The organism is Amycolatopsis mongoliensis (genome assembly GCF_030285665.1).
Lineage (GTDB): Bacteria > Actinomycetota > Actinomycetes > Mycobacteriales > Pseudonocardiaceae > Amycolatopsis > Amycolatopsis mongoliensis.
In genome coordinates, this window is record NZ_CP127295.1 from 6,534,797 (window position 1) to 6,760,317 (window position 225,521).

General features: G+C 72.0%; 202 protein-coding genes and 4 pseudogenes (2 of these 206 running past the window's edge). 100 read left to right on the top strand and 106 right to left on the bottom strand.

Annotated elements, in window-relative coordinates; all coding sequences use genetic code 11:
* Positions 1-296, bottom strand: partial view of a serine hydrolase domain-containing protein gene (locus tag QRX60_RS31405; RefSeq protein ID WP_285995044.1) — the beginning only. The gene continues 712 nt to the left of window position 1, outside the view; only the first 296 of its 1,008 coding nucleotides appear in the window; its start codon is at positions 294-296; its stop codon lies off the left edge, out of view.
* A complete protein-coding gene (locus tag QRX60_RS31410) occupies positions 286-1,080 on the bottom strand; it encodes an IclR family transcriptional regulator (RefSeq protein WP_285995045.1) in 795 nt (264 codons plus the stop codon). Before QRX60_RS31410 ends, QRX60_RS31405 begins: the two co-directional genes overlap by 11 nt.
* A 73-nt stretch (positions 1,081-1,153) precedes the next feature.
* Here QRX60_RS31410 and QRX60_RS31415 point away from each other — a divergent pair, with 73 nt between their 5' ends.
* From QRX60_RS31415 to QRX60_RS31435, 5 genes are read left to right on the top strand one after another with little or no spacing between them, the layout of a single operon-like run.
* Positions 1,154-2,695, top strand: a complete 1,542-nt coding sequence (locus QRX60_RS31415) for an ABC transporter substrate-binding protein (protein ID WP_285995046.1) — start codon at positions 1,154-1,156, stop codon at positions 2,693-2,695.
* On the top strand, positions 2,692-3,663 hold the full coding sequence (locus QRX60_RS31420; protein WP_285995047.1) for an ABC transporter permease: 972 nt from the start codon (positions 2,692-2,694) through the stop codon (positions 3,661-3,663). Before QRX60_RS31415 ends, QRX60_RS31420 begins: the two co-directional genes overlap by 4 nt.
* Positions 3,664-3,668: 5 nt before the next feature.
* A complete protein-coding gene (locus QRX60_RS31425; RefSeq protein WP_286003736.1) occupies positions 3,669-4,547 on the top strand; it encodes an ABC transporter permease in 879 nt (292 codons plus the stop codon).
* Positions 4,544-5,338, top strand: a complete 795-nt coding sequence (locus QRX60_RS31430; protein WP_285995048.1) for an ATP-binding cassette domain-containing protein — start codon at positions 4,544-4,546, stop codon at positions 5,336-5,338. The genes QRX60_RS31425 and QRX60_RS31430 overlap by 4 nt, the downstream gene beginning before the upstream one ends.
* Complete coding sequence (locus QRX60_RS31435; RefSeq protein ID WP_285995049.1) at positions 5,335-6,135, top strand: ATP-binding cassette domain-containing protein; 801 nt, start codon at positions 5,335-5,337, stop codon at positions 6,133-6,135. Before QRX60_RS31430 ends, QRX60_RS31435 begins: the two co-directional genes overlap by 4 nt.
* A 5-nt stretch (positions 6,136-6,140) precedes the next feature.
* Here QRX60_RS31435 and QRX60_RS31440 read toward each other — a convergent pair whose 3' ends face one another.
* Positions 6,141-7,073, bottom strand: a complete 933-nt coding sequence (locus QRX60_RS31440; RefSeq protein WP_285995050.1) for an ROK family protein — start codon at positions 7,071-7,073, stop codon at positions 6,141-6,143.
* Between the two features lie 41 nt (positions 7,074-7,114).
* Between QRX60_RS31440 and QRX60_RS31445 the strand changes: the two genes are divergently transcribed.
* Positions 7,115-7,861 (top strand): creatininase family protein, encoded by a 747-nt coding sequence (locus QRX60_RS31445; RefSeq protein WP_285995051.1) that lies wholly within the window; start codon positions 7,115-7,117, stop codon positions 7,859-7,861.
* Positions 7,858-8,985, top strand: coding sequence for a mandelate racemase/muconate lactonizing enzyme family protein (locus QRX60_RS31450; RefSeq protein ID WP_285995052.1), 1,128 nt, complete (start codon positions 7,858-7,860; stop codon positions 8,983-8,985). Before QRX60_RS31445 ends, QRX60_RS31450 begins: the two co-directional genes overlap by 4 nt.
* 24 nt (positions 8,986-9,009) lie before the next feature.
* Here the strand turns inward: QRX60_RS31450 and QRX60_RS31455 are convergent, their stop codons facing one another.
* Positions 9,010-10,215, bottom strand: coding sequence for a glycosyltransferase (locus tag QRX60_RS31455; protein ID WP_285995053.1), 1,206 nt, complete (start codon positions 10,213-10,215; stop codon positions 9,010-9,012).
* A gap of 157 nt (positions 10,216-10,372) precedes the next feature.
* Here QRX60_RS31455 and QRX60_RS31460 point away from each other — a divergent pair, with 157 nt between their 5' ends.
* Positions 10,373-11,074, top strand: a complete 702-nt coding sequence (locus QRX60_RS31460; protein ID WP_285995054.1) for a glycosyltransferase family protein — start codon at positions 10,373-10,375, stop codon at positions 11,072-11,074.
* A gap of 49 nt (positions 11,075-11,123) precedes the next feature.
* A complete protein-coding gene (locus QRX60_RS31465) occupies positions 11,124-12,617 on the top strand; it encodes a serine hydrolase domain-containing protein (protein WP_285995055.1) in 1,494 nt (497 codons plus the stop codon).
* 108 nt (positions 12,618-12,725) lie between these two features.
* On the opposite strand, the gene QRX60_RS31470 is transcribed toward QRX60_RS31465, so the two are convergent.
* From QRX60_RS31470 to QRX60_RS31490, 5 genes are read right to left on the bottom strand one after another with little or no spacing between them, the layout of a single operon-like run.
* Entirely contained in the window at positions 12,726-13,943 is a 1,218-nt protein-coding gene (locus QRX60_RS31470) for a cytochrome P450 family protein (protein WP_285995056.1), read from the bottom strand.
* Positions 13,944-13,959: 16 nt separating this feature from the next.
* Entirely contained in the window at positions 13,960-14,832 is an 873-nt protein-coding gene (locus QRX60_RS31475; protein ID WP_285995057.1) for a TauD/TfdA dioxygenase family protein, read from the bottom strand.
* A gap of 23 nt (positions 14,833-14,855) precedes the next feature.
* On the bottom strand, positions 14,856-23,393 hold the full coding sequence (locus QRX60_RS31480) for a non-ribosomal peptide synthetase (RefSeq protein WP_285995058.1): 8,538 nt from the start codon (positions 23,391-23,393) through the stop codon (positions 14,856-14,858).
* Positions 23,390-26,272 (bottom strand): non-ribosomal peptide synthetase, encoded by a 2,883-nt coding sequence (locus QRX60_RS31485; protein ID WP_285995059.1) that lies wholly within the window; start codon positions 26,270-26,272, stop codon positions 23,390-23,392. Before QRX60_RS31485 ends, QRX60_RS31480 begins: the two co-directional genes overlap by 4 nt.
* The gene (locus QRX60_RS31490) at positions 26,164-27,165 is read right to left on the bottom strand and encodes a condensation domain-containing protein (RefSeq protein ID WP_285995060.1); all 1,002 of its coding nucleotides are present in this window, start codon (positions 27,163-27,165) and stop codon (positions 26,164-26,166) included. The genes QRX60_RS31485 and QRX60_RS31490 overlap by 109 nt, the downstream gene beginning before the upstream one ends.
* Before the next feature lie 312 nt (positions 27,166-27,477).
* On the opposite strand from QRX60_RS31490, the gene QRX60_RS31495 reads away from it, so the two are divergent.
* The 8 genes from QRX60_RS31495 to QRX60_RS31530 all read left to right on the top strand — a co-directional run bounded on the left by QRX60_RS31495 (position 27,478) and on the right by QRX60_RS31530 (position 35,490).
* A complete protein-coding gene (locus QRX60_RS31495; RefSeq protein WP_285995061.1) occupies positions 27,478-28,797 on the top strand; it encodes an MSMEG_0569 family flavin-dependent oxidoreductase in 1,320 nt (439 codons plus the stop codon).
* Positions 28,797-29,633, top strand: coding sequence for an amidohydrolase family protein (locus QRX60_RS31500; RefSeq protein WP_285995062.1), 837 nt, complete (start codon positions 28,797-28,799; stop codon positions 29,631-29,633). The genes QRX60_RS31495 and QRX60_RS31500 overlap by 1 nt, the downstream gene beginning before the upstream one ends.
* 4 nt (positions 29,634-29,637) lie before the next feature.
* Positions 29,638-30,150 carry an MSMEG_0572/Sll0783 family nitrogen starvation response protein gene (locus QRX60_RS31505; protein WP_003073383.1) on the top strand — a complete coding sequence of 171 codons (513 nt, stop codon included), beginning with the start codon at positions 29,638-29,640 and terminating at the stop codon, positions 30,148-30,150.
* Positions 30,151-30,313: 163 nt separating this feature from the next.
* Complete coding sequence (locus QRX60_RS31510; protein ID WP_285995063.1) at positions 30,314-31,384, top strand: MSMEG_0568 family radical SAM protein; 1,071 nt, start codon at positions 30,314-30,316, stop codon at positions 31,382-31,384.
* A gap of 1 nt (position 31,385) precedes the next feature.
* Positions 31,386-32,756 carry an MSMEG_0567/sll0787 family protein gene (locus QRX60_RS31515; RefSeq protein WP_285995064.1) on the top strand — a complete coding sequence of 457 codons (1,371 nt, stop codon included), beginning with the start codon at positions 31,386-31,388 and terminating at the stop codon, positions 32,754-32,756.
* Entirely contained in the window at positions 32,753-33,583 is an 831-nt protein-coding gene (locus QRX60_RS31520; protein WP_285995065.1) for a carbon-nitrogen hydrolase family protein, read from the top strand. Before QRX60_RS31515 ends, QRX60_RS31520 begins: the two co-directional genes overlap by 4 nt.
* Positions 33,584-34,414: a carbon-nitrogen hydrolase family protein gene (locus tag QRX60_RS31525; RefSeq protein WP_285995066.1), complete on the top strand. Its 831-nt coding sequence runs from the start codon at positions 33,584-33,586 to the stop codon at positions 34,412-34,414. It abuts the gene before it with no gap.
* The gene (locus tag QRX60_RS31530; RefSeq protein WP_285995067.1) at positions 34,414-35,490 is read left to right on the top strand and encodes an MSMEG_0565 family glycosyltransferase; all 1,077 of its coding nucleotides are present in this window, start codon (positions 34,414-34,416) and stop codon (positions 35,488-35,490) included. The genes QRX60_RS31525 and QRX60_RS31530 overlap by 1 nt, the downstream gene beginning before the upstream one ends.
* Here the strand turns inward: QRX60_RS31530 and QRX60_RS31535 are convergent.
* Entirely contained in the window at positions 35,436-35,636 is a 201-nt protein-coding gene (locus QRX60_RS31535; RefSeq protein WP_285995068.1) for an alpha-L-rhamnosidase-related protein, read from the bottom strand. The genes QRX60_RS31530 and QRX60_RS31535 overlap by 55 nt on opposite strands.
* Positions 35,637-36,050: 414 nt before the next feature.
* Between QRX60_RS31535 and QRX60_RS31540 the strand changes: the two genes are divergently transcribed.
* The 4 genes from QRX60_RS31540 to QRX60_RS31555 all read left to right on the top strand — a co-directional run bounded on the left by QRX60_RS31540 (position 36,051) and on the right by QRX60_RS31555 (position 52,748).
* Positions 36,051-37,124 (top strand): ice-binding family protein, encoded by a 1,074-nt coding sequence (locus QRX60_RS31540; protein WP_285995069.1) that lies wholly within the window; start codon positions 36,051-36,053, stop codon positions 37,122-37,124.
* 284 nt (positions 37,125-37,408) lie between these two features.
* Positions 37,409-39,079 carry an acyl-CoA dehydrogenase family protein gene (locus tag QRX60_RS31545; RefSeq protein WP_285995070.1) on the top strand — a complete coding sequence of 557 codons (1,671 nt, stop codon included), beginning with the start codon at positions 37,409-37,411 and terminating at the stop codon, positions 39,077-39,079.
* Positions 39,079-47,262 carry a type I polyketide synthase gene (locus QRX60_RS31550; protein ID WP_285995071.1) on the top strand — a complete coding sequence of 2,728 codons (8,184 nt, stop codon included), beginning with the start codon at positions 39,079-39,081 and terminating at the stop codon, positions 47,260-47,262. The genes QRX60_RS31545 and QRX60_RS31550 overlap by 1 nt, the downstream gene beginning before the upstream one ends.
* Complete coding sequence (locus QRX60_RS31555; RefSeq protein WP_285995072.1) at positions 47,259-52,748, top strand: ATP-binding protein; 5,490 nt, start codon at positions 47,259-47,261, stop codon at positions 52,746-52,748. The genes QRX60_RS31550 and QRX60_RS31555 overlap by 4 nt, the downstream gene beginning before the upstream one ends.
* Here QRX60_RS31555 and QRX60_RS31560 read toward each other — a convergent pair.
* Positions 52,669-53,472: a 4'-phosphopantetheinyl transferase family protein gene (locus QRX60_RS31560; RefSeq protein WP_285995073.1), complete on the bottom strand. Its 804-nt coding sequence runs from the start codon at positions 53,470-53,472 to the stop codon at positions 52,669-52,671. The two genes, QRX60_RS31555 and QRX60_RS31560, sit on opposite strands and share 80 nt — an antisense overlap.
* Before the next feature lie 108 nt (positions 53,473-53,580).
* On the opposite strand from QRX60_RS31560, the gene QRX60_RS31565 reads away from it, so the two are divergent.
* Positions 53,581-55,077, top strand: coding sequence for a glycosyltransferase (locus tag QRX60_RS31565; protein WP_285995074.1), 1,497 nt, complete (start codon positions 53,581-53,583; stop codon positions 55,075-55,077).
* Between the two features lie 9 nt (positions 55,078-55,086).
* Here the strand turns inward: QRX60_RS31565 and QRX60_RS31570 are convergent, their stop codons facing one another.
* A complete protein-coding gene (locus QRX60_RS31570; protein WP_285995075.1) occupies positions 55,087-55,305 on the bottom strand; it encodes a hypothetical protein in 219 nt (72 codons plus the stop codon).
* Positions 55,306-55,504: 199 nt separating this feature from the next.
* On the opposite strand from QRX60_RS31570, the gene QRX60_RS31575 reads away from it, so the two are divergent.
* Positions 55,505-56,113, top strand: coding sequence for a hypothetical protein (locus QRX60_RS31575; RefSeq protein WP_285995076.1), 609 nt, complete (start codon positions 55,505-55,507; stop codon positions 56,111-56,113).
* Positions 56,114-56,183: 70 nt separating this feature from the next.
* Entirely contained in the window at positions 56,184-56,549 is a 366-nt protein-coding gene (locus QRX60_RS31580) for an HPF/RaiA family ribosome-associated protein (protein WP_285995077.1), read from the top strand.
* 42 nt (positions 56,550-56,591) lie between these two features.
* On the opposite strand, the gene QRX60_RS31585 is transcribed toward QRX60_RS31580, so the two are convergent.
* Positions 56,592-57,833, bottom strand: a complete 1,242-nt coding sequence (locus QRX60_RS31585) for a PHB depolymerase family esterase (protein ID WP_285995078.1) — start codon at positions 57,831-57,833, stop codon at positions 56,592-56,594.
* A 350-nt stretch (positions 57,834-58,183) separates the two neighbouring features.
* Between QRX60_RS31585 and QRX60_RS31590 the strand changes: the two genes are divergently transcribed.
* A complete protein-coding gene (locus QRX60_RS31590) occupies positions 58,184-59,005 on the top strand; it encodes a CPBP family intramembrane glutamic endopeptidase (protein ID WP_285995079.1) in 822 nt (273 codons plus the stop codon).
* Here QRX60_RS31590 and QRX60_RS31595 read toward each other — a convergent pair.
* The 3 genes from QRX60_RS31595 to QRX60_RS31605 form a co-directional block, all read right to left on the bottom strand.
* Positions 58,989-59,663 carry a response regulator gene (locus QRX60_RS31595; protein ID WP_285995080.1) on the bottom strand — a complete coding sequence of 225 codons (675 nt, stop codon included), beginning with the start codon at positions 59,661-59,663 and terminating at the stop codon, positions 58,989-58,991. The genes QRX60_RS31590 and QRX60_RS31595 overlap by 17 nt on opposite strands.
* Positions 59,660-60,820 (bottom strand): sensor histidine kinase, encoded by a 1,161-nt coding sequence (locus tag QRX60_RS31600; protein ID WP_285995081.1) that lies wholly within the window; start codon positions 60,818-60,820, stop codon positions 59,660-59,662. Before QRX60_RS31600 ends, QRX60_RS31595 begins: the two co-directional genes overlap by 4 nt.
* Positions 60,821-60,934: 114 nt before the next feature.
* Positions 60,935-62,464, bottom strand: a complete 1,530-nt coding sequence (locus QRX60_RS31605) for an alpha/beta hydrolase (protein ID WP_285995082.1) — start codon at positions 62,462-62,464, stop codon at positions 60,935-60,937.
* 358 nt (positions 62,465-62,822) lie between these two features.
* Here QRX60_RS31605 and QRX60_RS31610 point away from each other — a divergent pair, with 358 nt between their 5' ends.
* The 3 genes from QRX60_RS31610 (at position 62,823) to QRX60_RS31620 (ending at position 65,914) form a co-directional block, all read left to right on the top strand.
* Entirely contained in the window at positions 62,823-64,412 is a 1,590-nt protein-coding gene (locus QRX60_RS31610; RefSeq protein WP_285995083.1) for a phospholipid carrier-dependent glycosyltransferase, read from the top strand.
* Between the two features lie 126 nt (positions 64,413-64,538).
* Positions 64,539-65,159 (top strand): TetR/AcrR family transcriptional regulator, encoded by a 621-nt coding sequence (locus QRX60_RS31615; RefSeq protein ID WP_285995084.1) that lies wholly within the window; start codon positions 64,539-64,541, stop codon positions 65,157-65,159.
* Positions 65,160-65,185: 26 nt separating this feature from the next.
* Complete coding sequence (locus QRX60_RS31620; protein ID WP_285995085.1) at positions 65,186-65,914, top strand: SDR family NAD(P)-dependent oxidoreductase; 729 nt, start codon at positions 65,186-65,188, stop codon at positions 65,912-65,914.
* Between the two features lie 23 nt (positions 65,915-65,937).
* On the opposite strand, the gene QRX60_RS31625 is transcribed toward QRX60_RS31620, so the two are convergent.
* Positions 65,938-67,155 (bottom strand): IS110 family RNA-guided transposase, encoded by a 1,218-nt coding sequence (locus QRX60_RS31625; RefSeq protein WP_286003676.1) that lies wholly within the window; start codon positions 67,153-67,155, stop codon positions 65,938-65,940.
* A gap of 256 nt (positions 67,156-67,411) precedes the next feature.
* Here QRX60_RS31625 and QRX60_RS31630 point away from each other — a divergent pair, with 256 nt between their 5' ends.
* Entirely contained in the window at positions 67,412-68,299 is an 888-nt protein-coding gene (locus QRX60_RS31630; protein ID WP_285995086.1) for an ABC transporter substrate-binding protein, read from the top strand.
* Between the two features lie 12 nt (positions 68,300-68,311).
* Here QRX60_RS31630 and QRX60_RS31635 read toward each other — a convergent pair whose 3' ends face one another.
* The 3 genes from QRX60_RS31635 to QRX60_RS31645 all read right to left on the bottom strand — a co-directional run bounded on the left by QRX60_RS31635 (position 68,312) and on the right by QRX60_RS31645 (position 71,629).
* The gene (locus QRX60_RS31635) at positions 68,312-69,646 is read right to left on the bottom strand and encodes an NtaA/DmoA family FMN-dependent monooxygenase (RefSeq protein WP_285995087.1); all 1,335 of its coding nucleotides are present in this window, start codon (positions 69,644-69,646) and stop codon (positions 68,312-68,314) included.
* An 11-nt stretch (positions 69,647-69,657) separates the two neighbouring features.
* Positions 69,658-70,863, bottom strand: a complete 1,206-nt coding sequence (locus QRX60_RS31640; RefSeq protein WP_285995088.1) for an LLM class flavin-dependent oxidoreductase — start codon at positions 70,861-70,863, stop codon at positions 69,658-69,660.
* 214 nt (positions 70,864-71,077) lie between these two features.
* Positions 71,078-71,629 (bottom strand): TetR/AcrR family transcriptional regulator, encoded by a 552-nt coding sequence (locus QRX60_RS31645; RefSeq protein WP_285995089.1) that lies wholly within the window; start codon positions 71,627-71,629, stop codon positions 71,078-71,080.
* Between the two features lie 103 nt (positions 71,630-71,732).
* Between QRX60_RS31645 and QRX60_RS31650 the strand changes: the two genes are divergently transcribed.
* The gene (locus QRX60_RS31650) at positions 71,733-72,608 is read left to right on the top strand and encodes an alcohol dehydrogenase catalytic domain-containing protein (protein WP_285995090.1); all 876 of its coding nucleotides are present in this window, start codon (positions 71,733-71,735) and stop codon (positions 72,606-72,608) included.
* Positions 72,609-72,631: 23 nt separating this feature from the next.
* Here QRX60_RS31650 and QRX60_RS31655 read toward each other — a convergent pair whose 3' ends face one another.
* Together QRX60_RS31655 and QRX60_RS31660 are read right to left on the bottom strand one after the other, a co-directional pair.
* Positions 72,632-73,069: a bleomycin resistance protein gene (locus QRX60_RS31655; protein WP_285995091.1), complete on the bottom strand. Its 438-nt coding sequence runs from the start codon at positions 73,067-73,069 to the stop codon at positions 72,632-72,634.
* A gap of 4 nt (positions 73,070-73,073) precedes the next feature.
* Entirely contained in the window at positions 73,074-73,232 is a 159-nt protein-coding gene (locus QRX60_RS31660) for a hypothetical protein (protein ID WP_285995092.1), read from the bottom strand.
* A gap of 198 nt (positions 73,233-73,430) precedes the next feature.
* Between QRX60_RS31660 and QRX60_RS31665 the strand changes: the two genes are divergently transcribed.
* From QRX60_RS31665 to QRX60_RS31710, 10 genes are all read left to right on the top strand, one after another.
* Complete coding sequence (locus tag QRX60_RS31665) at positions 73,431-74,270, top strand: SAM-dependent methyltransferase (RefSeq protein ID WP_285995093.1); 840 nt, start codon at positions 73,431-73,433, stop codon at positions 74,268-74,270.
* Between the two features lie 263 nt (positions 74,271-74,533).
* Positions 74,534-75,358, top strand: a complete 825-nt coding sequence (locus QRX60_RS31670; RefSeq protein ID WP_285995094.1) for an endo alpha-1,4 polygalactosaminidase — start codon at positions 74,534-74,536, stop codon at positions 75,356-75,358.
* Positions 75,358-76,623 carry an ABC transporter substrate-binding protein gene (locus QRX60_RS31675; RefSeq protein WP_285995095.1) on the top strand — a complete coding sequence of 422 codons (1,266 nt, stop codon included), beginning with the start codon at positions 75,358-75,360 and terminating at the stop codon, positions 76,621-76,623. Before QRX60_RS31670 ends, QRX60_RS31675 begins: the two co-directional genes overlap by 1 nt.
* A 9-nt stretch (positions 76,624-76,632) precedes the next feature.
* Positions 76,633-77,610, top strand: coding sequence for a carbohydrate ABC transporter permease (locus tag QRX60_RS31680; protein ID WP_285995096.1), 978 nt, complete (start codon positions 76,633-76,635; stop codon positions 77,608-77,610).
* Positions 77,607-78,485, top strand: coding sequence for a carbohydrate ABC transporter permease (locus QRX60_RS31685; protein ID WP_285995097.1), 879 nt, complete (start codon positions 77,607-77,609; stop codon positions 78,483-78,485). Before QRX60_RS31680 ends, QRX60_RS31685 begins: the two co-directional genes overlap by 4 nt.
* 2 nt (positions 78,486-78,487) lie before the next feature.
* Entirely contained in the window at positions 78,488-79,426 is a 939-nt protein-coding gene (locus QRX60_RS31690) for a carbohydrate kinase family protein (RefSeq protein ID WP_285995098.1), read from the top strand.
* Positions 79,423-80,730, top strand: coding sequence for an alpha-glucosidase/alpha-galactosidase (gene melA, locus QRX60_RS31695; protein ID WP_285995099.1), 1,308 nt, complete (start codon positions 79,423-79,425; stop codon positions 80,728-80,730). Before QRX60_RS31690 ends, melA begins: the two co-directional genes overlap by 4 nt.
* A 19-nt stretch (positions 80,731-80,749) precedes the next feature.
* The gene (locus QRX60_RS31700) at positions 80,750-81,628 is read left to right on the top strand and encodes an SIS domain-containing protein (RefSeq protein WP_285995100.1); all 879 of its coding nucleotides are present in this window, start codon (positions 80,750-80,752) and stop codon (positions 81,626-81,628) included.
* 288 nt (positions 81,629-81,916) lie between these two features.
* A complete protein-coding gene (locus QRX60_RS31705; protein WP_285995101.1) occupies positions 81,917-82,642 on the top strand; it encodes a serine/threonine-protein kinase in 726 nt (241 codons plus the stop codon).
* Positions 82,602-83,054: a hypothetical protein gene (locus tag QRX60_RS31710; protein ID WP_285995102.1), complete on the top strand. Its 453-nt coding sequence runs from the start codon at positions 82,602-82,604 to the stop codon at positions 83,052-83,054. The genes QRX60_RS31705 and QRX60_RS31710 overlap by 41 nt, the downstream gene beginning before the upstream one ends.
* Positions 83,055-83,058: 4 nt before the next feature.
* Here QRX60_RS31710 and QRX60_RS31715 read toward each other — a convergent pair whose 3' ends face one another.
* The gene (locus QRX60_RS31715) at positions 83,059-83,721 is read right to left on the bottom strand and encodes a TetR family transcriptional regulator (protein ID WP_285995103.1); all 663 of its coding nucleotides are present in this window, start codon (positions 83,719-83,721) and stop codon (positions 83,059-83,061) included.
* A gap of 93 nt (positions 83,722-83,814) precedes the next feature.
* Here QRX60_RS31715 and QRX60_RS31720 point away from each other — a divergent pair, with 93 nt between their 5' ends.
* Both QRX60_RS31720 and QRX60_RS31725 read left to right on the top strand, forming a co-directional pair.
* Positions 83,815-84,699: an SDR family NAD(P)-dependent oxidoreductase gene (locus tag QRX60_RS31720; protein ID WP_285995104.1), complete on the top strand. Its 885-nt coding sequence runs from the start codon at positions 83,815-83,817 to the stop codon at positions 84,697-84,699.
* A gap of 106 nt (positions 84,700-84,805) precedes the next feature.
* Positions 84,806-85,549: a hypothetical protein gene (locus tag QRX60_RS31725; protein WP_285995105.1), complete on the top strand. Its 744-nt coding sequence runs from the start codon at positions 84,806-84,808 to the stop codon at positions 85,547-85,549.
* 424 nt (positions 85,550-85,973) lie between these two features.
* Here the strand turns inward: QRX60_RS31725 and QRX60_RS31730 are convergent, their stop codons facing one another.
* Together QRX60_RS31730 and QRX60_RS31735 are read right to left on the bottom strand one after the other, a co-directional pair.
* Positions 85,974-87,011 (bottom strand): ketoacyl-ACP synthase III family protein, encoded by a 1,038-nt coding sequence (locus QRX60_RS31730; RefSeq protein WP_285995106.1) that lies wholly within the window; start codon positions 87,009-87,011, stop codon positions 85,974-85,976.
* Entirely contained in the window at positions 86,998-87,294 is a 297-nt protein-coding gene (locus tag QRX60_RS31735) for a hypothetical protein (RefSeq protein WP_285995107.1), read from the bottom strand. The genes QRX60_RS31730 and QRX60_RS31735 overlap by 14 nt, the downstream gene beginning before the upstream one ends.
* 410 nt (positions 87,295-87,704) lie before the next feature.
* Between QRX60_RS31735 and QRX60_RS31740 the strand changes: the two genes are divergently transcribed.
* Genes QRX60_RS31740 through QRX60_RS31750 form a run of 3 tightly spaced genes read left to right on the top strand, consistent with a single transcriptional unit; the run spans position 87,705 to position 90,768 of the window.
* Entirely contained in the window at positions 87,705-88,457 is a 753-nt protein-coding gene (locus tag QRX60_RS31740; RefSeq protein WP_285995108.1) for an SDR family oxidoreductase, read from the top strand.
* Entirely contained in the window at positions 88,454-89,224 is a 771-nt protein-coding gene (locus QRX60_RS31745; RefSeq protein WP_285995109.1) for an SDR family oxidoreductase, read from the top strand. The genes QRX60_RS31740 and QRX60_RS31745 overlap by 4 nt, the downstream gene beginning before the upstream one ends.
* On the top strand, positions 89,221-90,768 hold the full coding sequence (locus QRX60_RS31750; protein WP_285995110.1) for an acyl-CoA carboxylase subunit beta: 1,548 nt from the start codon (positions 89,221-89,223) through the stop codon (positions 90,766-90,768). The genes QRX60_RS31745 and QRX60_RS31750 overlap by 4 nt, the downstream gene beginning before the upstream one ends.
* Here the strand turns inward: QRX60_RS31750 and QRX60_RS31755 are convergent.
* Positions 90,765-91,280, bottom strand: coding sequence for a dihydrofolate reductase family protein (locus QRX60_RS31755; protein WP_285995111.1), 516 nt, complete (start codon positions 91,278-91,280; stop codon positions 90,765-90,767). The two genes, QRX60_RS31750 and QRX60_RS31755, sit on opposite strands and share 4 nt — an antisense overlap.
* Positions 91,281-91,469: 189 nt before the next feature.
* Between QRX60_RS31755 and QRX60_RS31760 the strand changes: the two genes are divergently transcribed.
* Complete coding sequence (locus QRX60_RS31760; RefSeq protein ID WP_285995112.1) at positions 91,470-94,130, top strand: lectin; 2,661 nt, start codon at positions 91,470-91,472, stop codon at positions 94,128-94,130.
* Between the two features lie 304 nt (positions 94,131-94,434).
* Here the strand turns inward: QRX60_RS31760 and QRX60_RS31765 are convergent, their stop codons facing one another.
* Positions 94,435-95,232: an enoyl-CoA hydratase-related protein gene (locus QRX60_RS31765; RefSeq protein WP_285995113.1), complete on the bottom strand. Its 798-nt coding sequence runs from the start codon at positions 95,230-95,232 to the stop codon at positions 94,435-94,437.
* Between the two features lie 146 nt (positions 95,233-95,378).
* Here QRX60_RS31765 and QRX60_RS31770 point away from each other — a divergent pair, with 146 nt between their 5' ends.
* Positions 95,379-98,447: a glycoside hydrolase family 2 TIM barrel-domain containing protein gene (locus QRX60_RS31770; protein ID WP_285995114.1), complete on the top strand. Its 3,069-nt coding sequence runs from the start codon at positions 95,379-95,381 to the stop codon at positions 98,445-98,447.
* A gap of 43 nt (positions 98,448-98,490) precedes the next feature.
* Here the strand turns inward: QRX60_RS31770 and QRX60_RS31775 are convergent, their stop codons facing one another.
* On the bottom strand, positions 98,491-99,303 hold the full coding sequence (locus QRX60_RS31775) for a hypothetical protein (RefSeq protein ID WP_285995115.1): 813 nt from the start codon (positions 99,301-99,303) through the stop codon (positions 98,491-98,493).
* A gap of 287 nt (positions 99,304-99,590) precedes the next feature.
* Between QRX60_RS31775 and QRX60_RS31780 the strand changes: the two genes are divergently transcribed.
* From QRX60_RS31780 to QRX60_RS31795, 4 genes are all read left to right on the top strand, one after another.
* Positions 99,591-101,243, top strand: a complete 1,653-nt coding sequence (locus tag QRX60_RS31780) for an AMP-binding protein (RefSeq protein ID WP_285995116.1) — start codon at positions 99,591-99,593, stop codon at positions 101,241-101,243.
* Positions 101,243-102,211, top strand: a complete 969-nt coding sequence (locus QRX60_RS31785) for a phosphotriesterase family protein (RefSeq protein WP_285995117.1) — start codon at positions 101,243-101,245, stop codon at positions 102,209-102,211. Before QRX60_RS31780 ends, QRX60_RS31785 begins: the two co-directional genes overlap by 1 nt.
* 44 nt (positions 102,212-102,255) lie before the next feature.
* Positions 102,256-102,879, top strand: a complete 624-nt coding sequence (locus QRX60_RS31790) for a TetR/AcrR family transcriptional regulator (RefSeq protein WP_285995118.1) — start codon at positions 102,256-102,258, stop codon at positions 102,877-102,879.
* Positions 102,880-102,955: 76 nt separating this feature from the next.
* Positions 102,956-103,201 (top strand): hypothetical protein, encoded by a 246-nt coding sequence (locus QRX60_RS31795; protein ID WP_285995119.1) that lies wholly within the window; start codon positions 102,956-102,958, stop codon positions 103,199-103,201.
* 130 nt (positions 103,202-103,331) lie between these two features.
* On the opposite strand, the gene QRX60_RS31800 is transcribed toward QRX60_RS31795, so the two are convergent.
* From QRX60_RS31800 to QRX60_RS31835, 8 genes and pseudogenes are all read right to left on the bottom strand, one after another.
* Complete coding sequence (locus QRX60_RS31800) at positions 103,332-104,219, bottom strand: alpha/beta fold hydrolase (protein WP_285995120.1); 888 nt, start codon at positions 104,217-104,219, stop codon at positions 103,332-103,334.
* A 222-nt stretch (positions 104,220-104,441) separates the two neighbouring features.
* The gene (locus QRX60_RS31805) at positions 104,442-105,548 is read right to left on the bottom strand and encodes an acyl-CoA dehydrogenase family protein (RefSeq protein WP_285995121.1); all 1,107 of its coding nucleotides are present in this window, start codon (positions 105,546-105,548) and stop codon (positions 104,442-104,444) included.
* Positions 105,545-106,729: an acyl-CoA dehydrogenase family protein gene (locus QRX60_RS31810; protein WP_285995122.1), complete on the bottom strand. Its 1,185-nt coding sequence runs from the start codon at positions 106,727-106,729 to the stop codon at positions 105,545-105,547. The genes QRX60_RS31805 and QRX60_RS31810 overlap by 4 nt, the downstream gene beginning before the upstream one ends.
* Positions 106,726-107,949, bottom strand: coding sequence for an acyl-CoA dehydrogenase family protein (locus QRX60_RS31815; RefSeq protein ID WP_285995123.1), 1,224 nt, complete (start codon positions 107,947-107,949; stop codon positions 106,726-106,728). Before QRX60_RS31815 ends, QRX60_RS31810 begins: the two co-directional genes overlap by 4 nt.
* Positions 107,949-108,965, bottom strand: a complete 1,017-nt coding sequence (locus QRX60_RS31820; RefSeq protein ID WP_285995124.1) for a phosphotransferase family protein — start codon at positions 108,963-108,965, stop codon at positions 107,949-107,951. The genes QRX60_RS31815 and QRX60_RS31820 overlap by 1 nt, the downstream gene beginning before the upstream one ends.
* 105 nt (positions 108,966-109,070) lie before the next feature.
* Positions 109,071-109,523, bottom strand: coding sequence for a MaoC family dehydratase (locus QRX60_RS31825; RefSeq protein ID WP_285995125.1), 453 nt, complete (start codon positions 109,521-109,523; stop codon positions 109,071-109,073).
* A gap of 5 nt (positions 109,524-109,528) precedes the next feature.
* Positions 109,529-110,290 carry a 3-oxoacyl-ACP reductase FabG gene (gene fabG, locus QRX60_RS31830; protein ID WP_285995126.1) on the bottom strand — a complete coding sequence of 254 codons (762 nt, stop codon included), beginning with the start codon at positions 110,288-110,290 and terminating at the stop codon, positions 109,529-109,531.
* Positions 110,291-110,577: 287 nt separating this feature from the next.
* A pseudogene (locus tag QRX60_RS31835) lies at positions 110,578-110,738 on the bottom strand (sigma factor-like helix-turn-helix DNA-binding protein); the annotation flags it as partial.
* A gap of 784 nt (positions 110,739-111,522) precedes the next feature.
* Between QRX60_RS31835 and QRX60_RS31840 the strand changes: the two are divergent.
* The 6 genes and pseudogenes from QRX60_RS31840 to QRX60_RS31865 form a co-directional block, all read left to right on the top strand.
* Positions 111,523-112,005: a hypothetical protein gene (locus tag QRX60_RS31840; RefSeq protein ID WP_285995127.1), complete on the top strand. Its 483-nt coding sequence runs from the start codon at positions 111,523-111,525 to the stop codon at positions 112,003-112,005.
* Positions 112,006-112,170: a hypothetical protein gene (locus QRX60_RS31845; protein WP_285995128.1), complete on the top strand. Its 165-nt coding sequence runs from the start codon at positions 112,006-112,008 to the stop codon at positions 112,168-112,170.
* A 92-nt stretch (positions 112,171-112,262) separates the two neighbouring features.
* Complete coding sequence (locus QRX60_RS31850) at positions 112,263-112,670, top strand: trypsin-like serine protease (RefSeq protein ID WP_286003737.1); 408 nt, start codon at positions 112,263-112,265, stop codon at positions 112,668-112,670.
* A gap of 435 nt (positions 112,671-113,105) precedes the next feature.
* A complete protein-coding gene (locus QRX60_RS31855) occupies positions 113,106-113,381 on the top strand; it encodes a hypothetical protein (protein WP_285995129.1) in 276 nt (91 codons plus the stop codon).
* Between the two features lie 183 nt (positions 113,382-113,564).
* On the top strand, positions 113,565-114,161 hold the full coding sequence (locus tag QRX60_RS31860) for an LppA family lipoprotein (protein WP_285995130.1): 597 nt from the start codon (positions 113,565-113,567) through the stop codon (positions 114,159-114,161).
* A 474-nt stretch (positions 114,162-114,635) separates the two neighbouring features.
* Positions 114,636-114,740, top strand: a pseudogene (locus QRX60_RS31865) (IS5/IS1182 family transposase); the annotation flags it as partial.
* Positions 114,741-114,846: 106 nt separating this feature from the next.
* Here QRX60_RS31865 and QRX60_RS31870 read toward each other — a convergent pair.
* On the bottom strand, positions 114,847-115,419 hold the full coding sequence (locus QRX60_RS31870) for a hypothetical protein (RefSeq protein WP_285995131.1): 573 nt from the start codon (positions 115,417-115,419) through the stop codon (positions 114,847-114,849).
* A 26-nt stretch (positions 115,420-115,445) separates the two neighbouring features.
* Between QRX60_RS31870 and QRX60_RS31875 the strand changes: the two genes are divergently transcribed.
* Entirely contained in the window at positions 115,446-115,652 is a 207-nt protein-coding gene (locus tag QRX60_RS31875; protein WP_285995132.1) for a hypothetical protein, read from the top strand.
* Positions 115,653-115,788: 136 nt separating this feature from the next.
* Here QRX60_RS31875 and QRX60_RS31880 read toward each other — a convergent pair whose 3' ends face one another.
* Together QRX60_RS31880 and QRX60_RS31885 are read right to left on the bottom strand one after the other, a co-directional pair.
* A complete protein-coding gene (locus tag QRX60_RS31880; protein ID WP_285995133.1) occupies positions 115,789-116,148 on the bottom strand; it encodes a hypothetical protein in 360 nt (119 codons plus the stop codon).
* Positions 116,149-116,459: 311 nt separating this feature from the next.
* Positions 116,460-117,770: an extracellular catalytic domain type 1 short-chain-length polyhydroxyalkanoate depolymerase gene (locus tag QRX60_RS31885; protein ID WP_285995134.1), complete on the bottom strand. Its 1,311-nt coding sequence runs from the start codon at positions 117,768-117,770 to the stop codon at positions 116,460-116,462.
* A 197-nt stretch (positions 117,771-117,967) separates the two neighbouring features.
* On the opposite strand from QRX60_RS31885, the gene QRX60_RS31890 reads away from it, so the two are divergent.
* The 4 genes from QRX60_RS31890 to QRX60_RS31905 all read left to right on the top strand — a co-directional run bounded on the left by QRX60_RS31890 (position 117,968) and on the right by QRX60_RS31905 (position 120,442).
* Positions 117,968-118,765 (top strand): PaaX family transcriptional regulator, encoded by a 798-nt coding sequence (locus QRX60_RS31890; RefSeq protein WP_285995135.1) that lies wholly within the window; start codon positions 117,968-117,970, stop codon positions 118,763-118,765.
* Positions 118,766-118,842: 77 nt separating this feature from the next.
* Positions 118,843-119,268, top strand: a complete 426-nt coding sequence (locus QRX60_RS31895) for a hypothetical protein (protein WP_285995136.1) — start codon at positions 118,843-118,845, stop codon at positions 119,266-119,268.
* A gap of 236 nt (positions 119,269-119,504) precedes the next feature.
* Positions 119,505-119,870: a transposase gene (locus QRX60_RS31900; RefSeq protein WP_286003738.1), complete on the top strand. Its 366-nt coding sequence runs from the start codon at positions 119,505-119,507 to the stop codon at positions 119,868-119,870.
* A 299-nt stretch (positions 119,871-120,169) separates the two neighbouring features.
* Positions 120,170-120,442: a hypothetical protein gene (locus tag QRX60_RS31905; RefSeq protein ID WP_285995137.1), complete on the top strand. Its 273-nt coding sequence runs from the start codon at positions 120,170-120,172 to the stop codon at positions 120,440-120,442.
* Positions 120,443-120,668: 226 nt separating this feature from the next.
* Here the strand turns inward: QRX60_RS31905 and QRX60_RS31910 are convergent, their stop codons facing one another.
* From QRX60_RS31910 to QRX60_RS31920, 3 genes are all read right to left on the bottom strand, one after another.
* Complete coding sequence (locus QRX60_RS31910) at positions 120,669-121,883, bottom strand: MFS transporter (RefSeq protein WP_285995138.1); 1,215 nt, start codon at positions 121,881-121,883, stop codon at positions 120,669-120,671.
* Positions 121,884-122,007: 124 nt separating this feature from the next.
* Positions 122,008-122,319, bottom strand: a complete 312-nt coding sequence (locus QRX60_RS31915) for a hypothetical protein (RefSeq protein WP_285995139.1) — start codon at positions 122,317-122,319, stop codon at positions 122,008-122,010.
* 538 nt (positions 122,320-122,857) lie between these two features.
* Complete coding sequence (locus QRX60_RS31920) at positions 122,858-124,282, bottom strand: hypothetical protein (protein ID WP_285995140.1); 1,425 nt, start codon at positions 124,280-124,282, stop codon at positions 122,858-122,860.
* A 184-nt stretch (positions 124,283-124,466) separates the two neighbouring features.
* Between QRX60_RS31920 and QRX60_RS31925 the strand changes: the two genes are divergently transcribed.
* The 3 genes from QRX60_RS31925 (at position 124,467) to QRX60_RS31935 (ending at position 127,824) form a co-directional block, all read left to right on the top strand.
* On the top strand, positions 124,467-124,991 hold the full coding sequence (locus tag QRX60_RS31925) for an RNA polymerase sigma factor (protein ID WP_285995141.1): 525 nt from the start codon (positions 124,467-124,469) through the stop codon (positions 124,989-124,991).
* A complete protein-coding gene (locus tag QRX60_RS31930) occupies positions 124,988-125,647 on the top strand; it encodes a Rieske (2Fe-2S) protein (RefSeq protein WP_285995142.1) in 660 nt (219 codons plus the stop codon). Before QRX60_RS31925 ends, QRX60_RS31930 begins: the two co-directional genes overlap by 4 nt.
* A 698-nt stretch (positions 125,648-126,345) precedes the next feature.
* Positions 126,346-127,824, top strand: a complete 1,479-nt coding sequence (locus tag QRX60_RS31935; RefSeq protein ID WP_285995143.1) for a M28 family peptidase — start codon at positions 126,346-126,348, stop codon at positions 127,822-127,824.
* Between the two features lie 457 nt (positions 127,825-128,281).
* Here the strand turns inward: QRX60_RS31935 and QRX60_RS31940 are convergent, their stop codons facing one another.
* Positions 128,282-128,740, bottom strand: coding sequence for a peptidase inhibitor family I36 protein (locus QRX60_RS31940; protein ID WP_285995144.1), 459 nt, complete (start codon positions 128,738-128,740; stop codon positions 128,282-128,284).
* 699 nt (positions 128,741-129,439) lie between these two features.
* Here QRX60_RS31940 and QRX60_RS31945 point away from each other — a divergent pair.
* Complete coding sequence (locus tag QRX60_RS31945; RefSeq protein ID WP_285995145.1) at positions 129,440-129,676, top strand: cupin domain-containing protein; 237 nt, start codon at positions 129,440-129,442, stop codon at positions 129,674-129,676.
* Positions 129,677-129,728: 52 nt separating this feature from the next.
* Positions 129,729-130,028: a hypothetical protein gene (locus QRX60_RS31950; RefSeq protein WP_285995146.1), complete on the top strand. Its 300-nt coding sequence runs from the start codon at positions 129,729-129,731 to the stop codon at positions 130,026-130,028.
* Between the two features lie 10 nt (positions 130,029-130,038).
* Here QRX60_RS31950 and QRX60_RS31955 read toward each other — a convergent pair whose 3' ends face one another.
* The gene (locus tag QRX60_RS31955; protein WP_285995147.1) at positions 130,039-131,781 is read right to left on the bottom strand and encodes a sensor histidine kinase; all 1,743 of its coding nucleotides are present in this window, start codon (positions 131,779-131,781) and stop codon (positions 130,039-130,041) included.
* The gene (locus QRX60_RS31960; RefSeq protein ID WP_285995148.1) at positions 131,771-132,457 is read right to left on the bottom strand and encodes a response regulator transcription factor; all 687 of its coding nucleotides are present in this window, start codon (positions 132,455-132,457) and stop codon (positions 131,771-131,773) included. The genes QRX60_RS31955 and QRX60_RS31960 overlap by 11 nt, the downstream gene beginning before the upstream one ends.
* Before the next feature lie 78 nt (positions 132,458-132,535).
* On the opposite strand from QRX60_RS31960, the gene QRX60_RS31965 reads away from it, so the two are divergent.
* The 4 genes from QRX60_RS31965 to QRX60_RS31980 are packed head-to-tail and all read left to right on the top strand — an operon-like array spanning position 132,536 to position 136,073.
* The gene (locus QRX60_RS31965; protein ID WP_285995149.1) at positions 132,536-133,117 is read left to right on the top strand and encodes a hypothetical protein; all 582 of its coding nucleotides are present in this window, start codon (positions 132,536-132,538) and stop codon (positions 133,115-133,117) included.
* Between the two features lie 19 nt (positions 133,118-133,136).
* The gene (locus QRX60_RS31970; RefSeq protein WP_285995150.1) at positions 133,137-134,225 is read left to right on the top strand and encodes an efflux RND transporter periplasmic adaptor subunit; all 1,089 of its coding nucleotides are present in this window, start codon (positions 133,137-133,139) and stop codon (positions 134,223-134,225) included.
* Complete coding sequence (locus QRX60_RS31975) at positions 134,222-134,914, top strand: ABC transporter ATP-binding protein (protein WP_285995151.1); 693 nt, start codon at positions 134,222-134,224, stop codon at positions 134,912-134,914. Before QRX60_RS31970 ends, QRX60_RS31975 begins: the two co-directional genes overlap by 4 nt.
* Positions 134,901-136,073 carry an ABC transporter permease gene (locus QRX60_RS31980; RefSeq protein WP_285995152.1) on the top strand — a complete coding sequence of 391 codons (1,173 nt, stop codon included), beginning with the start codon at positions 134,901-134,903 and terminating at the stop codon, positions 136,071-136,073. The genes QRX60_RS31975 and QRX60_RS31980 overlap by 14 nt, the downstream gene beginning before the upstream one ends.
* A 267-nt stretch (positions 136,074-136,340) precedes the next feature.
* Here the strand turns inward: QRX60_RS31980 and QRX60_RS31985 are convergent, their stop codons facing one another.
* Positions 136,341-136,865 (bottom strand): helix-turn-helix domain-containing protein, encoded by a 525-nt coding sequence (locus QRX60_RS31985; protein WP_285995153.1) that lies wholly within the window; start codon positions 136,863-136,865, stop codon positions 136,341-136,343.
* A gap of 61 nt (positions 136,866-136,926) precedes the next feature.
* On the opposite strand from QRX60_RS31985, the gene QRX60_RS31990 reads away from it, so the two are divergent.
* Entirely contained in the window at positions 136,927-137,847 is a 921-nt protein-coding gene (locus QRX60_RS31990) for an alpha/beta hydrolase family protein (RefSeq protein ID WP_285995154.1), read from the top strand.
* A 63-nt stretch (positions 137,848-137,910) separates the two neighbouring features.
* Here QRX60_RS31990 and QRX60_RS31995 read toward each other — a convergent pair whose 3' ends face one another.
* The 6 genes from QRX60_RS31995 to QRX60_RS32020 form a co-directional block, all read right to left on the bottom strand.
* Positions 137,911-138,429 carry a hypothetical protein gene (locus QRX60_RS31995; protein WP_285995155.1) on the bottom strand — a complete coding sequence of 173 codons (519 nt, stop codon included), beginning with the start codon at positions 138,427-138,429 and terminating at the stop codon, positions 137,911-137,913.
* A 112-nt stretch (positions 138,430-138,541) separates the two neighbouring features.
* On the bottom strand, positions 138,542-138,907 hold the full coding sequence (locus tag QRX60_RS32000) for a hypothetical protein (protein WP_285995156.1): 366 nt from the start codon (positions 138,905-138,907) through the stop codon (positions 138,542-138,544).
* Between the two features lie 369 nt (positions 138,908-139,276).
* Entirely contained in the window at positions 139,277-139,855 is a 579-nt protein-coding gene (locus tag QRX60_RS32005; RefSeq protein WP_285995157.1) for an ester cyclase, read from the bottom strand.
* Between the two features lie 215 nt (positions 139,856-140,070).
* Positions 140,071-140,193 carry a hypothetical protein gene (locus QRX60_RS32010; RefSeq protein WP_285995158.1) on the bottom strand — a complete coding sequence of 41 codons (123 nt, stop codon included), beginning with the start codon at positions 140,191-140,193 and terminating at the stop codon, positions 140,071-140,073.
* Positions 140,194-140,694: 501 nt separating this feature from the next.
* Entirely contained in the window at positions 140,695-142,275 is a 1,581-nt protein-coding gene (locus QRX60_RS32015; protein WP_285995159.1) for an alpha/beta hydrolase, read from the bottom strand.
* 1,528 nt (positions 142,276-143,803) lie between these two features.
* On the bottom strand, positions 143,804-143,941 hold the full coding sequence (locus QRX60_RS32020) for a hypothetical protein (RefSeq protein WP_285995160.1): 138 nt from the start codon (positions 143,939-143,941) through the stop codon (positions 143,804-143,806).
* Between the two features lie 670 nt (positions 143,942-144,611).
* Between QRX60_RS32020 and QRX60_RS32025 the strand changes: the two genes are divergently transcribed.
* Positions 144,612-145,031 carry an alpha/beta fold hydrolase gene (locus QRX60_RS32025; RefSeq protein ID WP_285995161.1) on the top strand — a complete coding sequence of 140 codons (420 nt, stop codon included), beginning with the start codon at positions 144,612-144,614 and terminating at the stop codon, positions 145,029-145,031.
* 256 nt (positions 145,032-145,287) lie between these two features.
* On the opposite strand, the gene QRX60_RS32030 is transcribed toward QRX60_RS32025, so the two are convergent.
* Positions 145,288-146,043: a class I SAM-dependent methyltransferase gene (locus QRX60_RS32030; RefSeq protein WP_285995162.1), complete on the bottom strand. Its 756-nt coding sequence runs from the start codon at positions 146,041-146,043 to the stop codon at positions 145,288-145,290.
* Between the two features lie 233 nt (positions 146,044-146,276).
* On the opposite strand from QRX60_RS32030, the gene QRX60_RS32035 reads away from it, so the two are divergent.
* Complete coding sequence (locus QRX60_RS32035) at positions 146,277-146,582, top strand: alpha/beta fold hydrolase (RefSeq protein ID WP_285995163.1); 306 nt, start codon at positions 146,277-146,279, stop codon at positions 146,580-146,582.
* Positions 146,583-147,076: 494 nt separating this feature from the next.
* On the opposite strand, the gene QRX60_RS32040 is transcribed toward QRX60_RS32035, so the two are convergent.
* Both QRX60_RS32040 and QRX60_RS32045 read right to left on the bottom strand, forming a co-directional pair.
* Positions 147,077-147,616: a DUF3558 family protein gene (locus QRX60_RS32040; protein ID WP_285995164.1), complete on the bottom strand. Its 540-nt coding sequence runs from the start codon at positions 147,614-147,616 to the stop codon at positions 147,077-147,079.
* Between the two features lie 16 nt (positions 147,617-147,632).
* Positions 147,633-148,445, bottom strand: coding sequence for a hypothetical protein (locus tag QRX60_RS32045; RefSeq protein WP_285995165.1), 813 nt, complete (start codon positions 148,443-148,445; stop codon positions 147,633-147,635).
* Between the two features lie 185 nt (positions 148,446-148,630).
* Here QRX60_RS32045 and QRX60_RS32050 point away from each other — a divergent pair, with 185 nt between their 5' ends.
* Positions 148,631-151,588: an AfsR/SARP family transcriptional regulator gene (locus QRX60_RS32050; RefSeq protein ID WP_285995166.1), complete on the top strand. Its 2,958-nt coding sequence runs from the start codon at positions 148,631-148,633 to the stop codon at positions 151,586-151,588.
* A 745-nt stretch (positions 151,589-152,333) separates the two neighbouring features.
* Here QRX60_RS32050 and QRX60_RS32055 read toward each other — a convergent pair.
* The 18 genes from QRX60_RS32055 to QRX60_RS32140 all read right to left on the bottom strand — a co-directional run bounded on the left by QRX60_RS32055 (position 152,334) and on the right by QRX60_RS32140 (position 171,873).
* Complete coding sequence (locus QRX60_RS32055) at positions 152,334-153,314, bottom strand: amidohydrolase family protein (protein WP_285995167.1); 981 nt, start codon at positions 153,312-153,314, stop codon at positions 152,334-152,336.
* A gap of 11 nt (positions 153,315-153,325) precedes the next feature.
* Positions 153,326-154,114, bottom strand: a complete 789-nt coding sequence (locus QRX60_RS32060) for a PaaX family transcriptional regulator (RefSeq protein WP_285995168.1) — start codon at positions 154,112-154,114, stop codon at positions 153,326-153,328.
* Positions 154,115-154,164: 50 nt separating this feature from the next.
* Positions 154,165-155,529, bottom strand: a complete 1,365-nt coding sequence (locus tag QRX60_RS32065) for an MmgE/PrpD family protein (RefSeq protein ID WP_285995169.1) — start codon at positions 155,527-155,529, stop codon at positions 154,165-154,167.
* On the bottom strand, positions 155,513-157,255 hold the full coding sequence (locus QRX60_RS32070; RefSeq protein ID WP_285995170.1) for a hydantoinase B/oxoprolinase family protein: 1,743 nt from the start codon (positions 157,253-157,255) through the stop codon (positions 155,513-155,515). Before QRX60_RS32070 ends, QRX60_RS32065 begins: the two co-directional genes overlap by 17 nt.
* Positions 157,252-159,315, bottom strand: coding sequence for a hydantoinase/oxoprolinase family protein (locus tag QRX60_RS32075; protein ID WP_285995171.1), 2,064 nt, complete (start codon positions 159,313-159,315; stop codon positions 157,252-157,254). Before QRX60_RS32075 ends, QRX60_RS32070 begins: the two co-directional genes overlap by 4 nt.
* A gap of 23 nt (positions 159,316-159,338) precedes the next feature.
* Positions 159,339-160,127 (bottom strand): ABC transporter permease, encoded by a 789-nt coding sequence (locus tag QRX60_RS32080; RefSeq protein ID WP_285995172.1) that lies wholly within the window; start codon positions 160,125-160,127, stop codon positions 159,339-159,341.
* 5 nt (positions 160,128-160,132) lie between these two features.
* Positions 160,133-160,960: an ABC transporter permease gene (locus tag QRX60_RS32085; RefSeq protein ID WP_285995173.1), complete on the bottom strand. Its 828-nt coding sequence runs from the start codon at positions 160,958-160,960 to the stop codon at positions 160,133-160,135.
* Positions 160,957-161,736, bottom strand: a complete 780-nt coding sequence (locus tag QRX60_RS32090; protein WP_285995174.1) for an ABC transporter ATP-binding protein — start codon at positions 161,734-161,736, stop codon at positions 160,957-160,959. Before QRX60_RS32090 ends, QRX60_RS32085 begins: the two co-directional genes overlap by 4 nt.
* A 14-nt stretch (positions 161,737-161,750) precedes the next feature.
* Positions 161,751-162,737, bottom strand: a complete 987-nt coding sequence (locus QRX60_RS32095) for an ABC transporter substrate-binding protein (RefSeq protein ID WP_285995175.1) — start codon at positions 162,735-162,737, stop codon at positions 161,751-161,753.
* A 272-nt stretch (positions 162,738-163,009) separates the two neighbouring features.
* Entirely contained in the window at positions 163,010-163,507 is a 498-nt protein-coding gene (locus QRX60_RS32100; RefSeq protein WP_285995176.1) for a LeuD/DmdB family oxidoreductase small subunit, read from the bottom strand.
* Positions 163,504-164,751, bottom strand: coding sequence for a 3-isopropylmalate dehydratase large subunit (locus tag QRX60_RS32105; protein ID WP_285995177.1), 1,248 nt, complete (start codon positions 164,749-164,751; stop codon positions 163,504-163,506). Before QRX60_RS32105 ends, QRX60_RS32100 begins: the two co-directional genes overlap by 4 nt.
* Positions 164,748-166,028: an aconitase/3-isopropylmalate dehydratase large subunit family protein gene (locus tag QRX60_RS32110; protein ID WP_285995178.1), complete on the bottom strand. Its 1,281-nt coding sequence runs from the start codon at positions 166,026-166,028 to the stop codon at positions 164,748-164,750. Before QRX60_RS32110 ends, QRX60_RS32105 begins: the two co-directional genes overlap by 4 nt.
* The gene (locus tag QRX60_RS32115) at positions 166,025-166,534 is read right to left on the bottom strand and encodes a LeuD/DmdB family oxidoreductase small subunit (RefSeq protein WP_285995179.1); all 510 of its coding nucleotides are present in this window, start codon (positions 166,532-166,534) and stop codon (positions 166,025-166,027) included. Before QRX60_RS32115 ends, QRX60_RS32110 begins: the two co-directional genes overlap by 4 nt.
* A 43-nt stretch (positions 166,535-166,577) precedes the next feature.
* Positions 166,578-167,657, bottom strand: a complete 1,080-nt coding sequence (locus QRX60_RS32120) for an ornithine cyclodeaminase family protein (protein WP_285995180.1) — start codon at positions 167,655-167,657, stop codon at positions 166,578-166,580.
* The gene (locus QRX60_RS32125) at positions 167,654-168,700 is read right to left on the bottom strand and encodes an aminopeptidase P family N-terminal domain-containing protein (RefSeq protein WP_285995181.1); all 1,047 of its coding nucleotides are present in this window, start codon (positions 168,698-168,700) and stop codon (positions 167,654-167,656) included. Before QRX60_RS32125 ends, QRX60_RS32120 begins: the two co-directional genes overlap by 4 nt.
* Positions 168,697-169,869 carry a M24 family metallopeptidase gene (locus QRX60_RS32130; protein ID WP_285995182.1) on the bottom strand — a complete coding sequence of 391 codons (1,173 nt, stop codon included), beginning with the start codon at positions 169,867-169,869 and terminating at the stop codon, positions 168,697-168,699. Before QRX60_RS32130 ends, QRX60_RS32125 begins: the two co-directional genes overlap by 4 nt.
* A gap of 54 nt (positions 169,870-169,923) precedes the next feature.
* Positions 169,924-171,312 carry an MFS transporter gene (locus tag QRX60_RS32135; RefSeq protein WP_285995183.1) on the bottom strand — a complete coding sequence of 463 codons (1,389 nt, stop codon included), beginning with the start codon at positions 171,310-171,312 and terminating at the stop codon, positions 169,924-169,926.
* A gap of 87 nt (positions 171,313-171,399) precedes the next feature.
* Complete coding sequence (locus QRX60_RS32140; RefSeq protein WP_285995184.1) at positions 171,400-171,873, bottom strand: MarR family winged helix-turn-helix transcriptional regulator; 474 nt, start codon at positions 171,871-171,873, stop codon at positions 171,400-171,402.
* 140 nt (positions 171,874-172,013) lie between these two features.
* Between QRX60_RS32140 and QRX60_RS32145 the strand changes: the two genes are divergently transcribed.
* The 3 genes from QRX60_RS32145 (at position 172,014) to QRX60_RS32155 (ending at position 173,090) form a co-directional block, all read left to right on the top strand.
* Positions 172,014-172,283 carry an SGNH/GDSL hydrolase family protein gene (locus tag QRX60_RS32145; RefSeq protein WP_285995185.1) on the top strand — a complete coding sequence of 90 codons (270 nt, stop codon included), beginning with the start codon at positions 172,014-172,016 and terminating at the stop codon, positions 172,281-172,283.
* A 5-nt stretch (positions 172,284-172,288) separates the two neighbouring features.
* On the top strand, positions 172,289-172,546 hold the full coding sequence (locus QRX60_RS32150) for a hypothetical protein (protein ID WP_285995186.1): 258 nt from the start codon (positions 172,289-172,291) through the stop codon (positions 172,544-172,546).
* 157 nt (positions 172,547-172,703) lie between these two features.
* Entirely contained in the window at positions 172,704-173,090 is a 387-nt protein-coding gene (locus QRX60_RS32155; RefSeq protein ID WP_285995187.1) for an STAS domain-containing protein, read from the top strand.
* Between the two features lie 400 nt (positions 173,091-173,490).
* Here the strand turns inward: QRX60_RS32155 and QRX60_RS32160 are convergent, their stop codons facing one another.
* The 4 genes from QRX60_RS32160 to QRX60_RS32175 form a co-directional block, all read right to left on the bottom strand.
* Entirely contained in the window at positions 173,491-174,363 is an 873-nt protein-coding gene (locus tag QRX60_RS32160) for a SigB/SigF/SigG family RNA polymerase sigma factor (RefSeq protein ID WP_285995188.1), read from the bottom strand.
* Positions 174,364-174,485: 122 nt separating this feature from the next.
* On the bottom strand, positions 174,486-174,947 hold the full coding sequence (locus QRX60_RS32165) for a DUF4383 domain-containing protein (RefSeq protein ID WP_285995189.1): 462 nt from the start codon (positions 174,945-174,947) through the stop codon (positions 174,486-174,488).
* A gap of 136 nt (positions 174,948-175,083) precedes the next feature.
* A complete protein-coding gene (locus tag QRX60_RS32170) occupies positions 175,084-176,115 on the bottom strand; it encodes a PGAP1-like alpha/beta domain-containing protein (RefSeq protein ID WP_285995190.1) in 1,032 nt (343 codons plus the stop codon).
* A gap of 116 nt (positions 176,116-176,231) precedes the next feature.
* Positions 176,232-176,693 (bottom strand): hypothetical protein, encoded by a 462-nt coding sequence (locus QRX60_RS32175; RefSeq protein WP_285995191.1) that lies wholly within the window; start codon positions 176,691-176,693, stop codon positions 176,232-176,234.
* Positions 176,694-176,888: 195 nt separating this feature from the next.
* Here QRX60_RS32175 and QRX60_RS32180 point away from each other — a divergent pair, with 195 nt between their 5' ends.
* Positions 176,889-178,394 (top strand): MFS transporter, encoded by a 1,506-nt coding sequence (locus tag QRX60_RS32180; protein ID WP_285995192.1) that lies wholly within the window; start codon positions 176,889-176,891, stop codon positions 178,392-178,394.
* A 67-nt stretch (positions 178,395-178,461) separates the two neighbouring features.
* Positions 178,462-178,785, top strand: a complete 324-nt coding sequence (locus QRX60_RS32185) for a hypothetical protein (protein WP_285995193.1) — start codon at positions 178,462-178,464, stop codon at positions 178,783-178,785.
* A gap of 159 nt (positions 178,786-178,944) precedes the next feature.
* Here QRX60_RS32185 and QRX60_RS32190 read toward each other — a convergent pair whose 3' ends face one another.
* A complete protein-coding gene (locus QRX60_RS32190; RefSeq protein WP_285995194.1) occupies positions 178,945-179,679 on the bottom strand; it encodes a helix-turn-helix domain-containing protein in 735 nt (244 codons plus the stop codon).
* A 120-nt stretch (positions 179,680-179,799) separates the two neighbouring features.
* Here QRX60_RS32190 and QRX60_RS32195 point away from each other — a divergent pair, with 120 nt between their 5' ends.
* Positions 179,800-180,708, top strand: a complete 909-nt coding sequence (locus tag QRX60_RS32195; RefSeq protein ID WP_285995195.1) for an alpha/beta hydrolase — start codon at positions 179,800-179,802, stop codon at positions 180,706-180,708.
* On the opposite strand, the gene QRX60_RS32200 is transcribed toward QRX60_RS32195, so the two are convergent.
* Positions 180,709-181,611, bottom strand: a complete 903-nt coding sequence (locus QRX60_RS32200) for a LysR family transcriptional regulator (protein WP_285995196.1) — start codon at positions 181,609-181,611, stop codon at positions 180,709-180,711.
* An 87-nt stretch (positions 181,612-181,698) separates the two neighbouring features.
* Between QRX60_RS32200 and QRX60_RS32205 the strand changes: the two are divergent.
* Positions 181,699-182,488: pseudogene (locus QRX60_RS32205) on the top strand (SDR family NAD(P)-dependent oxidoreductase).
* Here QRX60_RS32205 and QRX60_RS32210 read toward each other — a convergent pair.
* The gene (locus QRX60_RS32210) at positions 182,415-183,389 is read right to left on the bottom strand and encodes a LysR family transcriptional regulator (protein WP_285995197.1); all 975 of its coding nucleotides are present in this window, start codon (positions 183,387-183,389) and stop codon (positions 182,415-182,417) included. The pseudogene QRX60_RS32205 and the gene QRX60_RS32210 overlap by 74 nt on opposite strands.
* 117 nt (positions 183,390-183,506) lie before the next feature.
* Here QRX60_RS32210 and QRX60_RS32215 point away from each other — a divergent pair, with 117 nt between their 5' ends.
* The 3 genes from QRX60_RS32215 to QRX60_RS32225 are packed head-to-tail and all read left to right on the top strand — an operon-like array spanning position 183,507 to position 184,893.
* A complete protein-coding gene (locus tag QRX60_RS32215) occupies positions 183,507-184,214 on the top strand; it encodes an SDR family NAD(P)-dependent oxidoreductase (protein WP_285995198.1) in 708 nt (235 codons plus the stop codon).
* Between the two features lie 5 nt (positions 184,215-184,219).
* Positions 184,220-184,579, top strand: a complete 360-nt coding sequence (locus QRX60_RS32220) for a YybH family protein (RefSeq protein WP_285995199.1) — start codon at positions 184,220-184,222, stop codon at positions 184,577-184,579.
* Between the two features lie 14 nt (positions 184,580-184,593).
* Positions 184,594-184,893 carry a muconolactone Delta-isomerase family protein gene (locus tag QRX60_RS32225; protein ID WP_285995200.1) on the top strand — a complete coding sequence of 100 codons (300 nt, stop codon included), beginning with the start codon at positions 184,594-184,596 and terminating at the stop codon, positions 184,891-184,893.
* A 74-nt stretch (positions 184,894-184,967) separates the two neighbouring features.
* Here QRX60_RS32225 and QRX60_RS32230 read toward each other — a convergent pair whose 3' ends face one another.
* Together QRX60_RS32230 and QRX60_RS32235 are read right to left on the bottom strand one after the other, a co-directional pair.
* Complete coding sequence (locus QRX60_RS32230; RefSeq protein WP_285995201.1) at positions 184,968-186,482, bottom strand: FAD-dependent oxidoreductase; 1,515 nt, start codon at positions 186,480-186,482, stop codon at positions 184,968-184,970.
* Positions 186,479-187,186 (bottom strand): class I SAM-dependent methyltransferase, encoded by a 708-nt coding sequence (locus tag QRX60_RS32235; protein WP_285995202.1) that lies wholly within the window; start codon positions 187,184-187,186, stop codon positions 186,479-186,481. Before QRX60_RS32235 ends, QRX60_RS32230 begins: the two co-directional genes overlap by 4 nt.
* A 135-nt stretch (positions 187,187-187,321) precedes the next feature.
* Between QRX60_RS32235 and QRX60_RS32240 the strand changes: the two genes are divergently transcribed.
* Together QRX60_RS32240 and QRX60_RS32245 are read left to right on the top strand one after the other, a co-directional pair.
* Positions 187,322-188,151 (top strand): IS5 family transposase gene (locus tag QRX60_RS32240; RefSeq protein WP_408630145.1). Its coding sequence is split into 2 segments (ribosomal slippage): positions 187,322-187,676 and positions 187,676-188,151, totalling 831 coding nucleotides; the frame shifts between segments, so codons are not numbered across the junction.
* Between the two features lie 137 nt (positions 188,152-188,288).
* Positions 188,289-189,491, top strand: a complete 1,203-nt coding sequence (locus tag QRX60_RS32245) for an IS110 family RNA-guided transposase (protein WP_286003603.1) — start codon at positions 188,289-188,291, stop codon at positions 189,489-189,491.
* Here QRX60_RS32245 and QRX60_RS32250 read toward each other — a convergent pair.
* From QRX60_RS32250 to QRX60_RS32270, 5 genes are read right to left on the bottom strand one after another with little or no spacing between them, the layout of a single operon-like run.
* Complete coding sequence (locus QRX60_RS32250; RefSeq protein ID WP_408630149.1) at positions 189,465-189,821, bottom strand: lycopene cyclase domain-containing protein; 357 nt, start codon at positions 189,819-189,821, stop codon at positions 189,465-189,467. The genes QRX60_RS32245 and QRX60_RS32250 overlap by 27 nt on opposite strands.
* A complete protein-coding gene (locus QRX60_RS32255; protein ID WP_285995203.1) occupies positions 189,821-190,177 on the bottom strand; it encodes a lycopene cyclase domain-containing protein in 357 nt (118 codons plus the stop codon). Before QRX60_RS32255 ends, QRX60_RS32250 begins: the two co-directional genes overlap by 1 nt.
* A gap of 1 nt (position 190,178) precedes the next feature.
* The gene (locus QRX60_RS32260) at positions 190,179-191,123 is read right to left on the bottom strand and encodes a phytoene/squalene synthase family protein (protein ID WP_285995204.1); all 945 of its coding nucleotides are present in this window, start codon (positions 191,121-191,123) and stop codon (positions 190,179-190,181) included.
* Positions 191,120-192,592, bottom strand: a complete 1,473-nt coding sequence (crtI, locus tag QRX60_RS32265; RefSeq protein WP_285995205.1) for a phytoene desaturase family protein — start codon at positions 192,590-192,592, stop codon at positions 191,120-191,122. Before crtI ends, QRX60_RS32260 begins: the two co-directional genes overlap by 4 nt.
* The gene (locus QRX60_RS32270) at positions 192,589-193,671 is read right to left on the bottom strand and encodes a polyprenyl synthetase family protein (protein ID WP_285995206.1); all 1,083 of its coding nucleotides are present in this window, start codon (positions 193,669-193,671) and stop codon (positions 192,589-192,591) included. Before QRX60_RS32270 ends, crtI begins: the two co-directional genes overlap by 4 nt.
* A 178-nt stretch (positions 193,672-193,849) precedes the next feature.
* Here QRX60_RS32270 and QRX60_RS32275 point away from each other — a divergent pair, with 178 nt between their 5' ends.
* The gene (locus QRX60_RS32275) at positions 193,850-194,860 is read left to right on the top strand and encodes a DUF5914 domain-containing protein (protein WP_285995207.1); all 1,011 of its coding nucleotides are present in this window, start codon (positions 193,850-193,852) and stop codon (positions 194,858-194,860) included.
* 105 nt (positions 194,861-194,965) lie between these two features.
* Here QRX60_RS32275 and QRX60_RS32280 read toward each other — a convergent pair whose 3' ends face one another.
* Positions 194,966-195,328: a hypothetical protein gene (locus tag QRX60_RS32280; RefSeq protein ID WP_285995208.1), complete on the bottom strand. Its 363-nt coding sequence runs from the start codon at positions 195,326-195,328 to the stop codon at positions 194,966-194,968.
* Entirely contained in the window at positions 195,325-195,852 is a 528-nt protein-coding gene (locus QRX60_RS32285; RefSeq protein WP_285995209.1) for a MarR family winged helix-turn-helix transcriptional regulator, read from the bottom strand. Before QRX60_RS32285 ends, QRX60_RS32280 begins: the two co-directional genes overlap by 4 nt.
* A 165-nt stretch (positions 195,853-196,017) precedes the next feature.
* Between QRX60_RS32285 and QRX60_RS32290 the strand changes: the two genes are divergently transcribed.
* Positions 196,018-198,030: a phosphocholine-specific phospholipase C gene (locus QRX60_RS32290; protein WP_285995210.1), complete on the top strand. Its 2,013-nt coding sequence runs from the start codon at positions 196,018-196,020 to the stop codon at positions 198,028-198,030.
* Here QRX60_RS32290 and QRX60_RS32295 read toward each other — a convergent pair.
* Entirely contained in the window at positions 198,020-198,949 is a 930-nt protein-coding gene (locus tag QRX60_RS32295; protein ID WP_285995211.1) for an AraC family transcriptional regulator, read from the bottom strand. The genes QRX60_RS32290 and QRX60_RS32295 overlap by 11 nt on opposite strands.
* A gap of 80 nt (positions 198,950-199,029) precedes the next feature.
* Between QRX60_RS32295 and QRX60_RS32300 the strand changes: the two genes are divergently transcribed.
* Positions 199,030-199,806: an NmrA family NAD(P)-binding protein gene (locus QRX60_RS32300; RefSeq protein ID WP_285995212.1), complete on the top strand. Its 777-nt coding sequence runs from the start codon at positions 199,030-199,032 to the stop codon at positions 199,804-199,806.
* Positions 199,807-199,809: 3 nt separating this feature from the next.
* Here the strand turns inward: QRX60_RS32300 and QRX60_RS32305 are convergent, their stop codons facing one another.
* Complete coding sequence (locus QRX60_RS32305) at positions 199,810-201,327, bottom strand: DUF2235 domain-containing protein (protein WP_285995213.1); 1,518 nt, start codon at positions 201,325-201,327, stop codon at positions 199,810-199,812.
* Positions 201,324-202,106 (bottom strand): ArsR/SmtB family transcription factor, encoded by a 783-nt coding sequence (locus QRX60_RS32310; RefSeq protein ID WP_286003740.1) that lies wholly within the window; start codon positions 202,104-202,106, stop codon positions 201,324-201,326. The genes QRX60_RS32305 and QRX60_RS32310 overlap by 4 nt, the downstream gene beginning before the upstream one ends.
* Positions 202,107-202,210: 104 nt before the next feature.
* Here QRX60_RS32310 and QRX60_RS32315 point away from each other — a divergent pair, with 104 nt between their 5' ends.
* Together QRX60_RS32315 and QRX60_RS32320 are read left to right on the top strand one after the other, a co-directional pair.
* Positions 202,211-203,398, top strand: a complete 1,188-nt coding sequence (locus tag QRX60_RS32315; RefSeq protein WP_285995214.1) for an MFS transporter — start codon at positions 202,211-202,213, stop codon at positions 203,396-203,398.
* A 50-nt stretch (positions 203,399-203,448) separates the two neighbouring features.
* Complete coding sequence (locus QRX60_RS32320) at positions 203,449-204,414, top strand: threonine ammonia-lyase (RefSeq protein WP_285995215.1); 966 nt, start codon at positions 203,449-203,451, stop codon at positions 204,412-204,414.
* Here the strand turns inward: QRX60_RS32320 and QRX60_RS32325 are convergent.
* A complete protein-coding gene (locus QRX60_RS32325) occupies positions 204,411-204,905 on the bottom strand; it encodes a hypothetical protein (protein ID WP_285995216.1) in 495 nt (164 codons plus the stop codon). The two genes, QRX60_RS32320 and QRX60_RS32325, sit on opposite strands and share 4 nt — an antisense overlap.
* A 105-nt stretch (positions 204,906-205,010) precedes the next feature.
* Here QRX60_RS32325 and QRX60_RS32330 point away from each other — a divergent pair, with 105 nt between their 5' ends.
* From QRX60_RS32330 to QRX60_RS32355, 6 genes are read left to right on the top strand one after another with little or no spacing between them, the layout of a single operon-like run.
* Positions 205,011-205,655 carry a helix-turn-helix domain-containing protein gene (locus QRX60_RS32330; RefSeq protein WP_285995217.1) on the top strand — a complete coding sequence of 215 codons (645 nt, stop codon included), beginning with the start codon at positions 205,011-205,013 and terminating at the stop codon, positions 205,653-205,655.
* 37 nt (positions 205,656-205,692) lie between these two features.
* Positions 205,693-206,838 (top strand): NAD(P)/FAD-dependent oxidoreductase, encoded by a 1,146-nt coding sequence (locus tag QRX60_RS32335; RefSeq protein WP_285995218.1) that lies wholly within the window; start codon positions 205,693-205,695, stop codon positions 206,836-206,838.
* Complete coding sequence (locus QRX60_RS32340) at positions 206,835-207,089, top strand: (2Fe-2S)-binding protein (RefSeq protein WP_285995219.1); 255 nt, start codon at positions 206,835-206,837, stop codon at positions 207,087-207,089. Before QRX60_RS32335 ends, QRX60_RS32340 begins: the two co-directional genes overlap by 4 nt.
* Positions 207,086-208,609, top strand: a complete 1,524-nt coding sequence (locus QRX60_RS32345; RefSeq protein ID WP_285995220.1) for an FAD/NAD(P)-dependent oxidoreductase — start codon at positions 207,086-207,088, stop codon at positions 208,607-208,609. Before QRX60_RS32340 ends, QRX60_RS32345 begins: the two co-directional genes overlap by 4 nt.
* Complete coding sequence (locus QRX60_RS32350; protein ID WP_285995221.1) at positions 208,606-209,517, top strand: dihydrodipicolinate synthase family protein; 912 nt, start codon at positions 208,606-208,608, stop codon at positions 209,515-209,517. Before QRX60_RS32345 ends, QRX60_RS32350 begins: the two co-directional genes overlap by 4 nt.
* Positions 209,517-210,518, top strand: coding sequence for a proline racemase family protein (locus tag QRX60_RS32355; protein WP_285995222.1), 1,002 nt, complete (start codon positions 209,517-209,519; stop codon positions 210,516-210,518). The genes QRX60_RS32350 and QRX60_RS32355 overlap by 1 nt, the downstream gene beginning before the upstream one ends.
* On the opposite strand, the gene QRX60_RS32360 is transcribed toward QRX60_RS32355, so the two are convergent.
* The 5 genes and pseudogenes from QRX60_RS32360 to QRX60_RS32380 form a co-directional block, all read right to left on the bottom strand.
* Complete coding sequence (locus tag QRX60_RS32360) at positions 210,454-210,810, bottom strand: darcynin family protein (protein WP_285995223.1); 357 nt, start codon at positions 210,808-210,810, stop codon at positions 210,454-210,456. The genes QRX60_RS32355 and QRX60_RS32360 overlap by 65 nt on opposite strands.
* 238 nt (positions 210,811-211,048) lie before the next feature.
* Positions 211,049-211,768 (bottom strand): annotated as a pseudogene (locus QRX60_RS32365) (family 2B encapsulin nanocompartment shell protein); the annotation flags it as partial.
* A gap of 248 nt (positions 211,769-212,016) precedes the next feature.
* Positions 212,017-213,993 carry a DNA ligase D gene (gene ligD / locus QRX60_RS32370; RefSeq protein WP_285995224.1) on the bottom strand — a complete coding sequence of 659 codons (1,977 nt, stop codon included), beginning with the start codon at positions 213,991-213,993 and terminating at the stop codon, positions 212,017-212,019.
* Positions 213,994-214,066: 73 nt separating this feature from the next.
* Positions 214,067-215,644: an FUSC family protein gene (locus QRX60_RS32375; protein WP_285995225.1), complete on the bottom strand. Its 1,578-nt coding sequence runs from the start codon at positions 215,642-215,644 to the stop codon at positions 214,067-214,069.
* A 125-nt stretch (positions 215,645-215,769) separates the two neighbouring features.
* On the bottom strand, positions 215,770-216,327 hold the full coding sequence (locus QRX60_RS32380; RefSeq protein ID WP_285995226.1) for a TetR/AcrR family transcriptional regulator: 558 nt from the start codon (positions 216,325-216,327) through the stop codon (positions 215,770-215,772).
* Between the two features lie 122 nt (positions 216,328-216,449).
* On the opposite strand from QRX60_RS32380, the gene QRX60_RS32385 reads away from it, so the two are divergent.
* On the top strand, positions 216,450-217,154 hold the full coding sequence (locus QRX60_RS32385; protein WP_285995227.1) for an alpha/beta fold hydrolase: 705 nt from the start codon (positions 216,450-216,452) through the stop codon (positions 217,152-217,154).
* 55 nt (positions 217,155-217,209) lie between these two features.
* On the opposite strand, the gene QRX60_RS32390 is transcribed toward QRX60_RS32385, so the two are convergent.
* Genes QRX60_RS32390 through QRX60_RS32420 form a run of 7 tightly spaced genes read right to left on the bottom strand, consistent with a single transcriptional unit; the run spans position 217,210 to position 223,871 of the window.
* Positions 217,210-218,172 carry an NAD(P)H-dependent flavin oxidoreductase gene (locus QRX60_RS32390; protein WP_285995228.1) on the bottom strand — a complete coding sequence of 321 codons (963 nt, stop codon included), beginning with the start codon at positions 218,170-218,172 and terminating at the stop codon, positions 217,210-217,212.
* Complete coding sequence (locus QRX60_RS32395) at positions 218,169-219,749, bottom strand: AMP-binding protein (RefSeq protein ID WP_285995229.1); 1,581 nt, start codon at positions 219,747-219,749, stop codon at positions 218,169-218,171. Before QRX60_RS32395 ends, QRX60_RS32390 begins: the two co-directional genes overlap by 4 nt.
* Positions 219,746-220,498: an enoyl-CoA hydratase/isomerase family protein gene (locus QRX60_RS32400; RefSeq protein ID WP_285995230.1), complete on the bottom strand. Its 753-nt coding sequence runs from the start codon at positions 220,496-220,498 to the stop codon at positions 219,746-219,748. Before QRX60_RS32400 ends, QRX60_RS32395 begins: the two co-directional genes overlap by 4 nt.
* Positions 220,495-221,685, bottom strand: a complete 1,191-nt coding sequence (locus tag QRX60_RS32405; RefSeq protein WP_285995231.1) for a CaiB/BaiF CoA transferase family protein — start codon at positions 221,683-221,685, stop codon at positions 220,495-220,497. Before QRX60_RS32405 ends, QRX60_RS32400 begins: the two co-directional genes overlap by 4 nt.
* Positions 221,682-222,401, bottom strand: coding sequence for an enoyl-CoA hydratase/isomerase family protein (locus QRX60_RS32410; protein ID WP_285995232.1), 720 nt, complete (start codon positions 222,399-222,401; stop codon positions 221,682-221,684). Before QRX60_RS32410 ends, QRX60_RS32405 begins: the two co-directional genes overlap by 4 nt.
* Positions 222,398-223,327 (bottom strand): hydroxymethylglutaryl-CoA lyase, encoded by a 930-nt coding sequence (locus QRX60_RS32415; protein ID WP_285995233.1) that lies wholly within the window; start codon positions 223,325-223,327, stop codon positions 222,398-222,400. The genes QRX60_RS32410 and QRX60_RS32415 overlap by 4 nt, the downstream gene beginning before the upstream one ends.
* Positions 223,328-223,379: 52 nt before the next feature.
* Positions 223,380-223,871 (bottom strand): MarR family winged helix-turn-helix transcriptional regulator, encoded by a 492-nt coding sequence (locus tag QRX60_RS32420; RefSeq protein WP_285995234.1) that lies wholly within the window; start codon positions 223,869-223,871, stop codon positions 223,380-223,382.
* A gap of 100 nt (positions 223,872-223,971) precedes the next feature.
* On the opposite strand from QRX60_RS32420, the gene QRX60_RS32425 reads away from it, so the two are divergent.
* Positions 223,972-225,312 (top strand): MFS transporter, encoded by a 1,341-nt coding sequence (locus QRX60_RS32425; protein ID WP_285995235.1) that lies wholly within the window; start codon positions 223,972-223,974, stop codon positions 225,310-225,312.
* On the opposite strand, the gene QRX60_RS32430 is transcribed toward QRX60_RS32425, so the two are convergent.
* On the bottom strand, positions 225,309-225,521 hold the final stretch of the coding sequence (locus QRX60_RS32430; RefSeq protein ID WP_285995236.1) for an RNA polymerase sigma-70 factor. The gene runs 666 nt beyond the window's last position; only the last 213 of its 879 coding nucleotides appear in the window; its start codon lies beyond the right edge, outside the window; its stop codon occupies positions 225,309-225,311. The genes QRX60_RS32425 and QRX60_RS32430 overlap by 4 nt on opposite strands.

Below are 225,521 nucleotides of genomic sequence, written 5' to 3' on the forward strand. Positions count from 1 at the left end.
AGCTGCCGGACCGTGATCGACGCCTTGTCGGTGGCCGCGTAGGACGGCAGGTGGCGGGGGAGCGGGTCGTCGAGGGACAGCGCGCCGCGCTCGGCCAGGGCCGCCACCACGATGCCCACCACCGGTTTGGTCACCGACGCCAGGTCCCAGCGGCTGTGTTCCCCGGCGGGCGGGCCACCCCACCAGCGGGTGCCGAGCACGCCGCGGTCGAGGACGCCGTCCGCGGTACCGACCGACCACGCGGCGGCGGAGAACACCCGCTCCTCCCGGGCCCGGGCGAGGAGGTCACCGAGCATCGGGCACCGCCCGCAGCGCGGTTCCGGCCAGGACGGCGGAAAGCCGGTTGGCCGCCTCGGCGACGAGCGGGCCCAGGACGTCGAAACTCGACGGCTGCAGCGTGAACGTCAGCCCCGACACGCTCACCGCGCCCGCGACGGCGCCCTCGGCGTCCAGCACCGGGGCACCGAGGCAGCGCACGTGCGCTTCGAACTGCTCGTCGTCCACCACGTACCCGGCACTGTCCACAGTGGTCAGTTCCCGCCGGATCGCGGCCGGGTCGGTGAGGGTCTTGGCCGTGCGTGCGGCCAGCGGCGCGGCGAGCACCGCGGCGACGTCGGCCTCGGGCAGGCGCGACAGGATCGCGCGGCCCACCGCGGTGCAGTGCAGCGGCACCTCGCCGCCCGGGCGGGTGCTGAGCCGGTACGCCTGGTCCGGCTCGAGCTTCTCCACGTACACCGCGCGGTCCGCGTGGCGCACCGCGTAGTGGACCGTGTGCCCGCTGCGCCGCTGCAGGTCCGCCAGTACGGGCCGCAATGCCCGCGTGCTGGTCAGCGCTGCCGCCGAGAGCCCCAGCAGCCGCGGTCCCACGGTGTAGCGCCCGCTGCCCGCGCTCACCGCGTAGCCCGCCTCCGTGAACGTCTGCAGCATCCGGTGTGCGGTCGGTTTCGGCAGGTCACAGGCCTGCGCGAGGTCCGCGAGGCGGTGCGGTCCACCGGGGGTGGAGAGGGTGGCGAGCACCTCCAGGGCCTTTTCGACCGCGCCGCGGGAACTGCCCGGCGAAGTGTTGACAGCGTTGTTCACGCGGCCTAGCTTAGCGCAACAACGTTCCGTCTGATGGAACGGGATTTCACAGGACGGAAGAAAGGTGGTGACCGTGGCCCGTCCCCGCCTGTCGCGCCGCGACGCCCTCCGGCTCGGCGGTCTCGCGCTCCCGGCACTGGCCCTGCCGGGGCTGCTGTCCGCGTGCGGCAGCGCCTCGGGTGCCACCGGCGCCGTGCTGCGCGTCGCCCAGACGTCGGACCCCAAGACGCTCGACCCGCAGAAGCAGGGCGACCTGACCTCGATGAACGTGCTGACCAACCTGTTCGACACGCTCACCACCCGCGGCCCGGACAACCGGCTCGCACCGGGGCTCGCGCTGTCGTGGTCCTCGCCCGACCCGCTGACCTGGCGGTTCAAGCTCCGGCCCGGCGTGCGGTTCCACAACGGCGAGCCGTGCGACGCGAACGCCGTCGCGTTCAGCATCAACCGGCTGCTCGACCCCGCCACCAAGTCGCCGATCGTCGAGCTGCGCTACGTCAAGCGGGCCGTCGTGGTCGACGAGTCCACCGTGGACCTGCGCTGCAGCGCCCCCGACCCGATCATCCCGGCGAAGGTCTCGCTGTTCGGCGGCGTCGCCGTGCCGCCGGACTATCTCAAGCAGGTCGGCTCGGCCGGCTTCGCGAAGCACCCGGTCGGCACCGGCCCGTTCACCTTCGGGGAGTTCCAGCGCGACCACCAGCTGCGGCTGCGCGCGAACCCCGCGTACTGGGGCGGGAAACCGGCCTACGACGAGCTGGTGTTCCTCCCGATGCCCGACCCGTCCTCGGCGCTGGCGTCCCTGCAGAGCGACGAGGTCGACATCGTCGCCGGGCTCACCCCCGACGCCGCGCTCCAGCTCAAGGGCTACACCGGCGTCTCGATCCGGAACTACCCGGGCATCCGCACCTCCTACCTCTCGCTCGACACCACCGCCGGCCCGCTGCGCGACGTCCGCGTGCGCCGGGCGCTCAACCACGCCGTGGACGTGCCGCTGCTGATCAAGGCGGTGCTCGACGGCAAGGCCCGCGAGGTGCCGACGATGTTCCCCCGCGAGGCCTTCGGCTTCGACCCGGCGATCGCGCCCTTCACCCGCGACGTCGGCCTGGCGAAGCAGCTCCTCGCGGAAGCCGGGTTCCCCGACGGCTTCGACACCTCGCTCACCGCGCGGACCGACGACTCGAACCTCGCCGAGGCGATCTCCGGGCTCCTCGCCCGCGCCGGGGTCCGGGCCCGGGTGGACCTCGTCGACCCCGGCACCTACACCAGCCGTCTCACGTCGAGCAACCGCAGCGCGCTCGGCCCGATCTACCTCGCCGCCAGCACCGGCTGGACGCTCGACGCCGAAAGCCTCGTGCAGTCCAACGTCCGCCACGACCGGCGGCAGAGCCGGTGGACCAACCCCGAAGCCGACCGGCTGGTGGACGCCGAGGAGCAGTCGCTCGTGCCCGCCGACCGGCAGCGGGCCTTCACCGGGCTCCAGCAGCTTCTCAAGCAGGAGGCGCCGTTCGTGTTCCTCTACCAGATCGACAACGTCTTCGCCGTCAACACGCGTCCACAGTGGACACCGGGCGTGGTCGGCGTGCTGGGCATGGCGAAGGCGACGGTGACCCCGTGACCGCGCCCGTCGTCGCCGTGGGCCGCCCGGCCGCCCCGGGCAGCGGGGTGCTGCGCGTGGTCGTCACCAAGGTGCTGACCGCGATCGTCGTGCTGTTCTTCGTCGCCACCGCCGCGTTCCTCCTGGTCCGCCTCTCCGGCGACCCGGTGAAGCTCATCCTGCCGCCCGACGCCACCGCCCAGCAGGAGGCCACGCTGCGCGCGAGCCTCGGCCTGGACCGGCCGCTGCTCACCCAGTACCTCGACTACCTCGGCGGCCTGCCGCGCCTGCACCTGGGCACGTCGCTCGTCTACGACCAGCCGGTCGCGGAAGTCCTGTTCTCCCGCGTCCCCGCGACGCTGGAGCTGGCCGGCGCCGCGCTGCTCGTGGCCCTCGTGATCGCGGTCCCGGCGGGCACGTTCGCGGCGCTGCGCCGCGGCCGCGCGGGCGACACCGGCGTGATGACGGGAGTCCTCGTCGGACAGTCGACCCCCGCGTTCTGGGTCGGGATCCTGCTGATCCTCATCTTCGCCGTGCAGCTGCAGGTGCTGCCCGCGTCCGGCTACGGCGGCTTCGCCCACCTCGTCCTCCCGGCCGTCACGCTGGCGGTGTACTCGGTGGCGGTGATCGCGCGGCTGCTGCGCAGTTCGCTGGTCGACGTGCTCGGCTCCGACTACATCCGCACCGCGCGGGCGAAAGGGCTCGGCACCGCCGGGGTCGTGCTGGGCCACGGCCTGCGCAACGCCGCGCTGCCCGTCGTCACGGTCGTCGGCCTGGAGGTCGGCAGCCTGCTCGGCGGCGCGATCCTCACCGAGCAGGTGTTCTCCTGGCCCGGCCTCGGCCGGCTGACCGTCGAGGCGATCCAGAACCGCGACTTCCCGCTGGTGCAGGCCGCGGTGCTGTTCTTCGCCGCCACGTTCGTCGTGGTGAACCTGCTCGTCGACCTGTCCTACACGATTCTCGACCCGAGGGTGCGGGTGACCGCGTGACCACGATGGCTGTCCCCACCGCCCGCCAGGCACGCCCGAGCGTGGTGCGCGCCGTGCTGCGCAACAAGCTCGGCCTGGTCGCCGTGACCGTGCTGGCGCTGATGATCCTCGTCGCCCTGCTCGCGCCGCTGATCGCGCCGTACGACCCGGGCGCGCAGGACCTGCTGGTGCGGCTGCACCCGCCCGCGTGGGCCGCCGGCGGCGACTCCGCGCACCTGCTCGGCACCGACCAGCTGGGCCGCGACATCCTGTCCCGGCTCTGCTACGGCGCCCGCGTCTCGCTGCTCGTCGGCGCGTGCGCGGCCCTGCTGGCCGGCGTGGTCGGCGCCGTGATCGGCCTGGTCGCCGGGTTCCTCGGCGGCTGGTTCGACCGGATCCTGATGCGGATCGCCGACATCCAGCTCGCGTTCCCGTCGATCCTGCTCGCGCTCGCCATCGTCGGGTTCCTCGGTTCCGGCCTCTGGTACGTCGTGCTCGTGCTCGGTTTCACCGGCTGGGTCTCCTACGCCCGCGTGATCCGGTCCGAAGTGCTTTCCCTGCGTACCAGGGAGTTCGTGACGGAAGCACGCGCGATCGGCGTCACGGACTTCACGATCATGCGCCGGCACCTGCTGCGCAACGTGCTGGCGCCGCTGGCGACCATCGGTACGCTCCACGTCGCCGCGGCGATCGTGGCCGAGGCGTCGCTGAGCTACCTCGGCCTCGGCGTGCCCAAGCGGACGGTGACCTGGGGCGGCATGCTCGCCGACGGCCAGCTCTACCTCGGCACGTCGTGGTGGGTGGCCGTGTTCCCCGGCGTCGCGCTGATGCTCACCGCACTGGCCGTCAACATCACCGGCGACGTCCTGCGCGACGTCGCGGACCCGAAGGCGTACCGCTCATGAGCCTGCTGGAGATCACCGACCTGAGCATCGAATTCCGGGTGGACACCGGCACCGTGACCGCGGCCGACGGCGTCAGCCTGTCCGTGGCCGAAGGCGAGACCGTCGCCCTGGTGGGGGAGTCGGGCAGCGGCAAGACCGCGACGGCGTTGTCCGTGCTGCGGCTCAACCCCGAGCCGCCGTGCGTCTACGCGGGCGGCGAGATCCTCCTGGACGGCCGGGACGTGCTGAAACTGTCCGAAAAGGACCTGCGGGGGATTCGGGGCAACGACGTCGCCATGGTCTTCCAGGACCCGATGACCAGCCTCAACCCGGTCAAACGCGTCGGTGCGCAAGTCGCCGAGGTGGTCCGGAAGCACCAAGGTGCCTCCCGGGCGGCCGCGCGGGCAGCCGCCGTGGAAGCGTTGCGGGAGGCGGGGATTCCCGACCCCGAGCGGCGGGCGGCGCAGTACCCGCACCAGCTTTCCGGCGGGCTCCGGCAACGCGTCATGATCGCGATGGCGCTGGTCGGGCGGCCGCGGGTGCTCATCGCCGACGAGCCGACCACGGCACTGGACGTCACCGTGCAGGCCCAGATCCTCGAGCTGCTGGTGGACCTGCAGCGGCGGCACGGCATGGCGATCCTGCTCATCACCCACGACCTCGGCGTGGTCGCGGAGGTCGCCGACCGGGTCGTGGTGCTGAAGTCGGGCCGGGTCGTCGAAACCGGGGAAGTGGTGCCGCTGTTCGAGGCACCCCGCGAGGACTACACGCGTGAGCTGCTGCGTGCGACACCGAAGCTGGAGCGGGTATGACGAACCTGGTCGAGATCCGCGGGCTGCGCAAGGACTACGGCGCACTGTCCGCTGTGGACGGAGTCGACCTCGACGTCGTCTCGGGGGAAACCCTGGCCGTGGTCGGCGAATCGGGCAGCGGCAAGACGACGCTGACCCGGCTGCTGCTGCGGTTGATCGAGCCGACGGCGGGAACCGTGCGCTTCGACGGCGCGGACCTGCACGCGCTGGGCGCGGCGAGCCTGCGCAAGGTGCGGCGCGAGATGCAGGTGGTGCTGCAGGACCCGTACTCCAGCATGAACCCGCGCCTGCGCGTGACGGAGATCGTCGCTGAGCCGCTGGTGACGCACGACCCCGCGCTGCGCGGCCGGCGCGGCCGGGCGGAGATCCGCGAGCGGGTGGCGGGCCTGCTGACGGCGGTCGGGCTGCCGCCGCAGGTGCAGGACCGGTACCCGCACGAGTTCTCCGGCGGCCAGCGGCAGCGGATCTCGATCGCCCGGGCACTGGCCCTGGAGCCGCGGCTGGTGGTGCTCGACGAGCCGACGAGCGCCCTCGACGTCTCGGTGCAGGCCCAGGTCCTCGAGCTGCTGGCCGACCTGCAGGACCGGCTGAAGCTGACCTACGTCTTCGTGTCGCACAACCTCGCGGTCGTGCAGCGGATCGCGGACCGGGTCGCGGTGATGCACGCGGGGAAGATCGTCGAGCTGGCCGGGGCGAAGCAGTTGTTCTCGGCACCGTCGCACGAGTACACGCGGAGCCTGCTCGACGCGGTGCCGAACCCCGACCCGCGGCTGGCCCGCCGCCGGGTGACGGCGTGACGCGGTCACCGGCGCGACAGGACCAGGCCCGCCCCGCCGAGCAGCGCGACGTCGTCGGCCGGGCCCTCGTTCACCACGACCCGCGGCGGCTCCGCGGTCCGCGCCCACGACGAGTCCTCCCGCAGCCGCTGCTCGATCCGAGCCCGGAAGCGCTCCCCGCCCTCGGCGGCCTCGCCGTGCAGGACGAACAGGCCGGGCGCGAAGAGCTGCTGGATGTTCACCAGGCCGAGCGCGATGTTGCCCGCGTACTCGTCCAGCAGCGGGTGCCCCGCCAGCTCCCGCACCGTGCTCGCGCCGAGGCCACGCCGCTCGGCTTCGGCGCGCAGCCACGGCGTCGTCGCCACGGTCTTCCAGCAGCCGCGGGCCCCGCAGGTGCAGCGGCGGCCGCTCGCGGCGACCGTCATGTGCGCGCCGCTGCGGCCACCCGGCGGGGCCAGCACTTCGCCGTCGTAGAGCAGGCCGACGCCGAGCACTTCGCCCGTCGACACCGACGCGAACGTCGTGCGGCCGCGGCCCGGCCCGAACCAGCGGTCGCCCAGCACCTGCAGGCGGGCCCGGTGTTCGATGTGGACCGGGGCGTGCACCAGCCGGCCGAGCACCTCGGCGACGGGGTAGCCGTGCAGCGCGGGCACCTCGTTGACCTCGATGATCACGCCCGCCTCGGCGTCCACCAGGCCCGCGGCGGCCACCCCGACGCCCGCCGGCGGGGTGGGGAACCGCGCGACCTCGGCCAGCGCGGTGTCGACGTCGGCCCGGTCGGCGGTGCCGCGCGGGTAGGCAGCCTCGGCACGCCACAGCACGGTGCCGGACAGGTCGAGCAGTGCGGCCCGGACCCGGCCGGGCAGCAGCTCGACGGCGCCCAGCACCGGGCCGGCGTCGGCCGGGGGCGTGGCCGGCGCCGGGACCAGCCGCAGGGCCGGGCGTTCGCCGGTGCTCATGCGGTCACGATGCCACGACCGGAGTCCCGAGGGGAGACCACGTGCCGGAACTGACGCGGATGACCTGGCAGGAGGTACGCGACGCCGCTCGCTCGGCGATCGCGCTGCTGCCGATCGGTTCGCAGGAGCAGCACGCCGCCCACCTGCCGATGGGCACCGACACGATGCTCGCCGAGGCCGTCGCCGACCGCGCGTTGCGGCGGCTCGACGGGGCACCGGTGGTCGTGCGGCTGCCCGCGCTGCCGTTCGGCCACAGCCCGCACCACCTGTTCGCCGCCGCCGTGTCGCTGCGGGCCTCGACGCTGCAGGCCGTGCTCGCCGACGTCCTGGACTCGCTCGCCACCAGCGGGTTCCGGCGCGTCCTCGTGGTCAACGGTCACGGCGGCAACGACGAGATCATGCGGCTCGCCGTCAAGGAGTACGCGCTGCGGGCCGACGTCGCGCTCGCGGCGTGCTCGTACTTCTCGCTCGGCGACGGCGGTACGCCGGGCCACGCCGGGCGCTACGAGACGTCGTTGATGCTCGCCGCCCACGCCGGCCTGGTCCGCCCGCGGGAGCCGCGGCCCGAGGTCACGCCACCGCCGCTGTTCGCCGAGCCGCCGTACCCGGGGCTGACCGTCGAACGCCACGGCGAGTGGGCACGCGTCGGCGGCAGCACCGACGACGCCACCACCGCGACCGCCCAGGACGGCGCGGACCTGCTCGAAGACCGGGTGACCGCGCTGGCGGACGCGATCCGCGCGTTCGACGCGGCCACCCGCGCAACCCACGCCGAAGGGGAGGCATGAAGATCACCGACGTCGACGTGCGGGTCGTGAACCTGCCGTTGACCAACCCGTTCACCAGCTCGTTCGAGACGAAGACGGGTGAAACCCGCACCGTCGTCCGGCTGCGCACCGACACCGGCGCCGAGGGCTGGGGCGAGACCATGTGGGGCCGCCCGGTCGCCGAGCTGGCCCGCAAGCTCGGCGCGGAGCTGGTGGGCACGAGCCCGTTCGCGCTGGAGGCGTTCCACCGCCGCCACCACATGGTGCCCTTCTTCCACGGCTACCTCGGCTACGCGGCGCTGGCCGCGCTCGACGTCGCCTGCTGGGACCTGATGGGCAAGATCACCGGTCAGTCGGTGACCGACCTGCTCGGCGGCCCGGTGCGCGACGAGGTCCCGATCACCGCGCTGATCACCCGCGCCGACGCGCCCGGCGCGGCCGGCCGCGAACTGGCCCAGGGGCTGGGGGAGCACGCGGCGAAGGTGGTCGCCGAGGGCGGCTTCACGGCGGTGAAGCTCAAGGGCACCAAGGACGTCCGCGGCGACGTCGCGATCATGCGCGAGCTGCGGCGCGCGCTGCCCGACGTCGAACTGCGGGTGGACCCGAACGCGGCGTGGTCGGTGCCGGACTCGATCCGCGCGGGGCTGGCCCTGGAGGAGCTCGACCTGGAGTACCTGGAGGACCCGTGCGTCGGCATCGAGGGCATGGCCCAGGTGCGGGCGAAGGTGCGGATCCCGTTGTGCACCAACATGTGCGTGGTCCGCTTCGAGGAGTTCGCCCCCGCGGTGCGGCTCGGCGCGGTGGACGTCATCCACGGCGACGTCTACAAGTGGGGCGGGATCGCGGCGACGAAGGCGCTGGCCGCGCACTGCGAGACCTTCGGCCTCGGGATGAACCTCCACAGCGGCGGGGAACTGGGCATCGCGACGGCCGCGCACCTCGCGGTGGTGGCGAGCACGCCGGTGCTCTCGCGCGCGATCGACAGCATGTACTACCTGCACGCGGACGACATCGTGGAGCCGCTCCAGCTGACCGGCGGCCGGCTGCGGGTGCCGGCCGGACCGGGGCTGGGCGTCAACGTGGACGAGGAAAAGGTGGCGTACTACGCGAAGCGCAACGAAGAGGAGGGCGATCTCACGGGGTGAAAGCCCGGTGTCCCTTCGCGGTGCTCACCGCAGGGAGTCGAGCAGCAGGCCGGCGGCCACCGAGGCTCCGTCGGTGCGGATCTCGGCGCCCAACGCCGTGGCCCGCGCGCGGGTCTCGGGTGCCAGGGCCGTCTCGAGCGCGGCGCTCAACGACTCGAAGGTCGCCGCCGGGCCGTCGAGTGCCGCGCCGACCTCCAGGTCCGCCACCCGGCTGCCCCAGTACGGGTTGTCCGACACCGGGAGTGCCACCACCACCTGCGGCACGCCCGCCCCGGCGGCCGTCACGGTCGTGCCCGCGCCGCCGTGGTGCACCACCGCGGCCACCTCGCGGAACAGGCGCTGGTGGTTGACTTCGCCGAGCGCGAAGCAGTCGTCCCGGTCGTCGACGAGGGCCAGGTCCGCCCAGCCGCGGGAGACGAGCACGCGGTGACCCTGGGCGCGGATCGCCTCGACGGCCGCGCGGACGACGTCCGGTGACGTCCCGATGCTGCCGAAGCCCACGTAGACCGGCGGCGTGCCCGCGTCCAGGAACGTCACCAGCTCGGCCGGCAGCGGGCGCTCGTCCACCTGGGTCCACGCACCCGTCTGCACCACGTCGAGGCCCGGGGTCTCCCGCCACGGCCCCAGGACCGGGTCCGCCGCCAGCCACGGCCGGCCGGTGTGGACGTGGTCGCGGACGTCGTCCACGGGGGACAGCCCGATCGCCGCCCGGCGGGCGTTGAGGATTTCGCCGAACTGCGCGTTCACGTTTCGCGCGTCCAGCTCCCACAGCGTCCGGTTGTCGTGTGCGGCCGGCTCGGGCCAGCCCGGCCGCGGGGGCGGCGCGTGGTGCGGCGACGGCAGGTTGACCGCCGCGTAGCTCGTGTACACGTAGCGGATGCCCGCGGCTTCGGCCACGGATCGCGCGCCGATCTGCGCCAGGCCGGCCACCACCAGCGCGTCGCATCCGTCGGCCGCCGCGGGGAAAACGTCGAACTGCGCGTCGACCAGTTCGGTCCGGTACCGGGACAGCTCCGCCGCCGACGGCGGGGTCGTCCCGCGCATCAGCGCCCGCACCGGTGGCCCGACCGGCACCAGCTCGATCCCGGCACCGGCCAGCCGGTGCCCGAACTCGTCGTCCGGCGGGGCACACATCCGCACCCCGGCGCCGAGTGCGCGCAGCTGCTCCGCCAGTGCCACCAGCGGTTCGATGTCGCCTCGTGTCCCGTACGTGGACAGCAGCACCCGCATTCGCGTCCTCTTCGCTCTCTCTTCGCAGGCGTTCCGGTTCTGCCAAGGCAAAACCGGCGATCGACTTCCCCTCGCGCGGAGTCGTCCCCGGTGACTACGCTGAGACCAGCGTGCGCGTAAGGGCTCCTGACCGTCAACAGAACTTGAGGGCCATTCGATGCCTGGTTCGTCCGTACTCCCCGATGTTTCGATCATCTTGCCCTGCGCGGGATTCGGGACGCGCTTCGGCGCGCCCTACGCGAAGGAGCTGCATTGCCTGGCTCCCGGGGTCACCGTGCTGGACCGCAGCCTGGAGGCCGTCGTCGAACTGGCGAAGAGCGGGCTCACCGTGCGCGTCGTCGTCGTGTTCGGGACGCACAAGCTCGACACTGTGAGCTATCTCGCACGCTATGCCGGGATCTTTCAAATGGTCTTCGTCTACCAGGACGAATCGGCGGAACCGGGGCTCGACGGGGCGATCCGGTCCGCCCTGCCGATCACGCGGGGACCGGTGGCCCTCGTATTGCCTGACATCGTTGTCACCGGCGCGGGCAGTGCCGGCGGGCTGCTCGCCGCCCTGCGGCAGACGGAGGTGGCGGGCTGGAGCGTGGTGGCCGCCGAGGAGCGCGATCCCGGCACGCTGCGGCAGATGGGCGCGCTCACCGTGGTCGAGGGCGGCGGCGTCGTGACGGTCGAGGCGGCCGCCGAAAAGCCGGCGGATCCCTCGGGGTTCAACGCGCTCTGGGGCATGGTGGCGGTCGCCGAGGGGGAGGCGCACCGGTTGCCGGACGTGGTGCGGAGGGAGGCGGACAGCCCGTTGGCCGGCGCGGTCGCCCTCATGGTGGAGCGGATCGTCAACTACAACACCGCCGAGGGCTGACCAGTAGTGTCCTCTGTGGACGGTATCTCTCGGCCTGGTGAGGAGAAGCATGCTCGACGATGTGATGGCGGCCCTGGACACCGTGCTGCCCCGGCTGGCCGCGGTCACCGGCACGCCCGGGGTCGCCGTCGCGGTGGCGACGAGCACCGAGCTGCGGACGGCCGCGACCGGGTTCGCGGACCTGGCCGCGGGCACGCCGATGACCGCCGCGACCGTCGCTCCGGCGGGCTCGCTCACCAAACCCGTCACGGGGCTGGCTTTCCTGCAGCTGGTGGAGGCGGGCATGGCCGGCCTGGACACGCCGGTCGACGAGGTGCTGCCCGCCGGGCTGCGGGGCCGTGACCCGGCGCCGGTCACCACGGCCATGCTGGCCGCCCACCAGGGCGGCTACTACGGCGACATCGTCACCGCCACGGCGCACGCGGCACCGGCCGAGCCGGTCCTCGACTTCGTCCGGCGCCGCCACGAAACCGGGCGCGCCGTGGAGTACGGCGGGGCGCTCCCGCTGGTGACGACGCCGGGTCCCTACTCGTACTCGAGCTTCGGAGTCGGGGTGCTGGGCGGCGCCGTCGAGCACCTGACCGGCGAACCGTACGGCGCCCGCGTCCACCGGGACGTGTTCGCCGCGGCCGGGATGGCGGACACGAGCATCGACGACGGCACGCGGAGTCCGTGGGCGACCGGTGCGCCGGACCGGACCACCGCCGGCGCGACCGGCTACATGGCCTTCGGCGACTGGTGCCTGCCGAGCCCGTCGCTGCGCACCTCGGCCTACCCGGGAGTGGGGATGTACACCAGCGCCGCGGACTTTGCGCGGCTGCTGCAGTCCTTGCTGCGCACCGCCGCGGGCGACCGCGGTCTCGTCACCCCGGAGTCGCTCGCGGCCATGGTGACCCCGCGCGTGCCGCGCCCGAGCCCGCACGGCGTCCGGTCGTTTTCCGGCCTGACGCTCGAGCTCGCCGACCCGGAGCTGGGTGAGGACTGGTGGTGGGGGCACACCGCGGCGTTCCCGTGGGGGTTCTGGTGGGAGGCGCGGGTCTGGCCGCACCGCGACCTCGCCGCCGTCGCGGTCGGCAACCGGTGGGACATGGCGCGGTTCCACAACCCCGCCACCCGCAGTGCGCCGGGCCTGGCCGTCGAGTGGGCCGGCCGCTGGGCCGTGGCCGGCTCCCCGGGGAAGCTCACGGACATGGACGAGCGGCCCCGCTGGACCGGACCCCGCCCCACCCCGGAAAGCTCGCGCTGGATGGGAGTGCTGGCCGGGGAACGCACCCACGGCCTGCTGGGCGTCACCGACCCGATGCCGGCCGCGACGCTGGCCCGCGGCGCACGCTCCCTCGGCGGCACGGACCCGGGAGGCTGGGACCCGGAAGCGTTCGTGCGCGGTGTCGAGCAGGCGCGGGCGGTGGCGCCGGACCCGGACGCACTCGGAGCGCTGGGCCGGGAGCTGGGTCCCGCGGCGGCGTTGTGGATGCTGGAGTGCGGGGCGTCGAGCGCCGACGTGACGATGCCGGTCGGCGCCTTCGCCCGGTCTCGGCACTGAGCCGGCGCCCGGTCGCCAGCGCCCCAATGTGGCGTTGGTTGCGTCAGACGCACCCAATGTGGCGTTCGGTGCGTCAGACGCACCGAACGCCACATTGGGGCGCAGCGCTCAGCTCAGGTGCACTTCCAGGTTGACGCGGTGGCGGCCGCGGGGCAGCGGCACCCACGCCGGTTCGGTCACCGGCCGGACCCCGGGGAACCGGTCGAACAGGCTGCGCAGCGCGACCTCGGCCTCCACTTTCGCCAGGGCCACCCCCAGGCAGAAGTGCGGCCCCCAGCCGAATCCGACGCTGCCTTCGCGGCCGCCGTGCTCGGCCTGCCAGCGCACGTCGGCCTCGTGCGGGTGGGCGAACTGCGCCGGGTCGCGGTTGGCGGCGCCGAGCACCACCTGCACCGCGTCCCCCGCGCTGATCCGCACGCCGCCCACTTCGAGGTCGGTCGCGGCGTAGCGCAGCCGGGCGAGCTGGACCGGGCCGTCGGTGCGCACCAGCTCGCGCACCGCCGCGGGCCAGAGCTCGGGCTCGGTGCGCAGCAGCTCTCGCTGGGCGGGATCGCGCATGAGGGCCAGCGCCGCGTTGGACAGCATGTGCGCCATGGTTTCGTGCCCGGCGAGCACGAGGAACACCACGAGGGCCACGGCGTCGACGTCGGTCAGGTCGTCCTGGGCGACGACTTCGCTGAGCAGGTCGTCCCGCGGCTCGGCCCGGCGCCGGTCGACCAGGGCGTGGCAGTAGGCGAACATCTCGCCCAGCGTCGGCGTGATCCGCGCCGGATCGCCGTCGACCAGCACCTTGCCCCAGCGGTACCAGTCCGCCCAGTCCGCTTCGGGGACGCCGACCAGTTCGCAGACGACGGCCATGGCCAGCGGGTAGGCGTACTCCTCGAGGAGGTCCACGGTCCCCGGCGCCGCGCCGAGGTCGTCGAGCAGCTCGTCGACGATCTGCTGCACCCGCGGGCGCAGCGTGGCGACCCGGGACGCGCCGAAGGCGTGGCTGATGCCGCGGCGCAGCCGGGCGTGTTCGGCGCCGTCCAGGCTGAGCAGGCTCGCCCGCAGGTAGGGCAGGTGCTCCGGGGGCGTGCCCAGCGCGAGGAACATCTCCTCCTGCGTCTGCGCGCCCGGTCCCGGCAGGCCGGTGGGATCGTTGCGCACGGCCGGATCGGAGAGCACCGCGCGGACGGCGGCGCTCCCGGTGACCAGCCACCCCTCCTCACCGCCCGGGAGCCGGGCCCAGCAGATCGGGGACGCGGCGAGGATGCGGTCGTACCCGCACATCGGGTCGCCGAGGACGGCCGGGTCGCGGACGTCCACCACGGGTTCGGACGACATGGAACTCCTTAAGGCGTCAGCCCTTGAGCGGGCCGCCGTTGATCGCGACGCGGTGGCCGAAGCGGGTGTGCGGGTAGTAGTCGTACGTCGCGTGGTGCTGGACGCAGCGGTTGTCCCAGAACACCAGCGTGTTCGGCTCCCAGCGCACCCGGCAGGCCAGCATCGGCCGGTTCGGCACGACCGAGAACAGCAGGTCGAGCACCGCCTGGCTCTCGTCGGCCGACAGCTGCGGGATGCGCGAGGTGTAGGCGGGGTTGACGTACAGCAGCGGCCGGTCGGTTTCCGGGTGCCGCACCACCACCGGGTGCTCGCTGGCCGGGGGTTCGTAGCCCTCCGGGATCTTGTGGCCGCGGAAGGCGTGCGCGCCGTCGTGGATCGCGGTCAGCCCGGCCAGCAGCTCCTTCAGCTTCGGCGACAGCATGTCGTACGCGAGGTGCATGTTCGCGAAGAGCGTGTCGCCGCCGCTGCCGGGGTCGGGCATCCGCGTGATGTGGAGCATCGAGCCCAGCGACGGCTCGGCGTCGGCGGTGCCGTCGGCGTGCCAGCCATTGCCGAACACGTTCGCCGACTCCGGGGCGGTCGCGACCTCGAGGATGTACGGGTCGCCGTGCTCGGGCGGCGGGTTCACCGGGCGCAGCTCGCCGAAGCTCGCGGCGAGGCGCTTGTGGTCCTCCACCGTGATGTCCTGGTCGCGGAACACCAGCACGTGGTGGTCCAGGAAGGCGGTCTTCAGCTCCGTGAGCTCTTCCTCGGTCAGCTCCCGGGTCAGGTCGAGACCGGTGACCTCGGCGCCGATGATCGGGGTCAGGCCCCGCACCGCCAGCGTCCGGTAGTCGCGCGCCGGCCGCGTCGTGATCCGCTTGACGGCGTCGAGTTCGTACTGCTCCATGGTTTCCTTTCCTCCCGTGGGTCTCACAGGTTTCCGATGGCCGCGGCCACTTCCGTGACGTGCGGCGCGCGCACGATGCCGTAGTGGGTGGCGGGCAGTTCGTGCCAGCGGCTCGGCTCGGGCAGCAGGGCGCGCCAGCCGCCGCGGTCGGCCACCGGCAGGCCGGGTTCGGGGTCGGCGGCGAGCCAGACGTGGCTGGGCGTCGCGGCCAGGCGCGGCAGCTCGTGCCCGGTCATGCTGTGCAGATTGGCCCGGCACGCGCGGGCGAGCCGCCGGGCGTGTTCGCCCGCGGTGCCGCCGGAGGCGCCCAGTTCGCGCTCGAACACCGTTTCCAGCTGCGCGTCGCTGTAGTCCGCGGCGCTCGCGCCGGGCGGCGGCGGGTCGATGAGGTGCAGGGCCCGCACCGGCTGTCCGGCCGCCTCGGCCTCGGCGGCCATGCCGGCCGCCACCCAGGCGCCGAACGACCACCCGGCCAGCTGCCAGGTGTGGCCGGGGAGCCGCTTCCGCAGCGCCGTGTAGTAGCGATGGGCCCGGTCCGCGACCGGCCAGCCGGGCGGTTCCGGGCGGTTCAGCGCCGGGTCGGCGATCACGCAGACGCCGAGTTCCGGCGGCAGGGCTTCGACGAGCGGGCGGTAGGCGTGCACGTCCCCGCCGACGGGGTGCACGAGGCACACGGCTTCGCGGCCCGTCCCTTCGCGCCAGACCTGCACCACCACTTCGCCGGTGTCGCCGGCTTCGTAGAGCTTCGCCAGCAACGCGGCCATCGTCACTTCCGGGCCGAGCCAGGCGAGATCGAGGTCGACGCCGAAGAGGCGTTTCACCGAGTCGACGACGTCCAGCAGCATCAGGGAGTCGGCGCCCAGGTCGTACAGCGGCACGTCCGGGTCCAGCTCGGCGACGCCCAGCAGGGCGCGCACTTCCTCGGTCAGCTCGGCTTCGGCGTCTCCGGCCGGTTTTGTCGTGCCCGGCGGGGTTTCGCGCTCGTGGAAGGCTCGGACGGCGTCGAGGCCGGTCGTCGCGACCAGGAGCTGGGGCAGCCCGGAGCCCAGGGCGCGGGCGAAGGTGCGCTGTCCTTCTTCGGCGCTCAGGCCGACGGCCAGGTGCGCCTGGTGCCGGGCGTCGGTTTCCAGTGCCGTGACGGCCATGCCGGTGTCGCGCCAGATGTCCCAGCCGATCGAGAGGCGGGCGGTGGGGCCGTCGCGGTGGGCGAGCGCGTCGAGGAACCCGTTGGCGGCGGCGTAGTCCAGCTGACCGGTTCCGCCGAACTGGGCGGACAGCGAAGAGCAGTAGACGGCGTACGCGGGCTGGTGGCGTTCGATGAGCCGTTCGGTGAGGAGGGCGCCGGCGAGCTTGGCTTCCTGGGTGCCTTCGCCGCGGGTGGCGATCAGGCTGCCGTCCGGGGTCCCGGCCGCGTGCACGATCCCGGCCAGGGGAGCGCCGATCCGGGTGTCGACCTCTTCGGCGGTGATCTTCGTGAGGTCGGCGGCCAGCAGGGTGATGCGGCCGGCCCACGGTTTGAGGGCCTCGGGCAGGTGGGGTTCACGCGCGAGCAGGACGACGCGGCCGGTGGTGCGGGTCAGCAGCACCTCGGCGACGGCGGTCCCGATGCCGCCGGTGCCGCCGAGGACGAGGTGCGTCCCGCTGGTCAGCGCGGGCTCCCCGGCGGCGACCGGCGCACTGTCCTGCGCCCACCAGAACCCGGCTCGCAGGGCGACGCGCTCCGGCGGGGGCGGTCCGGTGAGCAGGTCGGCTGCTCGGTCGAGGTCGGGGCCGGGCAGGTCGACCCAGTGGCCGGGGATCCCGCTTTCCTGCGGGCCGACGGCGGTGATCCCGGCCAGCAGCCCGGCCTCGGGGCGCGTGACGGCCGTGTTCGCGGGCGCGGCCCCGGCGGAGACCCACCACGTCCTGAGTGGACGGTCGTGGGCGGCCCGCAGGAGGGCGGCGGGGGTGTCCAGGCACGCCCAGCGGGCTCGGTCCAGTGAGCTTGCGCCGACGGGCCCGGTGATGCCGAGGGGGAGGGCGTGGAGCCAGTCGATTTCCTTGTCCGGCAGGGCGTCCAGGACTTGGCGCAGGTGTGCGGTATCGGCCGGGTCGGCTTCGAAGGTGTCGGGGCCCCGCCGGGCGAAGGCGGGTGCTGCGTGCACCCGGACAACCCGCGAATAGGCGGCGTCGAGAGCGGGCGCGGTGAGCGGGCCTTCGCCGGAGATGACGAGGACGCGGTCGGTGCGGGTGGCGGTCGTGGCCCGGCGCAGGCGCACCCAGGTGGGCTGGTGCAGCCAGTCTGTTTCGGACAGTCGTGGGACGGCGGCCCGCCGTGGGAAGTCGAAGTCCCGGACCGCGAAGGCGGGTGGCGGGAAGTCCCACGGCGCGGGCGCGGGGGAGTGGCCCCAGTCGACGACCGTGCCGGCCAGCCAGGAGGCGGCCAGTTCGGCGGCCGCGGCCGAGCGATCTGCCGCGGCTGGTCGTGAGTGAGAACCAGTGTTAGAACACTGTTTCTCACTCACGACCCTCGCGTCCTCCGGTGGCTCGGCCGTGCGCAGCCACTCGACCGCGACCGTCGCGTTTTCGCAGGCCGCGGCCAGACGCCACGGCTGCGACGGGCGGCCCGATTGCAGGTGCCGTAGTACGTCCACATAGGACTCCGGGTGCACTGTCAGGTAGTCCGCGACGCGGCCGGCGTCGGCGACGAGCGCGGAAGCGCTGCTGGCGGAAAGCACCAGGCACCGCACGGGTTCGGGCGCCGAAACCGCCGCCGGGCGGACCGACTCCAGCACCACGTGGGCGTTCGTCCCCCCGATGCCGAAGCTGCTGACCCCCGCCACCCGCGGGCCCGCCGGCCACGGCTCGGCCCGCGTCGGCACCCGGAACGGCCCCAGGTCCAGGGCCGGGTTCGGCGCGCGGAAGTCCACCGTCGGCGGGAGGACGCCGTGGTGGACCGCCAGGGTCGCGCGGATCAGGCCCACCACCCCGGCCGCCGCGCCCAGGTGGCCGAGCTGGCTCTTCACCGAGGACAAGGCGCAGCCCGTCGAGTCGGGCATCGCCTCGCGCAGGGCCGCGACCTCGATCGGGTCGCCGAGGCGTGTGCCGGTTCCGTGCGTCTCCACGTACCCGACGTCGGCGCCGGACCGCCCGGCCCGCCGAAGCGCGGCTTGGACGGCCGAGCGCTGCCCGGCCGGCGACGGCGCGCTGTACCCCTGCTTCACCGCGCCGTCGTTGGTCAGCGCCGACCCGGTGATCACCGAGTACACCGTGTCGCCGTCGCGGCGGGCCGCCGACAGCGGCTTCAGCACCACCACGCCGACGCCGCTCGCCCCCACCGTGCCGTCCGCGTCGTCGCTGAACGGGCGGCAGTGCCCGTCCGCGGAGAAGATGTGCTGCGGCCGGTACCGGTACCCCTCGGCGAGGGTGACGTCGACGAGCACCCCGCCCGCCAGCATCACGTCCGCTTCGCCACCGCGCAGCATCCCGGCGGCCTGGTGGACGGCGACCAGCGAGCTGGAGCACGCCGTCTGGGTCGTCAGCGCCGGACCGGTCAGGTCGAGGTGGTAGGCGACCTTCGTGGCCAGGAAGTCCTTCTCGTGGTGCAGGGCGAGCTGGAAGCCGTCCGGCAGCGCGGCCGGGTCGGCCTCGCGCAGCATCTGCTGGAAGTACGTGTTCTCGCCGCAGCCCGCGACGAGCCCGACCCGGCCCGCCGGTCCGGGGATCCCGGCGTGGGCCAGCGCTTCGACGCAGGCCATCAGCAACTGCCGCTGCTGCGGGTCCATCAGCGCCGCGTCGCGGTGGCTGATCCCGAAGTGCTCCGGGTCGAACGCCAGCGGCCCGTCCAGGAGGCTGCGCGCGCCGACCAGGCCCTCGGCGGCCGGGAAGTCCTCGATGCCCCGGCGACCGGAAACGACCAGGTCCCAGAACTCCGCCAGATCCGGCGCGCCGGGCAGCCGCACCGCCATGCCGACGACGGCCACCGGCTCGTCGACCGCGGCCCCGGAAACGGCCGGAGCCGGAGCCGAGCCGCCCTCGAGGTGCCGCGTCAGGTCCCGGAGGGTGACGTGCTCGAACAGATCGGCCGCGGTGAACCGGTAGCCCGCTTCGGCACAGCGCAGGTGAAAGCGCATCAGCGACAGGCTCGTGGCCCCGGCGGCGAAGAACGTCTCGTCGGGCCCGATCGCCGTGCCGGTCACTTCCTCGAACAGCGCCGCCAGCTCGTTCGACGGACGCGCGGGCGTCCGGTGGAGATCCTGCCCCGGCGTGCGGGAAGCGGCGTCCCGGTCGAGCTTCCCGCTCGGCGTGCGCGGCAGGGCGGCGACGACCCGGAAGCGGTCGACCCGCGCGTGCGGTGGCAGCAGCGGCACCAGGTGCTCGCTCAGCTCCGCCGCGGTCGGCGTCCGGCGGCACTCCAGGAACGCCGCCAGCCGGTCGTCCTCGGGCACGACCACCGCGTTGACGACGTCGGGGTGCCGCAGCAGCGCCGCCTCGACCTGGCCCAGTTCGAGGCGGTGCCCGCTGAGCTTGACCTGCCGGTCGGCCCGGCCGTCGAAGTGCAGCAGCCCGGCGCGGTCGAAGTGCGCGAGGTCACCGCTGCGGTAGTGCAGCTCCGGCAGTTCGGCGAACTTCTCCGGAGCCGCTTCGCCGAGGTAGCACCGGTTCGCCGCGAGGCCGCCGATGAGCAGTTCGCCGACCTGCCCCGGCGGCAGGGGTGCGCCCGAAGCGTCGGCGACCCGCAGCACCGCGTTCGCCACCGGACGGCCGATCGCGGGCCGCTCGGGCCAGTCCGCCGGATCACCGTCGAGGGTCAGCGCGCTCACGACGTGGGTTTCGGTCGGACCGTAGTGGTTGTGCAGCCGCGCGCCGGGCAGCCCGGCGAACCAGCGGCGGATCGCCGGGGTGCACACGAGCTGCTCGCCGGCGGTGATCACGTCCCGCAGCCGTGCCGGGTACCGCCTGAGCCGGACGCCGTGCTCGGCCAGCAGCTGCAACGCCACATAGGGCAGGAAGATCCGTTCGATCCCCGCGGTTTCCAGCTGCGCCAGCAGTGCCGGGACGTCGTGGCGCCACTCCGGGCGCACCAGGTGCAGCCGGCCGCCGCCGCAGAGCGTCGTGAAGATCTCCTGGAACGACACGTCGAACGAGAGCATCGAGAACTGCTGGGTCGCCGCGGGCGGCGCGTCCTGCCACTGGAGCAGGTTGGCCAGCGTGCGGTCCGGCACGCGGACGCCCTTGGGCACGCCGGTCGAGCCCGACGTGAACAGCGTGTAGAGCGGCCGTCCGGCGTGCCGGGCCGGGACGTCCGGCACCGGCCCGTCGGTGAGCGTGACGAACCGCCGTTCGACGCCGGGGTCGAACGCTTCCCCCGGGGCGAGCAGGACGCAGCGCGGCCGGACCCGGTCGAGCATGTCGCGCAGCAGCGCGGGCGGGTACGCGGGATCCAGCGGCACGGCGGTGATGTTCAGCCGCGCGAGCGCGAGCAGCGCGACGACGTGCTCGGCCGACGGCCGGAAGTACAGCGCGACATCGGTGGCGTCGTCCGGCAGGGTGGCGGCGAGCCGGGCCGCGTGCGCGTCCAGCTCGGCGTAGGTCAGCGTCGTGTCGCCGGTCAGGGCCGGGGCGTCGGGCGTCAGCGCGACCTGCCGCGCGAAGCCCTCCGCCACGGTCTCCCACGTCAGCTCCGCCGCGGCCCCACGGCCGTGGTCCCGGCGGTACGGCTCGGCCAGCTCGGCCGGAGTCCGCGCGGAGCCGTTCAAAGCGCGGTCGAAGACGTCGCCGAGCGCCGCCGCCTCGGCTTCGGTGAAGTGGCCCTCGCCGTACTCCCAAAGACAGTCGAACCCATCGGCCCGTTCCACGACCGACAGGGTGAGCGCGCACTTGGCCTCGGCTGCCTCGATCCACAGTGGACTGACCGCGCAACCCGGCAGCCGCAGTGCGCCGAAGTCGGTGTTCTCCAGGACGAACAGGTAGTCGAAGGCCGCATACCCGGGGTCGAGGTCGGCGAACGCGACGTCCTGGTGGTCCAGCGCGGCGCCCGACGTTGCACCCAGTCGCCGCAGCTGGGTGTCCAGGTCTTCGTCCGGGTCCACCGTCAGCGGCAGCCGGACGGTGTTGGCGAACATCCCGACGCCGTCTTCGAACTCCCGCACCGGCCGGTTGGCCACCGGCGCGGCGATCCGCGGCCGCGTCCGCCCGGTCACCGCGTACAGGCTCCACGCGAACACGCCCAGCAGGAGCTGGAACCGGGTCAGGCCCAGTTCACCGGCCCATTCGTCGACGCGCTCGCGTCCGATGCCGGTCGTGTGCAGCCGTCCGGTGAGCGACGCTTCGCCGACGGGCTCGGCATCGTCGAACCGTTCGCTCAGCTGAGCGCGGTAGCCGGGGGAGGCGAACCACCGGGACTGCCACGCGGCGAAGTCGAACGGCGTGTGCGCGCCGGGCCGCGGTTCCGCGCCCGACAGCTCGCGGAAGAGGATGTTCAGCGACCAGCCGTCGACCGCGATGTGGTGCAGGCACAGCAGAAGCGTGCCGTCGGGCCGCCAGGCCGCGCGCATCGGCCGCCCCGCGGCCAGGTCGAACGGCGCGGTGAAGAAGTCGTCGGAAGGCTCGGTCCACGGGTCGTACGGCGCTTTCGCCACTTGTCGCAGGCCGTCGGACGTCGCTTCGAACGCGGTGCGCAGCGCCGGGTGCCGCTCCACCAGGCCGCGCACGTCCCGGCGCAGCGCGTCGAGATCGGGTGAACCGGTGACGCGGAAGGCGAGTGGAACGTGGTACGCGGTGGAGGCGGGATTCCGTTGCTGCAGCAGCCAAAGCCGCTGTTGCTCGCTGGTGGCGGGTGCTGTCGTCGCGGTCGTCGGCGTGCCGACGACCGGGTAGGCCGCGTGTCCCGCCGAGGAGACGGCGGCGGCGAGGTCGGCGAAAGTCCCGCGCTGCACCACCGAAGGCGGCAGATCCGCACCCCAGCGCTCGCGGATCGCGAACCGCAGCCGCAACGCCTTGAGCGAGTCGCCCCCGGACCGCAGCCACGTGTCGCCGGGGTGAAGATCCGGGACGTCGAGAACGTCCGTGACGACGTCCAGGACTTCGCGCTCCCACGCTGTCGCTTCGCCGCCGGTGTCCGGCCGCCACGGCGCGAACCCACCCGCCAGCAACGCGGGCTCGTCGACCTTCCCGTTGGCGTTCCGCGGCAGCTCCTCGACGCGGAACACGTGGTGCGGCCGCATGTAGGCCGGCACGGTCTCGCTCAGATGAGCTTCGAACGCGTCGAAGGACAGGTCACCCGCCACGACGAACGCGAGCAACTCGGCGGTGGCCGCGCGCCGCACGGCCACGTGCGCCTGCCGGATCGAGGGGTGCGCGAGGAGCCGCTGCTCCAGCTCGCCCGGCTCGATCCGGAACCCGCGGACCTTCACCTGCCGGTCGGTGCGCCCGGCGTAGGCGTACCGGCCGCCCGGCAGGACGCGCACCAAGTCGCCGGTGCGGTAGAACCGGGCGCGGCCGTCGTCGAACCACGGCAGCCGGACGAACCGCTGCCCGGTCTCCGCGGGCAGGCCGCGGTAGCCGAGCGCGACCCCGGCCCCGGAGATATACAGCTCGGCCAGCTCGCCTTCGGCGGCCACGCGCTCGTCCGCGGTCACCGCGACCGCACCGGTGCCCGGCAGCGGACGCCCGATCGGCACGACATCGCCGTCGAAGCCCCGCGGGATGGCGTAGCTGAGCGCGAACGTCGTCGTCTCGGTCGGGCCGTAGCCGTTCTGCAGCCGCGTCGGCGCGTCCGGGTTGGCCCGGTACCAGCGGCGGATCAGCGGGGCGTTGAGCTGCTCGCCGCCGATGACCACCCGCCGCACCGTCGAGAAGCTGTCCGGCACGGTCTCGGCGACCGCGTTGAACAGCGTCGCGGTCACGAACATCGTGTCGACGCGCTCGCGGACCAGCGCGCCGGCGAACGCCCGCGGGTCGCGGACGGTCTCGTCGTCGAGGATCACGCAGGTGCCGCCGGTCAGCAGCGGCACCCACACCTCGAAGCTGATCGCGTCGAACGCCGGGTTCGCCAGGCAGGCGAACCGGCTGCCGGGGTCGAGCCAGCCGGGTTCGGCGAGCCGGAGGACCCCCGCGTCGCGCACTTCGACGCCCTTGGGCCGGCCGGTCGTGCCGGAGGTGTAGAAGAGGAACGATGCCGGCGCGGGCTCGGCCGGGACCCCGGGCGAGGCGCTCGTGGCCAGGAGCTCGGCGGGCGTCAGCGGGGACAGGCCCGGCAGCCCGTCGTGGACGACGGCGGCCGCGCCCGCGTCGGCGAGGATGACGTCCCGGCGCGCGGGCGGGCTCTGCCGGTCGAGCGGCACGACCTGGCCGCCCAGGCGCAGCACGCCCAGCATGACGAGCACCAGCTCCGCCGAGCGGGGCAGGCCCACGGCGACCGCGTCGCCGGGACGGACTCCCTTGCGGGACAGGGACTCCGCGACGGCCGCGGCGCCCGCGTCCAGCTCGGCGTAGGTGAGCCGGCGGGAGCCGTCGGACACGGCGAGGGCGTCCGGGTGCCGCAGGGCCCGGTCGTGGACGCGGCGGGCGATCGAGGTCATCGGGCCGCCAGCTCGGCCGTGATCAGCTTGGCCACCAGCGGCAGCGCGTCGCTTTCCAGCATGTCCCAGTGCCCGCAGTCCGCGGGGACCACCTCGAACTCACCGCGGACGCGGCGACGCCAGAACTCCACGGTGCCCGGGATCGGGTCCTCGCCGACGGCCTGCACGAACACCACCCGCGCCGCCGATTCCCCGGGATCGTGCTCGCGCGCGGTCAGCCGGTTGTGGTTGTACGTGCGGTGGTAGCGCTCGATCTGCGCGTCCTCGATGCCCGGGTACATCCCGTTGAACCGCACCAGCTTCTCGCGGAACTCCGCCGCCGGGACCGGTTCGATCGCCGCCTTCGCGGCCGGGTCGTCGGTGGCGGTGGTGTCGAGCAGGACGACGCTGACGCGCGGGTGGTGCTCCGCCAGCCGGCGGCCCATTTCGTAGGCGACCAGGCCGCCGTAGGAAAGTCCACAAAGGACCAGCGTCTCTTCGGGGCGCGGGCCGACGAGCCGCAGGTACTCCTCGGCCATCGCCTCGACACTCGGCAGCAGCTGCTCACCGGGGTTGAGCCCGGGGGACTGGATCCCGACGACACCGGCGTCCTCGGGCAGCGCGGCACTGAGCGGCAGGTAGCAGAACGCCGTCCCACCCGCCGGGTGGACGCAGACGACCCGGGCGCCGCCGGTGCCGCGGCGGAACTCGATCAGGCTGCCGCCGCCCGGTGGGGTGCCCGCCCGGACCAGTGCGGCCTGCGCCTCGATGGTCGGGTGCAGGATGACGTCCCGGATCGGCAGCTCGCGGCCGAACTCCGCGCCGATGGCGTGGGCCAGCTTGATCGCCGAGATCGACGTGCCGCCGACGTCGAAGAAGTCGTCCGAGACGCCGATCGCGGGGTGCAGCAGCAGGGTTCGCCAGATCCGGAGCAACGCCAGCTCGACGTGGTCGCGCGGGGCGGCGGTGTTGACCGCGGCGGGCGCGCTCGCCCGGGCGTGGGCCAGCACGGCGTCGCGGTCGAGCTTGCCGCTGCGGCTCAGGGGCAGCCGGTCGAACTCGGCGAACACCGACGGGATCATGTAGTCCGGCAGCCGGGCGGCCAGCGTGGCGCGCCACTCGTGCGGGGTCCGCCCGCCGCCGCCCACGACGCCGGCGACGAGCCGGGGCTCGCCCTCGCGGTCGACCAGCACGGCGGCCTCCCGGACGCCGGGGACGGCCAGCAGCGCGGCCGTCACCTCGCCGGGTTCGATCCGGAACCCGCGCAGCTTGATCTGGTCGTCGCGCCGCCCGGCGTACTCGGCTTCGCCGTCGGGGAGCCACCGGGCCAGGTCGCCGGTGCGGTACATCCGCTCGCCGGGGACGAACGGGTCCGGGACGAACCGCTCGGCGGTCAGCCCCGGCCGGTGCAGGTACCCGCGGGCCAGGCAGTCGCCGGCCAGGAAGACCTCGCCCGCCACCCCCGGCGGCACCGGGCGCAGCCGCTCGTCGAGCAGGTACATCCGCGATCCGGGCAGCGGCCGCCCGATCGGCGCCGGGCGGTCCAGGGGCTTCGGGTCGAAGTGGGCGGTGGCGTAGAGCGTGGCCTCGGTCGGCCCGTAGCCGAAGCAGATCCGCAGGCCGGGCAGGGCCGCGGCGAACCGGGCGAGCGCGGCGTCGGTCAGCGGTTCGACGCCGGTGAGGACCTGGCGCAGCGCGAGCCCGGCCACCCGGGCGGGGTCTTCGTCGATCCACCGGACGTAGGCGGGCGGCAGGAACGCCTGGACCACGCGGTGGTCCCGCAGCCAGGCCATCAGCGCGGCGGGGTCGGGCCGGACGTCTTCGGGCACCACGTGCAGCACCGCGCCGGTCGTCAGGGGGAGCAGCAGTTCGTGCACCGAGGCGTCGAAGCCGATGCTCGACCACGCCGACGTCGCCTCGCCGGGGGTCGCGCCGAAGCGGTCGAGCCACTGGTCGAACAGGGCGAGGACGCTGTGGTGGGTCACGGCGACCCCCTTCGGCCGCCCGGTCGAACCCGAGGTGTAGATGACGTAGGCCGTCTCCCGCGAGTCGGTCGCCACCGGGGTCGGGGTCTCGTCGCCTTCGGCCTCGAGGGCCGGGACGTCGTCGCCCAGGACCAGCACCGGGCGGGCGTCTTCGAGCATCGCCGCTCGCCGCGCGGCCGGCTGGGCCGGGTCGAGCGGCAGGTAGGCGGCGCCGGTCTTCAGCACGCCCAGCACGGCGACCACCAGCTCCACCGACCGTCCGCTGAGGACGGCCACGACCTCGCCCGGCCCGGCTCCGCGGGCGCGCAGGGCGTTCGCCAGCTTCGTCGTGCGGCGGTCCAGCTCGCCGTAGGTGAGGGTCCGGCCGTCGCAGACGAGCGCGGCGGCGTCCGGGGTCGTGCCGGCGTGGGCGGTGAACCGGTCGACGAGCCCGCCGGGGCGCCGGCGCGGCCGGGGCCCGGTGCTCCGGGCGGTGAGGATCTCGCGGCGTTCGTCCTCGTCCAGGAGCTCGTAGCCCGCGATGTCGGCGTCCGGCCGGGCGGCCAGCTGCGCCAGCAGCCGGACGAGGTAGCGGGCGTACCGCTCGGCGGTGGCGGGGTCGAAGAGGGCCACGGCGTAGTCGAGGTGCCCGGCGACGCGGCCGTCTTCGTCGGCGAGGCCGAGGGCGAGGTCGAACTTCGCGGGGGCGTGCTCGACCTCGAGGGACTCGACGGCCACGCCCGGCAGGTCCAGGACGTCGTGCAGGGTCGGCACCCAGGCGAACATCGTCTGGAACAGCGGGGTGTGCGCCGGGCTGCGCGGCGGGTTCACCAGCTCGACGACCCGCTCGAACGGCAGGTCGACGTGGTCGATCGCGCCGCGCAGGGCCGCCCGGACCTGCTTGAGCAGCACGGCGCCGGTGGGGAGCGGCCCCACTCGGCGCGCACCGCGAGCGTGTTGACGAAGAAGCCGATCGTCTCGGGGAACTCGCCCCCGCCGCCGCGGTTGGCGGTGGGCACGCCGACAACGATGTCAGTTTGCGCGGAAAGGCGGGAAAGGAGGATGAACCAGCAGGTCAGGATGGTGGAGTAGAGCGTGACGCCGTGTTCGCGCGCTACCGCCTTCAGCCGCGCGGTGAGCTCCGGCCCGAGCCTGACCGGCACCCGGGCGCCGCGGTGGTCCTGCCGGGCCGGGCGCAGCCGGTCGGCGGGCAGGTCCAGCACCGGCGGCACGCCGTCGAGCCGGTCCCGCCAGTACGCCTCGTGCGGCGCCGGGCCGGGGCCGGCCAGCCACTCCTGTTGCGCCGAGGCGTGCTCGCGGTAGGGACGCGTTTCCGGCAGGGAAGCCGGTTCGCCGCTCATTTGAGCGGCGTAGAGGGTGCCGAGCTCGCGCAGCAGCAGGGTGCGCGACCAGCCGTCGAAGACGGTGTGGTGGACGGTGATCAGCAGGACGTGGTGCTCGTCGCCGTCGGCCAGCAGCCGGGCCCGGGCCAGCGGGGCGCGCGCCAGGTCGAACGGCTCGAACGGATCGGTGCGCCGCAGCTCGGCCGCGCGGTCCGGCCGGCCGGCCACATCCGTGACGGTGAGGGAGAAGCCGTGGCCTGCGGGTTCGACGATCTGCACCGGACGGCCGCCTTCGACGGCGAACCGGGTGCGCAGGGTTTCGTGGCGGTCGGCCAGGGCGTCGAAGGCCCGGCGCAGCGCCTCGCGGTCGAGGGGGCCCCGCAGGGTGAACGCCATGGCCTCGTTGTAGGCCGGGCCGGCCCCGTCCAGCTGGGAGACGGTCCAAAGGCGCTGCTGACCGGACGACAGCGGTGCGGACACCTGCATCGAGGACGGCCTTTCCGGGCGGGGCGGGCGAACCGGTACTGCGGTGTGCCGTCGCAGCCGAAGTCGGGGAAACACTCTCTGTCTGCTGGGACAGTTAACACCACACCTTCGGGTGATGACGAGTGGCGACTGAAGTCTGCCCTCAAGTCCTCGCGACGGGCGTCCTGCCGGCCCCGCGCGACACCACGGCCGCGGGGCCCGCTGCCGGTGTTAAGCGCGGGCGGGAGGAAGCGTTACCCGGCGGGCGTCTGGTAACACGCCGATGTTCCGGATGAAACCGTCCGGAAATGGTTCGCCGGTGCACTGATCGGCATGAACTTCGAGCTCGACGGCCTGCACCGGCCGGTGATCGTGGTCGGCGGCGGCCAGGCGGGACTGTCGATGTCCCACTGCCTGACCACTGCCGGGGTCGGGCACCTGGTGCTCGAACGCGAGCGCGCGGGGCACGAATGGCGGACCCGCCGCTGGGACAGTTTCTGCCTGGTCACGCCGAACTGGCAGTGCCGGCTCCCCGGTTTCCCCTACGCGGGTGACGATCCGGACGGCTTCATGGTCCGGGACGAGATCGTCGCCTACCTCGAGTCGTACGTGAAGGACTTCGACGTCCCGCTGCACGAGGGGGTCGAAGCGACACGGCTGCGGCCGCTGCCCGGCGGCGGGTTCCGGCTGACGACGTCGGCCGGCGAGCTGACCGCCGACCACGTCGTGCTGGCCACCGGCCCGTACCAGGTGCCGTTGAAGCCGCGGCTGGCCGAACGGCTGCCGGAGCACGTCGTCCAGCTGCACTCGGCCGAGTACCGCAACCCGGACCAGCTGCCGGCCGGCGAGGTCCTGGTCGTCGGCACCGGGCAGTCGGGCTGCCAGATCGCCGAGGACCTGCACCTGGCCGGGCGGCGGGTGCACCTCGCCGTCGGGTCGGCACCGCGGGTGGCCCGGCGCTACCGCGGCCGGGACGTCGTGGCGTGGCTGGACGAGATGGGTTACTACGCCCGGGGGATCGACGAGTTCGCCGACGCGGACGCCGTGCGGTTCCGGGCCAACCACTACGTCACCGGACGCGACGGCGGCCACGACATCGACCTGCGCGCGTTCGCCGCCCAGGGCATGCAGCTCTACGGCCGGCTCACCAGCGTCCGAAGTGGACAACTGGAGTTCGCCGGCGACCTGCGTCGCAACCTCGACGCGGCGGACGCGGTGTCCGAGGGCATCAAGGACTCCATCGACGGGTTCATCGCCCAACGCGGGATCCCGGCACCCCGGGAGGAGCGGTACAAGCCGGTCTGGGAGCCGGCCGACGAGCCGCGCAGCCTCGACGCAGAAGCGCTTTCCGCCGTCGTCTGGAGCACCGGCTTCGGCCGTGACCACCGCTGGATCGACGTCCCGGTCTTCGACGGCAAGGGCTACCCGACGCACCACCGCGGCGTCACCAGCTGTCCCGGCCTGTACTTCCTCGGCCTGCCCTGGCAGCACACCTGGGGTTCCGGGCGCTTCTGCGGGGTGGCCGCGGACGCCGAGTACCTGGCCCGCCGGATCACCGGAGGCGGCCGCGGCGACGTCCGGTGGCTCTCCGGCACCCCGGTCAGCACCTACCCGGCCGACGACGACTGGGTCGCGCCGCGGACGGTGGCCTGATGAAGTGGACGAACGACGCCCACCGCCACCTGGGTGTGCTGCCCGCGTACCCGTTCTACGGCGGCCCGCCGGTCGCCCCGGCGATCGGCAGCCGCGCGACGATCGGCGAACTCCTGGCCGATCTGGACCGCGAGGGCACCGAACGCGCGCTGGTGATTCCGAACTACGGCGTCCCGGACCCGGCGATCGCGTTCTCCTTCAACGAACTCTGCGTCGAGGCGGCGGGCAAGGACGACCGGATCAGCGCCGCGCTGTGGGTGTCACCGCGGGCCGAAGACGCCGACCGCACCGAGGACGCGCTGAAGCTGGCGGGCGAGGACGGCGTGCGAGCCTTGAAGCTCAGCTTCCTGCTGGGCGGCAGGGCGTCCGACCCGGCGTGCAGGCCGCAGCTCGACAAGATCTTCGCCACGGCGAGGGAGCACGACCTCGTCGTGCACGTCCACACCTCGCCGGGCGCGGCGTCGGACATCGACGAGGTCGGCAAGCTCGTCGAGGCCTACGCCGACGACGTCAAGCTGCACCTCGTCCACTTCGGCGGCGGCATGAGCGGGCACATCAAGCTCGTCGGCGGCCGCTTCTTCGACTGGATCGCCGCCGGGAAGCAGGTCTACACGGACCTGTCCTGGGCGATCGGCTTCACCCCGCGCTGGCTCGTCGAGGAGATCTCACGCCGCGGCCTCGGCCACGACCGCGTGCTGTTCGCCTCCGACGAGCCGTGGGGCGATCACGAGGGCGAACTCGCCAAGCTGGCCGCCGCGGCCGGCGACGGCGAGCTCGCCGACCTGGTTTTCCGCGGCACGTTCGACGTGCTGTACGGACCGAAGAAAGGGAAATAGACCGATGGCAGAGCTGACCGAGACCGAGAAGACCAGCCTCGACGAGATCCCGCACCCGTCGCTGCCGCAGGGCTCCAACCTGTACGGCGGGACCAAGGTCTTCCCGGACTACCAGGCCGAACCCGGCCAGAGCTACTTCACGCTCGTGCACGGCATCGCGCACGAGTCGTCGGTGAGCTTCGTGGCGATCCTGCAGGCGACCCGCGCGCTGCGGAAGGGCTTCGAAGCCGCGATCTACTTCTACGGCCCGGGTTCGCTGAACTGCCTGGCCACGCGCGGCTTCCCGACCACCGGCAACGCCGCCTTCCCCGGTGAGCTGAACATCAACGACCAGCTCAAGACGTTCATCAGCGAAGGCGGCAAGGCCTACTGCTGCCGCTTCGGCCTGTCGCTGCACGGCGCGCGCGAGGAGGACCTCATCGAGGGCGTCATCCCGACGCACCCCCTCGATGTCCAGGACGCGCTGATCCACTACGCGCGCAAGGGCGCGATCATCAACTCCACCTACATGTTCTAGTGCGGGGGAATTTCGTTTCGACGTGTCACTGGTGCTCGGTGCGGGTGTCGTGAGTGAGAAACAGGGTTAGAACACCGTTTCTCACTCACGACCTCCCGCACCGCCCCTCAGCGGCGCGCGCAACGTGAACCTGAGAGAGTCACGAGACACCAGGGAGCAAGTAGTGCGCGTTGGTATCGAAGAAGACCTGGAAACCCGCGCCGACATCGCCGTCCGCGGAGTGCGTGTGGACGCACCTGTGCAGCGCAGCAAGGGCGCCGGGCCGAGCGACGACGGCCACCTGGTGGTCGACGGTGCCAACGCCACGCTGCCGCTGAACCCCGAAAGCCCGTACGTCGTCCAGGACGGGCGCATCTTCCGCGAGACGATCGACCTCGGCCTGAGCGTCACCCCGGTGGGCCGGCCGCGGTTCTACGACCTGTCCACAACGGACGGTGTGCCCTACCGGAAGATCGCCCTGCTGCACGGCAAGGACGTCCTCGCGACGACGGTCGTCCAGACGTGCATCCGGTACGCCGAGGACCAGCGCTGCCGGTTCTGCACCATCGAGGAGTCGCTGCGGTCAGGGGCCACCGTGGCCGCGAAGACCCCGCAGCAGCTCGCGGAGGTCGCCGAAGCGGCCGTGCGGCTCGACGGCGTCCGGCAGATGGTGATGACGACCGGCACGACGTCCGGGCCCGACCGCGGCGCCCGGCACCTCGTGCGCTGCGTCCGCGCGGTGCTCGAGGCCGTGCCGGGCCTGCCGATCCAGGTGCAGATCGAGCCACCCGGCGACCTCGGCGTCCTGCAGGACCTGCGGGACGCCGGGGCGACGTCGATCGGCATCCACGTCGAGTCGCTGGACGACGACGTCCGGCGGCGCTGGATGCCCGGCAAGTCGACCGTGCCGATGGCGGAGTACGAAGCCGCGTGGGCGGAGGCGGTCCGGGTGTTCGGCCGCAACCGCGTCTCGACGTACCTGCTGATCGGCCTCGGCGAGGACCCGGACGCCCTGGTCGAGGGCGCCGGGCGGTTGATCGACCTGGGCGTCTACCCCTTCGCCGTGCCGATGCGGCCGATGGTCGGGACGCTGGCCCGGCGGGACGGCGCCACCGCGCCTTCGCCGGCGCTGGTCGCCGACGTCACCGGCCGGATCGCCGCGCTGCTGCGAGCGGCCGGGATGACCGGCGCCGACCAGGGCGCGGGCTGTGCCGCGTGCGGTGCGTGCGGGCTGCTCAGCGCGGCGGGAGGCTGAGGTGGACCACGACATCCTCGCGTTGCTGGGCGACGTCCGCAGTGTGGCGGCGCGCCCGGCGTTCTCGATCGGCGAAGCCGACCACAGTGGACTGACGGCGTACCGCGCGTTGCGCCACGAAGCTTTCGTGGCCCGGCAAGGGCTCTTCGCCGGGCACGACCTCGACGACCACGACACCGACCCGCGCACCCTGGTCCTGGTCGCCCGCGACGCGTCGGGGGAAGTGCGAGGCGGCGTCCGGCTCGGCCCGGCGACCGACGGCCCGGACGTCGGCTGGTGGAAGGGCGGCCGCCTGGTCGTCGCCCCCGGATCACCGCCCGGGATCGGCTCGGCCCTGGTCCGCGCGGCCTGCGCGCGAGCCGAAGCCGAGGGCGCGCTGCGGTTCGAGGCGACCGTGCAGCCGCGCACCGAGCGGCTGTTCACCCGGCTCGGCTGGCAGCGCGTGCGGCCGGTGACCGTCGCCGGCCACGACCACGTGCTGATGCGCCGGCCGATCGGCCGGATCGCCGCGCTGGCCCGCGCGACGAAGGCCGCGCTCGGCCCGCTGCTGCGCGGGCTGACCGGCGTACCCGGCTTCGTCGGCGACGACGGCGTCCCGCTGCCCGGCACCGACGTCGTCGCGGCGTGCGACGCGATCATCCCGTCCATGGTCGAGCGCGACCCGGAATGGGCGGGCTGGTGCTCGGTGCTGGTCAACCTCAACGACCTCGCCGCGATGGGCGCCACCCCGACCGGGCTGCTCGACGCGCTCGGTGCCCGTGACGCGTCCTTCGCCGCCCGTGTCCTCAGTGGACTGCGGAAGGCGAGCGAGGCGTACGGCGTCCCGGTGCTCGGCGGCCACACCCAGTTCGGCGTCCCGGCTTCGCTCTCGGTCACCGCGCTGGGCCGGACCACCGACCCGGTGCCCGGTGGGGGTGGCCAGCCGGGTGAGCGCGTCTGGCTCACCGCCGACCTCGGCGGTGGCTGGCGCCCCGGCTACACCGGACGCCAGTGGGACTCGACGAGCTTCCGCCGCACGCCCGAGCTGCGTGAACTGCTCGGTTCGGTCGCGAAGGCGCGACCGGCGGCGGCCAAGGACGTCTCGATGGCCGGGATCGCGGGCACCCTCGGCATGCTCGCCGAGGCATCCGGCTGCGGCGCGGTGCTGGACGTCGGCAAGGTGCCGCGGCCGCGCGGGGCGTCCACCGGGGACTGGCTGACCTGCTTCCCCGGCTTCGCGATGCTCACCACCGGCACGCCCGCACCCGCGGGCCCGGCAGTGACCGCGGACTGCGGCGAACTGGTCGCGGGCACCGGCGTCACGCTGCGCTGGCCCGACGGCGAAACGACGCCCGCCATCGACGGCGGCGTCACCGGATTGGGGAACTCATGACGACACTCAGGATGGCCGCGGTCGCCGCGCCGTTCGACCGCGACCTCGAAGGCGACTTCGCGCGCATCGAAAAGCTGATCGGCGAGGCGAAGGCCGAGGGCGTGCGGTTGCTGGCGCTGCCGGAGGCCTGCCTCGGCGGTTACCTCGCCAACCTCGACGGCGATGCCGAAGGCCCACCCGCGCTGGCCGTCGACGGCCCCGAGCTGAAGCGGCTGGCCGCGCTGGCGGGAGACCTCGTCGTCACGGCCGGGTACTGCGAACTCGCCGGCGGGCGGCGGTACAACTCCGCGGTCTGCGTGCACGGCGACGGCGTCCTCGGGAACCACCGCAAGGTCCACCAGCCGCTGGCCGAGAACGCCAGCTACGGCGCCGGCCGCGGGTTCGCCGCGTTCGACACGCCGGTCGGGCGCCTCGGCATGATGATCTGCTACGACAAGGCGTTCCCCGAGTCCGCGCGGGCGCTCGCGCTGGACGGCGCCGAGGTCGTCGTCTGCATGAGCGCGTGGCCGGGCAGCCGGACCAACCCGGCCGCCGACCTCGCCGAGGACCGGTGGAAACGGCGGTTCGACCTGTTCGACCGGGCCCGCGCGCTGGAGAACCAGATCGTCTGGCTCTCGGCGAACCAGTCCGGCACCTTCGGCGACCTGCGGTTCGTCGCCGGCGCCAAGATCGTCGACCCCGGCGGCGAGATCGTCGCCGACACCGGTGTCGCCGAAGGGATGGCGATCGCCGAGTTCGACGTCCAGGCGGCCCTCGCGACGGCGCGCCGGTCGATGGGGCACCTGGCGGACAGACGGCCGGATGCCTACCCGGTTAGTGTCCCGTGAATGGGGCAGATCCGGATCGCCGCCGTCGCCGCGCACTTCGGCCGCGACCTCGACTTCGACCTGCAGCGCATCGCGACGCTGATCGACCACGCGCGCTCGTCCGGCGCGGCGCTGCTGGTGCTGCCGGACGCGGCCCTCGGCGGGTACCTCGCCGACCTGCGCCATCCGGACCCGGAAGCGCTCCCGCCGGCCCTCGACCCCGACTGCGCGGAGCTGAAGACCATCCAGTCGCTGGCCGCGGAGATGGTCGTGTGCGTCGGCTACTGCGAGGCCGACGGGCCGCGCCGCTACAACTCCGCGGTGTGCGTCACCGGTGACGGCGTCCTCGGCCGGCACCGCAAGGTCCACCAGCCGCCGGGGGAGAGCATCGCGTACGAACCGGGCGCCGAGTTCGCGGCGTTCGAGACGCCGGTCGGGCGGCTCGGCATGCTGATCGACTACGACAAGACGTTCCCCGAGTCGGCCCGGTCCCTCGCGGTCGACGGCGCGGACATCGTCGCCTGCCTGAGCGCGTGGCCGACCAGCATCACCAACCGCGCGCCGCGGATGGCGCAGGACCGCCAGTCGCGGCTGTTCGACCTCTACGACCAGGCGCGGGCGGCGGAGAACCAGGTCGTGCTCGTGTCGTCCAACCAGACCGGCGCGATGGGCGGCATGCGGTTCCTCGGCCAGGCCAAGGTCGTCGGGCCGGGCGGCGAGATCCTCGCCCGGACCTGGTCCAAGGCCGGCATCGCGGTCGCCGAGCTGGACGTCGAACAAGAACTCGCGAACGCCCGCCGCGTGCTGCACCACCTGGGCGAACGGAAACCTTCGGTGTACCGGGAGGCTTGATGCGCATCGCCCTGCTGAGCTACTCGACGAAACCGCGCGGCGGGGTGGTGCACACGCTCGCCCTGGCCGAGGCCCTCGCCGCGCTCGGCGAGGACGTCACGGTCTGGACGCTCGGCCGGGGCGGCGACGCGGGGTTCTTCCGGCCGGTCGACCCTGCTGTGCGATTGTCGATCGTGCCCTTCCCGGACGTCCCGGGCGAAAGCGTCGGCGAGCGGATCCTGCGGTCGATCGCGGTGCTGCGCGCGGCTTTCACGCCGGACGCGTACGACGTCGTCCACGCGCAGGACTGCATCAGCGCCAACGCCGTCGACCACTGCGTCCGGACCGTCCACCACCTGGACACCTTCACGACGCCGGAGCTGGCGGCCTGCCACGAACGCGCCATCGTCCGGCCGCACGCGCACATCTGCGTGTCCGCCTCGGTCGCGGCGGAGGTCCGCGACGGCTGGGGCATCGAAGCGGCGGTGATCCCCAACGGCGTCGACTACGCCCGCTTCGCCGCGGCCCGCCGTTCGCCGGAGCGGGGCCGGTACGTGCTGGCCGTGGGCGGCATCGAGCCGCGCAAGGGCTCGCTGGACCTGCTGGAGGCGTACGCGCTGCTGGCCGAACCGGACGTCCGGCTGCTGATCGCGGGCGGCGAGACGCTCTTCGACTACCGCGACTACCGCACCCGCTGGGAGAAGCGCGCCGCCGAGCTGGGGGTCGAGCCGGAAGTGCTGGGTCCGGTCGCGCACGAGGAACTGCCGTCGCTGATGGCGTCGGCCGCCGTGTTCGCCTTCCCGTCGACCAAGGAGGGGTTCGGGCTGGCGGCGATGGAGGCCCTCGCCGCCGGGGTGCCGGTGGTGACCCGCGACCTGCCCGTGCTGCGGGAGGTCTTCGGCGGGGTGGCCCGGTTCGCCGCCGACCCGCCCGGCTTCGCGCGCGAGCTGCGGGCCGCGCTCGACGGCGTCGACCCCGAGCCCGGCCGGGCCCTGGCCCGGCGCTACACCTGGTCGGCCGCCGCCGAGGCGCACCGGGCTTTCTACCGGCGCTCGGGCGACCGGGTCGTTTCTCGGGCGGCAGCGCGGAAGACGTAGCCGCCGGAGCCGGCGTCGGTCAGCGCGGGCAGGATGATCTTCGTCCCCGGCGCCCCGGTGTTCAGGTGGACGCCGCGCTTCTCGACGTCGTCGGCGAGGTGGGCGACCACGGCCGGGCGATCCGTCGCGGGGACGAGGCGAGGCACTGCGCTTCCGGCCGACAATTGTCCACAAGGGACTGAAGCGGTGCTGCCGGCCGGAACGACGGGGTGCCGGATCCGGATCGGGCAGGTTCCCCGGACCACTACGTCTCAAACATATTTTCGGGGCTCATTTCTGTCCGGAAAAAGCGCAATTTCCTCATGTGGGTGAACACCGGTCTCCACTTTGGTGTTCACAATTCGGCATTCTGTGGTGATTCGATCCGGCTCGGTCTAGCGTTCACCGGATCGAGGGCAGTGATCAATGATCACCGCTCCGACGTGGACCATGTCCCGGCCCAGACCCCGCCGGCTTAGCTCATCGAGTCGGTGGAGGGAACCCGGATGAAAGGCGATTCCTGCAGAACACGGTCGGCGCGGCGGCGCCGGGGTACTGCGGTCGGAGGTCTGTGCGCGGTCGTGAGCGCTCTGGGGTTGGGGCTGGTGGTCGGGGCGCCGCAGGCCGTGGCCGCCGAAGCACCCGTCGGGCTCGGCACCGCGGCGTCCTATTCCGTGCTGGGCGGGCAGGCGGTGACCAATACCGGCCCCAGCAGGCTGGCCGGGAACCTCGGAGTCTCTCCCGGCACCGCGATCACCGGTTTCCCGCCCGGCACTGCCGCGGGCGCCACGCACGCGGGTGATGCCGTGGCCGGGCAGGCCCAGTCCGACCTCGTCGTCGCCTACGACGACGCCGCCGGCCGCGCGCCGACCGCGAACGTCGCGGGTGACCTGGTCGGCCGGACCCTGGTCGGTGGCGTCTACAAGTCCAGCGGCCCGCTCGCGCTCGGCGGGACCCTGACCCTGGACGGCCAGGGTGCCTCCGACACCGTCTGGATCTTCCAGGTCGCTTCCACCTTGATCACGGCTTCGGCGAGTGCGGTGAACCTGATCAACGGCGCCCAGGCGTGCCACGTGTACTGGCAGATCGGCAGTTCGGCGACGCTGGGCACGAACTCGCACTTCGTCGGCACGATCATGGCGTTGACCTCGATCACCGTGACGACCGGCACCGTCGTCGCCGGGCGCGCACTGGCCCGCAACGGCCAGGTCTCCCTCGACGACACCACGTTCACCACCCCCCGGTGCGCCACGACCCCGACCACCACGCCGACCACCACCGGCACGACGACTTCACCGGGCACCGGCACGACGACGCCCGGCACCGGCACCGGCACCACGACGCCGGGTACCGGCACGACTTCACCGGGCACCGGCACGACCACCGGCCCGGGTACGGGGACCACGACCACGACGTCCCCCGCCGGCGGCGGGACGACGACCAGCTCACCCGGGGCGGGCCTCGGCACGACCTGGACCGCCACCGGCCCGAACGGTGGCACCGGGACTCACGGCACCGTGCCCGGCGGCACGTCCGGCTTGGCCGGCACCGGAGCGACCCCCTTGCTCCGTCCCTTGATCGGGCTCGGCGTGCTGCTCGTTCTCCTCGGCGGAGTGCTGCTCACCGTCGTCCACCGCCGCAGGACAAGGCAGTAACGCCAACACGAATCCCGGTGCAGGTTCCGTGGCCGCGCCCGGCGGCCACGGAACGCTGGGCCGTCAGGAGGAACGATTCCCTCACCTGGAGGCAGTTTTTTTCGCGCCCGCACAGTGATCCAGACCGGAGCAGATGCCAATAGGCGCTCCGGGTGGTGACGTTCGGCCCCTGTTCTACTGGCGGGTCGGTCCGACTCTGAAGGCTCGCGCAAGTCCGTCTCAAGGGAGAGGAGGACCCGCGATGCCGGCTTGCCGGATCGTCGCGCGACATCGCGGGCCGAGCCATGACTGATGTCGAGCTGAGCGGCCTGGACGCCGAGACCCTGACCATGATCCTCTCGGCGATCGGGGAGTTCGCCGACCGGAACCTGCCTGCCGAACTGCTGCTGCGGCTCGATCGCGACGACGAATGCCCCGAAGAGCTCGTCCGCCGGATGTGCGGGGACGAGCTCGGCGTCCACCTGCTGTTCGTCCCGGAGGACTACGGCGGGATGGGCGGGGGCAGCTTGGACGTCTGCCGCGTCTGCGAGCGCATGGCCGGGATCGACCTCGGCGTCGCGACCAGCGTGTTCGCCACCGCGCTGGGCAGCGACCCGATCGCCGTGGGCGCGACCCCGGACCAGAAGAAGACGTGGCTGGGCCGCATGGTCGGCGAGGGGCTGCTGTTCGCCTACGGGGCGACCGAGCCCGAGGCCGGCAGCGATCTCGGGGCGCTCAAGACCACCGCCGTCCCGGTCGTCGAGGACGGCCGGACCACCGGGTACCGGATCACCGGCCGCAAGCAGTGGATCAGCAACGGCGGCATCGCCGACGCCTACAGCGTGCTGGCGAACGCGCCGGGCGGGCCGAGCTGGTTCGTCGTCGAGCGCGACGCGCCCGGGTTCACGCGGGCCAAACCGGAGGACAAGCACGGCATCCGGCTGAGCAACACCGCGGCGTTGTTCCTCGACGACGTCCTGGTCACCCCGGACGCGCTCGTCGGCGGGACGGAAGGCCAAGGGCTGCTGCAGGCCCAGCAGGTGTTCGGCTACACGCGGGTGATGGTCGCCGCGTTCGGGCTCGGCGCGGGCTGGGCGGCGCTCGACCGGGCGATCGCCTACGCCGCCGACCGGATCCAGGCGGGCGGCCCGCTCGCGCACAAGCAGGGCTACACGCACAAGCTGTTCGTGCCGCACGCGGCGCGGCTCGAAGCCGCCCGTGCCTACATCGAAGAGACCGCCACCCGGCTCGACTCCGGCGAACAGGGCCTCAACACCGAAGGCGCCATCGCCAAGTACCTCGCCACCGAGGCCGGCAACGCGGCCGCCGACGCGGCGATCCAGGCCCACGGCGGGTACGGCTACACGCGCGAGTACCTGGTGGAGAAGATCAAGCGCGACGTCCGCATCACCACGATCTACGAAGGCACGTCGGAGATCATGGAGATGACGATCTCCCGTGACCGCTGGCAGCAGCACCTCAAGACCCGCGGCCGCTACTACCGCGACCGCGTGGCGGAGCTCGAAGCCCTCGACGCGGCGCACCCCGGCGTCGGTGCGGGGACCGCGGCGCTCGGCCTGCACTCGCTCGCCGAGCTGCTGGAGCGGTGCCGCACCGACCGGCTGACCCGGCACCAGCACGTCCTCCTGCGGCTGGGCGAACTCGTCGCCTACGCCGAATGCGCCGCCGCGCTCTGCCGGCGGGCCGCGCAGGCCGCCGACGGCGGGCTGCCCGAGAAGGCCGACCGGCGGTTCGACGCGCCCGCGCTGGCCGTGCTGGCGCGGATCTTCGCCCGCGAAGCGGTGCTGCGCGTGGCGTCCGGCGGCCTCGCGCTCGTCCAGGGCAGCGCGGAGACCACGGTGGCGGACCTGACCACGGCGCTGCGGCTGCCGCAGGTCACGGCCGCCCAGGCCGGTGGCCTCGCCGACGCCGACGCCCTCGCCGCCATCCTCAACGCCCGATCCGGAGGCAACTGATGAACGAGCAACCCCACGAGCGCGCCGTCGCGATCGTCGGCGTGAGCGCGATCATGCCCGACGCACCGGACGCGACGAAGTTCTGGAGCAACATCATCGGCGGCCGCTACTCGATCAGCGACGTCCCGCCGGAACGCTGGGACCCGGCGTTGTACTACGACGCCGATCCGGCCGTGCCGGACAAGACGTACTCGAAGATCGGCGGCTGGGTCCGCGAGTTCGAGTGGGATCCCCGGGCCTGGCGGCTGCCGGTCCCGCCGAAGGTCGCCGCGCACATGGACGGCGCCCAGCAGTGGGCGGTCAACCTCGCCCGCGCCACGCTGGTCGACTACGGCTGGCCGGCGCGGAAGCTGGACCACGAACGCACCGCTGTCGTCGTCGGCAACGCGTTGGCGGGGGAGCTGCACTACCAGACCGCGCTGCGGATCAGCTTCCCCGAGTTCGCCCGCGAACTGGAGCGTTCGGCGGCGTTCTCCGCGCTGCCCAAGGCGACCCGCGCCGCGATCGTCGACGAGGCCCGGCACGGCCTGCGCGAAACCATCCCGGACGTCACCGAGGACAGCATGCCCGGGGAGCTGGCCAACGTCATCGCCGGCCGGATCGCCAACCTCTTCGACTTCCACGGGCCCAGCTACGTCACCGACGCCGCCTGCGCGTCCGGGCTCGCGGCCATGGCCGCCTCGGTCGAAGGCCTGATCAACGGCGAGTACGACACGGTGCTCACCGGCGGCATCGACCGCAACATGGGCATCTCCGCCTACGTCAAGTTCTGCAAGATCGGCGCCCTTTCGGCCACCGGCACCCGCCCCTACGGGCGCGGCGCGGACGGCTTCGTGATGGGCGAAGGCGGGAACCTGTTCCTGCTCAAGCGGCTGGCCGACGCCGAACGCGACGGCGACCGGATCTACGCGGTGCTGCTGGGCATGGCCGGGTCGAGCGACGGCAAGGGCCGGGGCATCACCGCGCCCAACCCGGTGGGCCAGCGGCTCGCCGTCGAGCGGGCCTGGCGGCTGGCCGGCGCGGACCCGGCCACCTGCTCGCTGGTGGAGGGGCACGGCACGTCCACCGCGGTCGGCGACGTCGTCGAGGTCGAGGCCCTGACCGAGGTGTTCGGCTCGGCACCGGCCGGGTCGATCCCGCTGGGGTCGGTGAAGTCCAACATCGGCCACCTCAAGGGCGCGGCCGGGACGGCCGGGCTGTTCAAGGCAGTGATGGCCCTGCACGAGAAGGTCCTCCCGGCGACCCTGCACGCCGAGGTGCCGAACCCGCACATCGACTTCCGGCACAGTCCCTTCCGGCCCAACACCGAGATCCGGGAGTGGGCGGCACCGGCGTCGGGCGTCCGGCGGGCCGGCGTGAGCGCGTTCGGCTTCGGCGGCACCAACTTCCACGCCGTGCTCGAGGAGTACGTGCCGGGACGGCACCGCGATCCCGAGCGCAGGTCGGTTTCCTTCGCCGGAGCGGACCTTCCCGCGACGACGGCGTCCGAGCCCGGCCGCGGCGCGTTCGTCGCCGGGGCCGCCGACGAGCGCGGGCTCGCGGATCGGCTGCGCCAGGCCGCGGCGGGCGAACTGCCTTCGGCCGGCCGGCCGAAGGCGGCCGACCTCGGCGCGCCGGTGCGGATCGCGATCGACTACGGCGACCCGGCCGAGCTGGCCGACAAGGCGAACCGGGCGCTGCAGGCCCTCGACCGCGGCAACCCGGCGATCTGGAAGGCGCTGCGGGCCCAAGGCGTGTTCCTCGGCCGGGGGCCGCGCGGCAAGGTCGCCTTCCTCTACACCGGCCAGGGTTCCCAGTACGTCAACATGCTCCGCACGCTGGCCGCCCGCGAACCGGTGGTCGCCGACACGTTCGCGCAGGCGGACGCCGTCATGACGCCCCTGCTCGGAAAGCCCCTCACCGAGTACGTCTTCGCCGACGGCGCCGACGCGGTGAGCCGCGCGGAGGAGCGGCTGCTGCAGACCGAGATCACCCAGCCCGCCGTGCTGGCGGCCGACCTCGCGCTGACCCGGCTGCTGGCCGCGCACGGCGTCCGGCCGGACCTCGTGATGGGGCACAGCCTCGGCGAGTACGGCGCCCTCGTCGCCGCGGGCGCCCTCTCCTTCGAAGACGCCCTGGAAGCGGTCAGCGCCCGCGGCAGCGAGATGGCCCACCTCACCGTCGAGGACAACGGCGCGATGGCCGCGGTGTTCGCCCCGCTCGAGGAGATCGAACGGACCATCTCGGAGATCGACGGCTACGTCGTGATCGCCAACGTCAACAGCCCGAGCCAGGCCGTGATCGGCGGCGCCACCACCGCGGTCGAAGCCGCGGTCGAAGCGCTGACGGTGGCCGGGCACACCGCCGTGCGGCTGCCGGTCAGCCACGCCTTCCACACCGCGATCGTCGCGCCGGTCAGCGAGCCGCTGGGCCGGATGCTGCGGCGGCTCGACCTGAAGGTGCCGCGGCTGCCCGTCGTGGCGAACGTCGACGGCGAGCTGTACCCGGCCGGGCCGGACGCGCGGGAGCGGATGCTCGACATCCTCGAACGCCAGGTCGCGTCGCCGGTCCAGTTCGTCAAGGGACTGGACACGCTCTACGCCGAAGGCGCACGGGTGTTCGTCGAAGTCGGGCCCAAGAAGGCCCTCCACGGCTTCGTCGAGGACGCGCTCGGCAGCCGGCACGACGACGTGCTGGCCCTGTTCACCAACCACCCCAAGCAGGGCGACCTGGTGTCGTTCAACCAGGCCCTGTGCGGGCTGTACGCCGCCGGGTTCGGCGCCACCGAGGCGGCCGGACCGGTGAAGTCCCCCTCCGAGCCGAGGACGGCGACCGTGACCCCCGAATCGACCCCCGAACCGACCCCCGACCGCTTCACCGAACTGGGCCGCCTGGTGGCCGACTTCTTCAGCCGCGGCCAGGCCGTGCTGGCGGGGTCGCCCACGCCGGCCCCGGTGCCCGCCGCTCCCGCGGAGACCGAGCCGGTGGTGATCACCGGCGCCGCCCTCGGCCTGCCCGGCACCGAGCGCGTCTTCGACGACGCCAACGTCGGCCGGATCCTGCACGGGGACCAGTTCATCGGCCCGATCCCGCAGGCGTTCCGCGAAGCCATGGCCGACAAGCACATCACCCGGCTGGTCAAGAGCGAGGACGGCGCGCCGCGCTTCGCCGAGATCGACAGCCCGGACGACGTGATCAAGCTCGCCGCCCGCGCCGGCGCCCTCGACCTGGTCGAAGAGTTCGGCATCGACGAGGAGCGCGAGAAGGCACTCGGCGAGTGCACCCGGCTGGCGATCGGCGCCGGCTTCGACGCACTGCGCGACGCCGGGATCCCGTTGGCCCAGCACTACAAGACCACCACGGTCGGCACGCAGCTGGCCGACCGGTGGGGACTGCCCGCGGCGCTGCGCGACGACACCGGCGTGATCTTCGCGTCCGCCTTCCCCGGCTACGGCGAGTTCGCCGAGGAGATCGAGCGGTACCTCGCCGACCGGCACCGCCACCACGAGCGCGACACCCTGCGGGCGATCCGCGCCCGCGCCGAGGGTGACGTGGCCGCGGAGCTCGACCGCCGGATCGGGGACCTCGACGCCGAGATCGCGGCGGACCCCTTCACGTTCGACCGCCGGTTCCTGTTCCGCGTGCTGTCCATGGGGCACTCGCAGTTCGCCGAGATCATCGGCGCCCGCGGCCCGAACACCCAGATCAACTCCGCCTGCGCGAGCACCACCCAGGCCATCGGGCTGGCCGAGGACTGGATCCGGGCCGGCCGGTGCCGGCGCGTGGTGGTCGTGGCGGCCGACGACGCGACGTCCGACCCGCTGCTGGAATGGGTCGGCGCGGGCTTCCTGGCCAGCGGCGCGGCGGCCACCGACGCGGCCGTCGAGGACGCGGCCGTCCCGTTCGACGCCCGGCGGCACGGGATGCTGCTCGGCATGGGCGCGGCGGGCATCGTCGTCGAGGCCGCCTCGGCCGCCCGGGAACGGGGGCTGCGGCCGATCTGCGAGGTGCTGGCCGGGGTGAGCGCCAACAGTGCCTTCCACGGCACGAAACTGGACGTCGAGCACATCTCCGGGGTGATGGAGTCCCTGGTGGCGCAGGCCGAACGCCGGGGCATCGACCGGCACGCGATCGCGCCGGAGACGGTCTTCGTCTCGCACGAGACGTACACGCCGGCGCGCGGCGGCAGTGCCCAGGCGGAGATCGACGCGTTGCGCAAGGTCTTCGGGCCGGCCGCCGACAGCGTGATCATCGCCAACACCAAGGGGTTCACCGGCCACCCGATGGGGGTCGGGATCGAGGACGTCGTCGCGGTGAAGGCCCTGGAGACCGGGATCGTCCCGCCGGTCCCGAACTTCAAGGAGATCGACCCGTCGCTGGGCCGGCTGAACCTCTCGACCGGCGGCGCCTACCCCGTGCGGTACGCGCTGCGGCTCGCGGCCGGGTTCGGCTCGCAGATCAGCATGGTGCTGCTGCGCTGGACCCCGGTCGCCGACGGCCGCCACCGCGCGCCGGACGAGCTGGGCTACGAGTACCGCATCGCCGACCGCGCCGCGTGGCAGCGCTGGCTGACCGGCCTCGGCGGCACGACCCTGGAGGTCGACCGGCGCCGGCTGCGGATCGCCGACCACCCCGCCGAGCGGCGCCCGGAACCGGTGCCCGAGCCGATCGCGGTGCCCGAGCCCGTCGGTGACGACGTCCCCGAGCAGGTGCTGGCCCTGGTGTCGGAGAAGACCGGCTATCCGGAGGACATGCTGGAGCTGGACCTGGATCTGGAGGCGGATCTGGGGGTGGACACGGTGAAGCAGGCGGAGGTGTTCGCGCAGATCCGTGAGCGGTTCGGGATCGAGCGGGATGACACGCTGCGGTTGCGCGACTATCCGACGCTGAATCACGTGATCGGGTTCGTGCGGGAGCGGGCCGGTATTGCCGCGCCCGCCGCGGTCCCGTCGGCCGCGGTCGCCGATGACGTCACGGCGCAGATCTTGGCCGTGGTGTCGGAGAAGACGGGTTATCCGGAGGACATGCTGGAGCTGGACCTGGATCTGGAGGCGGATCTGGGTGTGGACACGGTGAAGCAGGCGGAGGTGTTCGCGCAGATCCGTGAGCGGTTCGGCATCGAACGTGACGACACGTTGCGGCTGCGTGACTATCCGACGCTGAATCATGTGATCGGCTTCGTGCGTGAGCGGGCAGGTACTGCTGCGCCCGCCCCGGTCGCTGAACCGGAACCGCAACCGGCGACCGATGACGTCACTGCGCAGATCTTGGCGGTGGTGTCGGAGAAGACCGGCTATCCGCAGGACATGCTCGAACTCGACCTGGATCTGGAGGCCGACCTGGGTGTGGATACGGTGAAGCAGGCGGAGGTGTTCGCGCAGATCCGTGAGCGGTTCGGGATCGAGCGCGACGACACGTTGCGACTGCGGGACTACCCGACGCTGAGCCACGTGATCGGCTTCGTCCGGGAGCGGACGCATGTCGCGCCGCCTCCGGAGTCCGAAGTGGACACCGTGTTGGCCGAGGTGCTGTCCGTCGTCTCCGCGAAGACCGGCTACCCGGAGGACATGCTCGAACTCGACCTGGATCTGGAGGCCGACCTGGGCGTGGATACGGTGAAGCAGGCGGAGGTGTTCGCGCAGATCCGTGAGCGGTTCGGCATCGAGCGCGACGACACGCTGAGGCTGCGGGACTACCCGACCCTGGCCCACGTCATCGGCTTCGTTCGGGAGCGCGCATCGACGGCGACGGCCGTCGAAGTGTCCACAGTGGAAGAACAGCCCGCCGGGACCGGGACGTTCCCGCGCCGGGTGCCGGTCGCGACCATCCGGCCGCCGCTGGAGTTCTGCCGGGCCACCGGCGTCGAACTCGGCGAGGGACAGCGGGTCCTCGTCGGCTGCGACGACGGGGGAGCGGGCGTCGCACTCGCCGAGCGGCTCAGCGCGCGGGGCGTCGAGGTGCTCGTCGTCGAAGGCCACCCCGACGCCGACGAACTCGCCGCCCGCCTCGACGGGCCCGTGCACGGCGTCTACTGGCTGCCGGCCCTCGACCACGAAGGCCCGATCGAGGACATGGACCTCGACGGCTGGCGCGAAGCCAACCGGATCCGCGTGAAGCTCCTCTACACCGCGATGCGGCGGCTCTACGACCAGGACGCGTTCCTCGTCACCGGCACCCGCCTCGGCGGCCGCCACGGCTACGACGAGACCGGCGCGTACGCCCCGCTCGGCGGCGCGGTCACCGGCTTCGCCAAGGCATACGGCCGCGAACGCCCCGAGGTCCTGGTCAAGGCCGTTGACTTCGGCGCGGAAGCGACGAACGAGGAGATCGCCGACGCGCTCCTCGAAGAGACCCTCACCGACCCGGGCGCCCTGGAAGTCGGCCGGGCCGACGGCCTGCGCTGGGCCGTCACGGTCGAGGAGCGGCCGCTCGAAGGCGAGGGGATGACTCTGGACGCGGACACCGTGTTCGTCGTGACCGGCGCCGCCGGCAGCATCGTCTCGGCGATCACCGCCGACCTGGCGCGGGCCTCCGGCGGCACCTTCCACCTGCTCGACCTGACGCCGGAACCGGACGAGAACGACGCCGACATCACCCGGTTCGCCACCGATCACGACGGTCTCAAGGCCGACCTGATCACCCGGCTCACCCACGACGGCAAACGCCCCACCCCCGTGCAGGTCGAGCGTGAGCTCGCCCGCTACGAGCGGCTCGCCGCCGCGCGAGCGGCCATCGACGCGGTGCGGGACGCGGGCGGGCAGGCGCACTACCACTGCGTCGACCTGACCGACGCGGCTGCGGTCGAGCACGCGCTGAGCGGACTCGAACGGGCCGACGTGCTGCTGCACGCGGCCGGGCTCGACATCAGCCACGCCCTGCCGGACAAGGAACCCCGCGAGTACGACCTCGTGTTCGGGGTCAAGGCGGACGGCTGGTTCACCGTGCGCAAGGCACTCGGCGACCGGCCGCTCGGCGCGGTCGTGGCGTTCAGCTCGGTCGCCGGCCGGTTCGGCAACCTCGGCCAGACCGACTACAGCGCGGCGAACGACCTGCTGTGCAAGCTCACGTCGGCGCAGCGGGACACCCGGGCACTGGCGATCGACTGGACGGCCTGGGCCGGCATCGGCATGGCGACGCGCGGTTCCATCCCGAAGATGATGGAGCGGGCGGGCATCGAGATGCTGCCGCCCGAAGTGGGCGTCCCGTGGATCCGCCACGAACTGACCGGTGGCGCGTATCGCGGCGAGGTCGTGGTCGCGGGCGAGCTGGGCGCGCTCGTCGGCGAGCGCGACGGCATCGACGCGGCGCGGTTCCCGGCCGGGCCGATGGTCGGCGAGGTCGAACGCATGGGCGTGTACGACGGGCTCGTCGTGCACACCACGCTCGACCCCGGCGAACAGCCCTTCCTCGGCGACCACCGCATCGACGGCACCGCGGTGCTGCCCGGCGTGCTGGGCATCGAGGCGTTCGCGGAGGCGGCGGCCCTGCCGCTGCCCGGCTGGCGCCCGGTGGCGATCGAGGACGTCGAGTTCCTGGCCCCGTGCAAGTTCTACCGGGACGAGCCGCGCACGCTCACCGTCACCGCGGTGTTCCGCGCCGACGGCGACGGGCTCGTGGCCGAGTGCGCGCTGACGGGCAGCCGTCAGCTGGCGGGGCAGGCCGAACCGCAGGTGACGACCCACTTCACCGGCCGGGTGCGGCTGGCCCGCACGCCGGTCGGCGACGCCGTCACCGCGGCCGCGCCGCCGGTGCCCGACGGAAAAGGCGTGCCCGCGGACGCGATCTACGACGTCTTCTTCCACGGCCCGGCCTTCCGGGTCCTCGACCGCGCCTGGCGCGGGGAAGACGGCCCGGTCGGGCTGTACGCGAGCGACCTGCCGCCCGACCACGTGCCGGCCGACCGGCCGGAGCTCGTGTCGCCCCGGCTGATCGAGCTCGTCTTCCAGACCGCCGGGGTCTGGGACATCGGGCGCCACGGCCGGTTCGGCCTGCCGCGCCACGTCGACCGGATCGTGCTGCACGACGCCCCCGAATCCGAGGGGCGGCTCGAAGCCGTCGTGACGTCCGAAGAGGACGGTTTCGGCGGACGGGTGCTGGACGAGTCCGGTGCGGTCCTGCTCGAGCTGAGCGGCTACCGCACGACCGAACTGCCCGGTGCCCTCGACGCCGGCCGCAGCGCGCCGATGACGGAGGCCATGTCGTGAGCAGCTTCCGCCGGGTGGCCGTGGTCAACCGGGGCGAGCCGGCCCTGCGGTTCCTCAACGCCGCGGCCGAGCTCGCCCGCGAGGGGGACCCGCTGACCACCATCGCCCTGTACACCGAACCGGACCGGCAGGCCTGGTTCGTGCGCGAGGCCGACGAAACCGTGTGCCTGGGCCCCGCCACGACCCGGGACGAGCGCACCGGCCGGCGGGTCCAGGCCTACGTGGACCACGACCGGCTCGGTCAGGCCCTGGTCGAGGCCCGGGCCGAAGCCGTTTGGGTGGGCTGGGGCTTCGTGGCCGAGCACGCCGAGTTCGCCGAGCTGTGCGAGAAGCTGGGCATCGTCTTCATCGGCCCGTCGCCGGAGGCGATGCGGCTGGCCGGCGACAAGATCCGGGCCAAGCAGCTGGCCGAGCGGGCCGGGGTGCCGGTGGTGCCGTGGAGCGGCGGCCGGGTCGGCACTCTCGCCGAAGCCGCCGTCGCGGCGATGGGGATCGGCTACCCGTTGCTGGTCAAGGCGACCGCGGGCGGCGGAGGCCGCGGCATCCGGCGGGTGGGGGGTCCCGACGAGCTGGAAGCGGCGTTCGAGTCGGCCCGGTCCGAGGCGCGGCACGGCTTCGGTGACGCGAGCGTGTTCCTGGAACGCGAGCTGACCGGCGCCCGGCACGTCGAGGTGCAGATCATCGCCGACCGGTACGGCGAGGTCTGGCCGGTCGGCCTGCGTGACTGCACGCTGCAGCGGCGCCACCAGAAGGTGCTGGAGGAGTCGTCGTGCGTGCTGCTCGATCCGGAGCAGGACGCGGAGATCCGGGCCGCGGCGGTCCGGCTGTGCCGGCTGGCGGGCTACACCAACGCCGGCACCGTCGAGTTCCTCTACGTGCCCGCGACGCGGGAGTACCACTTCCTGGAGATCAACGCCCGCCTGCAGGTGGAGCACCCGGTCACCGAGCTGACCACGGGCCTGGACCTGGTGAAGCTGCAGATCGCCGTCGCCCGCGGGGACCGGCTCGCCGGCACCCCGCCGGAGCGGTCCGGGCACGCCATCGAGGTCCGGCTCACCGCCGAAGACCCCGACGACGGCTTCGCCCCGGCGCCGGGGCGGCTGCGCCGGTTCCGCCTGCCGTCCGGTCCCGGCATCCGCGTGGACACCGGCGTCGCCGAGGGCGACGAGATCGCCGCGGAGTTCGATTCGATGATCGCCAAGGTGCTGGCCTGGGGCCACGACCGCGAGGAGGCGCGCGCCCGGCTGGCCCGGGCACTGGCCCAGACCCAGCTGATCGTCGAAGGCGGCCGGATCACCAAGGCGTTCCTGCTCACCCTGCTCGACCACCCCGACGTCGTGGCCGGGCGCTACGACACGGGCTGGCTCGACACGAAGATGGTGACCGGGGAACTGCTGGAGCGCCGGTACGCCGACATCGCGCTGGTGTGCGCCGCGGTCGAGGTCCACGCGCTCGAGCACGCCCGGGCCCGGACGGACTTCTACGCGCGCGTGGCCCGCGGCCGGCCCGGTCCGGCGCCGGACGGCGGCCGGCTCGTCGAGTTCCGCTACCGCGGGACGCCGTGCGTGGTGGGGGTCCGCCGGCACGGGCCGGCGAGCTACCGCGTTTCGCTCGGCGACGCGGTCACCGACGTCGACGTCGGCCGCGCCGGCGACGTGGAACGGCGGCTGGTCTTCCCCGCCCGGGTCCACCGGGCACTCGCCGCGCACGCCGGCCCGGTCCACACCGTGGAGGTCGAGGGCATCACCCACACCATCGCGCAGGACGAGGGCGGCGTGGTCCGCGCCCCGACCCCGGCGGTCGTGGTGTCGGTGGCCGTCGCCGCCGGGGACGCCGTCGTGGCCGGCGACCCGCTGGTGGTCGTCGAGTCGATGAAGATGGAGACGGCCGTGACCGCGACGTTCCCCGGCCGGGTGCGGTCGGTGCTCGTGGCCCCCAACGTCCAGGTCGGTGCGGGCGACCCGCTGCTGCGGCTGGACCCCGTGATCGAGGACCCGCAGGCGGCCGGCCAGGCCGTCCCGGAGCTCGGCGTCGGTCCCGACCCCGGCCGGGGCCTGGCGGACGAACTGCGGTCGGTGCTGCTCGGCTTCGACCCGGATCCGGTGGCCCTCGCCCGGCTGGACCGCGGCGAGGACCCGTGGGCGCCGCGGTCGGCCGGGGACGCGGAGCGGATACGCGGCGAGCGGGAGGTCCTGCACCTGTTCGCGGACGTCTGCGCCGTCTCGCGCCGCCGCCCGGACCCGGCGGACGAGACCGGCGAGGAGCGCGTCCGCGCGCCCGAGGAGTACCTGCTGACCTGCCTGCGCACGTACGGCACGGGCGGCGAAGGCCTGCCGCCCCGGTTCCTCGACGGGCTGCTGCGGGTGCTGCGGCACCACGGCGTCCGGAAGCTGGGCCCGTCGGCCGAGGTCGCGGACGCGTTGCTGCGCGTGTACTGCGCCCAGCACCGGCTCGAAGCGGTGCTGCCCGCCGTCACCGCGATCCTGGACCGCTGGACCGCCCGCGGATCCGAGCCGGCCGACGACACCCTGCGCGACCTGCTCGACCGGCTCGTGGCGGCCACCGACGAGCGCTACCCGGCGATCATGGACCTCGCCCGCGACTTCCGGTTCCGCTGCTTCGAACAGCCCGTGCTGGCGCGGTCGCGCTCCCGGATCTACCAGGAGATGGACGACCACATCGCCGCCCTCGCCGCCGGGACGGCCGCCGACGAGCGGGCCCGGCGGATGACGGCGCTTGTGAGCTGCCCGCACCCGCTGCGGCCGGTGCTGCTGAAGTGGTACCGGGAGGGCGGCGAGGCCGCGCGCGACGTCGCACTGGAAGTGTCGGCTCGCCGCTACTACCGGATCCGCGAGCTCGGCCCGGTGGACCTGGTCGACGCCGGCGGCACCCGGCTCGCCGTGTCCGGGTACCGCCACCGCGACGAGCTGTTCCACCTGATGGTCGCGTGCGGGGCGGCCGACGGGCTCCCCGTGCTCGCCGCCGCCGTCGGCCGGTACCTCGAGGGGCTGGCCGCGGACCTGCGGCCCGTGCTCGACCTGCACGTGTGGGCCGACACCGAGCCGGACGACGACCTGCGCGACCACCTGCGGGACGTTCTCGCCGCCGCGGCGGGGGTGGCCCGCCGGCCGCTGCACCGCGTCGACGTGACGGTCACCGGCCCGCGGGTGACCGGGCACTACACCTTCCGGTCCACAGTGGACGGACTGGCGGAGGAGCCGCTGTACCGGAACCTGCACCCGATGCTGGCCAAGCGGCTGAACCTGGAGCGGCTGTCCCGTTTCGCGATCACCCGCCTGGACTCCGCGGAAGACGTGTACCTCTTCCACGGTGTCGCCCGCGACAACCCGAAGGACGAGCGGCTGTTCGCCCTGGCGGAGGTCCGCGACCTGACCCCGGTGACCGGCGAACGCGGCGAGGTGGTGAGCTACCCCGCGCTGGACTGGGTGCTCGACGAGGTGCTGTCCGGCCTGCGCCGCTACCAGTCCCACCGGCCTCCGGGACAGCGGCTGCTGAAGAACGTGGTGCTGCTGCACGTCCGTCCACCGTGGACGGTCGCCGGGGAGCTGTGGCGCGAGCTGGTCCACCGGCTGGCGCCGGCGTTCCGCGGGCTCGGCGTCGAGCACGTCCTGGTCCGGCTGCGGACGCCCGGCGCCGACGGCGCACTCCGCGAGGTCGCGCTCGACGTGAGCCACCTCGGCTCCGCCGGGGTGGTCGTGCGGGAGACCCCGCCGACCGAAGAGCCGATCGCACCGCTCGGCGAGTACGACCTGAAGGCGCTGCGCACCCAGCGGCGCGGGGACGTGTACCCGTACGAGCTGATCCGGCTGCTCACCCCGCCGGCCGGGTCCTCGTCGGACTTCCCCGCCGGGGAGTTCGCCGAGTACGACCTCGACGCGGCGGGCGGGTTCGGCCCGGTGGAGCGCCCGCCCGGCGGCAACACGGCCAACCTCGTGACCGGCCTGATCACCAACCACACCGCGACCGTGCCGGAAGGCATGCGGCGGGTGTTCGTCGCGGGTGATCCCAGCCGGAGCCTGGGCGCGCTCGCCGAACCGGAGTGCCGGCGGATCATCGCGGCCCTCGACCTCGCCGAGCGGACGGGCGTGCCGGTGGAGTGGTTCGCGGTGTCCTCGGGCGCGCGCATCTCGATGACCAGCGGCACCGAGAACATGGACTGGATCGGCGCGGTGCTGCGCCGGATCGTCACGTTCACGCAGGCCGGCGGCGAGATCAACGTCGTCGTCACCGGGATCAACGTCGGGGCCCAGCCGTACTGGAACGCCGAGGCGACGATGCTCATGCACACCCGCGGCGTGCTGGTGATGCTGCCGGACAGCGCCATGGTGCTCACCGGCAAGCAGGCGCTGGACTTCTCCGGCGGCGTCTCGGCGGAGGACAACCTCGGCATCGGCGGGTTCGAGCGGATCATGGGCCCGAACGGCCAGGCGCAGTACCGGGCCGCGGACCTGGAGTCCGCGTGCGAAATCCTCTACGCGCACTACGAGCACACCTACGTGGTGCCGGGGGAGCGGTTCCCGCGGCGGGCCCGCACCGCCGACCCGCTCGACCGGGACGTCCGCACCGCGCCGCACCCGCGGCTGGCGGGGACGGACTTCACGACCGTCGGGGACGTCTTCTCGGCCACCGCCAACCCCGAGCGCAAGAAGCCGTTCGACATCCGGTCGGTCCTGCGCGCGGTCGCCGACACCGACCACCGGCCGCTGGAACGCTGGGCGCGGTGGAAGCACGCCGACACCGCGGTGGTGTGGGACGCCCACCTCGGCGGGATCCCGGTGTGCCTGATCGGGTTCGAGTCCTGCCCGCTGCCGCGCGAGGACCCGGTGCCCGGGGACGGCCCGGCCGTGTGGACCGCGGGGACGCTGTTCCCGCAGTCGTCGAAGAAGGTCGCCCGCGCGCTCAACGCGGCGAGCGGCAACCGGCCGGTGGTCGTGCTGGCCAACCTGTCGGGCTTCGACGGCTCCCCGGAGTCGATGCGCAGCCGGCAGCTGGAGTACGGCGCGGAGATCGGCCGCGCGGTGACCAACTTCGACGGCCCGATCGTGTTCGCCGTCGTGTCCCGCTACCACGGCGGCGCGTTCGTGGTGTTCTCCAAGCAGCTCAACGAGAACCTGGAGGTCGCGGCGGTCGAAGGGTCCTACGCCTCGGTGATCGGCGGCGCGCCCGCGGCGGCCGTCGTCTTCGCCCGCGAAGTGCGGGCCCGCACGCAGGCGGACCCACGCGTGGCCGAGGCGGAAGCCCGGGTCAAAGCCGGCACCGGTTCTCCCGCCGGCCTGCGGGACACGACCGAGCGCATCCGCTCGGAGAAGCTCGGCGAGGTGGCGGCGGAGTTCGACGCGACGCACGACATCCGGCGGGCGCGGAAGGTCGGCTCGGTCGACCACATCATTCCGGCGGACCGGTTGCGGCCCTACCTGGTCGCGGCGCTGGAACGGGGGATGGCGCGGTGCGCCGGACCTCGCTGAGCCAGCCGTGGGAAGGAACCGCCGTCGCCAGCGACGGCGGTTCCGCCAGGCTCCGCGGCGGTTCCCCGGGTGCCGCGGCCGCGCACGTGAGCAGGAAGTCGCCGTACCGGCGCCACCAGCCGGGGAACTCGTCGCCCTCGGCCGCGCGCACGACGAGCGGGGACCACTCCGGCCCGGCGGCGCCGAGCTCGACCTCCACCGAGCGGGTGTCGCGGCGCAGACCGGTCCGCAGCACCTTGAGCGCGCTTTCCTTGGCCGACCAGATCAGGTTGGCCAGGACGGATCGGTCGCCGGCGGCGACCGTCTCGCGTTCGCGGGCGGTGAACCACGTCCGCACGAAGGCGGCCGAGCGCGGCTCCACCAGTTCGAGGTCGCAGCCGAGCGCGGTGCCGGGCGGCCCGAGCAGGCAGACCGCCCAGTCCGCGCGGTCGGTGAGCGACACCGCCAGGGGCGCGGGCACGCCGTCGTGGCAGACGACCGGTGCGCCCGAGGACGCGGGCCGGACCTCGATGCGGGCCAGGGAGCCGGGATCGGTGCCGAGCCCGAGCACCTCCGCGATCGCCTGTTTCGCCGTCCACCGCGACAGCCTCAGCTCGGAGCGCCGCTTCGGGTGCGGGAGCCCGGCCAGCCGGGCCGACTCGGCCGCCGACAGCCAGTCGTCGGCCGAGGGGACGTGGCGCATCCCGTGCGCCAGCCAGCTCCTGGTGCCGTTCAGGGTGCGCATCGCCGTCCTCCTCGACTCGGCCGGGACCAGCTTTCCCCCGGCCGCCCCGATCCCTCCAGGGTCGAAAGCCACCACCCTGCCGCGAGCCACCCGTCCAAGGAGCACACCGTGACCACCCTCGACCCCCAGTTCCCCGGATCCGGTTCCCTGCTGATCCCGGCGCCGGTCGGGACGCTGGCGATCGAGCGGTTCGAACCGCTGATCGGCACGCCGGCCTACCACCGCCTCCTGGAGCGGTTCGCCCGCGGGCGCGAGCTGCTCGGCGACCACGTCATGTGGCACGTCAACTCGACCGCGCGCGGCGGGGGCGTGGCCGAGATGCTCTACTCGTTGCTGGCGTACGGGCGCGGCGCGGGGATCGCGCAGCGCTGGCTGGCCGTCGCCGGCACGCCCGCTTTCTTCGCGGTGACCAAACGGATCCACAACCACCTGCACGGGGCCTTCGGCGACGGCCTGCCGCTCGACGACGAGGCCCGCGAGGTCTACTCGTCGTTCACCCGCGCCGCGGGCGAGGAGCTCGCGAACCGGATCTCGCCCGGGGACGTCGTGCTGCTGCACGACCCGCAGACGGCGGGGATGATCCCCGCGCTGCAGGGGCTCGGGGTGCCGGTCGCCTGGCGGAGTCACGTCGGGATCGACCACGCCACCCCGGTGACCCGCCACGCGTGGGAGTTCCTGCGCGGTTACGTGAGCCAGGCGGACGCCTACATCTTCTCCCGGCGCCAGCACGTGTGGGACCAGCTGGACGCGGCGAAGACCGCGCTCATCGCGCCGTCGATCGACGCGTTCTCGGCCAAGAACCAGGACCTCGCCGACGATCGGGTGACCGCCATCCTCGCCGCGGCGGGACTGCAGGGCGAGCCGGGCACCGGCGATCCGGTCTTCGTCCGCCTGGACGGCACGGTGGGCCGGGTCGAGCGCCGCGCCCGGGTGGTGGAGACCCGCCACCTGGCCCCGGACGACCCGGTGGTGCTGCAGGTCTCGCGCTGGGACCGGCTCAAGGACCCGCTCGGGGTGATCGACGGGTTCGTGCGGCACGTGCTCGGCCCGACCGGCGCCCACCTGGTCGTGGCCGGACCGTCCGTGGACGAGGTCGCCGACGACCCCGAGGGCGGGGAAGTGCTCCAGGAGGCGATGGCGTGCTACTCGGCCCTTCCGCAGCTGGCCCGGGAGCACGTCCACCTCGTCACCCTGCCCATGACCGACCTCGAGGAGAACGCCGCCATCGTCAACGCGCTGCAGCGCCGGGCGCAGGTGGTGGTGCAGAAGTCGATCGCCGAAGGCTTCGGCCTCACGGTGGCCGAGGCCATGTGGAAGGCGCGCCCGGTGGTGGCCAGCCGGATCGGGGGGATCCAGGACCAGATCGTCGACGGCCGCACCGGCCGCCTGGTCGACCCGGGGGACCTGGCCGCGTACGGCAGCGCGGTGAGCGACCTCCTGGCCGATCCCCCGCGGGCGGTGGAGATGGGCGAACGGGCCCGCGACCAGGTGCGGCGGGGGTTTCTGGGGACGCGGTCGTTCCTGCAGTACATCGCCCTGTACGAGCGCCTGGTGACCGGGCGGGGCGTGCCGGCGGAGGTGTCGTCGCCGCCGGGGTACGTGTGAGCCCCGCGGTCACGCGCCTTGCCGGGAGAGGCGGTGGCCGGGGATGAGGACCTGGCGGCCGGTGTCGAGCCGGACCCACACCGATCCCGGCCGCAGGTCGGGATCGACCACGACGACCACACCGCGGGCGTCGTGGTACTGACCGCCGTTCACGCTCACCCGGACGCCTTCGGGAAAGGACTCCTCGCCGAGCGGGCCGTCGGGGATCGGGAGCAGGCGGCTCGCCATCGGTCCTCACCTCCGGTCTTCGCGCGCACGGAGTGCCCGCCGACGCGACGGCCGAAACCCCGCCCAGGCCGGCGGGGTGTCGGGCCCAAGGACTCTCGAAGGGGGGCCTTTGCGTCCTCCCGATGACGTGCGGCGCGTGGTTACGGTTCCTATGACCACCAGATGACCGAGCCCGACCGGAAGAGCCCGAGGTGAAGTGATGACCAGAGCGATCCCCCTTCTCACGGGAGTCACCGCCCTCGTGCTCGTCTGGTGCGGTTTCGCCACGTTCCCGTCGTACGCCCTGCTCGCCTGGGCCGTCATGAGCGCGATGATCGGCCTGGTGGTGTGGCAGCGGGTCGACGAATCCCTCGGGCAGCGGATCCGGGTCCGGCCGTCTCGGGTGGGTGCGGTGTCCGCCGTCGCGGCCTTCGTCGCGGGTGTCCTGGCCGCCGAGATCCTGCTGACGGCGGGAATCCTGCTCGGTTCGGGGATCCTCGCGGTCCTGGCGGCGGTGGGGTGGTGGGCCGCGAAGCGAGTGCGGTCCCCGGGGCCGCGCGGTCGGCGATCGGTGAGCATCCGCTCGGCCCTGCCCGACGCGGACGTCGCGGAGCTCTGCCTGGTCTGGCGCCGGAGTCACGAGGAGCTGCGGCGCACCCCGGACGACGACCCGGCCCGGGCCCAGCTGGCCGTGGTCCGCCAGCTCCTCCTGGACGAGCTGGAAAGACGCGACCCGGCGGGCTTCGCCCGGTGGCTGGAGAACGGTGCGCTGGCGGGCAGTGACCCCCTTCCGTTCATCCGCGCGGAGCACGGCCTCACGTCCCGGTGAAGCCTTTGGTCCTCGGCGCAAGGGACCTGTGGTCCTGGGGCGGTCCCGGCGTCGCGAAGATGATCAGGGTATGCAGATCCAGATCAGCACCGACAAGAACGTGCACGCCGGCGACGCACTGGTCCGGCACCTCGAGGACGAGATCCAGGCCACGCTGGCCCGGTTCACCGACCGGATCACCCGCTTGGACGTCCACCTCGGCGACGAAATCGCCGCCGGGGCCGAGGGGGTGGAGCGCCGGTGCGTGCTCGAGGCTCGGCCCGCCGGGTACCGGCCGGTATCCGTCACCCACCACGCGGGCTCGGTGGCCGAGGCGTGCCGCGGCGCGGTGCGCAAGCTCGAGAGCGTTCTGGAAAGCACCTACGGCCGGGCGTACCACCGCAAGGGCGGCGAGACCATCCGGCACCTCCGGACGACCGACGAGGTGAGCGGGTAGCGAGGTTTCGCGGCGGCGGGAAAAGGGTCCCGCCGCCGCACTTCAGCGGTGTTTGCGCGCCATCCACTGCCAGAGGTGGGTGCCGCCGATGCTCGGGTCGTTGCGGGCGACGTAGATCCAGGACCAGTGACCGGGGAACCGGTGGCCGTTCCGGACGACGTGGTCGTAGAGCGTCAGCGCCGAGCGCGGGATGAGCTCGTGCGCGTGGACGGTGTTGGCCTGCGGGTCCACGGTGTCGTCGTCGCGGGAGGCGACCAGCCACGTCGGGGTGCGGATCGCGGCCAGCTCGGCGTCGGGGATCAGCGGCGGGTCACCCGTCTCCCGGCCGGTGACGACTCCGCAGATCGGCACCGACGCGGCGAACGTGCCGGGGTAGACGGTGGTCATCTTCAGGCTCATGTAGCCGCCGTTGCTGCAGCCGACGACGTGGACGCGTCCGGGATCGACCGGTCGCGTGCGCACCACGTCCCGGATGATTTCGTCGATGAGCGGGGCGAACCGGGGGCCGTCGTCCATCCACGCGGAGGTGCACTGCGGGGCGACCACGTACGCGCCGTCGAAGATCGCTTGGGCTTCCCGGGTGGCGAAACCCAGTGCGCCGCGGTTGGCGCGCAGCGTGGTCTCGTTGTCGTAGTAGCCGTCAGGCAGGGAAGCGCCTTCGCCGCCGCCGTGCAGCCAGACGATCAGGGGCCGCCGGCCCCGCAGTGGTGAGGGGGAGTACAGCCGGTATTTCATTCCGGAGCGCGAAGTGTGATAGGTGAAAGCGTCGACTTCGGGGTTGGCCAGGCGGCGCTGCGTGAACCGGGCGATGGAGACCGGCCGGCCGTGCCGCAGCCGGAGGGGGACGTTCTGCGTGAGGGTGTAGACGAGGTCGAGCCGGACGTTGCGCGCCTTGCTGCCGATGTAGCCGAGGGTGCCGCCGCCGGTCTGCCCCTCGCCGTAGCTCAGCTCGAGCACGATGTTCCCGTGGTGGTCGAGCCGGGCGGCCGTGACGGGCCGGTCGAGGTCGTACCCGACGTCCTGGCCGCCGGTGTCGATCGGGCTGGTGGCCTTCGCGTGCACGCTGAACGTGCCGGTGGTCAGGGAGGCCGGGTCGATCGGCCCGAGCCGGGCGGTGCCGAGGGTGAGCGAGGTGACCTGTTCGCCGCCGTCGAGTGTTTCCGCGTCGAGGACGAAATCCACGGCGGCTGCCTGGTTGCCGTGGGCGACGCCGGGCAACGCCAGGCCGGCGGTGAGGCTCGCGCCGGTGACCAGGACAGTGCGGCGGCTGAACACCTTTTCCATGCGGACTCCTTTGTCGTGGGTCTTCGCGCATGAGGTGGATCCGGGTGTGCCTCTCTTCGGCCGGCGCTCAATGCGCCAGCAGGTCATTGTATCGCCGGATCGGACCCCGGCCCGGGGCCGCGAACCGGTGCGGCGGACGAAAGGGCGACCGCCGTGGTGTGAGCGGGGTTCCTGTCCTCGGGGGCCGTCCGGTGGTGGCCTCCCGGGGCTGCTGCACCCCGGAAGTCCAGGTCAGCGCCCGGTTGTCCCCCTCGGGAGCTACCGCGGATGTCCGTCACGGAGCGATGTGGCCCCCGCCGCCGCGCTCGTAATCTCGCCGCACACCAGAAAGCCCGGCGAGAGGAACTCCGATGACCAGCCCCACCGAGCGGAAGCCGCGGGTGCAGCGCTTCCGGTTCCCCGTCCTGCTCGCCGCCACCGCCGTGCTGCTGGTCGCGGCCCGCGGGCTCGACGCGCTCGTGGCCGGCGTGCCGGTGCTGCGCCTGCTGGCCGGGACCGGCGCGGCCGCCGGGGCCGTCTTCGCCTACACCCGGGTGGTCCGGTGGGCCGAAAACCGGGACGAGGTCACGGAACTGGCCGCCGCCGGCCGCTGGGGCGGGCTCAGCCGCGGCGCGCTCGTCGGGGCCGGCGCCTTCGTGGCGACCATGCTGCTCGCGTTCGTCTTCACCGACGCCGACGTCTCCGGCGGCTCGTTCTGGGCGTGCCTGGGCGTCGCCGGGTCGATGGCTTCGGTGGCGGTGACCGAGGAACTGCTGTTCCGCGGGGTGGTCCACCGCATCCTCGAACAGCGCGCGGGCAGTGTCCTCGCGATCGTGGTCTCGTCGCTGCTCTTCGGCCTCACGCACCTGATCAACGGCCACGCCACCCTGTGGGGCACGCTCGCCATCGCCGTCGAGGGGGGCACGATGCTCGCCGTCGCCTACACCGCCACGCGGTCGCTGTGGCTGCCGATCGGCCTGCACTTCGCCTGGAACTTCCTCCAGGGCGGCGTGTTCGGCACCGCGGTTTCCGGCGCCGAAAGCGAACCCGGCCTGCTGCGCACCGTCCTTTCCGGACCGGACGCGCTCACCGGCGGCTCGTTCGGCCCGGAGGCCGGCCTGTTCGCGTTGCTGTGCTGCGGGGTGGTGTCGGCCCTGCTGCTGCGCCGCGCGAAGCTCATCCCGCGGCGCTGACGAGCCCGGTCCGGTAGGCCAGCACCACGGCCTGGACCCGGTCCCGCAGGTCGAGCTTGGTGAGGATCCGCGAGACGTACGTCTTCACCGTCTCCACGCTCAGCACCAGCTCGGCCGCGATCTCGGCGTTCGACAGGCCGCCGGCGATCAGCTTCAGCACCTCCAGCTCCCGTCGCGCGAGCCGGTCCAGCGGTCCTCCGGCGGGCGTCACGGGCCGGATCCGGTCGGCGTAGCGGCCGATCAGCGTCCGGGTCACCGCGGGGGAGAGCAGCGAGTCGCCGCGCGCGACCGTGCGCACCCCCTCGGCGAGCTCGTCCAGGGGCGCGTCCTTGAGCAGGAACCCGCTCGCCCCGGCCCGCAACGCGTCGTAGACGTACTGGTCGACGTTGAACGTCGTGACGACCAGGACCTTCGCCGGGGTCGCCGCGTCGGGGCCGGCGACCCGGCGGGTCACCTCGATCCCGTCCAGCAGCGGCATCTGGATGTCCATCACCACGACGTCCGGGCGCAGCCGGCCGATCTCGGCGAGGGCGTCGCGGCCGTTCACCGCCTGCCCCACCACCTCGACGTCCGGCTGGGCGCCGAGCACGGCCACGTACCCCGCGCGGATGAGCTCCTGGTCCTCGCAGATCAGCACGCGGATCGGGGCGTCGGTCATCTGCCGCTCCTCACGGAAGTCCCGGCCGCGGCGAATTCGGCCGTCGGAAACCGGGCGCTGACGCGGAATCCGTCGTCCGACGGCCCGGCGGTGAACCGGCCGCCGAGGGCGTCGACGCGGTCGCGCAGCCCGGCCAGCCCGCGTCCGCCGGAGCCGAGCGCGCCGGCCTCGGTCGCCGGGCCCTGGGTGGTCACCTCGATTTCGAGGACGTCCACGCCGTAGCCGACGTGCACTTTCGCCGGTCGGCCGGCGGCGTACTTGGCCGCGTTGGTCAGTGCTTCCTGCACGATCCGGTACGCGGTGAGCTCGGTTTCCGCCGGCAACGCCGTGCGTTCTCCCGACTCGACCAGCTCGACCACCCGGCCCGGCTGCTCGACGAGGCCGCGCAGCGCGCTCAGGCCCGGCGTGCGCGCGCCGGTCGCTTCGAGGACGCCGAGCAGGAACCGCAGTTCGGTGAGGGCGTCGCGCCCCGAGCCGGTGATGGTGGCGAACACTTCGGGAAAGCGTTCGGACGGGAGGAAGCGCGCCGCGTCGGCCTGGACCACCATCGCCGTCACGTGGTGGGTGACGACGTCGTGCAGCTCGCGGGCGAGCCGCGCGCGCTCGTCGGCCGCCGCGGCCCGGGCGGTGAGCCGCCGCCGTTCGGCCTCGTCCCGCCGCCGCTGCCGCACCAAGGCGCCCAGCGCCCAGAACAGGACCAGCACCGCGTAGTAGACGCCGAAGGTGAGCCAGCTCGACGGTGATCCGCGCCAGGTGACCAGGACCGCGAAGACGACGTACCCCGCCGACGCCGCCGCGGGCAGTGCCCGGCGGAACCGCTCCTCGCGCGCCCCGGCGGAATAGAGCGCGAAGTACAGCGCCAGACTGCCGATCGAGGGGGAATACGCGAGTATTTCGTGCGCCCCGAAACAGGTCGCGGTGATCGCGAGGGTCGCGGCGGGCCACCGGCTGCGCACCGCCAGCGGGAGCGTCTGCCCGAGCACCAGCACGACGGCGAGGAAACCGCCGTCGTGCCTCGGCAGGTCACCGAACTGGGCGCCGAGCATGTCGAGTCCCGGCACGAACGTCGCGGCCGTGACGGCCGCGGCGAGTGCCCGGTCCCGGGCCCGCGGGGTGACCGCCGCCCATCGGTTCCGGAGACGTCCCAGCGTCGGCATGGCCGGGAGCCTAGCGAGGGCGGGCCCTGCGCGGGTGCCCCGGACGTCCTGAAGGGCACCCTGATGGCCCTTACGACCATCAGGGTGCCCGTCACGACTTCCGGGCCGGGGCGGTCACTGCCGCGTGACGTCGGTGCAGTCGAGATCCCGGTCCGGCAGCCGCCCGCTGTCGAGGAAGGCCACGGTCGCGTTGTCGGCGCAGGCCGAGCCTTCGTGGTAGACGTAGTGCCCGCCGTTGTCCACCCCGACGAAGGCGGCGCGGTTCCCCAGTTCGCGGCGCAGTCCCAGGCCGGACTCCCAGGGAGTGGCGTGGTCGCGGCGGTTCTGCAGGATCAGCGTGTTCCGCGCGCCTTCGCCGGTCACGGTGACCGGCTTCTCGACCGGCTGCGGCCAGAACGCGCACGGCCAGATGTTCGCCGGCATGCCCGCGGTCAGGGGCCACGCCTTCCGGTCGGCGGCGGTGCGCCGGGCGTAGTCGCCGACGTCGTGGGACCACTCGGCGTCACCGCAGGTGAGGGCCAGGAACAGGGTCGCCTGGTTGTCCGCGGGCACGCCCGGGGCGGCCGCGGTGTCGGCGAACACCTGCTGCAGCACCTTGCCGTCGGCCTCGGTGAGGTGACCGCCGGCCAGATCGGCCGCGGCCTTCCAGACCTGCGCGAGCACCGGCAGGGTGTCGTTGTGGATCAGCAGCGCGTAGGTGACAGCGCGCAGCATCGCCCCGCTCAACGATTGCGGCGTGCCCGGCACCGGTGCCGGCTGGTGGTCGAGCCGGTCGGCGAGCGCGAGGTAGGTCCGGGTGACGTCGGCGGGGGTGGCGCCGAGCCCGAGGACGCCGTTCTGCCCGGCGGCGACGGCGGCCGCGTCGGGGAACCGGTCGGCCATGCCCTTGCCCCAGCTCTCCGCCTCTCCGGCCCACACGTGGGCGGGATCGACGTTGCCTTCCAGGATCATCCGGTCGGTCCGGTCCGGGAACAGCGTGCTGTAGACGGTCCCGAGGTAGGTGCCGTAGGACTGGCCCCAGTAGGAGATCTTCGCTTCGCCGAGTGCTTGGCGGACGCGGTCGAGGTCGCGGGCGGTGTTGGCGGTGGTGAAGTACCGCAGGTTCTCCCCGGTCTTGGCGGCACACTTCCCGGCCGTGGCGCGGGCGGCCCGGACGTTCGCGTCGATCGAGCCGTCGGCGGCGGGGTAGGGGAAGAGACCGGCGACACCGGGGTTTTCGAGGCCGCAGCTCTGCGGGGTGCTGGTCCCGACACCGCGCGGGTCGAAGCCGATCAGGTCGTAGCCGTCCAGGACGGACTTCGGCAGCGACGGCGCCATCGCACCGGGTGTGTCGAGACCCGGCAGCGCCGGGCCGCCCGGGTTCAGCACCAGGACGCCGTGGCGCTTCGTGGCGTCGGCGGCGGCCAGCCGGGAGACGGTGACCTCGATCGACGTGCCGCCGGAGTGGCCGTAGTCGAGCGGGACCCGCACCTTCGCGCAGGTGAGCCGGGGATCCCGGGTCGTTCCCGGCGCCGGTGCCGGGCACGGTCCCCACGCGAGGGCCGCGGGCGGCGGCGCGCTCGATGCGGGGTCTTCGTCGTCCGCGCTGTCGCAGGCGGCCACGCCGAGCACGGTCAGTGCGGTGACCGCCAATGCCGTGGCCACCCGGTGGCCCCGTGCCCCGGACCTGCGTACCTTGGTCATGTGTTCGCCCTCCGATCGCAACGCCGGCGGGCCGGTTCGGTCCGTCGGCCGTGTTGGCGGCGCCGAAGCTATCGGGAACGAGGCGGTGCGGAAGTCACCCCGGAGTGAGCAGCTCCGGTAGCTCGCTCGGGGGACAAAAGCCGGTGCGGAGCGGTATCGGTGACCCGCACTGTCCGATGTGGACTGATCAGGAAGGGCCCGGGGTGTCGTCCCTCACGAGCCGGCCTCCGGGCGAGGCGATCCCGGAAGACCTGCCGGCGGCAGGCGGGCTTCCCCCGGGCGGTCCGGGTGGCCGGGGCGGTATCGGCGGTGGGCGTTCGTGCTCGTCGTGGTCGCGCTCCTGGCCGAGCTGGCCGTCGCGATGATCACGACGGCCGTGGAACAGAGTCCGACGATCGACGAGCCCGTCTACGTGGGAACGGCGGTCGTCTACCTGGAGCAGCACAGCCTGCGGTACAACCCGGAGCACCCCCCGCTGGGCAAGCTGATCATCGCGACCGGACTGGCCTTCGCCGATGTCCACCTCGACCCGGCCTTCGCCGGCGACCAGTCGCAGCTCGGCCGGCACGTGCTGTACGAGTCGGGCCACGACCCGGCCCGGCTGCTGCTCCTGGCGCGGCTGCCGGTGATCGTGCTGACGCTGCTGTTCGGCCTGGTCGTCTTCCTGTTCGCGCGTGAGCTGACCGGCCCGGCCGGCGGGCTGGTGGCGCTCGCCCTGTACGCGTTCTCCCCGGACGTCATCGCGAACGGAGCACTGGCCACGCTCGACGTGCCGGTGGCCGGCTTCGTGCTGACGTCGGTCTGGCTGCTGTGGCGGGCCCGGCGCCGTCCCGTCCTCCACCTCCCGCTGTCGGGACTCGCCCTCGGGGCGGCGCTCGCCACGAAGATGAGCGCGCTGGCCGCGGTTCCGGTGGTGCTGCTGCTCGTCGTGCTGTCCGTCCGGCAGGCCCGCCGCACGGGCGACCCCGGCGCGAGCCGGACGTCCTGGCTCCTCAGGCCCCTCCCGGCGCTCGCGGCGGTGGCGCTGACCGCTGTCGCCGTGGTGTGGATCTCCTACCTCGCCGTGGATCCGCGGCTGCGCTGGGATCCGCCCTCGGGCCTGCCCGCCGTGCACGGCCTGCGCGCGCTCGTGGACTGGCTGCCGTTCCCCGCGCCGTACCGGGACGGGGTTCGCGTCCAGTTCGGCTTCGAAGACCAGGTGTGGGGCGGCTTCCTGTTCGGCAGGCACTACTTCGGTTCGCTGTGGTACTACCTGCCGGCCGCGCTGCTGGTGAAGACGCCGCTGGGCACGCTGGCACTCGGGCTGGCCGGTGCCGTCGTGACGGTGGCGGTTCCCCGGCTGCGCCGGTCTGCGCCGTACGTCGTCCTTCCCGCGGCCGTGCTGCTGGCCGCGGCCATGACCAGCCACCGCGACCTCGGCGTCCGGTACGCGGTCTTCGTGCCGATGTTCCTGGCGGTCGCGGCGGCCGGCGTGGTCGCCCCGCGCCGACGGTGGGCGTACGTCGCGGCAGCGGCTCTGGCCGGCTTCGCCGCGATCAGTTCACTGTGGACGTTCCCGTACTACCTGCCGTACTCCAACGAGGCGTTCGGCGGGCCGGTCGAGACCCACCTGCGCCTCCACGACTCGAACGTCGACTGGGGCCAGGACCTGGGCCGGCTGGCCGAGCGCCTGCGGCAGCGGTACCCGGGCGAGCGGATCTGGCTCGTCTACAAGGGAAGCGGCGTGCCGTCCGCCTACGGCATCGACGCCGGCGACCCGCTCACCGTGCCGCCCGAGCGGGTCCGCGGCCTGCTCGTGGTGTCGGATTCCGCCGCCGTCAGGGCGGACGGCCGGCTCCGGGCGCTGATCGACGGCAGCACGCCGATCGACGAGGTCGGCCACGCCATCTCGATCAACCGCCGCCCGTAGCCCGGACCCCGGAGCGGTCGAGCACGCCGACGGCGCCGCGGGGCCGGGACATCAGCCGAGTGGGGGTCCCCACACGAGTGACGTCGCGCCTTGACAGCGCCAGGGTGCCCGGCCAGCATAGAAACTATGGAAACGGAAAAAGTTTCCCAGGGTTCCGAGCAGGGTCGCGCCGAGCTGATCCTCGACGCGGCCGGGCGGCTGTTCCTCACGCCCGGCCCGGGGCGGGTCAACCTGGACGAGCTGGCTCGTGACCTGGGGATGGCCAAGAAGACGATCTACCGGCACTTCCCCGACAAGCACAGCCTGATGACCGCCGTGCTCGACCGGCAGTTCGGGGCGATCGAGCGCACCTTGGCCGCGGCGGCCGAGGAAACCCGCGACCGGCCGTTCGGCGAGCAGGTACGGCAGTTCCTGATCGCGGCGGGCGGTGAGCTCGGCCGGATCGGCGCGGCCCAGCTCGCGACCGGGCGCGGGGACGCGGTCCTGCGCCGGCACGTGGAACAGCGCATCGACGCGGTCGTCTACCAGCGCCTCGACGCCCTCTTCCGCGACGGGCACCGGCGCGGACTGCTCTCCGCGCCTCCCGAACTGCTCGGCGAGATCACCCGCGGCGCGGTGGAGCGGCTGCTGAACTCGGCACTGCCGCGCGAACTCGGCTGCACCGCGGCCGATCTGCTCCGCGCGACCGTCGACACCATCCTCCACGGGGCGCTGCGCCCCGGCGGCGAAAGCGAGGTCACGTCATGACCAGGGCACCCGGCAGGGTCGCAGTGGTGACCGGATCCAGCAGCGGGATCGGCGCGGCCACCGCGCGGCTGCTGGCCGAACGCGGCATGCGGGTGGTGGTCAACTACCTGCACAGCGCCGAGGCGGCCGGGGAGGTCGTCGCCGGGATCGAGGCCGCGGGCGGCCAGGCCATCGCCGTCCGGGCCGACGTGCGCGACGCGGCGGCGGTCGACGCCCTGCTCGGCCGCGTCCGGGAAACCTGGGGCGGCGGCGTCGACGTGCTGGTGCACAACGCGCTCACCCCGTACGCGATCAAACCGTTCCAGGACATGACCTGGGACGAACTGGGCGGCAAGCTCGACGACGAGCTCCGCGCGGCGTTCGTGGTCACGAAGGCCGTGCTGCCCGCCATGACCGACCAGGGGTGGGGCCGGCTGATCTACCTCGGCACCGGCCTGAGCCGGCAGCCGCGGGCGGGCATGATCGCGCTGGGCACGGCCAAGGCCGCGCTCGCCCAGTTCGCCCGCTACCTCGCCCAGGAACTGGGACCGCGGGGCATCACCGTCAACGTCGTCGAACCCGGGCCGGTGGCCGAGACCAAGATCTCGCAGGTGCTCGACGACGAGCAGAAGCGGCGGCAGGTGGCCGCCACCCCGCTGGGCCGGCTGGCCGTTCCGGCCGACGTGGCGAACGTGGTCGCGTTCTACGCCGGTGAGGACAACGCCTTCATGACCGGCACCACCGCCGCGGTCAACGGCGGCATGGCGATGTACTGAGAGACATCCCAGGAGCGTAGATGTCAAGCAGCGATGTTCTCGGGGTGATGCGACCAGGCGGTTGTCTCGTCGTAGAGGGTGCCGGTTTTGAGGCAGCCATGCAGGATCCCGACGAGGCGGTTGGCGAGCTGGCGCAGAGCGGCGTTGTGGCCGGCGCCGCGGGCTCGGTGCCGGTCGTAGCAGGCGCGTGCGCCGGGCGAGCGTCTGAGCGCGCTGAACGCCTGGGTCAGCAGGGCGTCGATGAGCCGGTCGTTGTGCACGAACCGGGCCAGCGCGACCTTCTTCTTGCCCGAGGCTCGGGTGATCGGAGAAGTCCCGGCGTAGTTCTTGCGGGCCTTGGCGGTGGCATAGCGGTCGGGGTCGTCGCCGAACTCTGCGAGCACCCGGGCGCCGAGGATCGGCCCCAGACCAGGCTGGGACGCGATGATCTCAGCGGCCGGGTGCTGCCCAAAATAGGCCTCGACCTGCCCCTGCAAGGTCTTGACCTGAGCGTCCAAGACGGTCAGGACCGCGATCAGCGCCTGGACCGAGGCGGCGTGGGCAGCGGCCACGACATCCGGCTGGGTGAGGTGCTCGGCGCGCAGCGCGGCCTGGATCTCCGCCGCTTTCCCGGCGATGCTCTTGCGGCGCGCCCGCTTCAACGCGCCGCTGATCTGCGCGATCGTCAGCCGGGCGGCCTGAGCCGGGGTGGGGGCTTTGGCCAGCAGTTCCAGAGTGTCGGCGGCGTCGAGGTCGGTGAACGCGACCAGCGCGGCGGGAAAGTAGTCCCGCAGCGCGTGCCGCAACCGCTGGGTGTGGCGAGTCCGTTCCCAGATCAGGGTTTTATGGGTACGGGTCACGACCTTGACGGCCTCGGCCCGCGCGGAGTCCCCGGCGACCGGCCGCAACTCGTGGCCGTGGGTGCGCACCATGTCAGCCAGCACGTGCGCGTCGCCGGCGTCGCTTTTAGCGCCCGAGACTCCCAGCCGGTCGCGGAACCTGGCCGCCTGCAACGGGTTGACCGCCAGCACCGTGTAACCGGCAGCGACCAGCGCCGCGACCCAGGGTCCTCGGTCGGTCTCGATACCGACCAGCACCTCGACCTCATCGGCGTCGTCTCCGGCCAGCTCACCGATCATCGTGTGCAACCGAGTCATCCCCGTCACGCCTTCGGGCAGCCGGGCCTTGACCAGTCTGCGGCCGGAGCCGTCCATCACCTCCACATCGTGATGGTCTTCAGCCCAGTCGTCTCCTACGAACAGCCGCAACGATCCTCCCGATCTCGATCACCCTTGAGCAGCCGGCGGGAGAACCATCAGCGACCTAATCAAACAGTGCTCCCGCCGGTAACACGCGGGGCACGACATCCCAGTAGCGATCAACTCTCCCAGCCAACCAGCAGGGGCACGGTCTCTCATCAGGACTCACGCGTCCAGGACTGTCGAGTGCTCACCTGCCGGCCGGCTACCGACCAGGAGTCTGCCGGATGGCTCACTCCCAGAACTGATTAGGACGGTCATGCACACCATCGATCTGGCCTACGTCGGCCGGGGCCTGCACGAGGAACTCGTCGCCCACATCGCCGACCAGGAGGACTTCTACGCCGAGGAGGACGTGCACGTCGCGCTGCGCGACGGCTGCGACTGGGACATCGAGCGGCTGCGCCGCGGCGCGACCATCGGGCTCGGCCGCGCGCTGCTGTCCCGGCTGACCGACGGCATCCCCTGGGTCGGGCTGACCGTCAACACCGACCGTCCGCTGTTCTGGTTCCTCGCCCGGTCCGGTGCGTCCCTGGCCGACCTGGCCGGCAAGCGGCTGGCGGTGCACGCCCCGCACACCGCGCCCGGCTGCTTCGCCCGCATCGTGCTGCGCCGGGCCGGGCTCGACCCCGACCGCGACGTCCGGTGCGTCGTGCGGCCGCCCGGCGACTACGGCATGGACCTGCGCGGGCTGCGCGACGGCACGATCGACGCCGCCTACGTCGGCAGCACCATGGCCCCGGAGGCGGTCGCCGCGGAGAACGGCTGGCAGGTACTGGCCTGGGTCGGCGACCACTTCCGGATCCCCACCGTGGGCGTGGCGGTCGACCCGACGCACGTGTCGCCGGACGACCCGGCGGTCCAGGCCGTCGTCCGCGCCCACCGCCGCGCCCTGCGGGTGATCCACGAGGATCCGGACACCACCGTGCGGCACATCCGGACGTTCCTGGGCGGCCACACCGCGGACGAGGCCCGCGCCCACTACGACGCTTTCATCGCACCGTATTTCACCACCGACGGCCGGCCCGACCTCGCCACCGGCGCGGCTGCCATCACCGCGGTCGCCGGCGAACTCGGCGTGCCGGAAACCGTGGCCGCGGCGGAGTTCTACCGTCCCGCGGTGGCCGCCACGGCGGACCGGGCGTGACGAGGAAGGCCTTCAGGCGTCCAGCCCGAGGTGCTCGCGCAGCGTCTCGCCGGTGTACTCGGCCCGGAACGAGCCGCGTTCCTGCAGCAGCGGCACGACCGTGTCGGCGAACTCGTCGAGCCCGCCGGGGGTGACGTGCGGGACGAGGATGAACCCGTCGCTCGCGTCGGCCTGGACCAGGTCGTCGATCGCGGCGGCCACGGTCGCGGGCGAGCCGATGAACGTCTGGCGGCCGGTGACCTCGACGATCAGCTCCCGGGTGGAGAGGTTCTTCGCCTCCGCGAGCTGCCGCCACTCGCGGGCCGTCGCCAGCGGGTCGCGGTACATCCGGACGCTGGCGCGGCCCGGGGCGATCGTCGACCCGTCGACCACCGGGTCGGTCGAGGGCAGTGGCCCGTCCGGGTCGTGCCCGGCGAGGTCGGTGTTCCAGACCTGTTCGAGGAACTTGATCGCGGTCTGCCCGCTGACCTGCTGCAGCCGCACGACGTGCGCGCGCTCGTGGGCGTCGGCGTCGGTGTCGCCGAGTACGAACGTCGCCGCGGGCAGGATCACCAGCTGCTCCGGCGTGCGGCCGTACTTCGCCAGCCGTCCCTTGACGTCGGAGTAGAACGCCTGCCCGGCTTCGAGGGTGCCGTAGCGGCTGAAGATCGCGTCCGCGGTCGCCGCGGCGAACTCCCGCCCCTCCTCGGAGTCGCCGGCCTGGATGATCACCGGCCGGCCCTGGGGGCTGCGCGGCACCGGGAACCGGCCCTCGATGGCGAAGTGCGCGTCGTGGTGGGCGAAGGCGCCCGCGGCCGGATCGCGCAGGAACACCCCGGTTCCGGCGTCGGCGGCGATCTCGTCGCCGCGCCAGGAGTCGAACAGCTCCCAGGCGGTGCGCAGGAACGTCTCGGCGCGCTCGTAGCGCTGGTCCTGGGGGAGGAACCCGCCGCGGCGGAAGTTCTCCCCGGTGAAGGCGTCCCACGACGTGACGACGTTCCAGGCGGCGCGGCCCGCGGAGAGGTGGTCGAGGGACGCGAACTGGCGGGCCACCTCGAACGGCTCGTTGAACGTCGAGTTGATCGTGCCGGCCAGGCCGAGCCGCTCGGTGACCGCGGCCAGCGCGGACAGCACGGTGAAGGTGTCGGGCCGGCCGACGACGTCGAGGTCGTAGATCTGCCCGCCCTGCTCGCGCAACCGCAGGCCCTCGGCCAGGAAGAAGAAGTCGAACTTCGCGCGCTCGGCGGTCTGCGCGAGCTTGACGAACGAGCTGAACTCGATGTGGCTGCCGGCCTCGGGGTCGCTCCACACGGTCGTGTTGTTGACACCGGGGAAGTGCGCCGCGAGGTGGATCTGCTTGCGGGACATCTCAGGCCTCCTCAGACGGCGGCGTAGCGGTTGGCGGGCCGGGCGAGACCGAGCAGCCCGCGCAGGGTGCTCGCCTCGTACTCGGAGCGGAAGGCCCCGCGGGCCCGGAGTTCGGGCACCAGGCCCCGGGTGACGGCGGTCAGGTCGTGGGGCACCGCGCCCGGCCGCAGCCGGAAACCGGAGAGCCCGCCGGTCTGCCAGTCGAGCAGCAGGTCGGCGAGACCCGCGGGCGTGCCGGTGAAGACGTGCGCGTCGGAGGTGTACTCCGCGCCGGACAGCTCGTCGAGCCGGGCCTTGCGGTCGGCGGCGGCTTGCGCGGTCTCGCCGAGGAAGACGACGAGATCGCCGAAGACGTGCAGCGGCTCGCCGCCGCGGCCGGCCCGTTCCTGCTCGGCGCGGACCTCGGTGACGATCGTCGCGGCCTGTTCGCGGTCGGACGGTGTCACGTAGACGACGTCGGCGGAGCGGGCGGCGAGCCGGTAGGGGACGGCGGCGTGGGCGAGCGCCGTGACGAGGGGCTGGCCCTGCGGCGGCCGCGGCGTGATCGACGGGCCCTTGACCGAGAACCACCGGCCGGTGAAGTCGATGTAGTGCAGCTTCTCGCGGTCGACGAACCGGCCGGTCGCGACGTCGCGGATCTCGGCGTCGTCCTCCCAGCTGTCCCACAGCCGGCGCAGCACCTCGACGTAGTCCGCGGCCTCGTCGAAGAGGTCGTTCAGCTGACTGGGCCGGTCCGGCTCGGCCGAGTCCTCGAGGCGGAATTCGCCGAGCTCGCGGCGGCCGAAGTGCCGGTTTTCGGCGGCGCGCCCGGCGACCTGCACGCGGACGCCGGCGCGGCCGGTGCTGACGTAGTCGAGCGTGGCGATGGCCTTCGACAGGTGGAACGGCTCGGTGTGGGTGACCACCGCGGTCGGCACGAGCCCGATGTGCGAGGTCAGCGGCGCGACGCGGGCCGCGATCAGCACCGCGTCGAGCCGTCCCTGGACGATGTCGGTCCGCTCGCCCGGCCGGTCGAGGGCGCTCACGGTCTGCAGGGCCAGCGAGTCTTCGAAGGTGACGAAGTCCAGCTTGGCGGCCTCGGCCTCCCGGACCAGGCCGGTCCAGTAGCCGGCGGTGAGCAGCTCACCCGGCCGTGCCCCGGGTTCGCGCCACGCGGCCGGGTGCCACCCGGCCCCGTCCAGCGCGACGGCGATCCGTGGTCCGTTTCCTGACGCCATCCCGTGTCCCTTCGCTCGGCTCGCTACCGGCAGTGTGCGCCGGATTCCGGACGCCGGGCGGAAACGGCCAACTGCTGGGACGGTGCCGTCGGCCGGAATATTCGCGGGGGCCGCTCATCCGCGTCCGGGCCGGCGGGTGCCGGGACGCTCCGGTGCGGCCCGCCGACCGTCCACATCGGACTCCCGTGGCACGTGGCCGCCTGGCCGGTGTCCGTCAGCCGGGACTCCGGGCCGGCGTCGTCATCCCGTGCATCGCCGTGGACAGCAGGCGCGGCAGCAGGTCCTCGGTGCCGCCCGGCTGTTGCGCTGCCCAGGCCACACCGAGAACGAGCGAGATCACCTCGAAGATCGTGAGGTCACCGCGGACGGCACCGGCCCGCTGGGCGCGCGTGAGCAGGGTTTCGCCCGCCGCGCGCATCGTCATGCAGGACGCGTGCAGCGCGGAGCCCTCGTCCGCCAGCGCCGCCATGATCGACTGGGGGAGGCCCAGGTAGGTGCGGGCGCCGGCGGCCACCTCGGTCAGCCAGGTCAGCAGGGCCTCCTGCGGCGGTGCGCCGAGCAGCTCCTCCGCCCGTTCGCGCAGCTCGGCGAACCTGCGGTCCAGCACCGCCTCGAGCAGCGCCTCCCGGGTGGGGAAGTGCCGGTACAGCGTGCCGATCCCGACGCCCGCGCGCCGGGCGACGTCCCGCAGCGATGCCAGGGTGCCTTCGGCCGCGAAGGCTTCCCGCGCCGCGGTCAGGAGCAGTTCGCGGTTGCTTTCCGGCACGGCCTCTCCTGCGGGTTGACGGGCGGAGCGGTGCTCCGTAGCGTGTGAGCAGCGGCGGAGCAGTGCTCCGCAGGACTCACGATACCCGACGGAAGGACGTCGCGTGCGCGCGATCATGCTCACCGGCCCGGGCCGGCCGGAGGTCGTCGACCTGCCCGATCCGCGCCCGGCCGAAGGCCAGGTCCGGATCCGGACGGCCGGCTCCGCGGTCAACGCGGCCGACCTGCACATCCTCGACAGCGGGACGGTGGGGATCGGGCTCGGTCTCGACGTCGCGGGGGTGGTCGACGAGGTCGGGCCCGGGGTGTCGGGCCTGGTGGCCGGCACTCCGGTCGCCGCCCTGCACCTGCCCCACGCGCCGCACGCGACGACGGGGGCGGCGGCCGAGTACCTCGTCGTCCCCGCGTCGGACGTCGCGCCGGTACCCGCAGGAGTGGACCTGCTCGACGCGGCCACCGTGCCGCTCAACTCGCTGACCGCGGCGCAGCTGCTGGCGCTGCTCGGCGCCCCCGCCGGACGGCTGCTCGTCACCGGGGCGGCCGGCGGCGTCGGCGGCTACGCGGTCGCGCTCGCCGCGCGGGCCGGGTGGGCCGTCACCGCGCTGGCCCGGGCGACCGACACCGGGTTCCTGACCCGGGCGGGCGTCGAGCGGGTCGTCACGAACCTGCCCGGGCACCCGGACTTCGACGCGGTCCTCGACGCCGCGCTCCTCGGCGAGGCGGCCCTGAAACCGGTGCGGGACAACGGAAGCTACCTCGGCGTCTTCCCCGGCCGGGAACCGGCGGCCGAACGCGGCATCCGGATCGCCGCCGGCGTGGTCGCCCCCGACGGAGTGGCGCTCGCGCAGCTGCTCGCCCTGACCGCGGACGGCACGCTGGAGCCGCGTCGCGCCGCCACGGTGAACTTCGAGAAGGCCGCGTCGGCTTACGAAGCATTCCGCGGCGGGGGCCAACGCGGTCGCTGGGTGCTCACCCCGTAGGCCCTGCAGCATAGAGCGGGCCCCTATCGAAGAATCGGTCGGCGGCCGAGGGATGCTTGGAAGCGGACGAGGTACCCGTCGGGGTCGGTGACGAGGAACTGGCGGACTCCGGCTTCGCCGAGTTCTCCGATGCGGTACCACTTCGTCTCGGGTGGCATGAACAGCGGGTGGCCGGCGTCGCTCAATGCCGCGAGAATCGGGTCGAGGCTCGGGACACTGATCTGGAAGTTGATTCCGCGTCCGAGTGGTGGCTCCAGCGGCGCGGTGAGCCAGTTCCGGCCGATGCCGCGTTGCTCGAGCATGATGTGCGCGGAGTCCAGCGAGACGTGGGCGAAGCCCTCTTCGGGCCGCTGGTAGTCGATATCGAACCCGCAGATCCCGCACCAGAACTCGATGCTGTTCAGAATGTCGCTGACCAGTAGCTCGGGGACGAGTGCGGGGCCGGACGCGGGAGAGCTCATCCCTTCATCGTGACAGGCTGTCGACCCGGTGCAGCCGAAGGGTGATCGCTCGGAGGGCGACACACCCCGCAACGGCGAGGACGAAGTGCGGCACGGCGAGCAGCCACCACCAGGGAACGGCGACCAGGGCGAGCGCGACGACGCCGAGCGACAGCGCACCCACCGCATCGGCTCCGAGCGAGGGACGAAGCTGTCCGCGTCGTTCGCCGGGGAGGCCGAAGCGGCCGCAACGCCGGTCACCTTCGCCGAGGGGGTTCGCCCTTCGTTGCGCGGCACGCCGATCGTGTCGGGTCGCCTTCACGCAGCCGAGCGATTCGACTACCCTGGGTGCGATCTTCGACAGCGGAGCAGGGAGAGGGTTGTGCCAGCTGAGGCGGGAGCCGCCGGGGTGAACGCGCCGGTGGGGGTGGATCCGGGCCGGGCCAGCATCGCGCGGATGTACGACTACGTGCTCGGCGGGAAGGACCACTACCAGGTCGACCGGGACGAGCTCGAGCGGCTGAAAAGGGTGATGCCCGAGGTCGCGGACCTCGCCCTGGAGAACCGCCGGTACCTGATCCGGGTCTGCCGGTTCCTCGCCGAACGAGCGGGGATCGACCAGTACCTCGACTGCGGCTCGGGCCTGCCGACCACGGAGAACGTCCACCAGGTGGTGCAGCGCGCCGAAGGGCTCGCCAAGGTCGTCTACGTCGACAACGACCCCGTCGTGGTCGCGCACGGCCGGGCGCTCCTGGAGGAGAACGACCGGACCCGGTTCATCGCCGGCGACATCTTCGAACCCAAGTCGATCCTCGACCACGACACGGTCCGGCAGCACCTCGACTGGTCGCGGCCGATCGCGCTGATGTTCGTCGCCACGCTGCACCACCACAAGGGCGACCGGAACCGTCCGGCCGAGATCATGCGCGAGTACGTCGACGCGCTGCCCTCAGGGTCCTACGTCGCCCTCTCGCACCTGTTCGACCCGGGTGAAGGCGGAGACCACGAAACGATGGCGGCCTTCCAGGAGGCCATCGCCAAGGGGTCGCTCGGCGGCGCGACCGCGCGGACCGAGAGCGAGATCCGCGACCTGCTGCCCGGCCTGGAGCTGGTGGACCCGGGGATCGTGCTGCTGGCGAACTGGTGGTCGGACGGCCCGAACCTCCAGCCGCTCAACACCGCCCAGCGCCTGATCGCCGGAGCCGTGGCCCGCAAGCCCTGAACGCGCTCCCGGCTGAGCAGGACCGGCCCGGCGCTCGCCGGCCGGGGCTCCGCCGTGCCGTGAAGCACCATGCGCGCAATATTGTGCAATAAGGGCGAACTTCCTGCACTATCGAGCACTTGACATGTCCGGTGCTGCTCGCTTTACTGCTGAGCACGTCGGAACGGACGCCCGACGTCAGAGGTACGCCCAGCCGGTATGTCGGCCTCCGCCGCGAGCCCGGACTGAGTCGCCAGGACGTGCTCGTGGTCCGAGGCGGGGTCGTGCCCACCATCATCCGGAGCTCGATGATGCCCTCTTCCCGCGTTCAGTTCCTCGCCTGCGCCGCCCTGGCGGTCGCGGTCCTCGGTGGTACCGCGTGTTCGGCCTCGGCGGCCCCCGCCGCCGTCACCCCGCCGCCGGTCAAAGCCGGCTTCGACTACCAGATCGGTGGCGCGTACACCCCGGCGAGCGACGTCAAGGTGGTCAGCCGCGACCACACCGCCCAGCCCGCCGCCGGGCTCTACAACATCTGCTACGTCAACGCTTTCCAGGCCCAGCCCGGCGCCGAGGGGGAGTGGGACGACCTGCTCCTCCGCGACGGCAGTGGCAAGGTGGTCGTCGACGAGGACTGGGGCGAGGCCCTGCTCGACCTCCGCACCGCGGACAAGCGGACCCGCGTCGCGGCCAAGGTGAACGCCTGGGTCGACGACTGCGCCGCCAAGGGGTACCAGGCGATCGAGCCCGACAACTACGACAGTTTCACCCGCTCCGAAGGACTTCTGACCGACGCCGACGCCCAGGCCTACATCCGCCTGCTGTCCGCGCACGCCCACCAGAAGGGCCTGGCGATCGCCCAGAAGAACACCTCCGAGCTGTCCGGGCAGCGCCAGGCGAACGGGCTCGACTTCGCCATCGCCGAAGAGTGCGGCCAGCAGAAGAACTGCGACGAGTTCACGCCCGCGTTCGGCGACCACGTGATCGTCATCGAGTACACCGACGGCGGGCTCAAGACCGCCTGCAGCCGGTGGGGCTCGCTGAGCATCGTGCGCCGCGACCACGACGTCCTCCCGAAGGGCGAAGCAGGCTACGTCCGCAAGACCTGCTGATGGACCGCCGCGGATTCCTGCGCGGCGCCGGCGGGCTGGCTCTCGGCGCGGCCGTGGCCGGCTGCGGTCCGGCCCGGAGCAGCGGCGGCCCCGTCACCGTCGAGGTCTGGCACGGCCAGACCGACACCGGCAAGAAGGTCCTCGACGCGCTCGTCGCGGACTTCCACCGGACCCACCCCGGGATCCGGATCGACCTGGGCGGCGGTGTCCTCGCCGACGCGATGCTCCAGAAGATCACCGCGGCGCTCGCGTCGGGGTCGTTCCCGGACATCGCCTACGTCTTCGGCTCGGACCTGGCCAGCGTGGCACGCAGCCCGAGCGTCGTCGACGTCACCGATCTCGTCGACGCGGGCCCCGGCTTCTGGGCGCCCGCCCGGGCGGCGGTCACCGTCAACGGCCGCGTCCGCGCGGTCCCGGCGCTGCTCGATTCCCTGGCCGTGGTGTGCAACAAGGACTTGTTCGCCAAGGCCGGGATCCCGCTGCCCGCCGCGGGCTGGACCTGGGCCGACTTCGTCGGCACGGCCCGGAAACTCACCGACGTGGCCGACGGCACCTTCGGCACCGCCTGGCCCGCCACCGGCGACGAGGACACGGTGTGGCGGCTGTGGCCGATGGTGTGGGACCTCGGCGGCGACGTCATCGGCGCGGACGGCCGCGGCATCGGGTTCGCGGACCAAGGCGTGCGCGCGCTCGAGGTCGTCCGCGACCTCGCCGCGGCGAAGGCCGTCTACCTCGACCCGAAGACCGGCAGCGAGCAGATGTACCAGGCGTTCGAAGCGGGCCGCATCGGCATGGTCCCGACCGGCCCGTGGCAGCTGCCCGACATCACCGACGCCGGCATCGACTACGCGGTCGTGCCGCTGCCCAGTTTCAGCGGCCGCCCGGTGACCATCTCCGGCCCGGACACCTGGACCCTGTTCGACAACGGCGACGAGCGCGTCCAGGCGGCGCGCACCTTCCTGTCCTGGCTGGCGGACCCGGCCCAGGACGTCCGCTGGGACGACGGCGCGGGCAGCCTCCCGCTGAGCCGCCGGACGCAGCAACTGCCCGCGTGGCAGGAGAAAACCGCCGAGACGCCGGGCCTGCCGGTGTTCGTCGACGCGCTGGAGAACGCCCGCGTCCGGCCGGTGCACCCGGCCTACCCCCAGGTGTCGGCGGCCGTCGGCACCGCGATCGTCGCCGTGCTGCTCGGCCAGGCGACACCGGCCGACGCGCTGCGCGACTGCGCCGCGGCCGCGAACGCCGCCCTGATCATTCCGCGATAGGGAGCCGCCATGCCCGGACTGCCGAGGCCCATCACCGTGCCAAGCCGAGGCTCCGCCTCGGGCCGGGGGCTCCGCCACCCGGAACCCCCGAAAACCCCGGTCGCCCCGGTCCAACGCCGCCGGCGCCGCGAAACCGCGGCCGCGTGGGCCTACGTCTCGCCCGCCGTGCTCATCATCCTCGGCCTCGGCGTGGTGCCGGTGGCCTGGTCGCTGCTGCTGTCGTTCCAGGTCGACGACCTCGTGACCCCCAGTCGCTGGACCGGGCTCGACAACTACGCCGCCCTCGCCCAGGACCCGCACTTCGCCCAGGCGGTCGGGAACACCGTGCTGTACACGCTGCTCTACGTCCCGCTCAGCATCCTGTTCGGGTTCCTGCTGGCGCAGGCGCTGAACCGCCGCATCCGCCTGGTCGGCCTCTACCGGACGCTCGTGTTCGTCCCGTTCGTGCTCTCGGCGACGGCCCAGGGCGTGCTGTTCTCCTTCATCCTCGACCCGCAGTTCGGCGCGGCCAACTCGCTGCTGCACCACCTCGGCGTGTCCCCGCAGGGCTTCCTGACCGACCCGGCGCAGGCACTGCTGGTGCTGGTCGGGATCACGCTGTGGAGCGGCACCGGCTTCTGCGTCGTGGTGTACCTGGCCGCGCTGCAGGACGTCCCGCCGTCCCTGGTCGAGGCCGCGCGGCTGGACGGCGCCGGGACGTGGCGCGTGCTCCGGCACGTGACGCTGCCCGCGATCACCCCCGTGACGGCGTTCCTGGTGCTGTGGCAGCTCATCACGTCCCTGCAGGTGTTCGACCTGGTCTACGTGACGACCAAGGGCGGCCCGCTCGGCTCCACCACCGTCATCGTCTACTTCGTCTGGGAGCAGGCGTTCAAGAACTTCACCGCCGGCTACGGCGCGGCGTCGGCCTACGTGCTCGCGCTCGCCCTGCTCGTCGTCGTGCTAGTCCTCCGCGTGCTGCGCCGGCCCGGGAAGGCCCTCCGATGACGACACGGCCCGCCCGGCTCGAAGTACCCGCGACCCGCGCGCTGCCCGCGCTGCGCCGGCCCCGGCTGCCCTTCAGCCCGTGGCACCTGCTGCTCGTGCCGCTGGCGCTGGTGTTCGCGGCGCCGCTGGGGTGGCTGCTGCTCAGCTCCGTGATGAGCAACGCCGAGATCAACCGGTTCCCGCCGGCGCTCTGGCCGTCCCATGTGGACCTCGCGGGATTCCGCTACGTCCTCGACAACGCGCTCTTCCTGCGCTGGTTCACGAACTCGCTGATCGTCTCGGCGGTGACGGTGGGGTCGAACCTGCTCTTCGGCGCGCTGGGCGGGTACGCGTTCGCGCGGATGCGGTTCGCCGGCTCACGGGCGCTGCTCGGGCTGATGGTCGCGACGATGGCGATCCCGTTCCAGCTCACCATGATCCCGACGTTCCTGGTGATGAAGAAGCTCGGCCTGATCGACAGCCTGGGCGCGCTCATCGTGCCGTCGCTGGTGACGCCGTTCGCGGTGTTCCTGCTGCGCCAGTTCTTCCTCTCCCTGCCCCGGGAGCTCGAAGAGGCGGCGTGGATCGACGGCTGCTCGCGGCTGCGCGTGCTGTTCACCATCGTGCTGCCGCTGTCGCGGCCCGCGCTCAGCACGGTGGCCGTGCTGACGTTCCTCAGCACCTGGAACGACCTGACCTGGCCGCTGATCGCGGTCAACCACGACACGACCTACACGCTGCAGCTGGGCCTCACCACGTTCCAGGGCCAGCACCACACGAACTGGGCCGCGGTGATGGCGGGCAACGTCATCACCGTGCTGCCCGTGCTGCTGGCCTTCCTCGGCGCGCAGAAGACGTTCGTCCGGTCCATCACCACCAGCGGGCTCAAGGGCTGATCATGCACCGATTCGACCTCTTGGTCGTCGGCGACGCCAATCCCGACGTCATCGTCGGTCCACTGCGGACGGACCTCGCCTTCGGCCAGCGCGAACAGCTCGCCGCCAGGGGAGTGCTCGCCCTCGGCGGTTCCGGCGCCATCACCGCCGCCGGCGCCGCCCGGCTGGGGCTGAAGGTCGCCCTCGCGGGCCGCGTCGGCGACGACGCCGGCGGCCGGTTCGTCCGCGCCGCCCTGGAAGAACGCGGCGTCGACACCACGGCGTTGCACACCGACCCGGACCTGCCGACCCCGCTGACCACCGTGCTCACCCGCGACGGCGACCGGGCGATCGTCACCGCCCCGGGCACGCTCACCGCCACCACCGCGGACGACGTCCCGCTCGAGCTGCTGGCCACGAGCCGCCACGTCCATTCGTCGTCGTACTTCCTGCTGCCGAAACTCGCCGCCGGACTGCCCGCCCTGCTGCACACCGCCCGGCGCCACGGCGCGACCACGTCCGTCGACACCAACGACGACCCGGCCGGGACGTGGGACGTCGGCACCCTGCTGCGGGAGACGGACTTCCTGCTCCCCAACGCCGCGGAGGCCACCCGGCTGGCCGGGGTCGCCTCCGCCCGGCAGGCCGCCGCGGTGCTGGCCGCCCGCGGCCCCGCCGTCGTGGTCAAGGACGGCGGGGACGGGGCTTTCTGCTGCCGCGACGGCGAATTCGCCTTCGCCCCCGGCGCCCCGGCGGACGCCGTCGACACCGTGGGCGCGGGGGACAGCTTCAACGCCGGCTTCCTCGCCGCCGTCCTGGCCGGGCTGCCGCTCGCGACGGCCCTGCGCTGCGGCGTCGTCTGCGGCGGCTTCTCCGTCCGCGCCGCTGGCGGCACGGCCGGCCAGGCCACGTGGGACGACGTCCTCGTCCACCTCGAACGCACCGGATCGGACCTCGCATGACCCCCAAGATCACCTTCGTCGGCGCGGGCAGCGTCGTGTTCACCCAGGGCCTGCTCGCCGATCTGTTCGCCTACCCCGAGCTGGACGGCGTGCACGTCGCCCTGCACGACATCGACCCGGACCGGCTGGCGACCGCGCTGGCGGCGGCCCGGCGGATCGCCGCCGTCCGCGGCGTCAAACCGGTGCTCACCGCGCACGCCGACCGCCGGGAAGCGTTGTCGGGCGCGGACTTCGTCGTGAACATGGTCCAGATCGGGATGGCGGAGGCGACGCGCACCGACTTCGAAGTCCCGGCGCGGTACGGCCTGCGCCAGACCATCGGCGACACCCTCGGCATCGGCGGGATCTTCCGCGCGCTGCGGACGTTCCCGTTCCTGAAGGCGCTCGGCGCGGACATCGCCGAGGTCTGCCCGGAGGCGTGGCTGCTGAACTACACGAACCCGATGGCGATGAACGTCCAGTACCTGGGCGAGGCCACCGGGCTGACCCGGGTCGTCGGGCTGTGCCACTCGGTGTACTGGACCGTGCACGGCCTCGCCGAGCTCGTCGGGGTGCCGTTCGACGAGGTCACCTACGTCGCGGCCGGTGTCAACCACCAGGCCTGGGTGCTGCGGTTCGAGCACGCGGGCGCCGACCTCTACCCGCGGCTGCGGGAGCTGGCCGCGACCGACGGGCAGCTGCGGCGGCGCGTCCGGTTCGACATGCTGCGGCGGCTCGGCTACTACCCGACGGAGACCAGCGAGCACTCCGCCGAGTACGTGCCGTGGTACCTCAAGCACGACTCCGAAATCGAGCGCCTGCGGCTGCCGGTCGGGGCCTACCTCGGCATCGTCGCGGAGAACGAAGCCGAGTACGCCCGGACCCGGCACGCGATCGCGGCCGACGAGCCGCTGCCCGTCGAAGGCACCGGCGAGTACGCCCCGCAGATCGTCCACAGTGTCCTCACCGGCACCCCGCGGACCGTCTACGGCAACGTCGTCAACCGGGGCCTGATCGAAAACCTGCCCGCCGGCGGGGTGGTCGAGGTGCCGTGCCTGGTCGACGGCACCGGCGTCCGGCCGACCCGGATCGGCGCGCTGCCGCCGCAGCTCGCCGCGCTCAACCGGACGTACCTGAGCGTGAACGACCTCGTCGTGCGCGCGGCCGTCGAGGACGACCCGCGCCACATCCGGCACGCCGCGATGACCGACCCCGCCACCGCCGCGGCGTTACCGGTCGAGCGGATCTTCGAGCTGTGCGACGACCTCGTCCGCGCGCACGGCGACCGCCTCCAGCCCGCCCTGCGCGCCGTCCTCGGCCGCTGACCTTCGAACCGGGAGAACCATGTCGCACACCCTCGACGAGATCACGAGCCAGCCCGCGTGCTGGGCCCGCGCCCTGCGCGAGCTGCCGGACCACGCGCCCGCGTTGCCCGCGCCGGGCGAGCGCGTGGTCGTCATCGGCTGCGGGACGTCGTTGTTCATGGCCCAGAGCTACGCGCGGCTGCGCGAAGACGCGGGCCAGGGCGTCACCGACGTCTTCGCGGCGTCGGAAGCGAAGCTCGACCGGCCCTACGACCGGGTGCTGGCGATGACCCGCTCCGGCACGACGACCGAGATCCTCGACGCGCTCGGCCGCGTCCGCCCGGGCACCCGCGTCACGACGATCACCGCGGTGGCCGGCTCCCCGGCGGCCCGCGCGTCCGACGACGTCGTCTGCCTGCCGTACGCCGACGAGGTTTCGGTGGTGCAGACCCGGTTCCCGACGACGCAGCTGCTCCTCCTGCGCGCCCATCTGGGGTTGCCGGTGGAGCGGGCCCTGGCCGACGTCACCCGGGCGCTGGCGGAGCCGCTGGACGCTTTCGTGGCGGCGTCCCAGATCTCCTTCCTGGGCACGGACTGGTCGGTGGGCTTGGCGAACGAAGCGGCGTTGAAGGTCCGCGAGGCCGCGGCGTGGTGGACGGAGTCGTACTCGGCGATGGAGTACCGCCACGGCCCGATCGCGGTGGCGGCGCCGGGGCGCGCGGTCTGGAGCCTGGCCCCGCTCGACGCCGACCTGGTGTCGCGGATCGAGGCCACCGGTGCGCACCTGCGCCGAGGCGGGCTGGACCCGCTGGCCGAACTGGTCGCGATCCAGCGGCTGGCGGTCGCGCTGGCGGAGCTCGCGGGCCGCGATCCGGACCGGCCCGCGCACCTGACGCGGTCGGTGGTGCTGGCGAGCTGAACAGGGCGGCCCGTACCCGTCGGTGCGCGGTCGAAACGGCGTTGTCGGGATCCGCACAGCATCGGCGGCACCGCCGGGCGGCGGGTAGGGTGCTGGCTCATTCCACGGTTCAGCCCAGCAGCCGTAGCCCAGCGCCGAGCCTCGCGGCCGGTGTTCGCACTCAGCCTGCGGAGGTCGCACACCGTGCTCCCCGGAACCGTGCTCCCCGGAACGACGGACAGGCGGGTCGCCCATGTTCGGTGAGCACACCGGCGAGGGCGCCCCCACTTCCCCCGGTACTCGCTGGACGTGGCCGGTGTCCGGCCGTGGTGGGCCCGCGACGACCCGCCGGAGGTGATCGCCGGGCGCTACGAGGTCGGCGGCCTGATCGGCACTGGCGGCACCGCGCGCGTCTACCAGGCCTTCGACCAGCGGCTGTGCCGGGACGTCGCGGTCAAGGTGTACGACCGGGGCGCGGTGGCGGTGGAGCGGCTGCGCCGGGCGCGGGAGAAGGCCATCCAGGCCAGCATCGACCACCCCCGCGTGGTCGCCCTGTACGACAGCGGCACGGAAGGCGACCGGCCCTACCTGGTGATGCAGCTGGTGACCGGGGAGAACCTCGCGCAGCGTCTGCTCGCCGGGCCGGTACCGGCCGGGCAGGTCGAGGAGCTGGCGGCGGAGCTCGCCGAAGCGCTGGCCCACGTCCACGACCGGCGGATCGTGCACCGGGACCTCAAGCCCGCCAACGTCCTCCTCGGCGGCGACGGCCCGCTCATCTCCGACTTCGGCATCGCGCACGAGCTGGATTCGACCCACGTCACCGGCACCGGCCTGGTGACCGGCACGGCACGCGCTCGGCCTGATCCTGCTGGAGTGCCTGACCGGGGAGCGCGAATACCCCGGCACCCTCGCCGAGTCGGCGACGGCGCGGCTGCACCGGCATCCCCGGGTTCCGGCCGGGCTGCCCGCGCCGCTGACCCACGTCCTCGAACGGATGACCGCGAGGGACCCCGCGCGGCGTCCCACGGCCGGTGAGGTCCTGCGGCTGCTGCGGGAGCCGGCCGCGCCGGTGGTCCCGCAGCAGCCGCGCCGGCGGAAGCTGGTCGCGGCCGGCGGTCTCGCGACCGCGGTCACCGCGGTGGTGCTCGGAGTGCTGCTCACCCGGCCGGATGCCGCGGGGCCCGGTGCGGGCGGGGAGCCCGCCGCCGGATCGGTCGTCCCGAGCGGCCCGGCGCCGTCGTCGTCGGTCTCCGCGTCCGTGCCCGCCTCGACCGTCCTCATGGGGTCCCGGGAGGGTGTGGCCTCGGTGCCCGCGGTGGCAGTGGTGCCGCGGCCCCAGCCGGTTCCGTCGGACGCGGTGCGCGGTCCGGCCGAGGAGAGCGGCAAAGCCAAGGGCAAGGCCCGGGGGAACGGCCCGGTGAAGGGCAAAGGACGGACCGGCCCCTGACCCCTCACGGCTCCTCGGCCGGGCGCTGCACGCCGAGGGCCACCGCCCGCAGCAGGGTCGTCAGCTGTTCGCGGAACCGCAGCGCGCTGTGCGCCCACCTCGGCACCTCGTCGTACAGCTGACGCAGGGTCGGCGACGGCCGGGACAGCTGGAACAGGTACGCCGCGCAGCTCATCGCCGCCGTCAGCAGGGTGCGGGCCCCCTCGGCGTCCAGGCCGGCGCCGGTCGCGACCAGGGCCGCCGTCATGGCGTCGTACGCCTCCGACGCCGCGGTCTTGTACTGGCGCGCCCGCTCCAGCCGGACCGCGCCTTCCAGGCTGAGGCCCACGTGCGTCTGCAGGTCGCAGAACAGGGGGAGTGCCTCCAGGGACCCGGCGACGGCCTCGGCGACCTCGACCGGGCCGAGCCGGCGGTCGTCGAGGTCCGCCAGCAGCCGCGAGCGCCAGTCGGCCCAGCCCTGCTCGGCCAGTTCGAGCAGCAGTTCCTCGCGGGATTCGAAGTACCGGCGCAGCGCCGACGGGTGCAGGCCCACCCGGTTCGTCACCTCGGTGAGGGTGACCTCGCGCACGCCACGCTCGACCGCGAGCTCGTGCGCGGCGGTCAGCAGGGCGGTCTTGCGGACCTCTTTGTCCTGGTCGGAGCGGGCGCGCCGGCGGGCTGAGTGCACGGCACCACGATAACGCAACCGCTTTGACTTAACGCGGTGGCGGGCCTATGGTCGAGTTAACGCAAGGACGTTGCGTTAACAAAGGAGCTTCCGATGAGTTCAGTGTTTTTCGTGACGGGTTCCTCGCGCGGGCTCGGCCGGCAGATCGCCGAGCGGGCCCTCGCCGCTGGGCACCGCGTCGTCGCGACCGCCCGGGACCCGCGGGCCCTGGACGACCTCGTGGCCCGCTACGGCGACCGCGTCCACGTCGAGCCGCTCGACGTCACCGACGCCTCGGCGGCCGAAGCCGCGGTGGCCGCCGGTGTCGCCGCGTTCGGCCGGATCGACGTCGTGGTCAACAACGCCGGCCAGGGCGACCGGGTGTCCCTCGAAGACACGACGCTCGACGTCTTCCGCCGGCAGATCGAGACGAACTTCCTCGGCACGGTGTACGTCACCAAGGCCGCGGTTCCGGTGCTGCGCGCGCAGGGCGGCGGGCGGATCATCCAGATCTCGTCGGTCGGCGGCCGCGTCGGCAGCCCCGGGATGACCGCGTACCAGTCGGCGAAGTGGGCGGTCGGCGGGTTCAGCGAGGCGCTCGCCGCCGAGGTCGCCCCGCTGGGCATCAGGATCACGGTCCTCGAGCCGGGCGGGATGCGCACCGACTGGGCCGGCGCGTCGATGGCCACGCCGCCGATCAGCGAGCCGTACGAGGCGACGGTCGGCGCGTCCGCCCGCGCGATGGCCGACTTCGAGCAGCACGCGAACGGCGACCCGCGGAAGGTCGCCGACCTGGTGCTCACGGTCGCGGGCCTCGACGAGCCGCCGCTGCGCCTGCTGGCGGGCAGTGACGCCTACGAGTTCGGCCGCGAGGCGTGGCAGCACCGTCTCGACACCGACGCGAAGTGGGCCCACCTGAGCCGCTCCACGGACCACGACGAAGCCGGCGGCGCGTGGCACCTCCAGCGCGGCAAGAGCCTGCCCGACGTGCGGGCCTGACCGACACCGACGGGTGGTCGGAGGTTCCGGAAGGCCGTTCGGTGGGTAGCCCACAGGGGTGAGACTGAGCAGGCCCCTGCCTGCGGGACTAGTGAGAGGTGATCACATGGGCCAGGGCGATGCTCCGGTCGGTCGATCGGTGAAGACGGCGGCGGCCGGCGTTCGGGATCTCGCCGCGGAGGCGGCGCGAGTCGGTGCGGCCGCGGCCGCACGCGCGGTGGAGATCACCGATCGGAAGCTGACGGAAGGCGCGGACGAGCTGGCGAAGGTCGGCCGTTCGGCGACCAAGGACTTCGACAAGAGCACCCGGTCTTCGCGCCGGGACGTGCGCAAGCACTCGGTCGCCGCCCGTGACGAGGTGCTGGCCCGCGCGGTGAAGATGCGTGACCCCGGCCGCAAGGCGGCGCAGGCGATCGCGACCGTGGCGGGTTCGGCGAACGACTCGAACCGCAAGCGGCGCAAGGCCGTCGCGACGGCGAAGCGGGACCTGGCCGTGGCGCTGAAGGAAGCGAAGAGCGTGGCGCGCGGGGACCGCTCCCGGCGGGCCCGCTGGCCGTGGCTGCTGGCCCTCGGCGCGGTGGCCGCCGCGATCGTGGCCGTCGTGCAGGTCAAGCGGTCGAACCCGCTGGCGGAGCCGGAGAACGACGAGAAGGCTCCGGTGCCGGCCGACAAGGTGGCGACCCCGGCCGACCAGGCGGTGCCGCCGACGCCCGCGAAGCCGGTGGCGCCGGCCCCCAAGCCGGCCGCGGAGACGCCCGCGCCCCCGAAGCCGCCGGCTCCCAAGCCGGTCAACGGCACCAACGGCCACGCGGCCGCGGGCAAGGGCAAGACCGAGAACAAGAGCCGGTAGCAGACCGGACCGGCCCGGGGCGCCGTCCGAGTGGGCGGCTCCCCGGGTTTCGCGTGCACCCCGATCCCAGCGTCGAGATCGGGGTGCGCGCTTGCCTGCACGTCGGCCGCTCAGCCGAGTACGGGCGTCGTGCCGTCGAAGCGGATCGGCAGTGAGTAGCGCGCGCGGGCCTTGCGGCCGCGCCGCCGAGGCCGCCGGTGGTGAGCAGGGTTCCGGCTTTGCGATACGAACCGTCCACAGTGGACGCGGTCGCGAGCAGAGCGAGGGCGAGCAGGGTGCACAGCAGCGCCGGAACGTGTCTGGGGTGCACGCTGGTTCTCCTCGGGACGAGCGGCCGTCTTCCGGTTCGGCGTGCACGCCGAACCGCTTAACCCCCCGGTAGGACACGGGCGCCGGCCGGGGAACCGGACCGGCGCCCGCGTCGTCAGCGGCAGGCGGGGCCGAGCTGCAGGACCACGGCCGTCCAGGTCATGCCCACGCCGATGCCCAGCAGCAGCACGTGCTCGCCCGGGCCCGCCTCGCCGGTCCGGAGCAGGTGGTCGAGCGCCACGATCTGGTCGCTGGCCCCGAGGTGTCCCACGCGCAGCCCCAGCTCGGTCATCGTGCGGTGTTCGGGCACGCCGAGCGGGCGCAGGATCTGCGTGTGCACCAGCCTGCGGCCGTAGTGCGGGGCGCAGATCTTCGCGATGCCGGGCAGGTCGAGGCCCGCGTCGGCCAGTGCGGTCTTCACGACCGTCGTGACCGCGTCGGCGTTGCGGGTGTCGACGTGCGCCGGACCGCCGTGGCGGCCGAGCCACTGCCGCTTGCGGCGGCGGATGTCCAGGGACCGGTGGGCCGCGACGCTGGCCGTGCGGAACGGTTCGTCGCCGCGCTGCAGTCCTTCCAGGGAAGGATCGGTGTACGACGCGATCGCGCGGATCCGGGCCAGGCCGGGCCGGCGCGAGAGGACGACCGCGCTGCCCGCGTCGCCGTAGACGATGCCGGTGTCGGTGCTCCAGTGCGGGAAGCCCGGCGCGCCGAACCGGTCGCCGGCGGTGATGAGCGCGTCGTCGTGGTCCGGGCGGCCGCGCAGGACACTCGCCGCGATGTCCAGGCTCGCCACCAGGCTGTTGCTCATCGCGCCCAGCTCGAGGGTGAGGCCGGGCCCGGCGCCGAGGCCGAGCTGGTCGCGGACGTAGGACGCCGCGTGCCAGAAGTCGATGCCCGGGTGGTAGATCCCGGCGTGCAGGCACAGCGTCGGCCACGCCGGCTCGCCCGTCGTGAGTTCGCTCTGCCGCAACGCTTCCCGGCCGGCGCGGACGGCCAGTTCCGGGCCGGGCAGCGGGGAGACGGCGGTGGACAGCTGGCCGGTGCGGTCGGCGTCGACGGCGGTGAACTCGCCGGCCGCGAGGGGCACGGCGACCGGGGTCAGCGCGCCGACGTCGCTGCCGATCCCGGTGAGGTGCAGGTCATCGACGCGCATCCGGGGTCACCTCCGGGAGCACGGCTTCGATTTCCGAGAGCGCGTCGTCGAGGTGGAGCGGGGGAGCGGACACGCACCCCGCGGCGGCGAGCTCGGCGGCGACGGCTTCGGCGCTTCCCCCGGAGAACCGGTGGAAGCCCGCGAAGCAGACGGGCCCGGAGCCGGGAACGGCGATGGCCAGGTGCGCCCATCCGGTCTCGCGGTCCCACCGGACGACCAGCCGGGTGGTCCCGGTGGCGGGGTGGGTTTCGCGCAGCACCTGTGTCAACGTCGTGGCGGTCAAGCAACTTCCTTTCGGCACGGCGAACAGCACGCACCACGGGGCGCGCGCTGAAGATCGGGAGGCGGGGACCGCGTCGTCGGGGTCCCCGGGAACGCCGCGAAACCTACCGTGATGATCATGCGCGCCGAGTCACCCCCTGATACACAGAGTGATCGGCAATGCTGGTACGGGAGTCGATTTGCCGAAAACAGCTCGGTTTTCGCCGAGATCGGTCGTGAGATTCCTTCGCCTTGTGATTACTCTTCGTGTACGTGCTCGTTCAATGCTCGACCAGATCGACGCTGGCGCGGACGGCGCGCGTCCGGTGTGACGCGGGTCGGCTTGAGAGGATGGCCGCATCGCGCATAATGGGCACCTGACCGACCGCTTAGCATGTGCCGGGCACCACACCGCGAAGGAGACACACTGCCGTGAACTCGTTCAAGGATCGCGTCGCGATCGTCACCGGGGCCAGCCGGGGCATCGGCCTCGGGATCGCGAAGACGCTCGTCGAGCGCGGGGCCAAGGTGTGCATCACCGCGCGCAAGCCCGAGGCCCTCGAAGAGGCCGTCAACTCCCTCGGCGGGCCGGACGTGGCGATGTTCGTGCCGGGCAAGGCCGACGACACCGACCACCAGGACGAGGCGGTCGCGAAGACGATCGAGACCTTCGGCCGGCTCGACTACCTGGTCAACAACACCGGCATCAACCCCGTCTACGGGCCCACCCTCGACATCGACCCGGCCGCCGCGGCGAAGATCCTCGGCGTCAACGTCCTCGCGCCGCTCGGCTGGACCAAGCGCGCCCGCGACGCGTGGATGGGCGAGCACGGCGGTGCCGTCGTCAACGTCGCCTCCGTCGCCGGTCTGGGGGCTTCGCCCGGCATCGGCATGTACGGCGTCAGCAAGGCCGCGCTGATCCGGCTGACCGTCGAACTCGGCGCCGAGCTCGGGCCGAAGATCCGCGTCAACGCGGTCGCGCCCGCCGTCGTCAAGACCAAGTTCGCCACCGCGCTCTACGAAGGCCGCGAAGAAGAGGTTGCGGCGGCCTACCCGATGAAGCGCCTCGGCGTACCGGCCGACATCGCCGGCGCCGTCGCGTTCCTGCTGTCCGACGACGCGAGCTGGATCACCGGCCAGACGATGGTGCTCGACGGCGGCGTGACCCTGGGCGGTGGCCTGTGACCGGCGTCGTCGTCACCGGGGGCGGCGGGGGCATCGGCGCCGCGCTGGCCCGCCGCTTCGCCGCCGGCGGGGCCCAGGTGCTCGTCGCCGACCTCGACGGCGACAAGGCCGCCGAAGTCGCCGCCGAGGTGAAGGGGACGGCGTTCGCGGGTGACGTCGCGAGCCCCGAAGGCGTCGCGAAGCTGGTCGAGAGCGCCCGCGAGACGCTGGGCGAGATCGACGTCTTCTGCGCCAACGCGGGCATCGCGCCCTTCGGTGGCGCGGACAGCCCCGAGGAGGTCTGGGCGCGCACCTGGGACGTCAACGTCATGGCCCACGTCCGCGCGGCGAACCTGCTGCTGCCCGCGTGGCTCGAGCGCGGCCAGGGTCACTTCATCGCGACGGTGTCCGCCGCCGGCCTGCTGACCAGTCTCGGCTCGGCGCCCTACTCGGTCACCAAGCACGGCGCGCTCGCGTTCGCCGAGTGGCTGTCCGCGACCTACCGGCACCGCGGGATCACCGTGCAGGCGATCTGCCCGCAGGGCGTGCGCACCGCGATGCTGGAGAGCACCGGCACCGCCGGTCAGCTGCTGATGGGCGCGTCCGCGATCGAGCCCGAGCAGGTGGCCGACGCGCTGTTCGCGGCCATCGACGAGAAGCGGTTCCTGGTGCTGCCGCACCCCGAGGTCGCCGACTACTACGCGGCCCGCGCGACGCAGACCGACCGCTGGCTCGGCGGGATGAACAAGCTGCAGCGCAAGGTCGAAGCGGCCCTAGAAGCCGAATGAGCTGGCAGCCGGAGGTCGACGAGATCGCGCGGCGGCGCGAGCTGGCCGAGCGCATGGGCGGGCCGGAGAAGGTGGCCCGTCAGCACGCCGCCGGGCGGTCGACGGTCCGCGAGCGGATCGCCGCGCTCGTCGACCCCGGAAGCTTCGACGAGATCGGGGCACTCGCCGGCACCGCGTCCTATGTGGACGGCGAGCTTGAGGCGTTCACCCCGGCCAACTTCGTCATCGGCACCGCGAAGCTCGACGGCCGGCGCGTGGCCATCGGCGGCGACGACTTCACCGTCCGCGGCGGCGCCGCCGACGCCGCGATCATGGAGAAGCAGGTCTACGCCGAGCGGCTCGCCCACGAGCTCCGGCTGCCGATGGTGCGGCTGATCGAAGGCACCGGGGGCGGCGGCAGCGTCAAGATGCTGGAGCAGCACGGCTTCACCTACGTCCCGGTCAACCCGGGCTGGGACCTCGTGGTGGACAACCTCTCCACGGTGCCGGTGGTCGCGCTCTGCCTGGGGCCGGTCGCCGGACTCGGTGCGGCGCGGGCGGTGATGGCCCACCTGAACGTCCTGGTCGAAGGCGCCGGGCAGCTGTTCGTCGCCGGGCCGCCGGTGGTGAAGCACGCGACGGGGGAGGACCTCGCCAAGGAGGAGCTGGGCGGCGCGGACGTCCACCGGCGCAGCGGCGCGGTCGACCGGATCGTGGCGTCGGAGGCCGAGGCTTTCGCCGTGCTGAAACAGTTCCTGTCCTATCTTCCGTCCTCCGTGGACACACTGCCGCCGGTGACGTCCACCGAGGACCCGGTGGACCGGCGTGCCGAGGTGCTGCTGTCGCTGGTGCCGCGCAACCGGCGGCACCCCTACCGGCTGCGGCCGCTGCTCGACGGCGTCTTCGACGAAGGTTCGGTGTTCGACTACGCCGTCTCGGGCGGTTCGGCCTACGCGGGATTGGCGCGGCTGGCCGGGCACCCGGTCGGCGTGCTCGCCACCGACCCGTACCGCGGTGCGACGCTGACGCCCGAGGGCGCCGACGTCATGACGCGGTTCGTCGACCTCTGCGAGACCTTCCACCTGCCGCTGGTGTCCCTGACCGACCAGGCGGGCATGGTGATCGGCGCGGCCGCCGAACGCGCGGGCGCGATCCGGCACGGCGCCCGCGCGGTGACCGCGGTCTACCAGGCGCGGGTGCCGATGGCCGAGGTGATCGTCCGGCGCGTGTTCGGCGTCGGCGGCGCCGGCCAGGTCAACCGGCACCGGCTGGTCCGCCGCTGGGCGTGGCCGTCCGGCGACTGGGGCTCGCTGCCGGTCGAGGGCGGCATCGAAGCCGCGTACCGCGCCGAACTGGACGCCGCCGACGACCGGGCGGAGCGGATCGAGGAGATCCGCGCCCGCCTGGACGCCGTGCGCTCGCCGTTCCGCACCGCGGAGCGGTTCTCGGTCGAGGACGTCATCGACCCGCGCGAAACCCGCGCGCGGCTGTGCGACTGGGTTCCGGACGCGTACGCCGTTTTGCCGAAACTGCTCGGCCGGCCGTCCTTCGGGATGCGGCCTTAGCGGACCACGCGGTACCAGTTCGGCCGCAGCAGCTCCAGCCCGACCGGTTTGCCCCCGGGGCGGTCGAACATCCGGACGCCGTCCCCGAGCAGCACCGGCACCGGCATCGCCAGGATCTCGTCGAGCAGACCCGCTTCGAGGCACTGGCGGGCGATGTCGGCGCCGAGGACGTTGACGTACTTGTCGCCCGCCGCTTTCTTCGCCGCGGCGACCGCGCCGACAAGGTTGTCGACGAACGTGGTCCCGGGCGCGGGCGCCGCCGGCCGGTGGGTGAGCACGAACTGCGGGCCCTCCCAGCCGCCGCCGAAGGCCTTGCCCTCGGCTTCGGTGCCCCGGTGCGGGTCGTCGCCCCCGTAGGTCCGGCGGCCGACGAGCAGCGAGCCGATCTCGGGGATCAGCTCGTCGACCACCGGGTCCGGGCCGAGGTACGGGGTCAGCCAGGACATGTCGCCGCCGGGGCCGGCGATGAAGCCGTCGACCGAGCAGCTGAAGCCGTAGAGCAGTTTCGCCACGATGTCTCCTTTGGGCCGGTTCGCGGACTTCAGTACTGACGGCGGGGGCCGGGAAAACTCATCGCTTTCACCCGGCCGTGTCCGGAACGCGACAGGATCACCACGGACCGTTGACAACGGTGTCACCGCGCGAGGACCGTTCCGGATCGCATCGGCTGAACTTGTGCTCGACGGCGAAGGACAAGTGACATGGTCTTGCGTACCCTCACGCGGCTTTCCGCCGCCACCGCCCTGGCCCTGGCCGGACTGATCCCCGTACCCGCCTCGGCGGCGCAGCTGGTCACCGATCCGGCGTCGCTGGTGAACCCCTTCATCGGCACCTCCAACGCCGCCGACGACTTCCCCGGCGCCGACGTCCCGTTCGGGATGGTCCAGTGGAGTCCCGACACGCCCAGCCGCCCCGACGGCGGCGGGTACGAGTACAACGACTCGTCGATCACCGGGTTCAGCCTGACGCACCTGTCCGGCCCGGGCTGCGGCGCCGACGGCGACGTCCCGATCCTGCCGACGGTCGGCGCGGTGAACACCGGCGCGAGCGTGTCCTTCAGCCACAGCACCGAATCCGCGAGCCCCGGGGCCTACTCGGTCGGCCTCGGCAACGGCGTCACGACCGAGCTGACCACCGCGCTGCGGTCGGGGATCGGCCGGTTCACGTTCCCGTCGACGTCCCAGGCCAACCTGCAGTTCAAGCTGAACGGCAGCCAGAACGGCACGTCGAACCAGACGTGGACGGTGGTCAGCCCGACCGAGGTGTCCGGTTCGGTCACCTCCGGGCACTTCTGCGGCGCCGGGTTCACCTACACGCTCTACTTCGACGTCGTCTTCGACCGCGCGTTCAGCTCCAGCGGCACCGCCGCCGCGGCCGCGGTGACCCCGAAGGCCTCGCCCGGCAAGCTCCACGGCGCGGCGGCTTCGGCGGCCGCGGCTGCCCCGGCCGCCGGCCCGGGCAGCGCGTACGTCCGGTTCGACACGACCACCAACCCCACGGTGCAGGCCAAGGTCGGCATCTCCTACGTCTCGGTGGCCAACGCGGTCGCGAACCGCGCGGCCGACATCCCGGCGTTCGACTTCGCCGCGACCAAGCAGGCCGCGCACGACAGCTGGAACGCGCTGCTCGGCCGGATCCAGGTCGCCGGCGGCACCGCGGCGCAGCAGCGCGTCTTCTACACCGCGCTGTACCACTCGCTGTTGCACCCCAACGTCTTCTCCGACCGCAACGGCCAGTACATCGGCTTCGACAACCAGGTGCACACCGTCGCGAGCGGACACTCGGCGCACTACGCCAACTTCTCCGGCTGGGACATCTACCGCACGCAGGCGCAGCTGTCGGCGTTGCTGGCGCCGGCGCAGACGAGCGACATCGCGCAGTCGATGATCGCCGACTACGCCCAGGGCGGCACGCTGCCGAAGTGGTCGCAGAACAACGGCGAGACGTACGTGATGGTCGGTGATCCCGGCACGGCGATCCTCGCGAGCTACTACGCCTTCGGGGCCCGGAACTTCGACACGGCGGCGGCGCTGCAGGCGATGCTGAAGGAAGCGGGCACGCCCAACAACGTCCGGCCGGGCCTCAACGCGACGAACGCGCCCGGGTACCTGCCGGCCAACGGCACCTACCAGTGCTGCAACTTCTACGGCCCGGTCTCGACGCAGCTCGAGTACGACACAGCGGACTTCGCGCTCTCGGCGTTCGCCGGGGCGCTGGGGGACACCGCGAACCAGGCGTTCTACGCCGGCCGGGCGCAGAACTGGAAGAACACCTTCAACCCGGCCAGCGGGTTCATGCAGCCCAAGGACGCGGGCGGCGGCTGGACCGCCGGCTTCACCCCCGCGAGCGGCTCGAACTTCGTCGAGGGCACGTCGTGGCAGTACACCGGCATGGTGCCGTTCAACGTCGCCGGCCTCGCCGCCGCGCGTGGCGGCAACGCGTCGCTGGTCAGCTACCTCGACAGCGTGCTGGCCGGGTTCCACGGCAGCGGCGGGACGCAGGCCGACCTCGGCAACGAGCCGAGCCTGGAGCTGCCGTGGGAGTACGACTACGTCGGGCAGCCCTATAAGACGCAGAAGGTCGTCCGGCAGGTGCAGGACCAGATCTGGACCGACGCGCCGGGCGGCCTGGCCGGCAACGACGACCTCGGCGCGATGAGCGCGTGGTACGTGTTCTCGGCGCTGGGCTTCTACCCGATGACGCCGGGGACGGCGGACCTCGCGCTGGGCAGCCCGCTGTTCACGCAGGCGGTCGTGACGCTCCCGAGCGGAGCCACGCTGACGGTGAACGCGCCGGCGGCGGCGGACAACGCGCCGTACGTCCAGAGTGCTTCCTGGAACGGCGCTTCCTGGAACAACGCGTACGCACCGACGTCGGCGCTCACGTCGGGTGGGACGCTGGCGTTCACCCTGGGGACGTCGCCGAACACGGCGTGGGCGGCGTCGAACCCGCCACCGTCGTACGACGGGACGCTGCCGCACCTGGGTCCGCTGACCTCGGGCATCGCGGGCAAGTGTGCGGACGTGGCCACCAGCGGGACGGCGAACGGGACGCACGTGCAGCTGTACACGTGCAACAGCACCGGGGCGCAGAAGTGGTTCGCGGGAGCGGACGGCACGTTCCAGGCCCAGGGCGGCTGCCTGGACGTGAGCAACAGCGGCACGGCGAACGGCACGAAGGTCCAGCTGTGGCAGTGCAACGGCTCCGGCGCCCAGACGTGGCAGGCGGGCACGGCGGGATCGCTGGTGAACCCGCAGTCGGGCCGGTGCCTGGACGACCCGGGCAGCACGACGACGGACGGGACTCAGCTGCAGATCTACGACTGCAACCAGAGCGCGGCCCAGAAGTGGACCCACGGCTAGTGTCGCGCGTTGCAGGTTGTTTGCCGTTCGGGGTGCCGGGAGCCTGCGCCACGAGACCCCGGGCCCGTGCAGCCCCCCTCCCGCGACGACATGAATGAGTCATTCACCTCGTCCGGCGACATGAATGACTCATTCCTGTCGCCGGACCAGCCACCGCGACCCTCGGCAGATCCGGGTCCGATGCACCCGATGCCGCTTTGGCGCGCAGGGCCGGGCCGCTGTCGACGAACCTCAGACGCGCGACACTAGGCGGGCTGAAGGGCACCTTCCTCCCATCCGAGGGAGGAAGGTGCCCGTCACCGCGTCAGCCTGCCGGGTGGGGCGGGAACTTCGGCTCGCGGCGCTCGTTCCAGCTCGCCAGCCCCTCGGCCAGCTCCGGACGGCCGAACGAGTCGATCATCAACGCCGTCGCCTCGCGGGCGGCTTCCTCCAGGGGCAGCAGAGCCTCCCGCGCGAACTGCGCCTTCATCACCGCCATCGACCTCGGCGCGCTGTACGTCGCCAGCTCGATCGCGTACGCGTGGGCGCGCAACGCCAGCTCGCCGGCCGGGACCACCTCCTGGACCAGGCCGTAGTCGAACGCCTGCTCCGCGGTGAATGTCCGCCCCGACAGCAGCAGGTCCCGCGCCCGGCCCTCGCCCACCAGCGACGGCAGCAGCTTCGCGATGCCGTACTCCGCGATCAGCCCGCGGCGGGAGAACGCCGTGGTGAACTTCGCGCCCGCCGCCGCGAACCGGACGTCCGCCGAGCACGCGATCACGAAGCCCAGCCCCGCGCAGCCGCCGTTGACCGCCGCCACCACCGGGACGCCCGCCGAAGACGCGGCCAGGACGTCGCGGAAGTTCTCGTGCCCGCCGCCGGACGCCGGGGGAGCGGCCGCGATGTCGTCGAGCAACCCCAGGTCGGCGCCGGGGCAGAACGCCCGTCCCGCGCCCGTGACCACCACCGCCCGCACGTCGGGATCCGCGTCCGCCCGGCGCAGCAGCTCGCCGTAGCGGGCCTGCATCGGCACGTCCATCGCGTTGCTGCGGTCCGGCTTGTCGAACGTCAGCGTGGCGACCTGGCCGTCCGCCGCGTACCGAACTCCGTCCACAGTGGACATGGGGCCTCCTTGGGGGTCGCCGACCATACTAAGCGGTCGCTTGGAAGATGGCCAGTTCGAAACTGTCGAACCCTTTGTCCATCGCGAAACCCTTGTGCAATAGTGCGTTCCGCGCCCGAACAGCACTCGCCGGAAGGGACTCGCCGATGCCGCCCACCCCCGAACCGAGCAGACGGCTGATCCTGGGTGGGGTCGGCGCCGCGGTGGTCACGTCGGCCCTCGCGCCCGCCGCCCGGGCCGCCGATGCCCTGACCCGGCCGGACCTGGCCGTCACCGGCCGCGCGACGGACCTGGGCACCGGCTGGCGGTTCGCCCTCGCGAACCCCGACGGCGTCACCGACCCGGACGGCCGCTTCGCCGACGCCGCGAACCCCGGCTACGACGACTCGGGCTGGCAGGTCGTCGACGTCCCCCACGACTGGAGCATCGAGCTCCCGCCGACCGAACACGGTACCCAGAGCGGGTCCGGCTTCTTCCGCGGCGGCCTCGGCTGGTACCGCAAGACGTTCTCCCTGCCACCGTCGCTCGCCGGCAAGCGCGTTTCGGTCGAGTTCGACGGCGTCTACTCGGACGCGCACGTATATCTCGGCGGCGAGCTGCTCGGCACCCACCCGTACGCCTACACCGGCTTCGCCTTCGACCTCACCGGCCGCCTGCACACCGACGGCCGGACCCCGAACGTCCTCGCGGTCCGGGCGACGAACCCGCTGCCCAGCAGCCGCTGGTACTCCGGCAGCGGGATCTACCGGCGCGTCCGCCTGGTCGTCACCGAGCCGGTGCACGTCGCCCGGCACGGCACCTTCGTCACCACCCCCGACATCGCCGCGGGCCGCGGCACCGTGCGGGTGGCCACGGACGTCGCGAACGACTCCGCCGCCCCGGTGACGGCCGAGGTGCGCACGACGGTCACCGACCCCGCCGGCCGGGTGGCGGCGAAGAGCGGGACGACCGTGACCGTGGCCGCCGGGCAGACGGCCACGGCGGTCACCACGCAGAGCGTCCAGGGTCCGCAGCTGTGGTCCGTCGAGCAGCCCCGCTTGTACCGGCTGCGCACCGACATCATCGTGGCCGGGCGGGCACTCGACACGACCACGACGGACTTCGGCTTCCGGTACACCGAGTTCCACCCCGCCCGCGGGTTCTCGCTCAACGGCGTGCCGATGAAGCTGCGCGGGGTCAACCTGCACGCGACGCAGGGGCCGCTGGGCGCGGTGATCGACCAGGCCGCGCTCGAGCGGCAGCTGCGGCTGATGCTCGCGATGGGCGTCAACGCGCTCCGGACCGCGCACAACCCGCCCGCCCCGGAACTGGTGGCGGTCTGCGAACGGCTCGGGATCCTGATGATGGTCGAAGCGTTCGACTGCTGGCGGACCGGGAAGGTCGAGTTCGACTACCACCGCGACTTCGACGCGTGGAGCGCGCGCGACACCGCCGAAATGGTGCACGCGGCCAAGAACTCGCCGGCGGTCGTGCTGTGGTCGATCGGCAACGAGGTGCCGGACGCGTCGATGGCCGGCGGCCCGCAGATCGCGGCGGGGCTGATCGCCGTGGTCCGCGGCATTGACTCCACCCGGCCGGTGATCATGGGCTCGGACCGGTACCGCAGCGTGCCCGCGCCCGGCTCGCCGCAGGACCTGATCCTGCGGCAGCTCGACGGCCTCGGCGTCAACTACAACACCGCGCAGTCGATCGACGGGCTGCACGCGGCCTACCCGGACAAGTTCTTCTTCGAGTCCGAGTCGTCGTCGGAGACCTCGACGCGCGGGGTGTACCAGGACCCGGACCTGCTCAACACGGGGGAGAACCACACGCCGGGCAAGCGGGCGACGTCGTCGTACGACAACAACCTGGCCTCGTGGACCTTCAGCGGCGAGTACTCGCTGAAGAAGGACCGGGACCGGAAGTTCTGCCAGGGCCAGTTCCTCTGGGCCGGCCAGGACTACCTGGGCGAGCCGACACCGTACGACGTCTTCCCCGTCAAGACGTCGTTCTTCGGCGCGGTCGACAGCGCGGGCCTGCCCAAGGACGCCTTCCACCTCTTCCGCAGCCAGTGGACCACCACGCCGATGGTCCACCTGACGCCGATGGACTGGACGACCCACCGCCCCGGCGAACCCGTCTCCGTGTGGGTGTATTCCACTGTGGACACCGTCGAGCTGGTCCTCAACGGACGGTCGCTCGGCGTGCGGCGGTTCGACCGCAAGACCACTGTGGACGGACGGGTGTACCTCGAGACGACCGAACCCGTCGGCGACGACAAGAACGACCCCTCCGGCAGCTACACCAGCCCGAACGGCGGCACCGGCAAGCTGCACCTGACCTGGACCGTGCCGTTCGAGCCAGGCACGCTCACCGCGATCGCCCGGTCGGGCGGGCGCGAGGTGGCCCGCGACCGGCTCGTCACGGCCGGGCCGCCGCGCGCGGTCACCCTGACCGCCGAGCCGCGCGGCGACGGTGCGATGGCGTTCGTGACGGCGTCGGTCGTGGATGCGCACGGTGTCCTGGTGCCCGGGGCCGAGCCGGTCCTGCGGTTCGGCGTCCGCGGGCCGGGGCGGGTCGCCGGGGTGGACAACGGCAGGCAGGAGCTCGCGCAGAGCTACCAGCAGCCGACGATTCCGGCGTTCAAGGGCCAGGCGGTGGCGGTCATCGCCGCGACCGGCGGCCGGGGCCCGATCACCGTCACGGCCAGCGCGCCGGGCCTCGAGCCGGGAACGGCCACCGTGCCGGGCACGAACCTCGGGCAGCGCAACGGCCCGGGCGCACGAGCGGTCGAACGGCCCGGGCCCTCGGTCGTCCCGGCCGCGGACGCGAGCTATTCGGGCGCCCCGGACACGCTGCCCGCCGCGATGCTGGACGGCGACCCGGCCACCGGCTGGTCGAACTTCTACGTCAAGCCGGCGACCGCGACGCTGCCGGCGGTGAGCCGGCCGCGGCCGCAGGACTGGGTTTCCCTCATCTGGCCCGCGGCCCGGCGCGTCGGCGCGGTCACGGCGAACTTCGTCGTGGACGCCCGGCACGGCCGGCCGGACGCGGTCGAGGTCGCCTGCCGCACGGCACGAGGATGGGAGCCGGTGCGGAACCTGAAGGTGACGTGGGGGAGCGGCTCGAACGACCCGACGACGCTCGAGTTCGATCCCGTCACCACGACCGAGGTGCGGATCACCATGACCGCCACGGGTTTCCTGCGGATCAGCGCCCTGTCAGCCCGGTCGTGAGTGGTAATTCGGGTTAGAACCCGAATTACCACTCACGACGGGGTCAGCGGCTGCAGGGGGCGAGTGCGTCGAGGCCCTGCGGTTTGGCGGCGGTGCGGCCGATCGCCGTGGCGATGCGGTTGATCGTCGCGACGCGCTTGTCCTCCAGCGGGCCGAGGATCGCGTTCTGCACGAAGTTCGGGCCGCCTTCGCCGGCGCTGGTGACGAGGCGGTTGTTCGCCTCGGTGATCTGGGTGTTCAGCAGGTCGAGGTTGCGCTGGACCTCGGCCTGGGCCGACGCCGGGATGGCGGGCAGCCGCGACGCGACGTCGGGGCAGGTGATCTGCCCGGCGACGGCCCCGGTGCCACCGCCCGTGCTGGTTGGAGCCGGAGCGGTCGAGACCGTGCCCGCGCCGGTGCCGGTGCCGGTGTTCGCCTGCCCGCCCAGCGAGCACGCGGCGAGCCCGCCGAGGTTCTGCGGCTTCTCGCCCTGGCGGCCGATGGCGATGGCGATCCGGTCGATCGTGGAGGTGCGCTTGTCCTGGAGCGGCCCCAGGATGGCGTTCTGCACGAAGTTCGGGCCGCCCTGGCCGGCGCTGGTGACGAGGCGGTTGTTCGCCTCGGTGATCTGCGTGTTCAGCAGGCCGAGGTTGCGTTGCACCTCCGCCTGGGCCTGAGCGGGAATCGCGGGGAGCTGGGAGGCGACGTCCGGGCAGGTGATCTGCCCGCCCGAAGCGGCACCGGCCGCGTTGGCCGCGCCGGGGTCACCGACGGTCGTGGCGATGACCAGTGCGCCGGCCGCGATGGCGAGGCCGAGGGCCGCCGTCGCGATCTTCGTCCGCTTCGAGAGGCGGTGTCGTCCACCGGTAGCAGGCATGAATCACTCCAAGTTAACGTGAACATAGAGGGTCCACACGGGCAGCGCGCGGTTGTTCCGAATGGTGCGGCCGAACCGGCCGCGGACGCCATCGTGGCGGCTCCACCAGGGATTTGTCCAGAGCTAAGCGATGAAAGGAGAGAAGGTGAACCATTTCGAACCGGCATCCGTATTCCGCAGTGAAAGGTGGGTTCTGCATTTCCGTGGCGGAGCCGGGTCTTGACGCGGACCGCTGCGCCTCCTAGCGTCGGCATACCGACCGGTCGGTGTCCAAGGGAGGTCACTGGATGAGCTGGTACGACGCGAAGCCCTGGCTCGCGAGCTACGACGAACGGGCGCGGACCGCGGAACCGGCGAAGCCGACGACGCTGCCCGAGTCGTTCCGCCGCGCGGTGGACCACGTGCCCGACCGGGCCGCGATCGCGTACTTCGACGCACGGCTGAGCTACCGCGAGGTCGACGAGCTTTCCGACGGCGTCGCCCGGTACCTCGCGAAGAGCGGCTTCGAGCGCGGCGACCGGCTCGCCCTGGTGCTGCAGAACATCCCGCAGTTCGTCATCGCACTGCTCGGCGCGTGGAAGGCCGGCGGGATCGTGGTGCCGGTCAACCCGATGTACCGCGAGCGCGAGCTCACCCACGTCTTCACCGACGCCGGGGTCAAGGCGGTCGTCTGCTCCCAGCGCGGCTGGAACGCCTACATCGGCGAGACGGCCGCGGCCACCGGGGTCGGCATCACCCTCACCACCAGCGAACTGGAGTTCCAGACGCGCAACGACGAACGCGTGCTCGGCAAGGTCACCCGCGAAGAGACGCCGGGCGCGACGGAACTCCTCGAAGCCGCGGCCACACCGGGCCCGAAGCCCCCGGAACCCGCCTTCGCGCTCGACGACACCGCGCTGATCAGCTACACCTCCGGCACGAGCGGTACCCCGAAGGGCGCCACCAACACCCACGGCAACATCGGCACCAACGCCGCCGGGCTCGGCTCGTTCAGCGGCCTCCCCGCGGGCTCGACCCTGTTCGGGCTCGCGCCGCTGTTCCACATCACCGGCATGGTCTGCGAAGTCGGCTCCGCGATCGACATCGAGGGCACGCTCGCCCTCGCCTACCGCTTCGACGCCGGGGTCGTGCTCGACGCCCTCCTGGAACACCGGCCGTCGTACATGGTCGGACCGTCCACGGCCTACATGGCGCTGATGGCGCACCCGTCCTTCAGCCGCGACCACTTCGCGTCGTTCGCGCTGCTCTACTCCGGCGGTGCCGCGCTGCCACCCGCCGTCGTCGAGGCCTTCCGCGCGAAGACCGGGCACTACATCCACAACGGCTACGGCCTCACCGAGACGACGGCCGGCTGCGTCGTCGTCCCCGGCACCCTCGAGGCGCCGATCGACCCGGAGTCCGGCACGATCTCGATCGGCCTGCCGGTGCCGGACACGATCGTCCGGATCCTCGGCGAGAACGGCGAAGAGCTGCCGTTCGGGCAGGCGGGCGAGATCGCCGTCGAGGGCCCGATGGTCGTCTCCGGCTACTGGAACCGCCCGGACGCGACGGCCGAGGCGCTGCCCGGCGGGCGGCTGCTCACCGGCGACATCGGCTTCATGGACGAGCGCGGCTGGGTCTACGTCGTCGACCGCAAGAAGGACATGATCAACGCGTCCGGCTTCAAGGTCTGGCCGCGTGAGGTCGAAGACGTCCTGTACACGCACCCGGCCGTGCGCGAAGCCGCCGTCGTCGGGGTCGCCGACGAGTACCGCGGCGAGACGGTCAAGGCGTACGTCAGCCCCGCGCCCGGCGCGACCGCCGACCCGGCGGAACTCGTGGCCTGGTGCAAGGAACGGCTCGCCGCCTACAAGTACCCGCGCACCATCGAAGTCCTCGACGAGCTGCCGAAGACCACCAGCGGCAAGATCCTGCGCCGCGAACTGCGGGCGAGGGGCTGATGGTCGAGACGGTCCGCGGCGCGATCGCGCCGGAAGCGCTGGGCAAGGTCCTGATGCACGAGCACCTCTTCGTGCTCAGCCCCGAGTTCGTCGCCAACTACCCCGAGCACGAAGGGTTCAAGGAGGACGAGCACGTCCCCGAGGCGATCCGGCGGCTCAAGGAGCTGAAGGACGCCGGTATCGACACGATCGTCGACCCGACGGTGATCGGCCTGGGCCGCTACATCCCGCGCGTGCAGCGGGTCGCCGCCGAGGTCGAGGTCAACATCGTCGTCGCGACCGGGCTCTACACGTACAACGACGTGCCGCACTACCTGCACTTCCGCGGGCCCGGCACGATGCTGCAGGGCGACGACCCGCTCGTCGGGATGTTCGTCGGGGACCTCCGCGAGGGCATCGCGGGCACCGGCGTCAAGGCCGGGCTGCTCAAGTGCGCCACCGACGAGCCCGGCGTGACGCCCGGCGTCGAGCGCGTGCTGCGCGCGGTCGCGAAGGCGCACGTCGAGACCGGCGCGCCGATCATGACCCACACGCACGCCGGCACGCGGCGCGGGCTGGAGCAGCAGGCGATCTTCGCCGACGAGGGCGTCGACCTGAGCCGGGTGCTGGTCGGGCACTCCGGCGACTCGACGGACCTGGACTACCTGACCGAGCTGGCCGACCGCGGGTCGCTGCTCGGCATGGACCGGTTCGGGCTCGACCTGCTGCTGCCGTTCGAGGAGCGCGTGAACACCGTCGCGGCGATGTGCGAGCGCGGCTACGCGGGCAGCATGGTGCTCTCGCACGACGCGTCCTGCTACATCGACTGGCTGCCCGCCGAGCAACTGCCCGTGCTGACGCCGAACTGGCACTACCTGCACATCACGCGGGACGTGCTGCCCGCACTGCGGGAACGCGGGGTGTCCGAAACGGACATCACCACGATGCTCGTCGACAACCCGCGGCGGTTCCTGTCCTGGCGGGACTGAGCCGTTATCCTGGTGCGTCCTGATTCGGAGAGGGGGTACTTGCCGTGACCCGAGCAAGCACCCGTAAGCCGGGCGAGGCGGCCGGCGAAGACCAGGCCGCCGTGCCGCGCCGGCTGCTGGAGCACGCCACGAAGCTGTTCGCCAAAAAGGGCTTCGACCGCACGTCCGTCCAGGAGATCGTCGAGGCCGCGGGCGTCACCAAGGGCGCGATGTACCACTACTTCGGCTCGAAGGACGACCTGCTCTACGAGATCTACGCCCGCGTCCTGCGCGAGCAGACCCGCCAGCTGGAGAGCGTCGCCTCGTCGAGCGCCCCGCTGCGTGAACGCCTCGCCGCCGCCGCGTCCGACGTCGTCGTCTCCAGCATCGACAACCTCGACGACAACACGATCTTCCTGCAGTCGATGCACCAGCTGTCGCCGGACAAGCAGAAGGCGGTGCGCGCCGAGCGCCGCAAGTACCACGAGCGCTTCCGCGGCCTGGTCGAGGAAGGGCAGGCGTCGGGGGAGTTCCGCACGGACAAGCCGGCCGACGTGGTCGTCGACTTCTTCTTCGGGTCGGTCCACCACCTGGGCTCGTGGTACCGCCGCGGCGGCACGCTGTCGGCCCGCCAGGTCGGCGACCACTACGCGGACCTGCTCCTGGACGCGCTCCGCCCACCTGGTTGAGGGACGGGGTGACGCTCCCTGTTCTCGACAAGCTGACCGGAGCGGAGCGGGAACTGGCCGTCGCGGCCTCGCTTACGTGACCGACGCCCCGGTGCGGGCCGTGGTGCTGCGCGAGCTGCTGCTGGGCCTGCGCGGTCCGGTGGACCCCCGCGGGGTGCGCCTGGGAGGCGCCCGCATCGCCGGGACGCTGGATCTCGACCACGTCGAGGCCGTGGTGGGTCTCGCCCTGGTCGACTGCGTGGTCGTGAACCCGATCAGTGCCCGGCGGGCCGCGCGGCTGAGGTTCGTTGACAGCGGCGCGGCGGCTGGTCCGACGACATGAATGAGTCATTCATGTCGTCGGACGAGGTGAATGGGTCATTCACTGCATCGCGGCCGGGGCTGTTCGGGCCGGGCTCTCTTGGCGCAGGTTCCCGCCGCCCCGAACGTCGAACACCTTGCACCGTGCACCACTAGTGCCGCCGGAGGTGGTCCAGCACGAGGGCGCTCACCTCGTCGGGCACCTCCATCGCCATCCACTGGCTCGTGCCCTCGACGATCTGGAAGCGGTACTCCGCGTCGATGTGGTGGACCGTCAGCTCCGCGGCGCTCTGGCCGAGGTACGGGTCCTCGCTGCCCCACAGGTAGAGCGTCGGCACGGTGATGCGGCCGGCCGGAACGTCGAATCCGTCGTTCGTGGCGCCGCGGTACCAATTCAGCGTCGCGGTCAGCGCGCCCGGCTCGGAAAGGCGCGCGACGGCGCGTTCGACGAATTCGACCGGAATCCGCCGGTTGTAAACAGCGCGTAATTGTGCGGCTTCGTCGCGTAAGAGGAATTTCTCGGCTTTGCCGACGCCGCGGCGGAAGAAGCGGATGTAGCCGAGGTCGTGGAACTGCCCGTCGTCGGTGGCGGCCGCGCGCTGCAGCGCCGACGGGTGCGGGGTGGAGAGCACCGTCAAGGACCGCAGCCGGCCGGGGTGCGCGGTGGCGAGCGCCCAGGCGACCATGCCGCCCCAGTCGCGCGCGACCAGGTGGAACCGGTCGGCGCCCTGGCTGTCGGCGAAGGCGAGGGCGTCGCCGACCAGGTGCTCGATCGCGTAGTGCTCGACGCCCTCGGGGCGCGCTTCCCGGGCGTAGCCACGCTGGTCGACCGCGACGGCGCGGTAGCCGGCCTCGCCGAGGGCGTGCAGCTGCTCGGTCCAGGCGTCGGCGAATTCGGGCCAGCCGTGCAGCAGCAGGACCAGCTCGCCCGCTTCGGGTCCGGCCGCGAGCGCGCTGTACCGGTGACCGCCGACGGCGACGGTCAATTCTTCCAGCGCGGCGGGCGCGCCGGCATCCGTCGGCGCGGCGGCGAATTCCATGGCGCCCAGGCTAGATCGCGATGGGTGGGGAGAACCATGGGAAGGCGGGCACTTTTGCCACCCTTTTGCCTCGCGAGTGGCCTGGCTCACAGAATTTTCGCTCAGACGAGCGAAAATGCGAAGAAAGATGAATAGTATTCACGAACGGGCGGCTCGGCGGTCGTGAGCGGGAAACAGTGTTCTAACCCTGTTTCCCACTCACGACCGGCCGCGGCAGACCACTCAGGCGGGCAGGTTCACCAGGTCCGCCAGCCGGGCCCGGTGCCGTCCCGGGGTGCCGAGCGCCAGTTCGTCCGCCTTCGCGCGCTTCAGGTACAGGTGGGCCGGGTGCTCCCACGTCATCCCGATCCCGCCGTGCAGCTGGATCGCCTCTTCGGTGGCCTTCACCGCGATCGGGGCGTTGCGGGCCTGGGCGACCGCCACCGCGATCGGCACGTCGGTGCCGGTGGCCAGCGCGTCGGCCGCGTTCCGGGCCGTCGCGCGGGCGAGCACCAGGTCCGTGTACAGGTTCGCCAGCCGGTGCTTGAGCGACTGGAACCCGCCCACCGGCCGGCCGAACTGGTACCGGCCCTTCAGGTACGACACCGTCTCCGTGAGCGCCCACTCGGCGAGGCCGGTCTGCTCCGACGCCAGGATGCCCGCCCCGAACAGGAGGGCCTCCTCCAGCGCCGAAGCGGCCTCCGGACCCGACGCCACCAGGACCGCCGGCGCGTTGTCCAGCACCACGTCGGCCACCCGGCGCGTCAGGTCGAACGACACCAGCTCCGACACCGTCGCCGCGGCGGCCTCGACCACGTACAGCCCCGGCCCGTCCGGGCCCGCGGCCGGCACGACCAGCAGGTCCGCCACCGACGCGTCGGCGACCGTGCCCACCCGCCCGCTCAGCGTGCCGTCCGCGTTCGCCGTCACCGAGGACGGGAAGCCCGCACCCGGCGCCGTGGACAGCGGGACGGCCAGCGCACCGATCGCCGAACCCGCGGCCAGGCGGCCCACGTACTCGCGGTCCGCGGTGTGCAGCAGCGCCGTCGTCGCCAGCACCACGCTGCCCAGGAACGGCACCGGCGCGACGCTGCGGCCCAGTTCCTCGGCCACCACGGCCACCTCGCGGGCCGACGCGCCGTGCCCGCCCAGCTCCTCGGGCACCGCCAGCCCGGCCACGCCGACCTCGTCGGCCAGCGTGCGCCACAGCTTCAGGTCGTAGCCTTCGGCCGTCTCGACGCGGGCCAGCAGCGCTTCGGCACCGGCCTTGTCCTTGAGCAGGTCCCGGACCGAAGCCCGCAGGTCCTCTTCGACGTCCGAATAGAGCAGGTCAGGCTGTGTCTGGCTCATCGGGGAAGGTCCTTCCAGGCGACGTCCTTGTCGACGCGCGGCTCCGAGGGCAGCCCCAGCACGCGCTCGGCGATGATGTTGCGCAGGACCTCCGAGGTGCCGCCCTCGATGGAGTTCCCCTTCGCGCGCAGGTAGCGGTAGCCGGCTTCGCGGCCGGTGAAGTCGACGATGGCCGGGCGCCGGAACGTCCAGTCGTCGTAGGCGAGGCCCTCTTCGCCGAGCAGCTCGACCTCCAGGCCGGTCAGCGCCTGGTTCAGCTCCGAGAACGCGACCTTCATGGCCGAGCCCTCCGGCCCGGGCGCGCCCGCCGTCAGCTGCTGGCGCAGCCGGGTGCCGGCCAGCCGCAGCGTCTCCGCCTCGACCCAGCGCTGCACCAGCCGGTCACGCAGCTCCGGCGTCCGCAGCTCGGGCCGCTCGCGCCAGGTCTTCGCGACGATGCCGATCAGCCCGCCCTCGCGGGGCTGGACGTGCCCGCCGATCGCGACGCGCTCGTTCATCAGCGTCGTCTGCGCGACCTTCCAGCCCTCGCCGACCGCGCCCAGGCGCTGGGTGTCCGGGATCCGGACCTCGGTCAGGAAGACCTCGTTGAACTCGGCCTCGCCGGTGATCTGGCGCAGCGGCCGCACCTCGACACCCGGCGCGGTCATGTCGCAGAGGAAGTAGGTCATGCCCTGGTGCTTCGGGACGTCCGGGTCGGTGCGGGTGACCAGGATCGCCCACTGCGACTCGTGCGCGCCGGACGTCCACACCTTCTGGCCGGTGACGATCCAGTCGTCGCCGTCGCGCACGGCCCGCGTGCCCAGCGCCGCGAGGTCGGACCCGGCGCCCGGTTCGCTGAACAGCTGGCACCACACCTCCTCGCCGGTCCACAGTGGACGCAGGAAGCGTTCGCGCTGCTCCGGGGTGCCGAAGGCGAGGATGGTCGGCGCGGCCATGCCGAGGCCGATGCCGATCCGGCGCGGGTTGTTGTCCGGCGCGCCCGCGTCCGCGAACACACCGTCCACGACGGACTGCAGCGCGCGGGGCGCGTTCTGCCCGCCGAGGCCGGCGGGGAAGTGGATCCAGGCGAGGCCGGCGTCGAACCGGGCCCGCAGGAACTCCAGCCGGTCGGTCGACGCGGGGTCGTGCGCGGCCAGGAACTCGGTCGCCTGGCGGCTCAGGTCTTCGGCGGTGACAGTCACTTCGCGCCCTCCGAGAGGTACTTCTTCAGCTCACGCCGGGCGAGTGAGCGCTTGTGGACCTCGTCCGGCCCGTCGGCCAGGCGCAGCGTGCGGTTGCCCGCCCACATCGCCGCCAAGGGGAAGTCCTGGCTGACGCCGCCCGCGCCGTGCACCTGCACGGCCTTGTCGAGGATCCACTCGACGGTGATCGGGGTGGAGATCTTGATCGCCTGGATCTCGGTGTGCGCGCCCTGGTTGCCGACGGTGTCCATCAGCCACGCGGTCTTGAGCACGAGCAGCCGCTGCTGCTCGATCTTCACGCGCGACTCGGCGATCCAGTCCTGCACGACGCCCTGCTGGGCGATCGGCTTGCCGAACGCTTCGCGCGAGATCGCGCGCCGGCACATGAGCTCCAGCGCCCGCTCGGCCATCCCGATGGCGCGCATGCAGTGGTGGATGCGGCCCGGGCCGAGGCGGGCCTGGGCGATCGCGAAGCCGTCGCCCTCGCCGGCGATGAGGTTCTCCACCGGCACGCGGACGTCCTCGAAGAGCACCTCGGCGTGGCCGCCGTGGTCGCTGTCGTCGTAGCCGAAGACGTTCATGCCGCGCTTGACCGTCACGCCCGGAGTGTCGCGGGGGACCAGGATCATGCTCTGCTGCTTGTGCGGCGCGGCGTCCGGGTCGGTCTTGCCCATGACGATGAAGATCTTGCACGCGGGGTTCATCGCGCCGGAGATGTACCACTTGCGGCCGTTGACGACGTACTCGTCGCCGTCGCGGCGGATGGCCGTCTCGATGTTGCGGGCGTCGGAGGAGGCGACGTCCGGCTCGGTCATCGCGAACGCGGAGCGGATTTCGCCGTTCAGCAACGGCTCGAGCCACTGCTTCTGCTGCTGCTCGTTGCCGAACATGGCCAGCACTTCCATGTTCCCGGTGTCCGGGGCGGCGCAGTTGAGCGCGGTCGGGGCGAGCCGGATGCTGCGGCCGGTGATCTCCGCCAGCGGCGCGTACTGCAGGTTCGTCAGGCCCGCGCCGTGGTCGCCGGGGAGGAAGAAGTTCCACAGGCCGCGCTTGCGGGCTTCGGCCTTGAGCTCGTCCATGACCGGCGGGATCGCCCACGGGTCGTCGCGTTCGGCGAGCTGCTGTTCGAAGACCGGTTCGGCGGGGTAGATGTGCGAGTCCATGAACTCGAGGAGCTTCCCGCGCAGCTCCTCGGTCTTCTCGTCGAACGCGAAGTCCATTACTTCTCCTCTTTGAGAATCTCGTTGCCGTGCGAGATGAGCAGCGGGACGCCGGCTCCGACGCCTTCGAAGCCCGCCCCGACCGTCTGGCCCTTTTGGTAGCGGTAGTAGATGCCTTCCAGGATCACGGCCAGCTTGAAGAACGCGAAGCTGACGTACCAGTTCAGCTGCGAGACGTCGCGTCCCGAGCGTTCGGCGTAGCGCGCCACGACCTGGTCGGTCGTCGGGTAGCCCGGCGCCGAGCTGGCGTTCGACACGAACTGCAGCGACACCTTGTCGCGCTCGGCGTAGGCCACCAGCAGCGCGAGGTCGGTCAGCGGGTCGCCCAGCGTCGACATCTCCCAGTCGAGCACCGCCGAGATCTTGTCGTTCTTGTCGACGAGGACGTTGTCCAGGCGGTAATCGCCGTGGATGATCGACGGCTTCCCGGACACGGGGACCGCCGCGGCGAGCCGGTCGTGCAGCTCCTCGATGCCCGGCAGGTCGCGGCTGCGGGACGCGTCGAGCTGCTTCTTCCAGCGCCGCAGCTGCCGCTCCAGGAAGCCTTCCGGCCGGCCGAAGTCCCCGAGCCCGACGGCGGCCGGGTCGACGGCGTGCAGGTCGACGAGCGTGTCGACCAGCGCGTCGGCGATGGCCCGGGTGCGTGCTTCGCCGAGTTCCGCGAGTTCGTCCGCGGTCCGGTAGGGCGTGCCCTCGACGAAGCTCATGACGTAGAACTGCGCGCCGATGACGTCGGCGTCCTCGCAGAGCAGGAGTGCGTCGGGCACCGGCACGGCCGTGTCGCGCAGGCCCGAGATCACCCGGAACTCGCGGGTCATGTCGTGCGCGGTCGGCAGCACGTGCCCGAGCGGCGGGCGGCGCACCACCCAGCGCGACCGGCCGTCGCCCACCACGTAGGTGAGGTTCGACCGGCCGCCCTCCACGACGTCGGCGGTCAGCTCCCCGGCGACCAGGCCGGGCCGGTGCGCGTCCAGGTGGGCGCGCAGGCGGCTCAGGTCGAGTCCTGGCGGGTTCATCCAGCCTCCTCAAGCGTGCTGCGAGGGAGCATACCGACTAGTCGGTATGACGTACAGAGGGGTCCGGGGCGGCACTTTCCCGGGAAAGTGCCGCCCCGGTGCCGGTCACGCCAGGAACCGCGTGACCCATTCGGCGACGCAAGCGGGCTTCGCTTCGCCGTCGATCTCGACCGTCCACTTCGACACCGCCTGCTTACCGCCGGGGATGTCGGTGATCTCCACCAGTTCGGCCCCGGCCCGTACCTTCGAGCCGACCCTGACCGGCTGCGGGAAGCGGACCTTGTTGAGGCCGTAGTTGATGCCCATCTTGATGCCCTTGACCTTGTAGATCTTCGGGCCGAACGCCGAGAGCAGCGACAGCGTCAGGAAGCCGTGGGCGATGGTGCCGCCGAACGGGCCGGCGGCCGCCATCGCCTCGTCGACGTGGATCCACTGGTGGTCGTCGGTGGCGTCGGCGAACTTGTTCACCCGGTCTTGGGTGATCGTGTGCCACTCGCTGTACCCGAGGTGCTCGCCGACCGCGGCGGCGAACGCGTCCAGGTTCTCGAACTCGCGCATCGGCCTCAGTCCTTCGGTCCGCCGGCGGCGTAGATGACCTGGCCGGAGATGAACCCGGCACCTTCACTGACCAGGAACGACGCCAGGTGGGCGATGTCGTCGGGCGTGCCGACGCGCTGCACGGGGATCTGCGTCGCGGCCGCGGCCTTGAACTCCTCGAAGCCCATGCCGAGGCGCTCGGCCGTCGCGGCGGTCATGTCGGTGGCGATGAAGCCCGGCGCGATCGCGTTGGCGGTGACGTTGAACTTGCCCAGTTCGATGGCGAGGGTCTTGGTGAAGCCCTGCATGCCGGCCTTCGCGGCGGAGTAGTTGACCTGGCCGCGGTTGCCCAGCGCCGACGTGCTCGACAGGTTGACGATCCGGCCGTACTTCTGCTGCGTCATGTACTTCTGCACCGCGCGGGTCATCAGGAAGGAGCCCTTGAGGTGCACGTCGAGGACGGAGTCCCACTCCTGCTCGGTCATCTTGAAGATCAGGTTGTCGCGGGTGATGCCGGCGTTGTTGATCAGCACGACCGGCGGCCCGAGCTCGTCGGCGACGCGGGTGACGGCCGCCTCGACCTGCTCGGCGTCACTGACGTCGAGCGCGACGCCGACGGCCTTGCCGCCCTTCGCGACGATCGCCTCGGCGCCCTGCTTGACGCCGGCCTCGTCCAGGTCGAGCAGCGCGACGGCGAAGCCGTCATCGGCCAGCCGTGCGGCGACGGCGGCACCGATGCCGCGGCCGGCACCGGTGACCACGGCGACACGGGAAGGGGAATCGGTCACGGGGGACCTCCTCGTCGTTGAGAAAGCGGGCTCGTGCCCGCGAGCCTACTAAGCGGTTGGTCACTCGACCATACGCGGGAGGGGTCCCCGAAGTGGTGACACCATGTGCAGGATCATAGCTATGGGCGAAGGCAGGTACCTCGCTGCTCCACTTGGAGGTACCGATCCAGGTGATCACGAGGACTGGGCGCTTGACAGCGCATGTCGGCAGGCAGTGAGCGACGGTGTGTCCGGTCCGATGGACATGAGTAGTGGCCTGAGGTGCACCCTCTTGCGGGTATGTCGCGTCAGAACTCGTCGTCGCGGATCACGCCGCGCAGCCGGTCAGGGCGCGGTGCTGCGTCGCGCGGACGTTGCCCGCGGAGATCCCGGGCGCATCGGCGGTCTCCTGCGCCGAGAAGCCGACCGCGAGGCGCAGGGTCAGGATCTCCTGCTGCACGCGGCTGATCATGTCCGCAGCTGGCCGGCGGACGGTTCCTCGGCTGGACCGGCTGCCCGCGACGGGTCTCAGGGAGGAGACGCCGCCGTCCGGCGATGGCGTGCGTGCCGCAGGCTGAAGGCCGGACTCGCGGCGACCCGCTCACGCGTCGCTTGGCGCCCACGCCGCTAGCGGGTGGGGCTCAGCCGTCAAGGCGGCCAGCGCGGCGGCCAACTCTTCGAGTGGGGCAGATACATAAGTCAGCGTGCTGCCTGTCTGGTATCCGGCGGCGTGACCCGCATACGTCGCCGCCACTGCGTATCCGTAGTACATTGAAAGATCAGTTTCCCAAGATCGATCAGTGGAATCGGGCGAGAACATCACGCGCCTCGGCAAGAACGGGAAGAGGGAACCGGATTTCCTGGCCGGCGAACACGTAGTCGATGTCACAACCGGCACTTCCTAGGCGGAAAAAGACCACCTAAAACGCGACTATATCGATTCGAAAGATAACCTTTTGACGTACCCGGCTTTAGGGATACCGGAGATGTACGAGTTGTTCGATGGGGAGCGATGGGCGTAGGGTACGCTGGACGGTGAAGGTGGTGACGGGATGAATTCGACGGTCTACGAGGGTCGGAAATTTGAAGGCTTGCGGCGGATCCACGAGCCGGAGATGTTTGGCGGGATCGCATTGCGTGACTGCCAGTTCCACTCGTGCAAGCTGTGTTAGTGGATTGATCCGAGTTACCCGATTCGAGTTGTCGATGTCAGTGTTGTCGGATGTGAATTTTACGGCAACAGTGTCGTGGGAGTGCGGTTCGAGGGCGTCGTCGTTGACGGTTGCGTTACGGGCAATGAAGCATTGACGCTGCGCGGCTGCCTGTTCCGGCGCGTGCTTCTACGGGGCGAGGTTGGCGACTGGATCGTCAACGATATGCGCCGAGAGCTGCCAGACGTCGAGTATCAGGCTTTCTTGGATGCGGCAAAGAAGTTCTACGCCAGTGGCGAGTGGGTTCTCGACATCTCCGAGGCCGAATTCGGGTCGGCGGCATTGTTCAGCTTGCCAGGTGACTTGGTGAGGCGTAACCCTGAAACGCAGTTCCTCGTCAGGAAAGAATGCCTCGTTGATGTTGACCTGTCGTCGTTTTCGAGAGTTATGCGGTTACGTCTCAAGCGTGTTGGGCGAAGTATCTTCGATTCCGCAGTGCTGGTGGTCGGTCATGGCAGTGACCGATTTAATGAAGACCTTGCCGAACACAGAAAGCTTGTGGATCTGGGCGTCGCGGAGGCCTGAATGGATAATCTGCTCTCGCCGAGTAGGCCAACACAGCTCCAGAACGCGACAGCCGCCGGAGCCGACCCGCTCCGACGCTGCAACGGTGTGCCGGTCGTCGAGGAGGCAGAAATCCGCGGGCACTGGCTCGCCGCCGAAATCAAGCGCAGTTGGATCAACCGCTGACACCAGCTGCCCCGGCACTCTCGAGCGCGGTCACTTTCCACCTACATCGATCATGAATTCGACCCGCGAGTGCGGTCATAACCGACGAACATCTGCGGTCAACTCACGCAGCCGTAGCCAGGGCCGGACACGCGGCCCGACCGGGTGACCGGGTGACGCTGGACGGCTGGGGCTCCGACCAGCCGGACGGCGACACTTCCAACCTGCCGACCCGGCTTCAGCAGCTCAACACGCGGGTGCTCCCGGCGGCCGGGTGTGCCGACGCGCAGCAGTCCGTCGGGGAGATCTGCACCGACAACCCGCACGGCACGGACGGCCCCGGCGGTGGTGATTCCGGCGGCCCGGCCGTCGAGGCGGTGGGCGGCGTGCCGCAGCTGGTCGGTACGTGCAGCCGGGCAGCGGCGCAGTACCCCGGCGAGGCCCCGACCGTCCACACCAGCTCACCGGACTTCCGGAGCTGGCTGTACGACACTGCGCGCGGGATTCCGGCAGCCGCGTAGCTGACGTCTGCACGAGACGCCACGCCGCGCGGAGGGGACCGCGTGGCGTGGCCGGGAATGCCGGCGGTGAAAGGCCAGGTGACGAGGTTGTTGCTCGGCTCTCGGGTGTTGCCGTTGACCTGGCACGGACAGCGTCGGATTTGCGTCGGGCTGTCGAGGAGTGCGCCGTGCCGGAGGGCACGATGGCCTTGGTGGACCGGATCGAGGACGTCGTCGCACGTATGCGGCGGCAGGCTGAGAGTTCGACGCCTAACGATGAGCGCCCGATGGCTCAGGTGAGTAGATCTACTCACCTGATGGTGCGTAAATCCGCTCGACCAGGAGTTTTGGCAGCTCGCGGAGTCTTCGGACGAGTTGAACCGTCCGGCGCCGATCCCGTGCGGTGACCGTAGCACTACATGCAGGGGAGGCACTGTGGGCGCGGGTTACCAAGTCGTGATCGACAAGATTCGACACACCGGACAGGCTGCGGGCCGCGTCGCCGAGGGATTGCGCGACGGCGGGTGCGCGGCGGCCGTACCTGCCGGTGACCTGGGGATGCCAGGCTCGCGTGCGGCGTTGAAGATGGCCGAGGTCAAACACGTTCTGGTGTATCGGCAGCGAGGATTCGAGTCCCGGCTGGACACGCACGCGGGCAACATGGCTAAGGCTGCTGACCACTATGCGCCGCAGGAGTCGGCGGCCCCGCGCCGTACGCGATGGACGGCATGACCCAGTTGTCGGCCGGCACGGCGACCAGTACCGACGGTATGCCTCTGGCAGCGTCATACGGGCACAGTGAGTACACCCGGACACTGCCGGACGGAACCGACACGACCAGCAAGCACAACATCGCCGCTGTCGTCGCGGGGATGCCGCAGCTGGCTATCCCCGCACGTTAGGAAGATGACAGGCATGCCAACCCGAACGTCCCTCGCCGCGCTCGTGGCCGCGGGCCTGCTGCTCGCCGCGGCCTGCGACGACGGCGGACAGTACCTGGGAGCGCCCACGTCGGAGAACACGATGACAAACCAAGACCAGTACGCCGAGCTGATGCGCCGACCGAGCATCGAAGAGATGATCAGCCGCTACGAAACGCTCCGCGAGCAGCTCCGCAGTGACCTGACGCAGCAGCTGGGCGTGGTGTCGTGGGCCAAGCAGGACGGGTCGCCCAGCCGAACCGAGTGCGTGCGAGAGTACCCGCAGGTGCGTCCCGGCGATGCCGAGAAACGGCACCTGGACACGTGGTTCTCGCCGACGGCGATCGCTCCAGCGGACTGGGAGAAGGCGAAGAGCATCGTTTCACAGGCCGCAGGCGCCCAGGGGTTCACGAAGACGAAGCTCGTGATCGACCGGTCGGACGACCTGCAGCTTGATCTAGCCGATTCGTTCGGAGCGGAGCTGTCATTCGGGTCGACGAAAAACACGATCATTGCCCTGACCACAGGCTGTCACATGGCGGCGGAGGTCAAGAAGCAGGCGGGGTCGTCGTCGGCGCCGACCACGAAGTAGGCCGTTTGTGAGAAGCGAAGCGAATCTCCAAGCACCCGTCGGACAGGTTTCTGACAACGTCCGGCTCGTCGTCACGACCGGTGGGGTTTGCCGCGGCCTGCTGGCTGCTGGCCACTGCTGGTGGGATCGTCGCGTTCGGACTCGGTGCGGCTGGTGCGATGAGCAGTGACTCGTGTCGACCGGATGACAGCTCTTTCCTCTGCAGTAGCGCTGGCCAGGCTGTCGGTTTTGGTTCCCTGTCCTCGGTTGGATCATCGCCATGGCGACGGCATGGGTCGGCACCGTGAGAATCGTTCGATATCGCAAGTCATCTTGGCTCGGTATCGTTGCTGGAGCAGTGGTCTATTTGGCGATAATTTGTGCTGATTGGCTCCTTGTGTCGACCTTTATGTCAAGATGAGTTAATGATGACGCCATGTGTCCTAAGAGCGTGTCTCACTTGGATCTTGACGGAGGTGCGGGCAAGATCGTGGCGTGATGGTCGGGTTGTCGCGGCGGCTGGTGCCTGACGAGTTGTGGGCGCTGGCCGAGCTGCTCATTCCACTGGGCAAGACGCGTCCGCAAGGTGGTGGAATGTCTTGAGTGGACGATCGGGCGGTGTTCGCCGAGATCGTGTTTGTGCTGACCAGTGGGTGCGGTTGCGCGGCCAGAAGCCAAAGAAGTCCGGCAAGATGATTGTGATGGGCTAGTCGTCGACTTTCATCAGTTTCTCAATTTCAGCCCTCGTTCGCAAGATAAGTGTCGACATCGCCCCCGCGGAACTCTCGATACTTGTCTCCACTTTGAGCCGCATATCCTTGGGTCGCTCACTGTGAAGTAGTGCCAGAGTAGAATTTGTATCACAAAATTCGAAGTACGCCTCCACGCCTGCTTGGATAATGTCGTCAGACCCATGCGTCTGCAAGGTTCCGAGGAGCGCCTGACCATCCCTTTCAAGCTCCATAATGGGGCTGCCGTTGAATTCGCCGACAGGTCCCGGCCTGAGCATCTCCTTCGCCTTGACACCTAAAGCATGGTCCCACTTTTGGAACAACGTCAGTAGATCGCCGTAGTTCGCCACACGTTGTTCACGAAGACGCTGCGCCTCGACTTGGCGTAATCGCCGCTCCTCGCGGTCGTGCTCTCGCCGCCAGCGGAGATCTTCTCGTTCTCGTTCACGTTCCCAACGTCGATCCTCTCGGCGGGTTGCAATCAGCTGGGCACCCCAACTCCCAAGCACTGCGCCGATGAAGCCAAGCACTGCCGCCCACGCGTTCATGCCCAGAAGAGTACGAGGTGGCAGTTGTGAACTTGAACTTCACCGAGCTGACCCCGGAACAGTGGATCACACGCATCACCCGCCAGCACGACGCGCAGATCCCCGAGCTGGAGACACTCGATTCCTACTACAAGGGCTCGCAGTCGTTGGCGTACATGCATCCCGAGCTGCTGTGTCCTGCTCGGCTACTTGACCGAGCGTCGCCGGATCACCCCGAGATGACGATGTCGTGACCGCCGGCGAGTTGCGGTCACGTGGCCGGCGACGGACTATGGATTTGGGGCCGGTGAAGCCCGCCCGTATCCGGTCGATCGTCGACGAGCTCTTCTCCGGGCCGACGATCTGGAGTGGTAGTGGCTCTACGGCGGCTCACCGAAACTCGTGTACGACCTCGATCGGGCCGAGCATGTGCGCATTGAACTCGTCGAGTTCCTCGGCCGGAACCCACAACTCCAGAATGGTCTTGCCGCCGGCCTGCTGGACTGGATAACGCTGAAGGAACTCCGACTCGACCCGAAAGCGAGTGACGTAGCCGACCCCGTGGTGCGGCACGTTCCACTCCCGGGCGATCTTGATCGCGTACTCCTCGTTGAGCACGGGATAGAAGATCGGTTGCTCCGGGAGACGGGGTGGCCAAGCGTGCCAGCCGGACTGCCGGATGAGTTCCAGCTCCTCCGGACCGGTCGGCCGCCACGGCACAGTGGTCGGCGTTGCCTCCTCCTGAACCACCGTGCACCCCTCCATGCTCAGTCGAGTGGATCGTTCTGCTGATGCCGGAGCCTACTGAGCAGTCTGACCTCCCTGCCGGCCGATTTCAGGCGGTCCTGTGTTGCCGGATCATTCTGGCGGTGACGGACGGCCTGCCGTGAGAGGCAGGTCGACTGGCCGCGGTTTGCGGGACGGCGGACGACCGCCCTTACGTCTGCCGGTGGGCGCTGTCCCGCGACGACGGTCAGCTCGGAGAAGTCGAGGACGACGTTGTCCGGATAAGGGATCGGGCGGTCGGTTTCCGACGTGCGCAGGGGCTGCCCGCCGCCCGGTCAGGTGCGCGAACAGGCCGTGCCGTTGAGGGTGAACGACGCGGGCGCGGCCGTGATCCCGGTGTGGGTGGCCTGGAAGCCGATGGTGACCGAGGCGTTCGGCGCGATCGTGCCGTTGTAGGCCGCGGCGCGCGCAGTCACCTCCCCCGACGATGGCGAGTACGTGGCGTTCCAGCCGGAGGTGATGGTCTGGCCGTCCGGCAACGGGAAGACCAGCGACCAGCCGTCGACCGGGGCGGTGCCGGTGTTCGTGATGGTGAGGTTCTCGGTCAGCCCGCTGTTCCACGCGTTCACCGCGGCCGCGACCGCGCACGACGCCGACGGCGTCGGGGTGGTGGTCGTCGTGGTCGGTGGTGTGGTGGTGGTCGGCGGGGTGGTACCGGTCAGGCCGAAGAAGGCGATGGCGTACGCGGCCATGCCGGTGGCCGGCAGGCTGTGGCCGGCTCCCTGGATGCTGTACGCCTCGACCTGGACGGTGCCGGATGCGTCGGCGTAGCGGCGGCGGTTCCAGCCGGACTGCGGGGTGTCGGTGGACGTCGGGGTCTGGCTCAGCCCGAACACATTCGTCCACTGCTCGATCTCCTCCTGCAGCAGGGAATAGGGCACGAGGGTGTCGGCGGTGCCGTGCCAGAGCTGGATCCGCGGGCGGGGACCGGTGTAGCCGGGGTAGGCCTGCCGGACCGCGTCGCCCCACTGCTGCGGGGTGCGGTTCATGCTTCCGCCGGTGCACTTGCTGCTGCCGGGTGGGTAGTCGGCGGCGTTCGCGAAACAGCTGAACGGCACGCCCATGAACGCCGCGCCGGCCTTGAAGACGTCGGGGTAGAGCGCGAGCATTTCGTTGGTCATCATGCCGCCGGACGACGATCCGGTGGCGAAGACCCGGCCGGGGTCGCCGCCGTAGTGCTGCTCGGCGTAGGTGACCATCGAGACGATCGAGACCGGGTCGCTGCCGCCGCCGCGCCGCTTGGCCGCGTCGGACCAGGTGTCGAAGCAGTTCCCGAAGCCGGCCTGTTGCTGGGCGCTCGGGTAGATGACGAGGAATCCGTACCGGTCGGCGAGCGAGGCGAATTCGCTGCCCGAGTAGAAGCCGGGGCCCGAGCCGCCGCACCCGTGCATGGCGACCACGATCGCGGGGTGGGCCGGGTGCGAGTCCGGCACGTAGACGTGCATCCGCATCCCGCCGGGGTTGTCGCCGAAGCCGGTCACCTCCACCAGCGAGGCAGCGGCCGCCGGTGATGGCGCCGACAGTGCGGCGGCGGCGATCAGCGTGGCGCCGGCGAGCATTCCGAGCAGTGTCCTGATTCTCGTCATCGTCGACCTCCGGTTGGGAATTCCCCGCCACGACGTTAGGCAGTTCCACAACGACCGTCAATGATTTGCCGACCATTCGAGTTGTGGTTACTCTGATTGCGACGAAACTTTCGGTAAAAGGTAGACGAGTATTTGATGATCGTCACTTTTTCGGTGAATATCGGCCGGTGCTCCGGTCCGGCGAGAGGGGGCCGGGAATGCCGGTCGTGCGGCCCGAGGCGCTGCTGCTCACCCTGTTCGGCGACCACGTGCTGGACCGCGGGACGGTCGTGTCGACCGGCGGTGTCCTCGGCGTGCTCGGCCGCCTCGGCGTCGGCGAACACGCGACCAGGGCGACGCTCGGCCGAATGGGGCAGCGTGGCCTGCTCCGCACGGAACGCCGTGGCCGCCAGGCGTTTATCGGGCTGACCGCGCACGGCACCGAGGTGCTGCGCGACGGGCAGCGCAAGCTCGAGGGCGAGGTCGTCGACCGGCACTGGGACGGGCGGTGGACGCTGCTGACGTTCTCGGTGCCGGAGAGCCGCCGCGCGGACCGGCACGCGCTGCGGACCCGGCTGGGCTGGTTCGGTTTCGGGGCGTTGCGCAGCGGCCTCTGGGTTTCGCCGTCGGCGCAGGACGTTTCGGTGGCGCTGGCCGAACTCGATCTCCTCGACCACGCCGAGGTGTTCCGCGCCGAATCATTCCTGTGGACCGACCCCGCGCGCATCGCCGGGGAAGCCTGGGAACTGGCCGGGATCGCCGACGGTTGCACTCGGTTTCTCCGCCGCTGGAGGGGCGGGGCCTCCGCCGACCTCGACGACTTGTCCCGCCGCGTCCGGCTGGGCGCGGAATGGCTGCTCCTGATCCGCCGCGACCCGGTCCTCCCGCCCGCGCTCCTGCCGGAGGACTGGCCTGGAGTCCGTGCCGCGGCGTTGTTCGGTGAGCTGCGCCACCAGTGGGCCCGCCCGGCCGGCAAGCTGGCCGAGGAACTACTCGGGTCCATTGTAGACGGCTGACCGGCGTTCCGTTCTCACCTGGGCCTGCCTCCCGCTATCGCGACCACCCCGAACGCCGTAGTCCCGCGCTGAGACGCATGCTTGAGCACTACCGGGCAATCGCGATCGCTGCCGACCGGCACCCGCAGGCGGTGCCGGAGCTTCCTCTTCCCGAGGAGTTTCCCGGCCGCGCGGAGGCGCTGGACTGGTTCGACGCCGAACGGGCCAACCTCACGGCTGCTGTCGCCTTGGGAATGACCACTTATCACCTCGAAACGTCCGGCGCACTGTCCGGAACCCTGGTTCGATACTTCGAGCGGCGGCACCACCTCCTCGACTGGGAGATTGTCGCCCGGTACAGGGTTGTCACCGCGAAGCAGCTCGGGATACCAGGGGCGATCGGCGCCGCGTCAAACAGTCTGGGGGCCGCGGTGCCTGGAACAGTGACGGTCTGCGGCAGGAGCGGTCGGTCATCCCGGCTGCGCCTTCGACGCGGGTGGGACACGAAGGCCTCCGGGCGGTGATGTGGTTCCTAGACAGCTCCACTTCACAACCGGAGGCCTTCACCTGTCAGCAGGACAGGCGGTTACCGCCCTCAAATCAGGACAACGTCCCTGGACATCACACCTAGAGCCTGTTTCGATGTGCTGACCAGCGGGCTTCTGGCCGGCGTTGTGGGTGCGGCGTGTCTTGGATCAAATGGACGAGGTCTCCGGTAGGCCGATCAACGACCAAGCTGATCAAGAACACCGGAGACCTCGTGCCTAGCCTAGCGGCGACGGGGCGAGCCGATCTGACCGACGCGCAGTGGGCGATCCTGGAACCGCTGTTGCCCGTCGGCAAGAAGCCCGGCCGCCCGCCACTGTGGAGTAAACGCCAGCTCCTGGACGGTATCCGCTGGCGGGTTCGTGTCGGTTCGCCGTGGCGTGACGTCCCGCCTGTGTATGGCTGCTGGCAAACCGTCTATGGCTTGTTCCGGCGCTGGCAGCGCGCTGGTGTGTGGGCGCTGATCTTGGCGGCGTTGCAGACCCTGGGCAGACCCGTCGGCGGATTCTCCGGAAGTGGAGGAGCGAGCAAGATCGGCAGATCGACGGTTCTGCACGTTCTGCGGCGATCGGTGCAGTAACGACGTCCGTCAGGGCAGTCACGTATGCGGGTCCGCCGTCGTGATGTTGCTGTGCCGTTGCGTAGCGTCTGTTGGCGGCGATGGAGGCTCGGACGGCGGACCAGTCTCCGAGTCCCGGCTGCTGCTCGTCGCCGAGGTGCTGCTGATGCACCTCGTTCAGCATCAGATTTGGTGTGGCCGGCAACGCGGTGGCGCCGTCCGCTGCAGCCTAGGGTGGTGACGCACTGTAACACAAGTGCCTGGCCCGGCGAATACATGATCGCGCTTGCCCGGCGCTCCACATTTCCGGAGGAGATCACGTGGCCGACATCAAGCCCCGGCCGTATTATCACGCACGGGCCGATCTTAATTCCGTCGCTCTCGCCGAGCGGCTGAAGAAGTCATCGGAGGCCGATGGTCCGACCGACTATGCCACTAGGATAAACTTGGAGATCTTAGCGCAGTTGGTGGCAATCCGTAGGCATGCGTTGGTGCTGGCCACCATCGTGGTGACGACAGCGATTCTCGGCCTGATCTTGTTCTTTGTGCTCCTTGGACAACTGCCCGACGGCGTGCCGTCGCGCGGTTACTGAGGCGTGCGACCGCAGTTGCCGATGAATTGGGACGCAGCATGGGTTAACGTGCTGGTCGGGATACTCGCTGTCAGTGCTCCTGCTCAGGGCACGTCTCTAGTTCGAGCACCGTGTCAGTCCGCCCGTACTCACTCCTGACGTGTCGGTGCGGGAGCATCCGTGCGTGCTCGAGACCATGTGTACGGCGGTTCACTCCTCCCGCCGGTCACGGGTGCTGCGTGACGGGTCAGATTGAGGCTCGGCTGGCTCGCGTCCGGCCGAGCACGGGGGCCGACAGCATCAGGAGGGCGAACGCGGCACCGGTCGCTCCGGAGATCAGCAGCGGCAGGGTGCCGTCGGTGCCCCAGGCGAGTCCGGCCCAGATGCCGGCGAGCAGGACGGCGGTGCCGGTGGCGCCTTGGTAGATGCCTTGGGCGCTGCCCTGCACGCCGGTGGGGACGATCTTGGAGATCCAGGCTTTGCCGACACCGTCGGTGCAGGCGTTGAAGCCGCCGTAGAGCACCAAGACGGCGATCGCGACCGGCAGGCTGTGTCCGAGGGCGAGGCCGAGGTAGCCCACGGCGAAGAACCCCAGGCCCAGCGCGTAGACCAGGCGTGCGGGCAGCCGGTCGGCCAGCCGGCCGGCGGGGTAGGACAGGGCGGCGTAGGCGAGGTTGTAGCCGGCGTAGGCGAGCACGACTCCGGCGGTCGGCATGCCCAGGTCGTGCAGCCGCAGCAGGAGCAGTGCGTCAGGGAAGTTGGCCAGGCTGAACACCGTCAGCACGCCCAGCACGCGCCAGAACCGGGCGGGCAACTCCGGCCGGGCGCTCGTGCGGACTCTCCGGTCGTGCCGGGCCGGCCGGGGGCGCGGGTCGGTGACCGCGCGCACCAGCAGGACACTGGCCACGGCCGGGATGACGGCGATCCAGAACAGCGGCCGGAACTGGTGGCCGAGCAGTTCGTAGAGCGCCACGCCGAGCAGCGGGCCGATGACCGCGCCCGCGGTGTCGGCGGTGCGGTGGAAGCCGAACACCCGGCCCCGTTGTCCGGGCGCGATGCCGGTGACCAGGAGCGCGTCGCGGGGCGCGCCGCGCACACCTTTGCCGATCCGGTCCACGACGCGCGCGACGGCGACCACCGGCCACACGGTGGCGAGCGCGATGAGCAGCTTGCCCACGGCGGCGAGCCCGTAGCCGGCGGCGATCAGTGGTGGCCGCCGCCAGCGGTCGGCCGCACGGCCGGCGACGGCCTTGCTGAGAGCGGCCGTCCCGTCGGCGATGCCTTCGATCGCGCCGACCACGGCGGCAGGCGCGCCGAGCACGGTGGTGAGGAAGATCGGCAGGATCGGGTAGAGCAGTTCGCTGGCGGCGTCCTGCAGGAACGACACCCCGCTGAGCACTGTCACGTTGCGGCTCAGCCACGGCCCCTCTTGGCTGGTGGCGGGCTCGTCCGGGCCAGTCATCGGTACCGGACGTCGATTTTCCGGGTGAGTGCTCGCCCAATGGCTCTCCGACGGTGCGCCGCGGGTTCTCTCGCGGCTTCCCCTCCGGAATCGACATCGGCGACGAGGACTCCGGCGCGCACGCTCATACCGGGCTGCCGGCGACGTCGGCGCCGTGCTCCGGACGCAGGTGCTGGTGGCCGGTGAGCGCTCGCCCTGGTTGAGCCGTCATATCGGCGTAAGAGCTGTGAAACTCGACGAACGCGGCGTAGGCCGGGGCGCCGTTCATCAGGAAGGTGACGCCGATGGCTTCGGCCGCCTCTGCCGGGCTCGCACCGTGCCGGACCGCGGCGTCGTGCAGTTCCTTGTATCCGGCGTAGACGCTGGGGATCGCGTGTCGCAGCTCGCGCGTGGGGACGCGCAGCTCGTCGCGGATCCGGATGCCGTAACTCGTCATGTCTCCACGGTGCTCATGCCGGCCCTGTGACGACTGCGGTCTTTGGTCCCTTCCGGGAACGCCATTGGTCGACTCGGATCCTCTGCCCTGCCAGACAGCGCCGTGCACTATTTCGCCCGCGCGGCCGTGGTCGACGTCGGCGTCCAGCCGAGTTCCTTGGCGCCGCCTGACGACCGGTGCCGGTCAGCTCATCTGGGGGAGTGGCCGCCGCGAGGAGCAGGTGTGTCGTTCCGTCGGATCTTGTCGGGATCGCCGATCTGGATCGCGTCGATGAGTTCCTTGTGGACGGTGTACGCACGCTCGGGGTCGTGTCGCGCGCTCGGCGACGCCAACGATATCCACGACTTCCCGGCAGAGCGCTATACGCTCGAGGCCGAGGTGCCACAGATCTTCGAGGCCACCACCCAGTCCCGTCGCCCGCGCTCCGAACGCATCCTGACACTCGTTTCCCAGACTCGCATTTCCACCCCTCACTCGTCGCGCTTGGTGCGGCCGGCTGTGAACCGGCCGCACCAAGCGCACCCCCATGCCCCCAGCCCTATCGGTTGTCGCCGTCCTGCGGGATCGACGCCGGGGAGGACGGGCTCACGCGGGCGATGTCACCGCTGAGCACCCACGCGCGCTGGCTCGGCGCGAAGCGCGGTGAGAGCAGTCCGTCGTTGATCTCCCGGGTGACCGCGACGCGGTTGTACGCGGTCGCGGGCAGGAACAGCCTGTCGTTCGACTGGCCGCCGTCGGACGTGCCTTCGAGGTCCGCCTCGACGGCATCGACGATGCCGTCATGATTGCCGTCGACCCGTGCGACCTCGGCCGCGTAGGCGTCGAAGATCCGCTGGGTCAGGTCGTGCTGGTACGGCTCGAAGGACGCCGGCCGCAGGTAGACGTCCAGCATCACTTCGTTGCCCAGCCCGCTCGGGATGAAGCGGAGCCGCTTCTCCTTGTGGTCGTCGTTGTTCGGCATCGGGCGGTCCGGGTCGTCCGGGCTGGTGTTGAGGAGCCGGTCCGGGTCTCGCGGGATGTTCGGGTTGTCCCCGTCGACCTGCGGCTTGTTCTTCACACCCGCGGGGCCCGAGCCCGGCACGATCGACGACAACGCGCCGATCTTGCCCTTCTCGAAGGTGCCCGGGATCCCGCCGGTGAACGGCAGCTCGTAGGTGGGTGGCACCCAGTTCGTGTACTGGTTCAGCTCCCAGTAGGAGTGGATGTCGCTTTGCTGCGTGGCGTTGTAGGCGCCCAGCGACAGCTGGATCGGCACGAGGTTGGACACCCGGTCCGGCCAGTGGTCGCTCGCGGACGGTTCTCGCGGCGCCTTGCCATCGGTGGTGAACACCGCGCCCGGCCGGTTGTGGTGGTCACCGATCTTGGCCAGCGCGGCGGCATCGCCGGCGGTGACCGTGCCGAAGGCAGCGTGCCCGTCCGGCCTCGGTGCGGCGACGGCCGGCACCGTCACGTCGTGGATCATCCAGCCCTCGTACCAGCCGGACTCGTTGTTGATGACGAACAACCCCGAAATGTCGGTGAACATGTCGACGAAGGATCCGGGGTCGTTCGGGTCGGTCGGTAGCCCCGGTTTCGGCTCGACGACCACCCGTAGTCCGCCCAGTGTGGGCAGGTCGTGGTTCGGCCCGGTGGCTGTCGGTGCGACGCCGTCGTTGATCCCCGGAATGGTCGTGGTGAATACGTTGGGTTGGAAATTCTTGGTGTCCAGCAGGTAGTACTGGAATAACTGACTCGGCGACGGCGCTTCGGAAAACGCAGTCATCGGCGGGAAGGTGCTCGGCCGGCCGGCCAGGACCGCCAGCCGATCCTTCAGCGGCTGCGGCAGCTGCCGGATGTCCCCGCGATCGGTGAACCCACCGCCCCCTTGCTGTGCAACGGCTCCGGCCCCGCCCGCGAACGCGGCGGTCGCCCCCAGCGTCAGTGCCGCGGCCACCGCGGTCGCGGCCTTGCGCTTGCTCCTCATGATCGCTCCTCGCATGAAACGGGCAGTCCCCGCGCTCGCCGGCAGGGGCGCGGAGGAGAAATCAAGGTGGCCCCTCGACGAGAGATATGTACCGGGGTTACATCGCCCGCACCTCGTGGCTGTACTGCGGACGAGCCCGGCGAGTATGGTCGGGAACCATCGGAGCTACGGATGTGGAGTCCCGATGGAGGGGAAGTCCGAACCGGACTGGGAAACCGTTTACCGCGAGAATGTCGTCTGGATCTACCGGCTGATGCTGACCAAAGTGGGAAACCCCGCGGACGCCGAAGATCTCACCGGCGAGGTCTTCCTCGCTGCGCTGAAACCGTTGCGCCTGACGGCCCGCAGCGAAGAGGTCCGCGCCTACCTGCTGGCCACCGCTCGGACGGTGCTCGCCGCACATTGGCGTCGCCTGTTCGGTCGCGAGATCACCACGATCGGGCTCGGCGAAACGACGGAAATACCCGACCTTGGCCAAGGAACGCCGAACGGCTCGTCGCGTCCGGCCACGGACCGGCGGATCAAAGCCATTCTCGCCGAATTGCCCGAACGTGCCCGGAAAGTCCTGCAACTACGATTCCTGGAGTCGTACTCGCTGCAGGACGCCGCCGACGAGCTGGGCGTCACCCTGGCCAACGTCAAGGTGATCCAGCACCGGGCGCTGCGGCTCGCCGCGCAGGCCGCGGCCCGGATAGAGGAGCGGGCATGAACGACGTCGACCGCTTCGCCGAAAGCCTGATCAGGCGGCGCACGCCGGAGCCGTTCCAGCCGGATGACGAGCAAGCCGCGCAGATGCGCGCGGCCATCGAGCTACGCGCCGCGCACGTCGGCGCGGCCGACGCAGTACCGGACGCGGACTTCGTCGCCCGCCTCGGCCACCGGCTCGCGGACCGGCTCGGCGCACAAGCGACCGGCACGCCGCACACACGCCGAGGAGTGGTCCGGACCGCGGGCGTCGCCGCGGCGTCCCTCGCGGCGGGCATCGGGATCGATCGTCTCGTCCGCGGCCCTGACACACCGGCCCCGCTGTCACCGGCCGCGGGCACCTGGCGCACGGTCGCGGCGAGCGCGGACCTGCCCGCCGGGGGCGTGCGCGAGTTCGAACTGGACACCCTGACCGGCTTCGTCCAGCGGACCCCGGACGGCCTGCGCGCGGTGTCCTCGACCTGTACGCACCTGGGCTGCCGGCTGCAGCTCGTCACACCCGAGCGGCAGCTGCTCTGCCCCTGCCACGGCGCGATCTTCGCGCTGACCGGCGAGATCGTGCGCTACAACCTCCCGGTGGACATCCCGCCACTGCCCCACTTCCAGGTCCGCGAGCAGGACGGCGACATCCAGGTCTACGCCCCCGTCGAACGCACGTGAGCCTCCACGTCACCGACTGCCTTCGAATGGCAGGCCGGCCGGGGAACGCACGACTGTGGCGACCTTCCCTTCGAGCGGCGCAAAGAGTCACCCAGGGCAGGCGGGATTGACGCGCCTTGTCGTGCCCGAGGGATCAGCGGACACCGTCACGCATCACCTATCCGTTGCGGTCTACGCGACCACTATCGCGGTACAGCCGCGGCCGAGACGCCCGGCGGGCCCGCTCATCGCCTGAAGCGCGGGAAATCGACAACAAAACCCGCAGAGCGGGCAAATCGGTCAACAAAGATCGGGCCGAAACCGTTAGTATCACACACTCGGCACGCTCTCATGATTCTCGGCGAGCAGGTATCCGATACCACGGTATCGATTGATCACCTCGCGGAATGAAGTGTGTAGCTGGTCACGCGGTCCGATGTGTGGGACGGTGGGAAGGTTCGGTCGGTTGGCGAATGTGGATCGCTTACGATGGGAGCTGCCGAATGTCCGGATTTCTGCGGGGATTGCCGGGTCGAATCACTGTCGTGGCCGCGGTGGCCGCGCTGGTCGCCGGGGCCACGACGGCGCAGGCCGTAGCCGCACCGACAGCCACACCGAACGGGGGTGAGGGGCCGGGTTCGGCCGGCTGCGCCGACCGCGTCAACAACACAGCACGCAAACTGGTTCCCTGTATCAGAACCGAGGACCTCTGGCGCCACATGCGGACCTTCCAGGCGATCGCCAACGCCCATCCGGGTCCCGACGGCCATCCGTCGCGCAACTCCGGCGAGCCGGGTTACAAGGCGTCGGCCGACTACGTCGCCAGGGTGATGCGCCAAGCCGGCTACGACGTCACGATCCAGAAGTACAAGTTCTTCTACTTCGCCTACACGGCCGTGCCGACGTTCCGCGAGGTCTCGCCGGCAGCGCACGACTACACCGTCGTCACCGACTGGAACCCGGGCCAGGCCACCGGGTCCACGACCGCGGCCCTGCAGCCCGCGGGCGGCATCGTCATCCCGCCTACGCCGGCACCCAGCTCGGCCAGCGGCTGCACGGCCGGTGACTTCGCAGGGTTCGTGCCGGGTCGCGTCGCGCTGATCCAGCGTGGCACGTGCCCCTTCGGCGTCAAGGTCCAGAACGCGCAGGCCGCCGGCGCGACCGGCGTGGTCATCTTCAACGAAGGCAACCCGGGACGGACGGCCGTGCTCAACGGCAGCCTGACCGACGCCGCCGGCAACCGCATCGTCCCGACGATTCCGGTCTCGTTCACTTCGTTCGCGACCGGTCAGGGCCTGTTCAACCAGTACAACGCGGCCGTCCAGGCCGGAACAGCCCTGCCGACGATGAACCTCGCCGTCAAGGCGGTCGTCAACCCCGAAGCCGACGACTACAACGTCATCGCCGACTCCAAGGGCGGTGACCCGAACCACGTCGTGGTCGTCGACGCGCACCTCGACGCGATCTACGGCGCCGGCATGCTGGACAACGCATCCGGCTCCGCGACGATCCTCGACATCGCCCAGATGATGCACAAGGTCAACCCGCGCAACAAGCTTCGCTTCATCTGGTTCGGCGGCGAGGAGCTGGGGCTGCTGGGCTCGGCGTTCTACGTGAACAACCTCAGTCCGACCGAGCTGTCCAAGATCGGCTACGACCTCGACGCGGACGTGACCGCGACCCCGAACTACGTCGTCGGCGTCCTCGACCCGGCCGGCGTCGACCTGTTCAGCCGAACGGTGTCGACGCAGTTCCCGCCGCAGGTCTACGAGCCGTCGAAGGTGGCCAGGGACCAGGGCATCGGGTACTTCAGCTCCATCGGGAAGAAGAACATCCTGTTCTCGCCGGTCGGTACGGACGCGTTCTCCTTCAACCAGGCCGGGATTCCCGCAAGCGGGGTGCTGACCGGACAGGACTGCTGCAAGCTTCAGTCCGACGTCGATCTGTTCGGCGGGTCGCTCGGCAACTTCGAAGGAAACGTGCCGGGCACCGACGGCGGCTGCGTCGACAACCCGTTCCGCTGGTGCGACAACCTCGCCAACAACGACCCGCAGGTGCTGACGTTCATGTCGAGGGGATTCGCCACCATGGTGGTCGACATGGCCTTCGACACGACGGTGCTGTCTTCGAGCGGCAAGGTGGCCGCCAAACCTGCGCAAGCGCAGGCACAGGCCGGCACAGGCGCCCCCGCCCGGTAGCCTGCAGCCTCGAAGGACCTGGTTCGCGTCCACCCGGTCGCGAACCAGGTCCTCGTCCGCTGACCCGCGGTTGAGCCGATGTCGTGGTTTTGTCCCTGACCGGAGGGTTGAGCGTGTTCGCCACCACGATCCGGGCCGTGGTGGGACGCGTGCTGCGTCCGGTGGAGGGGGATTCGCCGAGATCACCGAGCACAACCTGACCCGACGTGTCCCTGTGTTCCGAACCGTGGCCGACCAGGTGCGGGTGCTGGGCCCCGACACCCTGGTCACCCGTCACCACCTCGCGCAGTGGCGAAAGCAGCTGTCCGAGGGCACGTCCAGCTGACTTTGCCGGAGTGTCGGAACACATGCACTACACAGCAGGCACTCCGAGCAGTGGTCGCCGGCTCGCGTGCCGGGTACCAGATCCCCGGCACGGGTCCGGTGACGAACTCGAGCGCGACATCGCGGCTCTGTATCACGTCACGAATTTGATGGACTCATCGAGAAATTTTGCCTGGTACAGGTCCCCTTGCGTCCCGTTGGCGGTAAACAGGTCCGAGGTGCTCGTATAGTTGACATTGGTGAACACCCTGACGTTGTGGCCCGTGCGGTTTCGCGCCGACCTGGCGTTCTGCCAGACGCACTGGCCGCTGCCGGTTCCGCTTCCACGGAACTCGTAGCATGTCGGTTGGGTCGGACCGAGATTGGGAATGTTGCCGACGGCGAAGTCGGACACCGCACCGCCGGACACGCCCACCGGGTAGTAGAACAGGCAGAACTCGCCGTCATCGCAGTGGCCGTCCCGTGCACCGGTTGCGTGGGCCGTGCCGGCCAGGGGTATCGCCAATCCGACGGCGGCGCCGACGATTGCCACCGCCCGGGCCACGCGCATACTTGCCGCGGCGCCGCTGGACTTGCTGGTCGATGACCGCATCCTGCTTTCTCCTTCAGACCTGCGGCATCCGAGCCGCGTGGTCAACCGTCCACACCACGCTCGGCGTGCCGGGGCCGTTCAGCTGCGGCCTACGCCACCACCCAGATGGTCGAATCGCTGCTGCTGTTGGGGCGCGGTCGGATGGCGGGGATGGGACGGTCGCTTGGTCAAGGGAGTGGGCGGGCTGCGGCTTCGGCAGAGCAGGGGGAGGTGACGGGTGTTTCCGGGGCGCGCGACGTTAGGTGTGATGTAGGCCCAAGCGCCTGCGAGGTTCGCGCTGGTGAGGTCACTTGACACGAATCGCGGCACTTGCTTTTGTCATGATTCACGCAATGGACTGGGGGGCACACCGTCACCAACGCGGCGAGGATGGCGAGCACGGCTGCGGCGACTTTCCACGACGTGTCGAGCGCGTTCCGGTGGTCCGCGGTGTCGGCACCCCACAGCACGGTCGCGAAGACGACGCCGGCCGCGTGCGGCTTCCGGGCGTCTGCGCATGGGACCTCAGCAGTCGTGGTGGCGACCGAGCATGAGCAGGTCGGCCAGGCCGAAGGCCGGTCCCGCGATGGGCAGGGTCGGTCGCCAGTCGGGTTCGCGGCTCAGGTAGCTCGCCGGGTCGGCGCGCAGCAGTCCGATCAGGACTTCCGCGACGGCTGTCCGGTCCTAGCGGGTGTACCCGTTCGTCGAGGAGGCCTTTCGATGTCATTGACCGTGCTGCAGGAGGCGAAACCGCCCTTCATCCCGGAGGGGGCGCATGCGATGACCGTCGTCATCGAGTACCCGCCGGGCGACGCAGGCACCCCGCCGCACCGCCACCCCGGTCCGGCCTTCGGCTACGTGCTGGAGGGCGAGATGGTCTTCGAGCTCGAAGGCGAGCGGGCTAACATGGCCGGCACGAGCGGGAAGAAGGTGGTTGTGGTGACGCGGTTGCGCTAGCCGCCCGCCCGGAGAGTCCGGGAGCCCGGGTGGCTGGTTCCGGAGGAACGAGATGTCCCGCACGGACAAGACGAAACCGTCGTGGGTGCGCCACCGCGAGCATGGTGGCCTGCCCCTGCACGACCACCGGACCGGCCCCTGCGACCTGCCGCCACAGCCGCCGCGGGAGGACACCGGCACCCGCTGCCGATGGGCCACCGTCACCGGGATGGCCTCCCCGTGGCCCTGCTGTGCACGCACCCAGGAGCGTTCGGCGTACAAGGAATGGCAGGGGTGGGTGCGGGCGGCCAACCGCAAGGTCCGCTACGCCGGTCGCCGTGCCGCACGCGACTGGCGGAAGGACGCCGGCTGACCGGGCCGGCTCAGCGCTCCGGGGGACCGGACCAGGGCAGCCGCAAGGTGAACACCGCACCCGCGGGGGAGCTGACCGCGACCGTGCCGCCGTGTGCCTCGACGAGGTGGCGCACGATGGCCAGGCCCAGCCCGCTGCCTCCGGTTTCCCGCGCACGGGACTTGTCGGCCCGCCAGAACCGGTCGAACACGAACGGCAGGTCCTCGGCCTGGATACCGGTCCCGGTGTCGGCGACTTCGATCACGACGTCGTCGCCGTCGGCCGCCGCGCGTACCGTCACCTGCCCGCCCGGTGGGGTGTAGCGCAGCGCGTTGCCCACGAGGTTGCCGATGGCCTGGCGCAGGCGCACCGGATCGGCGATCAGCACGAGGTCGGCGTCGGCGACGGCGGCGGTGAGGGTGACGTCGTGAGCGTCCGGGGCGTGCGCGACGACGACGTGGTCCACGAGGTCGGCGACCCGCACCGCTTCGGGGTGGATCCGCAGCTGTCCCGCGTCGGCGGCCGCGATGTCCCGCAGATCCTCGATGATGTGCTGGAGCAGCACGGTGTCTTCCAGCAGGGAGTGGGTCAGCGCCTGGTCCAGCGGGAGGTGCCCGTCCTCGGCCGCTTCCAGCCGGCCGCGGACGGCGTTGAGCGGGTTGCGCAGCTCGTGGGCGATGTCGCCGATCATCGTGCGCCGCTGCCGCTCGAGCCGCTCGCGACGCTCCGCCAGCGTGTTGAACGCCGCGGCCAGGTAGCCGATCTCGTCCCGGGAGGTGACCGGCGCCCGCACGTCCCGGTGCACGGCGTCGGTCAGCGCGCGCAGCGGCCGGGCCAGCCGGGAGGCGACCGCCACCATCACCAGCATCGCCAGGCCGACCACGGCCAGCGTCAGCAGGGCGACGCGGGCGGCGTTCGTGGCCGACAGCGGAAACGCGGGCTGCGCTTCGCCGCCGGGGCCGAGCACGAACAGCAGCGCGGGCGGCGCGACGTACCCGGCCAGCTGCTCCCGGCGCGAGGAGTCCGCACAGGACTTCGCCGTCAGCGTCTGGTTGCCCGTGACGACGAAGCCGAGCGCGACCACGGCGGGCTCGGTCACCCCCTGGCGGTGCAGGCAGGTGGCGACCAGCGCGTTCAGCTCGGCGAGTGCCCTGGCTTCGGTCGGGGTGGGCTGGTCGAGTGCGTGCGTGTCGCACTTGGAGTGGACGAAGCCGCCATCGGGCGGGCTGACGACCGGCCGGCCCGACGGCAGCTCCCGGACCTGCGCCGGAATTCCCGTGTCCTGCAGGCAGAATTCGGCCAGTGCGGCCGCGGTCTGCAGGTTGATGCGCTCGTCCGGGCTCAGGGCGTACGGCCCCACCACCCGGGGGTCGATCCCGCTCGGCGAGGTGCCGGGCAGCAGCACCGGGTCCACGTGCAGCGGGTCGACCACCGCGCTGGGCCGCTCGGGCAGCGTCACCGCGCCGCCGCCGGAGTCGGCCACTGGTGTCCGCGCGGGCGTCGTCAGCACGATCCGGCGGCCGGTCTTCGCCGCCAGCAGGCGGACGGTGTCGCCGGCGTCGCCCCAGGCTTGGTGGCGCGCCGCGTAACCGACCAGTTCGTTGTAGATCGACGCGTCGCCGGACAGCGCTTGCCCCTGTTCCTGCCGGATCGACCGAGTCGTGCTTTCGGCCGCCAGCCACGCCATCGCGGCGATCGAGCTGACCGCGATCAGGGCGGAAACCGCCGTCAGCCGGACCACCAGGCTGCGGTGGCGGGCGAACCTAGCCCGCATCGGTGAGCTTGTACCCGACGCCGTACACCGTGACCAGGCGAGCCGGGCGGGACGGGTCACGCTCGATCTTCCGGCGCAGGTTGAGCACGTGCACGTCGATGGTCCGGGTCGTGACGTAGGCGTCCGTGCCCCGGGTCAGCTCCAGCAGCCGCTCCCGGGTGAACGCCCGGTCCGGCTGGCCGGCGAACACCTCCAGCAGCGCGAACTCGGCGTGCGTGCACTCCGCCGGCCGTCCTTCGAGGTGAACGGCGTGCCGCTCCGGATCGACCACCAGGTCCCCGACCCGCAGCAGGGGACCGTTCTGCGGCCCGAACCGCGCCCGGCGCAGCAGGGTCCGCGTCCGGGCGAGGAGTTCGCGGGGACTGTAGGGCTTGGTCATGTGGTCGTCGGCGCCGAGGTCGAGGCTGCGCAGCAGGTCGTACTCGGAGTCGCGCGCGGTCAGCACCAGCACCGGGAGGTCGGACTCGGTGCGCAGCGTGCGGCAGACGTCGAGGCCGTCCATTCCGGGCAGCATCACGTCGAGCACCAGCAGGTCGGGCCGGCGCTCGCGGGCGTGCGCCAACGCCGCCGGCCCGTCGTGCACGACTTCCACCGTGTGCCCGTCGCCTTCCAGGTAGAGGCGGATCACCTGGGCCTGTTTGGGGTCGTCCTCGGCGACCAGTACACGGGAGGACATCGGCTCAACCTAACCGGGCGGACAGCATTCGAACAGCGCCTTAACCGGATGCTGACGACTTCGCCCGAGGCTGTGCCCATGACGATCTTTTCCCGACGGCTGAAGCTGTGCCTGTGCGCGGCCGCGGCGCTGTTCGCGGCCGTGGCCTGCGGCAGCTCGCCCGCGCCGGCGCCGAGCGTGGCTGCCTTGCCCACCAGCGGGACACCGGCGAGCACCGGGACGGCGACCGCTGCGTCCACAGTGGACCGTCACCCGCACCAGACGCTGAACACCACCGACGCCGAATGGTGGAGCTGGACCCAGGCGTACTGGAAGTGCCTCGAGGAGCACGGTGTCCCGTACGTCGAAAAGGAACCGGGAATCCTCGCGCCGAAGGGCAACGACGAAACGATCCGGGGCCGGAACCCGGCCTACGACGGCGCCTTCGACCAGTGCGAACCCGTCAAGCCGTTGCCCGCGCCCGAACTTTCGCCCGACACCAACCCGCACTACATGGACGGCTACCGCAAGGAGATCGCCTGCCTCAACAGCCACGGCCTGAAGGTCACTCCGCTGCCCGACGGCGGCGGCTGGAACTACGACGGCCACCCGACGATGTCCCAGGACGAGCAGACCAAACTGCAGTTCGACTGCCGCAAGGAAGCCTACAGTGCGGGATAAGGCCGGGCCGGGTACAGCGGTGACGATCTCGCTCGTGGCCGCAGCCGCGGTGGTCACCGGGGCCGGGGTGTGGTGGTTCGGCGACGCACCCGTCCGGCCGACGGCGGCGGCCCCGGCCGCGCCCGGCACCGCGCAGGTGCGCCGGACGGACCTGTCCACCAGCACTTCCGCCGCGGGAACCCTCGGCTACGGCACCACCCGGATGATCAGGGGAACCGGCGCGGGAATCGTGACCTGGCTGCCCGCCACCGGCGCGACGGTGGACCTCGGCGGCCAGCTCTACCGGGTCAACGACAAGCCGGTCGCGCTGTTCTTCGGCGACACCCCGCTGTACCGCAAGCTCGACGGCCCGGACCTGGTCGGCAAGGACGTCAAGCTGGTCGCGGACAACCTCGCCGCGCTCGGGTACCGCATCGGCGCGCAGCCCCGGGTCGCTCCGTCCGGTTCGTCCTCGGCCAAGGCCGGCAAGGGTGAAGCGGTCCTCACGCAGTCCCTGATCGACGCGATCAAACGGTGGCAGACCGCCCAAGGCGTGGAGCCCACCGGTGTGGTGGACGTGGGCGACGTCGTCGTCTTCGGCGGACCGGTGCGGATCGGCGGGGTCCAGGCGCAGCTCGGCGACCCCGCGACGAACCCGCTGTTCGAGGTGACCGCCACGACCAAGTCCGTCACAGTCGGGATCGACGCGGCCGACGTCGGATCCCACAAGGCGGGGGACAAGGTGACCGTCACGATGCCCGACGGGAGCACGGCCGGCGGCGCGGTCAGCTCGGTGGGGACGGTGGCCAAGGGCGGTAACTCCGCCGACGGCAGCGGTGGCGGCTCACCGGCCGCGCAGCGGGTGGATCTGGTCGTCGCCCTGGACGATCCGGCCCAGGCCGGTTCTCTGGACTCGGCGTCCGTGCAGGTCGCTTTCCCGGCCACGAGCCGGCACGGCGTGCTCGCGGTGCCGGTCGGCGCGCTGCTCGCGGTCAAGCAGGGCGGGTATGCCCTGCAACGCCCCGGCGGCGCGCTCGTGCCGGTCACCACCGGGTTGTTCGCCCGGGGCATGGTGGAGGTCGGCGGCGCGGGCGTGACCGAGGGCATGACGGTGGTGACCGCGTCGTGACGCCGGTGCTCGCCGTGCGCGGTGCCGGCATGACCTACCCGGGTGGGGTGCGCGCGCTCGACGGGGTCGACCTGACGATCCGGGCGGGCGAACTGCTGGCGATCGTGGGGCCGTCCGGCTCCGGCAAGTCGACCCTGCTCACCGTGATGGGCACGTTGGACCGGCCGACGTCCGGCACCGTCGAGGTGGACGGCCAGGACGTCGCCGGCCTGCCGGACCGGGACCTGTCCGCGCTGCGCGGCCGCCGCATCGGCTTCGTGTTCCAGCAGTTCCACCTCATCGACGGCCTGAGCGCGACGGCGAACGTGGCCACCGGCCTGCTGTACGCGGGAGTACCGCACCGCCGTCGCCGGGCGCTGGCGCTGGCCGCGCTGGAGCGGGTCGGCCTGGCCCACCGCGCCGATCACCGGCCCGGTCAGCTCTCGGGCGGGGAACGGCAACGGGTGGCGATTGCCCGTGCCGTGGTCAAACAGCCCGCGCTGCTGCTCGCCGACGAGCCCACCGGCGCCCTGGACACCGCGACCGGCGCGGCGGTGCTCGATCTGCTGAGCGGGCTGAACGCGGAGGGCACGACCGTCGCGGTGATCACCCACGACCGGGACATCGCGGCCCGGCTGCCCCGCCGGCTGGAGCTGCGCGACGGCCGGCTCGTCCGCGACACGGGAGCGGTGTGCCGTGAACCTGCGTGACCTGCTGTCCGCCGGGCTGATCGGCCTGCGCACGCGCAAGGCCCGCGCCACCCTGTCGGCCGTGGGCATCTCCATCGGCGTCGCCACGCTGGTGCTGGTGACCACGATCCCGGCGTCGAGCCGGCAGGCGCTGGCCGTTCAGCTGTCCGCGCTGGGCAGCGACGTCCTCGAGGTGTCCTCGCCGGTGCAGCTCAGGCCGCCGGTGCCGCTGCCGCGGGAATCCCCCGCGATGGTGCGCCGGATCGGCCCGGTGACCGAGGTGCGGGCGGTGGGCAAGACCCCTGCCCGGATCAGCCGGTCCGACCACTCGGACCCGAACGAGGTGACCGGTGTGACGGTCCAGGCCAGTGATCTCGGACTGCTGTCCGCGGTCCGCGGGCACGTCGGATCCGGCCGGTTCCTGGACGCGGCCACCGAGCAGTTCCCCACGGTCGTCCTGGGTGCCGTGGCCGCCTCGCGGCTGGGGATTCCCGACCTGGCCAGGGAAACGGCACCGCAGGTCTACATCAGCGGTGGCTGGTTCACGGTGATCGGCGTGCTCGACCCGATGCCGCTCTACCCGGAGCTCGAGCGGTCGGCGCTGGTGGGCTGGGACGCGGCCCGCGCGTTCCCGGGGTTCGACGGCCACCCCAGCCTGCTCTACGTCCAGGCCACCGAGTCCGCCGTCGAGGACGTGCGCGCGGTCCTTCCCCGCACGGTCAACCCGGAGCGGCCCGATGCCGTGCAGGTGACCAAACCGTCCGACGTGCTGGCCGCCAAACGGGCCACCGACACCGCGTTTTCCGCGCTCCTGCTGGGACTGGCCGGAGTCGCGCTGCTCGTCGGCGGTATCGGGGTGGCCAACACGATGGTGATCTCGGTGCTGGAGCGCCGCGGCGAGATCGGTCTCCGCCGCGCACTGGGCGCGACCCGCGGCCACATCCGCGGCCAGTTCCTCACCGAGGCGATCGTCCTTTCCGGACTGGGCGGCGGGCTCGGCCTGCTCCTCGGCCTCGGCGCCAGTGCGGTCTACGTGCTGCGCCAGCAATGGCCGCTGGTGGTCCAGCCGGAGACCCTGGCCGGCGGACTGGCCGGCGCGCTGGTCATCGGCGCCCTCGCGGGGGGCTACCCGTCCGTGCGGGCGTCCCGGCTCACGCCGACCGAGGCTCTGGCCCTGTGAGTGCCGAACCAAGGAGTCTCATGCGACGAAAGCGCACCTTTCCTGCGGCATGGGGCGTCATCGTCGTCGCGGTCGTCAGCCTCCCAGGTGTTCCTCACCGACGACGCCGTCGGCTTGGCCGCCTACGCCCGTGCGGCGTCCGATCCTCGCTACCGCCTTTCCTGACACCCGACCAGACCCGCGCCCGCGGTGCTGGTTCTCGTTCTCGGGCGACGGCGTCGCGGACCGCACGACGGCGCTCGTTTCACCTTCCTCACGCACACTGGCTCACTCCGCCGGCATCGTCACCAGGCTGATCATCCGGCGGGTGCGACCCGAGCCGGGCTCCTGGCCCAGCCGGGTCGTGACGGCCTCGCGGATCGTCGCCAGCAGCTCGGCCATCTCCGCGTCCGTCAGCCACAGCGCTGCTTGCTGGTACGTCACTCCGTCCGCCGTCGGGTCGGCCGGGTCGTGGGTCAGGTACTGGTCGAAGTCGGCCAGGAGACCTCCGACGAACGCCGTGAACGTCTTGCGGTGGTCCTCGGTCGTCATGGCCGCGCGATCGGCCGGGGTGAGCTCCGCCTGGCTCCAGGACAGCCGGTACCTGCGTTCGACCGTGCCCCGGATGCGCTTCTCGTCGAGCACCTCGAGCACGCCCGCCGCCGCGAGGGCTGCCACGTGGCGGTACATCGTCGCGTGCGGGATGTCCGGTAGCCGCTCGCGCAGCTGGGTCGTCGTGGCCGGGTGGCCGTCCAGGAATGTCCGCAGGATGCGGAGTCGGACGGGGTGCAGCAGCAAATCGAGCGTGGCCATGGACACCATCTTCCCATGTCTGATACTAATATCAAAACTGATAGCAATGGAGGTGCGTCCGATGGAACGCGGCACGACCACGAACGATGTGCGGGAAATCCGGCTGGCCGTCCCGGCCGCCGACGGCCTCGCCCTCGCGAGCACGCTCACCCTGCCCGCCGGCCCCGGCCCGCACCCGGCCGTGCTCTGCCTGCCCGGCTCCGGGAAAGTCGACCGCGACTCCAACGCCGGCCGGGTGCGGATGGACCTCGGCCGCCCGCTGGCCACCACCCTGGCCCGGCACGGCATCGCCTCGCTGCGCTACGACCGCCGCGGCGTCGGCGAGACCCCGGGCGACTGGCAGGCGGTGGGATTCCTGGACAACCGGGCCGACGGCGCCGCCGCGCTGCACGCCCTGCGCGGCCACCCGGAGGTCCACTCCCGGGCCGTCGGTGTGCTCGGGCACAGCGAAGGCGCCGTCCACGCGATGTGGCTGGCCGCCCACGCCCAGCCCGCCGCCGCGGTCCTCCTCGCCGGCTACGCGCGCCCCGGCGAACTGGCCCTGCGCTGGCAAGGCGCCCGGCTCGCCGAGACGCTGCCACGCCCACTGCTGCCCCTCCTGCGCCGCGTCGCCGCCCGGCAGCTGGCCCGGTTGGCCGCCACCACCACGGACTCCGCCCGCATCGGCGGCCTGCGGATCAACGCCAGGTGGTGGCGCGAGCAGCTGGCCTACGACCCGCGCCCGGACCTGGCCCGCATCGCGGTTCCCGTCCTGGCCGTCACCGGCGCCGAGGACGTCCAGGTCGACCCGGACGACTTGGACGTGATCGCGCAGCTCGTGCCGGGCGGGGCCGAAACCCACCGGGCTCCCGGCCTGACCCACATCCTCCGCCGCACCGACGGCCCGACGTCCGTGTTCTCCTACCGCCGGCTGCTGCGCGCCCCCGTGGACGACGAGCTGCTGACCACTGTTGCCCACTGGCTGGCCGTCCGGCTTCGCTGAACCTGTCGGTCCCAGGTGTTGCCTGCTTTGCCGGAATCCGCATACGAGAAGGCAACACGGGCATCAGTGCGGTTGCAGCACGTCGTAGAACGCCTGCGCGATGGCTTTTGCCCTGTCCTTGCAGGCTTGTGTGTCGTCCGCGGGCATTTTCCAGTCGGAGATTCCGGTCTTGAACGTCGCGTTGCTGTCCAAGACCGCCAGGTCGCACATCGTTCCCCGGGGAGCCGGCCCCCACGCCGCGCTCTCGCCCAGGTGTACCGCCGGGTCGAGCACGTAGCCGCCTGAGGAGGTGTAGAGGTCGAATCCGGTGCGCTGGCGCTGCACGCTGTTGACCTCGAGATCGAGGTGAACCGTCGCCGCGTTCGCCGGATCCGTGAGGGTGCACAGCCAGCTCTTGCTCCGTGGCAACGGCATGTCGGAGCTCTTCGGCGGAAGGTTCCCCGCCCGGCCGGCGATGTCGTCGCAGCTCGCCAAGGGGGCGGTCCCGTACTTGCCGTCGACCTCGTCGTAGCTGCTGCCGCGGTGCAGCACGGCGAGCACGGCGACGGCGGCGCCGACCACGACGACGGTGCCGATGGCCACGATTGCGATGATCCAGCCGGTGGCGAGGCCTCGTTTCGGTGGCGGCTGACTCCCGCCGTGGTACTGGGGGAAGCCCTGGGGGAGTGGTGCGTTCACGGCTGTGTCTCCCGGGTCACAGGGTGACCGCCTGTGGCCACTGGCCTCCGGGTAGCCGGGGGTCGTTCATCAGGCTCTTGGCGTTGCGGATCTGGTCCAGGGTCTGCATCAGCCGGGTGGCGATCTCGCCCAGCCGGGTGATCCCGGCGGTGACGATCCCGCCGACCGCCCCGGAGGCGTCCATGACGGCGGCGGGAATCTCGACGACCGTCGCGCCTTCGATCGCGGCCGCCACCAGCGCGCCGAGGAAGTCGGCGACGATCTTCACCAGTCCGGTCATGAATTCGACGTTGAGCTGGGCGATGTCCATCAGCCACTTGCTGATCGCGTCGGCCTTCCCGCCCGCGGCCGGTGGCCTGGCATTCGCGAGTTCGACGACCATCGCGCGGCCCACCTGAGTTGGATGTCGACGTCGGTCAACTGACGTCGAGCGTCAACCGCGACCCTGACCGTGCCGGTGGAGTCCCGGGCTTCGCATTCGGAGGCGGGCTCTACTCTCTGACCGCCCGGCTGCAGCAGCTCGTTCAGCTGCGCGTCAGCGGTGGCAACGTCAGGCACGTCGAGCTGCGCGAGCACGACGTGATCAGGGTTGAACGCCAACGGTCCTCCCCTTGCGGCCATGGCCGGCTACACCGTCGCGGAGACCATACAGGTGGTTGGTTTCTTTCGCCCGGTTTCGCTGGAAAGAGGGATTTGAGGAACTTGCGGTGCCTGCGGTAGCACCAGGTGTTCTTTCATCGCGGCGGGTGGCTCAGCCGGCCTGGAGTTGCTGCAGCAGGCTCAGGGTGTCGGCGTTGAGCCAGTACTCGGCGAACTTGCCGTGCTCCAGGCGCAAAGTGTCGGTGCCGGAGTAGGTGATCACGGTGCCGGGCGCCGCCTTGGCTCCGGGGAAGCCACCCGCGTAAGTCCCGGTGGCCACCCAGCGAGCGGACACGTAGCGGCCGTCGGCCAGTGGGCCGACCTCCAGGTCGAACCGCAGGTCGGTGCACACCGACCTGATCTGGTCGACCAGGCCCACCAGGCCCTCGACGCCGCGGAGGGAGCTGCCGTCGGTGCCGTCGAGCAGGGCGGCGTGGACCCGGAAGTCGGGCGAGATGATGCTCGATGCCTTGGCGGTATCGCCGTTCCACACCGTGACCCAGGTGGCGAACATCGTCCTCGGGTTGCGGGCGGCGGTGTGCGGGCCGGAGTCGGTCACCGACGGGTGCGCGGCGGCCGCGGGCGCAGCTTGGGCGAAGGTGGCGTTGGACGCGAGGGCCAGGGTGGCGGCCAGTGCGAGGACGACCAGTCGGGCAGGGGAGTGGTGAGCATGGGTGGATTCGACCTTCATGACGACCTCCGGAGACGCGCTGTTTGAGATGCTAACGATTGTTAGAACCTCTAACAGCATGCGCGAGGCGCGCCGGTACGTCAAGGCCTGGGTGGGATCCTGTCCGGCTCTGGGCCACGGTCCGGGAAGGGAACACCGCTTCTCGCCGTGTGCTGGCCAAGCTCGGGTTCACCGAGACCGGACGCACTTCGGGCAGATCCTCCGGCGGTCGGTATCTATGCGCACAAGCCGACGTCGGGCCGGCGGCCACCCGTGCGCAGGTTCCGCGCGAGGGGATCGGGGGAGTAGCCCAGCCGCTTCACAACCTCGAGCACCCGCTGCCGGGTGTCCGCCTTCATCAGGGGAGTCCTGCGGCGCGCGCGTCACCGTCGCGGCCGGCCCCGCCAGGACATGCGCGGCGAACCGGTCGCGCCGCTTGATCACCGTCGGACGGGAAACCCCGACCAATCGCGCTGTTCGCCGCGATCGAGGCCGGGAACCTCCCGCTCGTGTTCGCCACCATGCCGGTCGGCGTGGGCGCGGCCTTCTACCCGGAGGAGTTCCCCGCCCGGCCCGTTACACCGGCATGGCCGTCGGGCTCATGCCCGGCCTGCTCGCCGCCGGGTTCGCGCCGGCGCCGGCCCAGGCGCTCAGCGAAGCCCGGCGCAGCTGGCACTCGACGGTGTGGATCTGCGTCGGAGTCGCGGTTCTGGCGTCCCGTCGCGGCGTTGGCGGGGCCGAAGACACACCGCGTGCCGGCGGAGAGCCTCGGCCGGCGCCGAGCGGGCGGCTGCGTGACCGGTCGAGGGCGGGGCGTCGGGTACGCGGGCGTGCCACCCGGCACGCCCGCGCGGGCCGGGTCAGCGGCTCCCGTTCGCCGGGTCGAACGGACCTCGGTCGGCGGCGCAGACAGTGCCCTCCGGAGGCAGCGTCCGGCCGATCAGGTAGTCGTCCACCCGGCTGTCGATGCACTTGTTCCGGCCGTCGTAGACGACACCGTGGCCGAACTGGTCCGCGGTGAGCAACCGCGCGTTGCCGAGCAGGTGACTGGTGGCGACGGCGTCTTCGTACGGCGTCGCGGGGTCGCCAAGCCTGTCGCCGATGAGCAGCACCGGGTTGGCGGTCGGCCGGTTCCACGGGCCGGTGTAGCGGTCGGGGTCCGTCGCCGGCCAGGTCGCGCAGGGAAGGGCCTGGTAGACCCGGATCGAGGCGAACCCGGGTGCGGCTGGCTCGGCAAGGCGGGCGAAGCGGCCGACGGCCCGCGGATCGCGGGGGTTGTCGGTGTCCGTGCAGGCGACGGCGGCGAACCAGGTGTTGAACGCGCGCTGCGGCTCGTCGGCTCTTCCGGTGACAGCGACGGTGGTCGCGACCGGGTGCTGGGTGGCGAGGTGCAGTCGCTGCAGGAACCCCGTGATTCCCTCCGCGTCGCCGGAGTAGAGCGCGCTCAGCACGCGCTGGACCAGCTCCTGGTAGGTGACCTTCTCCTGTTCGCCCGGCGAACCGGTGAGGGCGATCGGTCCCCGGCGGAGCGTGGCCAGCAGATCGTCGTACTTGCGCTGCAAGCTCTGTTCCGTCGCACCGGGTTCGGTGAACTCGCACCGCGTGTCGGCGGCGCAGGCCCGCAGCAGGCTCCGCAGCGCGGTTTGCGCGCCCAGGTACGCGCCCGTCCGGTAGGTGAACGGTTCGTCGCGCTCGCCCGGCCGGGTGCCGGTGGTCCACTCCTCCGGTTGGATCACCCCGTCGAGCACCAGAGCCCGTACCCGCTGGGGGAACAGGTTGGCGTAGACCTCGCCCAGGTGCGTGCCGTAGGAGGTGCCCACGTAGGTCAGCTGCCGGTCGCCGACGGCGCGGCGCACCAGGTCCAGGTCCCGCGCCACGTTGGCGGTGGACATGTGGCCCAGCAGCGGCCCGGCGTGTTGCGCGCAGCGCGCGGTGACCGCGCCGACCTGCTGGATCGCCGCGGTTTCCTCGGCGTCGGTGACCGGGAGGCCCGGGCCGAGCTTCGCGTCGTCGGACGGATCGTCGGAGCAGGTCACCGGCTCGGAGGCGCCCGTGCCACGCGGGTCGAACCCGACGATGTCGAAGCGGGCGGCCACCGCGGGCGACAGCCGGGGCGGGATGCGGCCGCCGCTGCCGGGACCGCCGGGGTTGGTGAACACGGTACCGATCTTGTGCCGGGGGTCGGTGGCGAGCCGTTTCGTCAGCGCGATCGAGATCCGCGGCCCCCGAGGGTCCCGATAGGACAGCGGCACCCGAGCCGTCGCGCACTCCGAACCCGGCGGGCCGTCGTCGATCGGGCAAGGCGCCCAGTTCAGCACGGGTACGCCGGCGTCGTCGGAGTTCGGCGCCGCCTCCACCACGGCGGGCATCCCCACGATCAACCCCGCGGCGGCGACCATCGCCTGGGCACCACGCCGGACGGCGCTGGGTCTTGCTCCCATTCGCGAATCCTCCTTGTGCGGTTCCGCCCGGTGTTCGGCCGGATCCGCGAGGACTGTAAAAGGGCGATCGGGGAGCCGGGAACGACCGAGCGGCCCGGAAAACCAGCCGTTCGGCCGATGGTCATCGCCGCGGTGCACCGCCCGCGACCGCCCCGGCAGCCTCCCGGGAATCGCCGGACACCGCCGGGCACCCGCCGTTCCGCGGTCGGCGGACGGCTGCCGCTCCTGGCGGTGCTGGGCTCGTTCCAGGACGGTCCCGTCGACCGGCTGCGCGCGGTCAGGCATTGCAGCGGGTGCAGCTCACCGCCACGCTGACCGGGCTGGGCATGGCCGTCCGGTCCGCGCCGGTCGTGCTGGCCGCTACGGGTCGCGAGCTGCGAGAACTGGCCGGCGGTGCGATCTGGCCACAGGGGCTCCTGGAATTGGGGAAGGGACTTCCGATGCCCCGCCCGCCAGCGACCCGCTGCCCTGGAAGCCGGACGACGATGACGATCCAGAGCCATTCCAGCTTTGGTACACGGACAGTGCCGCGACCATGGAGCGTTTCCTTCGTGAGAAGGAGAGTAGGAAGGAAAGCGCTCGGATGAGCGCTGGAATCTCCTGGAAGTGGGAAGACCGGCCATGACCGAGGTGAAGCCGACAGCGAAGCGCGGTGGTTCCTTGTCCTGTTCGGCGGCATGCAGGGCCCGCAGCAGGCGGGCGCCGACAGCGTCGCAGCTGCCCTTCTCGGCCCAGCGGGCGACGTCGGCGACCGGCACTGAGGTGGTCTTGGCGAGGACGGCGATGGCTGCCGGGCCACCGGCGCGCGTCCGGGCACGAAGCTCGTCGTCGCCGGTGAACGACTCCGGGCGGTTGTGGCACCGCAGGCAGGCGCCGACGCCCGGGGGACCGATCCGCAGGATTTCAGCGCGGAGGTCCGGTGTGCTCCCGGGCAGGATCCGCGGTGGGTAGTGGTGCTGGAGCGTTTCGCGGGCTCGGTTCGTGTCGACGGCGGAGACGAGCAGCGTCGGAAGGTCGGGCAGTTCCTCGAGGCGGCCGTGGTGGGGGGTGCCAGGTGATGGCGCTGTCTACGGCGAGCCTCGCCGCCTCGTCGGCGTGGGGGTGGTCGCTGGCGCGTCCGAAGAGGGAGCACCGGTTCAGGTTCGAGGTGGTGACGCCTATGACGTCCGCGTCGGCGTGGGTCACCTTGCCGATCAGGCCGGGTGCCACCCAGATCGTGTGCACCCAGGCGGCGCCGACCGCGCCCACGCCAGCCAGTGCGGGCGCGAGCTCGTCCGGGTAGGCGGCGAGCGCCGACTTCCAGCAGTCCCAGCCCTAGAAGCTCGGGCGGCGCTTCGCCGCGGCCAGGAGGCGCACCTCCAGGAAGGCCTCTGCGGCGGCGAGAACTCGCGGAAGATCGGGGCCAAGTCGGGTTGCGTGGCAGCCCCGGCCCGCAGCAGGAGAAAGGCCTGGTTGAACACGCCGACCGTGCGAGCCGCTCCGCCAGCGCCTGCTCACCGCCGAAATGGTGAGTGACGATCCCGCGGCTTTAGCCGGCGCGTGGCCCGACTCGGGCCAGCGTCAGCGAACGAACCCCCTGCTCGACGACCAGTTCGGCGGCGGCTGCCAGCAGCGCGGCTTTGACCTGGTCTCGGCGTTCCTGCCGGGTGCGGCGGGTGGTGGACATGCATCGGAGTCTGGCAAGTGCACTTGCGTGTCAACCAACAAGTATGTGTAGAGTGGGTGGCGTAGGAAGCGCCGGCTCCGGGAGGGTTCCCCGATGATCGAGATCGACGATCGCGAGCTTTACGTCCTGCTGGTCGACGAGCCGGAACGGAACTCCTGCCCTTGTCCCTGGACGCCTCCGGTTGAGCCGGCGCGGCCGACAGTCTGGTCGGCAAGTCGAGGAGAAACGCCGGGCGCTGATCCGGTTCGCGTCCGGTGTCACCCCGCTCGGTTGTCGGCAGGAATCATGAAGTCCGAGTCGCGCGTCGCCGAGTTCTTCGAAGACAACGGGCCTAAGTGGTCGGTTCGGACGTTCCCCGGCAGTGCGAGCATGTCCTGCGGTTGGCGGCGGTGCTCGGCGCGGACTTCGCGTCGATTCAGCAGGCGCTCACGGCCGCTTGGAGCGCCCGCGAGGGCGGCTTCGGGGGCGAGGGCCACAGAGATTTCGCCGGCTGATCCTGTCCAGGTCACCCACCTAACCGGTACCGGCCATTGTGTGGTGGCGATCCGTTTTCGTCCGTTCCAGGCTGTGCGCGTTGGCCCCGCCGACGGCACGGGGGACGAGCGCCCGGGTGGACCGAACTGTCAACGATTATTGCGTGTCAACCAACAAATATTTGAGAGGTGGTCCTGTGTCGCACGCTCCACTCGTCCTCGTCCACGGCAACCCCGAGTCGGCGGCGATCTGGGGACCGCTCATCGGGGAGCTCGATCGCGCCGACGCGGTAGTCCTGTCCCCGCCCGGGTTCGGCGTCCCCGCACCCCGTGGCTTCGACTCGTCGACGAGGGCCTATCGAGACTGGCTGGCGTCCCAGCTGGAGCTGTTCCGCGCTCCGGTCGACCTGGTGGGTCACGACTGGGGCGGAATCCACGTCGCGGCGCTGGCGATGAGCCGTCCGGATTTGATTCGCAGCTGGGCTTCCGACGCACTCGGCGTGTTCGCGCCCGACTACGCCTGGCATCCGCGGGCACAGGTGTGGCAGCAGGAGGGGCCGGGGAAGCCTCGGTGCAGGAGTTGTGGGGAGGCGATCTGGAACAGCGACTCGCCGTGACGTCGGCCCTCGGTATGACCGGACGCATGGCGGAGCGGGTCGCGGCAGGCATGGTGTCGTTTGCCACCGTCGTGGGACCACCACGTTGCCAGTCAGTGGACCACCGACTGCAGGTGATCCACTGAGAGAACAGGTTCCAGATCTGCGTTAGCCAGGTCACGGCGACGGCAACCCAAACGTCCGGAAATGCCAACGAGAGGACGCAAGCCTCCTGGTTGCAACCGCGCGGTCCGGCCACGGACTGAGAGCCCGTTGTCTATACCTTGCTCGCCACCACCATGTAGTTCTCGGCCTCAAGGTTGAACGTGCTCATTTCCGTCTGGAGTCCGACCCGGTGCAACTCGGCTTCGAGTTGGTCGTATCGGTAGGGCCAGCTCGAAAGCAGTTCCGAGCGGGCAAGAACCGACCCAGCCGGATCCACTTGCGCGATCGCAATCTCGATGTGGTGCTCGTCCTCCCAGTTCGGCGCAATGTCCCAGCGGTAGACCACGACGGCATCGCGACCGTTCCGGCGAACGAGTCGGTCACTGATGTCCAGTCGGGAACCTCTGGCCCTCACGAGTTCCCACGTGCGGGAGGTGAGCACCAAGCGCCCGCCACGGCGCAGAAGCCGTGACATCGACTCCAGAGCAGCAACCCTGCCTCGCGCGCCCTCGGCATGGTGCAGCGAGTTGCCAACGCAGAACACCATGTCGAAGGTGGCGTCATCGAAATGGTCAGGCAACTCTTCCCAGTCCGCCCGCACTGTCCGAACAGATGCCCCGAACTCCTCAGACAACTCCGCAGTCCGACGAACCATCGCTTCGCTGGCGTCAGTTGCGACAACGTGCATGCCAAGACCGGCGAGGCCAACCGCCAACTGTCCGGCCCCGCACGAACAATCGAGGACGTGAGCGTTCGACGGCAGAAGACTGAGGACATCATCGAACGACGCAGCGAACTCGGCCGGAGCCAGCTTCGCATCGGAGATGAGCCACTCGTATACCTCGGCAAGCACGTTATAGCTGCTCACACCTACTACCTCCGTCACGCAGCAGACTCACGGTGGCCATCAGTACATCAGCGGAGCAAGTCGGTCACCAATGGTTTTCGCAAGGGCAACGCGTCCGCGCATGCCGCATTTCGGTCGTACGGGAACGCAGCGTTCGCCAATCGTCAGCGCGGTAACCTGTTCCACTTCTGCGCTGCCGTCGGTGGCCCCACGACTGGCAACGTGGTGGTCCCATAACGCTGGCAGGCGACAGCATGGATCTCGAGATGGGGCGCGCCGTCCTCAAGCTGTTGCGGTCGGCACGACAGCCGGCGATGGCCGAAGCGGGACGGCTGCTGCCGAGCGCCGCAGAACGTCCGGGGCTCGCTCTCATCGCCGTTGACGACTTCGAGCGAGCTAGCGGGACGCTGGCACAGCACGAGTGGGCAGCGCGGCAATCGGGTGCGAGGATGGTGCATCTCGAGGGCGTGGGCCACTGGTGGCCCGAGGAAACGCCGGCGCCGGTTGCCGAGGCTCTGACGAAATTCTGGGCAGAGCTGCCGGATCCCGAAAGGAGCTAGCGGTGAGGTCGTGGGGCGGTCCTTGGTGGATCTCGGCGAGAGGTTCGAGGTGATTCGATCGTGCCGCGTGCGAACATCCGGTCCTGCGCGTCACGGTGACCTCGGCACATAGCCGTGCTTCCCTCGACCGCGGCCGTGCTGTTGCCGCGCGCCTGCACGTCGCGCTGCTGACGGGGCCCGCCGTGCTCACGCCGGCCGCGCAGAACCTGGTCGCCTTGGCTCGCTCCGTCGGCTGCTTGAGTGTCCGGCAGGTGCTCCAGCTCCTCCTTTGGCGGCCTGCCGCTCAGCCCGCGCGCGGTTCATCGGCTCGACGAAGCTGGCGGGGTCTACGCCCGCCTCGATGGCTGCCAGGTGACGCCGTAACTTCGCCTCCGCATCCTTTCTCGGCTGGGGTGCGGCGGCCGTCCACCCGGCCAGCAGCCGCACGGTCTCGTCGCGGTGGTCGGGGTCGAAGATCCGGCACAACCAGTCGTTGATCGGCGGAGTGCCGCGGTTCAGGCCGGGATCCGGGACGCGACGACCTTGGCCGCCGCCACCGCGATGTCGCACGTCTTCGACGGGTCCTTGTCGTGCATGATCGCGATCCGCACGAACTCGTCGGCCGTCACGTCCATCGACACCACGCAGCTCTTCGCGGCACCGACCTCCATCGGCGTGGTCACCGCGTGGTGCCCGCTGATGTCGGGCGTCGGCTTCGCAAGCGAGCCCTCGAAGTCCATCTCGTGGGCGAGCTGGTCGTGGTCGATGATCGTCACGCCGAAGTCGTAGCCCCCGCACGACGGGTGTTCGCCCGAGGAGGCCGTCGGCTGTACGTACGAATCCTGGTCGAGTTCCGGCACGTCGGCGGGCTTGAGCAGGCTGCACGGGTCGACGCCCGCGAGCGGCGTCCCCGTCTTGCCGGACCCGTCCCCCGGGGCCGCCGTGTCACCGCCGTCCGCGGTCTTCGGGCTGCCGGAAACCGGTGGTTCGTCGTTGCAGGCCGAGAGTCCCAGCGCGCAGGCCAGGATCGCCGCTACCAGTGTCACACGTCGCATTGGAGGTCCTCGATGGTCACTTCTTGACGGGGTACGCCGTGGGGATGCGCTTGTCGGAGAGGCCGATGGCTGCGTACTTGCTCACCCAGTACGGCTCGACGCCGACTTCGGTGGACAGGTCCTTGCCGGTCTTGGCGTCGAGTGCGATCGGCTTGCCGCCCTGCGTGCTGCCGTAGACGACCTTCTCGTAGCTGGCGATGACGGCCTTGTCAGTGACGCCGACGACCTTGGTGACGGCGTTTCCGGCGTCGGCGTACTGGTCGTCGGAGGCGATCTTGGTGTCGGTCTGCCATGCCTTCTTGCCGGTCGTGACGTCGGCCGCGAGCACCGTGAGCGCGATGTAGCCGGGTGTGGTGCCCTGTTCGGGCACGCTGACCGGGACGGCCGCGGCGGCGAGCTTCTCGGTCACCACCGGCGGCCGCGGCCCGGTGGTGTTGACGAATGGGCCGCGCTGGTTGTCGGGGTCGCCGGGTTCGCCCTCGATCGGCACTGCCCACTGCTGCTTGCCGGTGAACACGTCCACGGCGGTCATCCCGGTGGGGGCGACGATGTACGCGGTGCGGTCACGCAGGGTCAGAAACCTCGCGGTGATGCCGCCCCCGACGTTGGTGCTGAACGCCTCCGTCGGCAGCGAGACGCCCGCGCCGGCGTCGAACGCGGTGGGCGGGTCGGCTGTGACGGCCTCCGGGGTGGCGGCGGTGGTGCCGGGCGCCCCAGCCCCGGTGGCCTCGCCCGAACGTGGTGCCTGCGGGGTGGACCCGCCGCTGCTGCAGCCACCGATGGTGATCACCGCCGCCAGGCAGGTCAAGGTGGCCAGTACTCGCCGCATCTGTCTGCTTTCTCCCCATGCCATCGCGCGGGACGGAAGTCGTGCGGATCGGTCGTTCCGGACGGCCCGCACAGATCGGCATCACCGTACGAAGCCGGAGCAAACAAGTTTCTAACACCCGGACGGCCGGATAGCCCGATCGGCCGAGCCGGATTCATGCGGTCGCGTTAAAGTACGACCCGGTTATGGACTTCTCAGTGCTCGGGCCGGTACAGGCGTTCCTGGACGGGCGCCCCGTCGACCTCGGCGTTCGCAAGCAGCGGTTCGTCCTCGCGGTGCTGCTGCTGGAAGCCAACAAGCACGTGCCGGCGGACCGGCTGATCGAGCTGACCTGGCCCGAGGGCGAGGCGCCGGACACCGCCCGGACCGTGATCCACACCCAGATCAGCCGCCTGCGCGCGGTCTTCGCGCAGAGCGACGACGTCGAACTGGTGCGCGAAGGGCCCGGCTACCAGCTGCGCCTCGATCCCCTCCGGGTCGATGTGTTCCGGTTCCACACCCTGTGCGCGCGGGCGCGGGCCGCCACCGACGAGCGCCGGATCGAACTTCTCGAGGAGGCACTGGCGCTGTGGAAGGGACCGGCGCTCAGTTCGGTGGCCACCGAGGACGTCCGGCTCCGGGTGGCCGCGCCGCTGGAGGAGGCGCGGCTCGGCGCGCTGGAGGACCGGTTCGAGGCTTGTCTCCGGCGCGGCCGTGAGGCCGAGATCATCCACGAGCTGGCCGAAGCGGCCACCGCGCACCCACTGCGCCAGCAGCTGGTGGCCAAGCTGATTCTCGCCCTGCACCGCCTGGACCGCACGCCCGAGGCGCTGGCCACCTACCAGCGGCTCTACCGGCACCTCGACGAGGAACTGGGCATCGAGCCCGCGCCCGCGGTGCGTCAGCTCCAGGTGCGGATCCTGCGTGACGACCCGTCGCTCCTGCCGTTCACCGGACCCCGCCAGCTGCCGCCGGACGTCGACCACTACACCGGCCGCGATGACCACCTGGACACCCTCGCCGGCCTGTTCGGCACCGGCGACCGGGTCCCGGCCGTCATCGCGATCACCGGTAAGCCCGGGCTGGGCAAGACCGCGCTCGCGGTCCGCGCGGCCCATCGCCTGGCTGCGCGGTTCCCGGACGGGCAGCTGTTCGTCGACCTGCACGGCGCCGGCCCGCAGCCGCGTGATCCGGCCGAGGTCCTGGCCAGGTTCCTTCGCGACCTCGGGGTCGCGGACACCGACCTTCCGGCGTCCCTGGAGGAACGGATCGGGCTGTTCCGGGACCGCTGCGCGAGCCGTCACCTCCTCGTGGTCCTGGACAACGCGGCCGACGAGGAGCAACTGCGATCGCTGATCCCGGGGAACCCGGAGTGCGGTGTGCTGATCACCAGCCGTCGCCGCCTGACCGGGCTGGACCTGCGGGACCTGATCGATCTCGAAGGGCTGGCCGACGCGGACGCCCTCGCGTTGCTGGCCGGTCTGGCACCCCGGAGCGCGGCGGAGGACGAGGCCGCCCGCGAGATCGTCCGGCTCTGCGGCGGGTTGCCCCTGGCCCTGCGGATCGTGGGCGCGAAGCTGCGGTCCCGCCCGCACCAGACGGTCGCCGACCTGGCCGCGCGGATGGCGGACGAACGCGACCGGCTGGACGAACTCGTCGGCGGCGACCGGGAGGTCCGGGCCGGCTTCCTGCTCAGCTACACCGGCCTGGAAGCCGGACAGCAGCGCGCTTTCCGGCTGCTGGCGGCCATGCCGGACGCCGGGTTCGCCGCCTGGGCGGCGGCGGTGGCACTGGGCGAGGACCTGTGGACCACGGAACGGCTGCTGGAAGGCCTCGTGGACGTGAACCTCCTGGAGTGCGGACGTGGTGAGTTCACGGCGACCCGCTACCACTTCCATGACCTGATCCGCTTGTACGCCAGGGAAAAGCTCTCGTCGCAGGACCACGCGGACGTCTGGTCGAGGCTCACCGACGCCTACCTGTACCTGGGGAAACGCGCGGACGCCCAGCTGGAGTTCGGCGGCCTGCACAAGTTCACCCCGCCGCCGCTGGCGCTGGACGCGCCCCGGCTGGTGGCGGACGTCGAGCGGAAGGCGCCGGCGTGGCTGGCGGACGAGCACCCGTCGATCCTCCACGCCGTGGAACTGTCGGCGGCAGCCGCCGACGACGCCACGACCTGCCGGCTCTCGGCGACCGTGGCGGCGTTCCTGGAACTGCGTGCCCAGTGGAGCGACCTGAAGCGCGTCGCGCAACTCAGTCACGCCGCGGCGACCAGGATGGACAGTCCGTACTGGACCTCCTACGCCCTGTTCGCGCTCGGCCTCGCCGCCAGGGAGATGCGGGATTTCGCGACTTCGGAGCGCTCCTTCCGGGACGGGCTGGCGATCCTGCCGCGTGCGGAGGATCCGTTGCTGGAAGTCGTGACCCTGTTGTCGGTGGGCGTGTCGCACCGGCTGCAGGGCCGGTGGGACGAAGCGGCGGCGTTCTTCGCCCACTGCCTGTCCACATTGGACTCACTGGACGAGCCCCGATGGCGTGCGTATGCGTTGCGGGAGTATGGCGTGCTGCACCGATACCGGGGCAAGTGGGCGGAGGCGAAGGAGTTCCTGACCGAAGCGATCGCGACGTACCGCGCGCTCGGCGATGTGAGGTGGGCGGCGGTCAGCGGACGCGAACTCGGAATCATCCATCAGGACGAAGGGAATCGCGTGGCGGCAGTCGAACAGCTGACGGCCAGCCGCGAAGCGCTCCGGGACGCGGGCGACGCCCGTCGGGAAGGCGCGGCGCTCCGGTGCCTCGCCTGGGTCGCGCTGGAAGCGGGCAACTTTCCGGAAGCGCTCGCGTATGCCCGGCAAGCGACGGAAACGCTGAGCCGAACCCGGGACGCGCACGGCCTGGCCTGCGCGGAAGTCCTGCTGGGCGACATCCACCTGGCGCTGGGCGACCCGGCTTCGGGACGTGCCCACCTGGACCGGGGATTGGCTTACCTCGAAACCTCCGGCGATCCCCGGTGGCGGGGAAAATCGATGCTGAGCCTGGGTCACCACCTGGCGGCGGCCGGCGACGGCCCGGGCGCCCGCGCGGCGTGGGAAAAGGCGTGGGAGGACCTGACCCGGATCGGCGCCCATGAAGCAGCGAAGGTCCGTGCCCTGCTGGACGGGTGAGCCCGGCCCAGGAGTTCTGCCAGTACGACTTCTCCGAGATCTGCGACCTTGATGATCGGGAGTTACACCGCTCGTTTTGCAGTCCCGCAGATTCAGGCGTAGCGGTTGAAGGCTGCCTTGCTGAACCGGCGTCGTGCCCGAAGGTCGCTCCGGCGACGGTAGCGCTTGCGAGTACGGCCAGGAACAACGCGCAAGGAGATGTCGAGCGTGGCGAATGCAGGCCGTTTGCGGCCGCGGTGGCCCGAAGGTCGGGCCGTGCGACGACGATCATGCCGGCCACCGCATTCGCCAGTATCAACGCGCTTTCCGCACCCAGTTCACCGCCCACCGCTGCGCCTGATCCAGGAGGTCTTCGTAAAGCGGATCGTTGGCTTGCGCTGGCCGACTCCGACAACAGTGCTGACACCACGGGCCCAAACCTAGTCGGACACGTGCATGGTCAACTCGGCTGGAGGTATCTTCCCGTCCGGCGAGCTGCGGTCAGGGCCTGCGGATCACCCGCCACCGGACGGCGAATGGCGGCGACCGCCGTGCTGTGCGAACTGATCGCCGCCGTCCTCCTGGCCGCGGGACTCGCCACCCGCTCGGCGCCGCCGTCGGCGCGGGGACGATGCCGGTCGCGGCCGTGGCCACGAACCTCAAGGCAGGAGCGCGCCATGCTGCGGGTTTCTTCCGCGTCCCGGACCTCGCGTCGCACCGGCAACGCGTTCAGTGATCGCGCCGGAAGATTTCTGCGCGATGATCGTCAGCCGAGGGGGAACACCGAGGCGGCGTTGGTGTAGATCTTCGCCCGCACTTCGTCGTCGAGGTCCGCCTCGTCGAGGACTGCGACCGCCGCGCGGGGGCTCCAGCACGGGTGGTCGGTGCCGTACAGGACGTTGTCCGCGCCGTAGTACTCCAGGGCAGTGCGGATGGTCAGGGCCTGGGGTGCGACGGTGTCGACGAAGATCCGCCGAAGGTAGTGCGACGGCAGTGCCGGCAACCCCTCGATACGGGCGTTCTTGTCGATGCGCCCTGCTTGGTAGGGGAGCAGGCCACCGGCGTGAGTTTGGACCACGCGCAGCGAAGGGTGCCGCTCCATGACGCCGCTGAAGATGAGCCGCAGGACGGTGACGCTGGAGTCGAGCAGACGGCCCAGCGAGCGTTGCAGGCCGTCGGCGTAGCCGGTGAGCACGTCGTTGAACGCAAGGTCCGTCGGGTGGATGATCAGCGGTACCCCCAGCTCGGCGACGCGGGCGTAAAAGGGTTCCAGCCGCTCCTGGTCGACGGTCTCCTCACCGATCATCGAGGGCAGGTTCACACCGCGCAGGTCCAATGAGCGCACGGCGTGGTCGAGCACGGCCAACGCGGCCGAGGTGTCCTGCAACGGAACCGCGGCGGTGCCGAAGAACCTGCCCGCGTGGGTCCGCTGAGCCTTCGCGATCTCTTCGTTGTACGCGTGCGCCTCGTCGAGCGCTTCGGTCGCGGGCATCTGGTCGAGCATCCCGGCCAGCACGCCCGTGGTGCAGACGACGACGGTGTCCGGGCCGGTCGCGGCTCGCGCGGTTTCGAGTCCGAGTTCGAGATCGAACCAGATCGCCGGGAGCGGGATGAACCCGCGACCGTCGTGGTAGCGGTACCGGTAGCCGTCGCCGACGCGTTCGGTACGGGGGTAGGCGCTGCGCGCCGCCATCGTTTCGAAGTGGGACCGGGGGAACCAGTGGAAGTGGGAGTCCACCACGCGCATGTCGAGCCTCCTCAGCTCAGCCGGTGCTCGGCGAGGATGCCGGCGAAGATCCGGTCGGCATCCCCTCGGTAGGTCTCGTGCAAGGTGCGGAACAGCTCGTGGCACCGCGCGGCCGGCCAGTCGCGCGGCAGGTGCTTGGCGGGCAGCCGCGGCGTCTCGCGCAGCAGCTGCCGCCACGCGGACACGAGGACGAGATCGCGGCCGAGGGCGTCGGTGGCTTCGGGTGCGGGGCGGGCCACGTTCCAGGTTCGCAGGAACCGGTGGTACCGCTCGGCGAGCTCGCCGAGGTGCCAGGTGCGGGAGATCATGCCCTCGACGTCGGCGAACTTCGGGTAGGCGGTGAAGACTTCGACGTGCTGGTCGACACCGGCGCCGGGCAGCTGCGAGAGGATCGCCGAGACGTCCCGTTCGCCCGGCGCGAGCCACACCCCGTCGCGCAGCAGCCCGAAGCTCTCCCAGGCCAGCCGCCGTCGCAGCAGGTGGCGTTCCTTGCGGTGGGTCTCGGGCAGCGTGAAGGACAGGATGGTCCACGCGCCTTCGGGCCGCGGCTCGTCGACGGTGTCGTGGAACGTGCGGTCCTGCTGCCGGCGCACGACGTCGAGCCCCACCTCCGACGCGCGGAAGGTCGCGGCGCGGCCCCGGCGCGAGCGCTCCAGCAGCCCGCGCTCGGTCATCCGCGCCACGGTGAGCCGCGTGGCGTGCGCGGACACGCCGATCCGCGCCAGCACGTCGATGTACCCCGCCGTCGAGATCTCGGGGTTCTCGTCGAGGCAGTAGCGGCCGATCATCGTCAGCAGCACCGTCTGCGGGGTCGGAGCCCGGCTCAGGTCGGGCTCCGTTCGGTCGGTGGTCAGGACGAACCTCCTGGTTTCGCGCCCGCCGCGGCGTTTTCCGGCGGCCGCACGAACGTACCGCTGAGCAGAGGCAGCACGTGCTCGCGCAGCGCCGAGACCCCCGCACCGGGGCGCAGCAGCGACTCGGCGACGGCCCGGGCCCGCTCCGAGCCGAGCTCTCGCGTCGCGAGCGTCGTGAACTTCGCGACGATCTCGTCGTGGGACAGGGGATTCCCCGGGTCGCCCCGCGCATCGAGCCGGTCCGCGGTGGCGACGCCCGAAACGGTCGTGAGTTCGACGCGTGCGCCCCACTTCGCCGGGTACGCGGCCGTGAGGTCGCCGGCCGGTTCCACGCGCACGACGCGCGCGAGTTCGAGCACGGTGTCGTCGCGCAGCGCCGCGTCGTCGAAGTCCCACGGCGTGCAGTGCCCGCGGATCGCCGCGATCGCCAGCACGAACTGCGCGCTGCCCAGGGCGCTCAGCGGAGAGGAGAACGGCGGCGGGCGGTCGACGATCCCGGCCAGCTGGGCCGGCAGCAGACAGGTGAGCCGCCGCACCTCGCCCGGCCGCCAGCCGCCGGCCCGGCGTAGCTCGAGCACGGCGTCGATCGCGCCCTGCAGGTGTTTCGCGCCCGCGTGGGGCTTGAGGCTGGTCCCGGGGGTCAGGTACGGCTCGGGCAGCCGGAGGCTCTCGCGCCGCAGCGGGGACCGCGGGGCGTCGAGGATGTCGAGCGGGCCGGTCCAGCCGGAGTCGGCGGCGAGGAACGCGGTGACCGCCCGCTCGGCGGCGAACCCGGCGAGCAGGTACTTGCCGTCGGCCCGGTCGGTCGCGCCCGCGATCGAACCGCCTGCGTGCTGCGCGGCGAGCGCGATCGCCGACGCGGTGACCTCCGGCGGCCGGTCCAGCAGGACGGCGGCCGCCGCGGCGGCGCCCAGCGGGGCCAGCAGCGCGGTCGGCCACCAGCCCCGCTGGATCAGCCGGTCGCCCCCGATCACCGCCCCCGCGGCGAGCGCCACTTCGTAGCCGGCGAGGTACGCGCGTTCGTACTCGTCGGCCGAAGCGCCGGGCCGCGCGGGCAGCACCGCGAGCGTCGCCGGCAGGACCACGCAGCCGGGGCACAGCACCGCGCCGCGGTGGATGTCGCCTGCTTCCCAGGCGTGCGCGTACACCCCGCCGACGAAGGCCGTGCGCCGCGCGGCGCCGAACTCCGGCGACAGGGTGCGCGCGAGCCCGGCCACCGAGCCCTCGATCGTGCTGCGGCCGGCGACCAGGGCGCCGACGGCGTCGGTGAGGTGGGCCCGGACGGTGGCCCGGACCGCGGGCGGCATCGCCACCGCGGCGACCGCATGCGCCCGGGCGGCGAGCTCACCGACGAGCGACATCGGCCTGCGCGGTCCGGAGCCGCCCGGTCTCCGGCTCGTCGACGCGCCCGTCGCCGGTCAGCGCGACGCCGTAGTGCTCACGCGCGGCCGCGGCGGTCACGAACCCGTCGGCCACGTCCTCGGCGACGTCGGCAGCGGGCCGTTCCCACGGATGCCCCCAGCCCCCGCCGCCCGCGGTGCGGAAGGTGATCTTCGACCCCGCCCGCAGCGCGAGCCCGGTGTGCTTCTTCACGTGCTCCGGCGGCCCGCCCGGCTGCGTGACGATCGTGTCGTTGACCGCGCCCGGCTGCCCGCCGCGCAGACCCCACGGCGGGCAGGTCGTGCGCTCGTTCGCGATGTTGGTGAACATCGCCTGCTGCGGCTCCACGTCGATCTCCAGGCCCAGCCCGCCGCGGTGGCGGCCCGCGCCACCACTGTCGGCGCGCAGCTCGTGGCGCGTGAACACCAAGGGGTAGCGCGCTTCCTGGATCTCGATGGGGATGTTGCGCACGTCGCCCTGGCACACCGACACGCACGCGCTCGGGCCGTCCCCGACCGGGCGCCCGCCCCAGCCGCCGCCGTTGATGTTGAGGCACACGAACCGCGAGCCGGTCTTCTCGTCGATCCCGTGGAACGTGAAGCCCGACATGTCGCCCTTGTGCGCGGCCGGCACCTGCTCGGGCAGTGCGTCGGCGAGCGCCCGGATGATCGTGTCGACGACCGTGGGCAGCGAGATGCTCCACTGCCCGAGCGCGGCGGGCGGCTTCGCGTTGAGCAGCTTTCCTTCCGGCAGCACCACGCGCAGGTTGCGGAACGAGCCTTCGTCGACAGGGTGGGTCGGCAGGGTCAGCATCTTGAACGCCACGCGCGCGGCGGCGACCCCACCCGACTTCCCGGCGTTAAGCGGGCCCTTGACCTGCTCGTTGATGCCGGAGAAGTCGATCGTGAGCTCGTCGCCCGCGACGATCACCTTGATGTCGAGGGTGATGCGCTTGTCGAGGTCCTGTCCGTCGTTGTCCATCCAGGCCGATGCGGTGTACTCGCCGTCGGCCATCTGCGCGACCGCGTGGCGCGAGAGGCGTTCCGACTGGTTGCGCATCTCGGTGATGCAGGCCATGACCGTGTCGAGGCCGTAGCGCTCGCACAGCTCGGCGATGCGCCGCTCGCCGAGGCGGCAGGCCGCGATCGCCGCGCGCAGGTCCCCCAGCGACGACTCCGGGATGCGGATGTTGTCCTTGAGGATCTGCATCACGTCGGCGTCCCACTCGCCGGCCTTCAGCACCTTGATCGAACGCAGCTGCAGGCCCTCGGAGTAGATGTCCGTGGTGGCGGTGGAGCCGAAGCCGATGCGGGAGCCGCCGATGTCGACCCAGTGGGCGCGCACCGCGGGGAACGCCACGACCTTGCCGCCGACGAAGATCGGCGTGTAGACGACGACGTTGTTGAGGTGCTGGCCCGCGACGTACGGGTAGTTCATCACCAGCGCGTCGCCGGGCTCGAAGCCGTCGAGGCCGTGACGTTCGATGCCGTCGGCGACCGAGACTCCGAGGTCGGCGAGGAAGATCGGCAGGCCGCCGAGGTTCTGGGCGATGAGCTCGCCCGCGGTGTCGACCAGGCCGACGCAGTAGTCCTGGACCTCGAAGATCATCGGGTTGTAGGCGGCGCGGCGCAGCGCGGTGGCCATTTCGTCGGAATACGCCACGAGCGCGCAGCGCACCACTTCGAGGGTGACGGGATCGATGGTCATGCGGGGCTCCCCACGGAGACGACGAGCGAAAGATCGGGGGCGACGGTCAGCGTGTCGCCGGGGTGGAAGACGACCGACGACGTGGCTTCCTGGACCACGGCCGGGCCGGTGATCCGGTGGCCGGGCCGCAGCGTCTCCCGTTCGTAGACCGGACAGGACACGGGTTCGGGGCCGCCGCCGTGCAGGACGACGGGCCGGTGCTCGACGGGCTCCGGCTCGCCGGCTGCCGCTTCGGTCTCCGTCGCCGTGCCGGCCGAGGTTTCCAGCGGCAGGGTGATCACCGTGCGGACGCCGACGGCTTCCACGGTTTCGTCCGACGCGTGGTGCCCGTAGAGCCGGTCGTGCAGTTCGTCGAACAGCGCGCGCACTTCGGCGTGGTTCGCGATCGACAGTCCCTCGTCCGGCACCGGCACGGGGATCGTGAACTCCTGGCCCTGGTAACGCAGCTCGAGGAAGTGCTGCAGCACGGGCGGGTGCGCCGGCTCGCCGACGTCGCCCCGCAGCCGCGCCCAGGCTTCCGCACCGAGCGCCTTGATGATGATCGCGTACTGCTCCACGGTCGACGTTTCGAACTTCGCCAGTGACGTGCGGGTGAGGTCGTGGCGGACCTCGGAGTAGAGCATGCCCTTGGCGGAGAACTGGCCGGGCAACACGGGGACCACGACCGTGCCGATGGTCAGTTCGCGGGCGATCGACACCGCGTGCAGCGGTCCGGCGCCGCCGGTGGCCACGAGCGCGAACGTGCGCGGGTCCTCGCCCTTCTCCACGGACACGGCACGCACGGCCAGCGACATCTGCGCGTCGGCGATCGTCACGATCCCCAGTGCGGCCGCCATCAGGTCGAGCCCCAGCGGTTCGGCGACGTGCGTGCGGATGGCTTCCTCGGCGGCCGCGCGGTCGAGCGGCATTTCACCGCCGAGGAACCGGCTCGCGCCGAGGCGCCCGAGCACGAGGTTGGCGTCGGTGACCGTCGGCCGGTCGCCGCCGCGGCCGTAGCAGGCGGGGCCGGGTGCCGCGCCGGCGCTGACCGGGCCCACCTTCAGCGCGCCGGCCGGGTCGACCCACGCGATGCTGCCACCGCCGGAGCCGACCTCGACGATGTTGACGACCGGCAGCGCCATCGGGTGGCCGGTCGCGTAGCCGCCGATGAAGTAGCCGGGGTTGATGTCGACCTCGCCGTCCTTCACGAGGCTCGTCTTGGCCGTGGTGCCGCCCATGTCGAACGAGATCAGCCGAGGCAGGTCGAGACCCGCGGCGAGGGCCGACGCGCCGATCACCCCCGCGACCGGCCCCGACTCCATCATGCGCACGGGGCTCCGGCGCGCGGTCTCGACGGACATGATGCCGCCGTTGGACTGCATGATGAGCAGCCGCCCGCGGAAGCCGCGGTCGGCGAGGCGCTGGGTGAGCGAGTCGAGGTACCGCGACACGACCGGTCCGACGTAGGCGTTCAGCACCGTGGTCGAGGTCCGCTCGTACTCGCGGTACTCGCGCATGATCCGGTGCGACAGCGTCACGTACGCCTCGGGCCACAGCTCGGCGAACAGGCGGCCCAGTTCGAGCTCGTGTTCCGGGTTGGCGTACGCGTGCAGCAGGCACACCGCCACCGACCGGACGCCGGACTCCTTCAGCTCCTCGATCAGCTGCCGCGCACCTCCGGTGTCGAGCGGGGTGCGCACGCTGCCGTCGACGAGCACGCGCTCGCGCACCTCGCGCCGCAGCCGCCGCGGCACGAGCGGGTCGGGCTTGCCGAAGAACAGGTTGTACGGCTCGGACCGGTTGCCGCGCCCGATCTCGTAGACGTCGCGGAACCCCTCGGTCGTGATCAGCGCGGTGGCGGCGCCGGCGCGCTGCAGCACGGTGTTGATGGCGATCGTGGAGCCGTGCAGGAACAGCTCGGTGTCCGGCAGGTGCGCGCCGAGCTTGTCGAGGCCGTCGAGTACCCCCTCGGCGTGGTCGTGCGGCGTGGTCAGGGTCTTGGCTGTGCTGAACACGCCGTGTTCGTCCACGGCGGTCAGGTCGGTGAACGTCCCGCCGATGTCGGCGGCGATCTGCTTCACGGGATACCTCTTCTTCGAAGGAGTCAGGGGAGTTCGGTGCGCCAGGAGTCGGCGAGGGCTTCGAGCCCGCGGGCCAGCACGTTGAGCAGGACGCCCGCCACGATCACCACGAACACCGACGCGAGCACGTCCGTGGTGCCGAGGTGGCCGGCGAAGAAGCTGATGTTGTAGCCGATCCCGCCGTCGCCCGCGAAGAACTCGCCGACGACGACCCCGACGAGCCCGCGGCCGACGCCGAGGCGCAGCCCGGCCATCACCGTCGGAACGGACGCCGGCAGAATCACCTTGCGCAGCAACGCGGTCTCGCCCGCGCCGAACGACACGGCCGTGCGGATCAGCGCCGGGTCGACGTTGCGCACGCCCTGCGCCGAGTTGACGACCACCGGCACCACGGACATCAGGAACGCGATGGCGACCACCGCCGGGCTGCCGAGGCCGAACACCAGCACCAGCAACGGGAACATCGCGACGACGGGCGCCGAGTACAGCAGCCACACGTACGGCTCGACCACGTAGTCGACGTAGCGGTAGCGGCCCATCAGCAATCCCAGCGCGACGCCCGCGACCGCTGCGACGCCGAACCCGACGGCCAGCTCCAGCGCGCTGCGACCGAGGCTGCGCAGCAGCAGCCCGGAGCCGATCTGGTCGCCCAGCGACGCGGCGACGAGCGCGGGGGAGGAGGTGAGGAACGGGTTCACGAGGCCGGCCCACACGGCGATCTGCCACAGCAGCGCGACGAGCACGAGGAACCCGCCGCCGAGCAGGAGCGGCATCGCCTTCTCCGGCACGCGCCGGCGCACAAGGGTGGTCATCGGGGTCACCTCTCCCACGACGTGGCGGCGGTCCCGAGCACGCGCAGCAGTTGCGTGAGGGCGTACCCGAACACCGCGACCACGAGGGTCAGGAACATCAACGTGGCGACGTCGAAGCTCTGGCCGTAGGTGGCGATCAGCTGGCCGACGCCGTCGGTGCCGCCGTAGAGCTCGGCGACGATCACGGCGATCACGCCGCGGCCCGCGCCGAGGCGCAGCCCGGCCATGATCGTCGGCAGCGCGCCGGGCAGCAGCACCTTGCCGAACATCGCGCCGCCGCCCGCGCAGAACGCGCGGGCCACCTGCACGAGCTTCGGGTCCGTCTCGCGAATGCCGGCCATCGCGTTCACCGCGATCGTGATCACGGCCTCGATGAACACCATCGCGATCTTCGACGCCTCCCCGATGCCGAGCGCGAGCACCACGAGCGGCAGCAACGCCAGCGACGGCGTCACGTACAGCGCGACCAGCGCGGGCTCGAGCGTCTGCCGGATCCGCAGCTTCCAGCCCATCAGCATGCCCACCGGCACGCCGACGAGAATCGCCGGCGCGAAGCCCGCGAAGAACTCGACGAGCGTCGTCTGCGCGTTCTTCCCCAGCTCGCCCGAGCTCAGCAGGTCCCCGCCGGCCCGCACGATCGCCGACGGCGTGCTGGTGAACTGCACGTCGACCAGGCCCGTCTGCCCGGCCAGCTGCCACAGCGCCAGCACCACGACCACACTGCCGAGCACGAACCGCGCGCGCACCGGAGGGACCCAGCGCAGGCCCACCGCGCGGGGCGGCGGCGCCGCGACGACCGGGCGCGGGGGTCGCGTTCGCAGGCCCGGTGTCATGACGTCACCGGTTCCCCGGCCGCCGTGCCGAACAACAGGTCGGCCAGGTGCGTGCGGTACTTGCCGAACGCCTCGCTCGCGCGCACGGCGGCGTCGCGCGGGCGGGGCAGGTCGATGTCGATCACCTCGACCACGTGGCTCGGGCTGCCGCCCATCACGAGCACGCGGTCGGCGAGGAACACGGCCTCGTCGATGCCGTGCGTCACGAACAGCACCGTCTTCCGGTCCAGGTCCCAGATCCGCAGCAGCTCACCGGCCATCAGCTCGCGCGTCTGCGCGTCCAGAGCGCCGAACGGCTCGTCCATCAGCAGCACCTGGGGGTCGGTGGCGAGCGCGCGGGCGATGCCGACGCGCTGGCGCATGCCCCCGGAGAGCTGGTGCGGGTGGGCCTGTTCGCGACCGGCGAGGCCGACCAGGTCGATGAAGTGCCGTGCGCGGTCCAGCCGGATGGATTTGTCGACGCCCTGCATCTCGAGCCCGAACGCGACGTTCGCGAGGATGGTGCGCCACGGCATGAGCGACGCGTCCTGGAACACCACGCCGCGGTCGGGGCCGGGCTTCGTCACGACCTGGTCGCCGATGCGGATTTCTCCGCCGGACGGGCGCAGCAGGCCGTCGGCGGCCAGCAGCACGCTGCTCTTGCCGCAGCCGCTGGCCCCGACGATCGTCACGAACTCGCCGTCCTCGACGTGTGCGTCGAAGCCGTCGACCGCGACGAACGGGCCCGCCTTGCCGGCGTAGGAGATCCGCAAGCGGTCGAAGGTGATGTCGGCCATCGGGTTCCCTCCGCTCAGCTGGTCTTCGGCAGGAAGCGGCTGTCGAGCCACTGCGAGTCGGGCAGCCGTTTCGCGAACACCTTGCCCTGCAGGCCCATCTGCCAGAAGTCGTCCATCGCCTTCGCCGAGGGCATCCGGCCGTCGGGGTAGAGCTGGCCGATCCACTCCGCCATGCTGGCCTTCGCGTCGTCGACGCTGATCTTGAGCGCCTTCGCGATCGACTTCGCCGCGTCGCCGGGCTGGTCCTTGGTCAGCTTCATGGCCTGTGCCAGCGTGTCGACGAACTTCTTGGCGCGGTCGGAGTTGCCGTCGACGAAGCCGGGCTTGCTCCACGCGACGTGCATCGGGTAGCTGTCGACGAGATCCCTGAGGTCGAGGATCTTGTTGTAGCCCGCCTTCTGCGCGTAGACCGTCTGCGGTTCGGTGAAGATGTTGGCCTGCAGCTGGCCGGCCTTCATGGCCGCGAGCCGCGCCGCCGAAGCGCCGCCCTGCACGACCTTGATGTCCCGGTTGGGATCGAGGCCGGCCTTGGCCGCGGCGAAGCGGGTGAGCAGGTCGGTGGACGAGCCGATGGTCGTCACGCCCCAGTTCTTCCCCTTGCCCTGGGCCACGGCGTGGATCTCGGGCACGGCGTACCAGGAGAACGCCGTCATGTCGAAGCCGCCGTAGATGACCTTCACGTCCTGGCCGGCTTCCTCGGCGGTGAGCGGCCCGGTCAGCGAGCCGACCGCGACGTCGACGTCACCGGACAGCACGGCCTTGGCGAGCTCGGCGTCGCCCTTGAACGTGACGGCCTTGACGGTGAGGCCGTGCTGCTTCCAAAGGTCCATGTCCTCGGCCAGGTAGACCGGCGCGAGGGTGGTGGCCTGCACCGGCAGGCCGAGGGTGATCGTGTCGCCGCCCGAGGCGGCGCCACCCGAGCCGCACGCGGTGGCGGCGAGGGCGAAGGCGAGCAGCGGCAACGCGAGCCGGGTCCGGCGGCGGAGTGGTTTCCATGGCACGGTGGGGAACCTCGATTGTGTCCGGAGGGGAGACCGGGACGCGGGGGAGAGAACTGCGCGCCGGTTCGAAATCGGGCGAGGTGTCGACCATGAGAAGTGTCAGGGGGTGCACCTCAGTGTGCTCCGGTCAGTGTGACTCCGATTCGCGACGCGCGTCAAGAAGTTGAGAAACTTCATTTCGGCGAGTTCTTCGCCGCCCGGACGCGGGCACGACGAAATCCCCGGCGGTCGAAGTCGTTGCCCGCCAGGGGATTCCGTTCGTGGCCACGGTCCTAGCGGAACACCTCCGGCCGGCTCTTCGCGAGGCTGATCAGCCCGCCTGCTTCGAGCATCTCGACGAGGAACGGGTCGGCCGCGGCGCCGCGGATCATCGTCTGCGTGGTCAGGTTGGTGAACTCACCGGTGGTGAGGTCCACGCGCACCCGGTCGCCGTCGGCCGCGAAGCCGGGGTTCAGCCCGACCTCGAGCGCCGGCAGGCCGACCTCGAAGCAGTTGCGGTAGAACGTCCGGGCGAACGTTTCCGCGACCACGCACCCGATTCCCGTGGCCTGCAACGCTTTCGTCGCGATGGCGCGGCCCGAGGACTGCCCGAAGTGCTTGCCGGCGAACACGACGTCACCGGGCCGCACCTGCTTCGGGAACTCCGGGTTGAGGTCTTCGAGCACGTGCTGCACGAGGATCTCCATCGGCTCGAACACGTACTGGGTCTTCACGAGCCGGTCGGTCGGGATGTTGTCCCCGAACCGCCAGCAGCGGCCCTCGAACTTCACGCGGTCCTCCCTGCGATGACGCCCGCGACGGCCGATGCGGCAACGGTTTCCGACGACGCGAGGTACATCGACGCGTCGGGGCTGCCGTTGCGGCCGGGGAAGTTGCGGGCGTGGGTGGAGATCATCGCCTCGTCCGACGCCAGCGCGCCCATGTTGTAGGCCTGGTTCGAGCCGGTGCTGGGCGGGAACCACATCGCGCCCGCCTCGTGCAGCGCGAGTACGAGCCCTTCGCGCGCCGCCTCGGCGAACACCTCGCGGCTGGAGGGCACGAGGTGGAACCGCACGTCCGGGTGCACCCGGTGCCCGGCCAGGACTTCCGCCGCCGCGCGGAAGTCCTCGAGCCGGCCGCCGCCGTGGCCGCCCAGCTCGGCGTACTGGACGGGCGTGCCGGCGACCGCGCCGACCGGCTTGACGTTGCCGACGGTCGGCGGGCACGCGACCTGCACGCCGACCTCGCCGACGTCGAAGCGCAGCACCTGGGCCGCCTCGCCGCCGTCGCCGCGCACCAGCAGGTCCGGCCCGGCACCGGGCAGCGTCCGGACGAACGCCTCGGTCACCTCGTCCGGCTCGACGAAACTGCATTTCGCCCCGAGGTCCACGCACAGCAGCGGGAACAGCCAGCGGTCCCAGAAGGACAGTCCGCGCACGTACGGCCCGCCGAACTCGACGGCCCGGTAGTTCAGCTCGCCCTCGCCGATCCGGCCGACGAGCCACAACGCGACGTCCCGCGGGGTGACGCCCGGCTGCGGCGTGCCTTCGAGGTGCACGCGCGTGGTTTCCGGCACCTTGAACCACGCTTTCCCGTACGGCAGCACGGTGCCGGCGTGCGAGTCGTTGCCCAGCGCCACCGCGAGCGCGCCGAGCGTTCCGTGCACGGGGGTGTGGCTGTCGGACCCGACCACGATCATGCCCGGCTTGATGTGCCCGTTGCGGACGGCCGCGTGGTGCAGGTTGCCGTTGCCGCAGTCGTACAGCGTCAGGCCGTGCTTGCGCGCCCACTGCCGGTTGTGCCGCAACACATCGGCCTGCTGCTCGGTGGGCGGGGCGAAGTGGTGGTCGAACACCATTACGACCCGCTCGGGATCGGGGATGGGCGTGTTGACGCGCTTCTCGTACACCTGCGAGGTCAGGTACCCGGACAGGTCGTGCATGATCAGCCGGTCGACCTTTGCGACGACGATCTCGCCGGGCTCCACCGACTCGCGCCCGCTCGCCCGGGCGAGGATCTTTTCGACGAGGTTCACGCGACCACCGCCGTCGACACGATCTCGCGCGGGTCGGTGATGACCCCGCGGATGGCCGACGCCGCGGCCGTGGCCGGGCTCGACAGGAAGATCTTCGAGTCGTAGCTGCCCATACGGCCCTGGAAGTTGCGGTTGGCAGTCGACAGCGTGACCTCGCCGTCGGCCATCGCGCCGCCGTTGCCGGCGCACGCGCCGCAGCCCGGGTTGGTGATCATCGCGCCGGCCTGGATCAGCTTCGTGAGCACACCGCTGTCGGATGCCTGCGCCATGATCTTCGCCGACGCGGGCGTGACGATGAGCCGCAGGCCCGGGGCCACGCGGTGGCCGGCCAGCACGTCGGCCGCGATCACGAGGTCGTCGTACTTCGCGTTGGCGCACGAGCCGATGAAGACCTGGTCGAGCTTCGTGCCGGCGACCTCGCCGACGCCGACCACGTTGTCGACCGTGTGCGGCACCGCGATCTGCGGGGCGAGCGCAGGCCCGTCGAGCCGCACGGTGGCCCGGTAGGCCGCACCCTCGTCCGGCAGCAGGATGTCCAACTCGTCGCGCGGCACGCCGGCCTCGCCGAGGTAGGCGAGCGTGGTGTCGTCCGGGGCCACGAAGGCGTTCTTCGCGCCCATCTCCATGGCCAGGTTGCAGAACGTCATGCGTTCGGACACGGACATGCCCTCGACGTAGGAGCCGGAGAACTCGGCCGACTCGTACGTGAGCCCGTCGGCGCCGAGGTCGCCGATGAGCTTGAGCATGACGTCCTTGGCGTAGACGCCCGGGGCGAGGTCGCCGTCGACCACGATCCGCACCGACTCGGGCACCTTGACCCACAGCTTCCCGGTGACCCAGGCGGCGGTGATCTCGCTGAACCCGACGCCGGTGCCGAACGCGCCCAGCGCGCCGTAGATCGTGGAGTGCGAGTCGGTGCCGATGATGAACCGGCCGGGCCGCACGAGGCCGTGCTCCATGAGCACGATGTGCGCGATTCCGCTGTTGACGTCGAAGAAGTTCCGCACGCCCATTTTCTTCGCGAACTCGCGGCACAACGCGTGGTCCGCGGCCGTCTTCGCGTTCATGGCGGGGGAGAGGTGGTCCATCACCATGGCGACGCGATCGACGTCGTAGAGCCGCTCGACGCCCATCTTCTCCAGCGTCCGGATGCAGCGCCAGCTCGCGGTGTGGCTCATGTACAGGTCGGGGAACGCGTCGACGATCCGGCCGGGCACGAGGTCGGCGACCCCGGACGCGCGTTCGATCGCCTTCTGCGCGAAGGTCTTGGCCGTCACTGGTTTCCTCCCGCGAAGCTCGCCATCAGGTGCGGGATCAGGCCACCGTCGGCCATGATCTCCCGCAGCACCTGCGGGTACGGGCTGAAGGGGAAGGTCTGCCCGCTCGTTTCGACCGTGCCCGCGTCGTAGTCGACCCACATCTCGCCGCCGTCGGCGGCCGCTTCCGCCGCGGCGGGCGACTCGACCGCGACGAGCCCGGTGTTGATGGCGTTGCGGAAGAAGACGCGGGAGAAGGAGGCCGCGACCACGGCCTTGATCCCGGCGCCGAGCAGGCACGTGGCGGCCTGCTCCCGCGCGCTGCCGCAGCCGAAGTTGCGGCCGGCGACCACGACGTCGCTCGCCCGCAGCCGCGCCTGCGTCTCCGCCCCCAGTGGCTCGAAGGCGTGCTCGGCGAGCTCCGCCGGGTCGATGCTCACGAGGTAGCGGCCGGGGATGATGACGTCGGTGTTCACGTTTTCGCCGAAGGTGATGACCTTGCCCCCGACACGGTGTGCACTGCCCATGGATGAGTCTCCGTTCGACGTTCCGGTGGTGTCGCCCGCCCGGTCAGGGGCTGGTCTCTTCCAGGAACCATTCGGTGGGCACCGTGTGCCCGAGGTCGCGCTGCTCGGCCAGCGCCAGCGCCCGCGCGCAGACGGCCGCGAACTGCACACCCATTCCGGTGTTGTTGGCGAACACGGTGATGTCGCCGGGGCTCGTGCGGCCCGGGGCTTCGCCCAGTAGCAGGTCGCCCAGCTCGCGGATGTCGTCCCACGACTTCAGGCCGCGGTCGACCGGGCCGAGGATGTCGTACTGCTTGTCGTGGTGCACCTGCTCACGCGAGAGCACGGTGATGCGGTCGGCGCGGTCGAACGTCGTGTCGTCCAGCTCGCGCCGGGTGGCCGTGCCGTCCGGCGAGGTGATGGCCGTGACGTGCGTGCCCGGTTCGAGCCAGGCGCCGTCGAAGCAGGCCTCCATGGCCGCGGTGGCGCAGGTGACGATCTGGCAGCCGGCCACCGCATCGCGCCGTTCGTCGACGGCCACGATCTTGCGCCCGGTTTTCTCGCTCCATACGCGCGCGAACTCCTCGCGGTGCTCGGGCGTCGGGCTGTAGACGCGCACTTCTTCGATGTTCGGGCGCACCATCAGCAGGCACTCGAGGTGTGCCTCGGCTTGCCAGCCGGAGCCGAACATCCCGGCGACCGTCGCGTCCGGATTGGACAGTTCACGGATGCCGAGCGCCGAGGTGGCGCCGACGCGCATCTTCTGGATGAAGCTGTCGTGCATGATGGCGAGCGGTTCGAGCGTCGTCAGGCTGTAGAGCGTGACGAGCCCGACGTACCGGCCGCCGGGCGCGGCGGGGATGAGCCGCCGCCGCTGCACGCCGCTGGGCAGCGTCTCGACGCCGGCGATGTCGGAGGTGATCCGCAGCGCCCACACGCCGCTGGAGACGTTGCCGCCTTCTTGGGACTTGAACCGGAAGCGGAAGCCGGGGTGGCGGCTGTCCTCGACCGGGAAGTACGTGTGGTTGCGCGGCCGGTTGGCGCCCTGGCCGGCGGAGAGCTCCCGGTACGCCGTCTCCAGCGCGCCGAGCGTCTCGCCGGCGGTGAGCACCTGCTCGATGTCGCCGTTGGAAAGGATCCTCACCGCTGTGCTCCTGTCAGGTGTTCGGGTTCGCCCTCGGTGACGCGAACGGTCTCGGCCACGGCCGCGTTGCCGCCGTCGGCGAACGCGACCTCCACGGACACCGCGCCCGCTTCGCCGTCTGCCAGTACCGCGGCGGGGTCCTGGGCGCGGAACTCACCGCCGGTGGAAAGGTCGGCCTGGTTGACCCAGCGGACTTCGGCCTCGGCGCCGTCCGGCAGCTTCGCCAGCGCGGGTGCCGCGGCTTCGGCGAGGGAGCCGACGGTCGCGCCGGTCCTGGCCGCCGAGATCGCGGCGCTCAGCGCGTCCTGAAGCACGCCGGGCCAGCCGACACCGTCGCCGAGCACGCGGCTCGCGTGCACCCAGTGCATGCGGTACTGGCCGGTGACGCCGAACGACGTCACACCGTCCGAAGTGGACAGTGAACTCGGGTACAGGTCGAGGAACCCGCCACCGCGCAGGGCCCGTTCCACGGTCTCGACGCGGCTACCGGCCGTGCTGCCCTCGACAGTCGCCTTCGCAGCGGCGTCGTCCAGGATCCGACCGGCCGCGCGCAGCAGTTCGGTCTCGGTCGCGGACGGCACCAGACGTTGCTCGCGCACCAGGCCGTCGAGGCGGCGGACCTCCCAGCCCGGCACGGTGGCGACGATCTCGCCGGCCACGTCGGCGGGCCACAGCGCGGCGTCGACCAAGCCGAGCGTGCCGTTCTTCCGGCCCACCAGGTACTTCGCGACGAGCTCGGCGAAGTTCTTGCCACCGCTGAACTCGGTGACCTTCGACGACGCCCTCATCCAGTTCTGCACCCGCAGCGAGAGCTTGGTCAGGAACGTGACGGACCCGTCGGCGGGGATCGCCAGCACGCCTTCGTTCCAGTAGAGGCAGAGGTTGGTCAGGTAGGCGAGGTCGTCGGAGCGGGACACATCGCCGTAGACGAGGGCTACGTCGATTCCCTGGGCGGCCATGGTGCGCTGCAGCGTCGCGACGCGCTCCTGCCACTCCTGGTCCGGGGTCTCCGCGGGGTCGAGTACGTGCAGACCGCGTTTCACGCCACGTCTCCTGTCTCGAACAGCTTCCGTTCGGTCGTGATCAGCACTTCGCAGCCGTCGCCGGTCACGCGCACCGGGTCGCCGAGCACGTGGTAGCCGGCCAGCGGCGTGTAGGTGTTGGGGTGGATGATGAACACGGAGTTCTCGGGCAGCACCGTGTGGTTGCCCTCGATGATCGGCGTCTCGTCGAGGTGCAGGCCGTGCCCGTGGCCGCGGACACGGGTGTACTGGCTCGTGCAGTACTCGCCGTAGCCGTACTTGCGGAACACGTCGTTCTCCGCCACCGCGACCTCGTGGGCGGTGACGCCCGGCCGCACCACGGAGATGCCGGCTTCGACCGCTTCGTTGAACAAGTCGAACGACTTGCGCTGCCCGTCATCGGCCTTGCCGACGACGGCGGAGCGGCAGATCTGGAGCCAGTAGCCGTCCATCTTGGGCGTGAGCTCGGTGCGCACCATGTCGCCGGCTTCGAGCAGCCGGTCGCCGGGCGGGGTCATGCCGCGGACTTCGTCGCGACCCGAGGCGATGAGCATGAAGTTGTCCTCGGCGCCGAGGTTCTTCAGCCGCGCCTCGACCTCGGCGACGATCCGGTATTCCGGCAACCCCGGTTCGAGCACGTCGACGAACGCCTCCCAGCCCGCCGCGCACACGACGGCACTGCGGCGCATCCGGGCCAGCTCCCACTCGCTCTTCACGAGCCGGGCCGTGTCGAGCAGTTTCGTCGCCGGCACCACCTCGGCGGCCGGCGCCGCGGCGCGGATCGTCTCCATGAGCACGAGCGGCACGAGTTCGTGGTGGGCGATGCCGATGCGCCGTGGCGCCAGCTCCTTCAGGACCACACCCAGCTCCGCCGGGTTCGCCGGGTCCAGCCGCCGGGCCTCGCCGACCCAGCCCTGCGCGGTGAACGCCGTGAGGTCGGAAGGCCGGGTCGAGAACGCCACCGCGTCACCCTCGGCCGGGAGGACGACGAGCGCGGCGCTGCCGGCCGGGGTGACGTCGGTGAAGTAGCGGATGTTCTCCCGCCGCCAGGCCGGGCCGTAGGCGAGCACGACGTCGAGGCCTTGGTCGGCCATCGCGTCGCGGATCTTGCCATGCCGCAGCCGCAGCTCCGCGCGATCCTCAGCGGACAAGGCCGCTCCGGCGGGCGCCGGGGCGTGGTCGATCGTCATGGTTCCTCCACTGTCTTGTGGTGCGCGCAGCGGTTGTGGGGAGTGATCGGGCGGTCAGGAACGCGCCATGGTCGGCGTCGACTCCGCCGCCCGGCCGGTGATCTCCTGGGTGATCTGTTCGACGGTCCGGCCGCGGGTCTCGAAGGTCGCCACGAACGCGGCGAGCCCGGCGAGGATCGAGATGACCCCGAAGACCAGGAAGAACAAGAACTGCGAGGCGTGCATGGCCAGGATGAACCCGACGAGCACCGGCATGATGAGGCCGCCGACCTTCTGCCACGCCGCCGCCCAGCCGAGCCCGGTCGCGCGGCTCGCGGTCGGGTAGAGCTCGCTGGCATAGGCGAAGAGCGTGCTGCCGGCCAAGCCGCTGCCGAAGAAGGTCGCCAGGCAGCCGAGCAAGATCACCGCGCCGGTAGCGGACGTGGTGCCCCAGACCAGGCAGAACAACCCACTGAGGACGAATGCCCCGCCGAGTACCACACGACGGCCGATCCGGTTGATCAGCTGACCGGCCAGGATCGCGCCGACCACACCGGCGGCGGTGATGATCGCCGTGTAGCCGAAGCTCTTGAGCAGGCTCACGCCCTGGCCTTCGAGAACTGAGGGCAGCCAGCTCGAGAGCCCGTAGAGGAATGCGCCGGCGCAGACCTCCATGAACCAGATGGCGATGGTGTAGCGCAGGTAGTGCCGGGCGACGAGGGTGCGCACGGTGCCGGGGGACTCGGGTGCCTCGTGATGCGTCGTGGCCCCGGGCGTTCCATAGCCTCGGCACAAGCGGCCGACGATCGCCGCGGCATCATCGAGCCGACCGCGGCGCAGCAGGTAGCGGACCGATTCCGGCAGTGTCGCCAGCATGAGGAAGCCGACGAGCGCCGGCACCGTGGCGATCACGAACATCGCGCGCCAGCCGAACGACGGCACCACCGCGGTGCCCACCGCGGCGGCGGTCGGCAGCCCGATCAGCCACGCCGCCGTGGCAGCGGTGACGAGCGGACCACGGTGACGCGATGGCACGAACTCGGCGATGTAGGGCAGCACCACGGCGATTTCGGCGCCCAGGCCGATGCCCTGCAACGCGCGGAACGTGACCAGTGCGCCGAACGTCGGCGCGAACACCGCGGCCAGCGAGAACAACGCGTAGACCATCAGGGTGATGGCCAGCGGCACCCGCCGGCCGAACCGATCGGACACGGTGCCGGCGATGGCCGCGCCCACGAGCATCCCGGCGAACAACGCCGAGGAGAACACCCCGGCCGACTCGCTGGTGAGGTGGAACGTCTTGATGACACCCGGCAGGACCACACCGGTCAGGTTGATCACGAATCCGCACAGGAAATGTCCCAGGAGGACGGTGACGTAGATCCTCAGGTGTCGTGCGGTGAACTCCGACTCGTCGAGCCGGCCGAGGAGAGTCCGGGACGTGGTGGTGGGGGACGGGGGCATGACGGGGCCACCTCCTTGTGGCTTGTGCAACCCTGTGTCTTGAGGCCGACGAGGTGCGCCGGCGGACCCCCCTTGGGTCTTCTTGCGTTACCGGTCGTCCAGATTCCCCTGGACGTCGAAGTAGAGCCGGGAGAGCGCGGGCAGGAGCTGCTCGCGCATCTCGGGTGCGAGGCCCGAGGTGAGCTCGGCGGTGAACTTGTCGAGTTCGCGCCGCGCGGTGTCGCGGGCGGTCACGCCCTTTGCGGTGAGTTCGAGCTGCATCGTGCGCCGGCTCGTGGCCGACGGGCGGCGGGACAGGAAACCCTGGTTGACCAGTTTGTCGACGCTCTCGGACATGGTCGACGGGTTGCGGTGCGCCAGCTTGCACAACGCCGTGAGCGATGTGTGGCCGCTCCCCACCCGGGACAGGATTCGATACTGCCGGATGGTGAGCGGCTGCTCGAGGCCCGCCAGCAGTTCCGTCTGGAGCCGGGTCAGCCGCCCGCCGAGGGCGAGCAGGACCTCGCCCAGAGAGGCCTGCGGCCCCAGCTCGTCGAAGGTCTCAGTGTCGCGATCTGTCACTTTGGTCCCCGTACGTTCCGGTACCCGAAATAACGCTGAGGCTGACTGTAGCCCGGCCGGGTGCTCGCTGGGAAGAGGTGATTCGAAACCGAGGGAGTCACTCCGCGCCGGCTGTCTGTTCGTCATCGGTCCACCGCACTTTGTCGGCCCGTCGCGGGCAACACCCGCTGCGGCGGGAAACCCGGCTGGTCACCCTCTCCTTCGGCGGCAACGACGTCGGCTTCGCCGGCTGCCTGCACCCCGACCACGGCAAGGACACCTGCTGGGACCACCGGCTCACCGCCGCCGACAAGGTCATCGGCGACCAGACACCGAAAACCAGCCTGCAGGCCAGGCTCGCGAACCTCTATCAGGCCGTGCGGGACGCGGCCCCGAACGCGCACATCGTCGTGCTCACCTATCCAGCCTGAACTCGGTGATCAGCACGGTCGCCACCCGGGCCGGACTGTTCGTCAAGAACGTGCAGGTCGACTTCCTCGCCCACGACGGCTCGCCGTCGCACGACATCTGCACCAGCGAGCCCTACGCCAACGGGCTCAACTGCCGAGGCAGGCCGCGCCGGGCGCTCGACATGGGCCACTACGACGAGGAGTCCTGCCACCCGAACAGCGACGGATACCGCGTCGAAGCCGACGGTCTCGCCGGCTTCGTCACCCACACCCGGGGCCGCTGAACCGCGCCCACGAATCCGGTGTCCGTTGATGGCGTCACCTCCGCGCGTTACCGTGGTGGTGCGTGGTGCGGGCAGTGCCGCCGCCTTCCAGCACTTCGGCCGGGTCGAGACCCCGCCTGCCCCGAGCGTCCGCTCTTGAAGCCGTGCAGGGGTTTTCATGGACCAATCACCCAGTTGGACCGCCGTCGGTCGCGATGCGCTCCTGTCCTACCGGACCGCCCATCCCGAGCCGGGGGTGGCAGTGGTCGGGATCCGGGGCGAGATGGACCTGGCCACCGCTCCGCTGATGGCGGACGAGCTCGCCGCGGTTCGCCGCACCGGACCGGAACGGCTCGTGGTCGACCTCGGCGGCGTGGCTTTCCTGAGCTCGGCCGGCATCGGAGCGCTGCTGAAACTCGACGTCGAGTGCGGGCGCGACGGCGTGGATCTGGCGTTGATCCCCTCCGAGCCCGTGCGGCGGGTGCTGACTTTGGCGGGGTTGACCGAGTGTTTCACCATCATCGAGCCGCCGTCCGAGGAGGCCGACCGACGACGCCTCGCGTGACGGTCTCGGCGCCGACGAGACACGCCGGGATCCGCGGTTCCTCGGCCAGAACCGGCGGTCCCGCTGACGCGTACTTACCCGGGTAGCCCGGTGAACGGGACTGCTGTCAGCACCCGCACGACTCGGCAAAGGAACCCGGGGAACTCCCGAACCCCGGCACCGACGAGTTCCGCTTCGACACCGGCGTGCCGCCCGACCTCGCGGCCATGCGGCGGTGGAGTCGCTTCGTGTTGCGCAACGCGGCGTCCGGACCTCGGCCCGCGCCTCGGCGAATCGTCGGAGCACAGCTCGCGGGGCCGGGGGCTCCTGCTGGTCGATGCGCTCAGCGGCCGGTGGGGCGTGGTCACCCACGACGGCGGCTACAAGACGGTGTGGGCGGAGATTCCGGCCGGTTGAGGTTTCACTCGGCGAGCTGCTCGCGCAGTTCGCGCAGGATCTTGCCGAGCAGCCGGGACACCTGCATCTGCGAGACGCCGACGCGGGCGGCGATCTGGGACTGGCTCATGCCGTCGAAGAACCGCATCGTGACGATGGCTCGTTCCCGGTCGGGCAGGCGCCGCAGCAGGGGAGCCACGGTTTCGTGGTCGTCGACGAGCTCGATCCGGGCGTCGAGGCCGCCCATCCCCTCGGCCACGGTGGCGGTGCCGTCGCCGTCACCGGCAGGCTGGTCCAGGGACGACGCCTCGTAGGCGTTCGAGGCCAGCAGGCCTTCGCGCACGGTCACGACGTCGATGCCGAGGTGGCCGGACAGTTCGCTCGGCGTGGGGGCACGCCCGAGAGCCTGCGCGAGCTGCGTGGTGCCTCGGGTGAGCTGGGCGCTCAGCTCCTTCAGCCCCCGCGGAACACGCATCGACCAGCCGGTGTCGCGGAAGAACCGGCGGACCTCGCCCATCACCGTGGGGACCGCGAAGGACAGGAAGTCCGAGCCCTGGGCGGGCTCGAAGCGGTCGACCGCCTTCACCAGCCCGATCCGGGCGACCTGGACGAGATCGTCGCGGGGCTGGCCCCGCCCGCCGAAGCGGGTGGCGATGTGCTCGGCGAGGGGCAGGTGCGCGAGGATCAGCCGTTCGCGCAGCGGGCCGCGCCCCGGATGGCCGGCCGGCAGCGCGGCCAGTTCGTCGAACAACGGCCTGTGCTGCGAGTAGTCGTCGCTCCTGCGGGTGCCGCGGCCCGGGCGCGGTCCGGAAGTCCGGACCGCGCCCGAAGCCGCCGTGGCCTGCTGCTCCGCCAGCTCGAGCGGCGGCGCGGCGCCCGGCACGCTGCACGCCGGCATGCGGGTCTCCTGTCGTTGCCGTGGAGATACCCCCGTCGCCGGCCGCGGCAAACATGAACACGCAGGTCCGCGGAGCCCGGCTCAGGCGAGCGGACTGCGGACGGCCGCTCGAGTGCGCCCGGCTACCGCGAGTCGGCGATCGGGGCCTTGTGGGCGTTCAGCGGGATCAGGCCGAGCGCGACCATGCCGAGGCCCAGGACCAGGTGCAGCCAGTTGTCGGCGGTGTTGACGGGGACGAAGTTGGCGGCGCTGTCGTGGTCGATGATCAGGCCGTAGAGCCACAGCACGAGGTACACGACGCCGCCACCGACGAGGAAGGCCTTCGCGCCGCCGGGCGTGCGGGCCATGGCGAGGCCCGCCACGCCGAAGGCGAGGTGGACGATGTTGTGCAGGATGGAGACGGCGAAGATGCCGAGCAGCAGCGCTCCGGAGTGGTGGCCCGCGCCGGTCAGCATGTCGTAGTTCGTGGTCACGCCGGGGATGAACCCCAGCACACCGACCAGCAGGAAGACGACTCCCACGACCGCCGCGAAGAGCTGTCGTGGTGTCCGCCGGACGGCGGTCGTGGTCGCGTTCGGTGTCATGGTGAATCCCTCCGATTCCGCGGAGCCTGAAGCCAGGTTCCGGTTCCGGGCGGCATGCCCGATTCGGATGCGGACAAACGTCGCTTGCGGAATGGCACACCGAGTGGTGCACGACGACCCCGCCGCTGACGATGCCTCAGCCGGCTGTGCGCAACCAGTCGCGGAGCGTCGTGTAGACGGCGGCGTCGTGGAGCAGGCCGAAGTGATTGAGCCCCCCGAGCCAGACGATGTCGGCTTCGTCGGTCAGGTCGCCGGCCCTGACCGGTGTCACGAGGAGGTCGCCGAAGAGGTGGCCCCACGCGCTTCCTTCGGTGCGGGAGAGCGTCGCGGACACGAACAGGCGGCGGATGCCGGTGCCCGACCCGGGTGCCGGCCGCCATCCGGCTTCGTGCCCGGGCGCCCACTGCGCGGAGTGCACGTAGCCGTGGGCGAGGTCCCGGATGCCGTCGCTGCGGGCGGCGAGGAGGCGGGTGAGGGGCCTCGTCAGCGACGACCTGCCGGCCAGACGCACGAGGTGGGCGACTCGTCGTTCCAGCGGTGCACCGCTGTGCGGGGTGCCCAGGCACACGAGCCGTGTCACGCTGGGAAGCCACGGGACTCCCTGTTCTTCCGCTTGGTACGAAGCACTTCGCGCCACCAGTCCGCCCATCGAGTGTCCGATGAGGACGATCTCGGTGACGGGTACCGGCCAGGCCGCGACCAGCCGGGAAAGCAGGGCGACGAGGTCGGCGCCGTTCTCGGAGACGTGCCGCCCCGAGTTGTACCGGACGTAGACCGGCGTCGTGCCGAGGTCGGCCGCCAGGCGCCCGCCGAAGTCGTCGTCACCGCGGAACCAGCAGCGTTCGGTTTCCACCAGGCCGTGCAGGAAGAGCACGAGCCTGCCGGTCGCTTCCGGGAAGGCGGCCGCGAGTGACCGCCGGCTGAGTCCCACCGGTCTGCGTTCGGACCGGACGGTCATTTCGTCGCCGGGACCCCGGGCGGCCGCGGGGAGGCGCGCGCCGAACATCCCGTGGGCGACACCCGATGCGTAGTGCCCGGGAGCGGACTCGAGCACCGACGTCGTCCAGTAGTCGCGCGCGAGCGAGCCGGGCAGCTGGGCCGCCACCGCGGCCACCGCTGCCCAGCCGTTCGCCCTCTCGCTCAGCGCCGAGGTTGCCGTCTTGATCATGCGTGCTTCTTCCGTGCCGTCGCCCGCCGCAGGATCGGCTGACCTCGGGCCGTGAATACCCGCCGGAAGGCCGGCGAATCGTTACCGCCGGAGTGATCCGGAGTGCAGGACGGCGGTCACACTCGAACTCCGTTCGAGCTGACGGCCGCCGCGCACGGCCCGAAGAACAGGCACTCGACGACCGCGCGCGGGTCCAGCTCGCGCGCCCGCGGCTCGAAGGCGTCCAGCTCCGCCGCGATCCGGCCGAGGTCGAGGCTCCCGTCGGCGGCGTAGCGGAAGAACCGCTCATCAGTGTCGTGCTCGGGACACCCGTTGCGGCGCTTGTTCCCCGCCGGGAGGATCCCGAGCACCTCGTCGCCTTCGCGGTCGAACGTGAAGTAGCACTGCAGGCGGGCGGGGGTGACGAAGTCGATCTCGGTGATCGGCTGACCGCCGAACGTGGCCGGGTAGTGCCAGCCGCACCGGGGGTCGCCGGGGAAGGCCGGGTCGCCGGGGTCGCGTTCGCCGTCGAGGTGCCAGCCGCGGCCGGTGAGGAGTCCGTGCAGGGCGAGCGGCGGGTCGGTCGGCGAGGCGGTCATCGGGTCCCTTCGAACGCGGTGGTCCACCCAGTGTCGTCCCTCCCCGCCCGCCACGAACGGGTGACCGCCGGCGTTCCGGTGCCGGCCGGGATCTCGGGCGCCGGCACCGGGAACCGAGACAGGACCCGGCCGTGAGTCTCGGAACCCGGAAGTAGCGTCGGGGGAGACCGGTGCCGCGGACGAGGGGCGAGGTGGATGCGCGCGGAGCTCGATGCCGCCGACGAGGTCGTGCTGTCCCCCGGCCGTCGCGCGTGGACGGTGGGCGTGATGTGCACGGCGGTCGGCCTGGTGATCGCCATGGTGACGATCGTGAACGCCGCGCTGCCCGCGCTGGCCGCCGACACCGGCGCGACCCAGGCCGGGCAGACCTGGATCGTCGACGTCTACACGCTGGTGCTGGCCGCGCTGGTGCTGCCGGCCGGCGCGCTGGGGGACCGGTACGGACGCCGCGGTGTGCTCGTCGTGGGCCTGCTGGTGTTCGCCGCCGGGTGTGCCGCGCCGGTGTTCCTCGGCACGCCGGCGTGGATCGTCGGGGCCCGGGCCGTCACCGGGCTCGGCGCGGCGATGATCATGCCGGCCACGCTGTCGATCATCACCGCGAGCTTCCCGCCGGAGCGGCGCGGCCGGGCCATCGGGATCTGGGCCGCGGTGGCCGGCGTCGGCGGGCTCGGCGGCCTGGTGCTCGCCGGCGTGCTGCTGCAGCACTTCTCGTGGCATTCGGTGTTCCTCGGGCCGGCGGTGCTGGCCGTGGTCCTGGTGGCGGCGAGCCTGACGGTGCCGACGTCGCGCGACCGCCGTCCGCACGCGTTCGACGTCGCCGGCGCGGTGCTCAGCGCCCTGGCGATCGGGGCGGTGGTGTTCGGCATCCTGCGCGTCGCCGATCTCGGCTGGGGCAGCGGGATCGTGCTCGGGTCCCTCGCGGGCGGGCTGGTGCTGGGCGCGCTGTTCGTCGGGTACGAACTGCGGCGCGCGTCGCCGCTGCTGGACGTCCGGCTGTTCGGCAACGCGGCCTTCGCGGCCGGCTCGGTTTCGGTGACCGTGCAGTTCACCGCGGCGTTCGGGATGTTCTACGCGCTGGCGCAGTACCTGCAGCTGGTCCAGGGGTATTCGGCGCTGAAGTCGGGGCTGGCGCTGTGGCCCGTCGCGGTGTCGCTGTTCCCGCTTTCGCTGGCTTCGGCGCCGCTGGTCCGCCGGTTCGGGCTGCGGGCGGTGACGTGCGCCGGGCTCGCGGTCGTCGTCGCCGGCATGGTCCTCATCGGACAGCTGGACGCCGGAAGCGGCTATCCCGCCTTGGCGATCGCGGTGTGCGTGCTGGGCGCGGGGATCGGGGTGACGGCCCCGGCGGCGACGAGCGCGATCCTCGACAACGCGCCGCCGTCGCAGTACGGCGTGGCGTCGGCGGTCAACGACGCGACGCGCGAAGTCGGTGCGGCACTGGGGATCGCGCTCGTGGGCAGCGTCCTTTCCGCCGGCTACACGGATTCGGTCCGCTCCGCGACGGCGTTGCTGGCGCCGCCCGCGCGCGAAGCGGCGGAAGGCTCGCTGGCGGGCGCGCTCGCGGTGGCGGCGGGCCCGGCGGGCGAGCACCTGGCGGCGTCCGCGCGCGAGGCTTTCGCGCACGGCATGGGGATCAGCATGCTGGCGCTGGCGGCCGTCGTGGTGGCCGGCATCGCCGCGGTCGCGGTGCTGGTCCGCCGGTAGGCGTGTATCTGGGGCGGTCTCCGGGTCCCTTGGTCTTCAGGAAACCCACGAATGTCCTGGAGGGACCATGGCCGAGCTGCACATCAAGAAACTCAAGTGCGTCAAGAAGGACGACGTGATCGGAAGGGACGAAGCCAGCCTGCAGGTCGACGGCGTCACGATCTCGGGCCCGCACACGCTGGGCAAGGGCGATGCCGTCACGCTCACCGCCAAGCGCACGTTCACGGGCTCGATCAAGGTGACGCTGGTCGACGAGGACGGGGGCAAGGACGACGTCCTCGGCTCGGTGACGATCACCGAGACGCAGGCCGGGATCGGCGACCTGCTGGCGTTCTTCAACGCCCTGCCGGGTGCGGACTACCACATGACGTACGACGTACACGGCAGCTGATCCGCGCGGACGGCGGTGCGGCGCGTCCTACCGGTGCGCCGCACCGCCTTCGGCGGGTTCGGCCGTCCACGACGCCAGGATCCGCAGCCCCTCGTGCGCCGCCGAACCCGGCTCCGCCGTCAGGACCATCAGCCGCTGCCCGCTGCCGTCCGGGCTGTCTCACAGGTCGCAGTCCAAGGTCAGGTCGCCGACCACCGGGTGGCGGTACCGCTTCACCCCGTAGCCCGCGCTCGTCACGTGATGGGCCGCCCACCACGCGCGGAACTCCGGGTGGTGCACCGCGAGCTCGCCGACCAGGTCCGCCAGCTCCGGTGCGTCCGGGTCGCGGGCGGCCTCCAGGTGCAGGGCCGCCACGGCGGTGCGAGCCGCCTCTTCCCAGTCGACGTGGAGCGCGCGCACCGCAGCGTCCGCGAAGAGCAGGTACACGTAGTTGCGGCGGTGCGCCGGATAGCCGGCGAAGTCGGTGAACAGCGCCGCCGCCGACGCGTTCCACGCGAGCACGTCCAGGCGCCGGCCCAGCACCATCGCCGGCGTCTCCGCCAGCCGGTCGAGCAGCCTCTTCATGGCGGGGCGCAGGTTCTCGCCCGCCCGGCGCCGCGGCCGGCGGAAGGGCTTGCCCGCCAGTTCGTGCACATAGGACTGCTGGTCGTCGCTCAGCCGGAGCGCGCGGCCCAGGGTGGCGAGGACCGACGAAGAGGCCGGCACGCGCCCCTGTTCGAGCCGGGTCAGGTAGTCGACGCTGATCGCGGCCAGCTGCGCCACCTCCTCGCGGCGGAGGCCGGCCACCCGCCGCCGCGCGTCCGGGTCCGGCAGGCCGACGTCCTGCGGGCTCAGCTGCGCGCGGCGCGCCTTGAGGAAGTCGCCGAGCTCCTTGGGCTGACCGGTGGGCTCCATGACCCCGATTGTCCCCTGGGACGGCCGGTCCGGGGTGGGCAGGTTTCTGCCCCCGAACGCCGGGTCCGGGGCAAGGACCCGCCTCTTACGCCGGCGCCCCACCGGCCCGAACCTGGAGCCATGCGGAAGAACGTGACTTTCCCCAGCGCCGGCGTCGAGATCGCCGGGCACCTGTACCTGCCCGAAGCGCCCGGCCCGCTCCCGGCCGTCGTCGTCGGGCACCCGGCCGGCGGCGTGAAGGAGCAGGCCGCCGGCCGCTACGCCCGCCTGCTGGCGGAGCGCGGGTTCGCGGCCCTCGCCTTCGACGCCGCGTTCCAGGGCGAGAGCGGCGGCCTGCCCCGGGGCCTGGAGGACCCGGCGCAGCGCGTCGAGGACCTGAAGGCCGCCGTGTCGTTCCTGACCACGCGGTCCGAAGTGGACGCCGAGCGCATCGGCGCCCTCGGCATCTGCGCGTCGGGCGGCTACGTGATCCCGGCGGCGGCCACCGACCACCGGATCCGGGCGGTCGCGACCGTCAGCGCGGCGGACATCGGCCGGATGTTCCGGGAGGGTGCCGACGGAACCCAGGATCCGGCCGTCGTCCGGGCCATGGTGGACGCGGCGGCCGCGGCTCGCACCGCGCAGGCGCGCGGCGGCAAGACGACGTCGTTCCCGATCTTCCCGGAGACCGCCGAAGCGGCCCGGGCCGCCGGCGGGCAGCACGGGTTCGAGGGCTTCGAGTACTACCGGACCGAGCGGGCCCGCCACCCCCGCTCGGCCGCGGAGTTCACCTGGGACAGCCTCGACCGGATCGTCGCCTTCGACGCGGGCCGCTTCGCCGGGCTCATCGCCCCGCGGCCGCTGCTGATGATCGCGGGCACGGAGGCGGTCACGAAGCACATGACGACCGACGTGCTCGCGAGCGCCGCCGAACCTAAGCAGCTGCGGTGGATCGAGGGGGCGACCCACGTCGATCTCTACGACCGCGAGCAGTACGTCGGCCCGGCGGCCGACGAACTCGCCGCGTTCTTCGCCGCCCGGCTGGGGTGATCAGCCGCGCAGCTGGGCCGCCTGCTCCCGGAGGGCGCCGACCAGAGCGGTGGCGCCCGCCGAGCGGCCGGGGCGGGTGAGGACGAGCGCGGACCGGCCCCGCCACGCCGGGTCCTCGACGGACACGACCGCGACCCCGGCCGGCACGGACGCCGCCGCGACGCCCGGCAGCAGCGCGATGCCCAGCCCGGCCGCCACCATTCCCAGGCGGGTCGTCCAGCTGCGGACCGCGTGGCCGACGCGGGGCTCCTCGAGTGTCGGCCACGCGCCGAACTGGGGCTCTCCGCGGCCGCCGTGGCCGACGATCCACGTCTCGTCGCGCAGGTCGCCGACGTCCGTCCGCCGCTGCCGGGCCAGCCGGTGCCCGATCGGGACGGCGACGCGCAGGTCGTCCTCGGTCAGGACGTCCTGGTGCAGGCCGGTGAGGTCGTAGCCGGGCAGCCCGGCACCGACGCCGATCACCACGACCTCGGTGCGCCCGCCGCGCAGCCGGGCGAGCAGCGCCGGCGTCGCCCCTTCTTCGAGCGTGACGGCCAGCCCGGGGTGCCGGGTGCGCAGGACGGCGAGCGCCCGGGGGACCAGGACCGCCGCCGCGGCCGGGAACGCGCCGATCGACAGGCGGCCCGCCAGCCGGTCGCGCAGGCCCGCCAGTTCCTGCTCCGCGGTGTCGACGACCGCGAGCGCGGTGGTGGCGTGCCGGGCCAGGAGCGCCCCAGCCGGGCTGGGCCGCACCCCGCGGGCGTGGCGCTCGAACAACGCCGTGCCCGCGGCGGCTTCCATCATCGCCACCTGCCGCGAGATCGCGGACTGCGTGTAGCCGAGGGACGCGGCCGCCGCGGTGAACGACCCCGTCGCCGCGACCTCGCGGATCACCCGCAGGCCGGTCAGCGTCACCTCTGCCATCCCGTCAGCTTAGCCATGAGCGAACCGCACAGCAGATGTGCGAAGACATCGCTGGTGCTCATGTCTCGGCAGGCCCAGCATGGAAGCATGATCTGGTTCATCACAGGCTCCTCGAAAGGCTTCGGCCGCCACTGGACCGAAGCCGCCCTCGACCGCGGCGACCGGGTCGCCGCCACCGCGCGCACCCCGGCGCAGCTCGACGACCTCGTCGAGCGGTACGGCGACGCGATCCTGCCGCTCGAGCTCGACGTCATCGACCGCGCGGCCGCGTTCGCCGCGGTCCGGCGCGCCGCGGACCACTTCGGCGGCCTGGACGTCGTGGTCAACAACGCCGGCTACGGCCACTTCGGCCGGGTCGAGGAACTGCGCGAAGACGAAGTCCGCGCCCAGCTGGAGACGAACTTCTTCGGCGCGCTCTGGGTCACGCAGGCGGCGCTGCCGATCCTGCGGGCACAGCGCCGCGGGCACATCATCCAGGTCACCAGCGAGGGCGGTGTCCTCGCGTTCCCGGGCATCGGCGCCTACCACGCGTCGAAGTGGGCCCTGGAAGGCCTTTCCCAGTCGCTGGCGCAAGAGGTCGCGGAGCTCGGCATCCACGTCACCAACCTGGAGCCGGGTCCCCTACGCGACCGACTGGCTGAGCGTGGGCTCGCGCCGGAGCACCCCGAACCCGGACTACCCGGCCGCCGGTGACGGCCAGTGGGACGTCGGCGACCCGCACGCCACCCGCGCGGCCGTCCTCGACCTCGTCGACGCCGCCGACCCGCCCCTGCGGATGTTCCTCGGCAAGTCCCTGCCCGCGGTCACCCAGGAGTACGCGGACCGGCTGAAGACGTGGAACGACTGGCAGGAGGTGGCGGTGCGGGCGTTCGGCTGAGCGCCGCGTGCGGGTCGCCGGCGGGCACCCACCCGGTGTCGAGGTCCAGCGGGCCGACGTCCCGGGTCAGCGCCGCGATCGTCGCCAGCACCGGGGCGCGGGTTTCGTCGCGGCGGGCCACCAGCGACCACGTCCACAGCGGCGCCGGCCCGGTCACCGGACGGCGCCCGAGATCCGGCGGGACCGGCGTCGTCTGGCCCTTCGGGGAGTTGAGCACCGGGCGCCGCAGCCGGCGGACGTGGTCGAAGAACGCTGGGCCGGTGACGCCGCCGTCGTGGGTGTGCACGACCCGGGCGCCGGTGACCCGCGCGAACTCCTCGGCGTAGACGTTCCACGAAGCCCAGCTGGCGGTGTCGGCGTCGACGAGCACGACGACGTCCTTCGCCGGCACTTCGGAAGTGCCGACGCCGATCGCGTGCAGGCGGTCCGCGCCGAGCAGGTGGGCGTCGAGGTCGTGGTCGGCCAGGTCGGCCGCCCGCGCCCAGCAGATCGCCAGGTCGATGCTCCGGTCGGCGACCCGGCGCAACTGGGCGTGCGAGGGCAGCACCCACGTGTCGACGTGCAGGTGCGCGACGCCCGCCACGCGGTCGAGCAGGTCGGCGGGGCGCCAGTTGACGTAGCCCAGCCGCACCGGCTCCCGCGCGGCGATCCCCGCGGCCGAGCGGCGCAGCTCGTCGGCCTGCTCCAGCAGCGCGAGCACCCGCGGCAGCAGCGACTCGCCGCACTCGGTGAGCGTCACCGAGCGGCGGTCGCGGTCGAAGAGGCGGACGCCGAGGTCGCGTTCGAGCGCCTTGATCTGCTGGGACAGCGAGGGCCCGGCGATGTGCAGCCGCTCCGCGGCCCGGCCGAAGTTCAGTTCTGTGGCGACGGCCACGAAGTACCGAAGCTGGCGTAGCTCCATACCGGGAGCTTAGTGCGGTGGGAGTGCGGGCCTTCCACCTGAGAGCGAACCGGTCGTGGCGGACCGGTTCCGCCCGGCACATCCTCGGCTCAGGAAGCACACCCACCAGGAGGAACCATGAACACCCAGAAGGTCGCGGTCGTCACCGGCGCTTCACAGGGCATCGGCGCGGCCGTGGTCGAGGCGTACCGGAAGCTCGGCTACGCCGTGGTAGCGAACTCGCGCTCCATCACCCCGTCGGGCGATGCCGGGATCCTGGCCGTCGCGGGCGACATCGCCGACCCGGCCGTCGGCGCCCGCGTGATCGACCAGGCGCTGGCGACGTTCGGCCGCGTCGACACGCTGGTCAACAACGCCGGCGTCTTCATCGCGAAGCCGTTCACCGAGTACACCGAGGCCGACTTCGACCTCGTGACCGGCGTGAACCTGCGCGGCTTCTTCGAGGTCACCCGGCGCGCGATCGCCGCGATGCTGGAGGTCGGCGGCGGGCACGTCGTCAACGTGACGACCAGCCTGACCGACCACGCGAACAGCGCGGTGCCCTCGGCACTGGCGTCGCTGACCAAGGGCGGCCTGAACGCGGTCACGAAGTCGCTCGCCATCGAGTACGCCACGCGGGGCGTCCGCGTGAACGCGGTGTCGCCCGGCATCATCCGCACCCCGATGCACCCGGCCTCGACCCACGAGGCACTCGCCGGCCTGCACCCGGTCGGGCGGCTGGGCGACACCGGCGACATCGTCGACGCGGTCGTCTACCTGGAGGGCGCGCCGTTCGTCACCGGCGAGATCCTGCACGTCGACGGCGGCCAGAGCGCGGGACACTGACCACCATGAGCACCGAACGGGAAATCCTCACGGCCGTGCTGGACGGCTGGAAGTCGGCGGTCGACGCGCACGACCCGGACCGGGTGGCGGCGTCCTTCACCGAGGACGCGATCTTCCAGGGCCTGCACCCGTACAGCGTGGGCCGGGACGGCGTGGCGGAGTACTACGACTCCCAGCCGCTCGGCATGACGGCGGCGTACCGGATCGTGGAGACCCGGCGCCTCGCCGAGGACGTGGTGCTCGGGTACTCGAGTGTGGAGTTCGCTTTTCCCGACCGGCCGGCGATCACGGTGCACCTGAGCGTGATCGTCCGCCGGGTCGGCGACGAGTGGCTGATCGGGCACTACCAGGTTTCGCGGCTCTGAAGGGAGCACGGACGATGGAGTTCCTCGTCGACATGGTGACCACCGTCCCGGCGGGCACCACGGACGAAACGGTCGCGGACACGCGGCGGCGCGAAGCCGCGCGGAGCCGGGAACTGGCGGCGCAGGGCCACATCCTGCGGTTGTGGAAACCGCCGGAGGCCCCCGGCGAGTGGCACACGATCGGGCTGTTCGCCGCGGCCGGCGAGGCCGAGCTGCGGCAGGTGCTCGAGTCGATGCCGCTGCACGCCTGGATGACGGTCACGGTGACGCCGGTCAAGCCCCACCCCAGCGACCCCGGGGTGGGGCGGCCCTAGCCACGCGGTACCGGCCCCCAGTTGTCATGAAAGGGTCGTTCATGTCGCCAGATGACATGAACGACCCTTTCATGTCATCGCTGACGCCCTGATCGGCCGGCGGCGAGGCGGTCGAGCAGGCGGAACAGGCGGAGCCGGCCGTGGTTGGGGACCGAGCGCAGCGGGTGCCCGGCCACGCCCCAGCCGGTCAGCAGCTCGTTCGCCGCGGCCCAGCCCGTCGTCGCCGCGCGTTCCATCAGGGCCACCGGCAGGTCGATCCGGATCGCGTCGCCCGCCAGGACCAGGCCCGGTTCCGGCGTGGCGACGCCGGGCCGCCGGGCGAACCCGCCCACCGGGAACAGCGGGCAGTCCTGCCGCGTCACCGTGAGCTCGCCCAGCACGCGGGCCTCGGCGGTCTCCGGGTAGAGCTCGTGCAGCCGCTTGTCCAGGCCGATGCCGTCCGACGCGTACGCGTGCAGCTCGACCACCGAGCCGCCGGTACGCCCGGCCCAGCGGCGGGCCTCGCCCTCGTACCGGTCGAGGACGCTGATGTTGTCCAGCGGCGGCAGGCCGCCCGTGCCGAGGAAGGCCGGCCGGTGCGCGGCGACCGGCCGGTCGAGCCACAGCCGCCGGACGACGAACGGCGGCGCCGTGCGCACCCCGTCGATCGCCGCCCGCCACGACGGCGTGCCCAGCCCGGGGGAGGCCGCGACGATCCGGCGCAGCCCCGCGACGTCGCAGGCGAGCACGACCGCGTCGAACGGCTCCCCGTCGACCCGGAAGCCGCCGGCGTCCCGGACGACCTCGGTCACCGCCGTGCCGAGGCGCAGGTCCGCGCGCCGCCCGGCGAGGTAGTCGCCCAAGGGGTTCCACAGCGCCTGCGGGAACGGCTCGGCGGGCACGTCGAAGAGCAGGCCTTCGGCGGAACCCAGGAAGTACAGGTGGAACATCGTCGCGAGCTCGGCCGCCGAAAGCTCGCCCGGGTCGGCGAAGAAGCTGCGCGAGAACACCTCGAACGCCAGGTGCCGGGCCGCGGCGGGGAAGTTGATCGCGCCGAGGAACGACGCCGCGTCGAGGTGGTCGAGCTGTTCGTAGACGCGGGGGACGCTGACGGTCGCCAGCGGCAGCGCCTGCCGCCCGTCGAGACGCAGCAGGTCGCGAGCCCGGAAAGTGGGACTGCGCAAGGCGAACGCCAGTGCGTTCACCGGTGGCGTCCGCGGCAGCCCGGCGAAGGTGTCGGTGCGTCCGTGCGGGTCGACCAGCGGGTAGTCGGGCACCGGGACGAGCCGGTCCAGGCCCGGGTCGGTGCGCGAGAGCAGGGCCCGCAGGTTGTAGTACTGCCGGAAGAACGCGTGGAAGCCGCGGCTCATCGTGACGCCGGTGCCGTCCGGGAGCCGCTCGGGCCAGCCGCCGGCGCGGCCGCCCAGGTGGGCTTCGCGCTCGAACACCGTGACCTCGGCGCCGCGTTCGGCGAGCCCGGTCGCCGCGGTCAGCCCGGCGATGCCGCCCCCGACGACAGCGGCGCGCGGACGGCGGCCGAGCAGCCCGGCGTCGGCGAGTCCGCCGGGTGCCGGATGGGTCTCCGCCCGGCGGTCGCGGCCCGCGATCACGGCGCGGTGCCCAGCACCGTGTGGACGATCCCGCGCGACCAGCCCGGCATCGTCCCGGTGCGGACGTCGGTGAAGCCCGCGCGTGCCATCCGGTCGCAGAGGTCGCCGACGCCGTCGAAGGCCAGCACGCTGCGGCGCAGGTACCGGTAGAGCGTGGCGTCGCCGGTGGTGACCCGGCCGAGCGGGAGGACGATCGCCCCGCACACCGCGTTCCACACCCACCGCGCGCGGCGGGAGTCGCGCACCGAGTACTCGTGCAGGGCGAGGTGCCCGCCGGGGCGCAGCGACCCGCGCAGGTCCCGCAGGGTGGCGTCGGGGTCGGCGACGTTGCGCAGCAGGTACGCGGCGAGGATCGCGTCGAACGGGCCCGGCACCCCGGCCAGCTCCTCGACCGGGGTGTGTCGGAAGTCCACTGTGGACGGCCAGGTCTTCGCGCGGGCCCGGGCGAGCATCGCGGCCGACGCGTCGATCGCGGTGATGCGCGCGTCCGGGGCGATCGCCAGCAGCGCGGCCGTCGACGCGCCCGTGCCGCACCCGGCGTCGAGGATCCGCAGCCCGGACCGGGCCGGCGGGACGAGCCGGCGCGCCGAGAGGCGCAGGTCGCGGTGGTAGCCGGGGTTCAGCCCGACGAGCCGGTCGTAGGACGCGGCTCCCGCGTCGAACGCGGCGGGCACTTCGGCGCGGGGCAGCCCGTTGCCTTTCATGCACTGTCCTACCTTCTTTGTTGGGTCTGAACTGGTCATTCGTAGGATCGGTGGGCCCTGGGGCTCAGGTATGGCTTTCATGCTCACGCCGGTGTTAAGAGCGTGTCTTACGTGGTGATCGGGCGCTGGTAAGCGATGATCTTGGCTGTGGTGGATCGGTTGTCGCTGCGGTTGGTGCCGGACGAGCTGTGGGCGTTGGTGGAGCCGTTGATCCCGGTATTCGCGCCGCGTCCGCAGGGTGGTGGCACGGCGCCGGTGGACGCTCGCGCGGTGTTCACGGCGATTGTGTATGTGCTGACCAGTGGATGTGCGTGGCGGGATCTGCCGCCGTCGTTCGGGGTGCCGTTCCAAACCGCGCACCGCCGCTTCGGTCAGTGGACCAAAGCCGGGCTGTGGCGACGCTTGCATCATGCGCTATTGGACGAGCTCGGCAGCCAGGGCCTCATCGACTGGAGCCGCGCGATCGTGGACGGTGCCTGCGTGCGGGCCAAAAGGGGGGATCTCTGACCGGGCCCAGCCCAGTCGACCGCGGCAAGCCCGGCTCGAAGATCCATGCCCTGTCCGATCGCGCCGGGCTGCCGCTTGCCGTCGCCGTCTCCGCGGCCAACACCCACGACAGCCACGCCCTCAGACCGCTGGTGATGGCGATCCCGGCGATCAAGTCCCGTCGTGGTCCGCGGCGGCGCAAGCCGGCCAAGCTGCACGCCGACAAGGCCTACGACCAGCCCGGCCTGCGGCGCTGGGTCCGCGACCGCGGCATCAAGGTCCGCATCGCCCGCAAAGGCATCGAATCCAAGGACAAGCTCGGCCGGCACCGCTGGGTGATCGAACGAACGATGGCCTGGTTCACCGGATACCGGCGCCTCACGTTGCGCTACGAACGCAAAGCTGAGCACTTCCTTGCCTTCCTCATTCTCGGAGCCAGCCTCACGTGCTACAAGAGACTCCGCAAACTCACCACATGAGACAACCTCTAAGGCTGAAAGGACTTGGCCGCCTGGGCTCCCGTGACGGCACGACCGCTGATTGGGATATGCGATGGGATCGCTGTGTAGGACAGCGTCGGCGTGGTCGTCTGTGGGTGAACTGCGGAGCTCAAGTGATGGAGGTGGTCGTGCCCCGGATCTGGGCCGGCGTGGACATCGGCAAGGAACACCACCACTGCGTGGTGATCGACGACAGCGGTGTGCGGCTGCTGTCGCGGCGGGTCCGCAATGACGAAACCGACCTGCTGGCCTTGATCGCTGACGTTCTCGCGATCGACGCCGATGCGCTGTGGGCGATCGATCTGAACTGCGGCGGTGCGGCGCTGCTGATCGGGTTGCTGGTCAACCACGACCAGCCGCTGGTCTACATCACCGGGCTGAAAGTCCACCGCGCCGCCGGAACCTACCGGGGCGAAGGCAAAACCGACGCCAAGGATGCGTTCGTCATTGCCGACCAGGCCCGGATCCGCCGCGATCTCGGGCCACTGCGGGCCGGGGACGAGATCGCCGTCGACTTGCGGACCCTGACCAACCGGCGCACCGACCTGATCTGCGACCGCACCCGCCAGATCAACCGGATCCGGCACCAGTTGCTGGAATACTTCCCCGCGCTGGAACGCAGCCTTGACCTGTCCCGCAAAGGACATCTGCTGCTGCTCACCGGCTACCAGACCCCCGACGCGATCCGCAGGCTGGGCGAGCAGCGCTTGGCCCACTGGCTGCGCCACCGCAAGGCCCGCAACGCCGACATCGTCGCGCATCTGGCGATCGAGGCCGCCGCCGCGCAGCAGACCACGTTGCCCGGACAGAAACTGGCCGCGGCGATGGTCGAACGGCTGGCCAAGGGGGTGATCGCGCTCAACACCGAAATCGCCGAGATCGACGCGATGATCGAAGAGCGGTTTCGCCGGCACCGCCACGCCGAGGTGATGCTCACCCTGCCCGGCTTCGGGCCGACTCTTGCTGCGGAGTTCCTCGCCGCCACCGGCGGCGACATGAGCGCGTTCGGCTCGGTCGACCGTCTCGCCGGCTACGCCGGTCTCGCGCCCGTGCCCCGCGACTCCGGCCGCATCCGCGGCAACCTGCGACGGCCTCGCCGCTACCACCGCGGCCTGCTGCGATCCTGTTACCTTGCCGCCATGGCCAGCCTGCCGGCCTGTCCCGCCTCGAAGGCCTACTACCAGCGCAAACGAGCTGAGGGCAAACGACACGAGCAGGCGCTGCTCTGCCTCGCCCGCCGACGCCTCAACGTCTTGTGGGCCATGCTCCGCGACGACTGCCGCTACCACGCTTCACCTCCGATCCCGGCGGCTGCGTGACTTGACAATCCCCATTGGGAAGTCCTTTCGCGACTTCCCGCGTTCCCACAGGAGCAGGACCGCGGTGACGAGGGCGTAGCCGAACAGGAAGTCCTCCACCGGGATGTCCCACGGGAACCGCCAGCCGGTGATGCCGGCGGGGGAGTACCGGACGATCGGGGCGGACAGCTTGGTCAGCCACCCGTCCACCGGGACCTGGAACGCGACGACGATCGCCATCGTGACCCAGTAGGCGGGCCGCCGGAACAGCCCGGTGCGCAGGAGGAGCACCTCCGCGGCGACCACCGCGAGCACCGCGGCGACCGCGGGAACCGTGTAGCCCCAAGGCATCAGCGCCGCACCCGCTGCCGGCCGGGCCGCGCCGGGACCAGCCGCCGCAGCAGGCGCCCGGTCAGGCCGACCGCCTCGTACGTCAGGACCCCGCAGACCGGGACCACGACGAAGAAGAGCACCTCTTCGAGCGGGACCCCGAACGGCACGCGCAGCCCGGTGACGAACGCCGGGTCGAAGTCCCAGACGCCGGCGGCGATGGCCAGCGCGTCCCACGCCAGGAAGACCAGGGCCACGGGCAGCACCGCGCGCGCCAGCCGCCCCGGGCGGCGGTACACCCGGGCGCCGGCCAGCTCCAGCGGCAGTGTCACCAGGACGCACGCGCCGAGGACGAGGAGGTACTCCCAGCGGCCCACGTCAGGTCACCGCCGGGTGCCGGAGCCGGGCCCACCGCGCCCGGACGAGCGCGTCACCGGCCGCCACCAGCCGCCGGTGGCGGGGCACGCGGGCCCGGCCGGCGAAGACGTTGAAGCCGGCGGCTTCGATGCGGTCGAGAATCCCGCCGTAAAGGACGTACGCGGTCGCGACGCACGGCCGCGACACCGGGTGCAGCATGGCGATGCCGGGGCGGGCCTCGGCGTAGACGCGCCGGGTGCGGGCGACCTGGTCGGCGAGCGCCCGCCGCACCGGCGCGTCGATCCGGCCGGTGCGGGCGCACCAGCCGAGCCGGTCGCGGTCGACGCCGGCCGCGGCGAGCTCGTCGGCAGGCAGGTAGACCCGGCCGCGGCCGAGGTCCTCGGCGACGTCCCGCAGGAAGTTGGTCAGCTGGAAGGCCTTGCCGAGGGCGGCGGCGCGCGGCGCGGCCTCCGCCCGCGGGACGACGGTGCCGAGGACCGGCAGCACCTGCAGCCCGATGACCTCGGCCGAGCCGTGCACGTATTCGTCGAGCGCGGCGCGGGTCGGGTAGCCGGTCACGGTGAGGTCCATCCGCATCGAGGCGAAGAACGCGCGGAAGCACGGTTCCGGGATGGCGTACCGGGTCGCGGTGTCGATGACGGCGGCGCGCAACGGATCTTCGCTGTACCCGGCGGCGAGCTCCTTCAGGAACCCGTCTTCGACGTCGTGCAGCGCGGCGGCGACGGAGGCGGGGGTGGCGCCGGGCTCCGGCTCGTCGACGAGGTCGTCGAGGCGCCGGGCGAACCCGTAGAGGGCGTGGACGGCGGGGCGCTGCGCCGGGGTGAGCATGCGGGTGGCGAGGAAGTAGGTGCGGCCGTGCCGGGCGTTGAGCTCGCGGCACCGCCGGTACGCGTGGCGCAGTTCGGGCCGGGTGATCCCGGCGGCGTCGAGTTCGCGGCGGGTCATCGGGCTCCTTCCCCGGTGATCCGGTCGGCGGCGAGGCGCCCGGAGAGCAGCACCGTGGGGACACCGACCCCGGGTACGGTCCCGCCGCCGGCGAGCACGACGTTTTCGGTGCCCGGAGGGAGGTTCCGGGGCCGGAACGGTCCCGTCTGGACGAACGAATGCGCGTAGCTGAAGGGCGTGCCCGCCACCATCCCGCGGCGCGCCCAGTCGGCCGGGCCGATGACGTGCCACGCCTCCGGTTCGAAGCCGGGCAGCAGGCCGGTGCGGACCCGGTCGAGGATCTCCTTGGCGTACGGTTCCGCCTCGCTGTCCCAGTCCCGCGGTCCCCGCTCGAGGTTGGGCACCGGCGCCAGGATCGAGAAGAGCTGCCGCCCGGGCGGGGCCAGCCCGGGGTCGGTCGCCGTCGGCCGGGTGATCAGCAGGGACGGGTCGCTCATCCGGCTGCCCTCGGTGATGAGCTCGTGGAAGGTCGACGCCCAGCCGTGGCCGAACGAGATCGTGTGGTGCCCCACCGGCCAGTCGCCGGGGCCGCCCGCGTGCAGCACCAGCGTGGACGGCGCCGGGCGCAGCGGGAGCGGGCGGCGCGGCGCGCGGCCGAGCAGCCGGTAGCTCTGGTGCGGTTCCGTGGTCAGGACGACGGCGTCGCACGGGATCCGCTCGTCTTCGGTGCGGACGGCGGTGACCCGCGCGCCCCGGCGGTCGAGCGCCGTCACCGCCGCGCCGAACCGGAACTCCACCCCGGCGTCCGCCGCGACGCGGGCCAGTGCCCGGGGCACCTCGGCCATCCCGCCCGCGGGGAAGTACACGCCCCCGACGGTGTCCATGTAGGAAATGACCGCGTACAGCGCGAGCGCCCGCATCGGCGACTCGCCGGCGTACAGCGCCTGGAAGGTGAAGACCCGCTTGAGGCGCTCGTCGCCGAGGAACGCACCGATCCGCCGGTCCAGGCGCCGGAAGCCGCCGAGCGCGACGAGCCGGGCGAGGTCGCCCGACAGCAGGCCGAGCGGCGAGTCGATGTTGCTCGCGACGAACCGGTCGAACTCCGCCGCGTACAGCCGGGTCAGCCAGGCGCGCAGCCGGCGGTACCCGGCCGCTTCGCCGGGCCCGGCGAACTCGCGGACGGCGTCGGCCATGCGGTCCGCGTCGGAGTGCACCGGCAGCACCGAACCGTCGGCGAAACGCGCGGTGTAGGCCGGGTCGAGCCGCGTCAGCCGGAGGTGGTCGGCCAGGTCCGCGCCGGCGGCGGCGAACGTGGCGGCGAGGATCGAGGGCATGGTCAGCACCGTCGGCCCGGTGTCGAGGTGGTAGCCGCCGGTCTCCACCCGGCCGGTCCGCCCGCCCGGGCCGGGATCGCGCTCCACGACGGTGACCTGCCGGCCCCGGCCCGCCAGGTGCAGCGCGGCGGACAGCCCGGCCAGGCCGGCCCCGACGACCACGACGTGGCCGGTGCGCCCGGTGACCGTCCTCATCGGACCCGCTCGGTGCAGCGGTTCGCGAGGACCGTGAGCGCGGAAGCCGCCCGGCTCGGCAGGGAAACCTGGTCGATCGCTTCGAGGGCGCGCCGGACGCGGTCGTCGATGAACTTCTCCAGCTGGTCGCGCGCGCCGGTCGCGGTGATCAGCGCCCGCCACCCGGCGACCGCGGCGTCGTCGACGTCGTCCGCGGCGAGCAGGTCGGCGAGCTCGGCGCGTTGCCGGCGGTCGGCCAGGTCCCGGGCGAGCACGACCACGCTGGACGCCTTGCGCTCGCGCAGGTCGTCGCCCGCCGGCTTCCCGGTCACCGCCGGGTCGCCGAACACGCCCAGCAGGTCGTCGCGGAACTGGAACGCCTCGCCGAGCAGGCCGCCGTACGTGCCGAGCGCGGTGACGACGTCCTCGGGGCAGCCGGCCAGGGCGGCGCCGAACTCCAGGGGACGGCGGACGGTGTAGTTGCCGGACTTGCGGCGGATCACGTCGAGGACGTCGTCCCAGGACGGCAGCGCGCGGGCGTCGTTCACCAGGTCGCCGAGCTGGCCCACGGCCAGTTCGGACCGCAGCAGGTCGTAGACCGGCCGGCCGCGGGCGAGGGCATCGGCGTCGAGCCCGCTTTCGTGCAGCAGCTGCTCGGACCAGACGAGGAACAGGTCGCCCATCAGCACCGCGGCGGACTCGCCGAAGCGGGCCGCCGGCCCGCCGAGGCCCTGCTCTTCGTGCCAGCGCGCGAAGAGGACGTGCATCGACGGCCGGCCGCGCCGCCGCGTCGAGCCGTCCATGACGTCGTCCTGGACCAGCGCGAAGCAGTGCAGCAGCTCGAGGCCGGCCGCGGCGCGGAGGGCCGCGGCGCTTTCGGGGCCGCCGCAGCGCCAGCCGGCGTAGGCGAACATCGGACGCAGGAACTTGCCGCCGGTGACGAACTCCGGCACCGCGGTGACGGCCGGGGTGTCCGCCGCGCGGCCGGTGAAGTGCTCCCGTACCCGCTCGGAGACGAAGGCGTGCACATCGGTCCCGCAACGCCGGCGCAGCGCGTCGAGCCACGCCACCGGTCCGGCGGCCGTCGAGGTCACGGTCATCCGGGCTCCTCTCGCCATCTTGCGATGCACAATCGATGCGCTCATGGGGCGAGCATCGACCAGCGCGCCGGAACCTCTCGCTGTTACCCCGGTTCTACCGCGATAAACGCGAGTCTGCGCGCTGGTTCGCACGATCGATGACGTTGCGGGGGCGATGCGGATCGGCGACGATGGACCGATGACCGTCAACCGCCGGATCGCCGCGCGGTGGCCGCCGCACTGGCCCGTGCAGCCGTTCGCCGAACCCCGATGGGCCCGGCAGGAACCGACCTACGGCGACTGCTCGCCCGCGCTGATCGAAGCGGCGGGCAAGCGCGCCTCGGCCCGGCCGTCCGGCAACTGGTTCGTCGTCGCGGCGAGCCGGGAGGTGCGCGCCGACCGGCCGTTCGGGGTCACCGTGGGCGGCCGCGAGCTCGTCGCGTGGCGGGCTCGCGACGGCGAGGTCCGGATCGGGCCGGGTGCCTGCCCGCACCTGGGCGCGCCGCTCGCCGACGCGCGGGTCGACCGCGGCGGTCTCGTCTGCCGGTGGCACGGCCTGCGGATCGACGGCGAGCGCCGCGGCACCTGGTCACCCGTGCCGGCCCACGACGACGGCGTGCTCGTCTGGGCGCGCCTCGACCGCCTCGGTGGGGAACCGCCGGCCGAGCGGCCCGTGGTGCCGGCCCGCCCCGGTGGCGGGGCCCGCATCGACGCCGTCGCCACGGTGACCGGGACGTGCGAACCCGAGGACGTCGTCGCCAACCGGCTCGACCCGTGGCACGGCGCCTGGTTCCACCCGTACTCGTTCAGCCGCCTGCGGGTGCTCGAAGCGCCGCAGGGGATCGACGTGCCCGACTCCGAAGACCGCTTCCTCGTCGAGGTCACCTTCCGGCTCGCCGGCCGCTGGGGGGTGCCGGTGCTCGCGGAGTTCACCTGCCCCGAGCCGCGCACGGTGGTGATGCGCATCGTCGAAGGCGAAGGCGTCGGCAGTGTCGTCGAGACGCACGCGACCCCGCTCGGCCCGGGCCCGGACGGCCGCCCGCGCACGGCCGTCATCGAGGCGACGATCGCCGCGTCCGAACGGCGCGGGTTCGCCGTCGCCGCCAAGCTGGCCCCGGCGATCCGCCCGCTCGTGCGCCACACCGCGACCCGGCTGTGGCGCGACGACCTCGCCTACGCCGAACGCCGGTACGCCCTGCGCGCCGGCTGAGTTTGGGCCCCGCGGGGCCGGGTACACGGCTCGCAGCGGTGCCCCGCCCGTGTTCGAGCTCAGCCCGTGACCTCCATGATCCGGGCAGTCGGGCGGGCACCGCTGCTAACGCCCGGCGGCCGCCATGACCGGGTGCCGCGGGGTGGCGTCGAAGATGAGCGTGATGGCCGTGATCTTCCCGTCCCGCAACCGGAAGTGCTCGGCCGTGCGCTGGGTTCCGGCCGGGGTCGCGGTGTGCACGTCGTAGACGAGCGTCGCCTCCGACTCGCCGTAGAGCTCGCTGAGCATGTCGACGCCGGTGACCACGCTGACGAACCCGCCGAGCCCGGCGAGGTGGCCGCGGGCGTCGTCGGAGCGCATGAGCGGGCTGCGGAAGGTGAACGTATCGGCCGGCTGCGCGGCCGCGGCGGTCACGTCGCCGGCGAAGCGGGCCCGGGAACAGGCCCGGACGGTCGCACGGGTGGTCATCGCTCCTCCAGGTGGCGGGCGAGGTGCTGCTGGTTCTCGGCGAGGCGCAGGCAGAGGTGGCGCAGCTGGGTCGTTTCGGCGGCCGTGAAACCGCGGAAGAGCGCCGCCATGGCCAGCTGCGACGGACGGCGGAACTCCTCGAGCCACGCCCGGCCGTCCTCGGTGATCCGGACCAGCACCGACCGCCGGTCGCGCGGGTCGGGGACCCGCACCGCGTGCCCGGCGCGCTCGAGGGTGTCGACCAGGCCGGTGACGTTGCGCGAGCTGACCCCGGCGGACGCGGCGAGGTCCTTGATGTTCGCTTCCGAGCTGCTCAGCCGGATGAGGACGTCGAGGGCGCCCGGGCTGAGGCCGCGGCCGCCGGTGCCGTGGGCCCGCAGCTGGTCGAGGCTCCGCGCGGCCGCGCGCACCGCCGCCGCGGCTTCGAGCACGCCGGTGTCCTCGCCGAGGGTGAACCCGGCCAGCGCGCCGCGGACGTCGGGGGAGTAGAGGTGGTCGTCGGGGTCCTTGGCGAAGTCGTTCATAGTGAAGTATTACATTAGTACGTACTTCCGTAAATGTGTCAAGATCATGTCCGTCCACGGTCGTTTACCAGGGTTTCGCCCGGCGTTAGCCTCGGGCCCGGCACAGGTTCTCGAAGGCCCGCACATACTGACCCGGCTCTCCACCCCGACACCCCCGGAGTCCCCATGACGGACGTCAACCGACGGCGTTTCCTGCAGCTGGCCGGCGGCACCGCCGCCCTTTCCGCACTCTCCACCAGCATCGCCCGCGCCGCCGAGATCCCCGCCTTCCGGCGGACCGGCACGCTGCGCGACGTCGAGCACGTCGTCGTCCTCATGCAGGAGAACCGGTCGTTCGACCACTACTTCGGCACGCTGCGCGGCGTCCGCGGCTTCGGCGATCCGCGGCCGGCGACGCTGGCCTCCGGCAAGTCCGTCTGGGCGCAGTCCGACGGCAAGCGCGACATCCTGCCGTTCCGTCCCGAAGCGGACAACCTGGGCCTGCAGTTCATCCAGGACCTGCCGCACGGCTGGAACGACACGCACGCGGCGTGGAACGGCGGCAAGTACGACAAGTGGGTGCCTGCCAAGGGCTCGACCACGATGGCGTACCTGACGCGCGAGGACATCCCGTTCCACTACGCGCTGGCCGACGCGTTCACCATCTGCGACGCCTACCACTGCTCGTTCATGGGCTCGACCGACCCGAACCGCTACTACATGTGGACCGGGTACACGGGCAACGACGGCAAGGGCGGCGGGCCGGTCCTCGGCAACGACGAGAAGGGCTACTCCTGGACTACCTACCCGGAGCGGCTGGAGCAGGCCGGGGTGTCGTGGAAGATCTACCAGGACGTCGGGGACGGCCTCGACGCCGCCGGCGGCTGGGGCTGGATCGAGGACGCCTACCGCGGCAACTACGGCGACAACTCGTTGCTGTACTTCGACTCCTACCGCAACGCCAAGCCCGGCGACGCGCTGTACGAGAAGGCCCGCACCGGCACGAACGCGAAGGCCGGCGACGGCTACTTCGATCGGCTGCGTGCCGACGTCAAGGCCGGGAAGCTGCCGCAGGTCTCGTGGATCACCGCGCCGGAGGCCTTCTGCGAGCACCCGAACTGGCCGGTGAACTACGGCGCCTGGTACATCGCGCAGGTGCTCGACGCGCTGACGTCGAACCCGGAGGTGTGGAGCAAGACCGCGCTGCTCATCACCTACGACGAGAACGACGGCTTCTTCGACCACGTGGTGCCGCCGTACGCCTCGGCCGGCCAGTCCACTGTGGACACGACGGGGGAGATCTTCGCGGGATCGGCGGCGAACCCGGCCGGCCCGTACGGGCTCGGCCAGCGCGTCCCGATGCTGGTGGTGTCGCCGTGGAGCAAGGGCGGCTACGTGTGCTCGGAGACGTTCGACCACACGTCGATCATCCGGTTCCTCGAACGGCGCTTCGGCGTGCAGGAGCCGAACATCACGGCGTGGCGAAGGTCGGTGTGCGGCGACCTGACGTCGGCGTTCGACTTCGCGCGCACCGACGTGCGCGTGCCCGCGCTGCCGGACACGGCGGGCTACGAGCCGCCGGACCGCGAGCGGCACCCGGACTACGTACCCGCGGTTCCGGCGCACAACGTGCTCCCGAAGCAGGAACGCGGGCTGCGGCCGGCGCGGGCACTGCCCTACGACCTGGCGGCCGACGCGCGGCTGGCCGGCGGAACCCTGACGGTCACGTTCGCCAACCACGGCCGCGCGGGCGCCGCGTTCTCCGTCGTGACGCCGTCGGGGGAACCGCGCACGTGCACGGCCGGCGCCGGCAAGTCGCTGGCGGCCGCCTTGCCCGCTGCCGGGGCTTACGACTACACCGCATACGGCCCCAACGGGTTCGTGCGGCAGTTCCGGGGCGGCGCCGCGGGGCCGGAGGTGAGCGCCCGCCAGGAAGGCGGGGAGCTGACACTGGTCCTGACCAACGGCGGAACCACGCCGGTGCGGCTGACGGTGTCGGACGCGTACGGGCGGTGCTCGTCGACGCACCAGCTGCGCCCGGGTGCGCGGGTCGTGACGCACGTGGACACCCGCCGCAGCGGCAACTGGTACGACGTCTCGGTTGCGTCGGACCGCGACCCGAAGTTCTTGCGCCGGCTCGCGGGGCACCTCGAGACCGGGCGCCCGAGCACCAGCGACCCGGCGACGCTCACGAGCTGATGTTCTCCCGGCCGCGGCGCCAGTCCGAGGGGCTGGCGCCGCGGGTGCGCTTGAAGGCCACGCTGAAGGCGAACGGGTCTTCGTAGCCGACCGCTTTGGCGACAGCGGCGACGGTGTCTTCGGTGTCGCGCAACAGGTCCGCGGCGAGCGTCATCCGCCAGCCGGTGAGGTAGGTCAGCGGCGGCTCGCCGACGAGGTGCGCGAAGCGGGCGGCGAACGCGGCCCGGGACAGGCCGGCCCGGGCGGCCAGCTCGGCGACCGTCCACCGGTGCGCGGGTTCGGCGTGCAGCAGGCGCAGGGCTTCCCCGACACCGGCGTCGTCCAGCGCCCGGACCCAGGGCGGTGGCGCTGCCGAGGCGCACCACGCCCGCAGGGCCAGGACGAGCACGAGGTCCAGCAGGCGCCGGAGCACGGCGTCCTGGCCCGGCTCGTCCCGGGCGACCTCGGCGGAGAGCAGTTCGAGCGCCGCCCCCGTCCGCGGTCCGGCGGGGACGACGGCCAGCGGGGGAAGCATCGCCAGCAACCGCTCGGCGACGACGCCGTGGAGTTCGTAGGCGCCCCGCACCATCGTCGTGGCGCCAGGCGAACCGTCGCCGTACGTGCGCGGTGCCCGGGGAGCCGGCTCGCCCGTGCCGGTGACCGGGTACTTCTTCGCGCCGCGGATCACGACCTGCGGAGCGGTGCCCGGGTCGTCGGCGATCGTGTAGCTCTTCGTGGAGACGAGCGCGATGTCGCCGACGGCCAGGCGGACCGGCGGCCCGGTGCCGAGGCTGACGAACGCGTGACCGCCGAGCGCGGCGACCAGGGTGAGCGGCGGGGCGTCCGCGAAGGTCATCGACCACGGCGGCCGCTGGATCAGCTGCCGGACCACCGCGTCGGCCGCGCGGGCCCGGTGCAGCAGGTCGCTCAGGACGTCCATGCACCGACTTTAGACGATCACAAAGGAATCATCGACTTTCTCCCATGGATCGTCTCGCGCCGGCACGGTTGCCTGAAGGCATGACCATCCTGATCCTCGGCGGCACCGGCAAGACGGGCCGCCGCGTCGCCCAGCGTCTCGGCAGTGCCCGGATCGCCTCCCGTGGCACCGGTTTCGACCTCGGCACCCCGTCCGGCTGGACGCTGGACGGCGTCTCGGCCGTCTACCTCGTGGAACCCGATCTGCGGGCCGGACCACGCCTCCCGCGCTTCGTCGCCGAGGCGGTCGCGGCCGGTGCGCGGCGGCTGGTGCTGCTGTCCGCCCCGGGGGCCGGCGAGGAGGGCCATCCGCTGTACGCCGCCGAGCAGGCCGTCCGCGGCTCCGGTGTCGGCTGGACCATCCTGCACCCGAACTGGTTCGCCCAGAACTTCAGCGAAGGCCCGTGGGCGCAAGGGATCCACGACGGCGTCCTGACCCTGCCGGCCGGGGACGGGCGCGCGCCGTTCGTCGACGCCGAGGACATCGCCGACGTCGCCGCGGCGGCGCTCACGGACGACCGGCACCACGGCGAGGTCTACGAGCTGACCGGCCCGCGCGCGGTGAGCTTCGGGGAAGCGACCGCCCTGATCGCCCGGGCCGCCGGGCGGAAGATCGAGTACGCGGACGTCGATCCCGAAGCGTTCGTCGAGCGCCAGACCGCGCACGGCGTCCCGCTTCCCGTGGCCCGGCTGCTCACGGGCCTGCTGGCGGACCTGCGCGACGGCCGGGGCGCCGACCTCGGGGACGGCGTCGAGCGAGCCCTCGGCCGGCCGCCCCGGTCGTTCGAGGACTTCGCCGCCGGGACCACGTGGACCTGACGGTCAGGAGAGCCGCTTGACGGTCAGCCGGAGCGAGCCGCGGTTGCCCGAATAGCCCAGCCAGCTGTCGTTGGCGTAAGCGTGGAAGTAGCCCGGCTTCCGGTTGACCCACCTCTCCAGCCGGCCGCCGATCAGGAACGCCTCGTACGGCTGCTGCACGTCGTGGGCGTCGAGGTTCGGGGCCGCCACCGCACCGAGCAACGCCATCCACTTCGCGTCTTCGCGGCGGCGGCCCCCGAACGAGCGGGCCTGGGCGTCGTTGAGCCGGGCGAGCTGGGTCTGGAGCCAGGCCGACGTCGTGGCCAGCGCGTGCAGCAGGTCCTGGAGGTCCGGCCGGGGGTCTGCTTCGGAGCCGTCCGGGTGGTGCGCGACCTTCCCGTCCAGCCAGGTGCCCTCGGCGCCGAACGCGTACTCGCCGGGTTCGAGGTAGATCCCCGTCCAGTTCCACGGCTTCCCGGCGTAGACATCGACCGTGGCCGACTCGCCGGCCTCGAGGCGGCGGCCTTCGCGATAGGGACCGGTGGTGATCGGCGGCGTCGCCTGCCGGTCCACGGTGGACGGGGCGACGCCGGGGGAGCCGGCGGCGAGGAACGGGAAGGCGCGCGGCGCCGGGCACAGGACCGTGTACACGCCGTGGAGCGAGTTGTGCAGCACGTCCTGGGCGTCCGGCGTGATCTGCTTGTACATCGCGTCGTCGAAGACGAGGTCCGGCACCGCCGCGCGGCACTCGTCGATCATCCACTGCAGAGCCGCGTCGGACAGGCCGGTGCGGTCGTGGCCGCCGCCGACGTCGCAGTGGTCGCCCGGGAACCAGACCTGCACGGCCGTGCGGTCGCCGGTCACTTCGTGCAGGTTCGACCACAGCGTCGGCATGAAGGGGCCGCGCATCTCGTCGATCGCGAGCGCCTGGCGGGCGTGCTTGACGTGGTCGCCCAGCTTGGTGTCGTGGAACCGGGGGAGGTGCCCGACGTGGTCTTCGACGAGCTTCAACGGGCCGAGCCAGTCCGGGATGCCGAGCGAGCCGACGGTGTCCCAGACGCCGAGGAACTCGATCGGGACCGGCTCGGCCGCCTCGCCGGCCCCTTCCCGGTAGCCGTCGGTGAAGAGCCGGTCGACCTCGGCCCAGAACGCGGTGGACTCCGCGTCCCGGAGCGTCGCCGGCAGGCCGCACCGCCGGATCATGCCGGACAGGCTGCGGACGGTGAACGCCCCGCGGCTGAACCCGAAGAGGTGGATCGCGTCGCCGGCCCGGTAGTGGCGCGCGAGCCAGCCGTAGGCGCTCTTGATGTTGTCCGACAGGCCTTTGCCGACCAGCCCGCCCTCGAGGTGGTCGAGCAGCCCGGGCCCGGTGCCGACGCCGGGGTGGTAGTACCGCAGCTGGGTGTCGGTGCCGGCCACGGTGTGGTGGATCCGCGCGACGTTCGTCGGCGCCGGCTGACCCTGTTGCTGCTGGTCCGGTGTGTTCCACGTGCCGTCGCAGCAGACGACCAGGTGCCGCCTGGTGACGTCGGGCTCGCTCATCCGTTCACCTTCGCTCCGCTCGGGGATGCCCGAGGGTAGGAGACGGTGAGCGGCCGCGGAGATACGGCCTGGTCTCCCGGTCGGAAACCGGGCACCAGTGCGGACAACCGGCGGCGGCCGAGCGGGGTGACGGTCAGTTCGCGGTCCCCGTCACCGCGCCGGACCAGGCCGTCCGCGAGGAACGCCGCCAGGACCTCGTGGCCGAGGACGCCGCCGAGGTGGGGGATGCGGTGGGCCCGGTCGAGGCAGGCGGTCGCGAGCCGGCGGCGGCCGGGGTCCACGGTGGCCGGGTCGACGCCGAGGTCGTGGAACGCCGAGACGTCGCCGCCCAGGGTCAGGCCGGCCGCGGAGCCGTCCGGGGGCCGCAGCGCGCCGCGGTCGACGAGCATGGCGAACACCGCCACGCCGAGCCGGCCGGCGGTGTGGTCGTAGCACGTGTGCGCGGTGTCCACAGTGGACTCCGCCGGGCGCGGCGGCGTGACGGAGTCGTTGCCGCCGTAGCGGGCGAGCGCGGTGAGCACCGGCAGGAGGTCGTCGCGCCCGACGCGGTAGAGCGCGTGGCGCCCGGCGTGCTCGACCGTCACCAGCCCGGCGGCCCGCAGCCGGGCCAGGTGGTTGCCCAGCCGCGGCGCGGTGACGCCCAGCGCGTCGGCCAGCTGCACCATGGTGTGCGGGCCTTCGGCGGTCAGCAGCTGCAGGGCCGTGAGCCGCACGGGGTCGGACAGCTCCCGCGTCAGCCCGATGATCGCGCCCTGGACGGCGTTCCCGGGTTCGACCATTCCGCTCACGGCGCGATCCTAGCATCCTTCACGGGTTGCTGAATGATGATTGCGGATCGGGGCTCGCCGTGCCTACCATTCAGGATCTTGTGAAGGGTGACTGTATGGGGCTGAGGAGTCTTCTGTGGGGCCGCGGCGTTTCCGCGCTCGGCGACGGCCTGTGGTTCACGATCTGGGCGCTGTACTTCACCCGGATCCTCGGGCTGCCCCCGGTGACGGTGGGCGCGGGGATGGCGGTGGCGAGCGCCGCGGGCATGGTCGCCGCGGTGCCGCTGGGCGCGTTCGCGGACCGGGCCGGCGCCCGGGCGGTGCTGATCGTGGTGACCCTGGTGCGCGCCGCCGCGATGGCGGGGTACCTGGCGGTGCGCGGCACCTGGTCGTTCCTGGCCGTGACGGTGCTGTTCACCGCGCTGGCCACCGGCGGGACCGCGATCCGGACGGCGTTGGTGACCGGACTCGTCGCCGACCCGGCGCGCCGGATGCGCGTGCTGGCGCAGCAGCGGGTCGCGCAGCACGTCGGGTACGCGGCCGGCGCCGGTCTCGGGGCGCTCGTGCTCACGGTCGACGCGCCGTGGGCCTACACCCTGGCCATCGCGGGCAACGCGGTGAGCTTCCTGGTCCTGGCCGCCGCGACGCTGCTGGTACCCGCGCCCGCCGCCGTCCCGTCCCGGCGGTCCGGCGCCCGCGTGGTCCTCGGTGACCGGCCGTACCTGTGCGTCGCCGGGGTCACCGCGGTGCTTTCCCTGTGCTGGGCGATGTTGTCGGCCGGGCTGCCGCTGTGGCTGTCCGGCTCGACGCGGCTGCCGCTGGGGCTGGGCGGGATCGTGGTCGTGCTCAGCTCGGTGGGGATCGCGGTGTTCCAGGTGCCGTTCGCCCGCTTCGGGCGCACCGCGACGCGGGCGGCCCGGACCGCGGTGGTGTCCGGGGTGGCGCTCGCGACGAGCTGCCTGCTGCTGGCGACGACGTCCGGCGGCGCGGGAGCGGGCGCGGTGACGGTGGTGGTGCTCGCCGCGGTGCTGCACGTCGGGGGTGAGCTGAGCTACGTGGCCGCGAACTGGGGGTTGTCGGTGCGGCTCATGCGCGAAGAGGCGAAGGGCGCCTACCAAGGGGCGAGCGAAGCGGCGACGGCGACGGTCCAGATGGTCGGGCCCGGGGTGTTCACGCTCGCGATCGGGGGCCTCGGCGCGCTGGGGTGGGTGCTGGTCGCGGCGGTGTTCCTGGTCGCCGTCGCGCCCGTCCCGCGGCTGACCCGCTGGGCACTGCGGACCCGCGAACCGGCGCTCGCCCGCTGAGCTGCTCGTTCGGTGGTTCGCGTCCGGCCCCGCGGCTATGCTCCGGAACCGTGCCGGGAACGCGCCTCGACCTCGACCGGATCCGGGCCGCCCGGCGGGTGATCGACCCGGTCTTCCTCGACAGCCCCCTGTACCGCTGCGAACCCCTGGAACGCGAGCTCGGCTGCCGGGTGAGCATCAAGCTCGAGACCGCGAACCCCGTCCGCAGCTTCAAGGGCCGCGGCACCGAACTCGTCGTGACCGGCCTCGCCGGACGCGGCGAGCGGGCCGCCGTGTGCGCCAGTGCGGGCAACCTCGGCCAGGCCCTCGCCCGGTCCGGGCGGGGTCGCGGGATCGACGTCACCGTCGTGGCGTCGCGGTTCGCGCCCGCCGCGAAGCTCGAGCGCATCCGGGCGCTGGGTGCCCACCTGGAACTGGTGGACGGCGACTTCGAGCTGGCCCGCGAGCGGGCGGTGGCGCTCGCGCGGGAGCGGGGCGTACGGCTGGTCGAGGACAGCCTGGACGTCGAGACCTGCGAGGGCGCGGCGACGATCGGCCTGGAGCTGGTGGACGCGGGCCCGTTCGACGCGGTCCTCATCGCCCTCGGCGGCGGGGCGCTGGCGACCGGCGTCGGCCACGTCCTGAAGACCCTCGCCCCCGGCACCGAAGTGATCGCCATCCAGCCCGCAGGCGCACCGGCGATGGCCCGGTCGTGGCGTGAGCGGCGGGTCGTGACCACGGAGTCGGCCGACACGATCGCCGACGGCGTCGCGGGCCGGTTCCCCATCCCGGAGGTCCTCGACGACCTGCTGCTCGTGGCCGACGACGCCGTCCTGGTGCGGGAAGCGTCGATCGTCGCGGGGATGCGGCTGTTCCTGGAGCACGCGGGCCTGGTGGTGGAGCCGTCGGCGGCCCTCGGCCTCGCGGCGGTCCTCGAAGACCCCGCCCGTTTCGCCGGGCAGCACGTGGTCACCATCGTGTGCGGCAGCAACGTCGACCTGCCCGCCTACCACCGCTGGCTCGGGCTCGGGGACTAACGCGCGAGCAGGCCCTTCTCCCGCATGGCCGCCTGGAACACTTCGGTCTGCGCGGCGTCCAGGAGGTTCGCCGGGAACGCGATCGTGCCCTCGGACTCCGTCTTCAGCACCCAGAACCCGCGGTTGAGCGTGACGCGCTTGAACGTGGTCCACAGCCGCGTCATCGTGCGCCCGGGAGCCTCGACCGCGTATTCGGCGTCGGTCAGGACGATCCGGGTGGCCGAGGGCTCGTCGTAGTGCCGCATCAGCCGGGCGATCCGCCGCGCCTGGAGGACCGGCCAGCCGAGGCCCAGCAGGAGGACCACACAGCCGACGCCGAGCCCGACCGGGTCCGGCGGCGAACTCCGCAGCGCCTCGGCCAGCGCCAGGAAGCCGAGCACCACGTAGATCACGGCGGGCAGCCACCGGGCCACCGGGGCGCTCGGGTGGCACGCGCGGTACGACCGCTTCGCCATTTCGGGTGTGAAGACGAACGAAAACGAGATGTCCATGGACGGTTCCCCCAGGGTGGTGATCGGGCGCGCTGATTCTGGCACGGCGCCCGGCGTGTCATCATGACCGTGCCCGATCGGCACACCGAACGGAGACGGGACTCGATGGACGCTTTACCGAACGGCGGGACCCCCGTGGCCGAAGACGGCGGCCCGTCGATCCGCGACATGCTCGCCGTCAACCTGCGGGCCGCACGGGCGGCGCGGGGCCTGTCGCTGTCCGAGCTCTCGCGGCGGTCCGGGATCGGCAAGGCGACCCTCTCGCAGCTGGAAGCCGGCACCGGCAACCCGACCATCGAGACCGTCTTCAGCCTGTCCCGCGCCCTCGAGGTGGCCATCTCCGACCTGCTCGACCACCGGCCCCGCGGCGGGCTGACCGTCGTGCGCGGGGCCGAGGTCGAAGTGCTCCGCGGCGAGGGGATCGACCTGCGGCCACTGCGCCGGATCGAGGCCGAGAGCAGCGTGTTCGAGGTCTACGACCAGGTCGTCCGCGGGGACGCGCCGCAGCGGTCGCAGGGGCACGTCGGCGTGGAGCACACCGTCGTCCAGGCCGGCGGCCTGCGCGTCGAGGTCGCCGGGCGGACCGTCGACCTGGGGCCGGGGGACTACGTCGCCTTCGACGCCCGCGAGCCGCACAGCTACACCGCGCTCGCCGCTCCCGTGCACTCGGTCCTGCTGCTCCAGTACCGCGCCGACGAACGCCTCGACGGCCGGCCGCATCCGTTGACACCCCCGCCTCGGGAGACTTAACCTCCGATCGTTCGCTTTACCGAACACCGGAGGGTCGATGAACCGAACGCGGGTGGTGGTGATCGGGGCCGGCGTCGTCGGAGCGGCGTGCGCCCGGGAGCTGAGCCTCGCCGGGTTCGGCGTCCTGGTCCTCGACCGCGGCCGGCCCGCGGGCGGCACCACCTCGCACGGCGAGGGCAACCTCCTCGTCTCGGACAAGGGGCCGGGCGCGGAGCTGCGGCTCGCGCAGCTTTCGGCCCGGCTGTGGCCGGAGATCGCGGCCGAACTCGGCGACGCCTGCGAGTTCGACCCCAAGGGCGGCATCGTCGTGGCCACCACCGAAGCCGGCGCCCGCGCGCTCACCGCGTTCGCCGCGGAGCAGGCCGAAGCCGGGGTACGCACCGAGGTACTGTCCACAGTGGACCTCGCGGCGGCCGAACCCGCGCTGACCCGCGAGGTGACCGCCGCGGTCCGCTACCCGGAGGACGCGCAGGTCCAGCCGGCCGGCGCGACCCTGGCCCTGCTCGGCTCGGCCCTCGCGCACGGCGCCCGCCTGCGCACCGACGTCGAGGTCACCGGCGCCGTCGTCCGCGGCGACCGGATCACCGGGGTCCGCGTGCCCGGCGAGGTCCTCGACGCCGACGTCGTCGTCAACGCGGCGGGCCCGTGGGCAGGAGAAGTCTCGGCGCGCCTGGGCGCCCCGATCGCGGTCCGGCCCCGGCGCGGCGAGGTGCTGGTGACCACGCCGATGCCCGGGGTGGTGCGGCACAAGGTCTACGACGCCGACTACGTCGGGGCGGTCGGGTCCGGCGACGGCCGGCTGCAGACGTCCGCCGTCGTCGAGTCGACGCGGGGCGGCACGATCCTGATCGGCTCGTCACGCCGCCGGGTCGGCTTCGACGACGCGATCGTGCCGGCGGTGCTGAGCGCCATCGCGGTGAAGGCGCTGCGGCTGTTCCCGTCGCTGGCCGACGCCGCGGTGATGCGCGCGTACGGCGGCTTCCGGCCCTATGTGGACGATCACCTCCCGGTCCTGGGTGAGGACCCGCGGCTCGGAAACCTTTGGCACGCGACGGGACACGAAGGCGCGGGCATCGGCCTGAGCGTCGGCACGGCGAGGCTGCTGCGCGAACTGCTGACCGGGGCTTCGCCGTCGATGCCGGTCGAGGAGTTCACTGTGGACCGTCCGGCGGTGATCGCATGATCGAGATCACCGTCGACGGCGAGCGGGTGCCGGGCATCGAGGGGCAGACGGTGGCCGGGGTGCTGCTGGCCGCCGGCCGGATGTCGTGGCGCACGACCCGCTCGGGAGCCCCGCGCGGAGTGTTCTGCGGGATCGGCGCGTGCTTCGACTGCGTGCTGACGGTGAACGGAGTGCCCGACGTCCGCGCGTGTCGCCGCCGCGCCGCCGACGGGGACGAGGTCCGGACGCAGTCCCGGCAGGAGAAGGCATGACGCGGGTGGTCGTGGTCGGCGCCGGGCCCGCGGGGCTCGCGGCCGCCGAGGCTGCGCTGCGGGCCGGGGCCGAGGTCACGGTCCTGGACCAGTCGGACGCGCCGGGCGGCCAGTACCACCGGACGCTGTACGGCGCACGGCAGCAAGGCTTCGAGAGACTGCTGGCGCGGTGCGACTGGTGGCCGGAAAGCACGGTCTGGGCCCTCGAAACCACCGCGGCCGGCAATGCTGGGGCCGCCGATCGCGCGGCGGGGGAGTCCGCGGCCGGGGATGCCGCGACTGGTGATACCGGGGCAGGCGATCTCGCGGCCGCCGCTCGCGCGGCCGGCGATGCTGGGGGCGGCGATCTCGTGGTGGCCGACCCCGCGACCGGCGTCCGCGGGGTCGGCGACGCTGGGGCCGGCGATGCCGCGGCCGCAGCCCCTGGAGCCGGCGGGCGGGGAACAGGCCTCCGGCTCCACGTCCTCCGCGGTCCGGCTGACGGCACCGGCCGCACCCGCCACACGCTCGAACCCGACGCCCTCGTCCTCGCCACCGGCGCGCACGACCGCACCCTGCCCTTCCCCGGCTGGCAGCTGCCCGGCGTCTTCACCGCGGGCGCCGCGCAGGCGCTGGCCAAGGGGGAGCGGGTCGCCGTCGGGCGGCGGGTGCTCGTCGCCGGGGCCGGGCCGTTCCTGCTGCCCGTCGCCGCGTCGCTCCTGGGCGTCGGGGCCGAAGTGGCCGCCGTGCTGGAGGCCAACCCGGCCCCGACCGTCCTCAAAGGATGGCGCTTCCCCACGCGCAAAGCCGGCGAACTGGCCCACTACGCCGCCACCCTCGCCCGCCACCGCGTCCCCTACCACCTGGGCCGCACCCTCGTCGAAGCCCGCGGGGACGAGCGGGTCCGCGAAGCCGTCACCGCCCGCGTCCGCCCGGACTGGTCGGTCATCCCCGGCACCGAACGCACCTTCGCGGTCGACGCCGTCTGCGTCGGACACGGCTTCACGCCGCAACCCGAACTCGCCGTCGTCGCCGGGTGCGTGCTCGACGGTGGGTTCGTCCGAACGAACAAGGACCAACGGACCAGCGTCGGGAACATCTACGCCGCCGGGGAGATCACCGGGATCGGTGGTGCGGACGCCGCACGTGCCGAGGGCGCCGTCGCCGGATGCGTCGCTGCCGGGGGCACGCCGAGCCCTGAGCTGCTGCGCGAGCGTGACCGCACCCGACGATTCGCGGACCGGCTGAAGGCCGCCCACCCCATCGGCGCCGCCTGGCCCGGTTGGCTGCGCGACGACACCATCGTCTGCCGCTGCGAGGAAACCACCTACGGAGAAATAAAAGCCGCCGTCGCCGACCCCACCACACCGGGCCCGCACGCCCTCAAGCTCGGCACCCGCGCCGGCCTCGGCCCGTGCCAGGGCCGGATGTGCGGGCCCACCGTCGCCGAGCTCTGCGGGGGCACCGAACGCCACCACCGTCCGATCGCCCAGCCGATCCGCCTGGGCGAGCTCGCCGACCCGAAGGAGACCCCAGCATGAGCACCCGCGACCTCGGCGGCGTGGTCGTCGCCGCCGCGCTGCCCTACCGGGCCGACGACTCCGCCCCGGCCGGGCTGGCCGTCGACTACGACGCCTACGCCGAACACTGCCGCTGGCTCGTCGAGAACGGCTGCCGCGGCGTCGGCCCGAACGGTTCCCTCGGCGAGTACTCCTCGCTCACCGACGACGAACGCCGCCGCGTAGCCCGCACCGCGATCGACGCTGTCGGGAGCGACGGGATCGTCGTCGTCGGCATCCACGGCCCCGGCGCGCACCAGGCCAAGCAGTGGGCGGAGGCGGCGGCCGAAGACGGCGCGCACGGCGTGCTCTGCCTGCCCCCGACGCTCTACCGCGCCAACCGCGGCGAGGTCCTCGCGCACTTCGAGGCCGTCGCGTCCGTCGGGCTGCCGGTGATGGTCTACAACAACCCCTTCGACACCAAGGTCGACCTCACGCCCGACCTGCTGGCCGAGATCGCGCAGATCGACAACGTCGTGGCCGTCAAGGAGTTCTCCGGCGACGTCCGGCGCGTCCTGGAGATCCGTGAGCGCGCCCCGGGGCTGGCCGTGATCAGCGGCGCCGACGACGTCGTCCTGGAGAGCCTGCTGATGGGGGCGACCGGCTGGTTCGCCGGGTTCCCGAACGTCTTCCCGGCCGAGTCGGCGCGCCTGTTCGAGCTGGCCACGGCGGGCAAGCTCGACGAGGCCCGGGCGCTCTACGAGCCGCTGGTGGCCGCGTTCCGCTGGGACTCGCGCACCGAGTTCGTCCAGGCCATCAAGCTCGGGATGGACATGGTGGGCCGCTACGGCGGGCCGTGCCGCCCGCCACGCGGGCCGCTGTCGGACGCCCAGCGCGAGCAGGTCCGCGCCGACATGGGCCGGGCGCTGGCCGCGCTGGGGGTGGCGTAGTGCGGTCCTCGCGCGCGATCACGGCGGTCGACTCGCACACCGAAGGCATGCCCACGCGAGTGGTGACCGGCGGTGTCGGCCCGATCCCCGGAGCCACCATGGCCGAGCGGCGCCGGTACTTCATGGAGCACCTGGACCACATCCGGCAGTTCCTGATGCACGAGCCGCGCGGGCATTCGGCGATGAGCGGCGCGATCCTGCAGCCGCCCTGCCGCGACGACGCCGACTGGGGTGTCGTGTACATCGAGGTGTCCGGCTGCCTGCCGATGTGCGGCCACGGCACCATCGGCGTCGCGACGGTGCTGGTGGAGACCGGCATGGTCGAGGTGACCGAGCCGACGACCGTGGTGCGCCTGGACACCCCGGCCGGGCTCGTGCGCGCCGAGGTCACCGTCCGCGACGGGCGCGCCGAACGGGTCAAGCTCCGCAACGTCGCGTCGTTCCTCGCCGAGCGCGACGCCGTCGTGGACGTGCCCGGCCTCGGCGAGGTGCGCTACGACCTGGCCTACGGCGGGAACTTCTACGCCATCCTCGAACTGTCCCAAGTGGACATCCCGTTCGAACAGTCCGAAAAGGACCGGATCCTGAGTGCCGGCCTCGACATCATGGCCGCGATCAACGAGCAGCGCCCGCCGAAGCACCCGGCCGACCCGCTGATCGGCGGCTGCAAGCACGTCCAGTTCCTCGCCCCGGGCTCGGACGCGCGGGCGTCGCGCAACGCCATGGCGATCCACCCGGGCTGGTTCGACCGGTCGCCGTGCGGCACCGGCACGTCCGCCCGGATGGCCCAGCTGCACGCCCGGGGCGAGCTGCCGCTGCACACGCCGTTCGAAAACAGTTCGTTCATCGGCACGACGTTCACCGGCGAGCTGGTGGGGGAGACGGAGGTGGGCGGGGTGCGGGCGGTGATCCCCGAGTTCTCGGGCCGCGCGTGGATCACCGGCACGGCCACCTACCTCCTCGACCCGGACGACCCCTTCCCGACCGGGTTCGTGCTCTAGGACGTGATGCTGGCGACCACGTCGACGCCGTAGTTGTTCGCGTAGCCGTTTTTTCGACGCCGACCAGGATCTCCGCGACGTCGAACCAGCGGTCCCAGAAGGGAGTTTCACGCAGGACGTCGACCAGGCGCTGGTACGCCGCGTGGTCGACGGCCTCCCACACCCACACGTCGGTCACGCGCGCCGAGTAGAACTCGGTGTCGTAGAAGCGCGAACGGACGCCTTTCGCCTTTTCCTCGATCGCCGGGACGACCTCGGTGCGGAACGCCGCGATCCGCTGCTCGACCGTCATGGCCGGCCACTCGTGCAGGTGCCGGCCGAGGGAGCGCACCGGTTCGCGGGTCTGCCGCGGCTTGTCGTGAGTGAGAAACCGGGTTGGAACACGGTTTCTCACTCACGACCCACTGTCCATGGACATCAGACGCGCGACACCAGAGCCGCGACGCTGCAAGACGATGATGAGCCCCCTGGTCGACCTCACCGCGCGGGAGTACCGGGTTGCCGGGCACATCGCCGACGGCCCTGACGGGTCATGAACCGGTCTCGACGTCGTCGAGGACGCCGAGCGCGTCCGGGACCAGCACGGCGGCGGAGTGGTAGGCGCTGACCAGGTAGGAGGTCACGGCGCGGTCGGTGATGCCCATGGACCGGACGTTGAGCCCGGGCTGGTATTGGTCCGGCAGGGATTTGGGGCGCAGGCCGATGACGCCGGCGTCGTTCTCGCCGGTGCGCATGGCCAGGATCGAGGTGGCGCCGGTGTCGGTGATCGGGATCTTGTCGCACGGCAGGATCGGGACGCCGCGCCAGGCCAGGACGCGTTTGCCGTCGAGGGCGGTGGTGTCGGGGTAGAGGTGCGCGCGGGTGCATTCGCGGCCGAACGCGGCGATGGCACGGGGGTGGGCGAGGAAGAACTTGGTCTTGCGGCGGCGGCAGAGCAGGTCGTCGAGGTCGAGTGGGGTGGGTGGTCCGGTGCGGGTGGTGAGGCGGTGTTTGAGGTCGACGTTGTGCAGCAGCCCGAATTCGGTGTTGTTGACCAGTTCGTGTTCTTGCCGTTCCCGCAGTGCTTCGACGGTGAGCCGCAGTTGTTGTTCGAGCTGGTTCATCGGGTTGTTGTAGAGGTCGGTGACGCGGTTGTGCACGCGCAGCACGGTTTGGGCCACGGCGAGGTCGTATTCGCGGGGGGTGGGGTCGTAGTCGACGTAGGTGCCGGACAGCATCGGTTCGCCGTCGTGTCCGGCTGCCAGGTCGATATCGAGAAACTCATCGTTCGTTTTTCCTTGGAGGGCAAGGAAACACACCGGGCGCCCGGCATCGTCCCCTCCCCACCGACGCTAGCGAGGAACGATTCGCGGGGACAAGGAGCTTCACTCGCGCTGGCCGGGCGGTGCCCGTCTGGCCCAGCGGCACCCCTGCGCGGGGTGGTCCGAGACTCTTCCCGGGCGCCCCGTTCGGGACCGGGGACACCTCGTTGGGATGACGCGGCGCGACCGTGGGTGTCCTAGGGGAGGGGCGCGGCGCTCTCGGCCAGGCCGGCGAGCAGGTCACCGTACTCTTCGACGCGGTCCAGGACCTCGTCGGCGGTGAACGTCAGGTGATTCACGTGGCGGCAGGCGCGGACCTCGTCCCACGTGACCGGCGTCGACACCGTCGGGTGGTCGCGGCCGCGCAGGGAGTACGGCGCGACCGTCGTCTTGGCCGGGTTGTTCTGGCTCCAGTCGATGAACACCCGCCCGCCGCGCTGCGCCTTGGCCATCACCGCGGTCACCGAGTCCGGCGTCTCCCGCGCGAGCCGCTGCGCGAGCCGCTTGGCATAGGCCGACGGCGCCGACGCGTTCTCGGTGCGGATGCCGCAGTACAGCTGCATTCCCTTGGAGCCCGACGTCTTCGCGTACGGCGTCAGGCCGTCGGCGACGAGGACGTCGTGGAGGCGCTCGGCGACGCGGGCGCAGTCGACGACCGACGTCCCCGGCCCGGGGTCCAGGTCGAACACCAGGCGGTCGGGGGGTTGCCGGGTCCCCGCCTTGACCGTCCACTGTGGAACGTGAAGCTCGAGCGCGGCCATGTTGGCCGACCAGACCAGGGCCGGCAGGTCGTCCAGGAGCGGGTAGTCGATGGTGCCGCCGCCACCGCGGGAACCCGTGCTGGGCAGCCGCACCGTACGCAGCCACGACGGGGCGCCCTGGGGGACGTTCTTCCCGAACCACTTCTCCCCGTCGACGCCGTCGGGGTAGCGGATGAACGTGACCGGCCGGCCGGCGAGGTGCGGCAGCAGGACCGGCGCGATCCGCGAGTAGTAGTTGATCACCTCGCCCTTGGTGAACCCGTCCGCCGGGTACAGCACCTTGTCCAAATTGGACAACGTGAGCCGCCGGTTTCCGGCCTGCACGGTGATCTTCTGCCCGATCGGCTCGGGCGGCGGTGCGGCCGGTTCCGGTGTGCCGGCGCGCGGGGCGAGGACGTCGTCGGGTTCCTTGTCCGCCCGCAGGCCGCGCCAGGCGGTGTGGCGGACGCGGCCGCCCCGGGTGAACTGGCGGTAGACGATCTCGCCGACGAGCCGCGGTTCGACCCAGCGGGCGCGGACCGTGTCCTCGCGCGGTGGCGTCGTGACGAACGGGTGAGTGCGGCGTTCGAGCGGCTGCAGCCGGGCCATCAGCTCGGCGCGCGCGGCCTGGCTGAAGCCGGTGCCGACGTCGCCGATGTAGACGAGGTCGCCGGTGGCGGGGTCGTGCGCGCCGAGCAGGAGGCCGCCGAGGGTGCCGGTGAAGCTGCGCTGCCCGGGCCGCCACCCGCAGACGATGACCTCCTGGGTGCGGATCAGCGGGTGCTTGAGCCAGGAATCCGGCCGCTGCCCGGGCACGTACGCGGAGCTGCGCAGCTTCGCGACAACGCCCTCGTACCCCGCGGATGCGGCGTGGGCCAGGAAGTCCGCCGGCGTGCGGCGGTCGGCGGCGAGCTCGTCGAAGGTGACGGCGCGGACCACCGACACGCGGTAGGGATCGGGCATCGGCAGGCCGGCCAGCAGGCGGCGGCGTTCGTCGTACGGTTCTTTCAGCAGGTCGCGCTCGCCCAGCTGCAGCAGGTCGAAGGCGAGGAACCGGACCGGGACGTCGTCGAACCCGGTGGATTTCGGGGCGCCCTGGTGCCGGACCCAGCGGCCGCGGCGTTCCTGCATCAGCTCGAAGTCGATCCGGCCGTCGTCGCCGTAGACGACGACTTCGCCGTCGAGGTAGGCGGCCTGGCCGTCGAGGGCGGGGGCGAGCACCCCGGCGAGGTCGGCGAACTCGGCGGTGAAGTCGATGTTGTTGCGGCTGGTGAGGACGGTGGTGCCGTCCGGGGCGATCCGCATGGCGGCGCGGTAGCCGTCCAGTTTGTACTCGTACGCCCACTCGGCGCCGCTGCGCAGCCGGCCGCCGTCGGCCTTGGCCAGCATCGGCTCGACCCACGCGGGGACGCGGGACGCGTCGTGAGCAGCCATGCCGAACCTCCGTCTGTGCTTTTTCGACGGTAACCCGTTCGGCCTAGTTCTGCTGGGTTTGCGCAGGTGAAAGCTATCGGAAGGCTTGTTCCCATTCCTGCGTGCCGGCGAGCTGCCCGCCGGGCGCGCTCGCCCAGCAGGCGGCCAGCAGGTCGTAGCCGAGGTGGACGAGCTCCGCGTGGGCCGGCCAGTGCCGTCGCGTCCAGGCGAGGTCGTTGTGGGCCGAGTCGATCGCCGCGCGGGTCGTGCCCTCCAGCTCGAACTGCAGGTCGCGCCGCAGAGGCATTGCTGCGGGGCCGGTCGCGAGCAGCGTCCGGGCCGCGGCGCGGACGCGGGACTCGGTCCAGCGGAACGTCTTCCGGTGCGCGTTCGGGACGAGCAGGTACTGCGCCAGCATCGCGAGCGCGACGCCGATCGCAGTCTCCACGAGGCGGTCGCGGATCACCGGGCCGACCGGGCCGGTCGCCGAGGCGCCGCCGGCCAGCAGCGCCACCGGCGTGATGAACACGACGGCCACCGCGTAGTTGCGCGGGACGAACAGCTCGATGCAGAACTGCAGCGCCGCGATGGCGGCGACCACCGCGAAGCCGGTGGGTTCGGCGAGGGACAGGGTGGCGAAGAGTCCCAGGCCGACGGCGGTGCCGGCGAAGCGCTGGAGGCCGCGCACGTTCGCGTGGACCCGGCTGGTGCCCTGCTGCAGGACTACCAGCGCGCTGAGGACCGCCCAATGCGGGCGCGTCAGGCCGAGTGCGGCGCTGAGACTGCCGGCGATCGCGCAGGCGGCTCCCACGCGCAGGGCCGTCACCGTGGCGTGGGAGCGCGGCGAGGCCGACCGTCGCAGCCGGTAGCCGACACTGGGACGGGCGAGGGGGAGGGTGCCGCCGGGCGGGGCTTCGTCGAGGCCGGCTTCGGTGCCGGTCGCGTCCGCGAAGCGCCGGTGGGCGGCGAAGAGCGTCGTCGCGAGTTCGGATCCGGGGCCTTGGCCGGCGTCGTGGACGGCGTTCCACGCCGCGGATATCGCCGAGCCGGCCGCGTGGCGTGCCTGCGCGCCGGGGTTTTCCGCCGCGACGTCGATCGCCTTGATCGCTTTCCGGACCGCGACGCGTTCCGGTTTGTCCCGGTCGGCGATCCGTCCGGCCATCGACACGATCACCGAGGACGCGCCGCCCAGCGCCGTGCAGGTGAGCAGGGCTGCCGGATCGGCGCCGGCTTCGGTGGCGACGAGGGCACCGCCGCAGACGAGGGCGAAGAACAGCGCGCCGGGCGGCCCGAGCCGCAGGGCGTCGACGGCGTAGACGGCGAGGATCGCGACCGCGGTGACCACGACGACGACGGCGGCCTTGCTGCCGGTGCGCCCGGCGGCCGTGCCCAGCGCGGCGACGAGCAGCAGCAGGGCGGCGGCGGTGAGCACCACCCGGGCGCGGACGCGGTAGGGGCGGCCTTCGCCATAGAGGACGGCGAAGGCGCCGAAGGTGACGAAGAGGGCGACGTCGGCGTGCCCGGCGAGGACTACGCCGGCGCCGGGGAGCGCGACGGCGGCCGCGGCCCGCAGCCCGGCACTCCACCGGCGTCCGGCGGCGGGCAGGGCGAAGAGCAGGGCCCGGGACCGGTCGACGCGGGGGAGCGGGTCTTCGGGCAGTTCGGACGGCACGACGACCATTCCAGCACGCCCGGGGGCGGTGGCCCGGCCGGGGCGAGAAGTCCGTGAATGGCACATCGAGGGACTTCAAGTCCGGCGATGTGCCATTCACGGACTTACTGCCGCCTGGCCCGGGGTCAGGCGGGGAAGAAGTCCTCGACCGCGCGCCGGAGTGTCGCTCGCACCGTCTGCGCGTCGTCCAGCTCTCCGCCGTGCAACGCGCCGTCGCGGAGGAGCACCAGGACCCGCGCCGCGTGGTTCGGTTCCGGGTGGCCCAGTGCCGCCGCGTCGCTGCGGAGGACCTCGAAGAACCACTGGCGGTGGTCGTCGATCACCCGGCGGACCAGGGAACCGGGGTCGGGGTACTCCGCCGCCGCGTTGAGGAACTGGCAGCCGCGGAAATCCTCGCCGCACGTCGCGTCGCCCACCACCGACAGGGTCGAGGCCAGTGCCTCACGCGGCGGCTTGCCCGCGCGGGCCGCGTCGACGGCCTGGCGGATCTGGCGGCTCGTCTCCGCGAGGTACGCCGCCACCAGGTCGTCCTTCGTGGGGTAGTGCCGGTAGAACGTCGCCCGGGTCACGGCCGCCTCGGTGACCAGGCGTTCCACCCCGACCGCGTGGATGCCCTCCGCGTAGAAGAGCCGGGACGCGGTCGCCAGCAGCCGGTCCTTCGGGTGCACCTCGGCAGACGTCATCCCGCCAGCATAGAGAAAGAATGATCGTTCTGCTAGATCGGCTTCGTCACATTGCCACGGCGTCCCCGAGCGGCCAGAGTATGGAGACAGAAAGACCGATCGTTCTCTCTAAGGAGCCAGTCATGAGCAAGCCCACCATCGTCCTGGTCCACGGCGCTTTCGCCGACTCGTCGAGCTGGACCGGCGTTGTCGCGAAGCTGCAGGAGCAGGGCTTCCCGGTCGTCGCGGTGGCGAACCCGCTGCGCGGCGTCGAGTCCGACGCGGCCTACGTCGCGGACGTCGTCAAGGGCGTCGACGGCCCCGTGGTGCTCGCCGGCCACTCCTACGGCGGCGCACTGATCACCCGCGCGGCCACCGAGACGCCGAACGTCCGCGCCCTGGTCTACATCGCCGCGTTCCAGCCCGACGCCGGCGAGAGCGTGTTCGAGCTGTCCGGCCGCTACCCGGGCGCGAAGCTCGGCCCGGAGACCACGAACGTCCTGGTGCACGACGGCGCGCCCGAGCTGTCGATCAAGCCGGCGGACTTCGCCGAGGTCTTCGCGGCCGACGTCCCGGCGGAGACCGCCGCGATCCTGGCGGTCACCCAGCGGCCGGTCGCGCAGCAGGCGCTGGCCGCGCCGTTCGAGGGCACGCCCGCGTGGACGAAGCTCCCTTCGTGGACGCTGATCGCCAACCAGGACAACGCGATCCCGGCCGCGGCGCAGGAGTTCATGGCCGAGCGCGCGTCGTCGACGGTCCGCCGGATCGACGCCTCCCACGCGGTCGCGGTGTCCCAGCCGGACACGGTGGCCGAGGTGATCGCGGCCGCGGCCACCGGCACGGAGTGACCGATCGGGGGACGCCGGGGGCGGGGCCCCGGCGTCCCCGCGCGACCGGGGCCGGTCAGTCCCCGGTGACGGGCGGGAGGCCGGCGCGGGCTTCCCGGTACTCCCGCACGATCCGCGCCACGATCCGGGCCGCCGGGAGCACCTCGTCGACCAGGCCGGCGGACTGGCCGGCCTCGACCTTGCCCTGCGCGACGTCACCGTGGAGGGCGGCGTCGCGCAGTGTCGAAGCCTGAAAAGTCTTGCGTCGTAGGGATTCCTCCGCGCCGGAAGCCTCCAGGGCCAGCATCCGCGCGGTGAAGTCGTTGTCCAAGGCCCGGATGACGCCCAAGCCCCGGCCGACGGTCCGCGTGCCGTCGACCCCGGCCGAGAGCACCGCCTGCTTGTACGCGGCGTGCACGGAAGCCTCGGTGCTGGCCAGGAACCGCGTGCCGAACTGGGCGGCACCGGCGCCGAGGGCGAGCATCGCCGCCAGGCCGAAACCGTCCGCGACGCCGCCCGACGCGATCAAGGGCAGGGGAACCGCCCGCGCCACCGCCCGCACCAGCACCGCCGTCGCGACCATCGCGGGCGGCGGGTGCCCGCCGGCTTCGGCGCCGACGACGACCAGCCCGTCCACGCCGGCCGAAGCCGCCTTCACGGCGTGATCGACCCCGGCCACCACGTGCAGGCAGCGCGTCCCCACGTCGTGGAAGCGGGCCAGGTACCGCCGCGGGCCGCCCTGGGAGGCGATCAGGACCGGGGGACGGTGGCGCAGGACCAGGTCGATCACCTCGTCGACTTCGGCGCGGTACAGAGGGAGGTTCACCGCCCACGGTCGGTCGGTGCCCGCTGCCGTTTCCGCCAGCACGCGGGAAAGGTCGGGCAGCCGCATCGGGCCCGCCGCCACCACGCCGAGGCCGCCCGCGTTGGAGACGGCGAGCGGCAGCGCCGAACTCGACGACGCCCACGACATCCCGGCCTGCACGACCGGCAGGTCGATGCCCAGCAACCGGGTCACCGGAGTGGCGATGCGCGTCACGCCTCCTCCAGCAGGGAACGCGCGTGCGCGGCCAGCCGGTTCTTCTGCACCTTCGAGCTGGCCGTCATGCCGATGCCCTCGAAGCCGTCGACGATCCGCAGGTGCCGCGGCACCTTGAACCCCGCCATCCGCGTCCGCGCCCAGCCCAGCAGCTCGGCCTCGGTGACGTCCGGCGAAGTCAGCACGACGAACGCGAACGGCACCTCGACCAGCCGGGCGTCCGGGACGCCGACGACCGCCGCCTGCCGGACCAGCGGGTGCCGGTGCAGCGTGTCCTCGATGTCCGCCGGCGCGACGTTCTCGCCGCCGACGCGGATGATGTCCTTCGTCCGGCCGGTGAAGTGGAACCGCCCGGACTCGTCGAGCAGGCCGACGTCCCCGGTGGACAGCCAGCCCTCGGCGTCGATCGTCTCGGCCGTCTTCACCGGGTCGTCGAGGTAACCGGCCATCACGTTCCAGCCGCGCACCAGCACCGCGCCCGGCTCGCCGGGCCCGCAGTCGCGGTCGGCGTCGAGCGCGCGGATCCGCACCTCGACCCCCGGCTGCACGGCCATCGCGCCGGAGGCGCGGATGTCCGAAGGCTCCCACCACGCCGACTGCGCGACGTTCGGCGACGCCTCGGAAAGCCCATACCCCGCAACGCATTCGTGCGCACCCAGCTCGTCGATGACCCGCCGGATCACGGTCGGCGACGCCGCCACCCACGCGCCGCGCAGGACCAGCCGGCGCTGCGTGCGTGCAGGCTGGTTCAGCAGCAACAGCGCGATGGTGTCGTTGCCGGAGAAGTGCGTGCAGCGCTCGGCTTCCAGGAGCCGCAGGGCTTCTTCCGGTTCGAACTTCGGCATGGTCACCAGCGTGGTGGCGTGCTGGGCCGACGCGAGCACCGACAGCGTGCTGCCGGCGACGTGGAAGAACGGCCGCGCCGAGTGGAACCGGTCGCCCGGGCGCAGGCCCATCCGCGCGCCGGAGAAGAACGCGTCCGCGCACATGCTGCGATGGGTGAGCAGGACACCTTTCGGCCGGGACGTCGTCCCGGAGGTGTACTGCACGAGCAGGACGTCGTCCGGCGACCCGGCCGGCGCGGGAGGCTCCGAAGAACCGGAAAGGAACTCGTCCCACGAAGACGCGAACGGCGGAACGTCGTCGCCGAGCACGACGACCTTCTCCAAGGCGGGAAGGGACTCGATCCCGATTTCCCGCAGCATCCGGGCGAAGTCCACGTTGAGCACCCGGGAAGCGACGAACAGCGTCCGCACGCGGGCGTGTTCCAGCGTGTAGCGCACTTCGTCGGCGGTGAACCGCGTGTTGACCGGCACCGCGACGGCGCCCGCCGCCCCGATCGCGTGGAACAAGGCGGCCCAGTCCGGTCCGTTGCCGAGGCAGATCCCGACGCGGTCGCCGCGGCCGACGCCGGCGGCGGCCAGCCCGGCCCGGATCCGCGCGACCCGGTCGGCCAGCTCGCCGTAGGTGACCCGCTCGTCGGCCGTGACGACGGCTTCGACGTCCGGCGCGAGCAGGGCCGCGCGGGCGAGGACCTCGTGGGTGGTCAGCGGGCAGGCGGTGCGCAGGTCGGTCATCGCGGTTCTCCGTTCCCGGCGGTGAAGCGGGCGACGCCGTCGCGCCAGCCGCCGTCGGCGAGGCACTGTTCGATGGCGGCCAGCTCGATCCGGATCCCGCGGTCGAGGTCGGTCTCCGAGCCGAGGTCGACCGCGCGCTTGGTGAGCGCGATGGCCAGCGGCGGCGCCTTGGCGATGCTCGCGGCCGTCTCGTCGCCGGCCGCGAGCAGCTCGCCCGCCGGCACGACGCGGGTGACGACACCCAGGTCGGCGGCCTCTTCGGCGTCGAGCGCGCGGTTGGTGAACAGCAGCTCCTTGGCCCGGCGCTTGCCGATGGCGCGCTGCAGGCGCTGGGTCGCGCCGACGGTACCCCAGTGCGGCTCGGGGAACCGGAAGACGGTGCCTTCGGCGGCCAGCGCGAAGTCGGCGGCGAGGGTGATCTCCCCGCCCGAGCCGACGACGGCGCCCTGCGCCAGGGCGACGACCGGCACCCGGCACTGCTCGATGGCCGAGTACGCGGCGAAGGAGGCGACGCGGCGGCGTCGCACCCACGCGGCGTCCTTGCCGGTCCGTTCCTTGAGGTCGGCGCCCGCGCAGAACACCGGCCCGCGCCCGCTCAGCAGCACGACCCGGACGTCGTCGTCCAGCGACTCGAACGCTTCCCGCAGCTGGTGGCACATCGGCAGGTCCAGGGCGTTGCGGGCCTCGGGGCGCGCGAGCTCGACGCGCGCGATCCCGTCGGTCACCTCGACAACCACGCGTTCGGTCATCGGATCACCCCGTCGGTCCGCAGGTCGTCGATTTCGGCAGCGGCGAGCCCCAGCTCCGCCAGGACGTCGTCGGTGTCGGCGCCGAGCAGCGGTGGCACGCCCGGCACCGGGGCCTCTCCCGCAGTCTCGCGCAACGGCGTCCGCAGCGCCGGGAACGTCCCCTCCGACGGGTGGGTGAACTCGCCGACGACCCCGCGCGCGACGGCGTGGGGATCGGCGAGAGCCTCCCGCACCGAGCGGACCGCACCGACCGGGACGTCGGCCGCGCGCAGCTCCTTCACGAGCGGGTCGCGGTCGTGCTGCGCGATCGCGCCGCGCAGCGCCTTCATCACCCGCGCGCGCTGCTCGACGCGGCCGGAGTTCCCCCGCAGCGCGGGATCCGCGGCCAGGTCATCGAGGCCGAGGACCGTACACAGTGGACCCCAGTGCTGGTCGCTGCCGCTGATGTGCAGCCAGGCGCCGTCGCCGGCCTGGAACGCCGCCGACGGGACCCGGCCGGGGTGCTCGGTGCCGGTCCGCACCGGGTCCTCGCCGAGCGCGAAGAGCCGCGCCGCGTTGAGCGCGTGCAGGCTCAGCTGGACGTCCATCATGGACACGTCGAGGTGGCGGCCCCGCCCCGACGCCGCGCGCCCGGCCAGCCCGGACAGCACCGCGATGACCACCCAGAGCCCGGACGTCAGGTCCGCCACCGGGATCCCGGTCTTCGACGGCGGCCCGTCCGGCTCGCCGGTCATCGCCATCACACCGGACAGCGCCTGGAACACGGTGTCGTAGCCCTTGCGGTCGCGGTCCGGGCCGGTCTGCCCGAACCCGGTCGCGGACACGTAAACCAGCCCGGGGTTCCCGGCGGCGAGGTCCGCGTACCCGAGCCCGAGGCGGTCCAGCGTGCCGGGCAGGAAGTTCTCGACGAAGACGTCGGCGTGCTCGGCGAGTTTTCGGGCGAGGGCTTGGCCGCGCGGGTCCTTCAGGTCGAGCGTCACGGATTTCTTGCCCCGGTTGAAGGCGAAGAAGTACGCGCTCTCGCCGTGGGGGAGCCGGGGTTCGAAGCCGCGGGTCTCGTCCCCGGATCCCGGACGCTCGACCTTGATCACAGTCGCGCCCAGTTCGGCGAGCACCTGCGTCGCCAGGGGAGCGGCGAGGACGCGGGAGAAGTCCAGCACGGTGACCCCGGAGAGCGGCCCGGTCATGCGCGGAACCCCCGCATCAGCGCGTTGACGTCCTGCCCGGCGCGCATCGCGGCGTCCGTCGGCAGGTCGGCCACGCGGTAGAACAGGTTCTTCGCGGCGGCGATGGCCCGCGGCTCGACTTTCGCCCAGTGCTCGGCGATCTCCAGCGCGGCCGGCAGCACCTCGTCCGGCGAGACGACGCGGTTGACCAGGCCGTGTTCGAAGGCTTCGGCGGCGGTCAGCAGCCGTCCGGTGCTGACCAGTTCGAACGCGAGCTTGCGGCCGAGGTGCTGGACGAGCCCGGTCATCACCAGCGCCGGGACGATCGAGTGCTTGAGCTCGGGGTAGCCGAACTTGAGGTCGGTGCCGGCGACGACCATGTCCGCGCCGATCGCCAGCCCGGCGCCACCGCCGACGGCGGCACCGCGCACGGCCGCCACCACCGGGACGCGCAGCTCCCGCGCCTGGACCTGCAATTTCGCGGTGAGCGCGGCGCGCTCGAGGACGGCGTCGGCGCGCTCAGGCGTCAGAGACGAGAACTCGCCGAGGTCGGCCCCGGCGCAGAAGCCGCGGCCGGCGCCGGTGAGCACGACCGCGCGGACGTCCCGATCGGCCTCGGCGGCGGCGAACGCTTCGCTGAGCGAGCGGGTCAGCGCCGTGTCGAGGGCGTTGAGCTTCTCGGGCCGGTTCAGAGTCAGGACGCGGACGGGGCCGCGGTCCTCGACGATGACGGTCACGGGTTCTCCTGGTTCGGGGTCGGGGTGAAGCCGGCGCGGGCCACCATGCTGTGCAGGGGCCGGCCGAGGGCTTCTTCGCAGGCGGCCGAGGCCTTCGCGAGGAGGCCGAGGTCGAGGCCGGTGTCGACGCCCATCGCGTCGAACAGGCTGACCAGGTCTTCGGTGCAGACGTTGCCGGTCAGCCCGGCGCCGTACCGGATGGCCGACGGGTGGCCGCCGACGCCGCCCATCGCGGTGTCGAAGTTCCGGCAGCCGGCCTCGAGGGCCGCGACGGCGTTGGCGATGCCGGTGCCGCGGGTGTTGTGGAAGTGCGCGACCACGGGCACCGCGGTGGTCAGCCGCGCGAAGAGCGCGCGGACCGAGGGTGGGGTCGCGACGCCGGTGGTGTCGCCCAGCGTGACCAGGTCGGCGCCGAGGTCGGCGAAGCGGGCGACGTCCTCGGCGACGCGGCCGGGGTCGACGGCGCCTTCGAACGGGCAGCCGAACGCCACCGAGACCACCCCGACCAGCTTGAACCGGCCGCCGGCCAGCCGGACCATCTCCTCGACGCGCTCCCACTGCCCGGCTCTGGACGTGCGGAGGTTGCGCTCGGTGTGGCTTTCGCTGGCCGAGACCAGCAGGCTCAGCTCGTCGGCGCCGTGGCCGGCGTCGAGGTCGGCCAGGGCGCGCCGCACCGCGCGCGGGTTCGGGCAGGTCGCCTTGACCGCGACGCCGGGACGGCGCCGGATCTTCGTCAGGACCTCGGAGGCGTCCGAGAACCCCGGCACCCGCTCGGGGTGGCTGTAGCTGGTCGCCTCGATCCGCCGGAACCCCGCGTCCGCGAAGGAGTCCAGCAGCGCGACCTTCGTCGCGGTCGGCACGAACTCCGGCTCGTGCTGCAGCCCGTCGCGGGCGAAGCACTCGCAGATCGTGACGGCGTCGGGCATCGGGCCACCTCCTGTTCGGTGGCTCCAGAACTACGCCGGCCTGTTGATAAAGTCAACAGTCGAGGTCGCCGGCGTGGGTGCGCTCACGTTCCTCGACGGCCAGCGCCAGGTCGGCGAGCTTGTCCAGCGCACCGCTCAGGGTCGCCGCCTCTTCGGGGGTCAGTGCGGCGAGGAACTCCGCGTCGCGCTCGTTCGCCGCGGCGATCAGGCCGCGGTAGACGCGGGTGCCCTCGGTGGTGAGGGCGAGCTGGGAGGTGCGGCCCGAGCCGGCTGTCCGGTCCACCAGCCCGCGCTCGGTCAGGCGGCTGACCACCCGGCTCATCTGCGCTTTGTCCAGCCCGGCCCGGCGAGCGAGGCGGTTGAGCGTCAGGGTGGGGTCGGCGGCGATGAGCGAGATCGCCCGCCATTCGCCGAGGCTGACGTCGAACTCCCGCCGGTAGCGCAGCGCGGCGCTGCGCGACATCGCCGACGACGTGCGGGAGAGCCGGTAGGAGAGGAGTCCGGAGATGGGCACCAGGTCTCGGCCGTCCGCGCGTTCCGCCATGGCGGTCATCGTAGCCGTTGCCGATCCGGTGTTGACAAACACAACACCGGATGCCGAGACTGGCGCCGCACGCCCCGCCTGACGAAGGAGTCGAGTAGCCGTGGCCGAACACCCCGCCGTCACCGGACGGCCCCCAGCGGTCGGCGGTGCCGACCGCGCGTCCACCTACCGGACCATTGCCCTGCGGGTCATGCCGCTGCTCGTGGTCTGCTACGTCGTCAGCTTCATCGACCGGACGAACATCGGCATCGCGCAGCAGGGGCTCAAGCGCGACCTCGGCTTCGGCTCGGCGGTCTACGGGCTCGGCGTCACGCTGTTCTTCGTCGGGTTCATCCTCTTCGAAGTCCCCAGCAACGCCCTGCTGGCGCGCATCGGTGCCCGCAAGACGCTGGTCCGGATCATGGCCACCTGGGGCGTGGTCACGGTCGTGACGTTGTTCGTGCAGGACGAAACCACGTTCTACATCGCCCGGTTCCTGCTCGGCGTCGCCGAAGCGGGCTTCTTCCCCGGGGCGCTCTACCTGCTGTCGCGGTGGTTCCCCTCCGCGCGCCGGACGCGGATGACCGCAGTGTTCTTCGTCGGCGTTCCGGTGTCGGGCGTGCTCGGGTCGCTCGTCTCCGGCTGGATCATGCACGCGCTCGGCGGCGTCGCCGGCCTGGCCGACTGGCAGTGGCTGTTCCTCATCGAGGGCATCCCGCCGATCCTGCTGGCCGTGCTGGTGGCGTTCTTCCTCGTCGACGAGCCGGAGCAGGCGAAGTGGCTCAGCCCGGCGCAGAAGGCTTTGGTCCGGGCCGACCTGGAGGCCGAGCGGCTGTCGAAGGAGGAGCCTTCGGATCGGCACGGCGGCATGCTTTCGGCGTTGCGCGACCCGAAGGTCTGGATCCTCGGGCTGTGCGCGTGCGGGGCCTACACGCTGGCCAACGCCGTCTCGTACTGGACGCCGCGGATCATCGCCGAGGCCGGCGTGGGCGACGTGCTGAACCTCGGGTTCTTCTCGGCGATCCCGCCGCTGCTCGGCATCGTCGTGATGCTGGTGGTCGGCCGCCACTCCGACCGCACGCTGGAGCGCCGGTGGCACGCGGCGGTGAGCTGGCTGGTGGCGGCCGCGGCGATGCTGGCGCTGGCGTTCTCCGGTGGCAGCGTGCCGGTGGTGGTCGTCCTGCTGGCGGTGATGGCGGCGGCCCACTATTCGGGCCTGACGGTGTTCTATTCGATCCCGTCGATCTACCTGAGCGACCGCGCGGCGGCGACGGGGATCGCGGTGGTGACGTCGATGGGCTCGTTCGCAGCGGCGGCATCGCCGTCCTTGCTGGGGTTCATCCAGGAGTCGACCGGCAGCCTGTCGCTGGGGCTGGTGATCAGTGCGGGGATCGTGCTGGTCGCCGTGGCCGTGCTGCTGGTCGGCGTGAAAGCGGGGGACCTCAAGGAGAAGCACCACTAGCGCCGCAGCGTCGTCTCCTCCTCCAGCCGCGACAGCTTCTCGGGGTTGCGCACCGCGTACAGCCCCGTGACGAGCCCGTCGTCGATGCGCACCGCCAGCACCGTGTCGACCTCGCCGTCGCGGCGCAGGAGCAGCGCCGGGTAGCCGTTGACCTGCGCCGCCGCCAGCGTCCCGTCGGCGAAGTTGCCCAGGCCGGCCGCCAGCAGGCG

What these genes read in the sequence shown, in the direction of transcription:
- QRX60_RS31440 (WP_285995050.1), bottom strand. Translation starts at nt 7,073, where the DNA reads ATGAGCACCGGCGAACGCCCGGCCCTGCGGCTGGTCCCGGCGCCGGCC.
- QRX60_RS32310 (WP_286003740.1), bottom strand. Translation starts at nt 202,106, where the DNA reads ATGGTCGAACCCGGGAACGCCGTCCAGGGCGCGATCATCGGGCTGACG.
- QRX60_RS31885 (WP_285995134.1), bottom strand. Translation starts at nt 117,770, where the DNA reads ATGACGAGAATCAGGACACTGCTCGGAATGCTCGCCGGCGCCACGCTG.
- QRX60_RS31945 (WP_285995145.1), top strand. Translation starts at nt 129,440, where the DNA reads ATGTCATTGACCGTGCTGCAGGAGGCGAAACCGCCCTTCATCCCGGAG.
- QRX60_RS31575 (WP_285995076.1), top strand. Translation starts at nt 55,505, where the DNA reads ATGACCAGAGCGATCCCCCTTCTCACGGGAGTCACCGCCCTCGTGCTC.
- QRX60_RS31985 (WP_285995153.1), bottom strand. Translation starts at nt 136,865, where the DNA reads ATGGCCACGCTCGATTTGCTGCTGCACCCCGTCCGACTCCGCATCCTG.
- QRX60_RS31825 (WP_285995125.1), bottom strand. Translation starts at nt 109,523, where the DNA reads ATGCGCGAGTTCGAGAACCTGGACGCGTTCGCCGCCGCGGTCGGCGAG.
- QRX60_RS32260 (WP_285995204.1), bottom strand. Translation starts at nt 191,123, where the DNA reads ATGACCCGCCGCGAACTCGACGCCGCCGGGATCACCCGGCCCGAACTG.
- QRX60_RS32050 (WP_285995166.1), top strand. Translation starts at nt 148,631, where the DNA reads ATGGACTTCTCAGTGCTCGGGCCGGTACAGGCGTTCCTGGACGGGCGC.
- QRX60_RS31820 (WP_285995124.1), bottom strand. Translation starts at nt 108,965, where the DNA reads ATGAACCCGCCAGGACTCGACCTGAGCCGCCTGCGCGCCCACCTGGAC.
- QRX60_RS32045 (WP_285995165.1), bottom strand. Translation starts at nt 148,445, where the DNA reads ATGCGGCGAGTACTGGCCACCTTGACCTGCCTGGCGGCGGTGATCACC.
- QRX60_RS31490 (WP_285995060.1), bottom strand. Translation starts at nt 27,165, where the DNA reads ATGCAGGTGTCCGCACCGCTGTCGTCCGGTCAGCAGCGCCTTTGGACC.
- QRX60_RS31930 (WP_285995142.1), top strand. Translation starts at nt 124,988, where the DNA reads ATGAACGACGTCGACCGCTTCGCCGAAAGCCTGATCAGGCGGCGCACG.
- QRX60_RS32175 (WP_285995191.1), bottom strand. Translation starts at nt 176,693, where the DNA reads ATGACCGCCTCGCCGACCGACCCGCCGCTCGCCCTGCACGGACTCCTC.
- QRX60_RS31720 (WP_285995104.1), top strand. Translation starts at nt 83,815, where the DNA reads ATGAGTTCAGTGTTTTTCGTGACGGGTTCCTCGCGCGGGCTCGGCCGG.
- QRX60_RS31590 (WP_285995079.1), top strand. Translation starts at nt 58,184, where the DNA reads ATGACCAGCCCCACCGAGCGGAAGCCGCGGGTGCAGCGCTTCCGGTTC.
- QRX60_RS31470 (WP_285995056.1), bottom strand. Translation starts at nt 13,943, where the DNA reads ATGTCGTCCGAACCCGTGGTGGACGTCCGCGACCCGGCCGTCCTCGGC.
- QRX60_RS32195 (WP_285995195.1), top strand. Translation starts at nt 179,800, where the DNA reads ATGCGGAAGAACGTGACTTTCCCCAGCGCCGGCGTCGAGATCGCCGGG.
- QRX60_RS32330 (WP_285995217.1), top strand. Translation starts at nt 205,011, where the DNA reads ATGGACGCTTTACCGAACGGCGGGACCCCCGTGGCCGAAGACGGCGGC.
- QRX60_RS31960 (WP_285995148.1), bottom strand. Translation starts at nt 132,457, where the DNA reads ATGTCCTCCCGTGTACTGGTCGCCGAGGACGACCCCAAACAGGCCCAG.
- QRX60_RS32295 (WP_285995211.1), bottom strand. Translation starts at nt 198,949, where the DNA reads ATGGACGTCCTGAGCGACCTGCTGCACCGGGCCCGCGCGGCCGACGCG.
- QRX60_RS31465 (WP_285995055.1), top strand. Translation starts at nt 11,124, where the DNA reads ATGCTCGACGATGTGATGGCGGCCCTGGACACCGTGCTGCCCCGGCTG.
- QRX60_RS32280 (WP_285995208.1), bottom strand. Translation starts at nt 195,328, where the DNA reads ATGACCACCCGTGCGACCGTCCGGGCCTGTTCCCGGGCCCGCTTCGCC.
- QRX60_RS31585 (WP_285995078.1), bottom strand. Translation starts at nt 57,833, where the DNA reads ATGGAAAAGGTGTTCAGCCGCCGCACTGTCCTGGTCACCGGCGCGAGC.
- QRX60_RS32080 (WP_285995172.1), bottom strand. Translation starts at nt 160,127, where the DNA reads ATGACCACCCTTGTGCGCCGGCGCGTGCCGGAGAAGGCGATGCCGCTC.
- QRX60_RS31530 (WP_285995067.1), top strand. Translation starts at nt 34,414, where the DNA reads ATGCGCATCGCCCTGCTGAGCTACTCGACGAAACCGCGCGGCGGGGTG.
- QRX60_RS31815 (WP_285995123.1), bottom strand. Translation starts at nt 107,949, where the DNA reads ATGGACTTCGCGTTCGACGAGAAGACCGAGGAGCTGCGCGGGAAGCTC.
- QRX60_RS32350 (WP_285995221.1), top strand. Translation starts at nt 208,606, where the DNA reads ATGAGCACCCGCGACCTCGGCGGCGTGGTCGTCGCCGCCGCGCTGCCC.
- QRX60_RS31750 (WP_285995110.1), top strand. Translation starts at nt 89,221, where the DNA reads ATGAGCTGGCAGCCGGAGGTCGACGAGATCGCGCGGCGGCGCGAGCTG.
- QRX60_RS31630 (WP_285995086.1), top strand. Translation starts at nt 67,412, where the DNA reads ATGCACACCATCGATCTGGCCTACGTCGGCCGGGGCCTGCACGAGGAA.
- QRX60_RS32225 (WP_285995200.1), top strand. Translation starts at nt 184,594, where the DNA reads ATGGAGTTCCTCGTCGACATGGTGACCACCGTCCCGGCGGGCACCACG.
- QRX60_RS32305 (WP_285995213.1), bottom strand. Translation starts at nt 201,327, where the DNA reads ATGAGCGAGCCCGACGTCACCAGGCGGCACCTGGTCGTCTGCTGCGAC.
- QRX60_RS32010 (WP_285995158.1), bottom strand. Translation starts at nt 140,193, where the DNA reads ATGAAGGCGGACACCCGGCAGCGGGTGCTCGAGGTTGTGAAGCGGCTG.
- crtI (WP_285995205.1), bottom strand. Translation starts at nt 192,592, where the DNA reads ATGAGGACGGTCACCGGGCGCACCGGCCACGTCGTGGTCGTCGGGGCC.
- QRX60_RS32275 (WP_285995207.1), top strand. Translation starts at nt 193,850, where the DNA reads ATGACCGTCAACCGCCGGATCGCCGCGCGGTGGCCGCCGCACTGGCCC.
- QRX60_RS31580 (WP_285995077.1), top strand. Translation starts at nt 56,184, where the DNA reads ATGCAGATCCAGATCAGCACCGACAAGAACGTGCACGCCGGCGACGCA.
- QRX60_RS32090 (WP_285995174.1), bottom strand. Translation starts at nt 161,736, where the DNA reads ATGGCCGACATCACCTTCGACCGCTTGCGGATCTCCTACGCCGGCAAG.
- QRX60_RS32285 (WP_285995209.1), bottom strand. Translation starts at nt 195,852, where the DNA reads ATGAACGACTTCGCCAAGGACCCCGACGACCACCTCTACTCCCCCGAC.
- QRX60_RS31920 (WP_285995140.1), bottom strand. Translation starts at nt 124,282, where the DNA reads ATGAGGAGCAAGCGCAAGGCCGCGACCGCGGTGGCCGCGGCACTGACG.
- QRX60_RS32315 (WP_285995214.1), top strand. Translation starts at nt 202,211, where the DNA reads ATGGGGCTGAGGAGTCTTCTGTGGGGCCGCGGCGTTTCCGCGCTCGGC.
- QRX60_RS31940 (WP_285995144.1), bottom strand. Translation starts at nt 128,740, where the DNA reads ATGCGGTCATCGACCAGCAAGTCCAGCGGCGCCGCGGCAAGTATGCGC.
- QRX60_RS31425 (WP_286003736.1), top strand. Translation starts at nt 3,669, where the DNA reads ATGGCTGTCCCCACCGCCCGCCAGGCACGCCCGAGCGTGGTGCGCGCC.
- QRX60_RS31520 (WP_285995065.1), top strand. Translation starts at nt 32,753, where the DNA reads ATGACGACACTCAGGATGGCCGCGGTCGCCGCGCCGTTCGACCGCGAC.
- QRX60_RS31710 (WP_285995102.1), top strand. Translation starts at nt 82,602, where the DNA reads ATGACCGCGAGGGACCCCGCGCGGCGTCCCACGGCCGGTGAGGTCCTG.
- QRX60_RS32165 (WP_285995189.1), bottom strand. Translation starts at nt 174,947, where the DNA reads ATGACACCGAACGCGACCACGACCGCCGTCCGGCGGACACCACGACAG.
- QRX60_RS32340 (WP_285995219.1), top strand. Translation starts at nt 206,835, where the DNA reads ATGATCGAGATCACCGTCGACGGCGAGCGGGTGCCGGGCATCGAGGGG.
- QRX60_RS31785 (WP_285995117.1), top strand. Translation starts at nt 101,243, where the DNA reads ATGGTCGAGACGGTCCGCGGCGCGATCGCGCCGGAAGCGCTGGGCAAG.
- QRX60_RS31935 (WP_285995143.1), top strand. Translation starts at nt 126,346, where the DNA reads ATGCGGACCTTCCAGGCGATCGCCAACGCCCATCCGGGTCCCGACGGC.
- QRX60_RS32180 (WP_285995192.1), top strand. Translation starts at nt 176,889, where the DNA reads ATGCGCGCGGAGCTCGATGCCGCCGACGAGGTCGTGCTGTCCCCCGGC.
- QRX60_RS32130 (WP_285995182.1), bottom strand. Translation starts at nt 169,869, where the DNA reads ATGACGATCGACCACGCCCCGGCGCCCGCCGGAGCGGCCTTGTCCGCT.
- QRX60_RS31915 (WP_285995139.1), bottom strand. Translation starts at nt 122,319, where the DNA reads ATGACGAGTTACGGCATCCGGATCCGCGACGAGCTGCGCGTCCCCACG.
- QRX60_RS31595 (WP_285995080.1), bottom strand. Translation starts at nt 59,663, where the DNA reads ATGACCGACGCCCCGATCCGCGTGCTGATCTGCGAGGACCAGGAGCTC.
- QRX60_RS31655 (WP_285995091.1), bottom strand. Translation starts at nt 73,069, where the DNA reads ATGAGCTCTCCCGCGTCCGGCCCCGCACTCGTCCCCGAGCTACTGGTC.
- QRX60_RS31500 (WP_285995062.1), top strand. Translation starts at nt 28,797, where the DNA reads ATGAAGTGGACGAACGACGCCCACCGCCACCTGGGTGTGCTGCCCGCG.
- QRX60_RS32290 (WP_285995210.1), top strand. Translation starts at nt 196,018, where the DNA reads ATGACGGACGTCAACCGACGGCGTTTCCTGCAGCTGGCCGGCGGCACC.
- QRX60_RS31760 (WP_285995112.1), top strand. Translation starts at nt 91,470, where the DNA reads ATGGTCTTGCGTACCCTCACGCGGCTTTCCGCCGCCACCGCCCTGGCC.
- QRX60_RS32005 (WP_285995157.1), bottom strand. Translation starts at nt 139,855, where the DNA reads ATGAAGGTCGAATCCACCCATGCTCACCACTCCCCTGCCCGACTGGTC.
- QRX60_RS32405 (WP_285995231.1), bottom strand. Translation starts at nt 221,685, where the DNA reads ATGACCGGGCCGCTCTCCGGGGTCACCGTGCTGGACTTCTCCCGCGTC.
- QRX60_RS32220 (WP_285995199.1), top strand. Translation starts at nt 184,220, where the DNA reads ATGAGCACCGAACGGGAAATCCTCACGGCCGTGCTGGACGGCTGGAAG.
- QRX60_RS31560 (WP_285995073.1), bottom strand. Translation starts at nt 53,472, where the DNA reads ATGCGCACCCTGAACGGCACCAGGAGCTGGCTGGCGCACGGGATGCGC.
- QRX60_RS32385 (WP_285995227.1), top strand. Translation starts at nt 216,450, where the DNA reads ATGAGCAAGCCCACCATCGTCCTGGTCCACGGCGCTTTCGCCGACTCG.
- QRX60_RS31910 (WP_285995138.1), bottom strand. Translation starts at nt 121,883, where the DNA reads ATGACTGGCCCGGACGAGCCCGCCACCAGCCAAGAGGGGCCGTGGCTG.
- QRX60_RS31615 (WP_285995084.1), top strand. Translation starts at nt 64,539, where the DNA reads ATGGAAACGGAAAAAGTTTCCCAGGGTTCCGAGCAGGGTCGCGCCGAG.
- QRX60_RS31965 (WP_285995149.1), top strand. Translation starts at nt 132,536, where the DNA reads ATGACGATCTTTTCCCGACGGCTGAAGCTGTGCCTGTGCGCGGCCGCG.
- QRX60_RS32215 (WP_285995198.1), top strand. Translation starts at nt 183,507, where the DNA reads ATGAACACCCAGAAGGTCGCGGTCGTCACCGGCGCTTCACAGGGCATC.
- QRX60_RS32015 (WP_285995159.1), bottom strand. Translation starts at nt 142,275, where the DNA reads ATGGGAGCAAGACCCAGCGCCGTCCGGCGTGGTGCCCAGGCGATGGTC.
- QRX60_RS32040 (WP_285995164.1), bottom strand. Translation starts at nt 147,616, where the DNA reads ATGCGACGTGTGACACTGGTAGCGGCGATCCTGGCCTGCGCGCTGGGA.
- QRX60_RS31955 (WP_285995147.1), bottom strand. Translation starts at nt 131,781, where the DNA reads ATGCGGGCTAGGTTCGCCCGCCACCGCAGCCTGGTGGTCCGGCTGACG.
- QRX60_RS32245 (WP_286003603.1), top strand. Translation starts at nt 188,289, where the DNA reads ATGGAGGTGGTCGTGCCCCGGATCTGGGCCGGCGTGGACATCGGCAAG.
- QRX60_RS31890 (WP_285995135.1), top strand. Translation starts at nt 117,968, where the DNA reads ATGCCGGTCGTGCGGCCCGAGGCGCTGCTGCTCACCCTGTTCGGCGAC.
- QRX60_RS31685 (WP_285995097.1), top strand. Translation starts at nt 77,607, where the DNA reads ATGACGACACGGCCCGCCCGGCTCGAAGTACCCGCGACCCGCGCGCTG.
- QRX60_RS32170 (WP_285995190.1), bottom strand. Translation starts at nt 176,115, where the DNA reads ATGATCAAGACGGCAACCTCGGCGCTGAGCGAGAGGGCGAACGGCTGG.
- QRX60_RS31770 (WP_285995114.1), top strand. Translation starts at nt 95,379, where the DNA reads ATGCCGCCCACCCCCGAACCGAGCAGACGGCTGATCCTGGGTGGGGTC.
- QRX60_RS31950 (WP_285995146.1), top strand. Translation starts at nt 129,729, where the DNA reads ATGTCCCGCACGGACAAGACGAAACCGTCGTGGGTGCGCCACCGCGAG.
- QRX60_RS31475 (WP_285995057.1), bottom strand. Translation starts at nt 14,832, where the DNA reads ATGGAGCAGTACGAACTCGACGCCGTCAAGCGGATCACGACGCGGCCG.
- QRX60_RS31450 (WP_285995052.1), top strand. Translation starts at nt 7,858, where the DNA reads ATGAAGATCACCGACGTCGACGTGCGGGTCGTGAACCTGCCGTTGACC.
- QRX60_RS31430 (WP_285995048.1), top strand. Translation starts at nt 4,544, where the DNA reads ATGAGCCTGCTGGAGATCACCGACCTGAGCATCGAATTCCGGGTGGAC.
- QRX60_RS31800 (WP_285995120.1), bottom strand. Translation starts at nt 104,219, where the DNA reads ATGGAATTCGCCGCCGCGCCGACGGATGCCGGCGCGCCCGCCGCGCTG.
- QRX60_RS32070 (WP_285995170.1), bottom strand. Translation starts at nt 157,255, where the DNA reads ATGACCATCGATCCCGTCACCCTCGAAGTGGTGCGCTGCGCGCTCGTG.
- QRX60_RS32235 (WP_285995202.1), bottom strand. Translation starts at nt 187,186, where the DNA reads ATGAAAGGCAACGGGCTGCCCCGCGCCGAAGTGCCCGCCGCGTTCGAC.
- QRX60_RS32420 (WP_285995234.1), bottom strand. Translation starts at nt 223,871, where the DNA reads ATGGCGGAACGCGCGGACGGCCGAGACCTGGTGCCCATCTCCGGACTC.
- QRX60_RS32400 (WP_285995230.1), bottom strand. Translation starts at nt 220,498, where the DNA reads ATGACCGAACGCGTGGTTGTCGAGGTGACCGACGGGATCGCGCGCGTC.
- QRX60_RS32065 (WP_285995169.1), bottom strand. Translation starts at nt 155,529, where the DNA reads ATGTCGCTCGTCGGTGAGCTCGCCGCCCGGGCGCATGCGGTCGCCGCG.
- QRX60_RS31925 (WP_285995141.1), top strand. Translation starts at nt 124,467, where the DNA reads ATGGAGGGGAAGTCCGAACCGGACTGGGAAACCGTTTACCGCGAGAAT.
- QRX60_RS32270 (WP_285995206.1), bottom strand. Translation starts at nt 193,671, where the DNA reads ATGACCGTGACCTCGACGGCCGCCGGACCGGTGGCGTGGCTCGACGCG.
- QRX60_RS32300 (WP_285995212.1), top strand. Translation starts at nt 199,030, where the DNA reads ATGACCATCCTGATCCTCGGCGGCACCGGCAAGACGGGCCGCCGCGTC.
- QRX60_RS32345 (WP_285995220.1), top strand. Translation starts at nt 207,086, where the DNA reads ATGACGCGGGTGGTCGTGGTCGGCGCCGGGCCCGCGGGGCTCGCGGCC.
- ligD (WP_285995224.1), bottom strand. Translation starts at nt 213,993, where the DNA reads ATGGCTGCTCACGACGCGTCCCGCGTCCCCGCGTGGGTCGAGCCGATG.
- QRX60_RS31545 (WP_285995070.1), top strand. Translation starts at nt 37,409, where the DNA reads ATGACTGATGTCGAGCTGAGCGGCCTGGACGCCGAGACCCTGACCATG.
- QRX60_RS31455 (WP_285995053.1), bottom strand. Translation starts at nt 10,215, where the DNA reads ATGCGGGTGCTGCTGTCCACGTACGGGACACGAGGCGACATCGAACCG.
- melA (WP_285995099.1), top strand. Translation starts at nt 79,423, where the DNA reads ATGACCCCCAAGATCACCTTCGTCGGCGCGGGCAGCGTCGTGTTCACC.
- QRX60_RS31870 (WP_285995131.1), bottom strand. Translation starts at nt 115,419, where the DNA reads ATGAACGCGTGGGCGGCAGTGCTTGGCTTCATCGGCGCAGTGCTTGGG.
- QRX60_RS32335 (WP_285995218.1), top strand. Translation starts at nt 205,693, where the DNA reads ATGAACCGAACGCGGGTGGTGGTGATCGGGGCCGGCGTCGTCGGAGCG.
- QRX60_RS32325 (WP_285995216.1), bottom strand. Translation starts at nt 204,905, where the DNA reads ATGGACATCTCGTTTTCGTTCGTCTTCACACCCGAAATGGCGAAGCGG.
- QRX60_RS31700 (WP_285995100.1), top strand. Translation starts at nt 80,750, where the DNA reads ATGTCGCACACCCTCGACGAGATCACGAGCCAGCCCGCGTGCTGGGCC.
- QRX60_RS31765 (WP_285995113.1), bottom strand. Translation starts at nt 95,232, where the DNA reads ATGTCCACTGTGGACGGAGTTCGGTACGCGGCGGACGGCCAGGTCGCC.
- QRX60_RS31725 (WP_285995105.1), top strand. Translation starts at nt 84,806, where the DNA reads ATGGGCCAGGGCGATGCTCCGGTCGGTCGATCGGTGAAGACGGCGGCG.
- QRX60_RS32085 (WP_285995173.1), bottom strand. Translation starts at nt 160,960, where the DNA reads ATGACACCGGGCCTGCGAACGCGACCCCCGCGCCCGGTCGTCGCGGCG.
- QRX60_RS31525 (WP_285995066.1), top strand. Translation starts at nt 33,584, where the DNA reads ATGGGGCAGATCCGGATCGCCGCCGTCGCCGCGCACTTCGGCCGCGAC.
- QRX60_RS31635 (WP_285995087.1), bottom strand. Translation starts at nt 69,646, where the DNA reads ATGTCCCGCAAGCAGATCCACCTCGCGGCGCACTTCCCCGGTGTCAAC.
- QRX60_RS31675 (WP_285995095.1), top strand. Translation starts at nt 75,358, where the DNA reads ATGGACCGCCGCGGATTCCTGCGCGGCGCCGGCGGGCTGGCTCTCGGC.
- QRX60_RS31460 (WP_285995054.1), top strand. Translation starts at nt 10,373, where the DNA reads ATGCCTGGTTCGTCCGTACTCCCCGATGTTTCGATCATCTTGCCCTGC.
- QRX60_RS31435 (WP_285995049.1), top strand. Translation starts at nt 5,335, where the DNA reads ATGACGAACCTGGTCGAGATCCGCGGGCTGCGCAAGGACTACGGCGCA.
- QRX60_RS32135 (WP_285995183.1), bottom strand. Translation starts at nt 171,312, where the DNA reads ATGCCCCCGTCCCCCACCACCACGTCCCGGACTCTCCTCGGCCGGCTC.
- QRX60_RS31505 (WP_003073383.1), top strand. Translation starts at nt 29,638, where the DNA reads ATGGCAGAGCTGACCGAGACCGAGAAGACCAGCCTCGACGAGATCCCG.
- QRX60_RS32155 (WP_285995187.1), top strand. Translation starts at nt 172,704, where the DNA reads ATGGACCAATCACCCAGTTGGACCGCCGTCGGTCGCGATGCGCTCCTG.
- QRX60_RS32380 (WP_285995226.1), bottom strand. Translation starts at nt 216,327, where the DNA reads ATGACGTCTGCCGAGGTGCACCCGAAGGACCGGCTGCTGGCGACCGCG.
- QRX60_RS31570 (WP_285995075.1), bottom strand. Translation starts at nt 55,305, where the DNA reads ATGGCGAGCCGCCTGCTCCCGATCCCCGACGGCCCGCTCGGCGAGGAG.
- QRX60_RS31775 (WP_285995115.1), bottom strand. Translation starts at nt 99,303, where the DNA reads ATGCCTGCTACCGGTGGACGACACCGCCTCTCGAAGCGGACGAAGATC.
- QRX60_RS32360 (WP_285995223.1), bottom strand. Translation starts at nt 210,810, where the DNA reads ATGACGGTCGAGCAGCGGATCGCGGCGTTCCGCACCGAGGTCGTCCCG.
- QRX60_RS32055 (WP_285995167.1), bottom strand. Translation starts at nt 153,314, where the DNA reads ATGCGCGTGGTGGACTCCCACTTCCACTGGTTCCCCCGGTCCCACTTC.
- QRX60_RS31690 (WP_285995098.1), top strand. Translation starts at nt 78,488, where the DNA reads ATGCACCGATTCGACCTCTTGGTCGTCGGCGACGCCAATCCCGACGTC.
- QRX60_RS31730 (WP_285995106.1), bottom strand. Translation starts at nt 87,011, where the DNA reads ATGCGCGTCGATGACCTGCACCTCACCGGGATCGGCAGCGACGTCGGC.
- QRX60_RS31480 (WP_285995058.1), bottom strand. Translation starts at nt 23,393, where the DNA reads ATGACCTCGATCGCCCGCCGCGTCCACGACCGGGCCCTGCGGCACCCG.
- QRX60_RS31780 (WP_285995116.1), top strand. Translation starts at nt 99,591, where the DNA reads ATGAGCTGGTACGACGCGAAGCCCTGGCTCGCGAGCTACGACGAACGG.
- QRX60_RS31805 (WP_285995121.1), bottom strand. Translation starts at nt 105,548, where the DNA reads ATGAGCCAGACACAGCCTGACCTGCTCTATTCGGACGTCGAAGAGGAC.
- QRX60_RS32190 (WP_285995194.1), bottom strand. Translation starts at nt 179,679, where the DNA reads ATGGAGCCCACCGGTCAGCCCAAGGAGCTCGGCGACTTCCTCAAGGCG.
- QRX60_RS32035 (WP_285995163.1), top strand. Translation starts at nt 146,277, where the DNA reads ATGGATCTCGAGATGGGGCGCGCCGTCCTCAAGCTGTTGCGGTCGGCA.
- QRX60_RS32395 (WP_285995229.1), bottom strand. Translation starts at nt 219,749, where the DNA reads ATGACCGACCTGCGCACCGCCTGCCCGCTGACCACCCACGAGGTCCTC.
- QRX60_RS32210 (WP_285995197.1), bottom strand. Translation starts at nt 183,389, where the DNA reads ATGGAGCTACGCCAGCTTCGGTACTTCGTGGCCGTCGCCACAGAACTG.
- QRX60_RS32020 (WP_285995160.1), bottom strand. Translation starts at nt 143,941, where the DNA reads ATGTCCACCACCCGCCGCACCCGGCAGGAACGCCGAGACCAGGTCAAA.
- QRX60_RS31680 (WP_285995096.1), top strand. Translation starts at nt 76,633, where the DNA reads ATGCCCGGACTGCCGAGGCCCATCACCGTGCCAAGCCGAGGCTCCGCC.
- QRX60_RS31845 (WP_285995128.1), top strand. Translation starts at nt 112,006, where the DNA reads ATGGATAATCTGCTCTCGCCGAGTAGGCCAACACAGCTCCAGAACGCG.
- QRX60_RS32415 (WP_285995233.1), bottom strand. Translation starts at nt 223,327, where the DNA reads ATGCCCGACGCCGTCACGATCTGCGAGTGCTTCGCCCGCGACGGGCTG.
- QRX60_RS31990 (WP_285995154.1), top strand. Translation starts at nt 136,927, where the DNA reads ATGGAACGCGGCACGACCACGAACGATGTGCGGGAAATCCGGCTGGCC.
- QRX60_RS32200 (WP_285995196.1), bottom strand. Translation starts at nt 181,611, where the DNA reads ATGGCAGAGGTGACGCTGACCGGCCTGCGGGTGATCCGCGAGGTCGCG.
- QRX60_RS32250 (WP_408630149.1), bottom strand. Translation starts at nt 189,821, where the DNA reads ATGCCTTGGGGCTACACGGTTCCCGCGGTCGCCGCGGTGCTCGCGGTG.
- QRX60_RS31600 (WP_285995081.1), bottom strand. Translation starts at nt 60,820, where the DNA reads ATGCCGACGCTGGGACGTCTCCGGAACCGATGGGCGGCGGTCACCCCG.
- QRX60_RS31895 (WP_285995136.1), top strand. Translation starts at nt 118,843, where the DNA reads ATGCTTGAGCACTACCGGGCAATCGCGATCGCTGCCGACCGGCACCCG.
- QRX60_RS32115 (WP_285995179.1), bottom strand. Translation starts at nt 166,534, where the DNA reads ATGGGCAGTGCACACCGTGTCGGGGGCAAGGTCATCACCTTCGGCGAA.
- QRX60_RS31640 (WP_285995088.1), bottom strand. Translation starts at nt 70,863, where the DNA reads ATGGCGTCAGGAAACGGACCACGGATCGCCGTCGCGCTGGACGGGGCC.
- QRX60_RS32000 (WP_285995156.1), bottom strand. Translation starts at nt 138,907, where the DNA reads ATGGTCGTCGAACTCGCGAATGCCAGGCCACCGGCCGCGGGCGGGAAG.
- QRX60_RS32160 (WP_285995188.1), bottom strand. Translation starts at nt 174,363, where the DNA reads ATGCCGGCGTGCAGCGTGCCGGGCGCCGCGCCGCCGCTCGAGCTGGCG.
- QRX60_RS31550 (WP_285995071.1), top strand. Translation starts at nt 39,079, where the DNA reads ATGAACGAGCAACCCCACGAGCGCGCCGTCGCGATCGTCGGCGTGAGC.
- QRX60_RS31860 (WP_285995130.1), top strand. Translation starts at nt 113,565, where the DNA reads ATGCCAACCCGAACGTCCCTCGCCGCGCTCGTGGCCGCGGGCCTGCTG.
- QRX60_RS32185 (WP_285995193.1), top strand. Translation starts at nt 178,462, where the DNA reads ATGGCCGAGCTGCACATCAAGAAACTCAAGTGCGTCAAGAAGGACGAC.
- QRX60_RS31495 (WP_285995061.1), top strand. Translation starts at nt 27,478, where the DNA reads ATGAACTTCGAGCTCGACGGCCTGCACCGGCCGGTGATCGTGGTCGGC.